This is a genomic window from Flavobacterium sp. MR2016-29 (assembly GCF_015350695.1).
Classification (GTDB): Bacteria; Bacteroidota; Bacteroidia; order Flavobacteriales; family Flavobacteriaceae; genus Flavobacterium.
Window position 1 is genome coordinate 346,027 of sequence record NZ_JADKPU010000001.1, and the last position, 230,686, is coordinate 576,712.

Genomic DNA, 230,686 nt, shown 5'->3' on the forward strand with positions numbered 1-230,686 from the left:
CAGGCAATTACTGTTTTAAAAACAGGAATTCCTTTTCATGCAAAAGATGCAAAAGTAGATTTACTTATCAATGGCAAGTTGACAACACATTACTTCAACTACAGCCTTATACCCCTTAAAGATGCAGAAGGAACTATCTATGGCGTCATGAATACTGGCGCTGATGTAACGAATTTACATCTAGCAAAACAACAAATTCAAAACGCAAATGAAAGACTGAATGTAGCTATTGAATCCTCTGGTATGGGAACTTATGAAATAGATTTGGCTACCAAAAAAATAAAAACTTCTGGAAACTTCAATACAATTTGGTCTATTGACAAAATTACTCATGACAACCTAGTATTTAAACTTCACCCTGATGATCAGCTAATTCGTGAAAAAGCACATCATGAAGCAGAGACTACTGGAAAAATGTGTTACGAAGCTCGAATTATAAATGAGGATAATTCGATTAAATGGGTTCGTATTAATGGAAAATTAATTAAAGATGAAGATGGCACACCATTAACTATTATCGGAATTATTCAGGATATAAACGATCAGAGAGAATTTGAAGAAGAGTTGAAAAAACAAGTTTCTGAAAGCACTATAGAATTGCGGAGATCAAATGAAGATCTATTGCATTTCGCTAACGTAGTGAGTCATGATCTTAGAGAACCGCTCCGGAAAATAAAAATCTTCAATACTCTTTTAACCAATGAAGAAAAGGGAAATTTTGATGAAAATTCTAAAAAATATCTCACTAAAATAGACTTGTCTGCTCAAAGAATGAATGATATTATTGAAGGTATTCTAACCTATTCTACCGTAGACAAAACCCAACAGCCTGTTGAAATTATAGATCTCAATGAAATTGTTGAAAATATAAAAACAGATCTCGAACTTATTATAAAAGAAAAAGGAGCTATACTAGTTAATAGTGAACTTCCTGAAATAGAAGGCGCACCAATTCTTATACACCAGCTTTTTTACAACTTGCTTCAGAATGCTTTAAAATTCGCAAAAGCAGATCTGCCTCCACGAGTGGTTATCAGCAGTTCTACTATACATGTAGACGATATAAAATGTGTGAAAATTATAGTTAAGGACAATGGTATTGGCTTAGATGCCGCTTTTGTGGAAAGAATTTTTACCGCTTTTGAAAGACTTCATTCTAAAAGTGAATATGAAGGAAATGGGCTGGGTCTTTCCTTATGCAGAAAAATAGCCAAAAGGCATAAAGGATCTATTACTGCTGCTGGCGAAAAAGACAATGGAGCTGAATTTACAGTAATTCTGCCTTTAAAACAAAATGCAGAAACAATTTAAAATGATTTATTAAAGGAAATCAATTGCTTCAGATAACATCCAGCGTCATTTAGAAACAAAACAACTGCAAAAGTTTTAAAAATAAAGTTTCTTTTTGTTAACAAAATTACTAACTTGTATAGAATTAGCGTTACTACTTAATAGTAATGCCTATTAAAAACAGGTTCTTTTTTCATTTTTCGAATCGAATTATGAATGAAATTGAACTGAAGTAATTTTATAACACAAAAAAAACAGAACTTATTATGCGAGTATCAGTCATCCGAAAAAACATACTATTTACCCCCGATTCTAAAAGAGTTGTTGCCCGATATTTTATGAATGGTGATGAACGGACCAAACAAATGGTCGTGCGTATAATGATGCTGAATGAAAAACAAGTATTAGAAACCTTAGAACAGACACTTCGTGAGTTTGCAAGGCGCCATCGAAATATTTCAGCTATATTTTTTAGACATTGCGAAAAAATCAGACCTGTTATTGAATCTATGCAAATTGATTATGAGGCCATTTCTCTTGATAGAAAAATGCTTATTGGCTCTTATTGCACAATGGAATATGCAATAGAATCTGCCGCTATATTTAACCCTTCAATAGTAGAAGATTTTGATCAATCAGGTTTAGAAGAGGGCGAAAAACGTGTTATCATTTCTTTCCGCGCAACAGGCGAAGGCCATATTTCATCTATTGTTTTTAGAAGAGGTATTCTCGATAGAAATAATAATCTTCAGGTAATGAAAATTGGGCATAATATCGATAAAGCCGAGATTATGCATAAATCCTTTTTTAATAAAGAACGCTTTTTACTGAAATTATCTGAAATGCATACGCAGGACAAATACATTACGCAAATTATGCAGGATCTGCCAGATGAATTTGAGTATGCCGTTTTAAAAAGCATGGTTAATACAGCGTTAACAGACCCGTCTATTCGCGAAGAAAGAAGAGTTGCTCTAGAAGAAATTATATGGCTGGCAAAGTCTTTTTATGATTTAGAATTTAAACACGATTCTGATATTACGGAGCGTGTTATATTCCCTATTTCTGATTCTGAAAGCCGAGGTATTGAAGATGCACGTTTTGTTCGTTTTGTTGATGACGATAATTCTGTTCGTGTTATGGCAACTTACACTGCTTACAATGGCCACACAATTTTGCCAAAACTTATTTCTACTGAAGATTTTTACACCTTTAGAGTAATGCCTTTACACGGAATTGGTGCTCAAAATAAAAATTTGGCTTTATTTCCAAGAAAAATAAAAGGTAAATATGCCATGCTTGCCAGAATCGATGGTGTAAACAACTACATTATGTATTCTGACCGAGTTACACAATGGAATAACCCTGTTCTGCTTCAAGAGCCTCGATATACTTGGGAGTTTACGCAAATAGGAAACTGCGGATCACCTCTTTGGACAACAGAAGGCTGGCTCGTTATTACTCACGGTGTGGGAACAATGAGACGTTATTGTATAGGAGCTTCTTTATTTGATCTTGATGATCCGTCTAAAGAAATTGGAAGGCTTAGTGAACCCCTGCTTTCGCCTCTTGAAGACGAACGTGAAGGTTATGTTCCGAATGTAGTGTACTCTTGCGGTGCAATTATTCACAACAACAGCCTAATTTTACCTTATGCCGTATCTGATTATTCATCAACTTATGCCATTGTTGATATGGTAGAATTGCTGGATGCTTTGAAGAAAAGCAAATAATTTTTTAATAACAAGAACACTATTCTTGACTCACTTGATCAAGAATTTTTTAATCCTAAAATCATTTTCTATGAAAAATTATGTAATACTATTCATTTCTGTTTTAGCACTATTTTTTAATTCTTGCACAACAATGAAAGACACCAGCAAATCTGATGATTTATACAATACATCATGGGAGTTAGAATATATCTCCGGACCACGTATTGCTTTTGAAGGTTTATATTCAGACAAAAAACCTTTTATAAAATTTGATAAAAGTAAAAGCCAAGTATTCGGCAATGCCGGATGCAACGGATATAGTGCTCCATTTACTCTAAAAGGAAATTCATTAGCGTTTGGAGAACAAGGCCCAGCTACTATGATGTTTTGTGAAGGCGGCGGCGAGCAGACTTTTTTGCAAATGATCAAGAAAATCGACAGTTATGTTATTGATAAAGATGGCAAGCTTAATTTATTGATGAATAACATTCCAATGATGCGATTTAAAAAAGTAACGAAATAAACCGAAATACAGTTAAGAACTTCTTTATCAGAAAATAAAATCCCTCAACATAGAGGGATTTTATTTTTAAAAAGGCAATAAATCCAATAATTAAATGTTTTATAAGTAAGCGTTATTGTATTTATTTTTAACGGTTAATTTTTATTTATCAAGATTTAAGAATATGAAAAAAATATTGTTTTTTATTATAATTGGTGCTTCTTTACACGCCTATTCACAAGATGAGCTGAAAAGAAAACAGCAATCCATTCAACAAAAAAATTCAGAAAACAAAGAAGTGCCGCCACCAGCGGAAGTTTCACCAAATGATCCTCCACCGCTTCCAAAAGAGCCAATTGTTTTTAAAATTAATCCGGATGAACTTTATAAAAATAACATTCTATATAAAAAAGAAGCTAACGTTGAAGGCATTTTTTATAGAAGAAATGAATTTTTAGGAAGTTTTGTAACCAATACAATTGTCTCTACCGTTCGCTATCGTGATGCGGCTTTTGTAGATGGAGACAAAATCAAAGTTTATTTGAATGATAAGGTTATTGAACCAGAAGTGCTTTTAGATGGAGAGTATAAAGGATTCAAAATAAATTTAGTGAAAGGAATCAATAAAATTGATTTTGAAGCTTTAAACGAAGGTTCTGCATCGCCTAATACCGCAGAATTTCAGGTTTTTGATGATAAAGGAACTGTAATTGAGTCCAGCCAATGGAATGTTGGAACAGGTTATAAAGCTACAATAGTGCTCTACAAAGAAAATTAAACTAACGTAAAAATCCCATTTCGAATTGAAATGGGATTTTTTTTAGTATTCAAAACTCGATTAATTTAATATTGATGGCAAAATATAATCCTTTACAATTGTATCAGCTTGAGTATGTGCGTATCGTTTATTATAAGCTTTTGATGTGATAATGATTACAATTGGCAATTCTTTGAAAATTATAAATTCATTTCCTCCATTTCCTGCACAATAATACGTTTCGTAACTTTTTCCTTTATATTCAACTGTTTTATTCCAAAACAAATAACCATAAAATTGATTCTCTCTTTCTGGAATCTGAATTTGATGCGACAAAGTCTTGCTAACCCAATCAGAGGGAATAACTTGCTTGTTATTCCATATTCCGTTGTTTTTATATAATTGCGCATATTTAGCATATTCTAAAGACGTCATTTGCAAACTCCCAGCCGTGTTAACTACTTTTTGCGGTGTATATTGCCATTGATATTGTGTAATGTTTAATGACTTAAAAAGCTTTTCTGCTGCATACTTTTCTAATCCTTCAGGAACTGACTTATTTAAAATATCTCCTAAAATGACGACTCCTGCTGTAAAATAATCCCATTTGCCACCATTGGTTTTGTTTTTATCCATTGGCAGATCTAAAGCAAATTTTACCCAATTATCAGTTGGATACATGTTTTCTTCATTTCCAGGCGAATCACCATTGCTGTCAGATCCGTCAAAGGCTGAACTCATCGTTAATAGGTCTTTTATTTTGATATTATCTTTTTTAACTTCATAATTAGCAAATTGTTTTAGATCATAAAAATTGCTTAATTTTTCGTTTTCGCTTTTAATATATCCGTCTTGAATTGCAATTCCCATGAGCGTTGAGGTAAATGATTTTCCTGCAGATCTGGTATCGTGCAAAGTATTTCTATCCGCATCATTAAAATATTCTTCAAGCATTAATTTACCTTCTCGAATTACCACTACACTCGTAATTTCTTTTAAAGTGTAATTGGTAATGGCAGTATTAAGCTGTTCGATTTTGTTTTTATCAAATGACAAAGTTGAAATTTTCCAGCCACTGTTAGGTTTTATCGATTGAATTTCAATTTGTTTTGCTGTTACTTTAGGCGTTTTTATAATCAGTTCTACCTGACCTTCAGCAATTATATTTCCCGTTTTTACTGTACTTTTTTCGTCTAATTTAACATAAGGCCGGATTTCAATTTTTAGCAGATGTTTGCCTTCTGTCAAAGCCTTTTCTCCTCCATTATTTATAAATCGGTCCCACATGTACATTGCCCACCAGTCCTCGCCTTTTGAACTGGTCAGCGGAACCCGAAAAGTAATAGAAGTATTTTTATTGCCGCCAGATCCAAAATTACATCCATGATGGATATTTTCTTTATAAATAAACTGATTGTCTATATAAAAAGAAAACTGAAGATTTCCTGATTCTAAAAGCATTTCTGCTGGTAAATCTGGAGCCAATTGATGTAAATAATTAATAACAGAATTCTCCATAAAAACCCTAATATTAAGATCTGACTTATATTTAAGCTCATACGATTTTAGAAAATCTGACTCCTTATATTGCTGTAGCGGGATATTTCTATCCATAAAAGTTATTTTGCCTTTGTTTGCATTTTGGAGATTGCTTGTAATAGTATCTGTTTTATACAGATCATTATTTTGAGCGCTCAAAATACCGCTCATAAAAAGTACCGTCAACAACAATAAGATTTGTTTCATAATTTGATTTTCATGGAGATTAAAAGTCAAAACTACACTATTGCTATTTTATAAAATTGTACCAAATTAACATCGAATTTATTTCTGGAAAAGGATTTTGGCATGCTCAGACGGATTTACACCATTCATTTCCTTAAAACATCGATTAAAATGGCTTTGATCTGAAAACCCGCATTGATAGGCAATCTCTGTAAAAGATTGCTTTTGAAGCGCCATCAGCGAAAGTGCTTTTTCTACTTTTAATTTCCGGATATATTCGCCTAAATTACAATCAAAATATTTTGAAAAATCTCTAGAAAGATGAACAGGATGAATATCTGCTATTTTAGATAAATAATCAAGCGTAAGATTTTCGGCAAATTGTTCATGGAGAATTTCATCAATTATTACAACCCATTTAGGATTTTTAAACAAAACATCATCAGTATTGTTTTGCAGTTTATAAAGCAGTTCAAGTAAAATAGTCTGTGTAGAAAGATCAGATTGATTATTCTCTAGTTTAGAATCCCTAAAAATTTTATACATCAATAATTTAATCGAAGGATCTAGAATTTTTGTACTTCCTTGCAGACCTTCAATACTTAAGGCAAAATCATCAAACCATTGTTTCTCTATTTCGAGATGAAAACCTCTCGTAAAACCTTCCGGTTTGATATTATAATGCGCTTCTTGCCAATTATGAAACAATAAACTACCGGGACTGCAATTGTAGATTTCCTTTTTATTTCCTTCCATTACATTTCCCTGAAGAATAAAAGTAAAATAAGCATGTTCATGATAATGCCACTCTACTTTTGGATGTGTGTAGACGGTATCGGTCAAAGTAATTCCATCAAAACAAATCGTTTTATTCGTTTGACCATAAAACTCGCCTTTCTTTAAATGTTTCATTTTTTTCTCTAGGTTAAGAGGCTGATAGGTTCAAAGATACAAAGTTTATTTTTTTTAGTTTCAAAGGTTGAGGTAGAAGGTTTTGCATTTGCTACTAAGCCTATGATTACATCTGGAAATTGGCGCCTCTGAATCTTTGGACCTTAAAAAAAAACTTATAAACAACTATATATCAAAAAATTAACTATTTTTAACTCCCCCAACATTTTAAATCATTTTATGACTTAATTACAATGACCAAACTAAATCAGAAAATTATGAAGTGGTTTACTAATTTAACAATGAAATTTAAAGATAAATTTTCGGCTTCAAACTCAAATGAAGGCTTGGAAAATTTAGAAAAGGGAAAACAATATTATTTCTCCAACCAAATTCAGGATGCTTTATTTTATTTGGATAATGCTATAAATTCTGGATTTGATAATGGTGCTTATGAATTGAGAGGCAATTGTCTGCAAAAATTAGATTATCATTACAGAGCTATTGAAGATTTTGATAAAGCAATAGAAATTGATCCTTTAGAGTTTTCAAATTATTACAGCCGTGCGGTTTCAAAAAAAGCAATATTAGATTTTACAGGTCAAATTGAAGATCTGCACAATGCCATTTATTATTACAAAAAAAATAAAAATGTAGAAAATAACTTATTGAAAGCATTTGAAACCGACTTGTTAAGTGCTAAAACCTATATAGAAAGCTTAAAACAGAATATAACCGAACTGCATCAGGCTCCGTATTTAGAGATAAAAACTTTAATCAAAGATTCACTGCATCTCATTAAAAAAGTTAAATTGAGAAACGTAAAAATTAGATAATATCATATCCTAAAGTATTATTATAAAAAAAAGCTCAATTCTTAAGAACTGAGCTTTTTGTATTTAAGAAGCGAAATTGAATTAAAAAGTAACCACTTTTACTCCCAAACTAAACCATCGTGAAGGAAGAGGAATCGCTCCCGCCTCATAATAAGTTGTATTGAAAATATTTTGTGCATCTGCATAAACCGTAACTTTTTTGAACGATTGGCTTAATCTGAAATCATTTATCCAATAAGATGGTCCGGTAATTCTTTGATTAAAACGAGTCGCAAACAAAACTGTAAAACTTTTATACTGATAATCAATTGTATTCGTCAATTGATGTTTTAAAGATGAAATCGAGTATTTAGTATACGTTGCTGGTATAACATCTTTAAATTCAAAATCTAAGTAACTATAACCAAGCATTATATTTAATCGAGAATCTTTAGAAAAATCAGCTCTGTAAGTCGAACGCAAATTAAAACCATTCGTATTTAGATTTCCATAGTTGTTGCTCTGCCAAGGCTCTGTAGTAACATTTCTGGTCCAATCGATGAAATTGCTGATCTTTCTGTAAAAATAATTAGCATTGAAACTGAATTTTGGCTTATTATATTTAAAACCAATTTCGCTCTGAAAGGCGTTTTCAGAATCAAGATCTGGGTTTCCAATATTTCCCGGACGCTGATTTAAATATAAATCTGTAAAGGAAGGTATACGCTGGCTTGTTCCGATATTTCCAACAATTTTAAAAGCATTTGTTATCGCATAACTGGCATCAAGACCTGGATAAATTTGCCAGCTGTAATCTGAATTATAGTTTACATACGTCCCTAAATTTACATCAAGTTTTTCGATAAATGTAGTTCTGTATTGCGCGTAAATCCCAAAGTTTTCGCGATCATGCTCGCCAATATTAGATGAATTTATATTTTCGTTTCTAGCTTCTGCTCCAAAACCCCATTCTCCATTACTGGTTTCATAAGTTGTATTAAACTCTGCTGCTATAGAATTTGTGTAATGCTGGCTTCGTCCGGCATTTAAATTTGCCATTCCGTAATAACGATAATCGTCATAATTGTATCTGTAACTGATTCTAGGCATCAATGTCCATTTCTCAGATACTTGGTGTTTCGACTGAATCGAAGCAAATGTTGTCTGAACTGCCTCGCTTGAATTTCTATCTCCGGGAGCGGCATAAAATCCGTTTGCTCCAAATCCGTTATTTATGTAGCCAAATGAAGTCAAAATTTCATTTGCATCATTAAGCTGGTAATTCCCCTGATAAAAGATTTTATTGTTTTCGAAATCAGTATTGTAACGGTATCCGTTGCTTTTATCGTGTGACGCAAAAAGCGAATGCTGTTGTTTTTCTTTACTTAAAACACCACCAACTTGAATTCCGGTTCCAAAATAAGTGTCTCCAGTATCTTGTGTGTCTTTTTCAAAGTTCGAGCCTGCATAAGTATTTACTAAAAATCCAGATTTTGTTGGTTTTTTGGTAATAATATTAACAGCTCCTGTCAAACTGTTGATTCCGTATATCAAAGCAGCTGGTCCGCGAATTATTTCGATTCTCTCGATTACATCAACCGGAATAGGCAAATTTAGCATATTGTGAGCCGTTTGAGAATCGATGATTTTTGTACCATTGATCAAAACAACAGTCTGCTCAAAACTTCCTCCATCAATACTAATATCTGCTTGGGTTCCAAAAGGTCCTCTCTGTCTTAAATCAACCCCATTTGCATATTGCAATACTTCTTGAAGCGTTCTGCCTGGCAATTTTGCAATTGCTGCCTTGTCAATTACATATACATTTCTGTTTTTCTTAGAAATTGGAATACTGAAACGGTTTTCATGAATTATAACTTCATCAATGTTTATAGTATCTTTTTCTGTTTGAGCGTATGAACCAACGCTAAAAAGAATCAGAATAGCAAAATAAATTTTCATCATTTTTTTTAATTTTTTTGCAAAAGTACTACCTTGCCGTACTACTAATGTGTACCAGTTTTACAAAAATGAATAGTCCGGTTCAAATTCCTTTTAAAAGTTTCATTCAGCTCAAACCTGAAGATAGTACTTCGCTGTATCTGCAAATCGTTTTTGAGTTTATCAAAGCTATACAAATTGGTTTGCTTCCTGAAGGCACAAAACTTCCGGGAACCCGCGTATTGTGCAAACTGTTGTCTGTTAATCGGAATACACTTATCAAAGCTTTTCATGATTTAGAACTGCAGGGCTGGATCGAAATTCTGCCCAACAAAGGCACTTTTATTTTATCTGAAAAGAAACAAAAAAATAAAACTGAAACAGCTGTTTCGCAAAATTTATCAAATCATAACGCTGGTTTTACTTTTAAACAATCTGCAATTCTTGAAAATCCGTCAGAATTGAGCGCTTTGCCTTTTCAATTTAATGATGGTCTCCCCGATTTAAGATTAGTTCAAACCGATGTTTTGGCGAGACTTTATGTTTCTAAATTAAAAAGCCAAAAAACACCAAAAACTTGGGAAGAAATTCAGACACAATCGCATTTAAATTTCAAAAAACAATTTTCAAATTTTTTAAATGTAACTCGAGGCATACGTATTTCGACGTCAAATTTACTCACAACGAGCAGTCATGAAATTAGTTTGTATCTGGTTACAAAATTACTGATAACACCTGGCGATAAAGTAGTTGTAGCTTCTCCAGGTTATTATATTTCTAATATGACGCTCTCTGACAGCGGAGCGCAAATTATTTCGATACCAGTTGATAAGGACGGAATTATCACAGAAAATCTGAAACAGATCTGCGAAGAGCACGAAATCAGGATTTTATATCTGACGTCTAATTATCATTATCCCACTAACACGGCATTGAGTGCAAAAAGGAGAATGGAGATTTTAGAATTGGCCAATCAATACGGATTTGTTATTTTGGAAGATGACTATGATTTTGATTTCCATTACGATAACAACCCAATATTGCCATTGGCTTCTTTAGATTCGAATGAAAGAGTGGTTTATATTGGGTCTTTTGGAAGATCTTTGCCTTCTGGTTTTGGATACGGATTTATTGCTGCAACATCAGCATTTATAAGTGAATTAGAAAAACACCAGAACATTCTAGAACCCGGAAAAGATGTGATTAAAGAACAGGTTTTAGCAGATTGGATTCAGGAAGGCGAAGTACATCGTCTTTCTAAAAAAAATAAAAAAATATATAAAGAACGCCGAGATTACTTTGTTTCTTTATTAAATCAAAATTTGAAAGACAAAATAAAATTTCAAGTACCTCTTCGCGGTTTAGCAATTTGGGTAGAGTGGCTTGATCCTTTTAATTTGATAAATCTTCAAAAAAAATGTGCTGTAAACGGATTGTTTTTACCGAAAACTATTTTATATCAAACCAAAAATATTACCGCAACGCGTTTAGGATTCGGACATTTGAACCCAACAGAAATGGAGAATGCCGTTATTATTTTAAAGAAATCCCTTGAAGCCATTGTTTAAAAACTAAAATTAAAAAAGCCCAATTCATTAGAATTGGGCTTTTACTATTTTTGAAATTAATATGGATAATATTATTTCAAAGAAGCCATATCAATTACAAAACGATAACGAACATCACTTTTCAGCATTCTTTCGTATGCTTCGTTTATTTCCTGCATTTTGATCACTTCAATTTCTGATACAATATTGTGTTCTCCACAAAAATCAAGCATTTCCTGAGTTTCAGCAATCCCTCCAATTACAGAACCTGCTACGGATTTTCTTCCCATAATCATGGGTACAGTATTTAGAAATGGCTCTAAACCTCCTAAATAACCTACTATAACTAAAGTTCCATTAATATTTAAAGTTGCTACATACGGGTTAACATCGTGTATATAAGGAACTGTATCTATAATTAAGTCGAATTTTCCGCTCACCGATTTCATTTGACTGCTGTCAGTTGAAATAATTACTGCATCAGCTCCTAATTCTATTGCTTCTTTTTCTTTTTCTGGGGTTCTTGAAAAAAGTGTAACATGAGCACCTAGACCTTTTGCTAATTTAATAGCCATATGTCCTAGTCCGCCTAAACCAACCACAGCAACTTTAGAATCTTTCCCAACATTCCAATGTTTTAATGGCGACCAAGTAGTGATTCCGGCGCATAATAAAGGTGCTACAGCAGCTAAATTTAAATTTGATGGCACTTTCAATACAAAATGTTCATCGACTACCACTTTTTGAGAATAACCTCCAAAAGTATGTCCGCCTAAATGTTTGTCTTTGCCATTATAAGTTCCTGTAAAACCATTTAAGCAATATTGCTCCAAATCTTGTTTACAGCTGTCGCAAGTATGGCACGAATCAACCATACATCCTACTCCAGCTAAATCTCCTACTTTTAGTTTCGTTACACCGCTTCCTACCTTTGTTACTCGGCCTACAATTTCATGTCCTGGAACTGCAGGATATTGGCTTCCTCCCCAATCGTTTCTTGCAGTATGCAAATCAGAATGACATACACCACAGTATAAAATTTCTATCTCTATATCTTTTTCCAAAACTTCTCTGCGGGCGATTGTCATTTCCTCTAATGAAGCGTCTGCAGCTGTTGTACCAAATGCTTTTGTTTTATCTGAATTCATATTTTAGAATTTAAATTATTTTAAGATGTAAATTTAAGGCTGGTTCGTTTCTCAAAATAATAGAAAAGAAACATTTACTTAAGAAATTCAAATAATTTTGAATTTAATTTTCATTTCCAGTAATAAGCTGTGGATGAATTGTTTTCGCTAAAATCTCTGATTTATAAATAGTCTATCACAAAAAAAGCACTAAATCTTATGATTTAGCGCTTTTTAAAATTGAAATATAATCTAAGATTACCAGCCTTTTACAGCACCGCCTTTGAATTCACGAACTGCTGCCTGCTCTACTTCTGCAGATTGAAAAGCCTGAAGAAACTGTTTTACTTTTTCTTCATTTTTATTGTCTTCACGGCTAACCACAAGGTTTACGTAAGGTGAATCTTTATCTTCAACAAATAAAGCATCACGAGCAGGAACTAATCCAGCCTGTGAAGCAAAAGTGTTATTGATAATTGCAATCGAAACATTTTCATCGTCTAAAGCACGAGGCAATTGCGGCGCTTCTAACTCTAATATTTTTAAGTTTTTAGGATTACTGATAATATCCGTTACTTTAGGCAACAAACCTACACCATCACGCAGTTTTAATAAACCATTTTTCTGCAAAAGCAATAAGGAACGCCCTCCATTTGTTGGATCATTTGGAATAATGATTGTGCTTTCGTTCTTTAATTCAGACAGATTTTTGATCTTTTTAGAATAAGCAGCAATTGGGTAAATAAACGTCTTTCCGATAATCGCCAATTTATAACCGCGTTGTTTAGACTGCTCATCTAAATAGGGTTTATGCTGAAAAGCATTCGCATCGATATCTCCTTGGCTCAAAGCTTCATTTGGGATCACGTAATCATTAAACGAAACCAATTCAACTTCTAGTCCGTATTTTTCTTTTGCGACTTTTTTAGCTGCTTCAGCAACTTTATATTCTGGTCCGGTTGCAACTCCCACTTTTATAAAATGAGGATCATTATTTTTACTTTTTCCACAATTAGCCACAACAAGTGATAAAGCTATAATTCCGGCTGTTTTTAAAAAATTTACTTTACTATTCATTGTTATATTTTTTTTTAATAATTATCTATGATCAAAATGTTTCGATAAAGCATCACCAGCAAACTGAATCAGGAATACCAAAATAACCAGCAAGGCTAATACTGAGTTCATTGTTACGGCATCATATCCAATATATCCGTATTGATAGCCAACCTGACCCAAACCTCCTGCTCCAACGGCACCACCCATTGCAGAATATCCTACAAGCGTGATTAAAGTAATCGAAGCTGCGTTTATTAAAGATGGCAGAGCTTCTGGAAGCAAGACTTTATAAACAATTTGAAAAGGTGTTGCTCCTAATGCTCTAGCTGCTTCTATTAATCCTGAAGGCAAACCTAAAAGACTATTTTCTACCAATCTTGCAATAAACGGCGCGGCGCCAATACTCAAAGGCACTAATGCTGCACTTACTCCAATTGAAGTACCAACAAGTGCACGTGTAAACGGAATCATCCAAACGATTAAAATAATGAATGGAATAGAACGAAAAATATTGACCACAACCGATACTGTTCTATTTAGAATTGGCTGTTCTAATATTTGATTTTTTCTAGTCAGGAAAAGTAAAATTCCTGTCGGAAGTCCAAGTGCGAAACCAAAAAAGCCAGACACAAATGTCATAACGATAGTTTCCCAAGTACCTTTTAATAATAATTCTATAATGGAATCAGACATAACCTATAATTTCTGTTTTAATATGTTTTGAAATAAAATACTCAATTGCTGCTTGATAATTTTCCCTCTTTCCTGATAATTCTATAAGCATTACACCAAAATTCACTTCACCGGCCTGATCCATCTGTGCACTGATAATCTTAAAATTGGTATCAAATAATCGAGAAACCTCTGAAATAACAGGTTCATTAACTGATTTTCCGGTCATTTCCAATCGCAATAGCGGGTTTAGATTTCCGTCATCTTCCTTCTGAAGTTTTTCCTGATAAACCGCAGGAATATCTAAATGCAATGATGATGCAATAAACTCTTTTGTCAATTCATGCTTGGGATCTGCGAAGATTTCACCTACACTTCCCTGTTCTATTAATTTTCCATGACTGATAACCGCAACTTCATCACAAATCGATTTTACGACTTCCATTTGATGTGTAATTAATAAAATAGTAATATTAAGACGACGGTTGATGTCTTTCAATAAATTTAAAATAGATCGCGTTGTTGCTGGATCAAGCGCGCTTGTAGCTTCATCACACAATAAAACTTTTGGACTATTGGCCAGTGTTCTTGCAATAGCAACACGCTGTTTTTGACCACCAGAAAGGCTTGCAGGATAATCATTTGCCTTTTCTGCCAAACCAACTAACTGCAATAATTCCAAAACACGTTCTTTTACAGCTGATTTTGACGCTCCGGCCAATTCTAAAGGAAAAGCCACATTGTCAAAAACTGTACGCGATGAAAGCAGATTAAAATGCTGAAAAATCATTCCGATTTGTCTTCGCTCAACAGCAAGCTGTGCATTTGACAATTGGATCAAAGATTTTCCGTCAACGATAATTTCTCCTGAAGTAGGTCTTTCTAAAAGATTTACGCATCGAATCAAGGTACTTTTCCCCGCTCCCGAAGTTCCAATTACTCCGAAGATTTTTCCCGGCGGAACTTTAAGAGAAACATCAGATAAAGCCGAAACAATTCGATTTTTCTGATGAAAATTTTTAGTTACATTTTTTAATTCAATCATTTTATTAATTCAGTTTAAAAACAAAAAAGCCTTTCATAATTATATTTGAAAGGCTTATTAAATAAGTAATATTATTTTATACAGAAAGCCAAATCAATTATAAAGCAATACAGCACATCATGCTGAAGCTATAATAATTATTCATATTCTGGCTATTTTTTCTCATTGTTGCTGCAAATTTAAACAGATAATTTTAATTTACAGCATAATTGCTTAAAACTTTTAATACCCTATCAATTTAATAGATTAATTAACAAAATTGTAATTATTTACTATGTCAATATCTCAAAAAAAAGCTCACTTTATTTAAAAATGAGCTCGTGTATCTAAATATCTATATCTCTTTAGCTTACGCTTTCAATTCATCAAAATAAGCGGTAGTTTCCTTAATTAATGAATTCATCAGATCTTTTGCTTTTTTATGTTTTAAGATTGGCGCAATCTGTCCTCCCCAAAACAATATCATATCCCATTTTTGCTGTTCAAGCGCCGCTTTTCTCAAAGGAGAAATAAAAGTAGTCTGCAACGGAAAAGGCAAAACTGCTGCTTCTTTTCCTAAAACTTCTTTCGCAATCCTGCTTGTTATTCCGCGGCCGAGTCTTCCTGTGTAGGCTCGCGATAATGTCGTATATTTTGCCATATCAGAAAACAACATTTCTCTGTGAATAGGCAAAGCATTTGATTCATCAACCGCTAAAAATGCAGTGCCGATTTGAGCCGCACTTGCTCCCAGTGCTAAAGCTGCAGCTACACCTTTTCCGTTAGCAATACCTCCAGCTGCAATAACTGGAACTTTTACTTTTTCACGAATCAATTGCAACAACACAAAAGTTCCTGTTATAGATGATTCAGCCGAAGCCAAAAACGAAGGGCGATGTCCGCCGGCTTCAAAACCAGAAGCAATAATCATATCTACTCCTGAATTTTCTAAAAAAATAGCTTCGTCTAAAGTGGTTGCTGCTCCAACAGTTACAATTCCTAATCTGCGGCATTGCTCTAAAATATCTGGCGAAAGTGAACCAAACATAAAACTGAATACTTTTGGACGAACATCTAAAATAACTTCAAGCTGGTTTTGGAATCTGGATTGGAATGGTGCAGGCTTTTCCGGTAACGGAATTCCAGCTTCATCAAAATAAGGTTTAAACAGTTCTTTTGTTTTATCAAATTGTTCATCTGTCAAACCAGATTCTGCAATATCATGATCAGAAACCCAAAGGTTTAGGTTATAAGGTTTATTTGTCGCCGCTTTTATTTGCCTATCAGCTTCAAAAATTTCCTGAGGACTCATTGTATAAGCTCCGTAACCGCCTAATCCTCCTGCATTAGAAACAGCAGCTGTCAATTCTACTGTTGATAAATTCCCTCCAAATGGTCCTTGCATAATTGGGTACTGAATACCCAATAAATCGGTTGCTTTTGTATTGTACCACATCACTTTAAATTTAAAATTTATTCGCTTATATCCGTCAACATTTTATTGACGATCAGCCATTTGCCGTTAATCTTATGGAAAGATAAAAAATCTCGGTAATTAAAGTCATACATTTTGACATTAATAACAGCCATTGCAATAGAATTCGCTACATTTATTTCTAGAATTTCTCCCTTAAAAGGTTTTCCAGAATCCTTGGGACTTTGTCTGTTTTTAACACCTTGAAGATACAAATCAACTGTTTTAAAATAAGGCTGTCCTTTTACATCTCCATAAAGTAAAGTTCCGGGCTGAAAAATACTTCCTAATACCATTTCATCACCTTCGTAAAGACCTTTAAAATAGAAGTTTTCAATTGTATCTTTAATGTCTGTTATTGCTGCTTGATTTTCCATTTTGATGTTATTTTGTGCTTTTATGCCCTGAGAAAACCAGAGCATAAAAGCAGTTAATAAAAGAGTTTTCATTTTAATTTAAATTGTGTCCAGCACCTTTACCGCCATCTACATTGATAATTGAACCTGTAATAAAATTGCTTTTTGCAACGGTGTAAACCATTTCTGCAACATCATCGATCTCTCCTACTCGGTTAACTAAATGAAGACCAGCACTCAAATCTGCTTTATCACCATGCATAGGCGTACGAATCACACCAGGAGCAACTGTATTGATTCGTATATTTTGTTTTCCGAATTCTGCTGCTAACTGAATCGTCAAAGCATGAATGGCTCCTTTGCTTGAAACTGGCGCAGAAGCCGGCCAACCGCCCAGACCGTGATTTACCAAAGGTGTTCCGATATTGATTACAACACCGTCTTTTTGTTCCAGCATTTGAGGTATAACAGCCTGTGTGGTAAAATACGTTCCTTTAAAGTTTGTAGTCAAAAATTTATCCAAATAAGCTTCATCAACTTCTAAGAATGGTTTGCTGTCAAAAATTCCGGCATTGTTTACCAAAACATCTACAGCACCAAATTTCTCTAAAGCGATTTTTACCAATTGTTCTCCAGTTTGTTTTTTGCTTACATCGCCAGCAAACATCGCTAAATTATTGCCTGCACCAAATTCTTTATAAGTGTTTTCTAAGGCACTTGGTGTTACCGAATTGATTACCACATTATCGCCTCTGTCTAAAAAGTATTTAGCGATTCCTTTCCCGATACCAGAGGCCGCTCCGGTAACGATTATAGTTTGTTTTTTCATGATATTTATTTTTTATCGGCTGTAATGCCTTTTTCTCTCAATACTGAAACTTGTTCTCCTGCATAACCCCAATCGTCTAAATCTATTTCCTGAATCACGATATGAGTTAAATGCGGATCTTTGTTTAATACTTCTGTAATCAGGTTGGTAATACCGCTGATTAATTCCTGTTTTTGCTCGCGTGTTACTCCTTCGCGTGTCAATTCAATTTTTACGTAAGGCATGGCTTTAGTTTTTAGATTGTTCTGAAAAAACAGCTTCTGCAGTGATAGTAAAATCTAAATCAAAGTCGTTGTAGATCAATGTATCTCCTAAATCTTTGAAGAAATTTCCAGATCGAAATTTTATATCATATTTAGTACGGTCAATTACTAATTTGCCTTTAAGGGTAATTGCATTTTGGTTGTTTTCTACTAAAGCTTCAAACCCTACAATGTGCGTAATATTTTTTATAGTAAGATTCCCTTCAAGATAATAAGTGCTGTTTGAAAGTTCTTTTACAGAAAGAATATCAAAAGATGCAGTGGGAAATTTTTCAATAGAGAAAAAATCATCAGAGGCAAGATGACCTGCGAATTGTGCATTTGTTGCCGGATCTGTCACATCCAAAATTTTAATTGAAGAAGTATTAATGATAATATTTCCACTTTTTACCTTTCCATCATTTAAGACGAAATTACCTTCTTTGATACCAATTGTACCATTATGTGCACCGGTTACTTTTCTGCCAGTCCAATCTACGCTGCTGTTTGAGCTTACGATTTTAAAATTTGTTGTTTCCATTTTTATTGTATTTAAAAGTACAATACAAAGGAACGACGACTATGAAAATTGGTTACGTGACCTAGATCACATTCTTTTTTTGAGTTTAAAGGTTGAAATAAACAAAGGTACAGCGGTACAAAATTTTATTCTCATTTTTTCATACGGAAGAATGACAAACTACAAGAAAAAACAGGTATCAAAAATGAGAATCTGTAGAATCTGCGTAAAAAAAATCATTTATCTATGAATCTGTCACTAAAATTTAAGAATTATAAAGTCGGCTAAGGGTTTCTCTTGAAACACCTAAATAGGAAGCAATCAAATGTTTCGGAACTAAATTGTACAATTGTGGATATAAAGCCAAAAGCTCTTCATAACGAATTTTGACATTATTATTCATGAAAGACAAAAGCCTTTTTTGAGAAGCAATATATCCTTTATTGGTACGCCAGCGAAAGAAGTGTTCGACCTCATGAAATGCAGCACATAGTTTTTCACGGTCAGCATTAGAAAGACAGAGTACTTCTGCATCTGTAATACAGTCAATATTTATTGTAGATTCTTTTTGATTGTAAAGTGCATCATAATCAGAGGTCCACCAAGTTGGCATTGCAAACTGCAGGATGTACATTTTGATTTCATCATTAATAAAAAAAGCTTTCAAACAACCTGAAACTACAAAATATTCGCAATCTACTTTATCTCCGGCACTAATAATGGTCTGGCCTTTTTTATAAGACTGAAACTTAAAATGAGAAAAGAAATAATTAAATTCCTCTTCTGTCAATGAAGCAGTTTTGGCTATATGCTCTTTCAGTAATTCTTTTGCTTCCATTTTTAATTTAAATAAATACCGCTTCTTTCAAAACGTAAAGTTATAAAATCAAATGAACTTATTCATTGTCTATTTTGAAGTTCAAATTGTCCACTTCGGTTAATTCCTCCTAGTTACTGTTTTTATTATGAAGCAAATTTGCCCTGTTTAACAACTTAAAATATAAAATCATGAACACAAGGATTACAAGAATTATCTATTGGACAGGCATCGTATTAACTTCATTATGGTTTGGTGCCAGCGGTTTTTTTGAATTAACCAAAAATCCGGTTGTCTGGGAAATAACACAACAATTAGGCTATCCGGCACATTTTATTTACCTGCTTGGCGTATTCAAGGTATCGGGTGTAATTACATTATTGATTCCGAATAAGGCATTACGATTGAAAGAATGGGTATTTGCAGGTGTATTCTTCGATATAATTTTTGCCTTCTTTTCTAAATTGGCTGTAATTGGGTTCTCAGCGACAATAGATGCCATTATTGCCTTTATAATGGTGAGCGTAACGTATGCTATGTTCAGAAAATTATATACTGCAAATTATACAGAAAATATAACAGTTTACTAATTTTATTAATTCTATAACTTAAAAATGCCTGCGAATGACTCTCGGGCATTTTTGATGTTATAAAAAACTTATTATCTTTGCCATTCAGATTAAAAACTCAACAAATGTGAATAAATAATTTCTTTCAGATATAGAAACAGTGAGCCGTTTTTCGGTTTGCTGATTTATTAATGCTTAAGAAAGATATTATGCTTATTCTACAAAATATATCCTATACACATTTTAATAAAGAATTGCTGTTCAGCAACATAACCCTGACAGTCACAGCCGGCAACAAAGTTGCATTAGTAGGCAATAACGGTTCTGGAAAATCAACATTATTAAAAATTATAGCCAAAGAACTATTTCCGACAAGCGGCATTTTAGAAACTGATTCAGTACCATATTACATTCCGCAAATTTTTGGACAATACAATCATTTAACAATTGCTGAAGCTTTGCAGATCGATCAAAAGCTTAGCGCTTTTCAGGAAATCCTCAAGGGAAATGTAACCGAAACAAATTTGAGTCTGCATGATGACGATTGGACGATTGAAGATCGCTGTACAGAAGCCCTAAATTATTGGCAATTAGCCAACTTTGAATTAAATCAAAAATTAGAATTTTTAAGTGGTGGCGAAAAAACAAAGGTATTTCTTGCTGGAATCATGATTCATCAGCCAAAATTGATTCTGCTTGACGAACCTAGTAATCATTTAGATTTTCACGGACGAGAACTTTTATATGAATTTATAGACGCGTCAAAAAACACAATACTTATTGTAAGCCACGACAGAAAATTATTGAATTTGCTTTATACTACTTTTGAGTTAAAGCCTAATGGAATCAGAATGTACGGCGGTAATTATGATTTTTATTTGGAACAAAAAAATATCGATAAAAATGCATTGACACAAGATATTCACGCTAAAGAAAAAGCACTTCAGAAAGCAAAAGAAAAACAGCGCGAAACTTTAGAAAGACAGCAAAAATCTGATGCCAAAGGAAAAAAGAAACAAGAAAAAGCCGGAGTTGCACGCATTATGATGAATACTTTGCGCAATAATGCTGAAAATAGCACCTCAAAAACTAAAAGTGTTCATGCTGAGAAAATTGGCGGAATATCAAAGGAGTTGCGTGAATTGCGTGAAGAAGTTCCGAGTATCGATAGAATGAAATTTGGACTAGATCATTCGAGGCTTCATAAAGGAAAGATTATTGTGAAAGCCGAATCTCTTAATCATAATTATAATGAAAAATGGATTTGGAGAGAAAATTTGAATTTCCAGATTTTAAGCGGACAGCGAATTGCATTAAAAGGAAATAACGGAGCTGGAAAAACCACGCTGATTAAGCTTATTTTAGAGGAAATAATGCCAAAATCAGGCAGTTTGAAAGTAATAGACTGCGAAAGAATTTATATCGATCAGGATTATTCGCTCATAAACAACAAACTTACGGTTTATGAACAAGCACAACAAAGCAATACTGAAGGTTTAGAAGAACATGATATTAAAATGAGATTAAACCGATTTTTGTTTACCAAATCAGATTGGGATAAGTCCTGCAGTTATTTAAGCGGAGGTGAAAGAATGCGATTAATGCTATGCGGTTTAACGATTACCAATCAGGCGCCGGATCTCATCATTCTAGATGAACCAACTAACAATCTTGATATTCAAAATATCGAAATATTGACGGCCGCCTTAAATGAATATCAAGGTACTTTAATAGTAGTTTCTCACGATGCTTTTTTCTTAGAAGAAATAAGCATAACGAATAGTTTTACTTTAAGTTAAGGCAGAGGATTTATACAAAAGCTTGAATAATTTTAAATACATATTCCGGTTTTTTTATCGTGATAAAGGAACGATTCAACTTCTATTTTGGACGTTTGGCGCTTTTTGAATTCCAGTTAAACTACGGTGATTATACCTTTGATGAAATTAAATAGTATTAAAGTTTAAAATCAAAAAAATCATGAAAAACAGTATCTTAATCTTATTCGCAAGTGCGCTTTCAGCACTCTTTTGTTTAGATTGTTTTATGTTTCCAGAAAGTGAAATTTCAGAAAAATTCAAGACCAAGAAAACAAAATTACAAATTACAGAAAGCAATAATTTTGCTGTTGTAGAACTTTTTACCTCAGAAGGATGCTCCAGCTGTCCTCCCGCTGATAATTTAATGGCTAAACTTCAAACTGAAACCAAAGACAAAAATATTTATTTGATAGCTTATCATGTTGATTACTGGGATCGTCTGGGCTGGAAAGATCAATTCAGTTCTAATGAATTTACGAAACGCCAGGAAAAATATCAAGATTGGTTAAATTTACAAGTTATGTATACACCTCAGTTTATCATAAATGGAACTTCTGAATTTGCCGGTTATGATGAAAAAGCTTTGTACGCAAAGGTTTCTGAAGCATTAAAAACAAACGAAACGGGGAATCTAATACTTAATTCAAATACGGTTAAAGATTCTCTGCAAATTGATTTTAAAGCGAATGAAATTATGAACTCAAGTTTGTTTGTTGCTGTAATTCAAAAAGATGCAACCTCAAAAGTAAAACGAGGAGAAAATAAAGGAAGTACTTTGCATCATGTTCAGATTGTGAGACAGCTCAAAAGTTTCCCTCTAACTAAAACTGAAGGAAGAATAACAATGTTAAAACCTTCTGATTTAAACAATTTCGAGATCATTGGGTTTATTCAAAATAATGCTACCGGGAAAATTTTGGCAATATCTAAGATTAACTTGAAATAAAACTAAGCGGTGGATTAACTTTTTAAGAGATTTCCACTGATTATTGTTTTATGATCAGTGGATTTTGATTTTTATCTGTTTTCTAGCCAGCTTAGGAATGCTGTGGCTTTTTCTTTTCCTACCAATAATTTTTCTTCGGTCGGAATTGTTAGTTTGATAATTAATTTACGCGAAAAATAATGCTCAGCTTCTCTAATTGCCGAAAAATTAACTAAATATTGCCTGTTCATTCTAAAGAATTGTATTGGCGATAACAATTTATGAACCTCATCGAGTGATTGATTAATTTGATATTCTGTTTTATCAAATGTCATAATCGTTGGCGTTTCATTTTTGATATAGAAAAACGCAATATTCTCTGTCATAATGGTTTGATATTTATTGTTTTTAAAAACCAAGAAACTGCTTTTTCCTTTATTCTCGCCAGTTCTAGTCAATAAATATTCGAAATCTGGTATCATTTTTTTATTTCTTTGAAAGAAATTCTTCAGTTCGCCAGTTTTTTTAATTGCCTGTGCGATGCTTTCTCTGGAAAAAGGCTTCAATACATAATCAATTCCGTTCGACTTAAAAGCTTCAATCGCATAATCATCAAAAGCAGTGCAGAATATTACAGGCGACAAGACCTCAACATTTTTAAAAATTTCAAAACACAAGCCATCTGCGAGCTGAATATCCATAAAAATCAAATCTGGCTGATCATTTTCTGACAGATAACTTACTGCTCCGTCTATGCTTTGTATATACGACAAAATTTGAGCATCAGGCCTGATACTCAAAATAAGCTGGCCAAGTGCTTTGGCCGTTTTTACCTCATCTTCAATTATTATGATAGTCATAAATCAGTGGTATTTTTACTTTAAAAATAGTTTCATTTTTTTCAATTTCGATTTCCTTATGAACCAAATGCATAAAACGCTGATTGATATTATCCAAACCAACTCCAGTTGAGAAAACGCCTCTTTTAAGCTGAATCGGATTCTCAATCACTAAAAAATCATTCTCAGTATATAATTTAATTTCTAAAGGTTTATCTAAAGAAACGACATTATGTTTGATACAATTTTCTATTAATAACTGCAAAGTAAAGGGCGGAATAACGGCATCATATTGTCTTTGATCAGCATTATTTATCAAAACAAAACCATCTTCAAAGCGGGCTTTCAGTAAATAAACATACGAATCTAAAATTTGGATTTCTTCTCGAAGCGATATCAAGTCTAACTTTCGGCTATCTAGTGTAAAGCGGTAAAAATCAGATAATTTCAAAATAAAATCAGAACTCTGCGGATCTTGAATATCCACCATTGATTTTAAGGTATTTAAACTATTAAATAAGAAATGCGGATTTACCTGCTGTTTTAATAATTCATACTGCGCGCCAAGATTTAAGGCATGCGTACGCTCAAGTTCAAGTCCCATTTGCTGCGTCTGATAATTTTGAAAAAGCAAATGCAAAAACATATACACAATCAAATTTATTAAAACACCACGCAGTTCGAACATGATTGGCGCATCCATTTTAGAAATCTCAAAAAGCTCTTGATGCCCAATTACCAGTAAAACCATAACTACAATTCCCATTACAACACTAAATAGAAGTTTCCAGTTAAACAAACTGGTATTCGTGCGCTTTGATGAAAATTTAGGAAGGCTGTAAATATTATAATACCATATAAAAATAGAAAAAAGCAACGTAATTGAAGAATTGATGACAATGTCTCCAAACTTTGAATCGGCATCAAATAATTTTGGTATCGAGGCAAGAATGGCAAGTGCAATAGAACTTCCCCAAATAACCTTTTTGGAAACCTGAAAGCGTTTTGTTTTTTCCATATTTGATAGTTGATTTTTATCTTACTTTGTCAAAGATATGATTTTTTTGAAAGGATTTTTTATCTTGATTTCTTAGGTTATATTTTTTTCAACAAGGATAACAGAGATGGTATTAAAGATAAATAAAAGCTTTATATTAAATATTAAAAATATTTGGTTATCAATAGATTAATAAAACAAATAATCACATACTGACATTTCGTCAGAGGCATAAAAACACGCTTTTTAAGCAAATTTAATTGCTGAGTTCGCAAGGATCTTTAATTAGGTTTGGTGGAATTTATTTTGCAATAATTTTTATTGTTTTGTGCATTTATTAAAGTTGAATTTTGCTGTTGCATTGAAGTTTTATCGCTTCATTTTGTGAAAAATTAATAAAAGAAACCTCAACAATCGAAGAGGTTTTTTAATTAAAATATATTACAAGATATTTATTTGAACCTTAATATTACCTTTTGTTGCTTTAGAATAGGGACAAGTTTGATGCGCTTCATCGGCTAGTTTTTTCGCAGTTTGCTTATCGAGACCCGGAAGACTGACATTCAGACGCGCTTGCAAAGAATATTCACCTTCTGCAACACATAAATCTACTTCAGTATCAACCGCAGTATCTGCAGGAAGTTTAATATTTTGTTTTACTGCAGCTATTCCCAATGCGCCAATAAAACAAGCAGACCAGCCCGCAGCAAAAAGCTGTTCTGGATTGGTTCCCGGACGTGATGATCCCGGAGAACTCAATTTAATATTTAATTGATCATCAGAGCTTTTAGATGCTCCTTCCCGTCCGCCTGTAGTGTGTGTTTTTCCTGTATATAAAACTTTTGTTTCCATAATTTTTTTTAATTTTAGATTATTTGATTTGATTGATATTGACCCTTTTTAATTTAAATTTCTAATTCTTAAGTCCATCCACATCTATAATCGCTTGTGCGAATGCTTTAGGATCTTCTTGCGGTACGTTATGTCCAATTCCTTTTAAAATTCGATGCTCGTATTTTGCTGTAAATTTGTCTGCATAGGATTTTCCATCCGCGTAAGCGCCATCAAAATCACTCGCTATCGTTATTGTCGGAACTCTAATTGCTGGTCTCGAAGCTAAACGTTTCTCTAAACTATCGTACTTAGATTCTCCAGGTTCAAGCGACTGTCTCCATCTGTAATTGTGAATTACAATCGCCACGTGATCTGGATTGTCGAATGATTGAGCAGTTTGATCGTAAGTTGACTTGTTGAATTTCCATAAGGGAGAAGCTATTTGCCAAATTTGTTTATTAAACTCATAAGTATTTTGTGTGTAGCCTAATTTCCCTCTTTCAGTCGCGAAGTAATATTGATACCACCATCCTAATTCGGCCTTCGGAGACAATGGTTTTAAGTTAGCTTCGAGATTTACAACCAGATAACCACTGACAGAAACCAATCCTTTTAAGCGCTCTGGCCAAAGTGCCGCCATAACTACAGCTGTTCTCGCACCCCAGTCGAAACCGCCAATAATAGCTTTATCAATTTTAAGCGCATCCATAAAAGCAATAATATCACTTGCCAGAGCGGCTTGCTGTCCGTTTCTAAAAGTATCTTTTGATAAAAAAGTTGTGGTACCCGATCCTCTTAAATAAGGCGTAATTACACGATATCCTTTTGAAACTAAAATCGGAACCACTTCTTCATAACTGTGAATATCGTAAGGCCAGCCATGAAGCAAGATTACTGGTGTTCCGGTTGAAGGTCCAGCTTCTGTATAACCTACATTTAATAAACCGGCATTGATTTGTTTTAATGTTCCGAGTGAAGGGTTTACTTCTATATTCTGTTTCTGCGCCTGTATTACTGCTGTTGTCAGGAACATCACTATTATTAAAATTGCTTTAAGAGCAATTGTATTCACTATTGTTTTCATAATTTTAGTTATTAATAAGTTGATTAGTAGTTAATTTATTCGTCAAAAGTATTCTGGTAATACTCTCAATACAATCAGAAAATAACTCAACCGGACAAAGTGAAGATTGAAACAGGCTGACCGAAACCTGAAAATTCTGATTTATTGTTTCATTACAAGAATTGGCTTTCCTTTTTCGACAATGTAAGTTGCCAACTCTGAAGCTTTTGTATTACTATGGTTTTGAGCTGAGTGAATCTGACCTGCCGGAATGAAAAGCACTTCTCCTGCGGTAAGTACTATAGGCTTTTGATCTTCAATTTGATATTCTAAAGTACCTTCTAGAACATAAATGATTTCTTCGCCGGGATGCGAATGTTTACCAAAAGCAACATGGGGTTCAAAATCGATGCGTGCTTGCACTGTTTCTTTTCCAGTGACACTTATGTCGTGTTTTTGCAAATCCGTGCGTTTAATGCCTTTAATTTGTGCTGTAACGGTAATAGGCATTACTAATGCGATAAAAATAAGAATAGCAATTCCCTGTAAACTGAAAATTTTATCTGTTTTCATAATTTTTTATATTAATTTATTGGTCAAAAGTATTTCAGTAATAGATCTTCTGAAATGAGAAAATAGTCCAAACAGACAAAGTGAGAGCTGAACTGGACATAGTGAAATGGGAATTAAGATTACTTTGTAATTTTATTGCAAACGTGCAAAGATTTTATATGAGGTACTTTATAAACAAAGACCGCAAAACATATCTAAATATACTTTGCGATCTTTGCGTAATCTTTGTGAACTTTGAAGTTAGATTTCTATCTCCATTTCAACTTGAAACTTGAAACTTGAAACTTGAAACTTGAAACTTGAAACCTGAAACTTGAAACTTGAAACTTGAAACATGAAACCTGAAACTTGAATCAATTAAAATCAAGCTAAAACCATTCCTCCATCCATAATAAAATCTGCTCCGGTAATAAATGTTGCTTTATCACTGCTTAAATACGAAACCATTTTAGCAACGTCCTCTGCAGTTCCCATTTGCTTTAGCGGAATTTTATCAACAATTGCACTCATCAAAGCTGTAACTTCGTCTTCATTTAAACCTACTTTTTTCATTATTTCTGTTTCTGTTGGACCCGGGCTTACCGAATTCACTCTTATCTTTCTTGGAGCCAGCTCTAAAGCTGCAATTTTCATAACTGCATTGAGAGCCGTTTTGCTAGATGAATAAATTGACGTGCTTGCATAACTCATACTTGCCGTGTTAGAAGAAAGAAACACAACTGATGCACCATCTTTTAAAATTGGAATGAATTTGCTTAAGGTAAAATAGGCTCCTTTAAAATTAATATTGAAAATACTGTCAAATAAAACTTCTGTCGCGTCTTCAATTGCTGTTTGCCCCGTAATTCCAGCATTTATGAAAAGAATATCAACTTGACCAAAATCTTGTTTTACTTTTGAAGCCAAGTTTTCGATATCCAAAATACGCGATTGATCTGCAACAATTGCATGTGCGCCTAACTCTAAAGCAGCTTTTTCGATTGCGTCCTTTCTTCTTCCAGTAATGATAACAGTTGCGCCTTCTTCTTTTAATTGTTTTGCTGTTGCGTAACCAATACCGCTGTTTCCGCCTGTTATTACAGCAACTTTATTTTTTAAATTTTCCATTTTTAATGTGTTTAAATTAACGAGACAAAGTTAGATTCGAAAACATATTGCTTTTGCGACGGTATCATGGAGTATATCAATATTTTCAACATATGTATTATTCTTGCAATTGATTTTAAACCATATAAGCTAAAACTCAACATTGACTTTAAATGAACTTATATTACTTATATGGTGGAAAAAAATGTTTTTATATCTTAGTATAAAATAAATTTCGATGGAAAGAAATCAACAAGAAGAAGTTCGAGCACTTCAGGATACGATATACGTTTTGGGCGGTAAATGGAAATTGCCTATCATCAACTCCATTTGTAATGGAAATAGTCGCTTTAAAGAAATTCAGCAAAGTATTCCGGGTATTACTTCACGAATGCTTTCGAAAGAATTAAAGGATATGGAAATGAATAATTTGGTTAAAAGAACCGAAGACCGAGATGCCAAAGTACCGATACTGTATCAATCTACACCCTATTGCCAATCTTTTGGACCTATAATTTCTGAGATGATTAAATGGGGAATCTCACACAGAAACCATATCAAAAAACAACACGAGAAAATATAAAAGGCATTAAATTGGCTATTTTTACAGGAAGCACTTTTAAAAACACAATATGGATTACGTATTAATGCCAGATAAGATTGCAGACCAAGAAAACACAAAACCTAAATTAAGTTTTGTTCCCTATGTTTCAGATGCGCCACTTGTAAAAGGCAAAAGCCGGTTAACGCAACACATGATCAGTTTGATCATGCAGGGTGAAAAGCATATTTACAGCGACGGCAAACCCATTCAAATTAATCCGGCTAACATATTATTGCTTTCTGCAGGAAATTACATTTTTACAGAACGACCAAATGGCAACCCAGGAATAAGAAGCATACTTGTTTTTTTTGATGATGAGTTCTTGCAAGATGCAGTGCGCAATAACATTAAATTTCCTAAGAATGCTTCTAAAAAAACACCGAATATTTTAGTACCAAAAGATGATTATCTTAATAATTTTATCAGCACTGTCCAATCTCTGATATATGATCCCATTTTTACTGAATCAATGCAGGTTGCCAAGTTAAATGAACTGCTGGTTTATCTTTGCCTGCGATTTCCGGAGGAGCTTAATAATTTTCAAAACGTCTCCATAGCAAAAACACCTGAAGAAAGGATTCAGAATGTAGCACAGCAAAATATTTTTAATAATTTTTCGGTCAGCGAACTTGCTTTTTTTTGCCACATGAGTGTGTCTACATTCAAACGTAAATTCCAAAAAATATATAATGAAAAGCCGGCTAAATGGATGCAGGAACAAAGACTCATCACTGCAGCAGCCTTATTAAAAAACGGATCGAAACCAAGCGAAATATATTTAAAGGCAGGATATGAAAACCATTCCAGCTTTTCTAAGGCTTTTAAATCTCATTTTGGAAAATTACCAAAAAACTACAGTTACATGAACTTTTAGCTACAGGAATATGATCTTTTTGCGCTATCAGTTTCCCGCTTTCTCAGAATAACTTTGTGCTATAAAATTATCTATTATGAGCACAGCACAAAACAAGGATTTACTTCTAAAATACAATAAAGAGGTAATCGAAAAAGGAGACATGGCATTTTTTCAGCAAATTGCTGCGACTGATTTTATCAATCACTCTGCGCCGGAAGGAATGTCAAACAAAATTGACGGTGTTATTTATTTTTTCTCTGCTATTATTCATACTGCTTTAACAGACGTTACAGTAAAAGTTTTGGATATGGTTGCGGAAGATAATAAGGTTGCAACCCGAAAAGAAATAACCGGAATTCATACAGGTCCGCTTTTTGGAAAGCCTGCAACAGGTAAAAAAATAACTATAAAAGTTATCGATATTTTTACAGTTTTTGATGGAAAACTAAAAGAACATTGGGGTGAAAATAATTTTGCTTCCGTTATTCAATCGTTACATTAATAAAAGTGAAGTACCAGAAAAAGGAGGTTTCTATTGTTTAGAAACCTCCTTTTTTCAGTTTGTACATTATTTAGATAAAAATAATCTACAAAAACAATAATTAATTATACCGATTGGTATATATTTGCAGTCTAAAATCATTCTTTATCATGAGCAAGGCTGAAAGAACCAAGCAATTTATTATAGAAAAAACCGCTCCACTTTTTAATATGAAAGGCTACAGCGGTACTTCGATGAGTGATATTACCGAGGCAACCGGACTTACAAAAGGAAGTATTTACGGCAATTTTGAAAACAAGGATGAAGTTGCTCTTGCTGCTTTCAAATTTAATATAAAGAAACTTCAAGATGCGTTTGCAACCGAACTTGAAAAACAAAACACTTTTAAAGGCAAACTATTAGTTTATCCCCGCCTCTATTCTCATTATTATGACTTAAGAGTTACTCAAGGAGGCTGTCCGATTCTGAATACAGCTTCTGAGGCAGATGACACGCATCCGGTACTTAGAAAAAGTGTGGAAAGAGTAATCTTGTTTTGGAAAGAACGACTAATGCATTTTATAGAACAAGGGATTATTGCCGGCGAATTCAAAGCAAAATCTATTGATATTGAAAGAACCGCATTAACCATTATTGCCATGATCGAAGGCGCAGTGATGATTACGAAAGTAACCGGTAATTTAAAAGATTTATCAAGTTTAATGCTCTCTGTAACTCAAATCATAGAAAACTTAGAATAAAGCAATAAAGATAGGTTGCTTTTTTTAGCAATTAAAATATACCAAACGGTATAAAATAATATGAATTTTGAATTAACATTTTTAATATAACATAAGTCCATAACTCATAACTTAAAACGCAAATGAAAACTAGACTACAAGTACTTCAAGATCACATTGACAGAGAATTTACGGCTTCGCCTTCACCTTTTATGCTTTGGATGAAACCCATTGTTCTTGCTGCTGAAAATGGCAGTGTAACTTTTAAATACCTAGTCAGAGAAGAAATGTCCAATCCGATTAAATCACTTCACGGAGGTGTAATAGCTGCAATTGCTGACGATTGTATTGGCGCTACACTATTTTCTTCAGATGAAGAAAATTTTTATACGACCATAAATCTCAATGTCGATTACTTTGCTCCTGCCCGTGTTGGCGATATTATTTTGGCACGAACTTCTATCATCAAAAAAGGAAGACAATTTGTAAATGCACAATGCGAAATTTGGAATGAAGCCCAAACAAGACTAATTGCAACGGCATATTCTAATCTTTTTAAAACAAATGCTATCAAGCAAGAGCTTTAAATGGAAATGCAAAATCTTAAATTCCAAATTTCAATCTTTCCCTTTTTTTAATTAAAAATATACCAATTGGTATAATTAAATATTATGACACCACTACACCGAAAACTTTTAATCATCACAGTTATCTTGGCTGCGATTATGGAACTTATTGATATTTCTATTGTCAATGTAGCGCTATCTCACATGAGCGGTAATCTTGGCGCAACACTAGAAGATACTTCCTGGGTTATTACTGCTTATGCGATTGCGAATGTGATCATTATTCCCATTACGAGTTTTTTGAGCGCTAATCTTGGGCGACGCAATTATTATATTGGATCTGTAGTTTTGTTTACATTCTGTTCTTTTATGTGTGGCCATGCGTCGAATATATGGATGCTGGTCTTTTTTAGATTTCTGCAAGGCATTGGCGGAGGCGCTTTATTATCAATTTCACAGGTTATTGTTTTTGAACTTTTTCCAAAAGACAAACAATCGACTGCGGGAGCCATTTTTGGAGCCGGAATTTTTATCGGACCCACCATTGGGCCAACGCTCGGAGGCTATATTACCGAAAACTATGATTGGCCGTGGATTTTCTTGATTAATATTCCGCTTGGAATTCTAGTCGCAATTTCATGTTATTTTCTGTTGAAAGAACCTCCTGTAAAACCCGAAATAACAAAAGTCGACTGGACAGGAATTGCTCTATTAGCAATTGGCGTTGGTTCGCTGCAAACGGTTTTAGAACGCGGCGAAGTCGAAGATTGGTTCGAAACCCGATATATTATTATATTGAGTGTAATTGCTGCCACGACTTTGCTTGCTTTTATTTATTGGGAATTGAAAGTCGATAAACCTGTTGTGAATCTGCGCGTACTTAAAAGCAAATCGTTAAGCATCGCTGCCATTCTGACTTTCGTCACCGGATTCGGAATGTTTATTTCGATTTACATCAGTCCTGTTGTAGCGCAAAGACTTTTGAGTTTTTCGCCTTATCAAACGGGCTTGCTTTTGCTTCCTGGCGCTTTGTTTGCACTTTTGGCACTAAAACTTTGCGGCACATTATTGCAGAAAGGCGTTTCTCCTGTTCTTATTATTGCAGCTGGATTTCTTTTGTTTATTTATTTTAATTGGAGAATGTCCGGAATATCACTAGAAACCAGCGCTTTTGAAGTAGCAACAGCGCTTATTTTCCGAGCTTTGGGATTGGCTTTATTAACCGTTCCGCTGACGATGCTGGCCGTTTCATCTCTTGATGATAAAGATGTGGGACAAGGTGCGGCGCTCAACAATATGATGCGTCAATTAGGAGGTTCTTTCGGCGTTTCGATCATCAATACCTATATTGTACATCGATATGCGGCGCATCGAAACGAATTGGTTTCAAACATTACTCCAGACAATAGTAGAGCGATGGACAGAATCAATGCGTACATCAATTATTTTCAGCACAGAGGTTTTACGTATAATGAATCGCGCTTGAAAGCCCTCAAATTAATGGAAAACATTGTAACCAAACAATCTTCATTACTAAGTTATAGAGATGCTTTTTTTCTAGTCGGACTCTTTTTTGTTTTTACACTGCCTCTTTTATTGCTGGTAATGAACAGATCAAAAAAACCGAAAACCAACATTATTATTTCAGATCATTAAAATAGTTGTTTTAACATATAGAAACATAATTTTTTGTGATGTATAAAGGCGTTTCACTCATTTAAACAAACAAAACTGTTGCTCTAAAAAGAAAAAAAGTTATTAGCAAAGCTTCAAGACTATGCAGATATGGCATAAAACCTTGAAGCTTTGATCAATAACTCTATTTTATTCTTTATTCTTTATTCTTTATTCTTTATTCTTTATTCTTTATTCTTTATTCTTTGCTCTTTGCTCTTTACTTTCACCCTTCAACTGCAGCGCTCTTTGCAAAAAACTCTGCTGGCTTATTTTATTTTCGGCTTCGTTAATTGCTTGAAGCAAATTATTTTGGTTATCTGCAATTGTAGAAAGAACCGTAGACATAACATCCCAAACCGGTTTCATTTTTAAAATAAGCTCCTCGCCTTTTGGCGTAAGCAATAAAAGCCGTTTGCGCTCGTCTACTTTGTCTTTTTTTGACCGAATCAGTTTTTGTTTTTCGAGTTCTTTCAATAAACTAATAGTCGAAGGATGGGTATAACCAATTTCATTTGCAATTTCAACAACACTCAAAACCCCTTTGTGATGCAAGGTATAAATAACTGGAAACCATTTTGGCTCAAAATCAATATCGTATGATTTGTATAACAGCGCGCCGTCTTTACGCAATTGCTCGCTCAAACGCTGCAATCGTGTCGAAATAGCTAATATTCCTGATTCGTCTATAATATTCATTCTTATTTTTTTAGTGGTAAATGGCAAAAAACATTATCGGCACTCATTACAGGAAATGATTTTGGAAGCGCTTCTTTTTCAATACGCTCAAATTCATTTCTTTCATAAAAACGCAAAGCAGCTTCTAATATGGATACGGTTCCCAAATATAAATCATCAATTTGATTTTCTTTGCAATAATCAATTAAAGTCTGCAATAGCTGTTGTGCAATCGAAAATTCTTTGCCTCGAAATTCTTTCTTTACAAACATCTTTCTTATTGCGGCTTCGTGATCGCTAAATTTCACTAAAGCGATCGTACCAACCAATTCATCATTTACAAAAGCGCCCCAGAATCCGCCACCGCTGGCGTAATAAAAGTTGGTAATGTTTAGCAGATCAGGCTGATCTTCTAATGTAATGGCAACATTAAATTCTTTTTGCTGAATGTTTAAAACTAAATCTATAATAGCATCTGCATATTTATTTTCAATCGGAATAATAACTGGTTTCATAGCTTAAATATTTATATCACAAAACTACGTAGTTAAATACATAAATGCAATTATTTTTATTAAAAATTTGCTACGAAGGCGCAAAGACACAAAGTTTTAATTCACTTAAAACATAAGATAAATAATTTAATATCTGCTTAATATGCCAAGAAGACACAAGGACACAAAGTGTAAATTTAAAAGATAGGATAAAATAATTTAAAATGCTTAATCTGCCAAATCTGCGAGAGAAAAAACTTCATAAACTAAACATAATATGCCACGAAGGCGCAAAGACACAAAGTTTAATTCATTTAAAACATAAGATAAATAATTTAATATCTGCTGAATCTGCCAAATCTGGGAGAGAAAAATTTCAAAAACTAAATATATTTTTAAAATTTTCCCGTTCTTTAAATGTAAAACTTTTCACAAAATCTAAAATAAATTTGCATATATGACCAATCGGTCATATATTTGTACCGTAATTTATTTCAATCTACAAAAGATCAAATAAAACGATCATGGCAAAAGGGGAAGAAACCAGACAATTTATTATAGAAAAAGCCGCACCCATTTTTAATACAAAAGGGATTGCAGCAACTTCTATGAGCGATATTATGGAGGCTACGAAATTGTCTAAAGGAAGCATGTACGTTCATTTTGAAAACAAAGAAGTTCTTGCTTGCGCTGCTGTCGATCATAATATGAAAGTATTAGGCAACAAACTGCATTCTGAATTATCAAAAAGCAAAACAGCAAAAGCCGAATTATTTGCTTATATCGATTTTTTCAGTAATCCCGTGCATCCTCCAGTAATAGGCGGTTGTCCGTTATTGAATTTCGGTACAGAAGCTGACGATACCAACCCAATCGTAAAAGAAAAAGTAAACAGCGGTATCAAATACAACCAGCAATTACTAGGAAGTATCATTAAAAAAGGCATCGAAAAAGGAGAATTTAAACCTGATTGGAACGCCGAAGATTTCGCTACCGTAATGTTCGCCATGATGGAAGGCGGTCATCTAATTTCAAGAATGTCAGGAAACAACGAAAAAATGCAAGTCATCACCAAAACCCTAAAAAATTTAATAGAGGAAAACACGATCTAATTTTTTTTTTCTAAAAAATGACCTTTCGGTCATAAATATAAAATATTAGTTGTAAATGTAAAATCATAAAGCGCATATAACATATATCAACTCACATAAAACAAAAACAAAAACATTTAACATCTAACATTTAACATCTAACATTTAACATCTAACATTTAACATCTAACATCTAACATCTCACATTTTAACAATTCACAATTATGAAAACAATTTTAATTACAGGAGCATCAAAAGGATTCGGAAGAGCCTGGACAGAAGCATTTTTAGCAAAAGGATACAAGGTAGCTGCAACAGCCAGAAATATTGATACCCTAGCCGACTTAAAAGCGCAATACGGAGACGCGATTCTGCCTCTTAAACTAGACGTAAACAAACGCGAAGAATCGTTTGCCGTAGTGCAAAAAGTACACGAACATTTTGGTGCCATCGATATTTTGATCAACAATGCCGGTTATGCCTTAAACGGTGCGGTAGAAGAAGCCAGCGAACAAGAAGCCAGAGCGCAGTTCGAAACAAATTTCTTCGGAACTTTATGGTTGACACAAGCGGTATTGCCTATTATGCGAAATCAAAAAAGCGGTCATATCATTCAGGTTTCTTCTATTTTAGGAATCGCCACTTTGCCAATAATTGGTTTATATAATGCTTCTAAATTTGCGGTTGAAGGCCTTACGGAAACTTTGGCTCAAGAAGTAAAACAATTTGGTATCAAAGTGACTTTGGTCGAGCCAAACGGTTACGTTACGGATATTTGGGGCAACGGATTCAACAGCGAAAGCATTGATGCGTATGACGGAATCAAAAAAGCCATTGCAGAAGGACATGATCCTGATACTTTCGGAAAAACCAGCGCTACAGTTCCGGCCATCTTAAAACTGGTCGAAGCCGAAAATCCTCCTCTGCGCCTATTCTTAGGAAAAGTAGCTTTGCCATTTGCCAAACAAACCTACGAACAAAAACTAGCCACTTGGGAAGAATGGGCTGACGTTTCTGTAGCCGCTCACGGATAATTTATTTCTGATTTTTTTAAGTTGATTGCAAACGAGATTGTTTCTTTTAAGAAGAGATGGTCTCGTTTTTTTTGGTATTTTAATATTAAATTCTCTTATTTAATGCCTTTACGGTTTTTATCATTCAAAAAAATCTTTTTTTCAATACCTTAGCAAAAATTCTATTTACGTAATATAAATCTTATGAGTAAAAAAGATCTTTCAGAAAGGGATATTTGTACAAAATTTATCACTCCTGCTTTACTAAAAGCAGGTTGGGATTTGCAAAAACAAATTTTGGAAGAAGTCTTTTTTACAGATGGTAAAATATACGTAAGAGGAAAACTTACTGCAAGAGGTGAAAGAAAAAGAGCTGACTATATCCTTTATTATCAAGACAATCCAATTGCAATAATTGAAGCAAAAGACAACAAACATTCTATTGGTTCAGGAATTCAGCAAGCTTTAGGTTATGCAACTATTTTAGATATTCCTTGTGTCTTTAGCAGTAATGGTGATGGTTTTTTATTTCACGATAAAACTGCAAATGACTTCAAAATCGAATCTGAATTATCTCTTGACGAGTTTCCATCACCTGAAGTGTTATGGAATAAATATAAAAAGTATAAAGGAATTGTAAATGTTGAAGGTGAAAAAATAGCTTTACAAAAATATTTTTCTGACGGCTCCGGTAGAAAACCTCGTTATTATCAACAAAATGCTATTAATAGAACTGTTGAAGCAATTGCGAATGGTCAAAATAGAATTTTACTGGTGATGGCAACTGGTACAGGAAAAACATATACTGCTTTTCAAATCATATATCGTTTATGGAAATCACGAAATAAAAAGAGAATTTTATTTTTAGCTGATAGAACTGCTTTGATCGACCAAACAAGAAAGGGAGATTTTAAGCACTTTAAAGATAAAATGACCATTATTAAAAAGAAAGTTTTAGAATTTAATAATGGAAAAGAAGAATTAATTAGTAATAAAAAAAGAGGCATTGACACTTCAGACAAAGCCTATGAAATATTTTTAGGACTATACCAAGGTTTAACCAACAATGAACCAGGGATTGAAGATGCGTACAAAGATTTTTCTCCAGATTTTTTTGACTTAATTATAATTGATGAGTGTCATCGTGGAAGCGCAAATGAAGATAGTTCTTGGCGTGAAATTTTACGATACTTTAAAACTGCTACTCATGTTGGTCTAACTGCTACACCTAGAGAAACTAAAGAAACCAGTAATACAGAATATTTTGGTGATCCGGTTTATACTTATTCTTTAAAACAAGGGATCGATGACGGCTTTTTAGCTCCATACAAAGTAATTCGTGTTGCACTGAATGTTGATACCGAAGGTTACAGACCACAACGAGGGAAAACCGATATAGAAGGAAATCTTATTGAAGACAGAATCTACAATCGAAGAGATTTTGATAAAAAACTCGTTATTGATGAACGTACAGATATTGTAGCACAAAAAGTAACTGAATATCTAAAAGGTTTAGATCGTTTTGCTAAAACAATTATTTTTTGCGTAGATATTGATCATGCAGAACGAATGCGTAACGCAATTGCTAAACACAATGCTGATTTAGTTTCTGAAAATTATAAATATGTAATGCAAATTACTGGTGATAATGACGAAGGAAAGCGTGAACTAGATAACTTCATAAATCCTGAAGAAGTTTATCCTGTTATAGCAACTACTTCTGAATTGATGACAACTGGCGTCGATGCGCAAACCTGCAAAGTAATAGTTTTAGATACTAATATTAATTCGATGACCAAGTTTAAGCAAATTGTTGGTCGTGGTACAAGAATTAATGAAGAGTTTGACAAACTTTATTTTACCATTTTGGATTTTAGAAATGCGACAGATAACTTTGCTGATCCAACTTTTGACGGTGATCCATTGCGAGTTAAACCAATTACTGAAGAAGCTGATTTAACTCATATCATTGATGAAGAAGAAACCGATTATTCTCCAATAATTGATGATATAAGTGGCGAAGAAATCATATTGGAACCTAAAATTAGAATCCCATTAAATGAACCAGAAACAGAATACAAAAAAAGAGAAAAACAATACATAAATGGTATTGATGTATCTGTTCTAATAAGTCGTGAATTATATTTTGATTCTAATGGAAAACCAATAACTGTTAGTTTACAAGATCACACTAAAGGAATTATTAAAGGAAAATATGCTTCTTTAAATGACTTTTTATTGATATGGAATCAAGCTGATAGAAAAGAAGCCATTATAAAAGAATTGCAAGAGCAAGGCATTTTAGTTGAGGCTTTATATGAAGCTGTTGACAAAGATGTTGATTTATTTGATTTAATTTGCCATGTTGCATATGATCAAAAACCTTTAACAAGACAAGAGCGTGCAAATAATGTAAAGAAGCGAAATTATTTCACTAAATATGAAGCTAATGCACGTAAAGTATTAGAAACATTATTAGAAAAATATGCTGATGAAGGAGTAGAAAATATTGAAAATATTGATGTTTTACGGGTAAAACCTTTTGATGATTTTGGCTCTCCTCTTGAAATTATTAAAGAGTTTGGCAATAAGCAAAAGTATTTAGAAGCAGTAAAAGAACTAGAAAACGAATTATATAAACAAGCATAAAATATGGCTTCAAATTATTTATCAAGACTTTCTTCAAGTGATAGAGAAAAATTAGTTAATGACTTATGGACAATTCAAAATGGAAAATGTTTTATCACTGAAGACGCAATAGATAGAGTTTTACATAAGGATCTTCTGGATATTGACCACGTTATTCCAGCAAAAATGGGAGGTAAAGATGATCCGAGTAATTTTGCTCTTACATTTTCTTCCGCCAATAGATCTAAACAAGCTTCTGATTTAAAATTAGCTAGAATTTTACACCGCTTTAAAAAGATTCAAGATAACTTAAAAGAATTCGAGGATAGAAGTCCTAACTTAAATGATATTCTAAAAACAAAACTAGGCTCTAAATATAAATTAACCTTTAAAATTGAAGACAATCATATATTATATTCCTTAGCACAAAGCGGTAATAATTCTATAGTAAAAACTCCAATTTATCAAGATAAATTAAGTGGATTAGATTATTTTTTTGCTGTACTACCTATAGAATATGTTTTTCATGACGACAAATTAAATCCAAGATCAATAGGAAGTAATATTTCAAAATTAATTGATGAATTCTATCAAGGAAATCCGCAATTGCATATTTCTTTAGGATGGATTGACATAAATAATACTTCTGATTCCTATATAAAAATATTTGATGGACAACACAAGGCAGCTGCTCAGGTAATGTTAGATGTAAGAGAAATTCCAGTTAGAATTTTTATAAATCCAGATGAGGATTTAATTATCTTGACAAATTTTAGAGCAGGAACAGTCTTAAAACAAGTTGCATTTGACAAGTCTATACAAAGACATCTCGGTAATACATTATTTTTTGATAGAGTAAAAAGATATCAAAGTGAACTAACTTTAGAGGAGGATAATCTTAATTTCTCAGAGCGGGAACTTGTAAACTATTTTAAAGGTGAATCACGTGAATTAAAACGATACATTCTTGATTCTGTCAGAGATGGTGTTACAAGAAATTCAGAAAACAAACTAATGGAATACGTTGATTTAGGTGGACGTGCAAAAGAAAAACCTATGTCTTACAGTTCTATAGAAAAAACTTTTTATTCATTTTTCATTTATCAGGATTTATTAGATACACCAATCTCTTTTAAGCTCGAAGAAGGAACTAATCCAAGAAGTTTAGAAAAATCACAGATTGTGAAATTAATGAATATAATAGCAGAAGAAATTTTCATTGGAAAATTTGATTTTGAAATTGGGACAGCTCAATTGGAAAGTAAAATTTAAAAAAACGAAGTTTTACCCGAAGAACATATGCGAGCATATAGAATGGCAAAAGAAGAAATTTTATATAATTGGCTAAAATATCTAAGCCAAATTATACAAACACATTTTATTTCATTAGGACATCCTGTTGATGAAAAAAAGTTATTTCAATATGAGTTTTCTGATACTTTATGGAATAATATTCGTAATTACGTTATAAATCTATCTGAATTACCTATTTGGACAAATAATGAATTATCAAATACAGTATTTGGAGGAAAACAAAATAATCAATTTTGGCAAACAATTTTTTCTACTGGCTCCACACCTCAAGGGTTTAAGGTACTGGTTACCCCATTAAATTTAAATCAATTACAAATTTCAAGAAATTAAATAATGTCCAACATTTCAAGCATATTAAAAAGCATACAAACCATAATGTGGCAAGACACTGGTCTAAACGGTGACGCCCAAAGAATCGAACAATTAGGTTGGATGCTTTTTCTTAAAATATTTTCAGATAAAGACAAAGAATTAGAACTTCTAAATGACAACTACACCTCGCCTATTCCCGATTTATTTCATTGGGTAAATGAAAAAGGAAATTGGGCAGGTGATCCTGAAGGAATGACAGGCGATGAATTGTTAGAATTTGTTGACAGACAATTATTTCCTGCACTTCGTGATATCGACGTAAGTACAGGAAATCGGCGCGCATTGATTGTACGTGAAGTATTTGAAGGCAATAACAACTATATGAAAAGTGGTACCAATATTCGTAAAGTCTTAAACAAACTGAACGAAATGGACTTTAATGTTGCCAAAGACCGCCATGCATTTGGAGAATTATACGAAAACATTTTAAAAGGATTACAAAGTGCTGGTAAAAGTGGTGAGTTCTACACACCTCGAGCTATTACTTCCTTTATTACTGAAATGATTAACCCACAATTGGGCGAAAAAATACTAGATCCAGCCTGTGGAACAGCAGGATATTTAACTTCTGCTATTGAACATCTAAAAAAACAAGCGAATAGTGTAGAAGAGCTTCAGAGTATAGGCGAAAATGTGATGGGTTGGGAATATAAGCCATTACCCTATTTATTAGCCACTACAAACTTGATTTTACATGACATAGAAGTGCCCAACATTCGATTTGGTGATGCATTAGATCAACCTCTAAGTAATTTTACTGAAAAACATAGAGTGAATGCAATTTTGGCAAATCCACCCTTCGGTGGTATTGTTGCAAATAATAATGAAACCAACTTTCCGCAGAATTTTAGAACCAAAGAAAGTGCCGATTTGTTCTTAATTTTGATGATTCATTTGTTAAAAAAAGATGGTCGTGCTGGAATTGTTTTGCCAGACGGCTCATTAACTGGTGATGGTATAAAACAACGTGTAAGGCAAAAACTTTTAGAAGATTGTAACTTGCATACTATAGTGCGTTTACCAAATTCTGTGTTTCAACCTTATGCAACTGTGGCTACTAATTTATTATTTTTTACTAAAGGAAAACCTACTAAAGAGATTTGGTATTATGAACACCGTTTACCCGAAGGACAAAAAGCTTATAATAAAACAAAACCAATACAAGCTAAAGAGTTTAAACCTATAAAAGAATGGTGGAATGATCGTAAAGAAAGTGCTATAGCATGGAAAATAGACATTAAAACGATCATTGAGCGTAACTACGATTTAGATATAAAAAATCCAACTAAACTAGAAGAAGCCCACGAATATAGTAGTATTGAATTAATGCGTTTACTGCATGATTCTTTTGAAAAAGGTAATGACTTATTGAACAAATTAAAACAAGCTATAAAATAACGATGAGCTGGAAAAAAGTAAAACTAAAGGAAGTTTTAAAACAATATCGAGTTCAACATATTGTTCAAGATCATATTGAATACAAGCAAGTAACAATTTCAAAATACGATGGTGTTATTATTAGAGGAACAAAAATCGGTAAAGACATTGGGCGTAAAAGACAATTTATTATCGACTTAAAAAAGTATCCTAATACTTTAATGTTTGTAAGACAAGGAGTTCAAGATGGCTCTATTGGTATTGCCCCAATCGAAGTGAATGGTTATATTGCTACTGAAAATATGCCAATGTTTTCTGTTGAAGGAATAGATTTAGAATATTTACGTTTTCTATTAAAATCACCATATTTTCATGATCAACTTAAAAAAATAGAAACTACTGGTTCTGCACAAAAATCCATCCATGAAAGACAAATTTTAGAAATTGAAATTCCTTTACCAGACATTAAGCAACAAAGAGAATTTGTTATACAATTAACTAAATTAAAGAATGACGCAGGAGAAATTTCAAATGAACTTGTACATCAACTAAAATTAATCAAAGAATTACGTCAGGCATTTTTGCGAGAAGCAATGCAAGGAAAATTGGTTAAAAGTACTAATACAACTAAGACTGGTCAACAACTATTAGCACAAATTAAAGCTGAGAAAGCAAAACTGGTTGCTGAGAAAAAACTAAAAAAGGAAAAAGAATTACCATCTATAACAGAGGATGAAATTCCATTTGAAATTCCAGAACATTGGGCTTGGTGCAGATTAGGAGAAATTTGTACCAAAATCGGATCAGGTAGCACACCTAAAGGTAGTAATTATTCTGAATTTGGCAAACCTTTTTTCCGTTCTCAAAATGTGCACGATAAGGGATTAATTTATGATGATATCAAGTTTATTTCCGATGAAGTACAAAAACAAATGAGTGGAACTATTGTGTTGTCAAATGATATTTTATTAAACATCACTGGCGGATCATTGGGAAGATCTGCATTAGTTCCAAATAATTTTAAAGAAGGAAATGTAAGTCAACACGTTTCTATAATTAGACCTTTAACATCAAATAATATATTTATCCATAATTTGATATTATCACCTTATTTTCAAAAACTAATATTTAGTTCTACAACAGGTGCCGGTCGCGAAGGACTACCAAAGTACAATCTAGAACAATTTATAATTCCGCTTCCACCTGTAAACGAACAGAAACAAATTGTAAAGAAATTAGAAGAATTAATATTGTTTTGTGATAATTTAGAAAAAAGCGTAAAAGAAAGCCAAGATTATAATGATATGCTATTACAACAGGTTTTAAGAGAAGCTTTGCAACCACAGGAAAGCTTAAAAACAATTTCCATCGAAAATAGAAAAATAGAAAATCCATTAAAAACAATTCTTGCAGGTCATATTATCAACTTAAACAATACGACTGATTTTGGCAGAGTTAAATTTCAAAAATTATTGTTCTTAACTGAATATATATGCAAAATTGATTTTGATTCAAATTATATAAAAAAGGTAGCCGGGCCGTATGATGATGTTTTGATCAAAAGTATTGAATCTGACTTTAATCGTATGCGTTTTTTTAATGTTGTTCAGGATAAAACGGATAATAAAAGAGTACGTTATACTGCACTTGCAGGAGCAAAAGAATTGGAAAGTTTATTTCTAGAAAACTTTGCTGATGAATCTCTAAGAATAAATAATACACTTTTGAAATTTAGACCATTAAGTTGGGGAGAATGTGAACTTATAGCTACACTTTATGCCGTTTGGAACAATCGTATTATAAAAAATGAACCAATTACTGATGAATTACTTTACAGTGATTTTATGGCTTGGGATAAGAAAAAAAATAAATATCACAGTGTATTTCATAAATGGCTTTTTTGGATGAAAGATGAGAAAATAATTCCTGATGGTTGGGGGAAATATATTGATAAACCGAAGTGATAAAAAATTTTTCATAGTAAAATTTAAAAGAAAATAATCAAAAATAATTAATATCTTTGTAAGATATATTTTACAAAGTTAACTTAAAAATGAATAATAATTTGGAAAATAACTTATAAGTGAATACATTTGCCCGTATCAAACATATTGGAGCTTATGATAAAGTATCATATTACTCTGTTGTTGTAGGTGAAGGAACTATTTCATTATTTGAAAAGTTTATTGCTACGCACCAACAAACTAATAAAGATAAACTTTATCATATTGTAAAATGGATACAAGTAATTGGAGAAAAATATGGTGCACAAGCTCATTTATTTAGACCTGAAGGAGAGACTGCAGATACTTCAGCACTACCGCCTGCAAAAAATAATAATCCTTCATACATCGAAAATGGAAAGAAAAAACCAAATGCATTACGCTTATATTGCTTGCGAGCAAATCAGCATGTAGTATTTCTTTTCAATGGAGATTTAAAAACAGCTATAAAAGCACAAGAATGCGAAAATGTGAGAGATCATTTTAAATTAGCAAATCAAATTACAGCTGCATTAGACGAAGCGTTTAAACAAAAAAACATCAAATGGAATGAAACCTTTACTGATATTGAGTTTCTATCTAATCTGATAATCAATTTTTAATTATGGAAAACAGTAAAAATAATATAATCTCTAACTGGTTAGAACAAAACAATACTCCAGAAATAAATAAACTTGTTGAAAAAAACCTCGCTATAGCAAATAAAATTCAGGAATTACTTAAAGAAAGAGGTTTAAAATCTGTTGATTTAGCACGTTTACTTGTTAAAAAGCCATCTGAAATAAGTAAGTGGCTAACTGGTACACATACTTTTACAACAAAAACAATCACTAAAATTGAAACCGTTCTTGGTGTAGATATAATTCATATAGAAGCTCAAAAAGAATATGTTTATTTAAAAGTACATGTAGGGCAAGAAGAGCAAGAAGATACTTTATTTGAAAATTCAGAAGTATTTTCTGTTGAAAGCAATCTAGACAAAAAAGTATCATAATAATACTATGGATGAAAATAAAATAGTACCATCAAAAATTCATTTAACGAATATAAAATGGGAAAAGGAAAATACCATTTTATTCAAGAATAGGTTAGAAAAAAATCCTGATTACGATATCACTGTCTCACATAATATGATGCATAATTTAGAAAAAGAAATCGTTAAAATTAGGCTCTTTTTAGATATGAATGCTTTAATTGATGATCCTATTGAACAAGGTGGTAGTTATGAAGTTGATTTTTTTTATAAAATTGATGATCTAAGTGATCATTATCAAATTAGTAATAATAAACCATTATTCAGCGGAATATTTGTTTCTACTCTACTTGGAATATCCTACTCTACTTTAAGAGGTATGCTTTTTAACACTTGGAAAGATACATTTTTAAGTAACGTTATTCTCCCTGTCATTGCAATTCCTGATTTATTAAAAAGCAAACGCTAATAAACAATTTGACCTTTTTTAACCAATATAAAATTCAACTGCGCAAATTTCTCTGACTTTGCGCTTTTTTATTAATCTAAATACAAAAAGCAATCCTCAAAGTCTGTGACATCAAATTCTAACATCAAAAATCATCTCTCTAAAAGCTCATTCAACCCAACCTTCTCAAACAAAATCCTTCCAACTTTAATATTAGACCAGCCTTCTTTTAATTTATAAGTAAAAGTAGGCGTCGTATCCACCAGTTCGCAGTCTAAGTAAAATGTCGAAACCGTATTGTTGGTGAGATGTTTTAATTCCTGAATGTGTGTCGAGATAAAAAAGTACGAATTGGGGTATTGGGTCACGCCATTTATAGTGGTTTTGCAAATTTCTATAGCGTCTTCGATATTGGTACCGCTAAAAAGTTCGTCGAAAACGGCGAAGCATTTGTTTCCTTCAGACGCTTTTAAAACAACATTCTTGAGGTTTACGACTTCTGCCATAAAATTGCTGTAGCCGTTTAAGATATCGTCTCTCCTATTTAATCCTATCGAAAAATCAGTACAAAACGGAATCACGCCTTTAGATGCCGGAATGCCCAAACCGATATTTCCCAAATAAATACACAAACTGACCGATTTTAAAAAAGTAGATTTTCCGGACATATTGGGTCCGTTTAAGACAATCACATTGCTGGTTGCGGTAAAATCATTTTTAACTGGATTTTTAACCAGCGGATGATACAAGTCTTTCAAAACAATGCCTTTGTTCTCAAATGTCGGAAAAGCAAAATTGTTTTTTATAATCGCTTTGCTGATTGACAAATAACTTTCAAACAAAAATAAATCTTCCCAAAAAGGCTGAATTTTATCTGCTGCTTTTAGTTTAGCAATTTTAGCGACTATTTCTTTTATATGCTTGTTTTTCAAACGCTTTTCCCTAATGGTATTTTCGTATTTTTTCAAGTCAAAAACCGAAAGAAAAGCCAAAATCCGGTTTAAATCTTTTCGGTACATTTCAGGAAAAGCAATCAGATTAAGCCTAGAAAAACAAATTGATTCTAGTCGGTGAAAAAACAAGATCAACTGGTGTATTTTATTATGAAACACAACTTCATCTGCTGTTGGTCCAGAAAACAAAAAACTTCTTTTTGGCAAGTCGTCTTCATTAAAATTAGTGAGGAAAAAATGAACTTCATTTACATACAAAACGGTATACGAATACTTTTCTAAAACGGTATTGTTAAGAGCAAAACCTTTTAGGATTTTTTGTCTTTCGATAATCTGGCTTTCATTTCGTAAAGGCGTTTCTAACAGTTTCAGAATTTTATTTCGGGTGAAATAATTCAGAGAATAATCAAAAATAGGCAATACTTCGTCTTTGATATTTAAATCCTGAATATTGTTCATATGCACTATTTCTGATTCTGATGCCGTCATAAATGTCCCAAATTGATGATTTTAATTTCTTTATAAAAATACTCAAAAAACGAATTGCTTTCTTAATTGATTCAATTTCAATTATAAAAACAAATTTAAAAACATGGGAATTATATAACATTTAAATGAAATTATGTAAAAAATAACTAAATATTGATCTAATATTTCACTTGTTTTAAAATTTACACCAAACCAAATAATTACACTCTTATTTAATTATTTGTCGATTTCATTTGCTCTTTTTTAATAATTTAAAATAAAATACTTTGGAAAAGATAAGCATGCAGCGACTAAACAAGACTTTAGATTATCTAAAAAGCAAACAGCGCGAATTAGAAAGAAATTTTGAAAATGATACGCGAAGTATCGAATCGATGATAAACTATCTTAAAAAAGACATGATTGAACAGTTTAGGCTAGTGGCTTATGATGAATCTATCAAAGAAGTTAAGAGTACTAAGACTTTTATTAATCGTGTACAAAACATCATTAAGAAACAATTCTAAAACAATATCCATTTCTAAATAAAAGATTGCCCCCAATCTCTTATATATTGCCTGCCCCAAACGCAAATGTCTTTTGACTTTGCGTTTTTTTTATTTTCTATAAAAATTAAAACTTTTATTTCTTCTCTTTTCTCCTTTAAACGCAATCATTATAAATTATTTTAATAACACTAAAAAATTATTAATTTGATTAATAATAACTATCGTCCTAAATTTGTCTCATCAAAATCAAACAATTGATTTGAAATAATTTAAAAACAACTTTAAAAAATAGAAATCATGAAATTTACAAGAAGAGCAAACGCAAATTGGAAAGGTACAGGAATGGAAGGAAAAGGAACTATCAGTACGCAAAGCACAACATTGAACGAAGCACAATTATCATTCAAAACTCGATTTGAGCAAGGTGTGGGAACGAATCCAGAAGAATTGATCGCAGCAGCACATTCAGGCTGTTTTACCATGCAATTGAGCTTTTTACTTTCTGAAGCAGGATTCGTTCCAGAAGATTTAGACACAGTTGCAAAAGTTACTTTCGAAGACGGAACTATTACTTTGATTCAATTAGAATTAACTGGAAAAGTACCTGGAATCTCTGAAGAAGATTTTCAGAAAGCAGCACAAAAAGCAAAAGAAATCTGTCCGATTTCAAAATTATTGAACACTGAAATTACTTTAACTGTAACATTAAATTAATAAACTCCAACAATAAAATTCCAAATTCCGATAAAAAAGCTTCGCTCGTGTTGGAATTTGGAATATAAAAAATTGGAATTCACTTCACACTTAAAATTAAAATAAAAATGAAAACACTATTTATAAAAGAACAATTGAAACGTTATTTCATGTTCGCCGCATTAATCTTTAGTTTCTTATTCGCAGCAAATGCTAACGCACAAAAAACTGCAGCGCCAAAAATTAAAAATGTAGTATTGGTACACGGTGCTTTTGCAGATGGTTCAGGATGGCAAGGTCTATATCAGATTTTGACTAAAAAAGGATATAATGTAACCATTGTTCAAAATCCGTTAAGCTCTCTAGAAGATGATGTTGCAGCAACAAACTTAGCTTTAGACAAACAAGATGGACCAACAATCTTGGTAGGACATTCTTGGGGCGGTACTGTAATTACAGAAGCCGGAAATCATCCAAAAGTTGCTGCTTTGGTTTATGTAGCGGCGCTACAGCCTGATAACGGAGAAAATTCTGTTCAATGGCTTCAAACTGCGCCTCCAGCTCCTGAAAACGGTGTATTGCCTCCAGATGAAAAAGGAATTGCTTATTACGATAAAGCGAAATTTCACGCAGGTTTTGCTGGTGATCTAAGCAAAGAACAAGCCGATTTTATGTATGCTTCTCAAGGTGCATTTCACGCAAAAGGATTTTTAACTCCTATAACAAAAGCGGCTTGGAGAGATAAACCATCATACGGAATTGTAGCCACAGAAGACAAAAGCATCAATCCTGATATCGAGCGTGCAATGTACAAACGTTCTAACACAAAAATTACAGAAATAAAAGGAAGCCACGTTGTGTTTATTTCGCAGCCAGCGAAAGTTGCTGCTGTAATTATTGCGGCATCTAATAAAGAGTAATTCATTTACTTTGCCTTCAATATTTAACACATAGAAACATAGTTTTTACACTTTAAAAAAAGGCGTTTTACTTGTATAAGTCCACATAGCTATGTGTATTAGAACAAGTGAAACGCCTTTATCGACAAAGAAAAACTATTTTCTATGTGTTAAATATTTTCTACATAAACTTACTCACAGACTTAACAAAATAGGGCGAATCGTTCCAGCGAATTTTTTTGTAAGCAAAGTCTTTTTTGAGAGATTCTGGAAGGCAATTCCAAATCGCTTCGTTCATTTTTTCGAGCAGTAATTTCTTCGAAAACGAATCTGAAACCACCAAACTGATTTCTCTTACGGGAATTGGTTCTTTAAAAGGTTTAAAAAGTCCAGATTCTCTATCGTTTAGAATAGAAAGTTGCGGAATAATCGCAAAACCCAACTGCGCACGAACTAAGTTTTTTAAGGTTTCGATCGAACTGATATCATATGTAAACTGTTCTTTTATTTTATCAGAAGATTTTAAGCCACAGATATCTAAGAGCTGTGCATTATAGCAAAATTCATGATGAAGCAACAGCAATTCGGTTTTATCTCCGGGCTGTAATTCGTAAAATTCCTCATTTGCCAGCGGATGCATCTGATTTAAATATGCCACAAAAGGTTCTTTAAAAATAGGGTGTTCGATTAAATTCGGGTTTCCCGTTGGTGTTGCCATAATGACAACATCAAGAGCTCCCGTTTCTAAATCTTTCATCAATTGTCCGGTATTGGCTTCTCTAATTATAAAATGCACTTTTGGAGACGCTTCTCGCATCGCCTTAATAAAAAGCGGAATAAGATAAGGCGATAAAGTGGATATAATGCCGAGCTTCAGCTCCCCTTCCAGCAGATTTTTTTCATTCACCACAAAATCCCTGATTTCATCTGCTTCGCGGAGAATTTTCTTCGCTTTGTTTATAATTTCTGTTCCAAGCAAAGTCGGCGTTAAAGGCACTTTATTTCGATCGAAAATCTTGATCCCAATTTCCTCTTCCAAATTTTTAAGCTGAATCGTAAGTCCGGGCTGTGTTACCATACAAACTTCGGCAGCTCTTGCAAAATGGCGTTCTTCGTCTAAGGCTACAATATATTTTAATTGCTGAATGGTCATGATTATAATTTTATTTTATAAAGATATAAAAATATCAATTTTGATTAATAAAACTATAAACTAAAATTTAACGGCAAAAGACCTAATTTTAAAGTCCACAAAGATTTACATAAATTTCGAAAAGTTATTTTCATTAGCGTTGCGAACTTTGTTTTTTATAAATCTTATAAGTAAAAAATCCTTGCGGACTTTGCGGTACACGTTAAAGTTGCTTTACCCTTTTAATTCGGCAATTTATCATCCATTAAAGATTCTAATTTTTTGAATTTTGAATTCCAAAATTCATCAAAGTACGAAAGCCAGCTTTTAAGTGCATCAAAACCGTCTTTTTTTAAACTGCAATAACGTTCTCTCCCACTATCTTCTATCGAAATAAAACCTGCATGATGCAAGATTTTGACATGTTTAGAAACAGCAGGGCGACTCATATCAAAATGATCTGCAATCGAATTAATTGTTAAGCGGTCATCACAAAGCAGGGACAGCATTTTTCTTCTGCTTGGATCTCCAATAACCTGAAATACATCAAGAGCCGGTGTTGCCATTTTATGCATTTATTAGGTTTGCTATTTTTTCTAACTTTTCTGTCCAGCCATGATTTAAACCGTTGAAGAAATCAAGATTTTCATCTTTGGCAAAACCGTTATGTTCCAAAAAAACTTGAGTTCCGTCTGCTGCTGGTTCAAGTTTCCATACTACAACAGAATTAAGTGTAATCTTTTCATCACCAGGTCCACTTGCCCAAGAATAGGAAAGTTTTTTAAATGGTTCGACTTCTAAAACAGTACAATAGAAAATTCCATCGAAATCCAAGCTCGGAATTGGACCTGTCCTGAACTGAAAATCTGTTCCAACAATTGGTTTAAAATTGTTTTTCATAAGCCATAGCTCCATCAAATCGGAGTTGGTCAAATATTGCCAAACCTTTTCAGGGGAATGTGCAAAGAAATACTGATGTTTGATGCTTCTTTCCATAATAAGTAACTTTTAAGTTACACAAATATATAAGTAACTTTTGAGTTACGCAATTATTTTATAAAAAAAAATAAAATCATAACAACGAACACTTTACCAAACAAAACGTTTTCAACCACTTACCTTTTTTCATATGAAAGTTTTTTAAAATTTTAACAACATAATCTAAATCCAAATCTTGTATTTCAACGTAAATAAAAGCAGACGGTACTCGGGAATGCGGTAGATTCAAATGGAGTAGTTTTTGGAGCATATTGAACGCTATCACATTCCTAGAATATCGTTTTTTATTAAATTTTAAGCAGATCACAGGTTGGAAAAAGTACACATTGAGAGGTTAAAAAAGACTTTAGAATACTTAGAAAGCAAACAGCGCGAACTAAGAAGAGAAACTGAAAAGGATACGCGAAGTATCGAATCGATGATTAAATTTCTTAAGAAGGATATGATCGAACAGTTCAAATTATTCGAATACAACTTATACATTAAACAAGAAATTAAAAATACTGACAATTTTATCAGCAGTGTGCGAGATATAATTGATGAGCAATCATAACGTTAAGTTTTTGAGATTCCCCCAGTCCCAAAATATTTAGCATTCTTGTGGCGCATCTTCTTTTGAAGCTGCGCCATTTTAATTTTAATAATTCATAGTACTAAACAATAAATTCATCGGCTCTTCTTCCTTCTCTGTCGATTGTCATTTCTATACCATTATTTTATACTTACTTTTGTTCAACATCAAATTATCTATTTGAAATTTATGAAAGAAACGGAACAAAAATGGTCCCGCAGGCAGTTTATCACCACCGTAACGGGAGCCGGAACCGCCCTTATGCTAACGCCTCAATTATCTTGGGCAATCAGTAAATTAGATCCTGCGACTGCAGCAATTGTATCTAAAATAATCGGAATTGGAATTGACACGCACAATCATATTGATGTGCCGCTAAACACGGCAGAATTGCCAGGACCGCAAATTGATCTTTCTGGCGAAATGAAGAAATCTGGCTTAGCCGCCATATGTATGACATTTGCCGTAGATTATCAGCAATTGAAAAATCCCGGAGACGCTTATACCCGATTCATAAATGGCCTTGATGCTATGGATAAAATCTTGGAAAGGAACAACATGAAACGCTCTCTTAATTTATCTGATATCAAAACAGCCCATAAAAAACAAAAGCCAACGGTTATTCAATCTGTTGAAGGCGGCCATTTTCTTGAAGGACAATTAGACCGCTTAAATGTCGCTTATGGCAGAGGTTTACGCCATTTAGGCTTGCTTCACGATCATGATGCGTCTGTACCTTTAGGAGATGTTTTTACCAATCCGGTTCAGTTTAACGGACTGACTTCGTTTGGAGCAGATGTTATAAAAGAATGCAACAAACTCGGAATTCTTGTCGATCTTTCTCACGCAGATAATACGACTGTAAATGCAGCGCTGAAAATCGCAACTAAACCTGTTTTAATTTCTCATACCGGTCTCGATACACAATTAGGTCAAAATGAAAATTTTGCTAAAATGATGAAACCGAGACTAATCAGCAAAGAGCAGGCAAAAATTGTTGCAGATGCAGGCGGTGTTATTGGAGTCTGGACGCACTTAGCAGACACGCCTTTCGAGTATGCCCAAAATATAAGAGTTATGGTTGATGTAGCTGGCATTGATCATGTTTGCATTGGAACCGATACTAAGCTGACTCCATCGTATAGATCTCCAAATAAATCGGGCGAAAATGGCCCAAAACCGCAAAACAATCAAAAACAGGAACGCCCTGGCGAGCGAACCAATTTTACATGGAAAGACCAAACAGAAGGTTTTTATTACACTGTAGTTGACGCTATGCTTAAAACAGGGTTTACAGAAAATGAAATTATAAAAATTGGCGGCGGTAACTTTTTACGAATATTTGATGCTGCGACGGCTGTTCATTAACATTTTAATGTAGATTACAATTTTTACATTCATTATGAGGATTCAGAATTGTATATGAATTTTGAAAGTATTGACTCTCCCGGAGTACAAGTTTTAATAAAGAAAATAAAAAAGTAAAACGCATAAAAAAATCCCAATGATTGGGATTTTTTTATTTTTTGTAAATCAATGCTCTAAAATTTCACCGCTATTTTTCCGATCGTTTTTCCTGACTCTAAAAGTTCGTGCGCTTTTTTGAAATTCTCTGCTGTAAGTCCGTTTAAGGTTTCGTTCAGCGTTGTTTTCAAAATGCCTTCATCTAATAAATCGGCTATTTTATTAAGAATATGGTGTTGTTCTATCATATCTTCTGTTTCGAACATCGAACGTGTGTACATTAATTCCCAAGAAAAAGAAGCACTTTTGTTTTTTAGTTTATTTAAAACAATTGGATCACTGCTTCCTGTAATCGACGCGATATGTCCTTGCGGTTTAATAAGTTCAACCATAGTATCCCAATAAAAATTGGTATCAACAAAATCTAAAATAAAATCAACATTTTGAAATCCGGCTTCACGCACAGAAGCAATTAAATTTTTATGATCTACTACAAAGTCAGCTCCTTGCTTTTTGCACCACTCTATTGTTTCTGGTCGAGATGCGGTTGCGATAACGGTTAATCCGGCAATTTTCTTCGCCAACTGAATCGCGATCGAACCAACGCCGCCAGCGCCGCCAATAATCAAAATCGTTTTGCCTTTGTCTTTTTCTGGATTGATTCTGATGCGGTCAAACAATATTTCCCATGCAGTCAAAGCCGTTAGCGGAATCACGGCTGCTGCTTCGATACTTAATGTTTTTGGTTTTTTACCCACAATTCGCTCATCAATAATCTGATATTCGGCGTTGCTGCCTTGTTTGGTGATATCACCTGCATAGTAAACTGGATCGCCAATTTCAAACAAGCGCACATTTTCTCCCACATTTTCTACAATTCCAACAGCATCCCACCCAATAATTTTAGGCGTCTCCAGAACAGTATCTTTTGCGCTGTTCTGACGAATTTTAAAATCGACTGGATTTACAGATACTGCACTGATTTTTACTAATAAATCATTTGGACCTGGAATTGGTTTTGGAGCTTCGAATTCTATAAAGCTCTCTCTTTCTTGTATGGGTAACGATGTTTTAAATCCTATTGCTTTCATTTTTTTAAATTTTTAGTTTAAAATATACTACAAAGATAAGGGCAGATAAAATTTTAATAATGGTATAAGTTCATTGTATATTTGTACATATTCATCTTTTGAATACATTTAAAAACATCAAAAATGATTATTAGAAAAGCACTCTCTGAAGATTCACCGCAAATCGCTCCTATGCTGCTGCTCGCAATGGAAGATATTGTGTATAAATTCATTGGCAAAAAAGATTTAGACATTGCAAAAGATTTTTTATTGCATTTTGTCGAAAAGGAAAACAATCAATATTCTTATCAAAATTGTTTTGTAGCCGAAGAAGAAAATAAAATTATAGGTGCTGTCAATATTTATGATGGTGCTACATTAGAGAAATTAAGAATTCCAGTTATAGAATATGTTCGAGCTAATTTTAACCCAGACTTTCATCCGGAAGATGAAACGCAAAGCGGTGAATTTTACATTGATGCTTTGGGCATAGACCCACAACATCAAGGAAAAGGAATTGGATCTAAAATATTGCAGTTTTTAATCGAAAAATATGTTAATCAAAAAAAACAGACTTTAGGTTTGCTGGTAGATGAAGATAATCCGAATGCTAAAAAATTATATGTAAAGTTAGGGTTTGCGTTGGTTGGCAAGAAGACTCTAGTAGGGAAAACTTTGGAACATCTTCAAATTAAAATTTAACATATTCATTAAAATTAATATTTAATTGATCTTTCTGTAACAAGCCATTAACGTCTTTTAATTCATTTAATAATTTACAACCTTATTTTATATGATGTTCATTCAAAATGTTCGAAATTTCTTTAAACAGCTGTTAAATCTTTAATAATTTTTAATTGTTAATAAATTAGGAAAACGTATATTTGAGTAAACAGAATATTTATAAACGTGCAAGTACAATCAAAATCACATAGTTTTATTTTTCCTAAAACTCCTACAGGAGTAGATGGCCTAGATGAGATTACTGATGGAGGCTTTCCAAAAGGGCGTCCTACATTAATCTGCGGTGGTGCCGGCTGCGGAAAAACTTTGTTATCAATGCAATTCCTTATTAAAGGTATTACAGAGTATAACGAACCCGGAGTTTTCATGTCTTTTGAAGAACCCTCGGATGACCTTACATTAAATGTAAAATCTCTTGGCTTTGACCTTGAGCAGCTTAAAGCTGATAAAAAACTGGTAGTCGATCATGTTCGGGTTGAAAGATCTGAAATTGAAGAAGCTGGTGAATATGATCTAGAAGGTCTATTCATCAGATTAGGACATGCAATCGATTCTATAAAAGCGACAAGAGTAGTTTTAGACACTGTTGAGTCTCTATTTTCAGGCCTTGACAATCAAGCGATATTACGAGCAGAATTAAGACGATTATTTCATTGGCTTAAAACAAAAGGCGTAACAGCAATTATTACTGGAGAACGCGGTGAAGCTACGCTTACGCGCCAAGGTTTAGAAGAATACGTATCAGATTGTGTTATTGTTTTAGATCATCGTGTAATCGAACAGGTGTCAACCAGAAGACTTCGAATTGTAAAATATAGAGGTTCTACTCATGGTACAAACGAATATCCTTTTCTTATTGATGAAGAAGGAATTTCTGTACTTCCGATAACCTCATTGAAATTAGATAACGAAGTTTCTTCTGACATTGTGCCGACTGGGTTAACAGGCTTAAATGAAATGTTTGAAGGCGGTGGTTTCTATCGCGGGAGCAATATCTTGGTTTCTGGAACCGCTGGAACGGCTAAAACCACGATTGGCTGTTATTTTGCCAATCAGCAATGCGAAAATAAAGAGCGAACAATTTATTTTGCTTTTGAAGAATCGCCACAGCAATTGGTACGAAACATGAAATCAATCAATGTTGATCTTCAGAAACATATTGACAAAGGTATTTTGCAGATTCATTCTTCAAGACCTTCGCTGAACGGACTTGAATTGCATTTGCTCACGCTTAGAAAACTAATTAAGGAATTTAAGCCTACAACAATTATTATTGATCCCATCAGTAATCTTATTACAGTAGGAAGCGAACATGAAGTTCGTTCGATGCTGGTGAGGCTTATTGATATGCTGAAAGCAAATAATATTACAGCGCTTTTTACATCATTAAACAAACAGACAGACAGTGTTAGGCCAGATCTTGCAGAAGAATCTGTATCATCACTTGTAGATACGTGGATTACGGTTCGCGATATGGAAGGAATTGGCGAAAGAAACCGTGGAATCTTCATTGTAAAATCTAGAGGAATGGGACATTCGAATCAAGTTAGAGAGTTTGTAATTACAAATAAAGGAATTGAATTATTAGATGTCGAATTAGGACCACAAGGAATTCTTACTGGTGCTGCAAGAAAATCACATCAATTCAAGAAAACAATGTCAGATATTAAGCTTCAGAATGAAATCAGTCGAAAAGACCGCGAAATTGAACGTAAGCGAAAAGTCTTAGAAGCAAACATAGAAGCGCTCAAGACTGAGTTTGAATCTGCTGAAGAAGAGTTAAGTATACTTAAAGCAACTGAAGAGCTGCAGGAAAAACTCGCTTCTAAAAAGAAATAATATGAAAAAAGAAATTGTAGCCGAATGGCAGTTACGATTATATATAGCTGGCCAGACACCAAAATCAATTACGGCACTTGAAAATATAAAAAAATACGCCGAAGAACATTTGAAAGGAATTTACAGCATTGAAATTGTTGATTTGCTTAAAAATCCTCAATTGGCAGAAGGTGATCAGATTTTTGCTGTACCTACATTAGTGAGAAAATTTCCAGAACCTATCCGTAAGATTATTGGTGATCTTTCGAATGAGGAAAGGGTACTTGTGGGGCTTAATATCCAACCCTTAAACTCTTAAAAAATGGACGATTCATCTGATGGCTCAAGTTCAACTAAACATAAATTTATGCTTTTTGTTTCTGGTATGTCTGTAAAATCAGGCCATGCCATAGAAAACCTGCGCAAAATCTGCGATAAATATCTTGAAAATAATTACGAATTAGAAATTATTGATATTAGTCGTGATACCGAGCAGGCTATGATACATCAAATAGTAGCAATACCTACTTTAATCAAAATAAATCCTGCACCAAGAAGAATAATTCTGGGCGATTTGTCAGACAAAGAGAAAGTATTAAGAATTCTAAACATACGTGAATAATTTGAAGGATAATAATACAAATATTGAATCTTTATTAGCTGAAATAGCCTCATTAAAAGAGCAGCTTTATGAATCTAACAGTATTGTTGATGCCATAAAGCAGGGAGATGTTGATGCGCTGGTAGTAAATACAAATGGTACTCCAGAGATTTATTCACTCGAAACGGCCGACTATACATTTAGACTTCTTATTGAGAAATTTGGACAAGGTGCACTGAGTGTTTCTAGAAACGGGCTTATACTATATTGTAATGATTTTTTCTCAAAACTTGTAGGCATACCTTCTGAAAAAATTATTGGAAATTACATTTATGACTATTTCCAAAATCAGGATCATTTTTCTGCTATAATGGAAGCTTTGAAATATGGTATTAATACGCATGAAATTATATTTAAAACTGAAAACTACAAAAAAACTTTTCCTGCTTATATAGCAGTTACAGACTTAGAGCCGGCTGTCTTAGGAATTGGAATTGTGATTACAGATCTTACTGAAAAGAAAAAACATGAAGATGCCCTAATACGCCATCAAAGAGAACTCGAAGAAAAGATCAACGAATTAAATCGTATAAATGCAAATCTTGAAGAATTTATTCATGTAATTTCACACGATCTTAAAGAACCTCTGCGAAAAATTGTTATGTACAGCGGCAGAATAAATGCCTCTAACCTTTTAGATCTTGATGCAAAAGCCATGCATGTCATGAAATCATCGGCATTGCGATTAAACTCACTTGTTGATGATTTAGTAAAGTATTCTTCGCATACGGCTCAGGAAGAACGTACAGAAGTAAATTTAGTTGATATCATTTCTGAAGTAAAAGATGATTTAGAAATTATAATCTCTGATAAAAAAGCGATTATTGAAATTGGAAAACTTCCAACATTAAAGGCATCTAAAGTGCAAATGCGCCAGCTTTTTTCTAATCTTATATCAAATGCTATTAAATACAGCAAAGCAAATATTCCTCCTGTCATACAAATTTTTGAAACCAATAATTTTGAATCAGAAAACTCAAAAAATAAAGATGCTTTTTTGAAGATTCAGATAAAAGACAATGGTATAGGAATGGAAAAAACTCATCTCCTTAAAATTTTTACTATCTTTCAGCGACTTCATGCTAAAAATGAATATTCTGGAAATGGTATTGGTCTTTCGATTTGCAAAAAAATAATGGAGAACCATTCAGGACATATTACTGTTGAAAGTCAAGTGAATGAGGGTACCACTTTTAATCTTTATTTCCCTATCTACTAAAATGTTAGAAAAAAACAACTTACATATAATTATTGCCGAAGACGATCACGATGACGCCGATGTAATCACCGAGACCTTCAGCAAAAATCCTGATTTTAGAAAGGTCAGCCTTGTAGCAAATGGCGAAGAACTTTTAAATTATCTAAAAAATACTTCAAACGAAATTCCAGACGTTATTCTCACAGATATTAATATGCCCATTATAGACGGCATTGAAGCACTGCAGGAAATCCTTAATACAGACGGACTCAAAAATATTCCATGTTTTGTCTATTCTACAAGCATAAATCCGGTTTATAAGGAAAGATGTGATCTGCTGGGGGTAAAAGGTTATCTCATTAAGCCTTATTCTATTGAAGCTTTTGAAGAAATTCCAAAAAACATCCTTAAAATAATTGAACATAATATGCAAGTATAAATATCTAAACCTTTAAAACTTTATTCTTAATCTATAAATTTTGAAATAATGCTTGCCGCTATAAAAACAAAAAGAGCTGATTTAAAGATCAGCTCTTTTTTTTGTTTAGAATTTAAATCATTAAGAATATTCTTTACTTCCTAACTTACTTTCATTGTAAATAGTTTTAGTAAAATTACTATGCATACATAGGAAATTACTTAAAATATTATACATAGTATTAAAAAATATAAGAATTTTTTCAGTATATTTAATTAAATATCATATTTAAACTACAATCTGTAATTGTTAAAAGAATGCTATAAACCTATTTTGGCACTATTTAGAAGGTAATTTTTATAAGATTTTTTATGAATTAACAAATGTCTTATTATTAATTTAAAAAATTAAAAAAACTCATGAACTTCATTTTCAGCAAAATACAGGTTTCGAAATAAAATCCTAATCACATTTTATAAAATTATTCTTACCTGTCATTTCTACCCCTACTTACATCTATGAATTTTATATACCCAAATCTAAAATTAGCATATGAAAGTCAGAAAATTTAATTTACTATCAGCCTTATTTCTTTGCTTAGCTTTCAAAAGTTATGCTGTTCCTTTTCCTCCTCAACCACAATCAATTCCTCCTCCGGTCGGTGATCCGGTTCCTATTGACAGTCAAATTTTGATACTGTTTGCAGGTGCTGTTTTGCTTGGAATGTTTTATCTCCTGAAGAAACCAAAGTCTAAATTATCTGGAGACGCTTAATAAAAAGGAAACAAATCAGAATCTACTACTATACTTAAAAGTAAAAGTTATGAAGAAAGCAACATTACTTATTTTAATACTCGCTACTACAAAATGCCTCTCACAAATTTATTTTAGTCCTAACGCGAGCATGTATGTAAAAAATGAAATACTTTATGTAAAACAAGATGTGAATTTAGCTTTAAATTCAAATTTATATTTACGAAACAATTCGCAATTAGTGCAAGGTGCCACAGGAACATCTACCAATACTGGAGCCGGTTTGCTATCTGTATATCAGGAAGGCACATCAGATAATTATGATTATAATTATTGGTGTTCTCCTGTTGGAAATGCTTCGGCTTCTTCAGGAAACGAATATTTTGGAATTACGATGTTAAGCCGTCCGACAACTTCGATTGCTTCGACAACAGCGTCTATTCTAGCTCCAACCATTTCTGACGGAACTTCAAATCCGCTTGCAATAGCTTCAAAATGGATTTATAAACTCGTTAATGCTAATAATTACTCGCAATGGGTTTTTGTTGGCAGTGCAACATCATTGGCTCCAGGTGAAGGTTTTTCTATGAAAGGCACAAGCGGAACTGATGCATTAGATCCTGAAGCAACTGGCATTACTAACAATCCAGGAAGTGCTCAAAGATATGATTTTAGAGGAAAACCAAACGATGGCAATATTACGATTACACTGGGGATAAATAATGCTACGTTAACAGGAAACCCATATCCATCGGCTTTGCACTTAAATGCTTTTCTCTTAGATCCTTCTAATACAGCCACTGGAGGCATTGCGTACTTTTGGGAACAAGATAAAACGGTTAACTCTCACACTTTAATAAATTACAGAGGCGGTTATGGATCCTATTCTCCAGTAGACTTAACTTCTTCAGGTGTTTATGTTGCTGCATTCTTCAATTCTTATAAACCAGATGGATCAGTAAACAATGTAGGATCAACATCTGGACTTGTAATAAATAGACGATATTGTCCTATTGGTCAAGGCTTTGTTATTAGTGCAACTGCAAGCGGTACAGCAACATTTAAAAATAGTCATCGAGTATTTATAAAAGAAAGTCTCGGCTCGTCTCAATTTGAAAAAAAGAAACCAGAAGAAAAAACCAGCAAGAAAGAAGATTCAGCGGAAAAAAACAATGAAGATATCGTCGAAGAAGTTTCTCATTTTAAACTTAATACCATAATTGACAATCAATTTACCAGACAATTGGCGCTGGCTTTTGTACCACAAGCAACTGACGGAATAGATTATGGTATTGATGCATTAAATATGGATGATGCGCTCCCAAATGATGTGACCTTTTGGATAGAAAATGGCAGTTATGTCATTCAGGGCGTTAGTTTTGATGAAACAAAAAAAATTGCACTTAATGTAAAAGCTGCTTCAACTGCAACGTTTAAATTTTATATACCTGAATTTATAAATTTCAATGCTTCGCAGATGGTTTATTTGTATGATGCCTTAGACAATTCCTATCACGATATCAAAAATGCAACATATGAAGTGACTGTTCCTCCAGGAATTTATGCTGACCGATTTAAGATTGCTTTTAAAAATAGCGGAACAATGGGTGTCGGTGACAATGTTATAAAACAATTTTACGTAAATCAAGATAATTCCAATAGCACTTTAAAGGTTTCAAATCCTAGCAATCTAGCATTAAAATCATTTAGGCTTTATGATGTGTTAGGCAAAACAGTATTGTCTAAGAAAGATTTGGGAACCGAAGAAAATTACACATTTTCAACCAGTGGCTTAAGCAGCGGTGTTTACTTAACCGAATTCTTAACTATTGATAATCAAAGATTCACTGAAAAAATTATCATTTCAAATTCTGGAAAATAAAGATACATCATAAAAAAATCATTAACTAATATTAGAAATTATGATCACTAAACCTACTCTTCAAAATTATAAGCCATTTTTACTGCTGTTTTTTCTTTTTTTAAATTTTATCGGAAATGCACAAATAGGAATTGGTACCGTAACACCAAATGCCAGTTCAGTTCTGGACATTACTTCTACTACTAAAGGAATGCTGGCGCCGAGAATGACAACTGCTCAAAGAACTGCCATAACAACTCCAGCAGATGGATTGCTTGTGTATGATACAGATTTAAAATTGTTTTATTACTACTCTTCTACTGGTGCGGCTTGGATGCCTATTTTAAATGGAACGAACGGAAGAACTAATTTTAAACGTGTAAAATCTGCTGCAGATCTAGCACCTGAACTTACCGCAGGAGGAGGATCTGTCTATTTATTAACGTCGAATACCTTGTATGAAATAAATGGAACAATCAGCATAAGCAACCCAATAAATTTAAACAATGCGTATGTTGCTGGGCAAGATACGAATGAAGACATTATTTCATCTACAGGTGTTGTTTTTCAAGGAGCTACAGGCGGCAGTATCAGGAATGTTACGTTAAAAGGAACAAAAGCCTTTGATATTACGGGTCCAGGAATCGCAACAGCTACCTCTCTTTTGGTTCAAAATACGGTTATAGATGGGATGACAACAAGTGTTGGAAATATTTCGGGTTTAGGATTATACTTCGGGAATATCGTTCAGTTTATAAACAACACCACTGGAATGACGTATTCTAATATTGGCAGTTTACTGTTGAGCAATCAAGCATGGTTTAGTTCTAATAATGGTACTTTTGAAACATTTACTGGCACATTCGGATTAATACAAAAAAAATAGCGGTTTCAGCACTGTTGATGCAGCCGATGTTGCATTAGATGTCAGTACTGCTGGTCTTACCGTAGGAACAGGCATCTTGCTGGGTACCGTTTTTTCAGGAACTACTACAGCTCCTTCTGGTTATGTTAAAGGTTATGCTGCAGCATCAACTTATCCTGGTTATCTTTTTAGTCTTGCATGGACAGTAGATTCACCAGGTATCTCTCGTGAAGGTGATGGCGATTCTACCGGTGATATTAATTTAGATGCAGCAGTTGGTAGTGGTGTAACAACTACATTTAGTGGCACAGGAACAGGAAGCAGAACTAAAGTTCTGGGTACTACTACATCTAATAGTTTATTTCGTTTTACAAAAGACGGAAATAACAGAATTACGTATAGAGGAAACAAAGCAAGATATTTTCAGGTAGCTGCTTCAGTTTCATATCAAACAAGTGCTGATGCAACAATAATTCTTTATATAGCAAAAAACGGTACAGTACTTACTGAAACAAAAGTATATGGCAAACCTAGCAGTGGACTTTTCTCTTCTGCTGGTATTATGGCTTTGCCAATTATAGGAACTGTGCAACTGAAAACTGGAGATTATATTGAAATTTGGGCAGAACGTTATGCTGGCAGCGTAGATATGCAAACAGTCTCTCTAAATTTAACTGCCAAATAAAACAAGATTAATTAATATAAAAAAGGGAATAGATTAGTTTCTATTCCCCTATTTATATTTACAGCATTTTTTTAAAGATTAAAACTTTGAAGCAAATTCCTTAGCAAAATCTTCAAGCTTAATCTTTCCATCAATAGCTTTATAATTTTCTATAAAATCTGCAGCAATTTTACCGCTTCGTAAACCTGATCCCATTTCGGTATACAAATTGGCAATTTCTTCTGGCAATCCAGCTTGTATCATTCCGTTTAGAGATTGCTCATCGGTAAATTCAATCCATGGCAGTTCTGGTTTTCCAATTGCTGTACCTAGAGTAACCGCTACATCTTTTGGCGTACGAACGTCACTTACAATATAACGGATGTTTGTCCCTAATTGTGTTTTTACTAATTCTTCTGCCACTGCATTTGCAATATCTTTAGGATGTACGTAAGGAATTTCAACATCTACCGGATAATTCGCTCCAATAATACCAACTCCTTTTATCATCGGTACATCATTAAATAAATTGGTAAAAAAGAATCCTGCGCGAACAAAAGTTACAGAGGTGTTTTCTAGCTTTTTATAAATGTTTTCAATGTTATAAAGTCCTGCAATTGGTCCAGTTCCTTCTGGCAAATCAGCACCAATACTGCTCAACATAACAACTCTTTTTACTCCGGCTTCCTCAATTGCTTTTGCAAAAGCATGACCCGCCTCTATTGTATTGGCTATAACATTAGAACCTCCCAAATTTGGCGGTGTCATGGCAAAAATTGCATCTGCGTCTGTGAATGCATTTTTCAAAAAATTGGTATCGCTTACTGATCCAATTGCTGATTTTGCACCCAATTTTTCTATTTCTTCAATTCGATCAGCACTGTTGCTTATTACTGTTACTTGATGTCCTGAAGCAGTTAAATTTTTAACTAATGGTTTTCCTATGTTTCCTAGTGAACCTGAAATTGTAATTTTCATATCTATTTATTTTTTTATTTCTGAAACAAAGGTATATTTGTACTTACTTTTATACAAGTACTTACCCTAAAGTATGTATCATGACAGCAATTAAAGAATCATCGACTATTCAGGAAAATAAGCAATATGCTTTAGAAAAATGCCCTGTAACTTATGTAATGGATAAAATTGGAGGCTATTGGAAACCCATTATCATCTACCAGCTTTCTAACGGAAGTTTGCGATATAGCGAATTAAAAAGAGCTATTCCAGCCATAACTGAAAAAATGTTAATTCAGCATCTTAAACAATTAGAAGCTGATAATATCGTTATTAGAGAAGCAAAGCCTGTAGTTCCTCCTTTTGTAACTTACAGTTTAAGCGCTTCAGGAACTGGTTTACTGCCTGTTATCGAAGCTATGGCAACTTGGGCTTTCAAAGACAAAGATGATGGGTTTAAAATGTAATTTTGTAAGTATTCAATTTTAATCCCAAATCAAATATTAATTAAAATTGATTATAAATGAAAAGCATAACCACAGCAAAAGCCGGTTTAATTTTAAGAATTGTTTTAGGAATCACCATGTTATCAGCAGTAGCTGACCGATTTGGACTTTGGGGAGCGCCCGGATCTGCCGGAGTAGCCTGGGAAAATTGGGAGAACTTTGTAATTTATACGCATACCCTTAATCCTTTTGCAAGCAAGCCTGCAGCCGAAATTCTAGGCGGAATTGCAACTTTTTTTGAAATCTTATTCAGCTTGTTGTTATTCGCCGGATTCAGAACTCGAATTACTGCTTTTGGCACAGCTTGTCTTATGTTGATTTTTGCTGTTTCTATGGCAATTTCAGTTTCTATAAAAGCACCATTTGATTATTCAGTTTTAACCAGCGCCGCTGCGGCATTATTGCTTTCGACTATAGACAGAACTTGTTTCGCAGTTGACAATAAGATATAATTCAATATAAAAAGCCCCGAAAAACAAATTTCGGGGCTTTATTTTATTTCTAAATATAATTTTAATTTTGAATTCTATTCATCAACTGCAATTCTAAAATATCGTCTTTGATGGGATTGAATTTAAATTTATTTTCTATTTGAAGATTCACGAACAAGTACTTCTGTATTCAGAAAAGTAATTTCCTGAACATCATTTTCTCTAACTGACTTTAGATTTTTTATTATAATTTCTGCGGCGGCTTTTCCCATTTTTTCAGCTGGATGCGTAATTGTAGATAAATTAGGATCTATTATTTCAGAAATTGGGTCGTTATTAAATCCAATGATCGCAATATCTTCTGGCACTTTTATGCCTCTTTTCTTTGCTGTCTGCAATGCACTCACCGCGATAATATCTCCAGAAGCAAAAAGGCCATCCGGAATTGGCTTTAGATTAAATAACTTAGTACTGGCTTTTACTCCTTCTTCATAAGTTACTGCTTTTAAATCAACTATAAGTTCATCTAAAACAGGCAAATTAGCATCTTTTAAAGCTTCAACATACCCTCTTTTTCTTTCATTATATAAATTACCGAATTCAGCGCCCGCACCCAAATGCGCGATGCGTTTACAGCCTTGATCTATAAGATGTTTGGTAGCTTTATATCCTGCAGAATAATTATCAATAACTACTCTAAAAGTATTGTAATCTTTTGGCACCCTGTCGACAAAAACTAATGGAATATTATTATTTGAGAATTGCTCAAAATGCGATGTATCTCTTGTTTCCATTGCTAAAGAACAAATAACGCCGCTTACACGGTTGCTGTATAAAGATTTAGCCATATTTACTTCTTCAGAATACGAATCGTGCGACTGCATAATAATAACTGAATAGTCTGATTTTTGTGCTGTAATTTCGATTCCGCTAATTAATGAAGACAAAAAAGGCTGTGTTACAGTTGGAATCAAAACTCCAATTGTTTTGGTTTTATTTCCACGCAAACCTGCAGCCAAAGTGTTAGGAACAAAACCCATTTCTTTTGCCGTCTTTTTGACTTTTTTTATGGTTTTGTCACTTATAGAATGGTGATCTTTTAAAGCTCTTGAAATTGTAGAGGTCGCCAAATTAAGTTTCTCAGCAATATCGTAGATCGTTACGTGTTTATTCTCTTCCATGAAATAAGTAAATAAGAAATGTAAATATAAGGTATTTTACGACACTATATCTTTCTAAAATGCAACTTCCACCTTCACAAAATTATCAAATCATCTAATTTTTACGCCAAATTAATCTTCATACATTTCCATATAAAGACGCGTTTCTTCGAGATCTAACTCTTTTTCTATCTTTCTGAAAATTTCTTCATTAACTGAACCCTGTTTGTGCATAAGCTCTAATTTTGCGCGCTCTACATTCAGCAAATCAATTTGCAATTTGGTAAAATCATTGAAGATTTCCCCTCCCATTACATTTCCTTTTCCAAAAAAATTGGCAGGAAGTTCTGTCTTCTGCAAACGGTTAAACTTTACTTCATATTTGCTTTTGATGTTGTGAAGTAAATCATCATTCAATAGCGAGAAATTGTCTTCTATATGCGTAATGGTTTGTGAAACAATTATATTCCGAATTTCGTATTCTTCTGCCAAAATAGAATACGGCTGTAATTTTAATTTCTTAATAAGCCACGGAAGCGTTAATCCCTGAATAACTAAAGTGGAAAGTATGACACAGAAAACCAAATAAATAATCAGATTACGAAAGGGAAATTCTTCTTTTTCATTTAACATTAAAGGCAAGGCCAAAGCGGCGGCCATCGAAACTACGCCGCGCATTCCAGACCAGCCAAAAATAATCATGTTTCGATAATCGAATTCTTCTTTCTCCCGTATTCTTTTGCTGAGGAATCTCGGAAGCAAAGTCGCCGGAATAACCCATAAAAACCGCACCAAAATTACCACTAAACTTACAGTCGCTCCCCAAATAAATAATGAACTTCCAGAATAATTACTAATTCCAGAAATGATGTGACGCAGCTGCAATCCTATCAATATAAAAATCAAACCATTTAAAATACTCGTCAAAATACTCCAAATTGTGTTGGTCATAATGCGGCTCTCGTGCGTAAAAATACTTCCAGATCTTGCTGAGAGATACAGTCCTGTTGTTACAACGGCTAAAACACCTGAACATTCAAAATGTTCTGCAATTAAGTAAGATGCAAAAGGTGTTAAAAGTGTTAATGTGGCTTCAATTATATCATCACAAACGAATTTTTTATGAATAATACTCATTACATATCCCACGACTAAACCAATAGCAATTCCTAATGTCGACATAATAAAAAAATTCAATCCAGCCTGCCAAAGCACAAAATTGCCAGCAACGATGGCTGTTAGTGCATACTTATAAGCGACAAGTCCGCTTGCATCATTAAGAAGGCTTTCTCCTTCAAGAATGGCAATAAGTCTCGGATTTAAACCTAATCCTTTTGTAATAGAAGTTGCAGAAACTGCATCTGGAGGCGAAACAATTGCGCCCAGCAAAAATGCTAACGGCCAAGAAATATCTTCGATCAGCATATGTGCCGCAATCGCTACTGCAATTGTAGTAAATAGAACCAATCCGACAGCAGCAAGTGTTATCGGTCGAATAGTTTGTTTAAACTCAAACCAGCTGGTGTACCATGCTGCGTGATACAAAAGCGGTGGAAGAAAAATAATAAAAACAACATCGGGATTTAAAGTAATAATTGGAAGTCCTGGAATAATACTGATTATTACACCGCAAAGCACCAACACAATTGGTACCGGAAAATTATATCGCTTACTAATAAGGCTCAGGAAAGCAACTCCAAATAGCAACATTATAATTACTGTAATATTCTCCATTTCCAGATTGTTTTTGGTTATCTAACTTCAATTTATTGAGGTACTAATTTAATATTTTATGCGAATTATACGTCTTTCAACAAATCAATTTTAAAAAATGCCTACAGTTTAATTTGTATGCTCGAAAATAATTTTGATTTGGATTAAACCTTTATAAGATTTTTGCTTCTAATGATAAGAATGAGGCCAAATAAAAAACTTGATTAAAATCAGCTTAAATTTGAATTTTCTCGTATAAATAGGGTTGATTTACTAATAATAATTTTTACATTTGCGCTATTTTTATTTATTCTAAATAGAATTGATTAAGAAAGTCAATTTTGATTAAATGAAAAAAGATAGAACTAATTTAAAACAGTAAATACCACAATATGAAAAAGAATATCCTTGTTTCTTTAGCATTAGCCGCTACTTTATTTGTTAGTGCACAACAAAAAAATACTTTATTAGAAGCTTCTTTTTGGAAAACAGCTCCCAATACAGAGGCTGTAAAAGCTGAAATAGCAAAAGGAAATAATCCAGCTGAAGCGAATACAAATGCTTTTGATGCTGTTGTTCTTGCAATTAATAACGATGCTCCAGCAGCAACTATAAAGTTCTTGTTAGATCAGCCTGGAAATCCAGTAAATAAAATGACACATGATAATCGTATTTATTTGCATTGGGCAGCTTACAGAGGAAATACAGAATTGGTAGAATACTTAATCGCAAAAGGCTCTGATGTTAATTTAGAAGACAGTCACGGTACTACTCCAGTTGCTTTTGCTGCCAGTAACGGACAAAACAATCCAGCACTTTACGAAGCTTTTTTTAAAGCTGGAATAGATCCGAAGAAAAAATACAAAGACGGAGAAAATTTATTGCTTTTAGGCATTCCGTCTGATAAAGATTTGACACTTACCGACTATCTTATAACAAAAGGACTTTCTCTTAAAGATGTTGACAATAACGGAAATACAGCTTTTGATTATGCTGCCAGAACAGGAAATATTGCGCTTTTGAAAAAATTATTAGAAAGAAAAGTAAAACATACGGACAATGCTCTTTTGATCGCGACACAAGGAAATCGAAGAGAAACAACTTCGCTTGAAGCGTATAAATTTTTAGTTGAGGAAATAAAAATTAAACCAACTGCAGAAAACAGATCTGGCGAGAATGTATTGCATCTTTTGGCAGCAAAACCAAATCAAAAAGAAATTATCAGCTATTTTTTGGCGAAAGGTGTCGATGCAAATAAAGTTAATAAAGAAGGAAATACTCCATTTATGATCGCTGCAGGAGCTAGAGAAAATGGTGCTTTAGAGCAATTATTGCCAATAGCAAAAAACATTAATTTAAAAAATACAAAAGGAGAATCAGCTTTGATATTTGCTGTAAAATCAGGAACGCCTGAAGCAGTTGCCTTGCTTTTATCAAAAGGTGCTGATGTAAATGTTGCTGACAAAGATGGCAATAATTTAGGCGTGTATTTGGTACAATCTTACAGACCAGATCCGAAACAGGACCCTTTTGCTGCTAAAGAAAAATTGCTTCAAGAAAAAGGATTAAACTTGGCTGCTCAACAAAAAGACGGAAGCACTTTATATCATTTTGCAGCAGCTAAAAACGATTTATCTTTACTGAAAAAATTAGCCGATTTGAATATCGACGTAAATGCTAAAAACAAAGATGGTTTAACTGCTTTGCATAAAGCAGCATTGGTTGCTAAAGATGATGCTGTTTTAAAATACCTGCTTTCAATTGGTGCCAAAAAAGAAATTACAACAGAATTTGATGAAAGCGCGTATGCTTTAGCAAAAGAAAACGAATCTCTGACAAAACAAAATGTTTCAATCGAATTTTTAAAATAGTTTTTTAGTAAAAAATAAAATGTAAAATGTGAAATGCTATGTTAAACTAATCATTTCGAATCTAAAAACTACATTTTACATTTCACAACTCACATTTCACAATTCACAACTCACAATTAAAAAAAATGAAATCAATATTTAAAATAGCGCTTACAGCTTCATTAATCTGCCTTATTTCTTTTCAAGCTTCGGCGCAAAGCAAATACAAATGCATGCTTCAGATGGCAAATTATATGGGAGAAGGTGCTTATATTGTAGTTTCGCTTATTAAACCAAATGGTGAATACGAAAAAACACTTTACGTAATGGGCGACGATAAAAAATGGTACAAATCATTAAAAGAATGGAATAAATTTCAGACTGCGAAACCTGCTGATATCAGTGCAAAAACAGGAGCATCTGTAACTGGCGGAGACCGCAGTGTTACTACAATTGAAATTGAAGATTCTAAAATTAACAAAGGATACAAATTGCGATTTGAATCGGCAGTGGAAGACCAAAAATATTATGTTAGCGATTTAGAAATTCCGCTTACTACTGAAGGTCTTGCTGATAAAACAGAAGGAAAAGGCTATATTCGCTATGTCAGATTAAGTAAAATTTAATTTTTACTTACTGCTAAATAAAGCTTTGTCAAAGATTTAAACTTTGACAAAGCTTAAATCTTTGATCATATCTCAATAGCTTACATTACATGACTCTTTCTTTTTGGCGTTACACACACTTGGTTCTAGCCTTGTTTTCTTCTTTGTTTCTGCTTTTGGCATCTGTAACGGGTATCATTCTCGCAGTCGATGCTGTTCAGGAAAAAACACTTCCATATAAGGCAGAAAATTTCAATCAAATAACTTTGGGAGAAACATTGCCTGTGCTAAAAAAGGTATATCCTGAAATTACGGAGCTCAGTGTAGATTACAATCAATTTGTAACGCTTAAGGCTATCGATGAGGATGGAAATGATATTAACGCATACATTGATCCAAAAACAGGAAAAGCATTAGGAACTCCAGTAAAAAAAAGTGAGTTTATTCAATGGGTGACGAGTTTTCATCGATCTCTATTTCTTCATGAAGCTGGACGCTTTTTTGTTGGTGTAATTTCATTTTTATTGCTGCTGATTTCAATTTCTGGTTTTGCTTTAGTTTTGAATAGGCAAAGAGGAATCCGTAATTTCTTTTCGAAAGTAATCAAAGAGTATTTTGCTCAATATTACCATGTTGTTTTAGGAAGATTGGCTTTAATTCCCATTTTGATTATAGCACTTACGGGAACGTATTTATCGCTGGAAAGATTTCATTTTTTCATGGGTGAGGAAAAAACGAAACCCGTAAAAACAGAACTTTCGGCGGAAGCCAAAAAAACTTCTATCTTTAAAACTACACTTTTATCAGATGTAAAAAAAATCGAATTTCCTTTTACAGATGATCCAGAGGAATATTATATAATTGAATTAAAAGACCGCGAAATCGAAGTAAATCAGGTTACGGGCGCTGTGGTTACAGAGAAACAGTCGCCGATAACTGTTCAATTTGCAGACTTTAGTCTTGACCTTCATACCGGAAGAATAAACGCTGTGTGGGCTTTAATTCTAGCGGTTGCCTGTTTAAATATTCTCTTTTTTATTTACTCAGGTTTTGCGATTACTTTAAAAAGAAGATCAAGCAGAATCAAAAATAAATTCAAGGCTAACGAAAGTAAATTCATTTTATTAGTTGGTTCTGAGAACGGAAGTACATTGCGTTTTGCCAATGCAATTCTCAAACAATTAATAGATCACGGACAAAAGGCTTTTATTGCAGAATTGAACAGTTATACTGTATTCCCAAAAGCAGAGCATATTATCGTTTTATCATCTACACATGGTTTGGGAGATGCTCCATCTAACGGAAGTAAATTTTTATCGCTTTTAAAGAAACACAATCAGCAGCAAAATATCAACTTTTCTGTAGTGGGTTTTGGTTCAAAAGCTTATCCTGATTTTTGCGCTTTTGCTTTCGAAATTGATACACTTTTAGCGGTTCAAAATTGGGCTGAACGTTTTCTAGATGTTCAAACAGTAAACGATAAATCCGCACAAGAATTTGTAAATTGGATAAAATTATGGAGTACCAAAGCAGGTATTTCATTATCAACGACGCCGTCTGTTTACAATCACGTTCCAAAAGGCTTGCAAAAATTGATGGTTCTAGATAAAACTGTAGTTTCAGAAACAGAGCAGACTTTCTTAGTTACATTACGCGCCAATATGCGGGCTAAATTTATATCAGGAGATTTATTGGCTATATATCCGGCAAACGATACACGAGAACGCCTTTATTCTATTGGAAATCATTCTGGTAATATCCAATTGGTTGTAAAATTACATCCTCACGGATTGGGTTCTGGTTTTTTAAATGAACTTAAACCAGGAAATAGTATAAAAGCGAGAATTATCAATAATTATGCTTTTCATTTTCCTAAAAAAGCATCAAAAGTGGCGCTCATTTCAAATGGAACTGGAATTGCTCCTTTTCTTGGAATGATCGCACAAAATAAGAAAAAAGTTGAAACTCATTTATATTCGGGTTTTAGAATGGAAACTGAAACTGTTGTAGGTTACAAAAAATTTACATCAGAAATGATAGCGAAACAAAAGCTTCAGAGTTTTCATTTGGCTTTATCGCGCGAAGCAGAACATTTTTATGTAATGGATTTAATAAAACGCGATGCATTATTTTTTACAGATTTATTAGATCACGGCGGCGTAATTATGATTTGCGGTTCGCTTGCGATGCAAAAAGATGTAGAATCGATTTTGAATAACTTATGTCTTTCAGACGGAAATAAAGATTTTTCAAGTTATAAGCAAAACAATCAAATACTTACCGATTGTTATTAAAATTTTTATAGCCATGAATTACAAAACGCTTTATAAGTTTTTTATTCTCTTTATAATACTGAGCAGCTCATTAAGCAACGCGCAGGTTTTACGAAAAAAAACCACACTGCTTATGGGAGGACGTTTTGATATTACAATCGTCGCAAATGATACGCTTGAAGCGGAAAAAAACATAGAGGCTGTAATTGCCGAAATTACCCGAATTGAAAATTTAATTTCAGATTGGAAACCAACTTCGCAAGTTTCTGAAGTGAATCAAAACGCAGGAATCAAACCCGTGAAAGTTGATCGAGAAGTTTTTGAACTCACAGAAAGAGCTATAAAATTATCTGAAATAACAAACGGCGGTTTTGATGTAAGCTTTGCGGCAATGGACAGAATCTGGAAATTTGATGGATCAATGACCGAGATGCCTTCGGCGGAAGCCATAAAAAAATCGGTAGAGAAAGTTGGTTTTAAAAACATTATTTTAGACAGTGCTCAATCGACCATTTTCTTAAAATTAAAAGGAATGAAGATTGGTTTCGGTGCTTTAGGCGAAGGCTACGCAACTGATAAATGTAGAGCCATGATGATTGCAAAAGGCATTAAAGCTGGAATAATTAATGGTTCTGGCGATATGAGTACGTGGGGAAAACAGCCTAACGGAAATCCTTGGAAAATTGGAATCACCAATCCGTTTGATCCTGAAAAACTTTTGGCAGTTGTTCCCTTAGAACAGCAAGCTGTCACTACTTCTGGCAGTTATGAAAAGTTTGTTGTTTTTAATGGCAAGCGCTATTCACATATTATAAATCCTGCAACGGGTTATCCTGCAACTGGTTTGTGCAGTGTTTCTGTTTTTGGTCCAAATGCCGAAACAGCAAACGGACTCAGTACTTCCCTTATGGTTTTGGGTCAAAAAGAAGGATTGCTTTTACTTCAAAAATATCCTGAATACAGCTGTATTATGATTACAGATAATGGGAAAGTTATCAAATCAAAAAACTTCAAAATCAAAAAATTTGAGGCTAAATTTTAATAGATTCTTTTTGTGAAAGATTCAAAGTCGCCCTGATTTATAATCTATTTAAAGTTCAAAATATCTTTATAACTATTTTACATTATTTCTTCACTATCACACGGAAGTCGATTAAAAAAAATTAAATTTGAAGACCCTAAATTTATTCTTTAAATTATGATTCAAAAAAGAAGTTATCTCTATTTATTCGCCTTACTGACTGCATTATTTTTCGCGCCTCTTTCCTACTCGCAGACGCAGCCGCAAAAAAAAGAAAGCCGCTCAAAATTATTTGAAGAAACTACTACAGACAGCGATTATTTAATGGCTATAGAAAAAGCTGGCGAAGTAATGGAATCTGCTTACAACGATGCTGATTTTGACAGTGCTTCGCATCATTTGTTTAGCGAAATCAAAAGAACTCAAAGCAAACTCGACCTCATTTTAGCAAGTTTGAAAGGCGCCAACCCAAATGTGCGCAATCAGCAAATGTATCACACGGTTCTAAAAGAGATTCAGCTGCAATTAGACGAGCAAAATGCTGCGATTAATTTACGAAACGAAAATCTCGAAAAAATTAAAGGCCGATTTATCGAATTGCGCAAAGACAAAACGTTGATGGCCCTTATAAAAGATACGATTCGACGCAAGCAATTTAAAAGAGAATTTGCAAATCTTAAAAAGAAATACCTGAGTACAGATAGCCTGATGACTAAAAATCAAGGAATTCTGAACACCAAAAAAAGGATTACTGTACAACGAAAAATTGCAGTTTCGAATGCTATAATTACAGTGGAAAACCACCTTGAAAAATCAGGAATCAGCATGCTGCATAAAGAATATCCTTTTTTATGGAGTATTAATGATTCTATTCCGAGAAAAACTACCGCACAAAATATTGGAGCTAAAATAGTTATCGAAGAAAATGTCGCTGCCTACTATTTGAGTTATCGCACTGGTGGCTTGATTGCCTTAATCTTCTTTATGGGACTTTTGGCGTGGTATATTTCGCGTAATTTAAAATACCTGAGAACCAACGGATATTCTGAAAACTTAGCTCAGTTTAACTTTAAATATTTAAACAGAGGTGTATTGCTTCCCGTTTTAGTAATCGGACTTAATATTGCAGTAGTCAGTAATTTATATGCTCCTGCAATGTTCTTGGAATTGCTTCATCTTATTTTACTTGGAATTCTGACCCTCCTTTTCAAAGATAAATGGTCAAAAAAATCAATGCGAAATTGGATCATTCTTTTAGGATTGTTTTTTACCCTTTGTTTCCTTGATTTATTTATAGAAGTTGGGCTTATACAGCGCTGTGCTTTTATTATTATTAATGTTTTTGGAATTCGCTATGGTTTGGTTCAAATCAAAAGCATTAAAGATCAGTTGTATATAAAAGGATTCTTTAAATGGGCCAGCATTATTTTTATTGCATTGAACGGATTATCAATACTTCACAATCTTTTTGGAAGAGTATCTCTTTCGAATATGTTGAGCTTGACTGCTTTTATTTCGCTTACGCAGATAATTGCTTTGAGTGTACTTCTTAAAATAATTTTAGAAATTATTATTTTACAGATCTATACAACGCGAATCAAACGTGGTTTCGAAAAGCTTTTTGATCACGAAAATTTATCTGAAACACTCAAAAAGCCTTTTATAATTGTAATCAGTTATATGTGGCTTGTTGTAATTGCTTCTAATTTAAATGTTTGGGAATCACTTCGTTCTTCTTTAGGTTCGCTGTTAAGTCATCCTAATACTATCGGAAGCATTACTTTTACCTTAGGAAATATTGTACTTTTCTTTATAATTATTTGGATTGCTCATTTGCTTCAAAAATATGTAGCTTACTTTTTTGGTGAAATTGATGATGAAAACGAAGAAAACGTTAATAAAAGACAACACTCTAAGCTATTGATTACAAGACTTATTGTTTTAATTGGAGGTTATCTTTTAGCGGTTGCCGCTTCGGGAATGCCGTTAGATAAATTGAGTATACTTTTGGGTGCTTTAGGTGTGGGTGTTGGACTTGGACTTCAGAATGTGGTAAATAACTTTGTTTCTGGAGTCATATTAATTTTTGACAAACCCATTCAGATTGGAGATGTAATTGAAATCAGTTCAGAATCTGGCCGAGTAAAATCAATGGGATTGCGTACAACTAAAATTAATGCTCCAAACGGTGCTGAAATTATTATTCCGAACGGAAATTTATTATCTCAAAACATTACCAACTGGACGTATACAGACAATTTTAAACTTGTAGAAATTTCAATAGAAATAAGTGGTGAAACAACTCCAGACGATATAAATGCAACTGTAATGCAGGCTCTTGAAAGTTTAGCATTAGTGAATACAACTAAAACACCGCAAATTTTTTACACTGCAATTTCTGATGGAAAATATAAATTACTAATAAAATTCTGGTGCAGTATTTACCGTACCGAAGAATCTGTCAGCAGTGCTCGTCAAGTTTTATTTAGCAGTTTTAAAGCTAAAGGATTGACTTTTTCAACTTAAAAGTTGAGTTATTAATTATAAAAAAAAGCCTTCAAATGTAATTTTTGAAGGCTTTTTTTATTTGCAAATATTTCTAATAATTCAATTCTGCTTTATGTTTTTCGATAAAGTCATTCCATTTTGTGGGCTCTTTTCCTGTAATTCCTTCAAAATTATCAAAAGTTTCATCTGCACCTGGAATTGTTCCAGCTGCATATCTCTTCCAATGTTCATAAACACAGCCCATATAAGCCATCTCTGCACCAGCTTCAATCATATTTTGAAGAAATATTTCGGGAGAAAGCGCTTCGTAACGAAAAGGTTTACCAATTATTGAAGTCATTTTTACAGCCAAATCATCAAACGAACAGGCATCATATCCTAATCGGTATGTTTTTCCAGAATGTAATTCAGGATTTTGCAATGCGATCGCAGCAACATGAGCCACATCATCTACATCAACCCAGCTCAATCGTGCGCCTTCAACATATGCATTTATTACGCCGTTTGTAATCGCTTTTTTACCTCCATAACTGAGCAAATTCTGCATAAAAGTTTCAGGACGCAAATGCGTAAATGTAAAACCAGACCACTCTATATAACGTTCTACCAACTGATGCCAAGCCCAATGTCCGATAGTAGTGTTATCTGGCCCGCACGCGCCTAAATGTACTACATGCTTTACTCCTGCTTTTTTGGCATTGTCTAATAAAACTTTGCTTTGGCGAAGCATATCAACAGTATAACCTGTCACTATCAAAATGCGATCAATGCCTTCTAATGCAGGTAAATGTGTATTTTCATCATCAAAATCAAGTATTACTGTTTTGATGCCTAATGCCGTAAAAGGTTTTGCTTTTTCTGCCGTTCGTACTGCTGCAATAATTTCTACGTCAGAATTTGATAAAAGAAAATTGATTGTTTTACTTCCGACCTGACCTGTAGCGCCAGTGATCAATATTTTAGGGAGTGCTTTTTGTGACATCTTTATTTTTGTATTTTAAATTTTTATATTAAAAAAACAAAATTAAGGCGATGTAAATTATTGCCAATTGATCTGGATCAAGTATTGCATTAATTTTACGCAGTTAAATTATTTGCCCAAAGCAATATTTTTTTTAATACGGCTCAATGTTTCTGGTGCTAAACCCAGATAAGAAGCAATTAGATTTTGAGGAACGCGCTGAATCATTTCTGGATTGGTTTCAGCTAATTGAATGTATTTTTCTTTTGCAGTAAAAGAATTCGAACTGACTAATCTTCGTTCTTTTGTTGCGAGACTATTTTGGAAAAGAATACGGAAATAACGATCCATTTTATGAACCTGTAAAGTCATTTTCTCTAAATTTTCTCTTGTAATCATAAGCAATTCAGAATCTTCTAGCGCATCAATATTAAATTGAGCACTTTCACCAAAGCTAAAACTATAAATATCAGACGACCACCAGCCTTCCCAAGCAAACAAGTTCATATGTTCGTCGCCTTTGTCATCAATATAATAAGAACGCAGCAGGCCTTTTGATACAAATGAAAGGCAACTGCAAATTTCTCCTTCTTGAAGTAAAAATTCTTTCTTTCGAAGGTTTTTAGAAATAAAAAAACTTTTGATAGTGCTTTTTTCTTCCTCCGTCAAGGATACTTTTTTAAGAATATGAGAAAAAAGAACATCAAACATTTTTATTAATTTTGAAAGCCGTTCAGCTTAAAGTGAATAACAAATATAAGTGTTTTTTAAGGTAAAGAATTAATCTAAAACTATATAGTTGTACTAAAAAAAGACGCCTCAATAATTTGAGGCGTTTTTCATTTGTCATGTTTTTGAATTAGTGGCGATCATCGTGTTTTTGCTTATGATCATTGTTAGAATCTCCTTTAGAATTTCCTCTTGGATCTCCTTTGGTATTTTTCGGATTATCTCTTTTTGGTTTTTGGTTGTTATAAGATTTGTTTTTCTCAGGTTTATTTCCTCTGTTTTTTTGAGGTGCTCCATGATATCCTTTAGGATAGCTTGCTCTGTGTTTAGTGTGATATGTGTAAGGAGTATTTCCTTTATAATCATTTAAAACTACTTTGTAACCTCCATACAAATCATATTGTCTGTATTTTGAGGGAAGCCTGCTGTCACGAACCCATTTACCATTATTAGCATAGATGTACTGACTTTGAGCAACATCATAATAAGTATCAATATCAGGTAAATAATAATATCTGCTGTCATCGTTTCCTTCTGGTCCCCAGCTAGGAGGAGTTCCAATGTTTACATTAATTGAAACTTGTGCGTGAGCAAAAAATATACTCATAAAGAGCACTAAGGCGAATACTAATTTTTTCATGTTTTCTATTGTTTAAATGTTAATTTGATTTAAACAAAGCTAAAGTAATGCCAATAAAATTGATTATCGCATTCATTATACAGAACCACTAAACCAATCGACGAACAGGACTTTATAACCGACATAAAACTTCAAATAAAAAACGCCTCAGATTTGAGGCGTTTTTTAAATATTTAAATAAGAGTAATTTCGATTATTTCCAACCGCCGCCTAAAGCTCTGTACAAATTAACAACAGCCTGCAGTTTCTGCAAATTATCATTTATACCACTTAATTGCGCTGCCAAAAGGTTTTGTTCTGATGTTAATACATCTGTATAATTCGTAGCAGAACTATATTCTAAAAGCTGTTGTGTATAATCAACTGCTTTAGTTAAGGCTTCAATTTGTTTTTCTCTTGAATCTTGTTTTTCAACAGCCATTTGGTAGGAATACAAAGCATTAGAAACTTCCTGCCCAGCCGTCAATAGGCTTTGCTGGAAATTATTATACGCTTGCAGTTGTTGCGACTTTGCTGTTGTTAATCTTGTTTTATTTAAACCCTGATTAAAAATCGGCTGCGTTAATCCGCCAATTATCGAATAGAAAATAGAATTACTGAAAAAGTCTTTTAATTCTAAATTCGAAAACCCACCGCTTGCTGTGAGCGTTAAACTTGGGTAGAAATAGGTTCTAGCCAGGTTTGTCGATTCAAAAGCAACTCTGAAATTATATTCTGCCTGACGAACATCTGGACGATTCTGTAATAATTGAGAAGGCACACCAATTGCAATATTTTCAGGAATAACCTGCGTTCCTAATTCTCCTCTGTCGATTGGTCCTGGTGCTTGTCCTAATAAAATATTAATAGCATTTTCGGTTTCACGAATGCTTTGTTTCAAATCCGGAATCAAAACTTCGGCTGCATGCTGGTTGGCCTCACTTTGTACAACCGCCGCACCAGTTACAATTGCACCTTCTTTTAAAGCTTTAATAGTTTCTACATTTTTTACACGGCTTTCTAATGTTTCCTGCGTGATTTTCAATTGCTTGTCATATGCTAATAACAAGAAATAATTATTTGCAATGTCTGAAATTAGTTGTGTCTGAACCGCTTGTTTCGCTGCATCTGTAGCTAAGTACGAAGCTAAAGCTGCTCTTTTAGAACTGCTTAGTTTCCCCCAGATATCAGCTTCCCAAGATGTGCTTAAACCTAATTTATAAGTTGTAGTCAGGGTATTGATATTAATTCCTGCAGGAAAGTTTAATCCTGCTTCAGATTGTTTGGTTCGTGTTGCGTTGGCATCGAGCTGTAATGTTGGATAATATGCCAATTTACTTTGACGAAGCGAAGCTTGAGCCTGTATAATATTTTCAATAGCATTTTTCAAATTAAGGTTATTATCTAATCCTTTTTGAATCAACGCATTTAGTTTTTCATCCTTAAAAACGCTCTGCCAAGGCATATTAGCAATCGTAGTCGAATCGGCGGAAGCCTGATCACGATAAAGCTTATCTGTCGACAGTGTTGTTGGTCGTTCGTACTTTTTAGTAATTGAGCATGCACTTAAAAGCGCGGCTGCAATTACCATTAGAATATATTTATTTGAACTATGAGTCATTTCTTCTGAATTAAATTATTACTCTTTATGAGCTTCTATAAGTTGTATTTCCTCGTCATCATCGCCTTCGTCATCGTAATTTTCCTTTGCCGGACCACTAATTCTTTCTTGTAAAGTCTGGAAAACGATAAACAAAACCGGAATAACAAAAACTCCTAAAATGGTTCCGATTAACATACCTCCAACAGCTCCAGTTCCAATTGATTTATTTCCGACAGCTCCCGCTCCTGATGCAAACATCAACGGTACAAGTCCTAAGATAAAAGCAAAAGATGTCATCAAAATTGGTCTTAAACGCGCTACGGCTCCTTCAACTGCTGCTTGAACAATCGGCAATCCTTTACGTCTTCTTTCAAGGGCAAATTCGACAATCAAAATACCGTTCTTCGCAAGGAGTCCGATAAGCATGATCAAGGAAATCTGAAGATAAATGTTACTGTTTAGTTTGAAAATAATCGAGAACAAATAAGCTCCGGCTAATCCAAACGGAATCGAGAATAATACAGCAAATGGGAGGATATAACTCTCATACTGCGCACTTAACAAGAAATAAACAAAAACCAAACACAGAATAAAGATGAAAATAGTTTCACTTCCTGAAGCTAATTCCTCACGAGTTAATCCTGAGAATTCATATCCGTAACCTGCTGGAAGATTTTCTGCTGCAACTTCTTGAATTGCCTTAATAGCATCTCCAGAACTAAATCCAGTATTTGGAGCTCCGGTAATTGCAATAGAAGAGAAAAGGTTAAATCTCGAGATAGATTCAGGTCCAAAAACTCTGGTCATTTTTACAAATTCTGTAATTGGCGCCATATTTCCAGCGCTGTTGCGTACAAATATTTTGTTCAATCCTTCTGTATTGGTCCTGAATTCTGGCGAAGCCTGAATCATAACACGATATTGTTTTCCGAATTTATTGAAATTCGAAGCATACAATCCACCATAATAACCCTGCATCGTTGACAAGATAGAATTGATTGAAACACCAGCATCTTTGGCTTTAGCCAGATTAATATCCATCATATATTGAGGAAAACCTGGATTAAATGGCGTTGTTGCATATTGAATTTCAGGGCGTTTCGATAATTTTTCTAAAAATTCAGTATTTACTTTAAAGAATTCGGCAGTTGTATGGCCTCCTTTGTCCTGCAATTGAAATTCGAATCCACCACTTTGTCCAAAACCTTGAATAGTTGGAGGCGAAATAAAGAAAATATTAGCTTCACGAATACCGCTTGTCTTGGCAAAAAGCTGTCCAATTACGTCATTAACGCTTAATTCACGTTCATCCCAAGGCAACAATTTTACAATTACCATACTGTATGCACTACCCGCACCTGCTGTAAAGTTTTGCCCTACAATACGAAGGGTATTTTTAACACCTGGAATGGTGTGCGCAATACTGTCTACTCTTTTAGCTATTACATCAGAACGTTCCATAGAAGCTGATGGCGGTAAGCTAATATTAGCAAAAACAGTTCCTTGATCTTCCGCAGGAACGAAAGCAGAAGGTGTCGTTTTCATCATATAAAATAATCCTGCACTGGCAATAAGAATCGCTGCAAGTACAATCCATTTTTTAACGGAAAGAAAACTAACCGAGCGTTTGTATCTGTTGGTTACATTATCAAATGCAACGTTGAACGAGGTATAAAATCTCTGAATAAAACTTTTATGTTTGTGATCGTCAGCATGAGGTTTTAAAAGTAACGCACATAATGCTGGACTTAAAGTCAATGCATTTACAGCCGAAAGGATAATGGCAACTGCTAATGTGATACCAAATTGTTTGTAAAAAACTCCGGTAGATCCTGTAATAAAAGTTACTGGAATAAATACGGCAGCCATTACAAGTGTAATCGAAATAATCGCTCCCGAAATTTCACTCATTGCATCGATTGTCGCTTTTTTAGACGATTTATACCCATGATCCAGTTTCGCGTGCACTGCTTCGACGACGACAATAGCATCATCTACCACAATACCAATCGCCAAAACCATTGCAAAAAGCGTTAATAAGTTAATCGTGAAACCGAATAAATTAAGGAAGAAAAACGTTCCTACAATAGCAACCGGAACTGCAATCGCCGGAATTAAAGTAGATCTAAAATCTTGAAGGAAAATAAATACTACGATAAAAACCAATATAAAAGCTTCAATCAAAGTGTGAATTACCTTTTCAATAGAAGCATCAAGGTTTTCGTTAACGTCAACTAAAAGTGTGTATTTTACTCCTTTCGGGAAGCTTTTTGCCGCTTCCTCAATCAATTTTTTCGAGTTGTTGATTACGTCACGTGCATTAGATCCTGGAGTCTGGCTAATTGCCATTGCCGCGGATTCTACTCCGTTTGTTTTAATGGTAGAAGAATAACTTAGAGATCCTAATTCTACTTTAGCAACATCTTTTAATCGTAATATTTGTCCGTTTCCAACAGATTTTATCACAATATCTCCAAATTCCTGAGCACTTGTTAAACGCCCTTTATATTTAATAACGTATTGAAAAGCCTGATCTCCATTTTCACCAAATTTACCTGGCGCCGCTTCTATATTTTGTTCTGCTAGAGCAGCCGAAATATCACTCGGAATCAGCTTGTATTGCTGCATGATGTCTGGTTTTAGCCAGATTCTCATAGAGTAATCTTTTGCCCCAAAAACTGTTACATCTCCTACTCCAACAACACGCTGAATTTGCGGTACAAGATTGATCTTCGCATAATTTTGAAGAAAAGTCTGATCGTAAGCTTTGTCATCACTGTATAAAGAAAAAATCAATAAGTTACTGCTCTGACTTTTCGTTACGGTTACACCTGCTTGAGTTACCTCAACTGGCAATAAACTTGTTGCACGAGAAACCCTGTTCTGCACGTTTACCGCTGCTAAATCTGGGTTTGTTCCTACTTTAAAGAAAATTTTGATAGACGCATTTCCGTCATTGGTTGCTGAAGATGTCATGTAAGTCATGTTCTCCACACCATTAATCTGCTCTTCCAGCGGAATTACAATACTTTTAAGCACTACGTCTGCATTGGCTCCGGTATAACTGGCTGAAACGTTTACTGTAGGCGGTGCAATATCCGGATATTGAGAAATAGGCAACTCAACAAGTCCTAAAACACCTAAAATTACGATGATGACCGATATTACTGTAGAAAGTACTGGTCGCTGTATAAATATTTTAAACATTGGCTTTTATTTTAAGTCTGCGTAAACCGTTTCTGGTTGCTGATTTTGAGTTTTTATTTCGCTTCCTTCTTTTAAAGAGGCAACTCCTTCTAATACAATTTGATCTCCAGCTTTTAAGCCGCTTGTTACTACATAATAATTTCCAGCTGTGTTTTCAAGTTTGGTAATATTGACGTTTTTCGTTTTTCCGTCTTTTCCTACTGTTACAACAAAAATTTTGTCCTGAAGTTCAAATGTAGCGCTCTGAGGAACGATCATAGCATCTTTTACTTCATTTGGAATTCGAACTGTCGTGCTGCTTCCGCTTCTGATAATTCCTTTTGGATTAGCAAATCTTGCTCTGATGTTTACAGAACCAGTTTCAGTATTAATAAGTCCATTTACAGTTTCAATACGACCTTTTTCAGTGTACTCTGAACCGTCTGAAAGTAATAATGAGACAGGTGGGAATTGTTTGATTTTCTGCGCTATTGTAGTTCCAGAACCGCTTTGTGTAAAATTCAGTAAAGCTTTTTCATTCATAGCAAAATAGGCATACACATTTCCAATACTGGAAACAGTCGTTAAAGCTTCAGCTGTATTTGAACTTACCAAACTTCCTAAACGAAACGGAATTGAACCTACAACTCCATTAACTGGACTTGTTACAGTAGTATAGCCTAAATTAGTTTTAGCATTTACTAAAGCCGCATTTGCCTGAGCCAAATTAGCAACCGCCGATTCATAAGTATATTGAGCCGACTCTAAATCATATTTACTTATAATTCCTTTTTCGACAAGAGGTCTTACTTTGTTAACAGCCAGTTTTGCCGCACTTACTTCTGCTTGAGCACTTTTAATGCTTGCCGCCGCAGTACGAACCTGCTGCTCATATTCTGGAGCACTGATTTTAAACAAAGGCTGGCCTGCTTTTACAACAGCACCTTCATCAACAAAAATCTTATCAATATAACCTTCCACTCTTGGACGGATTTCTATATTTTGCTGCCCTTGAATACTCGCAGGAAAATCAGTATTTAATGTTGCTGACTCTGGTTGCAATACCAGTGTTTTATACTCTTTAACTTGAGCCGCTCCGGCTTGTGCCGCTTGGTCGTTTTTATTTCCACATGAAGTGATGATAACTGTTGCAGCAAGAATGCCTAAAAAAGATTGCTTATTCATTTTTATCAAATATGAGATTATCTATTTATTAATAAACAAAGGAACTAAAATAGTGTAAGCGGCAATTTTTCAATAGACGTAGAGGCCAATAGAATCGACATAAATGGATTGTCACACGATTAAAATTATACAGATGCATCTACAGCCTTTTCAATTGAGGCTCGTCGTCTGTAAAGCGGTTTTTAGAGATTATAGCGCCATTTTGGACGATTGGTTAAAAGATCATATGCAAATAAAATGTAATATTGTCAATAAAAATCATAACTTATAATGGCACCAAACCTTTCTAGACCCTATATGTTTGCGGGATTACATATCCTTGCCTGGTTATTATTGGGATTTATCATGCTATTTTATATTCCTATAACATGGAATGTAGTTTTGCCGTCTGTTTTTTGGCTTTGGCAGATTATCATATTGATTCTCTTAATTATTATTTTTTACTCTAATGCAAAAATCATAGTTCCAAAAACAATCATAAGAAACAACACCACTCCTTATTTAGTCTGGTCTTTTCTTATAATTTTTGCCATGCAGATTATCGCGTATTTTTATTCTTCTCAAACCGATGTTCACACTAAAGTAAGTTTGGTTTTAGGTTTTACAAAATACAGAAATCCTTATTTTGACAATTATGTTTTAATGCTCACTTTGCTGGTTTTGGGTATAAGTACAAGCTGGTCAATGCTGCAATATTGGCAAAAAGCAGCCCAACATAAACAAAAACTGGAACAAGATAAAACAGCCGCAGAATTAGCAATGCTGAAAGCACAGATTAATCCGCACTTTTTCTTTAATTCGCTTAACAGCATTTATTCTCTTACTTATACTGATATTGAAGATTCGAGAAATGCGCTCCATACGCTGAGCAGAATGATGCGATATCTTCTTTACAGCACTGAAGAAAGAACGACATTGCTAAAAGAAGCCGAATTTATGAGAGATTTTATCGCGATCATGAAACTTCGAGCTAACAGCAAATTGACGATTACAACAGATATTCCAGAAAAAATACACGATTACCCAATTGTTCCGATGTTATTGCTACCTTTAGTAGAAAATGCTTTTAAACACGGTATTCATGCCACTGATAAAAGTCTAATACATATTTCGCTTATACAGAAGGGAAACATTCTTGAATTTGAAGTAGAAAATACCTATTTCGAAAAATCTTCAACCACTGACGAAGGCGGTATTGGATTAACAAATACAAAACGCAGACTGCATTTAATTTATCCGAACAAGCATTCATTAAAAGCTGGAATTGGCAAAAATGGCATGTATAATGTAAAACTGCAAATAACTTTAGACTAATGACAACATTAAGATGTATAGCAGTAGACGACGAACCACTCGCATTAAAACTCGTAGAAACTTTTATTGAGCAAACACCATTTCTGGAATTAATCTCCAGCTGTGACAATGCCGTTGAAGCCATGGGTTTAATTCGCGAAAAACAGCCCGATCTTGTTTTTTTGGATATTAATATGCCGAATTTAACGGGAATGGAATTAGCAAGACTTTTACAAGAACAGCCTGGAATATCGCCAAAGATTGTTTTTACAACTGCTTACAATCATTATGCTATTGAAGGTTATAAAGTTAATGCCATTGATTATCTTTTAAAACCTTTTAGTTATGAAGAATTTTTGCGCGCTGCAAACAAAGTGCGCCAATTGGTCGAAGAATCTTCACAAGAAAACCACTCTTTTAATCCTGATGATGAATTTATATTTTTAAAGGTCGAATATCATTGGGTAAAAGTGAATTTAAAAGACATTTTATATATCGAAAGTTTGAAAGATTATGTAAAAGTGCATCTTGAAAATTCAGATAAAGCCTTAATGTCGCTCATTTCTTTAAAAGCGCTTGAAGAAAAACTGCCTTCATCAAAATTTATGCGAATGAATCGTTCTTTTATTGTTGCACTAGAAAAAATAAGTGCCATCAGCAAGAACTCCATTTTTGTAGATAAAATTGAAATAACTGTGGGAGAGCAATACAAAGAAACCTTTAAGGTAATTGTAGATAAATGGATAAAATAATTATGTAATTATCAGATGGAAAAAAGATCTAACAAATATCATTTGACATTAAAATTGTCGCAATATGCAAACGGCGAAACAGAGCCTGCCCAAGAACTTGAATTAGATTTCGATAATCACGATGAAATTTTCACTATTATCGAAAGAATGAAAAACAAAAACCTTTTTGATACGCCTGAAGAAGCAACTCAGTTTGCACTTGGCTTGAAATTATTTGGAGAAATAAAATTAAAACACCGAAAAAATCCTCTTTTTGACGAGTTGAATGAAGTATTTCCTGTCTTTATGAAAAAACTAAAAAGTCTATAGAAAATAAAACGCCTCAATAATGAGGCGTTTTATTATTAGAAGAAAATCTAAAAATTAAGCTTTTGCTTTTCTTTTTACAGTACATCCAATCTCTTTTGTTTGTGTCACTGCAGGTTTTTTATTGCTTTGTAATGCTGCAATAGCCTCTTCGGCATATTTCGTTTTTTCTGTTTTTGTTCCTTCTGGATCATTGTCAATCGCCCCAACATATTCTATAACATTTCCTTTTGCCGATTTAGAAACGATAAAAAGATGCGGTGTATGTTTTGCACCATATTGATCTGTAATTTTTTGTCCTGCATCATACAAATATGGAAATGGATATTTTTTCTCTTTTGCTAAATCCTGCATTTTATCAAACGAATCAGCTTTTGAAGCTTCAGGATCATTTGGGTTAATAGCAATTACAGGATATCCTTGAGATCTGAATTTTTTATCCAACTCAATAATTCTTTGCTCATACGCTACAGCATACGGACAAGTATTACAGGTAAAAACTACGATAAAGCCTTTTGCTTTTGGATAACTTGCAAAAGAAATTTCTTTACCGTCCACATTTTTCAATTTAAAATCTGGTGCAGGATCTCCAGCTTTCAGCGTTGCATTTTGAGCCTGAGAAATAAAAGCAGAAAATGCCAGTACTAATAAAAGAATTATTTTTTTCATGGTTTAAGAGGTTTACAGTTTTTTATATTCATTTAATAATTGTTCGTACGTAAATTCCGTTTCGACAAATTTTCGTTTATCACCTTTGATGAAAATGGTTGCCGGAATACTGCCTGACCAAGAAGGATCAATACGGTCAATATATTCCTGCGGACTGCTTTCATTCAATAAAAAGACTTCATTTTTCAGGTTTTTTCTTTTCACAAAAGGAATAACTGAGGTGCTTAATTTTGATTTAAAATCGACACTAACTAATAATACCGCTAATTTTTCTGTTTTAAATTCGGATTTCAACTTTTCAAAATGTGGTAATTCTTTAATACAAGGTGCGCACCAAGTTGCCCAAAAATTGACTACGTAAGTACTGTCTTTTCCATTTTTTATTCTTTCGTAAAGCTGATCAACATTAATCAATTTTACATTTTGGCTATATGACGATCCTGAAAAAATGACCAATAGAAATAGGTAAACAAACAACTTGATTTTCATAAAGACAGCCTTTTAGAATTAATTTCTTCTTACAAATATAAACTAATGAAGTTTTAGTTTTTGTTAATAAAAGTTTAATGCATTGAAATTAAACGTAAAGATCTCTAAGTAATAAAAAGGTCTCCTAAGTTTTTAAGTTAAATAGGCATCCTGTTCCATAGGAACATTTCATCGGTACAAAAAAATGTTTATTTTCAACGTCGTTCCGTAAAATAAAAAAAACGTTTTCGTCTTTTTAAGTATTTTTTAAGCTCCTAAAAACTCCCTCAGCAAATTTCTATTCGTAAATTAGCGGAAACAAAATTTATCCGAATGACAGTACTTACATTTACCCTGATTATGATTCTTGGCGCTTTTTTAGCGGGTTTTATTGGTTCATTATCAGGTTTAGGAGGCGGTATTATTATTATTCCGCTTTTAACAGTCATTTTAGGAGTCGATATTCATTATGCTATTGGCGCGGCATTGGTTTCAGTAATTGCAACTTCTTCGGGTTCTGCAGCTGCTTATGTTCGGGAAGGAATTACCAATATGCGTCTGGGAATTTTCCTCGAAATTGCCACTACAATCGGTGCTGTTTGCGGTGCATTGCTTTCCACAATTGCTCCTACTTCATTCATCGCCGTTTTATTCGGACTTACTTTAATTTTCTCGGCTATAAACTCACTTCGAAAAAAAGAAGAACATATCGTATTAGAATCTAGTTCATTAGCAAAAAAGCTAAAACTTCAGGGAACTTATCCTTCGCATGACGGAGAAGTAATCAGTTACGGAACCAAAAATGTAGTTGGAGGTTTTGGAATGATGGGAATTGCCGGAATGATGTCGGGCTTGCTCGGAATTGGTTCTGGTGCTTTCAAGGTAATCGCTATGGATAATATTATGAAAATTCCGTTTAAAGTTTCGACTACAACCAGCAATTTTATGATGGGCGTTACGGCAATGGCAAGTTCTGTTATTTACATTCAAAAAGGATATATCGAACCCGGAATTTGTATGCCTGTTGTTATTGGCGTTTTGTTTGGAGCAATGGCGGGAGCCAAAGTATTAGTGAAAACAAACCCTAAAAAACTGAGAATATTTTTTGCCTGTCTGATTTTTGTACTTGCAGTAAATATGATTTATAACGGAATTAATGGAAAAATCTAAAGTTATGCAAAACGAAAAATTTGGAGAAAAAGACTTTCAATCCATTATAGGGAATCTATTGCGCTATGGCGTTTGGACTTCATTATCAGTGGCTTTTGTTGGCGGAATTGTATATTTAATGCGACATTCTACAGCTATTGAAGATTACTCCGTTTTTAAAGAAAATGACCAAAATATTTTTGAAGTAATATCTTCTGTTTACAAAGGCGTTATTCAAGGAAATGGCGAATCGCTTATCTTTTTTGGAATTATACTGCTGTTTTTAACGCCGGTATTTCGAGTTTTACTTTCGTTGTTTTCTTTCCTTTTAGAGAAAGACTACCTTTATGTAGTGATTACTTCAATCGTTATTTTAATCATTATTACAAGTGTCTCGCTGGGATTTTCACATTAATTGCTTAAAGACTAAAGCTAAAAAATTAAAAAAATGGAAATAGGAATAGATAGTTTTGCTTCGGCAATGTACGGAAGCAACAACAGTTTAAGCAGTGTTGATGCTATGGAACAGCTCCTTCAAAGAATTGAATTGGCAGATCAAGTTGGTCTTGATGTATTTGGAATTGGAGAGCATCATAAAAAAGAGTTTTTAGATTCGGCTACAGTTGTAATTTTAAGTGCCGCAGCTTCAAGGACAAAAAACATTAGATTAGCGAGTGCTGTTTCGGTTTTAAGCGCTGCAGATCCTGTGAGAGTGTATCAAAGTTTTGCCACATTAGATTTAATTTCTAAAGGAAGAGCTGAAATTGTTGTAGGACGAGGATCATCTATTGAAGCGTATCCCCTTTTCGGATTTAATCTGAATGATTATGATGCTCTTTTTAAAGAAAAATTGGAACTTTTTTTACAAGTTAGAGACAATGAATTTGTGACTTGGTCAGGAAAATTTCGTCCAGCAATAAATAATCTTCCGGTTTATCCGAGGGCATTGCAGGAAAAACTGCCCGTTTGGTTAGGCGTTGGAGGAACTCCAGAATCGTTTATTAGAGCTGGAAGCCTTGGTTTGCCTTTAATGGTAGCGATAATTGGAGGTCAGACACACCGTTTTCGTCCACTGATTGATTTGTACCGTCAAGCTGGAGCAGCTGCAGGTTATAAACCAGAAGAACTTAAAGTAGGAATACATTCGCCAGGTTATGTTGGAACTACAACAGATAAAGCAATTGAAGAATACTATCCGGGCTACGCTGAACTTTGGACAAAACTAGGACTCGAGCGCGGTTGGCCACCAGTAACAAAAGCCAAATTCGATGGACTTATTGATGACGAAGGCGTTTTGATAGTAGGTGGTCCGGAGCGTGTTGCTGAGAAAATTTTGCGACACAGCGAATCACTTGGCGGGATTTCAAGATTTACTTTCCAAATGGATAATGCAGGGCTTACTCACAACCAATTAATGAATGCGATAGAACTCATTGGAACAAAAGTAATTCCTTTGATAAAAAAAGGGTAGTTTTTTGGCCACAGATGTCACAGATTAAATGGATTTTTATAACCTTTGACCCTCTGTAACTCTGAACCTTTGTAACTTAAAAAAAAAGCATCCCTTTACGGATGCTTTTTTTATGAAAAATTCGAGATGAAAAATTCTTAGAATTTATAAGTTAACCCAACTCTAAAGTTTCTTGGCTGTTCTGTCTGCCAGTAGTAAGCATTAAGGTAAGAATAGTAAGACCCGCTGTAAAGGTATTTATCCAAGATATTAAAAACATTTGCTGTAACTTTAATTTTTCCAATCTCATAAGACAAACCTCCATCAAGCTTGAAATAACTTGGCAGTTTTTGAAGTCCAACACTCCAAGTATCCGTTTGGCGTCCGTCAAGGAAGGTTCCTCCAATAGAAGCTCCAAATCCTTTGATTTTACCGCTTTGAACCGTATAATTTAGCCATGCATTTGCAACATGTTTAGAATATCCAGGTACAATGTCGCCAACTTTAATTCCGGTTGCAGCAGAAACCGCTGGGTCAACTTCATTTACAATAGATTCTGTAAAGGCGTAGTTTGCAATAAGATTAAGGCCATCAAAGATTTTTCCTCTCAAATCAAGCTCAACACCCTGCGCTCTTTTTTCTCCCAAAACAACAGAATATTGTTCTCCAGGACTATTAGCAGGATCAGATGTAAGTTCGTTTTTCTTTAAAATGCTGTAAGCTGCTAAAGTTGTACTCCATGAACCGTCAAACCAGTCTTTTTTGATACCGATTTCCATATTATTGCCCGTAAGAGGTTTTACTTTATCACCGCTTTTAATAATACCTGATTGAGGTGTAAAAGCTTGATCATATAATCCGTAAATGGCAAGACTTTCTGTTACAGAATAACTTACTCCTACACGTGGTGTAATATGAGAATCTGAGATTGGCGCACCGCCCCAGCTTGCTTGGCTGATCCAAGTGTATCTTGCAGCCAGAGTCAATCTTAATTTATTTTCAAAGAAACCCAATTCATCTTGAGCATAACCAGCAGCATATTCTGAATTCATAATACCACCCGCAGCCAAAGCTCTGTCTTTTAAAGAAGTTGCTCTGTCAAAATTCGGCATTCCGTTTGAAGGCGGGCCATAATTTGGAGCATTTACATTAAATGGATTATCAACAGTGTCAAGATCATGCGACTGACCCCAATCTGCAATATAATCTTTGCTTCCTAAGTCTATTCCACCCAATATTTTATGGCTTACTGAACCTGTGTTGAATTTTCCGTTCAAAAATATTTGACCTAGGTACATATTGCTTTCAGAATCCCAAATACCAACATTTCTAATAATTTCACCATTGGCAAGAGTTCCCTCTGGAATACCGTCAAAATTTGAATCTACTGGACCTGGACCTACAGCACTTGGCCATGAGCTGTATCCTTTTTGAAGATATTTAAAGTAAGTTGTCTGAGCAGTAAGTTTCCAGTTGTCATCAAATTTATGTTCAAAAACCAAGTATCCGCTGTGGTCGTTAATTTTTGTATCCGGCAAACCTGGCTGTGTCATAGTAAAGTCTACAGGCATTGTTGCGTAACCTCCAGAATCAGCACCAAAAACATAGTACGAACCTACTTCTGTCATATTGGCCATTTGATAATTGTATTCTAAAGTAACTTTGGTTTTATCATCAATTTGATAAGAAAGAACCGGAGCAATTACGTAACGGTCATTGTGCTCAAAAGGACGATGAGATCCTTTTTTCTGAAATGCACCATTAAATCTGTATAAAAATTTACCTTTTTCATCAAATTTACCGTCAAGATCTATACTTGCTCTGTAAAAATCATAGCTTCCTGCCATAACAGTCGCTTCGTTTTTTGTAATTCCGGTTGGTTTTTTAGTAACTACATTATAAAGTCCGCTTGGATCTCCGCTAGAAAGCATGAATCCTGCCGGTCCTTTTACAAATTCAATATGATCTACAAAACTCATATCTTCTGTTAAGGGGCCCCAAAAAGAAGAAACCACATTAAATCCGTTACGGAAAGCTTGAATTTGAGATCCACGCATCGTGATATTTGTGTACATATCTCCCCAGTGCTCTAAACGCACCGCTCCACTCACATTACGGATAACGCCATCACTCATACTGATAATTTGCTGGTCTTTTAAAGTCTGGGCACTAACAATTTGAATGTTTTGCGGAATTTCAAGTATCGGAGTCTGAAGACGCAGTGACAATGAAGGTTTGTCTTGTTTGTATTTATTTTTTGTAATAATTACTTCATCAAGATCTTCCTGGCTTTCAGAAAGTGAAAAGTTTTTATTTGTAGTTTGTTTTGCTGTAACTACAATTTGATCTTCAATTCTATGAATTCCTACAGAACTGATTGTAATGGTATAAGACGCTGGTTTTACATTTTTAATTTCGTATTGTCCGGTAGAATTGGTTACTGCACTATATTTTGTTCCTTTAAGAGCAACTGAAACATTTTCTGCAGGGACATTACCACTTAAAGTAACTTTTCCGCTCACTTTTCCCAACTCTTGACTCATCATGTTTAATGAACCCAAAAGAACTGTTAAGAAGAAAATTTTTTTAATACTATTTATATTCATTTTAGTAAGGTGTTAAATTTCGTTGGCAAAAGTAACTCCTAATATCTTGTTTTCCAAATTATATTTATTCATTCTAAATAAAAATAAAAAAGTACAGCTTTAATTTTATTATAAATGCTCTAAATAAAATTATCTTAAGTACTTAATATCATATTACAAATAACTCTTCCTATCTTTATTCTTAGAAAATAAAATTAGTCCTTCCCTAAAAAAATAAAAATGAATCACAACAATACCATTAGAAAAGTCGCCATTGTTGGCTATAATAGAATTCCGTTTGCACGCGCCAATACCGCTTACGCAGAAGTTGGAAATCAAGAAATGATGACAGCCGCCTTAAACGGACTTATCGATAAATACCATTTAAAAGGTCAATTATTAGGTGAAGTTGTTGGTGGTGCCGTAATCAAGCATACATCTGACAGTAATTTGATCAGAGAATGCGTTATGAAAACCAGTCTCGATCCTGCAACGCCAGCCTGCGATCTCCAACAAGCGTGCGATACCGGAATAGAAAGTGCCATTTATATCGCCAATAAAATTGCTTTAGGACAAATTGATTCTGGAATTGCAGGAGGTGTAGATTCTATTAGTGACATGCCGATTGCAGTAAGCGAAAAATTGAGAAAAATTTTGCTGAATGCTCGAAAAGCAAAATCATTGGGAGAAAAAATCAAGACTTTCTTAAAACTTCGTCCCGCAGATTTAACGCCTTTGGTTCCGAGAAACGAAGAATCTCAAACCGGACTTTCAATGGGCGGTCACACTGAAATTACTGCAAAATATTATAAGATTTCAAGAGAAGACCAAGACAATTTAGCACTTAAAAGCCATTTGAATATGGCAAAAGCTTATGATGAAGGTTTTTTTGATGATATGATCACACCTTTTAACGGATTAGACAAAGATAATAATCTGAGAAAAGACAGTTCAATCGAAAAGTTAGCCAAATTAAATCCGGCATTTGACAAAACAAACGGAACATTAACGGCTGGAAACTCAACACCTCTTACAGACGGCGCATCGTGTATACTTCTAGCCAGTGAAGAATGGGCAAAAGAACGCGGACTACCTATTCTAGCTTACATTACTTTTGCAGAAGTTGCTGCGATTGAATATGTCAAAAATCAGCAGAATCTTTTACTAGCACCTTTATTCGCCGCCAGCAGAATGCTCGAAAAAGCGGGACTGACTTTACAGGATTTTGATTTTTATGAAATTCATGAAGCTTTTGCTGCTCAGGTTTTGGCAACCTTAAAAATCTGGGAAAGCCCCGAATTGAGTGCCGAATTAGGTTTAAAGAAAACACTCGGCGCAATCGACAGAGAAAAACTGAATGTAAAAGGCAGCAGTCTTGCAGCTGCGCATCCTTTTGCTGCAACTGGAGGCAGGATAATTGGTGTTATGGCTAAGTTATTAAACGAAAAAGGTTCAGGAAGAGGATTTATTTCGATTTGCGCTGCCGGCGGACAAGGAATTACAATGATTATCGAGAAATAATAATTATTTTGATATTAAAAATAAAACGGTCATCATTGTCAAAGTAAAATGACAATGATGACCGTTTAAATTTGTATATGACTCAATTAAAAAGCAAAATCTTCAACTGCTATTAAAGCTTTTGGCAAAGCATTCTCAGCTAATTGTGGGATTGCAGAACCTTCGACACGAAAAACAGTAACATCTGTAATTCCTAAAAATCCAAAAACCGTTCGCAGATAAGGTTCAGAGAAATCATAGCTTTGGTATGGTCCCTCAGAAAAAACGGCACCGGAAGCAATAGATAAAATCACTTTCTTATCTGTCAATAATCCTTTTGGTCCATTTTCATTATAACTAAACGTTTTGCCAGCTCTTGCAACCTGGTCAATCCAGCCTTTTAATACTGCTGGAATTCCAAAATTATAAAGAGGAACACCAATCACAACAATATCAGCTTCTATAAGATCTGTTGTAGCCTCATCTGAGTATTTTAAAGTTTCGTTTTGAGCGTCGCTTCGCTGTTCTGCCGGAGTATAAAGAGCACTAATATCTAATCCGCTTAAATAAGGCGAAGGCGCTTTCGAAAGGTCAAGCGTTTTAACCTGAGTTTCTCCGTATGTTCTTTTCAGTTTTTGTAGAATAGCATTAGATAATTTATTGCTAAATGAAGCATCTCCTTTGGTACTTGTTACTATATTCAGAATCTTTTTACTCATTTTATACTTGTTTTGTTTATAATACAAACTTATGTACATTTGCTATCTCTTTTATAGTACTATCCTCAAGGATAGCGCTATCTTTGAGGATAGTAACAGTATAAATATGAAAATAGCAAGTAAGAAAACGGAGAAAATTGCCTGTCAGCCAGAAGAATGCTTGTCTTCACTGCTTCCGGTAAGAGATGCATTAGAGGTTTTAAGCGGCAGATGGAAAATCCCCATATTGATCACTTTATCAAATCGACCGAAACGATTTAAAGAAATTTCTAAAGATATAAATGGCATTACAGATAAAATGCTTTCGAAAGAACTTAAAGATCTAGAAATAAACAAATTGGTTACCAGAACGGTTTACGATACTTTCCCGCCAACTGTTGAATACGCCTCAACAGAACACAGCAAATCTTTAAAAGATGTGATAATGGCGCTAAAAGATTGGGGAACTTTACACAGAAAAGAAATTATAGGAAAGTAAAAAACACATCGTATTAAATAAAGCTGCAAGTTATTTTCGCACGCTGATTTTATAGATTTAAAACATTTTTTTTTAATCTTCTAAATCATTTTAATCTGTGCTATAATAAAAAACTTAGCCACTTTGCGCCTTCGTGGCAATCATCTCAATCTTCAAAAGAAATTACTGGAAATTAAATAATTAGGAAGAAAAAGATTAAATTTGGTTGCCCAAATTATTAATCATTCTGAATAATTATGAAAAAAAACCTACTTTTCACGTCTTCAAGGCGACAATTACTCACTTTACTGCATGCTATCCTTTTGATGATCGCATCACAATCTTATTCTCAATACATTACACAAAATCTTGCTCCGACAGCCGTCATTAAAGAAGGGCTTTCTTTAGAACAATCTTCTGATGGCCGAATTTTTATTGCAGAAAGAGGCGGAATAGTAAAGGTGTTTCAAAACAATGTTGTCTCTACTGTTTTTACCGTTACAACCGTAACAGATAATGAACAAGGATTACTCGGATTAACACTTCACCCTGATTTCGCGACTAACGGCTACATTTATGTATTTTATTCGATTAACGACGGAACTGTAATCAGACATCGAATTGAAAGAATTAAAATTAATACTGCCAATCAAGTGGTTAGCAGACAGGAGATTTTGCTTTTAGAACCTATTGGAGGCGGTTTTCATAACGGAGGAGATTTAAAATTCTTTAACGGATTTCTTTACGTTACAGTTGGAGACAGTCAGCTGAATACCAATTCTCAGGATTTGGATACCTATAAAGGAAAAATCCTCCGACTTACAGAAGACGGACAGCCGGCTCCAGGAAATCCATTTTATGGAAGCGGTTCGGTACAAAGACAAAGCATCTGGGTTTACGGGTTTAGAAATCCGTGGCGATTGGTGCCAAATGTTGCTGCCAATAAATTATTTGTTTTGGATGTTGGAACTTCTTGGGAAGAAATAAACGAAATCAGCAATCCAGCCATTCGTAATTATGCATGGGGGCACCCGCAAGGAGGTGACGGAAAACAAACGGAAACTAATTTATTTACTAATCCCATATTTACATACGCGACCGGCAGTATCGGAAATGCTTTAACGAATGGTGTATTGTATAATCCTGCTATTTCTCGTTATCCTAATCTTCAGGGACAATTCATCATTAAAGATTATGTCAGAACACAAATAAGATCTTTTGATCCTAATATTGCTGATCCTGTTTCGACTACATTTTTTGAAGCACCACAGCAATACGCACTTGGAATGATGTTAGGAAATGATGGATACATCTATTATTGTGCTTACGGAAATAATGGTTCTCTAATCAAATTGGACTATATTGAAACTGCAGCTCCAACAATAGTAAATCATCCTGTTTCTCAAACTGTAATGGCAACTTCGCCAGTAACTTTTACCGTTTCGGCGAGCGGAACTGGTTTAACATATCAATGGCAATTTAATAATATAAATATCAACGGCGCGACTGGTGCAAGTTACACGATTCCAAACGTTACAACTGCAAATGCAGGCGCTTACAAAGTAATTGTTACCAATACCGCAGGAAACGTAACCAGTAATCCTGCAACACTTACCGTAACGCCATTTACAAATCCGCCAACTGTTACTTTAGTTTCACCATTGCCAACTTTAAAATGGAATGCCGATGATGTAGTTCATTTTGAAGCCACAGCTACAGATACGGAAGACGGGACTTTGCCAGCAAGTGCTTTTTCATGGAGTATGGATTTATTTCATGAAGATGTTCCAGGAGCTGGCCACTCGCATCCCGGCGCAAGTCCGCAAGGGGTAAAATCTGGCGACTTTACGGCATCCAATCAAGGTGAAAAGACACCAAATGTATGGTATCGTTTTACTGTAAAAGTAACGGACAGCAACGGTTTAACTGCGTCTTCTTTTGTGGATATTAAACCGAATTTAGTTGGTGTTACAGCTACTTCTTCGCCGGCACTACTTAATTTAGAATTCAATCAAAAACCAGTTTCTGCGCCTTCTACAAAACAAGTTGTGGCGAATGCTGCTTTACAAACTTTAAACGCTCCTACTCCACAATACGTTGGCAATATTCGTTACGATTTTGATCATTGGAGCCAAGGCGGAGCAGCAAATCAAACTTTTAAAGCTCCAGCCACAGGAACGATTACTTATACTGCATTTTATACAGCAACGACGCTTGCCAATGCGCCTTATCTAGGAACAGTTGCTCAAATTCCAGGAATTATTGAAGCCGAAAATTATGATGTTGGACCAAGTGCTTTTTTAGATAAAAATGGCGGAGGAGATACTGCATATCGAGCGGGAGACGGTGTAGGAACAGAAGCCTGCAATGAAGGCGGTTTCAATATTTCATATGTAGCGAAGGATGAATGGCTGAAATATACAGCAAAAGTAAATACTGCTGGAACTTATACTATAAATTTAAGAATTGCATCTCCGTACGCAAACCGAAAATTACATCTTGAAGTCGATGGCGTTAATAGCACTGGAGTTGTTAATATTCCGAACACTGGAGGTTTTCAGGCTTGGCAAACGTTTGCCATTCCAAATATAGCTTTGACTCAAGGTACGCATGTCATTACTTTATATTTTGATGAAAATGACATCAACGTCAATAAAATGGAATTTGTACTGACTGGTAGTGTCGCTGCTCCTATTGCCGATTTTGAGTTTACGCCACAAATGGGCTGTATTAATACTGCTGTGACTTTCACTTCAGTTTCAGTAGGAACCGTAGATAGTTATACTTGGAATTTTGGCGCTGGCGCTCAGCCTGCAACCGCAACTGGAATTGGACCGCATTCGGTTATTTTTTCTACAGAAGGAAATAAAGAAGTTTCACTCACAGTAACAAACGCAACTGGAAGCAATACCAAAGATGTTATGTACATGGTTCATAACTGTAATCTTGGTGTTGAAATTCCAACTGAAGACTCTAATAAAATTAGAATCTATCCAAATCCATCAACTGGAATATTTCATTTGTCTAAAGAGCTAAAATGGACGCTATTCTCTCCTTTGGGAATCAAAATCAAAGAAGGTTCTGGAAATATAATTTCGATTGCAGAACAGCCAACTGGAATATATTTTGTAAAAACAAATGAAACCAGTAAAGCGATCTCAATAAGCAAACAATAAGACTTTATAAAAATCTCGCAAAGAAACAGTACGCAAAAAATAAATTTTGCCTATTCACGACTTTGCGAGATTATTTTTTAGGTGTTTAATACTATTATTTTCTTTTTTTGTAAAGTAAATCTGCAAGTTCTTCTTATCTGAATCATTTCTCTTATTTATAAAAAAAATAGCAGGAAAAAAAAGATTTCAGCGCATACAACTAAACATATTTTCAGTAGTTTTATGACCTGATCTCCCAAATAAATATCAGTAAAGAATGGCCTACAATACAAATGAATTGCTTCGGTTTTTAGATGCACAAAATAAGTTATATTTAGTTGCTCTTGATGAAATTAAAAAAGGAAAGAAAGAATCTCCGTGGATGTGGTTTATTTTTCCTCAGATAAAAGGAATGGGTTCAAGCGACAATTCAAAATTTTACGCAATTAAAAGTGCAGATGAGGCAATCGCTTTTCTAGAACATCCAATTTTAGGAAAACACCTTGTCGAAATTACCGAAGAATTGATCAGAAAGGAAGAAAAAACAGCTGAAGAAATATTTGGAATGCCCGATGATGAGAAATTAAAATCTTGCATGACTCTTTTTGCCAGCATCCAAAATACACAACCTGTTTTTCAGGAAGTGCTGCATAAATATTTCGATGGCTCTTCAGATTTTCATACGTTGCAATTATTATACAGCAATCTTTAAAGTCAGAAAGTTAGCATTATAGTTACGTTTTCTTTAAATTGAAAAGTGACTTTCTAAATTAGATATTTGTATTTGTAACATTGTTGCGTTTACTTAATGGGAATTGCAAAGTGATATAAGTGTTAAAAAATTTAACCGCAAAGAGCGCTAAGATTAGCAAAGTTCGCAAGGTTTTACACAAAGCTTTGCGAACTTTTTGTTTGCATTAAACTTTAATAAATAAAAGCCTTTGCGTGCTTTGCGGTTAAATACAATCTAATTTTAGTATTTTTAATAAAAAGTGCATCAATGAAAAAAATAATTTTAATAATCGTTGCCGTTATTATTGTTTTATACGCTTTTAAACAATTGGTTTACAAACCTTATACATGGAGAAAAGCCATAAATAATCCAGAGCATAAATTGCAGCTGGGCAGTTTTGTTTTTTGTAAACAGCGAGGGGCAAACGGCAGTCAAAGCATGCAGAATTATTATTTTATTTTTAAAGTAATTGAAATAAACGGAGATTATGTCAGGCTTTCTGTTATTCGTCAGTTATCTGATAAAGATAAATTGCAACAGTCTGATTTTTCGACTACAAAAGATGCGTTTAAGGATTTAAAAGATACTATTAAGCACATTACTATTACTCCTATTCTTCCTGAAGATTTATACAAGGAAGGTGCTTCTTTTACTTTAAATGATTATTTGTTAGATAAATATCCTTCTCTAAAAAAGTCTCGTTTTTATTATGAAGACGTAAAATTAGATGCAAACGCAACAGAATATTTTAGTTTGGTTTATTCTAAAGAAGAAATTTTAAAAAGGGGAAAATTGGTTCCGTGGATATTAAACAACAGCGACAAACATGAATTAGCTGAAAGATTATCTGAGGATATCGATTTGATTCTTAATTAGTTTGAACTAATTTAATCGAAAAGTACGAAAAGATTACGCGCGGTTCGCAAAGTGTAAAGTCAAAGCTTTGCGGACATACTAGATTTTTTAACCTTGCTTTTCAAAACTACTATGGAATCCTGATTTTAAAAATTTTTACATTGAAGAAAGATGGATTGAAATTTTGAATACTATTTAATAAGTGAACCATATTTATAGCAAAAGCCCAATTCAATAAAATGAATTGGGCTTTTGAATATTTAAGTTTAAAACTTCATTTTCTGAATTCTGACTGCGTTCAAAATCGCTAATAATGCTACGCCAACATCGGCAAAAACGGCTTCCCACATAGTAGCCAGTCCGCCTGCGCCAAGAATCAACACAAAAGCTTTAACGACAAAAGCCAAAGTGATATTTTGCCACACAATTTTTTTGGTTTGCTTGCCAATGTTTATCGCCATCGGAATCTTGCTGGGTTTATCGTCCTGAATCACTATATCTGCAGTTTCGATAGTGGCATCGCTTCCTAAGCCTCCCATTGCGATTCCAACCGTACTTAAAGCAATTACGGGTGCATCGTTTACGCCGTCGCCAACAAATGCTACTGTTTCGTTTTTAGCTTTAATTTCATTTAATTTACTGACCTTATCTTCTGGCAGTAAATCTCCAAAAGCCTGTGCAATTCCAAGTTTATCTGCAACAAATTGTACCACATTGGTTTTATCACCGCTGAGCATCGTTACTTTAACACCTAATGCTTTTAGTTTATCGACTGCTTCTTTCGCATCTTCTTTAATTTCATCTGCAATAGTAATGTAACCAGCAAATTTTCCGTCGTATGCAATGGCAATTGTAGTGTAAACAACTGAATTTGGATCTAAATCATATTTAATATTAAATTTATCCATCAATTTGAAATTCCCTACATGCAGTTCTTTTCCGTTTATTACAGCTTTTAATCCGTGTCCTGAAATTTCCTCGACATTTTTCAATTCAATCGAAGCATCAACCTGACCAACATGATTGTGAATTGCAGTTGCAACTGGATGTGTACTTTGACTTTCTAGAACATTAACTAATTTCAGGATTTCATCTTTATCAAATTCATCTAAAATAATAACTTCCTGCACTTTAAAAACACCTTCAGTCATGGTTCCTGTTTTGTCCATCACGACATTCTGAATCGTCGAGATACTGTCCAGAAAATTGCTTCCTTTAAAAAGTATTCCGTTTTTGCTTGCTGCGCCAATTCCCCCAAAATAACCAAGCGGAATACTAATAACCAATGCACATGGACAAGAAATTACCAGAAACACTAAAGCGCGATACAGCCAATCATTAAAAACATAATTATCAACAAATAGCATTGGCAATAAGCAAATTGCAATTGCAAGATACACCACAATTGGCGTATAAATTTTAGCAAATTTTCTAATAAATAATTCTGCCGGCGCTTTTTTAGTCGTGGCATTTTGAACCATTTCTAAAATTTTAGAAAGCTTGCTGTCACTATAAGCTGTGGTTACTTTTATTAAAGCAATAGTATTTTCGTTTATCATTCCGGCCAAAACGTTTTCGCCTTTTACTTTTGTATCTGGCTTGCTTTCGCCTGTAAGTGCTGCTGTATTAAAAGATGCCGTATCAGAAAGCAACTCTCCGTCTAAACCTAATTTTTCTCCCGCTTTAAGCTGAATAATAGATCCTATTTTTACGTCGGCCGCTTTGACTTTTGTGGCAACATTATCTTCTAAAACAGTAACTTCATCTGGTCTTTGGTCTAATAAGCTTTTGATATTCGATTTTGCTCTGCTAACAGCCAAACCCTGAAAATTTTCTCCAATAGTATAAAAAAGCATTACAGCAACACCTTCAGGATATTCGCCAATTGCAAACGCTCCGATTGTAGCAATGCACATTAAGAAAAATTCTGAAAATATATCGCCTTTTATAATGCTTTCGTAAGCTTCTTTCAAAACCGGAAGTCCAACAGGCAAATAGGCTACGATATACCACGCCATTCTAACATATCCTGAAAACCAGTTTTGCGGAAAATAGTTTTCAAACACAATCCCAATAAGCAATAAGACAAATGAGATTATAGCTGGTAAAAACATTTTAAACAAACTGCCTTCAGCATTATGTTCATGATCGTGGTCGTGCCCGTCTTCATCAGAATGGTTATGATCTTCGTGTACTGCACAGCATCCCGATTGATTGGTTTTCTTTTTGATTATTTTTTCTTCTATATCTTGGTGTATCATATTATAATTTCAAGTTTTATTTGTGTCAAGTTTCAAGTTAAACCTTGTCTAATTAGTTCTAAATTTACTGCTTTTCTTGCAAATGTTTCTATTGTAAGGTTCTTTTTAATTTTGGTTGTTTCAGTTTTCAGGTTCTGAACTTACGAGCTTTGTTGTTAACTTGAAACCTGAAACTTGAAATCTTTTTAATGTTCATGCTCTCCTCCGCCTTTCATCGCAGAAAGCAAATAAAAAGCACCTTTCGTTACAATTTTAGCATCAGTAGCAATTCTATCGACAGATTTAACTTCCGTAAAACCTAAATCTGTTGTTCCGGGAATAACTTCAACGGCTTTAAAATGAATTTCTTTTTGGTTTGCTTCTTCTTCTACAAAAACAAAATACTTATCAGCATTTCGAACTACAGCATCTTTTGGCAACGCAGGAACGGTTGCATTTGTGATATTAATGTTTGCCGAAACATACATTCCCGGAATCAAACCTTTTGCATCAGCAGATTCGATTTTGGCGTGAACAGCAACGGTTTTGCTTTCGTTAGAAAATGATTTATTGATTCCGAAAATCTTTCCTTTGATGGATTTGTTCGATTGGTTCGTTAAAACAAAATCAATTACCTGCCCAACAGAAATCGAACCCAAATCTTTTTCATAAACATTCAAATCCAAATGCATTTGACTGTTATCAACCACTTCAAACAACGAAACTCCTGTTTGGGCATAAGCACCTTTTGCAATGCTAATTTTACCAACATATCCGCTTATTGGGGCAACAATTGGCACCAGCGACGTACTTCCTTTTGTACTTACATGCAATGCTTCTAATTTATTTTTTGCTGCCTGCGTTCGAGCTCTTTCCGCTGCTAATTTTGATTTGACTTCCTGAAACGTTTTCCTCGGATTTACATTTTCTTCGCTTAAGGTTTTCTGGCGGTTATATTCCAATTGCAAATATTCAATATTGGCTGCTGCAGAATGATAATCTTCCTGCATTTCAATAACTTCTAAGTTTTGAATTGTAGCCAAAACTTTTCCTTTATTGACAAAAGTACCTTCCAAAACAAAAATATCTTTAACGGTTCCGCCAATCAAAGTTGAAACTTCAGCAGAATTTTGTGGCGGAACTGTAGTATATCCATTGGCCTTTATGACCTTGTTGAGGTTTCTTTCTTCGATGAATCCAGTTTCAATTCCAACTGTTTTATATTGAGCAGTTGTTAAAGAAACTTCTGTTTGCGATTTTTCTTCTTCATGCGTTTCTTCTGCTTTTTTTTCATTACAGCTTAAGAAAGTAACCGCAAAGAACGCAAGGAAAAAGCGCGAGGCGCGCAAAGAAATTAAACTTTGTAATCTTTGCGAAAACCTAGTGTCCTTTGCGGTTAAATATGTTGTTAAATCTATTTTCATTTTTAATTGTTTTTGATGGATGGATATTGCAATTCAATTGCACTTTGATTAAAGCTGTGCGTCGCTTCGGTATATTGCTTTTTAATATCAATTGCCTGATTCAAAAAACTGATGTATGACCAATAACTCATATCGCCATTGGCATAACTTTTTTGCGCTGTATTTATGATTTGATCTGCATATTGCAAACCTTCATTTTGGAAATAATTCAATGCTTTTTGTTGTTTTTCGAAGTTGTTTTGCAATTCTTGAATTTGCAAGTTCAAAGTTAATTTGCTTTTATCTAAAGCCAATTGCGACTGCGACATACTAATTTCTGAAGCTTTAGCTTTCGCCGAATTAACACCGCCAAATAACGGAATCTGCAAACCGGCTGTAAAGCCTTGAAATAACGATTCAGTATTAATGGTCTGTGCAAAATAACCCAAGCCAACTTTAGGAGTTCTCAAAGCTTTAAAAGTATTCGTTTCTTTCTGATAAACCGAAATTTGCTGTTGATAATAATCGGTTACTAAGCCCAAAGCTTTATTGTTATCTTCTTGTTTTACAATAGAATATTGCAAAGCCGTATTTTCATCTGGAACAATATTTTCATCGGTCTGAACAAAAAACTGCAATTGTTTTTGATACATGGCCAAGTCATATTCTAACTGCGCTTTTTGCGTTTCAATTTCTTTTACTTTGGCTTTGGCACTGATTACTTCAATATTACCACTCTCTCCGGTCTGAAAACGCAGTTCTGCATTCTTTAGAAATTTGGTATAAATCTCATTTAATTCTGAGTTTAATCTCTGAATGGAAACTCCATATAAATATTGATAATACGCTAATGTAACGGCTTTTTCTATTTCATAAGATGATAATGCTTTTCGTTTTTCTGCCAGTTTTACCAATTCTTCCTGTAATTGTCGATTGGCTTTTGTAATATTTCCTATCGGGAAGAATTGCTGTACCGAAACATTATGATCAAAATCAGCACTATTGAATTGCCCGCCCTGATATTGAACCTGAAGCGGATCTGCCTGAAAAGCAGTCTTTTTTAGAATCGTTTGTTTTTCGATTTCTTTGTCGGCAATTTTTAAATCGATGTTGTTTGATTTAGCGAGTTCTATTGCTTTTTCTAAAGATATTTTGGTTTGCGCTGATATCAGCGTGCTTGCCAACATAAATGCAATTAACCGCAAAGATCGCAAGGGATGCGCGAAGTTCGCAAAGGTTATTTTTCTTAGATTGTATAGTAGTTTTTTCATTTTATTTATTTTTATTTCACGCAGATTCAAAAAAGATTTAAGCAGATTACGCAGATTATTTTTATCAGAATCAAAAATCAAATCTGCTTAAATCTGCGTATTTTTGTAGACAAGCATAAATTATCTAATTATCTAATTATCTCTTTTTTACGGTCAAACTTCTCTAACATCAAATACAAAATCGGTAAAACAATTAAGGTTAGTAAGGTTGCTGAGAATAACCCGCCAATTACAACCGTCGCTAAAGGTTTCTGAACTTCTGCTCCACCGCTTGTTGATAATGCCATTGGCATAAATCCTAAAGAAGCTACGGCGGCAGTCATTAATACTGGGCGTAATCTGGTTTTGGTTCCGATTAAAACTCTTTGGAGCGGATCTGATATTCCTTCGGATTTTAATTGATTGAAGTACGAAATCAAAACAATTCCGTTTAGAACAGCAATTCCAAACAAAGCAATAAAACCAATTCCTGCCGAAATACTAAATGGCATTCCTCTCAGCGAAAGCGCAAAAACACCTCCAATTGCTGAAAGCGGAATTGCAGTAAAAATCAAGGCCGCCTGTTTGAAACTGTTGAAAGTTAAATACAGTAAAATCAGTATTAATCCTAAAGCAATTGGAAGGGCGACTGATAATCGTTTCGTAGCTTCGATTAGATTCTCAAATTGTCCGCCATAAGTAACATAATAACCTGAAGGAAGTTTTAAATCCTTATCTAGTTTCTGCTGAATTTCTTCTACAACACTTTTTATATCGCGTCCGCGAACATTCAAGCCAATTGTAATACGTCGTTTTCCATCTTCGCGGCTTACCTGAACCGGCCCTTGCTCATAATCGACAGCGGCAACCTGAGAGAGCGGTACCTGCTGACCATTTGGCAACGGAATAAACAAATTGCTCACATCTGTAATGTCGGCTCGATTGTCTTGATTCATCCTTACTACAACATCAAATCTTTTGCTTTCCTCGTAAATTTTACCAGCACTTTCTCCCGCAAATGAGGAACGGATTATTTGATTAATATCTGAAATATTCAATCCATATAACGCAATCTTATTGTAATCGTATTTAATTGTAATTTGAGGCAACCCTGTAACTTTATCCGCTTTTAAATCGCCAATTCCGTCAATATTTTTAATTTTTGAAATTAATTCGGTTGCTTTTGAATCCAGAATTTCTAAATCATCTCCAAAAATTTTAATAGCAACATCGCTTCGGCTCCCGGTCATCAGTTCATTAAAGCGCATTTGTATGGGCTGTGAAATTTCGATATTAGCACCAGGAATCACTTCCATTTCTTCTTTCATTGCATTGGCCAGATCTTCCCAATTATGATATTTTCCGGTCCATTCCTTTTTATCTTTCAAAACGATAATTAAATCACCGCTTTCAATTGGCATAGGATCGGTCGGAATTTCACCACTTCCAATTTTGGTCACAATCGTTTTAATTTCTGGAAATTTATCCTTTAGCAATTTCTCATATTTCGTAGTCGTCTCTACCATCTGCGTAAGCGAACTTCCCGTCATAATTGTGGCATTTATAGCCAAATCTCCTTCTTCAATAGTCGGAATAAATTCTCCTCCCATTGTATTGAAAATAATGAATGCCAGAGCAAATAAACCTAGAGAAATTCCTAAAACAAGCTTTTTAAACTGTAAAGCTTTTTCTAAAAATGGCTTGTAGAAAGATTCCAGCCAAACCATTATTCTATCACTGAAATTGGGTTTGTGTTCTGTTTTCTTCGAAAGAAACAAGGCGCTCATCATCGGCACATATGTCAGCGACAAAACAAAAGCTCCAATTACAGCAAAACCAACCGTCAGTGCCATTGGCTTAAACATTTTTCCTTCAGTTCCTATTAAGGCTAAAATAGGCAGGTAAACAATTAGAATTATGATTTCACCAAAAGCAGCGCTATTTCTGATTTTCGAAGCTGAATTGTAGACTTCAACATCCATTTCTTCCTGAGTTAACTCTTTTTTATTTTTTAGTTGCTGCAGATGATGCATTGTGGCTTCTACAATAATCACGGCGCCGTCTACAATAATACCGAAATCAATTGCGCCCAAGCTCATTAAGTTGCCGCTTACGCCAAAGGCATTCATCAAAATAACAGCAAAAAGCATTGCAAGAGGAATTACAGAAGCGACGATCAATCCGGCGCGAAGATTTCCAAGAAATAAAATCAATACAAAAATGACGATTAATGCGCCTTCTAATAAGTTCTTTGTAACGGTTCCTATGGCATTGTCAACTAATTTTCCTCTATCGATAAAAGCTTCAGCCACAACTCCTTCAGGCAGACTTTTATTAATCTGAATCATTTTTTCATGAATTCGATTAACAACAGCACTTGAGTTTTCTCCTTTTAGCATTAAAACTAAACCTGAAACGATTTCCCCTTTTCCGTCTTTTGTAGAAGCTCCGTAACGCAGTGCAACGCCTTCACGGACTTGGGCAACATCGCGAACCAGAACTGGCGAACCGTTGCGGTTTTTTACCACCACATTTCCTAAATCTGCAACTCCTTTTGCCATTCCGACACCGCGAATAAAATAGGCATATTGATCTTTTTCAATATAAGCACCACCGGTATTTTGATTGTTTTTTTCTAAAGCATCAAAAATTTCAGTAATTGTAACTCCAAGACTGTTTAGTGTATTTGGGTTGACAGCAATTTCATATTGTTTCAGTTTTCCTCCCCAAGCACTAACTTCAGCAACGCCTTTAATTCCCTGCAGCTGCGGAATAATAATCCAATCCTGAATGGTTCTTAATTGAACTGCATCGTATTTTTTTTCATAGCCTTTTTTGGCATAAACATCATACTGATAAATTTCTCCCAAACCTGTCGAAATTGGAGCTAGTTCTGGAGAGCCAGCATAAGACGGAATATTTTCTTCGGCTTGTTTTAATCTTTGAAAAATTTGTTCTCTGGCCCAATAAATATCAACATCATCTTCAAAAACGACGGTAACAACAGACAATCCGAAACGCGAAATACTGCGAAGTTCAATAATATCTGGAACCGTTTTTACGGCCTGTTCTAAAGGATAAGTAATTAATTGTTCGACTTCCTGACTTGCAAGCGTAGGCGCTGTCGTGATAATCTGCACCTGATTGTTTGTAACGTCCGGCAAGGCGTCAAGTGGCAGTTGTTTGAGCGAATAGCTTCCCAAAGCTATTAATACAAGGGTAAATAGCAGTATAAAGAATTTATTCTTTATACTGAACTGTATAATTTTATCTAACATTTGAATATATAATGATGTGAGAAATTAGACAAAGCTCTGTCTAGTTATTCTGTGGAAAATCCACTACAATCTCACCCAATTGAATTGGGCATCATTATACTATTTGAGGAGGCTGCCAAATACTTCCGTAGAAATTAGAAGCAAAAACGGAATTGTAATTTGGTAATTGAATCGAAATAATAGAATATGCAACAGGAAAATCAATACTTACCAAGGATTGATAACTTAAAACCTGTGCACCACAGCAATTGCAGGCACAAAATGGCGAACACAAATCGCTGTTTTTATCATGCGAATGATTCGCTTCTGATGAAAACTGTGCAGTTTTATGAACAGCACTGTCCACTTCCATATCTGCACAAGGCATATTTGAAAGAGCCATCAAATAAAATGATAATATTATTGCTATCCATTTCACATTGTAAAAATAATATTTATTCTGTTATAAAAAATCTAAATTATTGAAAATGATGTTTATAAAAGATCATTATTTACAGCAAATGCAAGAAAAAAAATCAATTAAAAATTCTAGTTTCTAAAAAAATATTAGAAATGGTAAGAAAATTTAGTTAACTTTAACAATAATTATCATATATAATTAGTTTTTTATTTCAAAGCCTTTTTGATCTATTTTATTATAAACCAAAAGAATACGCATAAAATTCCCTCAAGAATACCATAATACTTATTTATTTACGCAGTTTCTATTTAATTAATCCTAAAACCTTAATTCGATGAAATGTAATACAATAATATCTGCCTCATTATTATTCTTTAGCATGCAAATTTTCGGTCAAGTTTATACTGACAAGATCGTTGGAGAAAAAAACCAAGAATTAAAAGACAGTCTTAAAGTCGAAAAATATCCATATGCCTTACCAATATGGGGTGAGAAAGTAGCACAAAAAGGGTATAAATTGCCTTATTCTGCCGGACTTTCTGTTAATTATTTTTGGCAAGACTCTGAAATAAACATTAATGACCTTGAAGTTGGATTTAACAATGGTCCAATGTATAATTTAGATGAAATTGTACGTTTTGATAAATCTTCTGTCGAAGCTGGTGCAGTAACCATAAGACCTGATATCTGGCTGCTTCCTTTTTTAAATATTTATGGCATTTTGGGAAAAGCAAATACCACAACAAAAATCAATGCCGGAATTTGGGTTCCGGATGCAGATAATAATTGGTCGCAAGTTGCCAGTTTTAGTACTAAAGCCAATTTTAATGCTACAACAGTTGGGATAGGAATGACGCCAACTATCGGAATTGGAGGCGGATGGCTGGCGCTTGATATGAATATGTCATGGAGTGATGTCAGTGCACTGGATAAGCCCGCTTTTTCTTATATTTTTGGTCCGAGATTAGGCAAGACTTTTAAGTTTAATAAAAAAGATGAAAATATAGCATTTTGGGTTGGTGCCTTTAGAGTTCATATTTCAGGAGATACTAATGGAAATATAGCCTTGTCTGATATTTTTGATTTGGATACTGCACAAGGAAAAGTCGATGAAGGATTAACAAAGATATCTGATAACCAAACAAAAGTAGATAATTGGTGGAATGGCTTAACCCCTGCACAACAAAATAATCCTATAAATATTACCAAACATGATACCGCAAATAGAGCTTTAGAAAGCGCAGGAACATTCTTAACGCATTTAGACGGCGCTTTAAGTACAGCTGAAACTTCAACTATACAATATTCTCTCCAGAAAGCACCTAAAGACATGTGGAATTTTATTACTGGTACCCAATATCAATATAATAAGCACATTATGTTTCGATTTGAAGCAGGATTTTTAGGAACCCGTACACAATTTCTAGGCGGACTTCAGTATCGTTTTGGACTTTAAAGCCAATTTTATGAAAAAAGGTTTATTACTTTCTATTGTATTCTTTTGCATTGCTCCTGTGCATTCTCAAGTTTTAATTTCATTGATTTTTGGAGACAAGCTGAATTCTCCCTTTTTAGAATTTGGTTTAGAAGGCGGTGCCAATTTCTCGACTATTTCTAACTTAGAATCTTCTGGAACGAATGTGGGATTTAATCTTGGTTTTTATTTTGATTTTCGCTCTAAAAAAAATCCAGCCTGGATGATTAATACTGGTGTTATTGTAAAATCACCTATGGGAGCACATGGAATTCCAGTATACTCTTTAGACGATGTAAATTTAGACAATACGTTTACTGGCGGAAGCGTAAATCGCGAAATTCGTTATTTTAATGTTCCTATTTTAATTAAATACCAATTCAAAAATAATATTTATTTAAAGACGGGACCTCAATTAGGTTTGCTGGCAACAGCTTTTGATGAATTTAAAAATGAAATCAACAAAGACGATGTTGTTTATAAAAAAAATATCAGAGATCAAATTCATGTGATAGATGCAGGTCTAGCTTTAGGCGCAGGTTATCATATGAATGTTGGAAATGGCTTAAATATTACTGTCCAATATTACTACGGTCTAGTACCTGTAATGAAAGGTGACGGTCCGGATCAATACAACAGATCTTTATATGTAACCGCTGGAATACCCATTGGAAAAGGAAAAGCCGCGAAAAAAAGAGCTGAAAAAGAAGCTGAATTAAACAAAATAATTTTGCCAGAAGATGAAAAACCAAAACCTGAAAATTAAGTTTAACTATTAATTGAAGTTAGAAACTGAAGGATTTCCTCATTTGTTAAGATGAAGTCAGGATTTGTATATAAAATAGCGTTATTAGGCATAAAAGGCATCTCTGCAGAAAGCGGATTTTGAACTGCAATAGTACCGCCAGCTTCCTTAATTGCTTTTAAGCCCTGTGTTCCATCAGTATTAGAACCAGATAATAAAATCCCGATCAAACTGTCTCCATACACTTCGGCCGCAGATTCAAATGATACGTCTATGCTTGGACGGCTGTAATTTATTTTTTCAGAAGTGTCTAATGCAAGAAAATCATTTTTTTCGAAAAGCAAATGATAATTAGATGGCGCTATATAGATAAATCCAGTTGAAAGAGGCACTTTATCTTCTACCGCTTTTACTTTTATACTTGATTTTAATGTAATTAGCTCCTCTAAGGTTTGATCATCTGTGCTTTTTCTATGCAGTACAATCACCATTGCATAATCGTTTAATTTGTATAATTCAGGCAATATCTGCATCAAAGCATTTAAGCTTCCTGCAGATCCTCCTATAATTACTACTTTACAGCCTGATATTATTTTATCTTCCTCCATATTTTCTCTTTTTCCAACTGTTTGTATTTGTTTGGAGCAACAGAATATTTTATGGTTTCTTTAGTTCCTAAAGCCAAAAAACCTAATACAGCTAAGCTTTCATCAAATAGATTGATAACTCTTTTTTGCAGATTAGTATCAAAATAAATTAAAACATTACGACATAAAATCATATCAAATTCATTGAATGATGTATCTGAAACTAAATTATGCTGCGAAAAAACCATCTTCTCAGCTAACTCTTCATTAAACTTTGCTATTCCGTAATTGGCTATATAGTAACTAGAAAAGTCTTCCTGACCGCCTGCATCACGATAGTTTTCTGAATATTCTTTCATCATTCGCAAAGGAAAAATTCCTTTTTTGGCTGTTTCCAAAACAGTTGCATTAATATCTGTCGCGTAGAGCAGTGATTTATGCAGCAAACCAGCTTCTTTCAGCATTATAGCCATAGAATAGACTTCTTCGCCTGTAGAACAGCCTGCATGCCATAATCTTATAAAAGGTTTTGTGCCTAACAAAGGCAAAATTTCATTTCTAACTACTCGATAAAAACCAGGATCGCGAAACATCTCGGTAACGTTTACCGTAATTTCATCAATCATTCTTTTGTAATATTCTGGATCGTATCGAACTTTTGAGAGAAATTCATGAAAATGGGCAAATCCATCTAAATGAAAAACTCTGTTGACACGCCTTTTTAATGAAGCTCTGGAATAGCTCCCAAAGTCAAAACCATAATATTCATAAACATCATTTATAAGCGTTTCTAATTCGATATCCTCAATCATAATCCATCAAATTTTGCTTAAAACAAGCAGTAATTTATCTACATCAACTGGTTTAGAGACATAATCATCTGCACCCGCTTCCAAACATTTTTCTTTATCGCCTGTCATGGCCTGTGCCGTTACCGCAACGACAAAAGTAGACTCTCTTGACGGAATCTTTTTTATTAACGGAATTGCTTCATAACCATCCATTTCAGGCATCATCATATCAATTAAAATGGCATCAATATGCTGATTATCTGATTCTAATAATTTCAAAGCCTCTTCTGCACTTAAACAAGACACACAATCAAATGATTTTGCACGCAAAGTATTTTCTAAAGCAAAAATATTTCTAGAATCATCATCAATAATTAAGAGTCTTTTTTTATTCATATTGCCCACTTTTATATATTTTTTTGCCACAAATTTTAGGAATTCACGAATCAATTATTTGATTGAAATCTAAAATTCGTAAAATTCGCAGCAGTATTTTTATTTATATTTTATCATACAGCCAAACTCGCAAAAGCGAAAGCAATTGATCAATATCTACTGGTTTTGTAATATAATCAGAAGCTCCTGCTTTGATGCATTTTTCTCGATCGCCGGTCATGGCTTTTGCTGTTACGGCAATCAAAGGTAAATTCAAGAATTTAGGAATCGAACGTATTTTTTCAGCTGTTTCGTAACCGTCCATATTTGGCATCATCATATCCAGCAAAACAATGTCAGTATCGGTATGTTCTTCTAAAATTTTGATGGCTTCTTTACCATCAAAAGCTGTAATTACATTCATTTTAAATACTTCGAGAGCTTTTGTCAATGAATAAATATTACGAACATCATCATCTACAATCAACACCTTTTTTTCGTGCAGAATATTATTTAGTAAATTTAGCTTTTTATGGCTTTCTTTTTTGCCTTTTCCTTCTTTTTTATCTTCAACTAAATGCAAGAAAAGCGAAACTTCATCAAGCATTCTTTGGTAAGAATGCGCTGTTTTTACAATAATAGAATCGGCGTATTTTTTAATTTTAACTTCTTCTTTAATTGATAAGCTTTTCCCTGTAAATACAATTACCGGAAGATTTTCTAAACCTGGACTTTTCTTAACGCCATCTAAAATTTGATACGCCTGTTTGTCCGGAATTCCCATATCTAGAATTACACAATCTACTTCTGATTTTGTTAAAACTTCTAAACCTTCAGAAACATCACTTTTAATTTCTGAATTGATGTTGTAAGTTTCTAAAAAGAAAGCCAATGCTTTTGCATGTTTTGGATTGTCTTCTATAATTAAAACCTTCTGTGCTTCTTTATTAATGATGTGTTCGATTCTTAAAAATACATCGGGAATTTTATCAAAAGCCACTGGTTTATCTAAGAAATCTACAGCGCCTTTCAGCAAACTTTCCTGTTTCAATTTATGCGATGACATAATGTGAACCGGAATATGTTTGGTTGCTGAGTGATTTTTTAATTCTTCTAAAACTTCCCAACCGCTTTTTATTGGAAGTTCGATATCTAATAAAACACCAATTGGGTTATAAATTAAGGCAAAATTTAAAGCATAATCGCCTCGTACGGATACAACACCCTTATATCCTTTTTTTCTGCTAAAAGCCAAAAGTGATTTTGCAAAATTGATATCATCTTCTACAATCAAAATTACTTTGTCTCCAGGTTTAATTGTATCTCTGTCATCTTCGATTTCATCTGGAATGACAACACTTAAATATTTGTTTTTTTCAGGAGCTTTTTCTTCTTCTTCTTCAATTTCTGTAAATTCTGTTGGCGGTATTTTTTCAACATTAACTTTTCCAGCTAGAGATCCAAAAACGGGCAGACATAATGTAAATGTACTTCCTTCTTTAACTTTGCTGTTCAAGATAATTTCTCCTCGAAGCAGTTTTGCCAATTCCCTGCTGATTGAAAGTCCTAAACCAGTTCCGCCATATTTACGTTTTGTAGAACCATCCGCTTGTTGGAAAGCTTCAAAGATAAGAGGCTGTTTTTCTAACGGAATTCCAATTCCAGTATCTTTTACAATAAAGCAAATGATTTTATCATCGTCTGTATTGATTTTAATTTCTAACGTTACTTTTCCTTTTTCTGTAAATTTAATTGCATTCGAGATTAAGTTTTTCAGAATCTGTTCTAAACGCATTTTATCTGTTTTAATGACAACTGGCGCATCTTTAGAAATAATTTCAAACGTAATTCCTTTTTCTTTGGCAATCAAATTAAACAGATTCCATAAATTATCTGTAATTTCTTTAGTCGAAACATCTAAAAATTCAAGTTCCATTTTTCCAGCTTCAATTTTAGATAAATCTAAAATCTCATCGATTAATCCTAACAAACTGTTTCCAGAACTCTGAATTACTTTTGCAAATTCAATTTCTTCTGGAACCATGCTTTTATTATTATTTTCAGACAATAATCTGCTTAAAAGCAAAATTGAATTCAGAGGTGTTCTTAATTCGTGCGACATATTCGCCAAAAACTCAGATTTATATCGCGTTGTAAGTTCTAAAGCTTCAGATTTCTTTTGGATTTCGTTGTTTTTTTCTTCCAATAAAACACTTCTTTCAGACAATTCTTCATTGGTTTGTTCCAATTCTTCCTGCTGTACACGCAATTCTTCTTCAGAAGCCTGAAGCTTTTCAGTCTGTGCTTCTAATTCGGCATTAATGGCTTCTAATTCACTGTGCTGTACTTGAAGTTCTTCTGATTGTGATTTGGTTTCTTCAAGCAATTCCATTACTCGTTTTCTGTTTTGAGTCGATTTAATAGCAATTCCAATATTATTTGAAATGATTTTTAAAAACTCTAAATGCAAATCAGAAAAACCGTAAACGCTTGCCAATTCAACAGCACCTTCTGTTCTGGTATCCATTAAAGGAAATGCGACAATATGTGTTGGTTTTATTTGGCCCAAAGCATAGTTAATCTGAATATCATCTGGAGATAATGTTTTTAGTTCTAACATTTTGCCAGAAACAATAGACTGACCAATCAAACCTTCGCCTTTTTGAAGACGTTCGCGATTTTTGCTCGGTATGTAGCTATATCCTCCAGCAACATATAGTTCATTATCTTCTAAAACATATAAGACTCCAGCACTGCTGTTAGTGTAATTACACAAAAATTCAATAACATCTTTTGATAATTTTTGAAGTGTTTTATCACCCAGCATCACATTATTAAGATTAGCAATACCAGTTTGAAGCCATTCTTTTTGAGACAATAACTCGAAAGAATTTTTTAAAGAAACTCCCATGTTGTTCAGTGATTCTCCCACGCTTCCAAGAGCGTCAGACTCTGTATCGTCTACACGAATATCATAATTTCCGTTCGAAATATTGCTTGCAATTGAGCTGATAGCCACAATTCTATCTGCAGTCTCTTTATCTTTCTTTTCTAATTCATGTTGTAGCAATAATCGTTCGCTGTAATCTTTTAAAATCCTGAATAAAAAAACAATCGAAATAACAAAAGCAATTACAAAAGCCACAATTATTAAAACTAAGCTATACGTACCATATCGCTCTGATGTTTCATTTCTTTCTTTTAAAAGTACTTGTTCTGTACCTTCAACTTTCTTAATATGATCCCTTAATTCATTAATCATTAAGCGTCCTTCATTAAGATCAAAAGTAATTGTACTTTTCCCTAATCGCTTTTTGACGATTTGATTGTTAAGGTATTTAAAAAAATTAATTCGCAGAACCTTAAGTTCTTTTAACTGTTTTTGCTGTATTGGATTATCTATAGTAAGTTCTTCCAGCTTATCAAAATAACTGTTAGATTTTGCCTGAGATTCATTATACCGATCTACAAACTGCTCATCTCCAGTAATAAGATAACCACGCATACTGGTTTGCGCTTCTGTAATTATTGCAGAACCTTCATTTAAATTATAAATTACCTCTTGTGTATGATTTACCCAAAAATTACTATTCAGTAAATTTTTTATACTCAAAAAAGAGGCTGTAGAACTGATCATTAATACTAGTAAAGAAACTAATGAACTAATTAATAAATTTCTTTTAAAATTATTATTCTTCATACTTGTAAATTATAATTATTCGTATTTTAAAGGAAGGACGATAATGAAGCTTGCACCCTCTCCTATTTTACTTTTTGCTGTGATTAATCCGTTATGTTTTTCGATGATTTTTTTGGCAATTGCCAGTCCAATTCCGGTTCCTTCGTACGATTGTCGATCGTTTAAACTCTGAAAAATAATGAAGATTCTGTCCAGATAAATTTCATCAAAACCAATTCCGTTGTCTTTTACAATAATTCGGCAAAATTTCCCTTGCGGGGAAGTCGGACTCTCAAATGATTTTTCCGAAATTAATTCAGATGTGATTTCAATTAGCGGACGTTCTGAATTTCCTGAGAACTTTAAGGCGTTTCCAATTAAATTTTGAAAAACTTGTCTCAGCTGACTCGGAATACTGTCTATAGTAGGAAGTTCAGTGCTTTTTACTGTTGCATTTTTGCGTTCTATAAGATAATCAAAATCAGATAAAACTTCTTGCAAAACCACATTTAGGTCTGTTACCTCAGGTTTTACCTGCGAAGATAGTCGAGAATATGCGAGGAGATCTGTAATTAAAGTCTGCATTCGTTCTGCCGATTTAATAGTTCTATCGACATAATCTACCGCTTTTTCATCAGCCGTTAAATAAAGCTCTTTGATGATTTTTATAAAGATTTGGATCTTTCTTATGGGTTCATTCAAATCATGCGAGACTACCCAGGAAAATTGCTGGAGTTCATGATTTTTCATCTCCAATTCTTCGTTTTTCAAAACCAGTTCTTTAGTTCTTTCTGCGATCTTAATTTCGAGATTATCTTGCGCTTCTTTCCTGATTTTGATTTCTTTAGAAAGAAGATCTTTTATGCCTTTTAATTCGTTTTGCTGTTCGTAAATTTTAATGAATGTCTTTACTTTTAAAATCAGCAAATCGCTGTCAACGGGTTTTGTTATATATTCTACAGCTCCGGTTTCATATCCCTTAAAAATGTATTTTTTTTCGATATTAAGTGCCGATAGAAAAATAACCGGAATATCTTTAGTGCGTTTGTTGCCAGAAAGAATTTTTACTACTTCAAATCCATCAAGTCCTGGCATCTGAACATCCATTATAATAAGACAATAGTTAGTCTTTAAGATTTTTTTCAGGGCTTCTTCTCCAGATTCCGCAGTATCTACATCGATATTATGCAGCTCCAATGTTTTTTTTAAGGCAATTATATTTGCCTTTATATCGTCTACGATTAATACCATACTGTTTTGGGGGAGTAAAGTTTTATTATGATTGTTAATTTAATATTGATTAAAAAAATGCTGTTTAAAGTATCTGATTCTATTTTAAACAACACTGGTCAAACCGTCAAATTTATTAAAAAAAAGAAGATAGCTCTTTTATCTAAAATTCGATTCGTTACATAATTCCCATGTTTAAATATGAAATTATATAAAGATTTATTGAGACAATTTTAATTTTATTTCAGTTAAATATTTAAACTGTAGCTATTTAAATTAGAGTTAGATTAACTGCTCTAAATTTTATGTTATGAAAAAGAGAAAAACATTTCCTGAACAAAAACAGGAACTTCCGGGAAATGAATATCAAATGAATCCCGAACCAGAAATTATTCGTGAAAATTATGCAGGAAGCGGCAAACTTCTCGGAAAAGTAGCTTTTATAACTGGCGGCGATAGCGGTATTGGCCGAAGCGTCGCTGTACATTTTGCCAGAGAAGGCGCTAATATTGCAATTGTTTATTTAAAAGAGGATAAAGATGCCTTGACAACTAAAGAATTAATAGAAAAAGAAGGCCAGCAGTGTTTAATAATAAGCGGTGATTTGAAAGATGAGAAATTCTGCAAAAGTGCCGTCAAAAAATGTATTGATACTTTTAAAAAATTAAATATTTTAGTTAATAATGCTGCAGTACAATTTCCGCAAAACGAATTAGAAAAAATAACTTCGTCACAGCTTCGAAAAACATTTGAAACGAATATTTATCCGTATTTCTATATTACAAAAGCAGCGTTGCCCTTTTTAAAAGAAGATGATGCAATTATCAACACAAGTTCTGTTACAGCATATCGAGGCAGTGAACATCTTGCTGATTATGCCAGTACAAAAGGTGCGATTGTGAGTTTTACAAGATCTTTATCGACTATGCTTGCGAAGAAAAAAATAAGAGTAAACGGAGTTGCGCCAGGCCCAATCTGGACGCCATTAATTGTAGCAAGTTTTGATAAGCTTTCAGATTTTGGCAAAGACAACCCGATGGGACGAGCCGGCCAGCCATCAGAAGTTGCGCCTGCCTATGTTTTCCTGGCATGCAATGACAGCAGTTATATTACCGGACAATTCATTCATATTAACGGTGGCGAATTGGTTGGAAGTTAATTTTTGAGGGACATAGGTTCAGAGGGACAAAGGCTCAAAGGTTTTCTAGGATTCGCAAATATTACTTTGAGAAGATGGAAAGCAAACTGATAACTTAATGGCATTCACATTTCACATTTCACATTTCACATTTCACAATTTACAAATAAAAAGCTATGAACTTCACTGATATTATAGGGCTCTTCGCAGGAACCTGTGTTACTCTATCTGTCATACCGCAGATCTTGAAAGTTTGGAAAACGAAAAAAGTAAAAGCTATCTCGCTTAAAACATTCAGCATCCTAACTTTTGGGCTGCTGGTATGGATTATCTATGGAATTTTGAAAAACGACTTGCCTATTATCATTACAAACAGTGTTTCACTAACCCTCAATCTAATCATGGTTTATTTTATTATTTATTATGAGAAAGAATGATTTTTAAGTTGTTTAGATTCTAAGATACTGAGCTTATAAATTTTCATGTAAATATTTGCTCACTTTGAGTGGGCGTCCTACGGATATTACTCGTTCCTCAAAAGACAAAAATCATCTTTCGACAATTATATCCAGTGAAATTAATAAATCAAAAAAAAAACAGCCCGTTAAAAGCTGTTTCGTGATTGTAGAAGTGGTATATGTGATGCTTATTAGCTAGCTAGTTTTTGGTTGTATGACTTAAATGAGAAATGGTATTTCTCTTTCAAAATGCGAGGCAGATAATTTCGGCTGGCTGCACCTGCAGCAGTAATAACTTCTGAAAAATTTATGTTTGAAATTCTTTTTATTTCGTTTAATTGCCTCGAAGCTAAGTTTACGATTGGATCAAAAGTTTTCAAATAATTATAACTATGCTGCGCTATCTCTAGTTCAAAAATGTCTTTTAAAATACTTTTTCTAAGCAAAGTACCCACAATTCCTTTTTGGGGAACAGCTTTGTATTCTTGCAATTTTTCAGAAATTTTCAAATTTTCTTTTCCTATATAAATGAAATTTCCAGAAGAGTCGTTTGTGAAATGTTTTTTAACTTGAGAAGTTAATTCACTATTCTTATTTTCTACAGCAAACGTTGGCATTCCAAGAATTGTGAATTGTATGCGTTTGTGGCTTTCAAAAAACAAAACACTATTGATTACTGAAGAATTGTTTAAAACTGCTGATTGGCTCTTTTTAAGATTTCTCTTCTCTCCATTTACACCAAAACTATGTGTAATATTTCCGTTTTCACAGTACACAAAAAATACCGGTGCAGACTGAAACGATTCTATACTTAAGCTTACATCTTGATTAAATACAAGATCAAAATGCATGAATAATACTTTATCATCGAAGCGAGTTCCTTTTATTGACCCTTTTGTCCATTTAGATTTAATCTCTAGATTGTATTCATTGTTTTCAGCGATTAACTCGCCATTGAAACTATCTTTAAGGTCATTAAAAACAGCATCGAATCCTCCAGTATTTAAGTATAGTTTTTTCATTTGTTCGGTTTTTTAAATATGTGTTTCGTACTTATTTACGTACAAAAATTTACTTTGGTTTCTAACTCATTTTGTATAATACAAATTTCATACATATTGCAAATCAAATCCTTATACAATTTCAGTAAGATATTTCATAATTTTTAGTTTGAGTTTCAAAGGCGCACAGTCCCAAAGGTTCAAAGTTTTCTGACAGGCCTTTATGTATATGGCCTCCTTTAAAAAAAGGATCATAGAATAGATTTTACGCTTCTATATCACATTATATTATATCATTTTCAGATTAAGTATTTGATGCTTTGCACAATAATAATACTCTGAACCTTTGCACCTTTGTACCTTGTGCACCTTTGCACTCAAACGCAAGTGCAAAAAAAAAGCAGCTGCTTCAGACGAATCTGAAACAACTGCTTCCCAGCAAAATAAAAAATACTTCCCTATTTTTATTTTAGGTAAGTTCGTTGATATCGGCGTTTGTAGAATAATTTCCTTCAGGAATATCCTTAAAAAATTCGGCTTCTTCTAAATCAGCCGTTGGCCCATATCCCAATAAATGAGTTCCTTTTCGTTGGTCTTTTGTTTCGATCACATATAAAATCGACATGTCATCAGGATCACTCATTCCTTCGTAACGGTGATGGGCTACAATATAAATTTCGTCAGGCTGATAAGCATACTTTGTTTCTGCATCAATTAAACAGCCTTTATCAAATAAATAATTTGTTGTATAGCCTTCATTTTGATATTTGTCGATATAGTCGGTTTCGTGTTTTTGTTCCTTTTTCATGACTGATTGAATTTTAAGATTGTTTATTCAAATCTATTGTTTACCCAAATTTCATCAATGATATCAAATAAAATTAACTCAATAGATTTAAAAATTGCCTCATTCAAAAAAATAAAAATCAAATCAAAAATTATTTTACTAATTTTAACAACTATCTAAATAATCAAAGCGTTTTCGCGCAATAAAAACACACAAAATACATTTTGATGAGTACTATAAATCATGATTTCCTGGCTAATGGAGGCGAAATGGGTACATTAACTCGAGCTAAAGACTGGAGCAAAACCTCTGTTGGATCTCCAGAAACATGGCCTCAAAGTTTACGTACTACATTAGGAATTCTTTTAAACTCAAAGTTCCCAATGTTTTTGTTTTGGGGACCAGAACATATTTGTTTTTATAATGATGCTTATCGTCCAAGTCTTGGAAATGATGGAAAACATCCTGCTATATTAGGTCAGAAAGGAGCAGAATTTTGGCCAGAAATTTGGGATTTTATTCAACCCTTAATAAATCAGGTTCTTAAAGAAGGTGAAGCAACTTGGCACGAAGATCAATTATTGCCTATTTACAGAAACGGAAAAATGGAAGACGTTTATTGGACATTTAGTTATAGTCCGGTAAATAATGATGACGGAAAAGCTGAAGGTGTGCTCGTTATTTGCAACGAAACTACCGATAAGGTAAACATACTTAAAAAACTCGAAAACAGCAATCAGCGCTATCTAGATAACATTCTCCAGACTCCAAATGCAATGTGCATTTTTAGGGGTGAAAATCATGTTATTGAAATTGCAAACGAACTCATGCTCGAAATTTGGGAACGAAAAATCGAAGATGTTATTAATAAACCTGTTTTTGAAGCTTTGCCAGAAGCTACAGGCCAAGGTTTAGAAGATGTATTAAAAGAAGTTTATACAACGGGAGAAAAATTCATCGCTTATGAACTTCCTGTAAAATTAATACGCAATGGCAAAATTGAGAATACTTTTATCAATGTAGTTTATGAAGCCTTGAAAGAACCTGACGGAACAATTTCTGGTATTGTAGCTATTGCCAATGATGTTACAAGACAAGTCACATCTCGAGCCGCCGTCGAAGAAAGCGACAGGCGATTTAGAAATATGGTAAAACAGCTTCCGTTAGGTATTGCCATCCTTAAAGGTGATGATTTAATTGTAGAAATGGCCAATACTACTTATCTTCAAATTTTAGATAAAAGCGAAAAAGAGATTCTCAACAAACCCGTTTTTACTGCCGTTCCCGAAGCCAGAGATAAGGTTTACCCTTTACTTTCTAAAGTTTATAAAGACGGTATTCAATATTCTACAGATGAATTAGAAGTTACTTTAAATCGTTATGGCAAAGAGGAGATTTGCTATTTTAATTTGGTTTTTCATCCCTTAAGAGAAGAAAATGACGTTGTTACAGGCGTAATAATTGTAAGTTATGAAGTGACAGAAGCTGTAAAAGCAAGATATCTTTTGACAGAAAGTGAAAATGCTTTTAGAAAATTAATCATGGACTCTCCTATTGCAATGGCTATTTTTAGAGGTAAGAACCATATTATCGAATTAGCTAATAATACTATGATGAATACGCTCTGGCATAAAGGTCTTAATGAAACAATTGGCAAACCTTTGTTAGAAGTTTTTCCAGAATTAGAAGGACAAAAATATCCCGAATTATTAAATGAAGTTGTTTCGAGCGGAAAAGTTATCCATGAAAATGAATCTGTCGCTTATATAGATATTAAAGGAAAACTCAAAAAGTTTTATCTTGATTACCAATACACGCCATTGTTTGAAAAAGAAGGTGAAATATCAGGAGTCATGGTTAATGTAAATGATGTCAGCGATAAGGTGCGAGCTCGAAAAAAAGTCGAAAATGCAGAGCAAAGAGCACGTTTAGCTGCTGAAATTGCTGAAATCGCCACTTGGGATTTAGATATTCCAACACAGAAAATAATTTATTCTGAAAATTTACCTATTGTTTTTGGACATGAAAAAAATATAAAGTTAACTCGTCTGCAAATGCAGCAACAAATACATCCTGACGATAAGTGGATTTTAGAAAAAGCATTTGAAATTGCTCTTAAAACAAGTATTTACAAATACGAAAGCCGCATTATCAAGCCTGACAATACTATTGCTTGGATAAAAGCGCACGGCAAAATATTTTTTGATGAAGATAAAGAACCGATCAAAATGATTGGTACTATAATGAATATTACAGACGAAAAAAACAATCAGGAAATTTTAATGAAAAGCGAGCAGAAATTTAGGCTTCTCGCTGATTCTATGCCACAGTTTATCTGGACCAGTGATGCGTTGGGAAACATAAATTACTTTAATGAAGCTGTTTATACTTTTTCTGGTGTTGATAGAAGTGAAATCGGCAAATATGGCTGGTTGCAAATCGTACACCCTGATGATCGTGAAGAAAATGTAAGAATATGGATGGAATCAATTAAAACAGGTAATGACTATTTGTTCGAGCATCGATTTCGTCGTGGAGACGGACAATACAGGTGGCAGTTAAGCCGCGCCATTGCTCAAAAAGATGCTGAAGGAAACATTCAGATGTGGGTTGGTACAAGTACAGATATTCAAGATCAAAAAGATTTTACCGATCAGCTTGAAAAAGTAGTTCATGAACGAACCGAAGAATTGGAGCTAAAAAACAAAGACTTGATTAATATGAATATTGAACTTCAATCTTTTGCGTATATCTCGAGTCATGATTTGCAGGAACCTTTGCGAAAAATTCAAACTTTTGCAAGTCGATTATCTGATTTAGATGAACAGAATATTTCGGCAAATGCCAAAACATACTTAAGCCGGATTGAGTTTGCAGCGAAAAGAATGCAGACTTTGATTCAGGATTTGTTGACGTATTCAAGAACAAATTCAGCAGAAAGAGTTTTTGTCAGTACAAATCTAGATGATATTGCCGAGGAAATAATAAGTGATTTTTCAGAACGGATTGAAGAGAAAAATGCTCAAGTAAATTTTGAACCTTTAGGAGAAGTTACTGTTATCCCTTTTCAGTTTAGGCAATTACTGCATAATTTGATCGGAAATGCCATAAAATTTTCTAGAAAAGACGTAACACCAATTATTTATATTAAAGCAGAAAGAATTAAAGGAAGCACTATTAAGCATGTGGTTGATTTTCCTGAAAAAAATTATTACCATCTTAAAGTTACTGATAACGGAATTGGTTTCGATGCTGCTTACAAAGAAAGAATCTTCGAGGTTTTTCAGCGTTTAAATACCGAAAGCGAATTTGTGGGAACTGGAATTGGCTTGGCAATCGTAAAAAAGATTGTAGAAAACCACAAAGGAATTATAACCGCAATAGGAGAAAAAGACAAAGGGGCTACTTTTGATATCTATATTCCTGAATTACAATAATTTAATTATGTTTTATAAACAAAGTTTTTATCGGTTGGAGTAAAATTTCTCCAATCGATCTCAAGAGCATGCTCTATAGATTTTATAATGTCTTTCATTAAAATAGGCTTTGTTATAAAATAATTAGCACCTAATTTACGACATCTTTCTATAATACTTGGCTCGTTTGAAGTAGAAAAAATAACGACGGGAATATCATTTTTTTCTTCAGAGTTTCTAAGCTCAGTCAAAACATCAAAACCATTTTTGCCTGGCATATTCAAATCCAAAAAAACAACATGTGGTGTTGGCGGCGGGTTGTAAATTGCATTTAATAACTTTTCACCCCCAGTATAGGTCTGAAGCTTTACTTTCTTTGGTAATGAATCGACTGCATCTGAAAAAATGCTCAAATCATCTTCATCATCATCAGTATAAAAAATAGTAAAATCACCCATGTGGTATTATGTTAATTTGGTTTGTTTTTCTGCATTCAAATGTACATAAAATTAATGGATTTTAAATTTCATAATTTAATTTTTAGTAATTGAAATCTCATAATTTTTAAATCAAATTCTATAACCTTAAAAAGTATAAAAAGTTCAACTTTACTATAATCAAGTTTTAGATAAAACTATCGCTCTATACCTCATCTAATGAGATATTTAATGAAATAAATTTATAATAATAAACTAAAAAATTAAAGTCATGGGAGATCATAAAGACCTTACGAACGAATTTGCTGTAGATAAAATTAAAGATCTGGCAGAAAACATAAAAACTTGTATGTTTTGTACATACGACGAATATAGACTTCAATCGCGACCAATGTCAGTTCAAAAAATTGATGACAAAGGACAGCTTTGGTTTTTATCTGATAGAAACAGCAGTCAAAACGCAGAAATTACGCTGAATCCTCAAGTTGAATTATTTTTTGCTGAGCCACACGATAAATTTTTAACCTTGCACGGATCTGCTTCTATTTCTTACGATCGAGAAACAATAAAAGAATTATGGGATCCTATTGTAAAAGTCTGGATGCCAGGCGGAGAAGACGATCCAAATTTAAGTGTTATAAAAGTCGTTCCTGAAGATGGTTATTACTGGAATAACAAACACGGGAAAATGGTTGCCATTGCAAAAATGACTGCAGCTTTTGTAAGCGGTACAACAATGGATGACGGAATTGAAGGAAATTTAAGTTTATAATTCAATAGCTTAAATTTAAAATGCAAAGTCTGCTAAGATTTACGAACACTAAGATTGATTTCTTTATGTACTCTCGTAAATCTTAGCAGACTTTGCATTTTAAAAAAGCTGCTGTAATTCTAACGCATTCAAAATTCCAGCTTCGCTCGCAGTATTATTAAAATATACAAATGCTGGTTTTGAAGCAATTTCAGCTTTTATATCAACTAATTCTTGAGTTGAATAACTGGAATAAAACATTTTAGGAACTCCATGAAGCCTAATGAAAATCAGTGGGAAATCTTTAAAAATAGTTTGCGGCAATTGTGGGTGACTTACACTGCAAAACGTAATATTGTTTTCTAAAAAAGCATTCCAAACCTCTTTATTCCACCAGCTTTCGTGACGAAATTCGACGACATTTTTAAAGTTTAAATCAAGATTATCAATTATTTGGTGCAAGCGTTCTGAAGTAAATTGATAACTTGGCGGAAACTGAAATAATATACAGCCCAGTTTTTCTTTTAATCCCAAATTACAGACATTATAAAACGCTGTGATTAAATTTTCACACTCATTAAATTTCTTAAAATGCGTAATATCTTTTGGAGCTTTTACAGAAAAAATAAAATTTTCAGGCGTTTTATTATACCAATTTTCAAATATTCTTAAAGTGGGAAACTTATAAAAGCTTCCGTTGAATTCATAGGTATTAAAATGCTGGCAGTAATAATCAAACCATTTTGAAGATGGCAAATTTTCTGGATAGAAAACTCCTTTCCAGAATCGATTATAAAAACTCGAACATCCTATTAAAACTTCATTTTTCATACGTATAATTGTTGGCAATTGGTACAGAAAAAACTTCTTCTATTTTTAGATCCAGTGTATTTTTTTTCCATAGGAAGATTGCATCTTAAACAGGTAGATTTGGCATGTGCGAGCCAATGCTGTTTCAATTCAAATTTTTTCTTCCAATACAGAAATTCAAAACTATAAATGGACGATTCTGTAATAATTTCATCGATTTTTTCAGATGGAATTTTACTTACCAATGATTCTGGCTGAATACGACATCGGTACAAAACTTCATTTTTAATTATATTCCCTACTCCAGAAAAAATATTCTGATCTAAAAGTGCATCGCAAATCATTTGGTCTGGAATTTTATCTAGGCTTCGTTTGGCCTTTTGCGGATCCCAGTTTTCATTCATTACATCTTCGCTCCAATCGTAATGACTGTTGACATCTCCTTCTAAAATTTTAACAGAACAGGTATAAAAATTGAGTTCTCCATCATCAAAAATAAGGCTGAGTCGCGGTGTGGTTTCTTTTCGTTCGTTTATTCGATAGGCTCCAAACATCAGCAAATGAATTTTAACGGTAAATCCGTCAAAGCAAATTAAAAAATGTTTTCCCCAAGTTTTAAAGGCAAGTATTGTTTGGTCTGTGAGGCGTTGCATATCAATTGAACTATTTCCAGAAGCAGAAATTATTTTCTTCCCTGCGAATTGCTGTACTTCCTCTTTTAATATCAATATAGATGGACCTTCCGGCATAATATGGCGTTTAAGTTAATAAAAAATAAAAGTGCAGTTTTTCAAGCTGCACTTAAAGGCTATCTTATCTGTGTCTATTAGTCTGCTTCAGCAGCTTCAAGATTTACGGCATTTACAGCAACTTCAGTCAATTTTTTATCCGCACCTTTTTCCTCATCAAGCGTTTGTTCTAATAAGGCAGCCGCCTCTGTCAAACCTAATGTTTCAGCAAATTGTCTTAAAGTTCCGTAAGTTGCAATTTCATAATGTTCGATTTTTTGACTTGCAGCTATAATTCCCGCATCACGTACAACGCCAATTTCAGTTTCTTCCAGAATTCCGTCTCCTTCTTCGATTAAACCCGCCATTGCATCGCATTTTTTTGCTGTTGCTTTTTTACCAATTAATTCGAAAACTTGCTCTAGACGAATAATTTGTTCTTCAGTCTCAATTAAGTGATTGTTTATAGCATCTATAAGCTCTGGAGACGTAGCATTTTTAGCCATCTTAGGCAATGCTTTAGTCAAAGCTTTTTCTGCCCAATAAATGTCTTTTAGGCCGTCTTCAAAAAGTTCTATCAATCCAGATGCTGCATCTGATTTTGGCTTTACTGCTCCTTTTTTCGATTCTTGTTTTGAAGAAGCTGCTTGTTTTTTATCTGTAACTTTCATGATAATATTTTTAATAGTTAATAGAAAATAAAATTACCACCTTGATTATCAGTTAGATTATATTATTATAAATTAAAGTTCTATTCTAAACACCCGTATATTATGCAACAGGATTTTAAAATTCTGTAAGCTCATTCTTTTGAATCCTAGTTAAATTTGTATTATTAGACTAAATAAAACAGCCATGAAAACATATACAAATTATACATACGAGGAAGCAGCATTATACTTAAGCGGATTTTTAGATATTAATAATGCTATTTTAGTAGATAAAGAAATTGATAAGCTTCTTAAAGATGACAATATCTTCAGAAATGAAAATATCCCAAATGATGAACAAGTAGTAAACGAAGACGACTACATCACAAATACTCAAGAAGATGAAGAAGAATTTATTGAGAAAGATGATTTTGATGAAGAAGAACATATAGAGGATGAAGATCATTTTGATGATGATGATTTAGAAAGAAACGACAATTAAAAGTAACTTGAGCATTACTTTTAATTTGTAAAATTTGAATTAGTATTAAAAAACCACAGAAATCTGTGGTTTTTTTATTTGATCAAACAAAATCATAACCAACTGTTAATTATACAATTACAGTTCATAATTCTATAAGAGAAACGATTTAATCAATTGTAGATTTGTATTATAACTATTAAATAAACCGTCATGAATACTATAGATAATAACAACAGTACGATTAAAGGAAATAGAGATCCTAGAAATCAAAGTCAAAATGCAAACGATAAAAATACACTTATGAACGAAGAAATGTATAATATCGATGATGTCAAAAAAAGCGATAATGATAATAGTGAAATCGCTGAACGCGGCTACACTGTGCGAAACGGAACCAATCCTGATATACCAAATCCTGATCAAATATCAGACGATGATTTAGACGATCTAGACGATGATTTTCATACCCAAAGAGATCTTGAAGACAACGAAGATTACATTTACGAAGTTGAACTTGAAGATGACGAATTAGACGCAAACGGAAATGAATTGAATGAAGTAAATGACGAATTTGATAATCCGTCAGACGATTTTAATGAAACCGAAGATGATCTGGAAGATATCGATCAAGACGAAGATGAAGATGAAGAGGAAGAAGAAGACGACGAATATATGGAAGATGATGTTCAGGAAGAAGATGAAGAATATCAACAAAATGATCCGAGAAAATTTTAGTTTTTAAGGTTCTAAGATACAGAGGTACATAGGTTCAAAGGTTTTTGCTTTGTACAGATGTACCTCTGTATTTTTTTAAAATGTTTCGAGTTCAACTCTTTTTAATGCTTTCAGGTCCTTTGTCACTTAGAGCCTATGAACTTTGAATCTAAGTGAAAAATCTAATCTCCAATAATTTCCAAAACCGGAATATCATCCATTTTTTCCAGGCGTTCTGCAAGACCGGCTTTGGCTTCAATCAATTCTTGTTCAGCTTTACCGAGTTCTTTGTACCATTTTTCCTTTCCGAATGTAGAACCTTCTATTTTACGCAGAATCTCGTAAATCTCACCTTCAGCTTCCATCACTTTTAGTCTTTTGTAATACGTTAAACTTTCGGTCATGTGCGCGAGTGCGATCATTGCCGTTAAAAACGGGTGATTATTGGTAACATTTACGTCCTTAATTTTTCCGTGTTCGAGTTCTACTTTTAAGGCAAAAGCAAATTCCTCCATATTAAAATCTTCATATTTGCTTTCTGGACTCAAATATGCCTTTATTGCCTCAACATTGTTCATAGTAGAGAGATCAACATCCGTTTGTTTATCCTGCAGGTCTTTATACACTACATTCGCAATTGCTCTGGCTTCTGCAACTGTAGGGTCATTATCCGGATTTTCAAAATCACGTATCGACCAATCCCAATTTTCAGGATGTACAGGTTTTATATATTTTTCACAAAAATCTGTCACATCGTTCTTTAAACTTACCATTTCATCATCTCTTTTGATATAAACGTCTTGATAAGCACCGCTCTTTGTTCCCATAATTTCTATTTTTTATTTGAAAATACAAACGACACATTTATCGAAATAGATGTGTCGTTTTTGTTCTTACTTTATTTTGCTGTATTATTTTTAGATACTTCTTCTTCCTCTGATAATGGAAAGAATAAATAATATTAAGAATATAAAGAATAATACTTTAGCGATACTTGCTGCTCCAGCGGCAATACCACCGAAACCAAATATTCCGGCCACTATGGCTAGAATAATAAAAATGACTGTCCAACGTAACATAAGCTTTGATTTTTAGTTAAAATGATTTTGTTTGTTACTCAAATTTCATGCTTTTTAAAGAGATGCATTAACTCAAAACGTTATTTTATTAGCGCATTAAAAAGCGCATTATGATAAGTTAATTTGATAATTTTGAATTAACTCCGAAAACGCAATTTCTGTATGCGAAAAGTACTTTTTAGTGCTTCGGCATTTTTTTGCCCTATCAAAATATTCTTGAATCGATCCGTCTTCATAAGTCGAAACCAACAACGGATGTACATAATAATTTTTACAGACATTCCTTGTATTTCCTAATGCTTCAGCAGTACTGTCGTAAGCAGAAAGAATGTTCTTTTTGATTTCCTTTTCATCAGAAGTGACTCCCATTTCCATCAAACTTTCAAAAAATATAATTGAGGCGGCCCAAGTTCTAAAATCTTTTGCGCTAAAATATTCGCCAGAAATGGTGTGCAGATATTCATTGACCATATGGCTGTCTAAAACTTTTCTTTCGCCGTTTTTATCGTAATATTTAAAAACTTCTCTGCCTGGAATTTCCTCACATCTGCTTACCAATTTTACCAGTTGTTTATTTCTGGTTGTAATTGTATGGTGTTTTCCTTTTTTTCCAATAAATTCAAACCTAAGTGAGTTTTTATTGATGTTTATGTGGCGTTTTCGCAAAGTCGAAAGTCCGTATGATTTATTGTCTTTAGCGTATTTTTCATTTCCGATTCGGATGTGCGTTTCTTCCATCAATCGAATTACAAGCGCAATGACTTTTTCTTTACCCCAGTCTTTTTGCTCTAAATCAGTATCGACCTGTTGTCTGATAGCAGGAAGTTTAGAGCCAAATTCGGCTATTTTATAGAATTTAGTCTGATTGCGGATCAAATTCCATTTTGGATGATATCTATATTGCTTTCTGTTTTTATCATCTAAACCAACGGCCTGTAAATGTCCGTTTGGCAAATCTGATATTTGCACATTTACCCAAGCGGGAGGCAAAACCAAACTGCTGATTCGTTTTAGCTCACTTTTTTGCTTAATACAGCGTCCGTTTTTTTTATAAATAAAACCATCTTCGCATTTGCATCTTTCAATAGGTAATGTTTGGTTGTTTACGTAAACTAAATCTAATTTATCAATCACCAAATGTGGTGTTTTGATTAATTGATTCATTAGTTTTTCGGCTTTTGCTGCTGCATTCATGATAGTAACTTTTAATTTTTTCCGTCAAGCGGCTATTTTTGCCGCAGATTTCACAGATTTTCAGAGATTCTCTCTTTCATTATTCTTTTCTTATTCTTCAAATCTGCGAAATCTGCGACACTATTATTTTAATTTTAATGGGTACGTAACGATCGGATTAGACTCTTTTTATTCATATAAGAACGGCCTGAAATACCAGCTTTAATAGCTTGCTGATACAATTCATCCTTTGTCCACTCTTCATATGGTCTAACTCTTCCTCCTTCTTCTCCTGAATGCAATGCATTTTTGTTTTTTGAATCTGGCATGATTTGAAAATTTAGATTAATAATTGATGTTTGGTATATCAAAATTCAATATAAACTAAGATTTTACCGTTATACAATTTTTCTAATAATTTTCATAATTAACTCTAGCACAAATAATTTAAGTTTATAAAATTTATTCTGTCAATACTTATATATAATATCTCCTACCCGATACATCACTAAAATATTGATCTCATTAATTCATTTAATGTTTTACACCGAATAAATCTTGATTATTTTAAATTCAGACTGAGTTTTGCTTAATCTAAAAATCTTGATATTATTTTAATGAAGACTCAATTCTTATTTCATTTTATTTTTTATAAAGCGAAAACATTAAAGTAAATGAATGTTTTTGTAAACCTTACCTGTATCAAAATCCTATAACATTATCTAAAAATGCTGTAAAATATTCTCTTTCAATGTGAATAATTTTACATCATAACATTTAAACTATAAATCATGAAAAAGATACTATTAGCCGGAAAATTAATTTTAGGAGCAGGACTTATCATTATTTTCTTGAATTCTTGCAAAAATGAACCAAAACAAGAAGACCCAAAAGAAGTAGCGGAAGATGCAAACGAAGCAAAATTTGACTCTATAGACGATACAAAAGACGATTCTAAATTTCTAGTGGATCAAGCCGAAATTAATTTGGCTGAAATCGAAATCGGAAAATTAGCTCAAATAAAAAGTACAAATACAGAAGTGAAAAATTTTGGTAAAATGCTTGTTGACGAGCACACCAAAGCAGCGTCTGAAGTAAGCGCTTTAGCGAAAGCTAAAAACTTTACTTTACCAACTTCTTTAACAGAAGACGGTCAAGATGAATACAACAAATTAAATGAAAAATCAGGTCTTGATTTTGATAAAAAATTCGCCGACTTAATGATTGATGGTCATGAAAAAGCCATCGATAAATTAAAAAAAGCATCTGAAGATGCAAAAGACGAACAAGTTAGAATTTGGGCATCCAATAATATTGCCGGATTGACCGCACATTTGGAACATGCTAAAATGCTAAAACAAAATTTAGACAAAAAATAAAATAAATTTAATTGGTTATTATTTATTTTAAAAAACCCCTCAAGAGTTGAATTGCTTGAGGGGTTTTTCTTTTTAAGGTTCTTGCCTATGTCGCAAGTTTTAGACTTTGGAATTTAAATATTGGAATTTATATCTCCGAAATATTCCTCATCACTTACGCTTTCGAGCCACATTCCGTGACCTTTATCTATTTCTGTGATAATGGCTATATAAGAGAATTTGCTGAAAGGCGTTGCACCATACCAATGTTCAATTCCTGGCAAAATCGTAACAACTTCATCTTTATGAAGCAATCTGATTGCACTTCCTTTTTCTTGATAATACCCATTTCCGTTTGTTGCGATAAGCAATTGCAGACTTGCATTGCTGTGCCAGTTACTTCTTGCACAAGGCTCAAAAGTAACTTCTTTAATCATCGTATTTTCCGGATGAATATTGCTTGTTTGTTTTTTATAAGATACTTCGCCCGTCATATACGTATTCGGGACTTTTCCTTCTTCAATAACTGCTGTATAATTTGTTGACATAAGTGTTTATTTATTTTTTGAGTTTGATTTATTTAAAACTGTTGTATTCTTCATCGGTTACAGGTTCAAGCCAGTCTACAATACCGCTGTGTGTATTTGTGCTAATGGCAATATGCGTAAATTCACTTTCTGGAGCTGCACCGTGCCAATGTTTTACTTCGGGCTGAATATTTACTACATCACCCACTTGCAATAGCTGAATCGGTTTTCCTACTTCCTGATAATATCCTGTTCCGTGCGTCACGATTAAGATTTGTCCGCCGGGATGCGTGTGCCAGTTGTTTCTTGCGCCGGCTTCAAAAACAACATTTCCAACTGCAGTATTTAAAATTGGATCATTTGGAACAAGCATTTTTACATACGCATTTCCTGTAAAATAAGCTGCAGGTGCTAAATCTCCTTTAGGAAAAATGGTTTCATTAATTTGATTATCTGATGTTTTCATAAATTTCTTGTTTTTGGAATTATCAGAATCAGAAAAACTAAATCAAGGAAAGCTAGAATGCGCTTTATGAAGTATTTATTTAGCCTGTTAAAAACTGATAAAGGATTAATACTATAATTTCAAGGCAAATTTAGTCAAATGGTGCTTTTTAGAAATAACAATATTCAAACAAAAAATTAAGAAATTGAAACAATTTACATTCTAAGCGATTTCGGAATAGTTCCAGTTAGTCTTTTAAAGTAATTATTAAAATAACTAGGATATTCGAATCCGAGCGAATAACCAATGTCTGAAATACTCCAATCTGTATGATGCAACAAGGCTTTTGCTTCACTTATAATTCTTTCGGTAATATGAGCAGTTGTTGGTTTTCCGGTAATTTCTTTCACAGAACGATTTAAGTGATTTACATGAACTGCAAGCGTTTGCGCGTAATCCTGAGGCGTTTTCAAGGAAAGAGGCTGGTCTTTTGTTTCAATAGGAAATTGTCTTTCTAAAAGTTCTAAAAACAAAGAAGTAATTCTAGAAGAAGCATTTTTATGTCTAAAGAAGTTTTCCGAAGGCTGCATTTTCATCGATTCATGAAGAATTAAATTGATGTAATTGCGCATTAAATCATCTTTAAAAACATAATCTGTTTCTTGTTCTTCAATCATTTTTTGAAACAGTGAATCTATAAACACTTTTTGCTCAGCAGTTAACGTAAAAATTGGCGTTCCTCCTATTTTAAATAAAGGCGATTCATGAAGGGTTTCTGAACGATCGTTTACTTTCAAAAATTCTTCTGTAAAAACACAGGCATATCCCTGATATTCAGGTGAGATAATTTCCCAAGAATACGGAATAATCGGATTTCCAAAAAACAAAATTGTCCCTTCCGTTTCTATGCCGCGATCCGCGTAATGTATAAGACTTTTGCTGGTATTAATACAAATTTTGTAATAATCACGGCGGTTGTAAGCTGGTATTTTACTTACGTCGCCATTTATCTCGTAAACTTTAAAACCTTTTAGCTTTAAATCGTTTATACCAAGTTCAGAAACCTGACAATCTGTTTGCTCTTTCATTTCACAAAGTTATGAAATTCAAATAAAAAAAATGTTTTGTTTCCAGTTTTTGTTTGTTTCAGGTTTTAAAATGGTTTCAGGTTTTTTATTTGTTTCAGGTTTCAAGTTATGTTGGAGCAGTTAACCGCAGCGTCAGCAAAGTTTTATAATCTCATTTCAACCTGAAACAAACAAAACTTAAAACCTGAAACAAAAAAATTATCTTTGTTACATGAACGATTTAATGCCCGTTATAAACTATATCTCTAGATATGTTGATTTGACAGATGAAGAAAAAAATCATCTGGCTTCTTATTTGAAAATAACGAAGGTCAAAAAAAGACAATTTATTGTACAGCCGGGTTTTGTTTGCCAACACAAAAGTTATGTTGTAAAAGGTGCTTTCAGAGGTTATTTAGTAGATAATGAAGGAAAGGAACATACTTTGTCATTTGCTATTGAGGATTGGTGGATTTCTGATTACAGCAGTTTAATTTATCAGGAACCCGCAACTTTATTTGTTGAAGCTTTAGAAGATTCAATTCTAATTCAAATTGCTTACGAAGATGAGCAGCGATTTCTTCAGGAAATTCCGAAACTAGAAAAATTTGAACGTATTATTACACAGCGTTCACTGGCTTTTCATCAAAAAAGACTTTTATCCAATCTCACTAAAACAGCCGAAGAACGGTATGATGAATTTATGAGCAAATATACTGCAATTGCAAAACGTGTTCCGCAATATGCGTTGGCTTCGTATTTAGGTTTCAGTACTGAATACCTAAGTAAAATTCGGAATCGAAAATCCTCAAAAAGTTAAACTAGTTCAACCTAATTTCCTAAACCAGTTCATTTTTATTTTTAGTATTCTGTCCCAGATTTGCATTGTCAATAAGGACAAATAATTTAAAATTATAAAAATGAAAAATACTATTTTAATTACTGCGTTTTCAATCCTCTTCATGGCTTGCGACACCGAAAAAAAATCCGGAACAACGCCCGCTTCACTTCAAAGCAATTATATTATAACTGATATTGGACTTTATCCCGAGGGAATTGATTACGATTCTAAGAATGAAAAGTTTGTATTTAGTTCAATGTATAAAGGAGCTGTTTATGTAATGAGTACAAAAGGCGTAACGGCTGTTTTTGCAACAAGCCCTAAATTAGTTTTACCAACAGGAGTTTATACCGACGAAGCCAGAAACCGATTAATTGTAGCGAATGCTGATTTAGGGATTTCTCAAAAAAGTACTCCCAACAGCGCCGGAACAATTGCAACGGTGAGTATTTTTAATCTTAGTTCTGGTGCCTTAATCAAAGAAATTGAGCTAAAAAATTTCACCCCAAGTGCCGGATCTTGCCCAAATGACATTGCTGTCGATAATACAGGAAATATTTATATTACCGACTCGTTTTCTCCAAATATTTATAAAATTGACGGTAATTATACGGCATCTTTATTTGCTACAAGCAATTTGTTTCAGCCCGCAGCCAATCAATTTGGCTTAAATGGAATTGTTTTTCATCCAGATGGTTATTTGCTAGCTGTAAAAACTGATGATTCAAAATTATTCAAAATATTGCTTTCAAATCCTGCTGTTATTACAGAAGTTAAAGGAATAGCGTTTAGTGCTCCTGATGGTATTGAATTAGATAAGAACAATAATCTAGTTGTTGTAGAAAATGGTTTAGGTTTGGGCAAAACTTATACTTTTTCTAGTAAAGACAATTGGGCAAGTGCTTCAAAAATAAGTGAAACCGCTATTGGAAAAGATGAATTTCCAACCACTGCTGCATTAGCTTCAGATGGAAATGTTTATGTAATCCATTCTAAATTAGGGAAATTATTGGCTGGAGATAAAACGCAGTCAAGTTATACTATTCAAAAGATAGATTAAAGTTTTTTGTTTCAAGTTTCAAGTTTCAGGTTTCAGGTTTCAGGTTATTTTATGTAAAAACTAACTTGAAAACTGAAAATTGAAACCGTTTTTTAAACTAGTTTCTTAAACTTGCTGAGCGTAATCCTTTCGCTGTAGCAGACAAAACAGCTTCATTCGCAGTTTCATCTTTTTGAATAATGATCTGTGCATAACCATTAAAAAGTTTTCTTTTCCAAAGTTCTGCTGGCGTTATTACTTGAATAATTCCGGGATCAGTATTCATAACATCCCAATCTTTAATTTTTTGCAAAGGCGTTGCGGCAATGTAAATATTGTTTTTTCCTTCTTTTAAAACATTCGAATTAAGCATATATTTTTGAGAATCTTCTGCACTTGGTTCCACTTTTTTTCCGTTTACAAAAACCGTTGCGTTTACTCCTATTTTTTTATAAAAGAAACTCACAACATTTGTAGCTGCATTATTTTTTAAATCAAATTCTCCACGATACACATAAGCTGGAGCTTGATTTTTATAATCTCTGTCTTTAAAAGCTATCTTCCATTCGTTTTCTGAATACGATGGCAGTTGTTGTGGCAAATCGGCGGAAGCCAGTTTTTGTTCTTCCAAATTCGTTATCGGAACAAGCACAAGTTCATCTATAAACTGATCCTTTTCTAAAGAAGTCGGATCGCCATTCCCAACGCCTAAAATTTTCCCGCCTTCAATAGAAAAATTAATTTCATTGTTTGAAGTTGGTACATGTAGACCCTTTTTATCTGTCACTTCAACCGTTACAACCATAACTTTTGAATTTGGAACATTTTCTTTATCTAAAGTAAGCTTTAGATTTTCTGCATTGCCAGTAGTTTTCTGAATGTCTGAAAGTATTTTTTTGCCGTTTTTATAACCAATTGCTTCTAAAGTTCCCGGCGCGTACTTTACCTTCCATTCCAAATGTCCGTTTTGCTCCATTTTCTTCTTTCCACAGCTTTTCTTATTCAGAAATAATTCAACTTCATCGCAGTTAGAATGTACCCAAACATCGATTTCTTTGCCTTCCATCCCACTCCAATTCCAATGTGGCATAACATGAACAACGGGCGAATTTCCCCACCAAGATTTTAGATAAAAAACATTGTCTTTCGGAAAACCGCAGACATCCATCATTCCAAAATACGACGTTACCGATGGCCATCCATAAGGCGTTGGTTCACCGCGGTAATCAAAACCTGTCCAAAAAAATACGCCAGCCAAATAAGGTCGCTCGGCATAAAACTTCCATCCTTCCTCAATACTGTAAAAAGTCGGGCGTGGTTTTTTATCATAAGCACTTTGATAATGTTTTGCATCATCTGTAAAATATACACCTCGAGTAGCGAACGTAGATCCTTCCTCTGTTCCCATTCCGGGCTGGTTTTTAAACTGATTTCTGTGCGCGTCGATATCGCCGTTTCCGAGATAATTATAGCCCATAATTTCTACTACAGATGAAATACCGCTTTTAAATCCGCTGCTTATTCCAACCGTTACAGGCCGCGTCGAATCAATGCCTTTTGTAAATCCCTGCATCACTTCGGTAATGTGTTCGCCCACAATATTGCCTTCAATATTCCATTCTTCATTTCCAACCGACCAGCAAAAAACACTTGGATGGTTTCGGTCACGTTCTATCATTCGTTTTAAGTCATTCAAATGATAATCATTAATTCCCATCAACCGCGTTTCATCAATCACCAGCATTCCTAATTCATCACAAGCTTTCAGCAGTTCTGGCGTTGGCGGATGATGTGAACAGCGATAGGCATTGGAACCCATCTCTTTGAGTTTTTTGATTCTAAAATACTGCAATTCATCCGGCAGTGCAGTTCCAATTCCGGCATGATCCTGATGATTGTTTGTTCCTTTTAATTTTAAAGGTTTTCCGTTCAAGAAAAAACCTTTTTCAGCATCAAAACGAATCGCTCTGATTCCGAAAGGCGTTTCATAACTGTCTACTATTTTTCCGTTTTGCTTAATTTGAGTACTTAATCTGTATAAATTTGGCGATTCAATATCCCATAATAACGCATTATTTACAGTTAATTTTGAAATGTAATTTGCTCTTTTATAAAAATCTGGCACCACCACATTTTCAGAAACTGCGGCAACTGATTTACCCGAAGAATCAAAAACAGTCTGAACAATTTCAATACTGCCTTTATAATTTCCTTTATTCTCAATGTTAACTTCGGCAGTAATTGCTGCATTAGTATTTTTGATTTCTGAGGTTACGTAAGTTCCATTTGAAATAACATGAATTGGATTTGTTTTCTGCAGGTAAACATGCCTATAAATACCTGCTCCTTCATAAAACCATCCTTCTTCCATTGAGGCATCGGCGCGCACCACGAGTGTATTTTCTCCTCCGTAATTTACATATGCTGTAACGTCATATTCAAATCCGTTATAACCGCTTTCTTCTGTTCCGAGGAAATATCCGTTGAAAAACACTTTCGAATTTCTGAAAATGCCATCAAATTTTATCGAAATAATTCGGCCGTTATCACTTTCCGGGATGGTTATTTTTTTTCGATACCAGCCAATGCTTTTTTCTGGATAATTTTTTCCAGCCATTTTAAATCCGTGGCTATAACTTGCCTTTTCACTAAAAGGCTGTTCTACGGCCCAATCGTGCGGTAAATCTAATTTTCTCCAAGCGCGGTCATCAAAGTCTTTGGCCGCGGGACCATCACCAAATCCTGTTTTTGTCAAGTAAGAAAAATAGCCTGTTGCGTGTCCATAATCTTTCTCGGTATCATACAAATGTCCGAACGAAAAACGCCAATCTTTGTCGATTAAAATCAAATCCCTTTCTGATTTGTTTTGTGCAAATGCGAAACAGGTCATTAAAAAAACAATACACAGAATTAGTCTTTTTGGCGAAATAATTTTCATAAAAACACGGTTAGCTAAAATTTAAAAATACAAAGAGCGATAAAATTAAGCTTTAAAAACGGTTTTAATTAATAGTATTTTATCAAAATAGGGCTGATTTGACATAAAATAAATGAGATAAAAATGCGTTTCAAAATTTAGAATCATTCTATGGCCTATACATTATTAAATGATTCGCATTTGATGTAATTTTAACAAGAAATTGAACCAAACTTAGTATTACGATGACTGTTATTAAAGATGAGAATTCGCTGTTAGACGCCATTAAGCGAATTGATGAGAAAATTGATAAACTTAACGATCAAAAAATAATCGCTTTTTTTGAATCTCTTGGATTAACTGAAAGAGAAGATGTACCAAAAGATTTCCTTAGCTGGGAAACGATTCTTGTTGTGGTACCAAATCGCCATATTTCGCATGAATTAAAGTATTTTAAATATTCAATCGCAAGACTTTCTTTTGTTACGAACCCAAATGCGCAGGAAATACATATTTTTGATTTTAATGTATGGAAAGCTGTTACCCGAAACAAAACACAATTTCAGATCAGAGAAATGCTGAAAACTAGTTTTGGCGGTGTTCGCAATATAATTGAAGGTATGAATTAATTTTTAAGTCTTCTAAAAATGAAATGGATTACCCGCGAAAGGCCAAAAATTGATAGAATTGCATGCCCGTGGCTGATCAAAAAATTCGTTGATGCTGATGCTGAATTTATTTATGTTCCGTTTAGTGAAGTTCTGAATAAGGCAAAAGAATTAAACGCTATTCCGTTTGATATTCCGAATGTCGAATTCACACATTATAATGAAGAATGTACTTTTGATTACATTGTTAAAAAGTATCAAATTAAGGATCCTGCCATTTTAATTATAGCAAAAATTGTTCGTGGTGCCGACACAGACCAACATGAAATTGCAAAGGAATCTGCTGGGCTTTGGGCGATTTCTGCTGGGCTTTCGCACAATATCACAAATGATTCGGAATTATTACAAAATGGAATGATACTTTATGATGCACTCTATACGTGGGCAACGCATTTGTACAAACAAAATCATTTACAAAACAATCCTTTTGAAAGCCTCCTTCATGAAGTTTATAAAAAGTTTTTAATCGAAAAGAAATCAGCTCAAAAAACACCTTCGTGGGTAAAAGATTTAAAAGAAATAATTCAAGACCAAATTGATACACAGTTTGCTTTTGATCTCAAGAAAATCTCAAATGATTTAGAATTAAATCCATCTTATTTATCAAGAGAATTTTCAAAATATTTTGAAGATTTAAATTTTGGAGAATATGTTCGAAAATTACGAATCGAAAAAGCCATAAATCTTATTCAGAATTCTACTTATACACTTACTGAAATCGCTTACATGACGGGCTTTTCAGATCAAAGTCATTTTACCAGGATTTTTAAACTCCATACTGGCAACAATCCTTCTTCGTATAAAAAAAATACACTAAAAAGTAATTCAGATACAAAAAGTAAATAGTGTTCTATTTATAGTTTTATATTCCTGATAGTTTTGTTTTACTAACAAAAACTATTATGAATTCATTAAAACACATTTTCTTAATCGCATTATTTTCTTTTTGCACTGGTGCTTTTTCTCAAACGGTCTATCCTAAAATAACAGGCTATTTCGGGATCATGCATCCTCTTGTAACGATTAGTAATGAACAAACGAATGTAAATTTCAGAGATTACTATGCTGTAGGTTTCCCTACTGGAATTAACATCTGGAAAAATCAAAAAATTGGCTTTTCATTCGAAGTAGTTCCCAATATAAAAGCACAAGGCGGAAGTGATAAAGTAACAAATTTATTGTTTCATCCGGGCGTATTGGTTGCTTTAGGAAACGGTTACACTTTTGCAGGAAGAGCCGCTTTTGAAAGCAGTGGAAGATACGGAGTAACTCCTGTATTAAACAAAACTGTAATAAAAAGCGATAATTGCAGTTATTTTGTTGCCGTGCCGCTTCCGGTTCGATTTGGCAATGATCATCCAGCTACATTTACAGTTGGTTTTCAATTTGGAATCTCTTTTTAAAATCAAATTTAGAATTTCATTTTTAACTTATTTCTTAATTTCAAAAATCTTAACGAACTTTTGCTCTAATTTTTTTCCTTTTCTTTCCTCTTTCCATCTTGAATAGAAAATCACAATAAGCAAAAACAAACTGACAATGGTAGATGCGCGCCTAAGTCCCTTGCCAAAAAAGAGGAAAAATATATTAATGGCAATTAAAAAAACGACAGGAGAGAATCTTGTCCAAATCAATTGAAATTTACTGTTTGGTTCAACAATGTAATTTACTTTAAGTATATCGTTTACATTCTTGTAATTCCCTCTTAAAATAAAATAAGTTGGTGATGTTGGTGAATTTATGGTTAATCTAAAACTCTTATCATCAAAAAGTCCATAAAAAGGTTTTGTTCCTCCAAATCTTGGAAATATTCTAAAGAGATTTAATTTTACCCTTAGAGAACCAATTTCTGTATTATCTTTTAATCTTGTTCGAAATTCCGACAAACTAAGTTTTGATTCCATTTAAATTCAAATTTAAAATCTCTATTCCTTATTCAAAAAATATTGAAATAAGTGAATTTATTTTATTGATAAAATAACAGCGAAATACAAGCAATCCTAATTTCAGAAATCCTGTTAAACCTTCAAAAATGACACAGGATTTCTTTATAATCGTTATAGTAAGCAAATAAAAATGGCACCAAAAAGACTAGAATGATTAGTACAGATATTATGTACTGTTTCAATTATATTTCTACTGTGCCGCCAGCAAACTCTTAACCATTTCATTCAAAGCATTTCCGTGAATATTTTTGGCTAAAATAATTCCGTTTTTATCAATTAAAAAATTTAGCGGAACTGATTGAAGCATATAATCTGTCGCTGCAGGAGATTTCCAATATTTTAAATCGCTTACTTGAATCCAAGGAGATTTTGTTTTTGCTAAAGCACCAAGCCATAATGGCTTTTTAGTATCCATTGAAACGCTGTATATAGATAATTTTCCAGGATAAGCATTATACAATTTTAATAATTCTGGCTGTTCTTTAATACAGGGTCCGCACCAAGATGCCCAAAAATCAATAAGTACTAAATCACCTCGTAAAGAAGTAAGTGCAACGTTATTTCCTTTTGTATCCGGAAGATCAATTTCTGGAGCAATATCTCCTACTTCAAGTCCTACAACTTGGGCTTTTGAAGAAGTTATAACAAAACATACAAATGCTAAAATGTGTAAAGTTTTTTTCATAATTGATTAAGTTTATTTATTTGGGGCTTTTTAATCTATAAGCAAATATAAATTTTCTTTATTAAATCTTTCAAAATTCAGCTCCTCCATCTTAAAATTATCCTAAATATTTTTTACTTAATTGATATATCGGGAAAAGTCGATATATTTGCAGCATGGAATATATAGAAATTTTTAAGGCACTGTCTAACAAATCCAGATTACAAATGCTGGAATGGCTGAAAGAACCCGAAATAAACTTCCCTGATCAATTGCAGCATGCTGGATTTGAACATGGCGTTTGTGTTGGGCAAATTCAAGCAAAAGCTGGCCTGACACAATCGACAGTTTCAGAATATTTGTCGATTTTACAGCGTGCCGGATTTATCGAAGCAAAGCGCGTTGGACAATGGACCTACTATAAACGCAACGAAGGTGCCTTTGAAGCACTCAGTAAATTAATTCAAACTAATTTGTAAATTACTATGAGTACAAACAACCTATTTTCTCCATTTAACTTAAAAACGTTAAATCTTAAAAACCGAATCGTAATGGCGCCAATGACGCGCTCATTTTCTCCAAACGGAGTTCCAACTGATGCAGTAGCTTCTTACTACCAAAAAAGAGCTGAAGGTGAAGTTGGATTAATATTATCTGAAGGAACTGTAATTGACAGGCCATCTTCCTCTAACGATGCCAATGTACCACATTTTTATGGCGAAGCGGCTTTAAACGGCTGGAAAAAAGTAATTGATGAAGTTCATGCAGCCGGAGGTTCAATGGGACCACAGATTTGGCATATGGGAATTATGGATAATCATCATTCTGGATGGGTTCCTCCTGTTCCATTTGAAGGTCCGTCTGGATTAAATAGACCTGATTTCAGAAATGGAGTTTCTATGACTGAAAAAGATATTGAAGATACTATCCTTGCTTTTGGAAAAGCTGCTGCCGATGCCAAAAGATTAGGTTTTGATACTATCGAAATTCACGGTGCACACGGTTATTTAATCGATCAGTTTTTTAGAGCCGAAACGAATCTACGTGAAGATATTTACGGTGGAAAAACATTGCCGGAACGTAACCGTTTTGCTATTGAAGTAGTAAAAGAAATTAGAAAACAAGTTGGGAATGATTTTGCTGTTATTATGCGTTTTTCTCAATTTAAACCTTCTGATTACAATTATAAATTGGCTAAAAACCCACAAGAATTAGAAGCTTGGCTTACACCGCTTGTTGATGCTGGTGTTGATATTTTACACTGTTCACAACGTCGTTTCTGGGAACCAGAATTCGAAGAATCTGACTTGAACTTTGCAGGATGGGCTAAAAAAGTTACTGGAGCACCAACAATTACTGTTGGTTCTGTTGGACTTTCTGGTGATTTCTTTGGTGCTTTTGCAGGAGAAAGTTCACAGCCAACTTCTTTAGAAGAATTAAACAGACGTTTCGACAGAGGTGATTTTGACTTAGTTGCTGTTGGAAGACCATTATTATCTGATCCAAATTGGGTTGCAAAAATCAAAGCTGGAAAAACAGATCAACTGAAAGGTTTCAGTAAAGAAGCTCTAGGAGAATTGGTTTTAGAATAAGTTTTTTTAAGGTTTAAAGTAACAAAGGAAGCAAAGGTGCAAAGTTTTCACTTTGAACTTTTTTTATTTTGGCTTCTCCTAAAATATAAAAGGGATGAAACTTTTAAGGTTTCATCCCTTTTTGAATTTCTATAACTAACAAAATAGAAATTCATTTTCATAAAGGTTTAGCTTTACAATCCGACGAGGCTTCGGGATGAAATCGAAGATTTTGCTTTGCTCCTTTGAATCTATGAACCTCTATTACTTTTTTGAAATTTACTTTGAAGCCAGTTTCTAACTGGTTCATCGTATAATTTTAAACATAAATAAGCGATTACAATGCTTGAAATTAAAACTCCGACTCCCACAAGACAACCTTCATTTAAGGTAATTTTATTGTCAACGACCCAAGCAGTAAACCAGTAAATTAAGGGATAATGTGTAATGTAAATTGGGTACGAAATATCGCCCAACACTTTGCAGATTTTAATCGAAAACGGATTATTAATTGCTCCTCCTGCTCCTATAGAAACAATTAAAGGGAAAACTAAAATAATACAAATTGATTCGTATAAGCCGTTCATCCATAAACTGTTTTCGTCTCCAATTCTTGGTATAATAAGCACTGCAGCAATAAGCAAACTGCAAATCCAGAAAGCACCTTTTATGTGAATTAATTTTCCTAAACGAGAAAGCAAAATTCCCGCAAAAAACGGATACAGTAATCGAGTAAAGCCAACATTCATCTGCTCAAAATTTAAAGACCAGCCACCAATTACATCACCTTTGGGTCCAAAGACAGTATAATTAATGAGTAACCCAGCAAATAACAATATAAAAATTCCCAACACTTTATTTGAGAATTTACGAAAGAACAAAGCATATAAAATATTGGCAATATATTCGAAGAAAAGTGACCAAGCCGGTCCGTCAAGCGGATGCATTTCGCCCCAGCCTCTAATTTCCATCGAGGGAGGAATAGGAAGCAAAGTAAAACCAACAATCATGGTTAGAATCAGTTTCCAAATGGGCATTCCGGCAATCTGCGGAAATAAAATATCTGAGGCCTGAAAATAGTAGAATATGGCGCCAATTATCATTCCCATAATGACCATAGGCTGTAATCGAATTAAACGTCGCTTGTAGAATTCCCATTGCGTCATTCTACCCCAGCGATCATCATAAGCGTAGGCGACAACAAATCCAGATAAAAGAAAAAAGAAATCAACAGCCAAATAACCGTGATTAATGATTTGTACAAAACGGTTTCCGCCTGCAAAAGCTTCAAAAATATGAAAAGCAACAACTAAAATAGCAGCAACTCCACGCAATCCGTCTAGGATTTCGTAATGTTTTTTAGGTTTTATATCTGTAGAAATAGAATTCATAAAATGGTTAATTATTAATTGTTAATGGTACGTTTGCAATTAATAATTGATAATTTACAATTAACAATTATTACTGGTGATTCTTCAGCCATTCCAATCTCCTCTGATCTGGCAAATGTTTTACTGTAAAATTTTCGAACTTAGCCTCAAATCCTTTTCCGTCTGGCGAAGCTGCCATTAGACCAACCATTACTGGCGTATTATCTTGCAATGGCGCATTTCTCGTCAAGATGTAATTTTTATCATCGTATGAAAAGAAAACTTCAACAGCATCTAATCTTCTGACAACTTTTATCCATACAAATGGAGGTGCTTTTTCTAGAGTTGTTACGCTCCAATCGCTTTTATCGTGCGTAACAACGGTACTGATATTGAATTTACCATCAACAAATTCAACTCCAGTTTTGATGTAGTTTTTTTCATCAACTCGGATCATTAATCCCATTTGGTCAAAACGGGCAATGTAATTTCCTGTTATTTTAACCTTCGCTTCAAACTCTCCTCCGTAAGTTGCGTAATAAAAAGGCGCATCATCCACAGTAAATCCGTAATGTGAAATTCGCCAATAATCGCTGCTTGCCGTTACATTCATCATCAAAGCATTGTTTTTAATTTCCCATTTTTCAGGTTCATTAAACCATTGCATTTTATTTAAAGTCTGCGCTGAAAGGTTCTGAAACAATACAAAACCAATCGTTAATAATAATATTCGTTTCATTTATAATTTGATTATTTATTTTAAAAAAAAGCAAAACTTCTAACGTTTCACATTTATCATTTTTACATCTAACTTTTTAAGACAAAAGCAAAGCCGCAACTTTTTACAATTGCGGCTTTACAACCAACCAATTTAGAAAATAATGAAATTATTGAAGTGAAAAATTCACTTTAGATTTTATATCTGTTGATGATGCTCCAATAATAGCTTCAAAAACTCCCGGTTCAGCAACCCAGTCGTGTTTTTTATCATCGAAGAAACTCAATGCCGTTTTATCAATTGTAAATGTCACTGTTTTTTCTTCTCCCGCTTGAAGCGAAATTTTATCAAATCCTTTTAATTCTTTAATCGGACGAACCAAAGAAGATTTTAAATCACTGATATAAAGCTGTACAACTTCTGAACCTTCACGGTTTCCTGTGTTTTTTACTTTTACAGAAAATGTAATTTGATCTCCAGCAGCCATTTGTTTTTTATCTGCCGTAACTTTTCCGTATTCGAAAGTAGTGTAGCTTAAACCGTGTCCGAAAGAAAATAATGGTTTTGCTTTTTGTTTGTCTGCCCAACGGTATCCTACAAAAATACTTTCTTTATATGTAACTTCTTCTCCACCAGGAAACTCTCCTAAAGCATGCGCTCCGTTATCAGACAATTTTACAGGAAAAGTAAACGTTAATTTTCCAGACGGATTTACATCTCCAACCAAAACAGCGGCCAAAGCATTTCCAGCTTCAGTACCTAAAAACCAGCCTTGAACAATTCCTGGAACTTCTTTCACCCACGGCATTGCCACAGCATTTCCTGAAATATTTACAAAAACAACATTTTTATTTACCTTAACTAAATCTGTAATTAATTTATCTTGATTGTACGGAAGTCCTAATTCTTTACGATCATGTCCTTCATCATCTTGGTTTTCACTTTTGTTTAAACCTCCAATAAACAAAACAATATCAGCATCTTTAGCTGCTTTCAAAGCTTCTGCTGTTAATTCAGCTTGTGTACGTTTTTCTTCTAAACTTACTTTTGCAATAACACCATTATAATTGCTTGTCGGATCTCCAACATAACCTCGAGCATAAACGATTTCAGCCTGATTTCCGATTCTCTTTTTCAGACCTTCAAGCGGTGTAATTTCATATCTTGCTTTCAATGAAGAACTTCCTCCACCAACAGTCATCATTTTAATGGCATTCTCGCCAATAACCGCAATTTTCTTAGTTTTAGAAAGATTAATTGGTAAAATATTATTGTTGTTTTGAAGCAATACAATTCCTTCTTCAGCAATTTTTAAACCAGCATCAGCATGTTCTTTAGTTCCGAAAGATCCAAAAGGGCGATTTTTATTCATCGTTGTTAGAAAAGACAAACGCAGAATTCGACGTACTTTTTCATCTAATTCTTTAGTTCCTATTTCTCCTTTTCTGATCATTTCAGAATATGGTTTTGCCAGATAATAGTTGTCATATGCATTACTTGTTCCCCAAGAAAGTCCGTTAGTCCAGGAACCAAATTCCATATCTAAACCATTATGAATAGCTTGTTTTGTATCATGAACTCCACCCCAATCTGAGATTACAACTCCTTTAAAACCCCATTCTCCGCGAAGAATATCATTCAGCAAAAACTCATTGTGGCAGCATTGCTGTCCTTTAAATTTATTATAAGATCCCATGATTGCCCAGGCGTCTCCTTCTTGAACAGCTGCTTTAAAAGCTGGAAGATAGATTTCGTATAATGCACGATCGTCGACAATTACGTTTACCGTATTACGGTTTGTTTCTTGATTGTTTAATGCAAAATGTTTTACGCATGCAGCAACTCCATTTGATTGTACTCCTTTAATATAAGGAACCACCATTTTTGAAGTCAAGAACGGATCTTCTCCCATATATTCGAAATTACGACCGTTTAATGGCGTTCTGTAAATATTTACTCCTGGTCCTAATAATACATTTTTGTTACGGTAACGTGCTTCTTCTCCAATTGATTTTCCATATAAGGAAGCTAAGTCTTTGTTCCAAGTTGCAGCAAGTGCTGTAAGAGCCGGAAATGCAATACAAGAATCGTTTGTCCAGCCAGCCTGATCCCATTCGTCCCATTTAACCTCAGTACGAATTCCGTGTGGTCCATCGGTCATCCAGTTTTCTGGAATTCCTAAACGCTGTACACCTGGCGAACTAAATTTAGACTGCGCATGAATAATGGCAATTTTCTCAGCTGTGGTCATCTTAGAAAGTGCATCTTCTACACGTTCATTAATTGGCTTTTTATCATCAAGATAAACCGGAACTTTATTCTGTGCATTTACACCGAACGAGCTCAACAAAAGTAAAACAACAATTGTTTTAACGTTTTTAAACATAACTATTAATTTATTAAAGCATTTATTTATAATGAAAGTACTTGAAGTCAAAAGTACCTTATAATAATATTGTAAAGCTAAAACGTTATAGTTCGTGTTGGAATTTTAAACCAAAAAAAGTAGTAAAATAAAAAATCAATTTACTGAATATCAATTAATTAATAAAAAATAAACAGCAAAAAAAGTAGTACTTTTAAAATAAATAATTAGACTTTCAAGGAAATTAAGCCTATTCTCATGACCATTTCTTCAAAATCATTTCTCGAAACAGCTGCTTTATTTCTTGCTCTGGTACGATAATTATAAATCGTGCTTAAAGAGTAGCGAAGAAAGGCTGCAATTTTTACACTATCTGTAATTCCGAGTCGGATTAAAGCGAAGATGCGAAGCTCGGTATTGAGCAGTTCTCCTTGTTTCAAAACAATTTGTTCTTCATTTATAAGCAGCGCGTTAAAATCTTTTACAAATGTTGGATACAGATTCAAGAAAATAATATCGAAGTTCTTGTACAATTCTTCTAATTCGTTATCAACTAAGGTTGTAGATTTTAGAATTTTATAAATTTCATCAAATTGTTTGGCTGTTGCTTTTTTATTTAAAATAATGCGGTAATTCTCCAGCTTATTAATGTAGGTAGAACATAAATTGAAAAAGTGCGCAATATATTCTTCCTTAATATGATTCGATTCTGAAAGCTGGGCATTACGTTCCTGCAACTGATTATTTGTTTCAGTAATATCTTGGTTTAATTCAGCTAATTTTTGACTTGTAATAAAAAGTTCTCCACGAATTTTTGAGACTTTTTTCATTTGCTTGTACACATAAATCACGGCTACAATCAAGAATACGGAAAGAATACTGATGAAAAGCAAATACAATTGCAGCTGCATTTTTCGTTTTGCTTCTCTTTCTAAATAAGCAGTGTTTATAATCGAATAAACTTCGGACATTTGAAGTGTACGAAACTGAACATTACAAAAAAGAGCATCAGCAATTGCAGATTGTGTCAATTTGTAGGCCATATCTACATCGCCCGTTTCAAAATATGCCAAAGCCAATTCCTGCAATGAAGCATTGTCTTTGATGGCATGTTTAATATCTGAAACAGCCGAAAGTGCGTAGTATTTTTTTCTTAATTCTGATTGATGCTTTGTTTCATAAATACTTCCTAACAAATAGCCAATCATGGCATATTGCGTGTTATCCTGATCTGCTGTTTGTAACAACTGCATCAATTTTTTTTGAGCAATGCCAAACCTTTTATACGAAATATGTCTTTGAATCAGATTAATTTTATACTTGAGCGTTTTCGGATCTAATATTTCTAATAAAGAATCTCTGTATCTCCTGATTTGCTGAATGTAAATTTCATCATAACTATTTGCCACATAATGCTCATAAAATTCTCTGTAAGCTTCGTAGTATTGAGGAAGCAATGTTTTTGACAATTCTTTTTTATTAATTCCTTTTAAAAGAGCTTCAGATTCTCTGTATTTTCCTGAAGAAGAATAAAGTGTTGCCAATTGAAGTTCGGCTTGGTCTTTTAAATCTTTATTTTGAAGTTCACCCGAAAGTTTCAAATTCTTTTTTACGTAAAAAATAGCCGAATCAGAATTAAACTTTTGATATTCTGTATATAACGTTTTATTATAATTGTACTCCTGCTCTTTCGTCAAATCATCAGATTTGATTTTCTTGAAGTTTAAAATGCGCTCTTCTTTTAGCTGCACATACCGCTCCTTATTTCTCAAGGCATCATTCAATTTTGATAAAATAGTATCTGTACTATCCAATGCATAAACAGGAAAGCAAAACAAAATAATTGTTAGAAACAGAAAATATTTTTTCAAGCTGATGGGTAATAAATGAGACTTACAAATATAGTAAAGTGATTACATAAAAAGGAATTATTTATAAGATGATATTTTCATCTAAAACAGTTTAAACTCTATTTCAAAACATGTCTACTTATAGCAGTGACATAAAATTATTTATTTCAAAAATACAGAGGGATAAAAAAAATAATTCCAAGTTGGTTCTTCAATTTGAAGAATAACTTGGAATTAGTAGATTTCTAAATTTTTAAAGTTTAAATATTTACCGCAATTGGCGCTGCTAAACAACTTTCCGGAATATCAAAAGCATTTACTAATGCAACTGCATCTGGACGAATGTCCCAACACAATTGGTTAACTATTTTACGAACTGCTTTTGTTTTTACAGCCTCCATATAACCGTCTTCAAGATACCAGGCTTTATTTTTTTCTATCTGCGAAAGTGCATATAATTGATATAATTTGATCAAGATTTCTTTTGATTTTTCATCTTCAACGGTTTTCATGACTTCTTGAAATTGCTCTAAAACAATTCTTTCCAAATATGCCTGCGCCACATCAATCATTTGATGCTGTACAACATTAAAAGCATCATAAGGTTCTAAGCCTCCATCAACTAATTTTTTGATACGTCTGGCTGCTGATGCCAATATTGTTTTTTCTCTATGTATAAAAGCCTGCAAATGAAATTCGCTATCAAGCAAATGTTCATCATCTGTTCTTCTGGTAGCAATCGGATTTTTCTCTGCTATGGCTGTTTTTGCATTTTCATAAACATAATTTATGATTCCAAGCGATCCCATTTCGCCAAAAGATTTTCTGAATTCTGATAGGCGATTTTTAGCTACTAATTGCATCAAAACTGTGTTGTCACCTTCAAAAGTGGTATAAATTTCGGTATCATTTTTTAGCGCGTCGATTCTATTTTCAGATAAATACCCTTTACCACCGCATGCTTCACGGCATTCTTGCAAAATATCTCGTGTACTCCAAGTCGAATATGATTTCATTCCGGCTGCTAACGCTTCGATTTCCTGCATTTCTGCTTCGGTTTTATTCAAGAATCGTTTTGTAAGGTATTGCAAAGCAAAATGTACTGCATATGTTTTCGCTAAATGTGGCAATAGACGGCGCTGGTGCATTCTGTAATTTAAAATCGGAACTTCTGATCCGCCTTCTGGCCCAAATTGTCGTCTTTGATCGCTATAACGAATTGCGATTGTTAAACCAGATTTAGCTGCTGCCAAAGCCGAACGCGGAATACCAATTCTTCCTCCAACCAAAGTTCCCAGCATCGTAAAAAAGCGACGGTTATCACTCGGGATTGGACTTTCAAATTCTCCTTTATCATTTACAGAAGCAAATCTGTCCAGCATATTTTCTTTCGGAATTACAACCTGATCAAAACTAATTGTTCCGTTATCAACGCCATTTAGTCCCATTTTATGACCGCAATCACCAATTGTAACTCCCTTCAAAGTATTTCCACTTGTATCGCGCAAAGGAACCACAAAAGCATTTACGCCGTAATCGTGATTATCAATTATAAGTTTAGCAAAAACAGTAGCCATTTGTCCGTGAACTGCAGCGTTGCCAATATATTCTTTTTGTGCTTTTTTGTGTGGCGTATGAATCGTAAATGTTTGATCCTTATGATTGTAAGTAGCTGTTGTTTCAAGACCTTTTACGTTTGAGCCATGATGCGTTTCAGTCATAGCAAAACAGCCTGGAATTTTTAGAGATCCAATATCTTTTAAATATTTTGCATAATGTTTTTCGGTTCCAAGCGATTGAACACTCATTCCCCATAATCCAAACTGAACGCCAAATTTTATCACTAAACTTAAATCGTGATAACTCAAGGTTTCCATAATAGCAAAATAATCGGCTATGTTTTCTCCTCCGCCATATCGCTTTGGATATGCCATATTTCCAAGATTTTCTTCTGCCAATATTTTACACCAATCGTAAACGGTTTGGCGGTAAACATTTACATCTGTCGAAGTTTCGTAAGCAAATTCAGGTCTCGAAATAACTGATTTTACTTTTTTAATTATTGAAGCTTGCTCACCATCCAAAAGTGATGTTATTTTTTGAATATCAAAATTGCTGTTGGTTTGGGAACTTGCAGTGAAAGAAGCTGCTTTAGTCTTAAAGTTCTGAATTGCTTCTTCTCCTAAAAATCCCAAATCGTTCTCTAGTTTTGTAAAATCAGATTTTAAAGCATTTATATCTAAATCTTTATCTGACAATGCAACTGCAATATCAAAAATAGATTTTATAGAAGATTTGTCTTCGATGTGCGACTCAATATCGAGTTTCCATTGTGCGAGTTCATTTCGCGAAGGCGGATTTGAAATGTCAACTTTAGAAAGAAGCTGTTGTTTTTCTTCTGGCGAAAGCCAAGTTAAAGCATTTATAAATTCTTGAATTGTAGCAAATTCTTTTTGAGTTAAAAGATCGTCAGACCATACTAAATAGAATAAAGGAAGAAAGGCTTGGAGTTTTGTATTTTTCATAAAATTTTCGAATCGGTTTTGTAATAGGTTTTTGTTGCGACTGATTTCATATATTAAAAAAATTTTTGAGGTAATTAAACCAAAAAAAACTTTAAAATTAGTAATCTGTTACATTATTTTTACCACACTTTACTGCATAAAAAAAACAGAAATGAAAAATACTCATTCCTGTTTTAAAACCCTGTTAAGATTCTTGTAATTTTATTTTTAAACCAATAAAAAGTATGCAAATTACATTTTAAACCGAATCTTTAGACGACAGGATATATTTTTGTTTTAAAGCAAAAAGATGATGCGAGTTAAAAACCAAAACAGCTATAAAAATGATACCGTAAGCACTTATCTGCAAAGCTGATATTTTTTCGTGGTAAACAAAATTTGCTAATCCAAAAGCGATCATTGGGTTGATGTTTAGCAGCATTCCTACAGTTGATGAATTAATTCCAGAAAGCGCATATAAATTTAGGAATAAAGGAAATATTGTAAACAAAATCGCTATTGTTTCGATACAAAAATAGAACTTGAATTCAGTCGGAACCGGTCCGCTGTATGCTGGATAGAATGGCAGTAATACCAAAGCCGCTAAAGTAATATGAAATGTAAGCACAATGAATTTATCAAAACCTTTGTTCACACGCTGACTAACCAAATAACAAGCGTAAGTAAATCCGATAATGATGCTGAAAAACATATCCATAATATCAGCATATGACAGCAATAAACAGCCCGAAATACTCAATCCGACAGAAATCCATTGTGTTTTGCTTAATTTTTCATGCAAAATAAAATAAGCCAGCAAAGTGGTTAAAATTGGGCAGACCAAATACGCCAAAGAAGTCGCTTTTACGCTGACATGATTCATAACATATATAAAAGTGAACCAATTAGACATTAAAAAAACGCTTCCGCCTATGTTTAGCAAAATTGCCTTTTTCTTTTCAGAAGCTGATAAAGATTTGAAGATGGAAATAGTATCCTGAAGCGTTTTTCTTTTAAATAAAAAACAAATCAAAAGCATTAAAATACTGCAACTAAATACTCGGAAGAACAAAATATCCAGCGATGCATATTCGTGAATAGGTCTTAAAACCAAACTGAAAAATCCCCAAATGGTGTATGCGGTAATTGCTGCTATGTAGTATTTTGTTGTTTTCACAGGAGTTATTTTGATTATTTCTGATAAAGCAAATTTCACAAAAATAAAACAGCAATACAGATACAGTTTTTGTAAATTGCACCATAACAGTTTTTTTTTATGAAAAATTCAAATTACTTGTATTTGCAATTTGCAGATCGCATCGAAAAACAAATAAAATCAGGTGTACTAAATGTTGGCGACAAACTGCCTTCTATACGTGAAGTCTGCGCTGAAACGGGCTATAGTATGAGTACAGTAAGCAAAGCCTATTATGAAATTGAAAGCCGATCATTGATAGAATCAAGACCACAATCTGGCTATTATGTGAGCAATACTTCGGCTAGAATTATTACTGAACCTTCGGCAAGCAAACCTATTTTAAGCGTTCAAAACATCGACAGACAAGACTTAATTGATCAGGTTTACGGCAATATGACAGATAAAAATATTACGATGCTTTCTTTAGGTTTTCCATCAAATGAATTGCTGCCAATTGCTAAATTAAACAAAGGAATGGTTCAGGCCATGCGTCAGCTTACAAACAGCGGTACGAGTTACGAGCAAGTACAAGGAAATCAGAATTTAAGAAGAGAAATTGCAAGATGGTCTTTTACGTGGGGAGGCTCACTGACCGAGGAAGACATTATTACAATGCCAGGCTGTACAAGCGCTATATCACATTGCTTAATGACACTGACCAAACCTGGAGATACTATTATTACAGAGAGTCCTGCTTATTTTGGCATTTTGCAATTGGCTAAATCTTTGGGTTTATATATTATGGAATTGCCGACAAATATGACAACTGGAATTGAATTAGATGCGTTAAAAAAAGCGCTTTCTTCTAAAAAAGTTAAGCTCTGTTTATTGATGAGCAACTTCAGCAATCCGTCTGGAAGCATGATGCCAACAGAACATAAAAAAGAAGTAGTTCGATTGATGGAATTTTACAATATTCCGCTAATCGAAGATGATATTCACGGCGATTTGTATTTTGGCTCTAGCCGACCATCTAATTGTAAAACTTTTGATGAAAGCGGTATTGTACTTTGCTGCAGTTCTGTTTCTAAAACATTGGCACCGGGTTATCGCGTGGGCTGGGTTTCTCCAGGTAAATTCAAAAAAGATATTCTGCGAAATAAAATTTATCACACGCTCTCCTCGCCTACTATTACGCATGAAGTTGTGGGCGATTTTCTTAAAAACGGAAGATATGAAAATCATCTTCGCAAAATTCGCCAGATTTTAAATCACAACTGCAACAATTACATTAATACCGTTTTAGAATCTTTTCCGGCGGGAACTAAGGTGAGTCAGCCTCAAGGCGGTTTTTTTCTTTGGGTTGAATTAGATAAAAATGTAGATACCGGAGCTTTTTATCATTTGGCCATGAAACAAAAAATCAGCATTGCGCCGGGAAGAATTTTCTCTCTGCAAAATCAATTTTCGAATTGCATGCGATTGAGTTTTGGTTTGCCTTGGACAAATGAATTGCGTCAATCGATACAAACTCTCGGAAAACTGCTCGATTCGTAAAACTAAAAAACCAGACAACATAATTGCTGTCTGGTTTCCAACTAATCTAATTCCAACATTTAATTATAAAACAAAGTAGGCGTCTGCTGGCGCTTTTTTGGTTTCAGGTTTAAGGTCAAATTCCTTAATAATATCGAATTCACTTTGATATTCATTAAGCATTTGCATTAAGTTCTTTTCGATTGTATTCGAAATTGCAGTAACAGGCGTGTCTGTTGGTCTGTTCTCGAAAGGATCTTGTAAATGGATTGCCATTTTTTCAATTAAGAAAAATGTTCCTCCAATAATTGTAATCAACGGAATTGCAAACCAGCTCAACAAACTGATTAATCCGAAAGGCAATAAAAGAATAAACAAACACAATGTCATTCTGATATACATGCTGTAAGTTGTTGGAAAAATGGTATTTTTAATACGCTCACATTTCCCCATTGCGTCACATAATCGTGTTATGGTTTTATCTATTTCTACTTGCTGATAAGTATTTAAACGTTTGTCTTTTCTGGCAATTCTCAAATCTCTAGAATGAAGCAATAAGATCGCATTCGGGACATTCTGATGATTTTTTACAAAGTTTAATTCTTCTTCACTTATAAATTCTTTGATTGGTTTTATGGCATCTTTATTTCGTAAAGCCTGCCCTAAACTGTAACACCATGCAATTTGTCGTTTTGTAAAATTCTCTTTGAATTCATTTGCTTCTACAGAAAATTCAGGGTCTTTATAAAAAGTCAGCATTTGTCTTACCAAAGTTCTCGACTCATTTACGATTGATCCCCAAATAATTCTGGCTTCCCACCATCTGTCATAAGCCTGATTCGATTTAAAAGCCAATAACAGCGAAATAATGGTACCAACCATTGTTGGAATTGCTATCGGAATATCAACTGAAATATTAATAAAATAGTGATGAAAAATTTCAAACAAAATTGTATAAGTCATTACCAGACCTAATTCTACTTTAATTTTCCCGAGAACGTACTTCATTGGAATTCTTTTCTTTAATAACATATTTTCGGTTTTAAATTAAACTTGCGTTTTTTGAAGAAATTTGGATTAAGCCAATTCCTCATAAAGTGAAAGAACCGGAAGTCCGAGTCTTTCGTTTATATTTTCTTTTTTAGTTTTATTGAATTTTATCTTTTCTCCTTTACGAGTTTCAACTAACAAATCGATGTCGTATTTCGAAATTGCTTCAGATAAATAAGGCGCAAAATTTTCGTAATTATCATCAAAATTTGATGTTTGGCTTACAATTTCAAAAGAGAAATTTTCAGTTACAAACTGCTGCACATCTTTAACATGCATATTTGCATTGGCGTTTTCAATATAAAGTGCTTTATTAAATCCATCTTTCGATTCTTCTGATCCTAAATGCAAAATCGGGCATTTTTGATTTCCGGCTAACTGAATTAAATATTGATGAATTCGTTTTGTTTCTTGTTTATAAGAATTAGTCAGAATAACTAATTTTACAGAGAAATGCTCGATAATACGTTTAAAAATTGGCGATGAAAGTCCGTATTGATTATGAACTTTTAATTTGCAATTCGGAATACGATCAACAATATATCTGCACGTTTCTAAAATTTCTTCTTGACTTGCAGTAAGTCCCGTTTTCATTTCGCGCAAAAAATAAGATGACGAATACGAATCTGGAGTTTCAGCGCTTATCATTAAAATGATTTCGCAATCTGAATCTTTCGATTGGTTAACAGCCGATTTTACGGCAGAAATTGTATCGTCTTTTAATGTGGTTGGTATAAGGAAACTTTTCATAAGTATAATCGTTTAGTTTATACATACAAAATAACTCCCTGTAAATTAGAAGGGTCTTAATCTAAAATTAGAATTTTCTAAGATTCAACATTAGAATTTTTAATGTTGGGATTTTTGATTTTTGACTTCTTGAAAATAATAGTTACAATAGTCCCTTTATTTTGCTCTGACTGTACTTGTATCTCACCGTCGTGCATGCGGATAATTTTTGATGCCAACGGCAAACCTAAACCGTAACCAATATATTTAGTGGCAATTTTTCCTCTAAAGAAAGGTTCATACAAATGCGGAATATCTTCTGGCGGAATTCCAATTCCGATATCATTAATAGAAATTTTAATCACTTCCTTATTTGCTGAAAGTGTTACAAAAACTTCGTTATTATCCGAATATTTTACTCCGTTTGTCACAATATTGTTAATTGCTAACTCTAAAAGAGGCTTGTTGCACGGAATTAAAAGCAAATTAGAATCTTTTGGAGCAAAATTAAACTTCATGCTCACGCGATTGTCGGGATAAATTTTATCAAGATCTGATTTTACATCCATCAAAAGCTCATCTATACGTGCTATATCTAAAACTTGCTTTTTGCCGTCGTAACCTGTTTGAGTCAGTTTTAATAGACTTTCTGTTAAGTTTCCTAATCTAGAAGCCTGACTGTAAATATTTTGCAATGACTCAATATATTCTGAAACTTCTCGCTCTTTAAGCAACATAATTTCAGACTCGGCAATAATAGTTGTAATTGGCGTTTTTAATTCGTGAGAAGCATTATTAATAAAATTCGCCTGAATTTCAAATGAAGTTTCTAATCGGTCGAGCATATCATTAAACGTTTCCGTAAGATCTGAAATTTCATCTGAGTTTTTAACTTCCGGCAATCTGTTGTGGAGATTTGAAGCACTGATTCGGTTTACTTCTTTGGTAATTCTAGCAACAGGATTTATAACACGTTTCGCTAAAAAACGTCCTAAAAAGAAAGCGAGAAGAATAAATCCGATACCGCCAAAAAATAATATTTTTACAATATAAATCGTTGTGGTTTTTCCTCTTCGGTCACGTGCGGCAACAATTACAATATATTTCTGATTGTTTTCTGTAAAAACCTGTCCTAAATAATATTTGCTGTTAACCTCAAAATAATCTTTGCCTGTAGTTAAAATATTAGTATAAAACTGATTTGGCAAATTAAGAGCAGTATTATAATCAAAACTATTGGCACTGTTTATTTTAAGAACAAATTCTTCCTCTTCTATAAGTTCTTCGAGTCCGTTCTTTTTAAGATTTTTATAGTATTTTATTTTTTCAGGATCTTTTTGAAAATGAATCGAAGCTACAATTTTAGCTCTGTCTTCTAATCTTTTTAAGAAGTGATAACGGTTATTTTCTCTAAATAAAACGAAAACAATAATACACAATAATAATGTACTAAAGGTAGACAACGCTACATAAGTAAAAGTAATTTTTTTTCTTATATCCATTTTATGGCTGTATAACATAACCTAAACCCTTCATGGTATGAATAAGTTTGGAATTAAAAGGCTTATCTATTTTTTTTCTCAAGTAATTGATATACACATCAACAACGTTAGTATTCATATCAAAATTAATGTCCCAGACATTATCTAAAATTTGATCGCGCGATACTATTCTGCCTGTATTTTTGGCCAAATAATACAATAATTTAAATTCTTTCGCAGTCAAGACAATAGATTCTCCGTTTCTTTTTACGGTTTTAGCTTTTCCATTAATCTCTAAATCTGCAATTACGATAGTATCTACTTTTTCAGTTTCCTGATTTGCTCTTCTGTTCAAGGCATTTACTCTTGCATCGAGTTCTCCAAATTTAAAAGGCTTCACTAAATAATCATCAGCACCAGCGTTTAATCCGGTTACAATATTTTCTGAAGTTCCTAAAGCGGTCAAAAGTAAAATTGGGACAAAATTTTTGCTGGCACGCAATCTTCTGCAAATTTCGATTCCGTTGATATCGGGCAGCATAACATCTAAGACTACAACATCAAAATTGTAATTGTGAATCATTTCGAGAGCTGTTTTGCCATCGAGAGCCACGCTGACTTCGTTATTGTTTTCGGCAAAACCTTTACGCAGAATGGATAAAAGATTTGGTTCGTCTTCGACTATTAATAATTTCATCTAAATATTTCTATTAGTAACAAAAATAAGAATTGAGTTTAAAAATCTAAATGGCAATAGTTGTAAATTATGATTTAATTATGAACAGTTGAACATATAAACCAATAAAAAAAATGAGCTTTTAGTATTTCGAAATGCTTTTAGAATATTTTTTATTAGAAAGTTTCGCCGGCATTCAAATAAAAACCTTTTGAATTATTGCCCCAAGCGTAGTCTACAATTAGATTCGTTCGGGTTGCTTTATCGATTAAAATTCGTAATCCTGCACCAAATGAAGGCTGAATATATTGAAAAAGATGGATATTTGTATCTGGATTATTTGCGGTTACAAAATTGGTAAAAACCGTACCGCTAAACATTTGATTACAGGTAATTGGAAAGCGAAATTCAGTTGAAAGATAAACTAAATTCGTTCCTCTAAACAATCCCTGTGTATACCCTTCGGCGCTTCGGCTTCGCTGGTCCCAGCCATTTGCGGGCAGGTTTAAATACGGAACTTTTCCTCTGGTTACAAATTGTCCGTAGGTCCAAAGTGCCAAAATATAGCCTTTCTTTTTTGCCGAAAGCGGAATAAAATTTCGATATTCTGTATATAAAACATTACTGTATTCCTGATTTTTAAACAATACGGGATTAAATCTATAATTAATATTGGCAAACCAGCCGTGTGTAGCATTAATTTGATTGTCTCGTGAATCGTATACCAAATTAAGACTTACGCCCGTTAAAAAATATTCTAAATTATTGAATCCATATTTTTGACTGTAATCATAATGATACGTAGATATTCCATTTGCAATATCTAATTCTTTATCTTTTATAGAAGTATACCAGTCGATATTTACACCACCTCCGACATAAAAATTAGGTTTTACCTCAAAAGAAGCCGTTTGGTGAAACTTAAAATAATTATAATCCATTGGCTGAGCAAGCGAATCAATACTAAAATTTGGTTCCTGATCGCGTCGAGGCGGAATAATATTAGTTCCTAAACCGTAATTGGGCTGTGAAAATATATAGATTCTATAATCTCCGTTTAGAAATATCTTATTGTTTTTTAGAAGAATACTGTTTTTAATATTGACCAGCCACTGTTTTTTTGTTGTATAAGTTATGCCCACATTGGCAATTGAATATTTAGCTGCTTTTTGTTTTCCTTTAAAAGTATATTGTGCTACACCACCAAAAACAAATCCGGTCGCCGGCTGAGAACCGATCACTGGAATAACTAAAAAAAAGCTGTTTTTTACAGGTTTAATTACATGAACAGAATCTTTTTTTGTAAAAAGTTCGAAGAATGTTTTTGGTGGACAAATTTCGGAACCGCCTGATTCAATTTGAGCGATCAAACTGAATTGAATAAAGAAGAACAATCCTAAAAGGCTGTATTTATTCTGAAAACAATTATTTTTTAAAATTTTTATCATCTAAGAATTTTAATTTTCTGAAATAACATCAATTGCTATGTAAATATAACGCTTATTTTCAACACTTTATAAAACTAAAATTATATGTAGACTTTCTGAAAAACCCGTTCTATATTTAGAATAAATTATTTTTCAAATTACTATTGAAATAAAATCTTATTCTGTTTCTTTTTAAGCTTTTAGGAATTACGCAAATTATCAGTTTCAATTATTTTTGCAAAATATTTAAATACACCAACAGTAATGATTTCATTTGAAACATTCCCAAAAAAATAAACAATGAAAAATAATTTTGAATTTACTCTAGAAGACTTTCCAAACGATACTTTTGAATTTGAAAATAATATTTTCTCAGGCAAATCAACATTAAAACAAAATGGGATTCTTGTTGAGCAAACTAAAGAAAAAGGGAAGCCATTTTTATTAAAAACAGCCAATAATGAAACCGTTAAAGCTTTCCCTAAAGCAAATTTTCCAGATATATCAGCACAAGTTTTGAATATAAATGGAACGAAACATCCCATGGCAAAAAAATTAAAATGGTATGAATATTTAATTGGCGGTTTGCCTTTTTTAATAATAATCGGCGGAGGCGCAATTGGAGGATTCATTGGCGGTGCAGCAACAGTAATGAATTATACGTTTTTTAGAGAAAATATTCCTTCATTAAATAAATACCTCAAAGTATTGTTTGTTAATGTAATATGTCTTTTTATATATCTTATTTTAGCTGGTATTTTTTATAAAATATTCTATTAATAAAATGCTTTAAAACATATTTTTAAAAGCATAAAAAAGCCGTCATATAAATACTGACGGCTTTTTTAGATTATAGATAATCTTTTATTTCGTGATAAATTTTGGATGAATTAAATTCTCTAAAGAATAAATCTCATCCCATTTTTCCTGAGTGATTACTTTTCTCTCGATAACAGCAATTTCATGAACGCTTTTATTTGTTTTTAAAGCTTCGCCGGCAATACTTGCACTTTCTTCATAACCTAAAATAGGGTTCAATTGTGTTACAATTCCAATACTGTTCATTACCATATTATAACAGTGATCAACATTTGCAGTAATTCCGATGATACATTTATCAATTAGAGTTTGAATTGCATTTGAAAGATAGTCTAACGATGTAAACATAGCAAAAGCAATTACTGGTTCCATTACATTTAATTGTAATTGTCCTGCTTCAGCTGCCATAGTAACCGTTAAATCCTGTCCGATTACATAAAAACAAGTCTGGTTGACTACTTCTGGAATTACCGGATTTACTTTTCCGGGCATAATAGAAGAACCCGGCTGACGTGCGGGCAAATTAATTTCGTTTATACCTGTTCTTGGTCCAGAACTCAATAATCTTAAATCGTTGCAGATTTTAGAGATTTTTACAGCCGTTCTTTTTAATGTTCCCATGATTTGAACATACGCTCCAGTATCGACTGTCGCTTCAATTAAATCTGGTGAAAGTGTTAGCGGAATTCCAATTTCTTTTGCTAAGTAGTTTACACAAATTTCAGGATATCCTTCTGGTGCATTTACTCTTGTACCAATTGCAGTAGCTCCCATATTGATTTCTAAAACCAGGCTCTGAGCATCTTTTAACCTTCGTACGTCTTCACCAATTGTAGTTGCGTAAGATTTAAATTCTTGTCCTAAAGTCATCGGAACGGCATCTTGCAATTGCGTTCTTCCCATTTTTAAAACATTTTTAAACTCCTCTCCTTTTGCAGCAAAAGCGATTTCCAAGCCTTCTAATGTTTTAATAAAACTTTCCATTTTCAAGTAAAGTGCAATTCTAAAAGCAGACGGGTACGCATCATTTGTAGATTGAGAACAGTTAACATGATTATTTGGGTGAAGGAAATTGTATTCCCCTTTTTTATGTCCAAGATATTCTAAACCAATATTGGCAATTACTTCATTTGCATTCATATTTACTGAAGTTCCCGCCCCGCCCTGAATCAAGTCGCTTACAAATTCTTTATCGAATTTACCTGCAATAACCTGATCACTTCCGTAGCAAATTGCTTCGGCAATTTTAGGATCTAAAGCGCCACAGTCTTTATTTGCCATCGCAGCGGCTTTTTTTACATACCCTAAAGCTTTGATAAATAAAGGTTCTTTTGAAATTGGAATTCCCGTAATATTAAAATTCTCTACAGCTCTAAAGGTCTGAATACCATAATATAGTTGATTAGGAATATCTAATTCTCCTAAAAAATCATGTTCTTTTCTTGTTGATTCCATATTTTGTAATTATCATTTTTACTTTAAAAAAAATCAACGTAAAGCTACATCAAATTATAAATTTTGACTGTAAATTTTGCATAATATTTTACTTAAATTAGTATCTTTTCAACCTAAAAAATTAAAAGTCACCTTGAAAAAAGAGAGCGAATATTTCCTTGATAAAGAATACGATACTATTATTTATAATCGAGACGATCTTAATTTTAAGGATTTCGAATGCTGTATATTTAATAATTGCAATTTTTCTGCCTGCACCTTTTTAGCTGTTACTTTTATTGACTGCATTTTTAATGATTGTACTTTTAGTGAAGCAAAGATTAATTACGTCGCTTTTAGAACTGCATCTTTTAATCGATGCGAAATTAAGGAAGTGAATTTCGCCATGTGCGACAAACTAATTTTTGAAGTTCATTTTTACGATTGCATCCTTGATTTTTCTAAGTTTTACGCGCTAAAAATTAAAGGAACTACTTTTACCAACTGCAGTTTAATTGCGGTAGATTTTATGGCAACAGATCTTACAAGCGTACTTTTTGATAATTGCGATTTATATCGCTCAGAATTTGACAAGGCAACTGCCAACAAAGCCGATTTTAAGACCAGTTACAATTATACAATTGATCCATCAAAAACTAAGCTCAAAAAAGCTGTTTTTGCTTTAAAAGAAGTAAAAGGATTATTATTTAAACATGATATTATTGTGAGTTAATACAAATTAATAAGATTTGCCTTTTATATAAAACTGTTTACCCACTCTATTTATATGATTTACCAAATCAGGGTTTTCAATTTTATCAAAGATTATTAAATCAATAAAATTGGGTATATATAACTCTTCTAATTTGTTTTCGATTTGTTGCAAAGTTGACAAATCAATGAATTTTCCTTTTATTGCCAAATCAATATCAGAATTATCTCTATAGTTTCCTTTCGCTCTTGAGCCAAATATTATGACTTCATCAATATTAAAATACTGATGAAATACTGAATTAATTTTAGTTATATAATTTGAAGAAAGACCAAACGAACTCATAAAATTAAATTAGATTAATTTGTTCACCACTTTTTTTTTCTTCCATTTTTTTTTGAAAATCTAAAAACAATTGGAAATAGTCATTAATTATTTTATTAAATATTTCATTTGCAATTTCCTCATTATAAGTATGAGAAGTTTTATTACGGCTCTGAATCATATCCATCCACATTTCAGCATTTTCAATTATATGTAATCTAAAAGCTTCCCTTGTTGCATCTCTAGAACCCCCAACTGTCGAATTTCCCTGAAAAAAAGCATAATCTTTCATTACATTCCAAGCTAATTCATGAGTATATTCAAATCTTTGAATTAGGCCTTCTTTTATTAGTTCCTCTACAACATATCCTAAATTATCAGCATCTAATTCATCTTTGTCATCTAAATAATTTTGTTTTATATAATTTACTGATTCGTCTAACTTTAGTAGCGCTTTATTAAAATTAGAAAATCTTTGTTCCCATCTTATATCTTCCATATTATTTTTTTTACAAAGTTAGCTTTTTTAATATTTAGCTAAGTACAATTACAGTCAATGCCTTTTTATGATTTATTTTAACCCTTACAACCGCTTTTCCATCACATAATCTTCCATCAAAAATCCATTTCCAATGTCAATATTGACTTCATCGGTAACTTCAAATCCTAGTTTTTGATAGAAACGGAGTGCGTTATTAAATCTATTTACATTTAGTGATAATGCGATTGATTTTTTTTCAAATGCTAATTTTTCGATTTCTACTATAACTTTTTTTCCTATTCCTTTTCCTTGAGTTTCTGGCAAAAGATATATTTTATGAATTCTAGTTACGAATCCATTTTTGTAATTATGTTCAATTCCGATAAAACCAACTGTTGTTTCATCATCTAAAATTAAATAAAACAACTGTTCTTTCTTTTCAAATTGAGTTTTTAAAGCTTCATCTGAATAAATTAGATCCAACATATAATCTAACTGTTCTTTAGATAAAATTTCTCCATAGGTCAGTGGCCAAGTTAAATGTGCTATTTCTTGAATTGTTTTAAGATCTGCTATTGTTGCTTCTGAAAGTGAAATCATATTATTTGAAAAATACTAATTTGTAAAAACTTGATTTTCTTGCTCGCTGACTCTTATAAAAGTAGTTCGCTTGGTCAATTCTTTTAATCTCGAAGCGCCAACATAAGTACAAGTGCTTCTTAAACCGCCTAGAATATCTAAAACTGTATTTATTACATTTCCTTTAAACGGCACCTGAACTGTTTTTCCTTCGCTTGCACGATATTCAGCAACGCCGCCAACATGTTTATCCATAGCAGTTGTAGAACTCATTCCGTAAAATTGTTTGAATTTCTTGCCTTCAACTTCTATCAATTCTCCACCACTTTCAGTATGTCCTGCCAGCATTCCGCCGAGCATTACAAAGTCTGAACCTGCTCCAAAGGCTTTGGCAACATCTCCAGGAGTACTGCATCCGCCGTCGCTTATAATATGTCCGCCTAATCCGTGCGCTGCATCTGCACATTCTATAATCGCTGAAAGCTGCGGATAACCCACGCCAGTTTTTACGCGAGTTGTACAAACAGATCCCGGGCCAATCCCTACTTTTACAATATCAGCTCCGGCCAATAATAGTTCTTCGACCATTTCACCCGTAACTACATTTCCTGCAATAATAACTTTATCCGGATATTGTTTTCGCGTTTGTTTTAAAAACTGTACAAAATGTTCTGAATAACCGTTCGCAACGTCAATACAAATAAATTTTAATAGCGGATTTGCTGTTATTATTTCACCAATTTTTGCAAAATCTTCTTTTCCTGTTCCGGTACTAATTGCTATAAAATCATAGAAATCTGGGTTTGCATCTTTCAGAAAATCATGCCATTCCTGAGGAGAATAATGCTTATGAATGGCTGTAAAAAGCTTTTCTTTAGCTAAAACTTTAGCCATTTCGAAAGTACCAACTGTATCCATATTTGCCGCCATAATAGGAATTCCTGTCCAAATAGCTGTACTGTGTAAAAACTTGAAATTTCTTTCTAAAGATACTTCAGATCTGCTTTTCAGCGTTGATCTTTTTGGTCGAATCATTACGTCCTTAAATCCTAATTTCAGATCAGTTTCTATTCTCATGGCTTTGAATTTTGGTTACTTTCAAAGATACAATTTTAGATTGTAGTCCCGAAACTTCGGGATAGAATTTAGATTATTAAAACTTTGCGTTTATTTGGAACGCAGATGTGACCGATTCGCTTTGCGAAGACGGGGATTTTTTATTTTAGAGTTTTACAGAGATTCACAAAGATGGCACGGAGGTTCAAGAAATTTTTTAATTGGAACGTACCTTTTGACGCAGATGACACAGATTCGCTTCGCGAAGACGCGGATTTATAATGATTTTATTTATTGTAAACCTGAAATTTTCAATCAGAACGCGTTTAGATTTCACTCAACGTGACAAACTTGAAACAAAGAAAACCTGAAACCTGAAATAAAAAAAGCCTGAAACAAAACTTTTTACCCGTGAATCGTCTCTCCTTTTCCGTAATTTTTAATGATTGATTCTTCATAGGCAAGCCATTCTCTCCAACGTTTTTCTACATCAATTCCAACTCCGTATTTACGAGCGTAAGTAATGAATGTAGTATAATGTCCAGCTTCACTTTCCATTAATTCTCTGTAAAAAACAGCTAATTCTTCGTCCTGAATGTTTTCAGATAAAACCTTAAAACGTTCGCAGCTTCTTGCTTCGATCATCGCTGAAAAAAGCAATCTTTCGACTAATCCAGAAACACGGCTTCCGTCGCCGCTTTTTTTCATATATAAATACAATTCATTTACATAATCGTCTTTGCGTTCGCGACCTAATTTTAAGCCTCTTTTGATAATAATATTATGAACCTGTTCAAAATGATCGATTTCTTCTTTGGCTAAAGCCAATAAATCTTTCACCAAATCTTGATGTTCAGAGTTATTCGTTATAATTGTAATCGCATTTGTTGCTGCTTTTTGCTCGCACCAAGCATGATCTGTCAAGATTTCTTCAATGTTTTTCTCTACAATATTTACCCATCTTGGGTCTGTTGGCAGTTGTAATCTTAGTACGCCCATGTCTTTTTGTTTTTTTGTTTCAGGTTTTCTTTGTTTCAAGTTTCAGATTCGATCCGAAACTAAAAAAGTTTAAAGTTTTGTTCTACGTTTTTTTACGCGTCACAAAACTTTAAACTTGAAACTTTAAACTTGAAACTATATTAATATACGAAAATAGGTCTTTCGCTCATCATTTCATTTACTTCGTTAGCTACTTCTTCGATAACTGTTTCGTTTGTATGATCAGACAAAACTTTATCGATAAGCGCTACGATAGTTTCCATATCTTCTTCAATTAAACCACGAGTTGTGATTGCAGCTGTTCCTACGCGAATTCCAGATGTGATAAATGGAGATTTATCGTCAAATGGAACCATATTTTTATTTACTGTAATTTCTGCTTTTACTAATGCATTTTCAGCTTCTTTACCAGAAATGTTTTTATTTCTTAAGTCAATAAGCATCATGTGGTTATCGGTTCCGCCAGAAATAATTTGGTATCCTCTTTTTACAAATGCATCTGCCATAGCGTTTGCATTTTTTTGCAATTGCATAGCATACGTAAAGAACTCATCTTTTAATGCTTCACCAAAAGCAACAGCTTTAGCAGCAATAATGTGCATTAATGGTCCACCTTGATTTCCTGGGAAAACAGCAAGATCTAATAATGATGACATCATTCTGATTTCTCCTTTTGGAGTTTTCAAACCTTGTGGATTTTCGAAATCTTTTCCCATCAAAATCAAACCTCCACGTGGCCCACGCAAAGTTTTGTGTGTTGTCGTAGAAACGATATGACAATGAGGAATCGGGTCATTCATTAATCCTTTTGCAATTAAACCTGCAGGGTGAGAAATATCAGCAAATAAGATCGCTCCTACGCTGTCAGCGATTTCTCTGAAACGTGCAAAATCCATATCGCGAGAATAAGCAGATGCTCCGGCGATGATTAATTTTGGCTGTTCTTTAGTCGCAATTTCTTGAATTTTGTCATAATCTAAACGACCAGTTTCAGCATCTACACCGTAAAAAACTGGCTTGTATAAACGACCTGAAAAGTTTACTGGAGAACCGTGAGTTAAGTGACCACCATGAGATAAATCAAAACCTAAGATAGTATCACCAGGATTTAAACAAGCGTGGTAAACTGCTGTATTAGCTTGAGAACCTGAGTGAGGTTGTACGTTTGCGTATTCAGCACCAAATAATTCTTTTGCTCTGTCTATTGCAATTTGCTCGATAACGTCAACTACTTCGCAACCGCCGTAGTATCTTTTGCCAGGATAACCTTCGGCATATTTATTAGTTAAAACAGAACCAGCTGCTTCCATTACTTCGTCACTTACAAAATTCTCAGAAGCAATAAGTTCTAGTCCGTGAATTTGTCTGTCTTGTTCCTCTAGTATAAGGTCAAAAATTTGTTCGTCGCGTTGCATTTTTTCGTTTTTCGTTAATTTCCTGCAAAAATACAAAAAAACGTTTGTCAAACTGTTAGATTATGATATATTTGACATACAATTTTTCAACAAATAATTAACATTCACATGCCAATAACCGCCAACGATACCAAAAGAAAATCATGGTTAGAAGTGCCAGAAAATAGCGACTTCCCTATTCAAAATATTCCTTTCGGTGTATTTCTTACTAAAGAAAATGTCGTTACAGTAGGAACAAGAATTGGCGATTACGCTATAGATTTAGGAGCTTTACAACAATTGAACTATTTTGAAGGAATAGATTTAACTGATGATATGTTCATGCAAGACACGCTTAATGATTTTATTTCTGATGGAAAAAAAACATGGCGTTTAGTTCGAAATCGTATCGCTGAAATTTTCGATGAAACGAACCCTCAACTTAGAGATTCAACAAAAGATAAAGATATTGTTATTTTTAAAATTGATGATGTCGAAATGCAATTGCCGGTTTTAATTGGCGATTATACTGACTTTTATTCAAGTAAAGAACACGCTACTAACGTAGGAAAAATGTTCCGTGATCCTGAAAATGCTTTATTGCCAAACTGGCTTCATATACCTGTAGGTTATCACGGAAGAAGTTCTACTATTGTTCCGTCTGGCATTCCGGTTCACAGACCAATGGGACAAACTTTGCCTGCTGGAGAAAAATATCCTGTTTTTGGTCCGTCTCGTTTAGTGGATTTTGAATTAGAAACTGCTTTTATTACAACCGACGTTAATGTAATGGGAGAAAACATCCCCACTTACGAAGCTGAAGATTATATTTTCGGAATGGTTTTATTGAATGATTGGAGCGCACGCGATATTCAGAAATGGGAATATGTGCCACTTGGACCATTCTTAGCAAAAAACTTTGCGACCTCTATTTCTCCTTGGATTGTGACTATGGATGCTTTAGAGCCTTTTAGAACAAAAGGTCCAAAACAAGATCCGTCGCCGCTTCCTTATTTACAAACAAAAGGCAAAAAAGCTTTTGATATTCATTTAGAAGTTTCACTTAAACCTGAAGAAGCAGAAGAAACTATAGTTTCAAAATCAAATTTTAAATATTTATATTGGTCAATGAGTCAGCAATTAGCGCATCATACTTCAAACGGATGCCGTGTGAATTCTGGTGATATGATGGGCTCTGGAACTATTTCTGGACCAACTCCAGACAGCTTCGGTTCTATGTTAGAACTGACTTGGGGAGGAAAAAATCCGATTAAATTAAAAGATGGAAGCGAACGTAAATTTATAGAAGATAACGATACCGTAATCATAAGAGGTTTCTGCGAAAATGCTGAAGTACGAATTGGTTTTGGAGAAGTTTGCAGTCAATTATTGCCTCCCTTTATCAGACCATAAGGAGTCCTAAAATATTAATTTTAGTTCATATAATAAAGAGCTTGTTAGAATTAAACTAACAAGCTCTTTTTGTTTTGAGTCTCGCATTCTGAGGCTTCGGGAGCGAAGTTGCAAAGATTTTTTTGCGTTTAAAAAACAAAAAAATATAGAGAAGAAGTTATTTACTCCAAAACTACCTTCACCCAAACTAAACGATGATCTGAACTTGATTCACGTTTTTCAACCAATTCTGACATTGGTTCACCTTTTGCAGGCCAGAATACACCGCTGTTGATAACCTTAAAACCAAGTTTTGAAGGCAATACATAATCAGCACGCATTCTCCAAAAGGCAGTATGATTAATTCCGAAAGGGTTTTGAGGACTATGTTCCGCACCTCCTTTACTTGCAGGTGTAAGGTCGCTGTTAACTTTAGGATGGTCAAGTAATGACTTTATACCTTCCATAATAGCATTTCCTTCTACCGGTGAAGCATTTTGATCACCCACTATAACAAATTGAGAATTCGCAGGTAAGCCTCCCTTTACTCCTTTGTCATCATAAATATATGAAGCTGTATTGTCTGAAATATAGTCCTTCCAGAAACGGATTTCATCATGATTTCTTTTTCCATTACGATCTTCTGCACCATCAAAAGAAGGAGGAGTAGGATGACTGGCTAAAATATGAACCGTTTTCTTGCCAATTTGAACAGGAACGTCCCAGTGAGATTTGGAAGATAATGGAAATTGCTCCCATGCTTCCTTGCTATACCAATCCGAACCATCCGCGTTTTTGGTAAGCAATGCTCCCGGCATATCTTTCCATTTAAAATGTTGAAAAGTACGGACTGCCTTAACATCAATAGGGTATTTTGACAAAATCATCATAGCATATTGACCAGGATACATACCAAATAACCAAGCATCACTTCCAAAATTTTCTGACTTTCCGTCATTGTTCAAATCGTAAGGGCTTGGCTGACCAGTATTCACCGTTGAGTAATAGAAATAAGGATAATCAATAGCCGTTGCTCCGCCTTGAGCCACTTTTAAATAATTTTTAATAAACGCCTTTACCCCAAGTTTAGGATTTTTAATGTAATCAAACTCGTTTAGCAAAATAACATCCGGCCTTACCGTCTGAATAATTTGGGCGATGTTTTTAATTTGAACGTTATTTCCTGAATCAAGCTGATTGATCAATATCTGCTCCGAATTTCCCTTCGTACCTCTCGGAAAATAGTTTTCAGATTCCATACTTACATTATAGGTAGCAAATGTAAGTTCAACTGGTTTTTGTGGATTAGTTTGTGAAAAAAGAGCTCCCTGAGAAAGCATAGAAAGGACCAAAAATATTTTTTTCATTATAAAAATTGAATCTGCATTGCTGCATTTGTTGACTGGACAAATTTAAGAATGTTGCCGGGACGCACGGTAGTTCCGTATGTTAAGTATATGTAAATAAAAAAGCTGTCACTAAAAGTGACAGCTCAATAATATTGTATAATTAGAGGCGAAAATTAAGCCGGAATCTGTTGGCTTAAACAATGTAAGGTTCCGAATCCCCAGATAAAATCAATACAGCTAATTCCGATTACTTCACGATCAGGAAAACATTCTGATAATATATTTAAAGCTACGCGATCGTTGCTGTCATTAAAAGTTGGAACTAAAACGCAATTATTCAAAATCAAGAAATTAGCATAACTTGCCGGTAATCTTAAATCTTCAAAATCAACACGTTTTGGCATTGGAAGCGCTACAATTGTCGGCGATTTTCCGTCTTCTAATTTTGCATTTTGTAAACGCTTTAAATTATCCTGTAAAGGTTTATAATTTGAATCGTTTTTATCTGTTTCAACAATTGTTACAATGGTATCTTCATTTACAAATCGGCATAAATCGTCGATATGACCATGTGTATCATCTCCTTCAATTCCGTTTCCAAGCCAGATTACGTTGGTAATTCCTAAGTATTCTTTAAAAACAGCTTCGTAATCTTCTTTAGTGAAATTTTTATTTCGAACCTGAGTTGTAGGATGCATCAAACATTCTTCAGAGGTTAACAAAGTTCCTCTTCCATTTACATCAATTGCGCCACCTTCAACAATTACTGGTTTTCCTTTATAAGTAACCTGAGTTAATGGCACATCAATAAAATCAGCAATTTTGCCTGGAACAAATTTATCTAATTGATAATTTTTATATTTTGCCCAGCCATTAAAGTTGAAATTTAAAGCTTCTCTTTTAGAACCATTTTTCACAATAATTGGTCCAGAATCACGCATCCAGCTTCTATTTGTTTTATGTATAATGAAAGAAACATTCGCAAGATTTACGCGCGCACTTTCTAACATTTCGGTAACTTTTGCTTTTAATTTTTCATCGGCTACGACCAAAAAAACAGTTTCAAAAGTTGCGACTTTTTTAATAAATTCTACAAAAGCCCATTGAACGGCTTCGTATTTTCCCGGCCAATCGTTGCCATTATGCGGAAAACACAATACAATTCCTTGTTGCTTTTCCCATTCTGCTGGAAATCTTCTATTATTTGTTGACATAAAGAGGTTCTAATTTTAAAAGAGCACAAAGATAAACATTCAAAAGGATTATAAAAAATACAGTAAAATTCAAATCAAAATTATGCCAAAATATGTGGTAAAATTTAAGTTATAGATTAAATAATGAAGCCTTAATATACACCCAAGTTCTCCTAATTACTTTTGACAAACTAAAAACTATTTAAAATGAAAAAACTAACTATCTCATTATTAGCAGCACTTTTTATAATGGCAAGCTGTAATAACGATGAAAATTCAAAAGGAGAACCTGAAGTTGCAGTAAATGAAAATCCAGCTTCTTTTAAGGAAATTGGGTCTATCACCATTGGCGGTGAAGCTGCTGCTGAAATTTCTGCTTATGATGAAAAAACAAAAAGACTTTTTACAGTAAATAACAGTAGTACAAATCAAATTGATGTAATTGATATTTCTGACCCAACAAAACCTGTTAAAGTTGGCAAAATTGATTTAACACCATATGAAGGTGCTTCAAATAGTGTTTCTATTTACGACGGAAAGCTTGCTGTTGCTTTAGAATCAACAGTTAACAAACAAGGAAACGGAAAAGTCGTTGTTTTTAACACCACAGATTATAGCTTAATAAAACAAGTTACCGTTGGTGCATTGCCAGATATGATTACTTTTTCAGCTGACGGAAAATATATTATGACCGCTAATGAAGGCGAACCAAATACTGATTATTCTCAAGATCCAAACGGAACTATTTCTATTATTGAAACAAGCACATATACTGTTACAACATTAGATTTTGCTTCTTTCAGCGGTCAGGCAGCGACATTAGCTAAGGACGGATTTAGAATTTCAAAATTTGCTAAAAGTTTTGCTCAAGATATTGAGCCTGAATACATTACTATTTCTGACGATTCTAAAACAGCTTGGGTAACTTTACAGGAAAATAATGGCGTTGCAAAAGTAGATTTAACATCTAAAACTATTACAACTATTTATCCTTTAGGATTTAAAGATTTTAATACTGCTGATAACGCGATTGATGTAAGCGATAAAGATGATAAAGTAGCTTTTAATCCATGGAAAGTAAAAGGTATGTTCATGCCAGACGCTATTAGTCATTTTTCTGCTAATAATGTTCCGTATTTTGTAACAGCTAATGAAGGAGATGCCAGAGAATATAATGCCAATACTGATATTAAGCGAATGAAAGACATGAAGTTAGACGCAACAGTTTTTCCTGATGCTGCTACTTTAAAATTAGAATCTAATTTAGGAAGATTGAATTTGATTGCTGATATGGGTGATACTGACGGCGATGGTGACTTAGATGAAATGGTAAGTTTTGGCGCACGTTCTTTCTCTATATGGAATGGAAATACTGGAAAAATTGTCTTTGACAGCAAAAATGAGGTTGACAAAAAAACTCAGGAATTGGGAACTTACGATGATAAAAGAAGCGATGACAAAGGTTCTGAACCAGAAGCTGTTGTGGTAGCTAAAATGGGAACTCAAAACATATTATTTGTTGGTATAGAAAGATCTGATGCATTTATGACTTACGATGTTACAAATCCAGCTTCTCCTCAATATTTGCAAACCGTAAAAACAGGCGATGCACCAGAAGGTGTACTTTTTATTCCGGCTTCTAAGAGTCCAACAAAAAGAAGTTTATTAGTTGTCAGTAGCGAAGGAGATGGCACAATTAAAATTTATCAGCCAGATTTAAAGTAATCGATATAGTAAAAATCAAAAAAAGGATAAAAATTAAATTTTATCCTTTTTTTTTATAAAATATTTAACTTTAATTAACACATTTTCAGAATTCTAAGTTAATTAGTGGGAATTATGTAAGACCCGATACAACACATATCATAAACATGAGCGATACTTTTGTCAGGAATTAAAATAAAAAACAAATTAAATTTTTGATATCATGAAAAAGAAATTAGCATCATTATCTTTATTACTATTAACAGTCGCTGCGGGCGCTCAAAATATGGCTACAACTTCTGCAAAGCCATCTACTGACCAAGAGTACAACAAATGGTCTATCGAATTAAATGGTGGTGTTAACAAACCAACCAGAACGATGACTCCAGGTTATTCAACAGAATCTTTAAATTTCTTTCACGCAGATTTAGGTGCTAGATACATGTTCAATCCTAAGTTTGGTTTAAAATTAGATGTTGGTTACGATCAATTTAAAGAACGTGAAAATACTCCTGACTTCGAAAGCAGATATGTTAGAGCAAGTTTACAAGGTGTTGTTAATGTAGGAAGAGCTTTAAATTTTGAAACTTGGACAAATACAATTGGTATTTTGGCTCATGGTGGTTTTGGAGTTTCTCAAATTAGTACTGAAACTGGGCCAGGCGGACAAGATTATATGGCTCACGGAATTGCTGGTTTGACTGGACAAATTAAATTAAGCAACAGAGTTGCATTGACAGGTGACCTTACAGGAATTGTTAATGGAAGACAAAACTGGAACTTTGATGGAATGGGTAATACTACAAGCGGTTCTTTTGACGGAGTATTGTTAAACGCTTCTGTTGGTTTGACTTTCTATCTAGGTAAAAATGCAAAACATGCTGACTGGGTTGGTGAAGAAGATCGTTACAAAGAATTAGAAGAAAGAGTTACAACAATCGAAACTGGACTTATCGACACTGATAAAGATGGTGTTGCTGACTTGTATGATTTAGAACCAAATACAGTTTCTGGAGTAGCAGTAAATACAAAAGGACAATCTATTGATACGAATCAAAATGGTGTTCCTGATGAGTTAGAAAGCTATTTAGAAAAAACTTACGGACAAAACGGTAAAGCAGCTGCAACTAACGGTACTATCGAAGAATTGATTAATGGCGGATATGTAAATGTTTATTTTGATTTTAATTCATCTAAACCAACAAATGCTTCATTATCTGGTGTTGATTTCTTAGTGAAATACTTGAAAAACAATCCAGGTAAAACTGCCGATATCATTGGATATTCTGACGAAATTGGAAGTTCTAACTATAACACTGAATTGTCTAGAAAAAGAGCTGAAGCTGTGAAAAGCGTAGCTACAAACGCTGGAATCGATGCTTCTAGATTGAATGTAATTGCTAACGGAGAAGATACTTCTGTAAACAAAAATTCTAAAGAAGCACGTCAAATCGTGAGAAGAGTTACTTTCCAAGTAAAATAATTCTAAAAGAATTTAAATATATAAAAGGCGGTTTCAATAATTGAAACCGCCTTTTTATTTGCAAAGAAAAAGGACAAAGTTTAGTAAGCTTTGTCCTTTTTTTTATGGTTTAAATAATAATTAATTATTTATCAATTGCTCTTTTTGTAATATCTCCAAAAGCATCAATTCTTCTGTCTCTGAAAAATGGCCAGTTTTGACGAACATTTTCCTGTAAGTCTAAATCAACTTCAGCAATTAAAATTTCTTCTTGATCATGAGAAGCCTGAGCTAAAATTTCACCTTGAGGTCCAGCAATAAATGAAGCTCCCCAAAATTGAATTCCTTCTGTTCCTTCAATATATTTTTCTAAACCAATTCGGTTTGCAGCTGCTACGAAAACTCCATTTGCTACAGCGTGGCCTTTCATTACATTCATCCAAGCGCCGTATTGATTTTCTCCGTATTGCTCTTTTTCTTTTGGATGCCATCCAATTGCAGTTGGATAAAATAATACTTCAGCACCTTTTAAAGCAGTTATACGAGCTGCTTCTGGATACCATTGATCCCAGCAGATTAAAGTACCAACAGTTCCTTTTTTTGTTTCAATCGCCTGAAAACCTAAATCGCCAGGAGTGAAATAGAATTTTTCATAAAAATGAGGATCATCCGGAATATGCATTTTTCTATACAAACCAGCTTCTGTACCATCTGTATCAATAATGTAAGCGCTGTTGTGGTAAATTCCGGCCATTCTTTTTTCGAAGAAAGGAACAATAATTACAACTCCTAATTCTTTTGCCAATTCGCTGAAAGCAATAAAAGAAGTGCTGTATAATGGTTCTGCTAATGCAAAATTATCTACATCTTCGCTTTGGCAAAAATAGTGACTGCTATATAATTCTGGAAGCAAGATAACTTCTGCGCCTTTTCCTGCAGCATCTCTTACCCAGCTGATACATTTTTTTAGATTATTTTCGGCAACGTCATTCAGGTTTAACTGAATAACGGCTATTTTATATTTTCTTTTCGGCATGACATAAAATTTAGAGTGCAAAAATAGTAAATTTTAGAGGAATGGCAAAGTCTGCTTAAACGCAAAGGATACAAAGATTTATGCGAAATTCACAAAGATTGTATTTCACTTTACTAATTAAAAAGAAAACCATTTTACAATTATCTCATTCCATTTTAAATGAATAAGATAATTGCAAAATGGTTTTTAAACCTAAAATTAAGAACTAAAATTGCTTATTCAATAACCACTTTTGCAGTTACAAATTCAGTCTCTGATTTTTTAAATTTAATTTCAAATGTTCCTTTTGTAGTCGATTTGAATTTGTAAACTGTTTTCTTTGGATCTGGAACTTGTTGTGTACAAACTTCTGATGGATATTTTGCTTCAACTTGCAATCCTTTTACTCCACCAATTGTAACTTCAGAAATTTTATCAAACTCTCCGCAAGCATTATCAACAATAAACGTTACATCATAACTTAATTCTTCATTTACTTTTCCTGTTGCTGGTCCCTTAACTTCTGTAACCAGTGCAACTTTTGTTGTTGGATTTGTTGTTTTTACATCATCGTCATTGCTGCACGAAACAAATGCAGTTGCTAAAAATAATACTACTAAAACTGATTTTAATCTAAAACTTTTCATATAAAATAATAATTAATTGTTAATTACTATGAAGACGTTAGATAATTGCAATGGTTGCTTTGACAAAATGTTAAATAGTTTTACAAAAACATTAAACGGCTAAAGATCAAATATTTATTTAATAAAAAAAATTGCGCAACTACCGTTATTTCTTATGAAAATTAAACTTTCAATTCTAGCCCCGACAGAAACGGTATCCTTTTTCTGGCTGCTCCAGACAGAAAAAGATATAGTGTATGGCGGGACAAAACGTGCATTGAAACGTTTATTTCTGCTTCAAAAAAAAAACACCAGCTTTATGACTGGTGTTTTTAATTATGTTTTCTAAATCGAATTATAGTACTGGTTCTTTCTTTTTGAAGATTTTTTTAATAAGATTTACAATCGCTAAAACGATAAATCCTAATGCTAGTCCGATTATAAATTCTCTTATTATGGATGGGAAATTCGGCAATAGATGGTGGAAAAATTCAATATTATGGATGAATAAACCTCCTGCTACTAAAATTAAAGCGATCGTACCAATTACAGTTAAAGCCTTAATAACCTTAGGAAGTGCCTGAACTAAAATATTTCCGATAAATTTCAGTACTCCATTTTCCTTTTTACTAATCTGGATCAGTTTAAAACCTGCTTCATCCATTCGCACAATAAGCGCAACAATGCCATAAACACCAACTGTTGCAATTACCGCAATAATTGATACAACCACGATCTGCTGTAAAATAGGTTTGCCAATGACGGTTCCCAAAGCAATAATTACAATTTCGACAGATAAAATAAAATCGGTTAAAATAGCTGATTTTATTTTTCCTTTCTCGGCTGCCAGAATTTCTTCTTCTGTAAAAGTTTCTTCTGTTATTCCTTCTGATTCTTCGTAACTGTGCGGGAAGAAAAATTCGTAAATTTTTTCGGCACCTTCATAAGCTAAAAACAAGCCTCCTAAAACCAGAATTACTATTATTGCAATTGGTAAAAAGGCACTTAAAAGAAAAGCGATTGGCAAAATAATTATTTTATTAAGAAGCGAGCCTTTGCTAATTGCCCAAAGCACCGGAAGTTCTCTAGATGAAGCAAATCCTGAAGCTTTTTCGGCATTTACTGCCAAATCATCACCCAAAATACCTGCTGTTTTTTTTGCTGCAACTTTGCTCATTACTGCAACATCATCCATGATTGCAGCAATATCATCTAATAGTACGAAAAACCCTGATGCCATTATATTTTTTATTTGTGCGAATTTAATACTTTTTATTTAATTCATCCTTTAGAATTAACGGCTGCATTGCCCTAAAAGTACCCAAATGATTATAAAAACCAATACAGTTCCAAAGCATCCGCCTCCTAATTTTTTTGCACCGTAACCTGCTAATAATCCTCTAAATAAGTTGTTCATAGTATTTTTTTTTATGTTATTATTTTTTAATTGTTTAAGTAAAGGTCAGAATTTAGCAAGAAAATCTTTTTATATTAATTTTATAAAAAGTTTCATGATTCACGGATTTTGTATATTAAAAAAAACACCAGCCTTACGACTGGTGCTTTTTCCTCAAAAAAATAACCTAAGAATTATACGACAGGCTGTGTTTGATTTCTAAAAACCAATTTTCCGTCGAAAGCATCTAATAAAATAATACTGTCTGTAGTAATGTTTCCTGCCAAAATTTCTTTAGACAATTGATTTAATACTTCTCTTTGAACCACACGTTTTACTGGCCTTGCACCAAACTGCGGATCATATCCTTTGTCAGACAAATACTGAATAGCTTCTGGTGTTGCATCCATAGCAATACCTTGCAGTGCCAGCATTTTTGTAACACTTTTTAGTTGCAAGCCAACAATTCTCGAAATATTTTCGACTGTTAATGGCGTAAACATTACGATTTCGTCGATACGGTTTATAAATTCCGGACGGACAGTTTGTTTTAATAATCCCAAAACTTCAGTTTTTGCGGCTTCTGTTGCTGCTTCTACTCCACCTTTAAGATTTTCAAACTTTTCTTGTATAATCTGACTTCCCATATTAGAAGTCATAATTATAATTGTATTTTTAAAATCAGCCAAACGACCTTTATTATCTGTCAATCGGCCTTCGTCTAATACTTGCAATAAAATATTAAAAGTGTCTGGATGCGCTTTTTCGATCTCGTCCAGCAAAATCACAGAATACGGTTTTCTACGAACAGCTTCTGTCAATTGACCACCTTCATCATAACCAACATATCCCGGAGGTGCACCAACTAAACGGCTCACACTGTGGCGTTCCTGGTACTCACTCATATCAATTCTAGTCATCGCATTTTCGTCATCAAAAAGATATTCTGCTAAAGCTTTTGCCAGCTCTGTTTTACCAACTCCGGTTGTTCCTAAGAATAAGAATGTTCCAACTGGTTTTTTCATATCCTGCAAACCTGCACGGCTTCTTCGAACAGCATCACTAACGGCTTCAATTGCTTCTTCCTGACCTACCACACGTTTGTGCAATTCATCTTCAAGATGCAGCAGTTTTTCTCTCTCGGTCTGAAGCATTTTCATAACCGGAATTCCAGTCCATTTTGCAACTACTTCGGCAATATCTTCACGAGTAACTTCTTCTTTAATTAATGAATTACCTGATTGATATTCTTGTAATTGTTTCTGTAAAACATCAAGACGTTCTTGCGCTTCTTTAATTTTTCCGTAACGAATTTCAGCTACTTTTCCGTAATCGCCATCACGTTCTGCACGTTCTGCTTCGTATTTAAAATCTTCAATTTCTAATTTTACAGCCTGAATTCCGTCAACAACATCTTTTTCAGATTTCCATTTTGCATAGATTTCGTTTCGTTCTTCTTTTAAATTCGCCAAATCCATGCGTAAGATTTTAAGCTTGCTTTCTTCTTTTTCGCGTTTTATGGCTTCAATTTCAATTTCAAGCTGCATTATTTTACGATCCAAAACATCTAACTCTTCTGGTTTTGAATTGATTTCCATACGAAGTTTAGAAGCTGCTTCATCCATCAAATCGATCGCTTTATCTGGTAAGAAACGATTTGTAATATAACGTTGCGAAAGTTCGACTGCGGCAATAATTGCTTCATCTTTAATTTGAACTTTATGATGCGTTTCGTATTTTTCTTTAATTCCACGCAATATTGAAATCGCACTTTCCGTATCTGGCTCATCAATCAAAACCTTTTGAAAACGTCTTTCTAAAGCTTTATCCTTTTCAAAGTATTTTTGATATTCATCTAAAGTCGTTGCTCCAATTGCTCTTAATTCACCGCGAGCCAAAGCTGGCTTTAAAATATTAGCTGCGTCCATTGCACCTTCGCCTCCACCCGCGCCTACAAGCGTGTGAATCTCATCAATGAATAAAACAATATCCCCTTCTGCAGCTGTAACTTCTTTAACAACTGATTTTAAGCGTTCTTCAAATTCTCCTTTGAATTTTGCTCCAGCAATCAGAGCTCCCATATCTAATGAGAAAACGATTTTATCTTTTAAATTTTCCGGAACGTCTCCATCAACAATTCTGTGTGCTAAACCTTCAGCAATTGCAGTTTTACCCACTCCAGGTTCCCCAACCAACATTGGGTTATTTTTGGTTCTTCTAGTCAGAATCTGCAGTACACGGCGAATTTCTTCATCACGTCCAATAACTGGATCTAATTTTCCTGTACGCGCTAATTCGTTTAAATTTTTAGCGTATTTGTTTAATGCGTTATATGTTTCTTCTGCAGAAGCAGATGTTACTCTTTCTCCTTTTCGAAGCTCTTCGATTGCTGCTTTAAGACCCTTTCCGGTTACACCTTGATCTTTCAGAATTTGAGAAACTTTGCTTTTAGAATCGAAAATTGCCAGAATCAAATGTTCGATCGAAACGTATTCGTCATTCATTTTTTGAGCAATAATTTCAGCTTCATTCAGTGCTTTATTTGCATCTCTGGAAAGTAAAATATCGCCTCCAGAAACTTTTGGAAAACTCTGAATTGTACTGTCTAATATTTGTAAAAACAACGGCACATTTACATTGAGTTTCTTCAAAATAAAAGGCGCTACATTTTCATCTACTTCAAAAATAGCTTTAAAAATGTGTTCGTTTTCTATTTGTTGCTGTCCGTTGCGTTGCGCCAATTGCTGTGAGAGCTGAATGGCTTCTTGCGACTTAATAGTAAATTTATTTATGTTCATATTTATTTGATTTGATTGATTTTTATTTGTTTGCTATTCAATAAGATTAAAGTTACAATTTATTGAGATAAAATTTTTGCTTCAAATAAGCTAACTTTGTACTCGGATAGACAAATTATATTCCATAGTAAAAATAAAGACAAAATGACACTTAAAAAATGATTTATATCATATCTTAATGTCAAAAAGTCATAAAACAAGTCAAATATGAGTTTTTTTAATTCAATCTTCGGAAATTCAGAGAATACAGATTCTCCACAAAGCAAAGTTAATTGGACCGAATTAACTGATATTCATCAATTAATGGAAATCGAAACCATATCAAATGAAAAGCCAGTTGTTATATTTAAACACAGCACAAGATGCAGTATCAGCCGTATGGCACTAAAACAATTTGAAAGAGAATTTGATTTGAACAATGTAGTTGATGCTTATTTTCTAGATTTAATAGCACATAGAGATATCTCAAATGAAATTGCTGATAGATTCAATGTTTATCATGAATCACCGCAACTTATCTTAATTAAAAATGGAAAAGCTGTTTACAACGTTTCACACAGCGATATTGATGCTGAAGCATTAAAAAGTAAAGTATAATTTTTTTTGTTGTGAAATGTGAAATGTGAAATGTGAGAAGTAATAACTAGGTATTCCTTCACAGTCACACATTTCACATTTTACATTTTACGTTTCACATTTCACATTTCTAAAAACTTCCTCCAGAACCGCCTCCGCTAAATCCTCCACCTCCAAAATCCATTGGAGAACTTTGAGGTTTTACTTCTGGTTTTAATCCAAACGTCGATGCTACAATTAGAGCTTCGGCATTTAAAAAGGCGCTAGAATTATTGATTCTATCTGGTCTAAAGGTTAAACCGCTATCTTTCTCTTTCAATTTTTTGATTGAAAAATACGCTATTGCAAATAATATTGCTCCTCCAAGGGTCAACGCAACTTCAATTGGCAAAACTGAATAATAAAAACGAATGGTGTAAATTGAAAAACCTATGGCTAGAAAACTTATCCAAAGCATGATTCTGTCTTTTGTTTTTAAAGCCTGAACCAAATAAACAATCGGCACAATAAGTGTAAAGCCATAAAAGAAAACAGCAAAAGGAATATCAGTTCCTGGAAGTATTTCGTTTCCTAACAACAATACAGAAAGCTCTCTGACTACTAAGTAATTACAAGAAAGATAAAACAGAATTAAGCAAAAACTGTTCACTAACAAAAGACCGTTATAATAGTAGGTTTCAGTCAAATTATGAACTGTTTTTTTAGTAAAGAAATAAAACACAGCCGAAAATAGCATCGTAACAAAAGGCAAAATGGTTTTTCCGATTGCGCCAAATTCAAAAAGACCATAAAATAAAATTGCTGAAGACGCTAAGCAAAAAACCGCCAAGGCCATTATATGCAAGTATCTTCTGTACATAAAAAAAGAGGTAGCTGCAACAAAAACAGCAATTACTAATTCGTAACCATCTGTTGTAAAAGCAACAGCAAATCCTAAATTTAGAATAGCCCCAAGGATAAAAGCATCATCTAGCCCATGGTTTCTATAATTTTGATTTGCCAACAACTCTGCACCTCCAAAACCAACAGCGGCAAAAATATAACAGCATATTTTAAAATAGAAATCTTCTCCGGCCATTCCAATTAATGAAAATGCACCACAAATAGAGGAATATAAAAATGATCCTAATAAAAAGAATCCAAATCGTACCAAAATATTACTTTGACTTCTAAAAGCGGGTAACTCTTTTTTGATTAAATTATTTTGTTCCTTACTTATAAATCCACCGCTTTGCAAAGAGTTTGCTTCTTCTAATAAAGCTTCATTATCTAATAAATTTTTATCGTGTACTATCATTATGCGATTTCTTTATTGAAGTTTTTAATCAGTTTAATAAATAATATAATTGAGCCAATGAAATAAGCTGGTAATATTAAAACAAACAAGGCCCAAACATCTGAAAAATCAATAAATTCAAAAATTCTAAACAAAAAGATATTTAAGCCTATATAGGCGTAAATTATCATAAAAACATACAGGGAAATTGCTCTGATTTCATGACTGATTTTATAAAAATAATAAGATGAACCCGCTAATACAATTGCAAAAAGAAACCAAATGCCGTCTTCATTATAGTCAACTAAATTACTGATCGATGCTATGCTTATTAAATGCAGGGCAAAAGTTAGATAGATGAGATTAAAATGAATTTTTAAATTTATTCGCAAGCTGTAAATAGTCCATAAAATAAGCAAACCACCCAGCAAGACAGCAGAATAACTTAAGTTTTGATGGCCATAAAAATCATTATTTAATAAATCCTGAGGCGTCACAGAAAGTCCGATATATGCAGCCAGACCCGTAATTGCAATCGTTAAAACACTTTTATTGTCGAAGTAATAGGCACAAATAAAACTTACTATTGTTGGAACTAAGGTAGCTAATCCGTAATGTGTACCAAAAGGTTTATATTGAAATTGAAGATAACCTATAAAAATACATGTCAAAATATTAGCCGCTAAAACCAAATATTCTATAACTGGATTTTCAAAAGCAGTTTCTGTTTTTTGAAATCCTTTTGAATGTTTGAAACAATAATAAAAACACACTACAATAATGATAAGTAATATCGAAAGAATGGCAATATGGCCAATGGTATCTATATTCTGATATATTAATACTCCAATACCAGACGTGAAAAGCAAAACAGATAAGTATAGAAAGAATTTTAATTCTGCGTTTAAGGAAAAAATATCCAGATCACGATAAGCAACAATCTCATTAAATTGATTTTCTGTAATTAGATTTTTGTCTAGAAGCGATTTAGCAGCTTCAGTTTCAAATTTTACCATACTATTTGTTTAAATAACTATTTTCAAATATATGTATTTAGCATGAGTTTTCTGGTTTAAAATTGTATTAAAAAAAGACAATAATTATGTTTGCAGAAATGTTTTATCAAATTATTTCTATTTATTTTTTTATACAAATTGTAAGATTTAATCTTTTAAAAATCCAAAAACTCAAATATTTTTATCAAAAATAAAGCAGTTCAAAATTTATTATTTACATTCGTGTAATCGATTACATTTAATAATAAAACCACTTATTAAACCAAATAAATACACTTAAATGAAAAACAATCTTTATTTACTCATTTTCCTAATGAGTTTATCCTCACTTTCCGCACAAAATTATTATTTGTCAGCACCAGAAGGTTTTGGCTCGAATACAACTGGCGGTGGAACAGCAACTCCAGTAAGCGTTTCTACTTTGGCTGATTTAACCGCAAAACTTAAACTGACAACTCCACAGGTCATTTTAGTTTCTGGAACGATTAATTTTACGTATACGAGTTTATTAGTAAGTGATAAAACTATTATAGGATTGCCCGGAGCAAAATTGGTAAACAACGATCAAACTGCTGCAGGATCTGGAATTCTGAATTTAAAAGCGGGATCAAATAATATTATTATTCGAAACTTAATTTTTGAAGGTCCAGGAGCTTATGATGTTGACGGTCATGATAATCTTACCTCTGAAGCTACAAATTTATGGGTGGATCATTGTGAATTTCAAGACGGAATGGATGGAAATTTTGATAATAAAGGAACTGCAGACAATGTCACAATTTCATGGTGTAAATTTACCTATTTAAAAGCTCCAAAAGCTGGAGGTTCTGGCGGTGCAGACGATCACAGATTTACGGATCTTGTTGGTTCAAGCAAAACGGATTATCCTGCAGATGGTCATTACAGCATTACTTTTAAAAATTGCTATTGGGCAGAGGGATGTAAAGAACGTATGCCTCGAGCTAGAAACGCAGAACTTCATATTCTTAATTGCTACTATAATACTTCTGTATCAGGATCACTGGCAATTGGTTTAGGCGGAGGCGATAAAAATTCTACCTGCTACGTGGAAGGTACAGATTTTGCCAAAATTGGCACTGCATTTAAAAACTACATTAGCACTGACGGAGGTGTTGCAGGCGCTACATTTGTGAACAGCCTTAAAGCTCCGGCAGATTATGGTGATGCAGTTGCAAAACCTTCTTATGCTTACACCACAATTCCTGTTGCTGATGTTGCGGGTTATATAACGAATACGTCTTGCGGTGCGGGTGCAACACTTCAAGCTGCTGCGGATGGAAAAATTTCTTCAAGCTGTACTAATTTAGGCCTAACTGATAAATCGAGTCTTGATTTAGATTTAAAATATTATCCAACAGTTATTGACAGCCTATTAAACATTCAATTTTCAAATCATGAAAATGGAACTGCCATTATAAGTATTTTTTCTGCAAATGGATCTAAAGTTTACACAAACTCAAAAAATATATCCTCTGATGAAAAATTAGAATTGAATGTGGGAAATCTTGCCAAAGGAACTTACATCTGCAAAATTCAAATCGAGAATAGAATTAAAACTTTTAAAGTTGTAAAAAATTAAATCTCTCCTATAAAAAAAGGTCATTGAAACAAATCAATGACCTTTTTACTTTTTACATCCAACTTTTTACATTTCACAATATCAAAAAGCTGCCCTCATTTTATCTTTAATCGCATCTAAACATAAATTATTGATACTTCCTTCATGAGTATGTTTTGTTTCTTTTGGAGACTTGTATGTTCCCGCTTCTAATTGCTCAGCAACAGCTTTGTAAGCATCTCTAAACGGCATTCCTGCTACAACCATTTCGTTTAAAGTATCTACAGTAAACAAATAATCGTATTTTTTATCTTCTAAAATATGATCTTTAACTGTAATATCTTTTATAGAAAATATTGCAATATCCAAACAAGATTTTAAAGTCTGAATCGCTGGAAATAAACCTTCTTTTAAAAGCTGTAAATCTCTATGATAACCGCTTGGCAGATTATTGGTGATTAAAGTGATTTCGTATGGAAGCGCCTGAATCTTATTGCATTTTCCTCTGATTAATTCGAAAACATCAGGATTCTTTTTGTGGGGCATAATGCTTGAACCAGTTGTAAGATGTGCCGGTAAACCAATAAAATCAAAGTTTTGGCTCATATACAAACAAACGTCCATCGCAAATTTTGATAACGTCCCAGCCACACTTGTCATCGCAAAAGCAACTGTTTTCTCCGCTTTTCCACGGCTCATTTGTGCTGCAACGGCATTGTATTTTAAGGTTTCAAATCCTAATTCTTTTGTTGTAAAGGTTCTATTGATTGGAAATGAACTTCCATAACCTGCCGCAGAACCTAACGGATTCTGGTCTACGATTTTTGAAGCGGCATTCAGCATCGTAATATCATCAATTAAACTCTCTGCATAAGCAGAAAACCACATTCCGAATGATGATGGCATCGCGATTTGTAAATGCGTATAACCTGGCAATAAAACGTTTTGATGCTTTTCTGCCGATTCCATTAACAAGTCAAACAATGTTTTAACTTGTTCTTTTATTGCTTTTAATTCGTCTTTTAAATACAAATGAACATCTACTAAAACCTGATCGTTACGAGAACGTGCGGTGTGGATTTTTTTTCCGGCATCTCCCAGTTTTGCCGTTAATAAATATTCTATTTTAGAATGTACGTCTTCGAAACTGTCTTCAATTTCGAAATTACCCACTACAATATCAGCGATAATTTCGTTTAACGCATCAACCAAAGAAGTTGTTTCTTGTTCAGTTAATAAACCAATTTGTCCGAGCATTTTAGCGTGAGCAATTGAACCTAAAGCGTCGTATTTTGCCAGAACCAAATCCAGTTCACGGTCGTTCCCAACGGTAAATTGTTCGATTTGTTTATCTGTTGGTATTCCTTTTTCCCAAAGTTTCATAGGTAGATTTTTAGATTTTTAGACTACTTAGATTTTTAGATCTTCCTAATCTTTGTATTTTCTTTATTATGAATGGCTCCTAGCCCCGATAGCAGTGGAAATCCTTTTATTTTTTCCTTTAAAAAATAAAAGATTGGAACGGATAGCGGGATTAGCTCCTAAAAAATATTATAATTTAAAGAAATCAGTTAGTATTTTGACATACAAATCAACTCCTTCTTCAATTTCATTTACAAAAATAAATTCGTCTGCTGAATGCGAACGCAATGTTTCTCCTGGTCCTAATTTTAAAGACTGACAGCTCAAAACCGATTGATCTGAAAGTGTTGGAGATCCGTAAGTTGTTCTTCCTAAAGCAATTCCAGCCTGAACTAAACCGTGAGCAACTGGAATAGAAGATGCATTTAAATGCATGGATCTTGGCGTTACTTCTGCATTTACGTTTGCTTTTACTACTTCTAAAATTTCTGTATTTGTATAGCGGTCTGTTACACGGATATCTACAACCAAATCGCATTCTGATGGCACTACATTATGCTGTTTTCCTGCATTGATTTGCGTTACAGTCATTTTAACAGGACCTAAAACGTCTGAGATTTTGTCGAATTTATAGTTTTTAAACCATTCCATTACCGGAATTGATTTGTATAATGCATTATCATCGTTTTGATGCGCTGCATGGCTTGCAGTTCCTTTTACTTTTACATCCAAAACCAATAAACCTTTTTCGGCAACGGCTAATTGCATTAAAGTTGGTTCTCCTACAATCGCACAATCTAATTCTGGCAAATGTTTTAAAACGCTATTTAATCCATTTTTTCCGCTACTTTCTTCTTCGGCGGAAGCCACAATAACAATATTATGAGATAGATTTTGGTTTTCGTAAAAATGAATAAAAGTCGCTAGTAATGACACCAGACAGCCTCCAGCATCATTGCTTCCTAATCCGAATAGTTTTCCGTCTTTTTCGATAGCTTTAAACGGATCATTCGTATACGCCTGATTGGGTCTTACAGTATCGTGATGTGAATTCAGTAAAAGTGTTGGTTTGTTTTCGTCGAAATATTTGTTGAAAGCCCACACATTGTTGTTTTCCCTCTTGAAAGGAATCTCGTTTTGATTGAACCAATTTTCGATTAAAAGTGCCGTTTGATCTTCTTCACTTGAAAATGAAGGGGTTTCAATAAGACTTTTTAATAAACTAATTGCTTCCTGGGTAAGCGTTGCAATATTTTTCATAGTTATGGTTTCTTTGCCACGAAGGCGAGAAGTCACAAAGTTTTAATTTAAATCTGTGACATTTTTGATTGGCGCAAATTTCTAAAATTAATATTTAAAATGCTCCGCACAATTCTATTTTTTTGCCACAGATTAAAAGAATTTTCACAGATTTTTTAATCCTGCTAATCCTTTAATCTGTGATATCTATTTTATAACGTAATCGTCGTATGCAGAACATCTGGGTTTTGAAGCATTTTGTGATGCCCAATTTTGATTTTCTGCACACCTCTTGACAAACTATTTAAACAGTTATCCAATTTCGGAATCATTCCAGAATGTATTACTTTTTCTTCTTTTAGTTTATTGTATAATGTTTCGTTGATTTCTGTTATTACAGATGAATCGTCTTCTGAGTCCTGCAAAACGCCCTGTTTTTCAAAACAATATGTCAGCGTAACATCAAAAACTTCAGATAATGCAATTGATAATTCGCTTGCAATTGTATCTGCATTTGTGTTTAGCAATTGTCCGTTTTTATCGTGTGTAATGGCACAGAAAACAGGAACAACCCCAGCTTCTAATAAAGTTGCCAATAATTTTGTGTTGACTTGTTTTACATCGCCTACAAATCCGTAATCGATTGTTGGATGGTTTCTTTTTACCGACTGAATTAAATTCCCATCAGCTCCTGAAAAACCAATTGCATTATTGTCTTTGGCTTGCAATTGCGCTACAATATGTTTATTGATTTGCCCGGCATAAATCATTACTACAACGTCAAGCATTGGAGCATCTGTAATTCTTCGTCCGTCAATCATTTGCGGAACCAAACCAATACTCTGTGCCATTTTCGTAGCCGATTTTCCACCGCCGTGAACTAATACTTTGTAGCCTTCGATTTTAGAAAAATCGGTTAAGAATTGTTCTAATTCTGCTGGGTTGTCGATGATGTTTCCACCTATTTTTAATACTGATACATTCATAAGATTCTAAGGTTCTGAGATTCTAAGATACTAAGTTTTTTTGTGCGCAAAGTTTCTTAGCATCTTAGTAGCTTAGAATCTTAGCAACTTTAAAAAAATTATATTTTTTTAAGAATCTTCTGTAAAACTAATTGTGCCGAATACGTTCTGTTATTCGCTTGTTCAATTACGATTGAATTTTCTCCATCTAAAACTTCATCGCTAACAATTACATTACGACGAACAGGAAGGCAGTGCATGAATTTTCCATTATTAGTTAAAGCCATTTTTTCGGCTGTAACGGTCCAGTTCGTATCGCTGTTGGTTACTTTTCCGTAATCGTTGAAGTTACTCCAGTTTTTTACATAAACGAAATCGGCATTTTCGAAAGCTTTATCTTGATCGTATTCGATTTTGCAGTCTTTTGTAATTTCTGGACTCAATTCGTAACCTTCTGGATGTGTGATTACAAAATCCATATCTTTTTGCATTTGCATCATTTCTACGAATGAATTAGCAACGGCTTGAGGTAAAGCTTTTGGATGCGGCGCCCAAGATAAAACTACTTTTGGTTTGTGTTTTGTTTTGAATTCTTCCATCGTAATAGCATCTGCTAAAGACTGTAATGGGTGACGAACAGCACTTTCCATATTTACAATTGGCACTGTAGCGTATTTCAAAAATCCTGAGATTACAGTTTCTTGGTAATCTTTTTCTTTATCAACCAAACCTGCAAAGGCACGGATTGCGATAATATCACAGTATTGCGAAACTACTTCTGCTGCTTCTTTAATGTGTTCTGAAGCACCCGAATTCATTACTGCTCCATCTTCAAATTCTAATGTCCATCCTTCGTTGGTAAAATTCATTACCATTACGTTCATTCCTAAGTTCAAAGCCGCTTTTTGTGTACTCAAACGCGTTCTTAAACTCGGATTGAAAAATAACATTCCTAAGGTTTTATTCTTTCCTAAACTTTGATTTTTAAGCGGATTCTTTTTGATTTTAATCGCTTGTTTTACCCATTTTGATAATGAGTTGATGTCTTTTATTGAGATATAGTTCATTTGTTTTTTTATTTTTGTTAGTTGTCTAAATTAGACGCTGATTATACTGATTCGCTATCGCGAAGACACTGATTTATACGGATTTTTCTATTCTTACTTTGCGATTGTTTTCGAAAATTTTCCGCCTAAATTCTGGTTTTGCACCAAAATTTAAAAGCAAACCTACTTCGCAATTTGTTCCTCTTAGATAATTCAAAATTTGATTTTCAAATTCTTTCACTATGCAATCTGCTGCTTTTAATTCTAAAATAATTAAATCTTCTACTATTAAGTCGGCATAATATTGTCTAACTTCAATTCCTTTATAATAAACTTCTATTTTCTTTTGAGCTTCGACCTTTAATCCTTTACTTTTTAGTTCTAAGTATAATGAATTTTGATAAACTCTTTCTAAAAAACCATATCCTAATTCATTATACACTTCATAAAAAGTTTTAATAATGATTTCGCTTAACTCCTGATGCAATAAATTCATATTTCAACATTTAAAAATCCGTAAAAATCCGCGTTTTCACGAAGTGAATCCGTGTCATCCGCGTATAAATCTACACAATTTTTGTGAAAGAAATTTCTTCCTTTAATGCTTTCAATATAAAATTATCATTTAATCCGTTTACGATCCAGGTTTCGATGTTGGCCGCTTTTGCGATTGCGGCTGCTTCTATTTTTGACTGCATTCCTCCTGTTCCATGTGATGATTTTGATTCGCCGATTTCTTTTTCCAACGTTTTTAAATCATTTACCAATTTTATTGTTTCTGGATTTTCATCGTGAATTGAATCTTTAGTGTAAATTCCGTTTGTATTCGTGGCAATGATCAGAATATCAACATTTAAAAGAACCGCCGTTAAAGCTGCTAATTTATCGTTATCCCCAAACCGAATTTCATCTGTGGCAACAGTATCGTTTTCATTGATAATCGGAATGTAATTGTTTTTAACTAATACATTAATTGTATTTACAATGTTCTTTTTGGTCTGCTCTTTTTCGAAATCAGAATAAGAAAGTAAACACTGCGAAGTATTTAGTCCTAAATCCTTAAAATTTTCATTGTAAATCCGCATTAAATGAGGTTGTCCGATAGAGGCCAAAGCCTGCTTCACGAAAACATCTTTATCTTGATTATCCAGCTTTACAAATTGCTTTGCCGCTGCAATTGCTCCAGAACTCACTATAATGAATTCGTACTCATCGTTTAGAGCCGCAATCTGTATTCCGAGGTCTTCAATCTTTCCCCGCGAAATATGATTGGTTTCTTTGGTTAAAGTATTACTTCCTATTTTTAATAAAATCCGTTTTTTTGCCATGTCTTTTGTTTTTGCCACGAAGGCGCTAAGGCACTAAGTTATTTTTAACGCAAAGGGCGCAAGGTTTTTTTTATATTGTTTGTGTTTACAAACGCTAAGTTCGCAAAGCTTTGTCCAAATAAATTCCAAATTCCAATATTCTAAAATCGTTAGTCATCATTCTAAAATCTAAAATTCTAAGAAGTCTAACAATCTAAGAAAGTCTAATAATTATCTAATTTGTCCTTCTCCGTAAACGTACCATTTGTTTGTTACAAGATGCTGCAAACCAATTGGCCCACGTTGATGTAATTTATCAGTGCTTATTGCTAATTCTCCGCCTAAACCAAATTGTCCTCCGTCTGTAAAACGGGTTGAGGCATTTTGATAAACGGCAGCAGCATCTACTGCATCCATAAATTCTTTTGCAGCTTGGTCGTCTCTGGTAATAATTACAGCTGAATGTCCTCCGCAGTATTTATTAATTTTATCAATAGCATGTTCCTCAGAATCAATTGTTCCGATTACAATTTTATAATCTAAAAACTCTTCGTACCAAATATCTTCTTTTTGAAGTGTTTCTGTATCTTCAAAATTTTCCAGAGATTTGTCAACGATAACTTCAACATTTGATTCTTTTAATGTTTCTATTAAAATAGCTGTAAAACCTTCAAAATTGGGCAATTTAGCATCAATTAAAACTTTGTCTACTGCATTGCAAGCTGAGATTTTAGAGGTTTTAGCATTCAAAATTACTTTTAAAGCCAAATCAGTATCTGCATCTTTATGAACGTAAACAAAATTATTACCGCGTCCGCTAACAATTACTGGGCAAGTCGCGTGTGCTTTTACAAACTCAATTAATTTTTCTCCCCCTCTTGGCACAATTAAATCGACTTTTTGAGTTGGTTTTTCTAAGAAAGCCTGAGTTTCTGCACGATTATAATTTAAATATTCAACCCAGTCTTTCGAAACTCCATTTTCTTCTAAAGCTTTATGCCAAAGACTTACAATTTTTAAATTTGATTTTAAAGATTCCTTCCCACCTTTTAATAAAATCTTATTTCCAGATTTAAAGGCAATTCCGCCAGCTTCGATTGTAACATCTGGACGTGATTCGTAAATAATTAAAATCGTTCCGAAAGCGGCTGTTTTATTAATGACTTTAATTCCATTATCATGCGTAAAATGAAAACGCTCAACGCCAACGGGGTCTTCCTGAGATGCCAGTTGATTTAGGGATAAAATCATCTCATCAACTTTTTTATCATCGACTTTCAAGCGTTCTTCCATCGCTAAATCTGAACCGTCGTAATCCGCAAGATCTTCCTGATTGGTTAGGATAATCTCATTCCGCTCCTGCTCGACCAGCTTTGCCATAGAGCGTAAAACCAGATTGCGTTTTTCAATTGATAATGGATTCATAATTTCTAGTGGTTGGTTGTTTTTTGGCTGTTTCTTTTTATCGAAACTTTATTGATACCTAACAGGTTTTAAAAACCTGTTAGGATACTATACTTTGTCTTTCGAAACCTGACAGGTTTTAAAAAACCCGTCAGGTTTAACGTAACGAGAATTAGTTTTTTAATTCTTCTAAACTTTCTTTTAAAGCTTTTACAAACGTATCAATATCAGCTTTTTTCACAGTCAACGGGGGTAAAATTCTCAATAGATTTTTATTGTTGGCGCTTCCTGTAAAAATGTGTTTTTCCATGATTAGCTTTTTTCTCAAAGCCGCAACATCAAAATCGAATTCTACTCCAAGCATTAGGCCTTTTCCTTTTACTTGTTTGATGCCGTCAACTTCTTTGATTTTTTCTAAGAAATATTCATAAACTTCGTTTACATTTTTTTGTAAATCCAGTTTTTCAATTACATCCAAAACGGCAATTCCTGCTGCACAAGATAAATGGCTTCCGCCGAAAGTAGTTCCTAATAATCCGAAACTTGCTTCAAATTTTGGAGAAATCAAAATGGCTCCAACCGGAAAACCATTCCCCATTCCTTTTGCAACTGAAATAATATCAGCACTGATTCCGTGATGTTGGAAAGCAAAGAATTTTCCGCTTCTTCCATATCCTGATTGTACTTCATCTAAAATCAAAACGACATCATATTTTTTACACGCTTTTTCTAAAGCCTGAAAAAATTCCGTTGTTCCTTGGTCTAAACCTCCAACTCCTTGAATTCCTTCGATAATTACAGCTGTTACATCTCCCTTCGCTAATTCTGCTTCGACCAATTCGATTTGGTTTAGCGGTAGAAAAGTAACAACTTGCTGTGCATTTATTGGCGCAACAATTTTTTTGTTATCAGTAACCGCAACAGCAGCAGAAGTTCTTCCGTGAAAAGAATTGTCAAAAGCGACAACTCTTGATTTTCCGTTATGGAAAGAAGCTAATTTTAAAGCATTTTCGTTTGCTTCAGCTCCAGAACTACATAAAAACAATTCGTAATCTTCTAAACCAGAAAGTTTTCCTAGTTTCTGAGCCAATTCAACCTGTAAAGGATTTTGAATTGCATTTGAATAAAATCCTAAATGGTCTAATTGATTCTTCAATTTAGCCACATAATCCGGCTGTGTGTGTCCGATAGAAATCACACCATGTCCACTGTATAAATCTAAGTATTCTACTCCTTTGTCGTCTGTAATTGTACAATCTACAGCTTTTACTGGAGTTATGTCATATAATGGGTAAACGTTGAATAAGTTCATTTTTGTTTTGTTTATTTTGTTTCAGGTTTAAGGTTTCAAGTTATACACAAAGTGACACTTGGAACTCTAAACTTGATACTAGTTTATGTTTCTTTTAAGCTATTTCAGGTTACGAAAAGAACGTGAAACCTGAAACTTTAAACTTGAAACTAAATTTAAAATCCGCTTGGTTTCAAATGTAAACCGGTGGTTTCTTCAAGTCCGAACATTAAATTCATGTTTTGAATCGCTTGTCCTGAAGCACCTTTGGTTAAATTATCTATAATTGATGTTATGAGAACCCGGTTTCCTTTTTTTAATAAACTAATGATACATTTATTCGTTTGCACCACCTGTTTCATGTTGATGTTTGTTGTGGTTACGGTTACGAAAGGTTCATTTTTATAGAAATCTTCGTATTTCGCAACCAATTGTTCCAAACTATCATCTGAAAGTGTGTATAGTGTTGCAAAAATCCCTCTTGGAAAATCTCCTCTATTCGGAATAAAAAGTAATTCGCTTTCGAAATCTTCTTGCAGCTGCACCAAACTTTCTGAAATTTCTCCTAAATGCTGGTGTTCAAAAGCTTTGTAATGCGACATATTATTGTTTCTCCAGCTAAAGTGCGAAGTTTCAGAAAGACTTACGCCTGCACCCGTACTTCCAGTTGTTGCGTTAATATGAACATCATTATTCAATCCGTTATTCTTAGCCAAAGGCAATAAAGCCAACTGAATCGCTGTAGCAAAACAACCTGGATTTGCAATATAATTTGCTTTTTTAATTTCAGCTTTGTTTAATTCTGGCAAACCATAAATAAAATCTTTTCCTTCGAAATGAGCATCTTTATTCAATCTGAAATCATTTCCTAAATCAATGATTTTTGTATGGCTTGCGAATTTATTTTCCTGTAAGAACGAAATTGATTTTCCGTGTCCCAAACATAAAAATACCACATTTATGTCAGGATTTATTACATCAGTAAAATTCATTTCTATATCACCCATCAAATCGTGGTGCGCCACAGAAAGTGGTTTACCTGCATTTGTCGTACTGTAAACAAAATCGATGTTTACATTAGGATGATACATTAATATTCTGATGAGTTCTCCGGCTGTGTAGCCAGAACCACCAATTATTCCGACATTAATCATGATCTAAATGATTTACAGATGAAAATATATTTTGAGCATTTCCTAAAATCTTAATAAATCCTTTTGCATCGTCAGATGTCCAGGCATTGTTCATTTCTCCATATTGACCAAAACCTGTATTCATTAAATCATTATCGGATTCAATTCCGTCAAGCGAAAAATGATATGGTTTTAAAGAAACGGTAACTATACCATTTACAGTATTTTGCGTGTCTTGTAGGAACGTTTCGATGTTTCTCATAACAGGATCTAAAAACTGACCTTCGTGAAATAACATTCCGTACCAGTTTCCTAATTGTTCTTTCCAGTATTGCTGCCATTTACCAAGAGTATGTTTTTCTAATAAATGGTGCGCTTTGATAATGATTAAAGGCGCAGCAGCTTCAAAACCAACTCTTCCTTTAATTCCGATAATCGTGTCACCTACGTGAATATCTCTTCCAATTGCAAAAGCATTTCCTAGTTTTTCAAGTGCCACAATATTATTTGAAGGCTTATCAAACTGACCGTTTAAACCAACTAATTCTCCTTTTTCAAAATGTAATCTTACTTTTTCTTCGCCTTCTTTTTGTAATTGCGAAGGATAAGCGTCACTTGGCAATGGCTGGCTTGAAGTTAATGTTTCTTTACCTCCAACACTTGTTCCCCAAAGTCCTTTATTAATAGAATATTGGGCTTTTTCCCAAGAATAATGAACTCCATTTTTAGATAAATAATCAACTTCTTCTTGTCTTGAAAGTTTTAAATCTCTAATTGGCGTAATAATTTCGATTTCTGGAGCGATGGTTTGGAAAATTAAATCAAAACGAATTTGATCATTTCCTGCACCTGTACTTCCGTGTGCTATAGCGCTTGCACCAACTTTTTTAGCGTATTTAATAGCTTCAATTGCTTGAAAAACACGTTCTGCGCTTACTGATAAGGGATAAGTATTGTTTTTTAATACGTTTCCAAAAATCAAATATTTTATAGCTTTATCATAATATTTATCTACGATTGTAAGGTTTGCGTGCTGTGCACTTCCTAACTCGTAAGCTCTTTTTTCAATTGCTTCTAATTCTTCAGCATCAAATCCTCCTGTATCTACAAGTACGGTATGAACTTCGTATCCTTTTTCATTTTTTAAATATTTCAAACAATACGAGGTATCTAATCCTCCACTATAAGCTAATACAACTTTTTTCATTTTTTATAATTTAGGCTAATACTTTCGTATTTAGCAAGTTTGAGATTTCATTTTTTTTATATTCTTAAGATAAAAAACCAAAAGACAATATTTTATTTAAGAATAAAGCTTGTTTAATTTTTTTTAATCTTTTCAAAACAGCTTCATTAAAAGGATGTCTTGGAGGATCTTTTTGTTTTTCTTTAGGATCGTATAGCATTCCGGTGCAAAGACACATTTTGTTTTCTTTGCTTTTTAGAATTTCATAGTTTGTACAAGTTTTACAGCCTGACCAAAAACTTGGATCTGTAGTAAGTTCAGAGAAAGGCACTGGTTTATATCCTAAATCAGAGTTGATTTTCATTACTGCCAAACCTGTTGTTATTCCAAATATCTTAGCATCAGGATATCTCTTTAAAGAATAATCAAAAACTTTTGATTTTATCTTTTTTGCGAGACCTAAACTTCTATAATCCGGATGTACGATTAAGCCTGAGTGCGCTACGAATTTACCGTGCTGCCAACTTTCGATATAACAAAAACCTGCAAATTTTCCATCTGCCAGAGCAATCATCGCATCACCGTTCGACATTTTTTTCTGAATGTATTCAGGAGTTCTTTTAGCAATCCCCGTACCTCTTAACAAGGCAGATGATTCTATTGTATCGCAAATTTCCTGTGCGAATTTGAAGTGTTCTTCCTGAGTAACAACAATAGAGATTTTCATTTCAATAGTTGAAGTTAGAGTTAAAAATTAAAGCGTATTGTTTAGTTTGAAATCTAGAAATCAATCCAATAAAAATAGACAAAATAGAAGTAACATTCTCAAAATCAAAAACTTGATTAAGAAAATTTACAAAATAATATATACTTTTAGGATATGTTTGTCCAATGGACAAATGGTGTGATTTCAAAATGAAAAATGAATATAAATAAATACGCGGCGAAAAACTCTGTGAATACTATAGAGATAGCATCCGTACTTCGGGAGAAGTAGCAGGTGAGTTTGTCCGTGACAAAGAAGTTATATGTAAACTTATTTTATTCATCGGTTGCAAAATTACACTATTTTTTAATTCACAAAACAAAAAATTAAAATTCTAACATTTTTTTAATGTATTGTTAATTTCTTAAAGCACAAAGGTTGTGCGGTATTAAGATGCTAAGGTTTTTAGTTTCTGAGTTTTATTTAGAGTTTAAAGCCTTAAAAGATCAAGTGTCAACTTTAAATATTAAACTTGGAAAACTCAAAACAAATTAAAATAAAAACCCGATAGTTTTTTACAACTATCGGGTTTTAAATATTTTAGAAATTGATATTTTTATTTCTTTGTAAAGGGAATCGTTTGTCCGTTACCTAAAAAGATCAAATCAACGCCTGTTTTAGCTTCATTAAATTTAAATTTAACTCCTGCTCTTTTTGATTGAAAAGTATCTTTTTCACCTTCAACCGGCTCAATAGCAAATTTTGGATAGTTTGGCAATTCAGCATATAATACACTATTTTTCTCAGTAAGCTCAATTGTAATTGGTGCTTTTGCAGTAGTATAATTTCCTATATAGCTGTCTAAAATAATATCTTTTTCAAGCTTGCCTTTTGCAGCAGTCCAAACATTGTTAGTTAAATTATAATCCGGAAAAACATGATCAGGATCAAGAGTTATACTTTCAATTTCTTCAGTCGAATTATATTTAAAAGACCAGTCATTATTACGCTGCCAAATTTCTACAGGCAATTTAACTCTAGACACTTTTCCACTTTTTGTTTTTACATCTATAATAACTGGCATTGGCATTTTTTCAAAATTCTCCACTGCAATTACAACTCCTTTTGCTGGATCGTTTTTTACATATTTAATAGAATTTATTCCTTGATCAAATCTCCAATTATTTACAAACCAGCTTCTCCAGAACCAGCTTAAATCTTCTCCAGCAACATTTTCTATTGTTCTGAAAAAATCATCTGGAGTTGGGTGTTTATATGCCCAACGCTCTACATAAGTACGCAAAGCTTTATCAAAACGCTCTTCTCCTAAAATTTGTTCTCTTAAAATAACTAATCCTGAACTTGGTTTAGAGTAACATAAAAGACCAATATTAGCTTCCTTCATATTATCAGGAGAACTCATTATTGTCTCAGTTTTTGGATTTGTATAACGATCTGCTAATTCATGCAAATCTTCTGGATCTTGTTTGTATTCTCCTTTATTAAAATCATATGAACTTACTGAGTTGATAAAAGTATTAAAACCTTCATCCATCCAAGCAAATAAACGCTCATTTGAACCTACAATCATTGGAAACCAAATGTGCCCGAATTCGTGATCTGTAACTCCCCATAAATCATCTGCTTTAGATTTCCATCCGCAAAAAACAATTCCTGGATATTCCATTCCACCTTCATTTCCTGCTACGTTTGTTGCAACAGGATAAGGATATTCAAACCATCTTTTAGAATAATTTTCGATTGATGATTTTACGTATTCTGTAGAACGTCCGTAAGCATCATTTCCAGCACTTTCAAGTGGGTAAGCAGATAAAGCCAAAGCTTTTTTGCCACTTGGCAAGTTTATTTTTGCTCCATCTAAAATAAAAGCCGGAGATGAAGCCCAAGAAAAATCACGGGCATTTTTTATTTGATAATGCCAAGTTTTCTCAGATGTTGCATTTGAATTTGCAGTTGCAGCAACTTCATCAGCAGAACGAATCATAACTGTTTTATCGCTTTGAGAAGCTTCTTTATAACGTTTAAATTGCTCAGCAGGCAAAACTTCTGCTCCATTTAATAATTCTCCAGAACCCACAACATAATGATTTGCTGGAACAGTAATGTTGACATCAAAATCGCCATATTCTAAATAAAACTCAGACGCACCTAAGTAAGGAGCTGTGTTCCAACCACGTATATCATCATAGACACACATACGCGGATACCATTGTGCGATTGTAAATATCTTACCGTTTTTAGTTTCTAAAACTCCCATCCTATCAGATCCCTCAAACGGAGCAATAAATGAGAATTCGATTTTAATTTTTACAGCACCGCCTTTTGAAGCCAGTTCTTCAGGAAGAAAAATCTGCATTCTGGTATCTGTAACGATATATTTTGCTTCAGCTTCAACTTTTTTCTTTCCAATAGAAATTACTTTTACTGATTTTATTTTATTTCCGCCATCAAAAACTTGACCCTGCGCTCCATTACGACTGCCAGATAATGGCACTACGGCATTTCCTCTCGAATCTTCTTTGAATAAATTTTGATCTAAATTAAGCCAAACAAATGACAATTTATCTGGGCTGTTATTGGTGTATGTAATTTCATCAGTGCCAATAATTTCATTTGTGGTTCCGTTTAACTTTGCGGTTAATTGATAATCCGCTCTATTTTGCCAATATTCTACGCCTGGCTGACCGCTCGCAGAACGAGTTGACGTTCCGTTTTTAGTGTAAAAATGTGGTGCAAAAGCATCATGATAACTGTAATTATTAACTGGATTTACTGCTGTTGTCGCTGGCGTTTGTTGTGCCGAAACAGAAGAAATCCCAACAAACAAAGCCATGGTTAGTAAGGCTTTTGAGGATTGAATTTTCATATTTTTTAGCTGTTTATATAGCAAATTAATGAAAAAAAAAGCTATTTACAGAGAAAACATGAGCTTTAAATTTATTTTTATCAAAATTTTAATAGAAAAAATAATTTAAGTCATTTCTTTCAAAAACTAAAATTTATAAAATATATTTACGTCAACATTAAATTAATTTATATCAATATCAATATTTTGAACACAACCATCTCAAATTCAAAACTTAAAGCCTCTATAAAACATTCTGGAGCTGAATTGTTTTCATTAAAGAACAACCAAGACAAAGAATTTATCTGGGAGGGGAATCCTGATTTTTGGGGAAAGCATTCTCCTGTTCTTTTTCCGATTGTGGGTACTTTAAAAAATAATACTTATACCATTAATGAAAAAGAATACCAATTATCACGTCATGGTTTTGCTCGTGATATGGAATTTGAATTGATTGCAAAAACGGATAATAGTGCGTCATTTTCATTAAAATCTAATGAAGAAACGCTAAAAAAATATCCTTTTAATTTTGAATTGCAGTTGATTTATACGCTTGAAGAAACTTCGTTAGAAATTGCATATAAAGTTATTAATAAAGGTGAAACCCAAATACCTTTTTCGATTGGGGCTCATCCTGCTATTGCACTGCCTGAAAACTTTGAAAATTATGCTTTTGAATTTGAAAAAGAAGAAATTTTAAGATACAATCTTTTAGAAAATGATCTAATTTCGAATAAAACAGAAATCTTAGCAGCAAAAGAAAATCTAGTACCTTTAAACTATAAACTTTTCGAAAACGATGCTTTAGTTTTTAAAAATTTACAATCAAATTCTCTTACCATTCTTGAAAATTCAAAACCGTACGTAAAAGTTGAATTTGAAGATTTTCCTAGTTTAGGCATTTGGACTAAAGATCAAGCACCTTTTGTATGCATTGAACCTTGGTTTGGATATTCGGACACTGCAGATAATTCAGGAGATTTATTTAAAAAAGAAGGAATTATAATTTTGGATGTGCATCAAACTTTTCATTCAAAATTCAGTATCACAATCTTATAATTAAAAAAATGCTAGAATTTAACTTTCACCCATTTCCGGTAATAGAAACAGAGCGATTGCTTCTAAGACGAATTACAAATGATGACGTAAATGAAATTTTTGAATTGCGTTCGAATCCAGAAACCATGAAATATATCCCAAGGCCTTTAGCAAAAAATACTGAAGACGCCTTAGAACATATAACCGTTATTGAAGATAAAATTGTAACAAACGTTGGAATCAATTGGGGAATTACTTTAAAAGACAATCCAAAACTTCTTGGTATTATTGGTTATTACAGAATGCAGCCTGAAAATTACAGAGCAGAAATTGGCTATATGTTATTGCCCGAATTTCACGGAAAAGGAATTGTCCCAGAAGCCGTAAATCGCCTTATAACGTATGGTTTTGATGATTTAAAATTACACTCAATCGAAGCTGTAATCGCTCCCGAAAACTTAGCATCTGAAAAGGTACTTCAAAAGTGCGGCTTTATTAAAGAAGCTCATTTTAAAGAATCAGAATTTTACGAAGGCCGTTTTTTAGATAAGGTAATATACTCATTATTAAACACTAAGTGATTTAATGATTTATTATACCAAAATATTCATGTTAAATTAAGGTTTTTAAATAAAACTAAATAAAGGTTTACGTTATATTTGCAGGCAAAATAAGTAATCATCTCTTATTTTTAATACCACGAAAACCTATTTTTTATGAAAAAATATTTAGTTCTAATTGTTCTTTTCTTCTCAATTCAGTCTCAAAGCCAGACTTTTATAAAATTTAATGGAGCAACGGCTTTGTTTGCAATACCCAATATTGGAATTGAAACAAGCATTGGAGAAAAAACAACTTTTAGTGTTGATGTGATGGCTTCTTTTTGGGAATCTTTCAATGGACACAACCCTATGAAATTTTACACCTTAACTCCTGAAGTTCGTTATCATTTTAAAGAAAAATATAATGGATTTTACTTAGGTGCGCATGCAGGACCAGATGTATACGAATTGCAAAAATGGAATTATTGGGATAGTAATAAATATGAACATGGTTTTGGTTACCGATTAGGAGTTACAGCCGGTTATAATCTTAAGTTAAGCGATAAGTTTTTATTAGACTTTTTTGCTGGAGCCGGATGGCATCAAGGTTTTTATCACGGGTACTACAATGATGGAACGCCTGGAAGATATGAAAGAGCAAAAAACTGGAATAAAAGTGGTGAATGGCTTCCGTATCGTGGAGGTGTTATGATTTCATATAAATTATAATTATTCGGTAAATTTAGGAAGGGATTTTACGTATAAATCTTCGACTTTTTTGCGTGCCCAATCAGTTTTTCTTAAAAAAGTAAGACTCGATTTTATACTCGGATTTGATAGAAAGCATTTTACAGGAATGAGTTCGCCTAAAGTATCAAAACCATAATGTGCTACTAATTTTTCAAGTATATTTTGAAGTGTGATTCCGTGCAGCGGATCTTTAGATTGATTTTGCATTTTATTATTATTAAAATATATAATAAAAGACCATACGTTAAAAAGGTATGGTCTTTCTTTTTTTACAAAATTAGTAAATTGAGATTTAAATTATCCATTCAAGTCATAGATTAAAAAATATCTTTAATTATCTTAGATTACATTAAAGTTTTTCAATTTTGTTTTACATTTGCTACTATGTTAAAATCAGTCAATATATTAAATAAAAGAGCCCGATTCGATTATGAGATAATCGATACTTACACGGCCGGAATCGTTTTATCTGGAACCGAAATTAAATCTATACGTTTAGGCAAAGCTAATATTACCGAAAGTTTTTGTGAATTTAGCAACCTTGAGCTTTTTGCAATCAATACTTATATCGAAGAATATTCATTTGGAAATCAGTTCAATCACAAATCAAGAAGTGAAAGAAAATTGCTTTTGAACAAAAAAGAATTAAAAACACTTCACAAAAATGTTCAGGCAAAAGGACTTACTATTGTCCCTCTAAAATTATTTACTAACGAAAAAGGTTTGGCAAAACTGCAAATTGGTCTTTGTAAAGGAAAGAAAAACTACGACAAACGCGAGTCTCTAAAAGAACAAGACACAAAACGAGATTTGGACCGTATTAAAAAAGCTTTCAACTAAAAAACCTTTAATTTTCTGATAAGCAGATATTTATTAATATTTTATAGCTAACTTTATATAAACAATTTAACTATAAAATATGAAAAAGTACTTAATTCTGTTGATTGCTGTAATCTCACTTTTTAGTTGTGGCAGTAATACTTCTATAGTAAATAGCTGGAGAGATCCAAAAATAACAGTCGCTCAAGAAAATTTCAAAAAAGTTTTGGTTGTCGCTTTAGTCAAAGATGAAGCCTCAAGAAGAACTGCGGAAAATCGAGTTGCAGCAAGTAATCCTATTTTTAAAACATCTTATCAGTATTTAAACGAAACCACTTCGCAACTTACACAAGAGCAAAAGTTAAAAATATTACATGACGAAAACTTCGACGGAGTTGTTACAATGCGTTTGGTAAGCAAAGAAAAAGAAACGAATTATGTTCCTGGAACTTATACCGGAATGTATTACGGAGGATTTGATGGGGTTTATACAGGAATGTACGGATATGGTTTTGGAAATTGGTATGGAATGTATTCGCCAAACTTCTACGATCCAGGATATTACCAAGAAACCACTTCTTATATGGTTGAAACGAATATTTTTTCATTGAAAGAAAACAAATTAATCTGGACCGGAACTACAAAATCTGAATATGTAACTGATTTAGGCCAAACAGTTGATGCAATTATGCAGGCAGTTGTAAAAGAAATGAGAAAAGACGGCTCTCTGCCTCCAAAATAAAACTAAAAAAAGCAACTTATAATCTGTTGCTTTTTTTATAAAACAAAAATTGACTAAATTTGTCAAGACCAGAATAATCATATAATGAAATTACTTCTTAAAAATGCTCGCGAAAGAAAAGGTCTAAAAACTCGCGAAGTTGCACAGCTTTTAGGTATTGACCAGGCGCTCATCAGTAAATTTGAATCAGGAACAAGAAAACCAACCAAAGATCAAATTTCAAAATTGGCTAAGCTCTTAGAAATTGATCTTGAAACTTTAATGATTGCATGGCTAAAAGAAAAAATTCTATATGAAATTGGCGATGAAGAATTTGCTTTGAAAGCATTGATTTTAGCTGAGCAGGAAATTCAAAAAAACAAAAAAGAGACAAACTCAATAATAATATCTTCTTTTCAAACTATTTTAGATGAAATTGAAATATTAAAAAATAAAATTCAATCTTTTAATCATTTTGAATTACGTCAAATTTCAAAGACTTTAGAATTAGAATTCATCTTTAAAAGTATTTTTTTAAACGGAAATCCTTTAACAATGGAAGAAACTAAATTAGTCATAAATGATGGATTGACAATTAACGGCAAAAGCATGCATAATCATCTTGAAGCGATTAATTTTCAAGAGACAATATTATATATCAAGGATTTAAGTCAAAAAAAAACAGCTCTTAATGAAAAAGAATTTCTCTTCATACATAATTTAATTTTTAGAGGAATTGAATCTGAAAATTCAGGAAAATATAAAAACGATTTATTGATTACGCGTGAAATGAATTTATTTTTCAATTGGTATGAATCGCATAAAAATAATATTCACCCCATAATTCTTGCAGCTGAAGCACATTTAAAAATACTTGAAATTAATCCTTTTGAAACCGGAAATCTTCAAATGGCACATTTGACATTAAACTGGATTTTACTTCAAAACAACTACACATATACTTCAATAGAAGGAAATCAAAATAGTATAACTGAATATTTTTCTGTTTTGGAAGAAAGCAAAATCAAGAATGATAAATCGATTTTTATTCATTATATCCTTAGAATTGAAAAACAAAATCTAAAACGAGCTGTGCAGTTATCTGAAAAATAAAAGCCCACGTAATGGGCTTTATTCTTAATTTTTATCTTCTAGCAAAGGAACAAATCGAAACTCTCCAAACTCATGTTTTTCAAATTGCGTTTCATTTTTTCTTATTAATAAAGTCATAATCTGAACATCTTCACCAAGCGGAATAACCAGCCTTCCTCCTATTTTTAATTGCGCCATTAATGGCTGTGGAATAATAGGAGCTCCCGCCGTAACAATTATGCTGTCAAACGGAGCGTAACTAGGTAATCCTTTATAACCGTCCCCAAAAGATAGATGTTTAGGACGAATATTTAATTTAGGAAATAAATTTGAAGTAGTTTTAAACAATTCGTTTTGTCTTTCAATACTATAAACTTTGGCGCCTAACATACACAAAACAGCAGTTTGATAACCAGAACCTGTTCCTATTTCAAGAATTTTATGTTCTTTTTTAACCTCTAACAATTGCGATTGAAAAGCAACTGTATAAGGCTGTGAAATTGTTTGCCCTGCTCCTATAGGAAATGCTTTATCCTGATAAGCATAATCTTCAAAACTTGAATTCAAAAAAAGGTGTCTTGGGATTTTTTTTATCGCATCTAAGACTGCTCTGTCAGTAATTCCTTTTTGTTCTAAAGTGCTTACTAATTGATTACGAAGTCCTTGATGTTTGGCAGTGTCTTTCAAAATGGGTAGGTTTTATTTTGGCAAAAATAAGAAACAAAACAGTAAATCAAATATTGATTTTTAATTATTAAATTAATAATGTCAAAAGTGAAAAGCCGAAAGTCAAAAGCCCTAGCTGATAATTTATAATTCATAATTCACAACTCACAATTAGTTAAATTCATTTTTACATTCAACAAATAAATTCTATTTTTGTTTAAAATACATTCTCATGTTAAAAGTAGGAGTTTTAGGTGCTGGTCATCTTGGTAAAATACATTTACGCTTATTACAACAATCTGACCAATACGAATTAGTTGGATTTTACGACGAAAATCAGGAAAATGCCGAAAGAATTTCAAAAGAGTTTGGCTATAAAAACTTCAGCACAATTGCAAAATTAATACATGCCGTGGATGTTATTGATATTGTAACTCCAACACTTTCACACTACAAATGTGCAAAAGTAGCTATCAAATCTGGAAAACATATTTTTATAGAAAAACCTATTGCTAATACTGTAGAGGAAGCAGAAGAAATTATAGCTTTAGCAAAAGAATACAATGTAAAAGGTCAAGTTGGTCACGTAGAGCGCTTTAATCCAGCTTTTATTGCGACAAAAAATATGATCGAAAATCCCATGTTTATTGAGACACATCGTTTAGCTGAATTCAATCCGCGTGGTACAGATGTTCCTGTAGTTCTGGATTTAATGATTCATGATATTGATGCCATTTTGAGTGTTGTACATTCTAAAGTAAAAGATATTCATGCAAGTGGAGTTTCTGTAATTAGTGATACTCCAGATATTGCCAATGCCAGAATTGAATTCGAAAATGGTTGTGTTGCCAATTTAACCGCCAGCAGAATTTCGATGAAAAACATGCGTAAAACACGTTTTTTTCAAAGAGATGCTTACATTTCAGTTGACTTTTTAGAGAAAAAATGTGAAGTGGTTCGTATGAAAGATGCACCGGAAGTTCCAGGAGATTTTGATATGATTCTGCAAAATGCTGAAGGTGTAAAAAAACAAATCTATTTTACAAATCCTGATGTAGAGCAAAACAATGCTATTCTTGATGAATTAGAATCTTTTGCAAATGCAATCAATACAGATACAACTCCAGTTGTAACTCTTGAACAAGCTACAGATGCGTTGCGTGTAGCGTATCAAATTATTGATTGTTTCGACAAATAAAATAAGTAATTTTTAAATAAAATTAGCCACGAGTTCACGAAATAATTGGTGAATTCGTGGCTAAATCATAAATATAATACCAATATATAAAATGAAAACTATAGCTGTAATTGGTGCGGGAACAATGGGTAACGGAATCGCTCATACCTTTGCACAAAGCGGATTTACTGTAAAATTAATCGACGTTTCTGAAAAATCATTAGATAAAGGAATGGCAACTATTGCCGCCAATTTAGATCGAATGCTGTCTAAAGGCACAATTACTCAGGAGGATGTTGCGAAAACAATTACTAATATTATCACTTATACTGATATTAAAGATGGCGTTGTTGGTGTTGATTTAGTTGTAGAAGCGGCTACTGAAAATGTCGAACTAAAACTTAATATTTTCAAGCAATTAAACGAAGCTTGTTCTCACAATACGATTTTAGCAACCAATACTTCTTCTATTTCAATAACACAAATTGGTTCTGTTGTTACACATCCTGAGCGCGTTATCGGAATGCATTTTATGAATCCGGTGCCAATTATGAAATTGGTTGAAATTATTCGCGGTTACAATACCAGCGATGAAATCACTAAAATCATCATGGATTTATCTGAAAAACTAGGAAAAACTCCTGTCGAAGTAAACGATTATCCTGGTTTCGTAGCCAACAGAATCTTAATGCCAATGCTAAACGAAGCAATCGAAACGTTATACAATAAAGTAGCTGGCGTTTATGAAATTGATACTGTAATGAAATTAGGAATGGGGCATCCAATGGGACCGCTTCAACTAGCTGATTTTATTGGTCTAGATGTTTGTCTTGCTATTTTAAATGTAATGTACGAGGGTTTCAAAAATCCAAAATACGCACCTTGCCCTCTTTTAGTTAATATGGTAAGAGCAGGAAAACTAGGCGTAAAATCTGGCGAAGGTTTTTATGATTATAGTGAAAGTAAAAAAGCAGAGAAAATCTCTAAGCAATTTTTATAAAAAGAAATATCATGTCGATTCAATCGAATTTAAATACAATCAAAGCTAGTTTACCTGAAAACTTAACTCTTGTTGCCGTTTCTAAAACAAAACCTGTTTCAGACTTAATGCAAGCCTATGAAGCGGGACAGCGCATTTTTGGAGAAAACAAAATCCAGGAAATGACGGAGAAATGGGAAGAAATGCCAAAAGATATTCAGTGGCATATGATTGGTCATGTTCAAACCAATAAAGTTAAATTTATGGCACCATTTGTGAGCTTAATTCATGGTGTTGACAGTTTGAAATTATTACAGGAAATCAACAAACAAGCTTTAAAAAATAATAGAATAATAGATTGTCTACTTCAAATATATATTGCAGAAGAAGAATCTAAATTTGGTTTAGATGAAAATGAATTAAATGAATTATTATCTTCAAAAGAGCTCAAAGAAATGAAAAACATTCGTATCTTAGGGTTAATGGGGATGGCAACTTTCACAGAAGATCAAAACCAAATTAAAAAAGAATTTACCCATTTAAAATCGATTTTTGATTCAATTCAAACACTGCAAACTGAAAACTGCAAACCAAATACTATTTCCATGGGAATGTCTGGAGATTATCAATTAGCAATTGAATCCGGAAGCACAATAGTCCGAATAGGAAGCAGCATTTTTGGAGGAAGATAATATTCAATATCAATTGCAATTTCAAAAATCAATAAAAATTGCAAAAAGTTAAAATTTTAAATGGAAAAAATATTCAACTTTGAAGATCGATTAGTTCGTTTTGCAGGAGAATGTATTTTCTTTAGCAGACAATTAGAAAAAATATTTGAAAATGAATATTATAAAAATCAACTGATTAGATCTTCCGGAAGTGCATCTTTAAATTTTGGAGAAGCGCAAGGAACAATAACAGATAAAGATTTTATCTTTAAAGTTTCATTGGTTGTAAAAGAGTTAAAAGAATCAAGAAATTCATTAAAAATTCTAGATTATATAAAAGAAGGTGATGATAGCAAAAGAAATAGACTTCTAATCGAAGTAGAGCAACTGATTGCAATTTCATCAAAAATGATACTAAATAAGAAATAGTTCTATTTAATGGCAATTACAATAACAATTTTAGAATTGATATTGATTTTTGAAATTGTTATTGATATTGAATTTTATACTGAATACTAAATTTGTACGCAATACTAGACATAGAAACTACTGGAGGCCAGTTTAATGAGGAAGGAATTACTGAAATCGCCATTTATAAATTTGATGGTCACGAAGTAATTGACCAATTCATTAGCCTTGTTAATCCCGAAATTCCGATTCAGCCTTTCGTAGTAAAGCTAACCGGAATAAATAATGCTATGCTGCATTCTGCCCCAAAGTTTTTTGAAGTTGCAAAACGAATTATAGAAATCACTTCAGATTGTATTATTGTAGCTCACAATGCCTCTTTCGACTACCGAATTTTACGAACCGAATTCAGACGTTTAGGTTATGATTTTGAAGCCAGAACCCTTTGTACAGTTGAATTGGCAAAAAAATTAATTCCAGAGCAGCCTTCTTACAGTTTAGGAAAATTAGTTCGTGCTTTAGGTATTCCTATGGCAGACAGGCATCGTGCCAGCGGAGACGCAATGGCAACGACAAAGTTGTTTAAAATGCTTTTAGAAAAAGACTTAGAAAAAACAATTGTAAAAGATTTTATAAAACTAGAAGTTGAAAAAGGTATTGCTCCAAAATTTTTAGACCTTTTAAGCCAAATGCCAGCTAAAACAGGTATCTATTATATTTATAACGAAAGTGGCAATTTGATTTACATTGGCAAAAGCCAAAATATAAAAAAAAGAATAAATCAGCACTTTACCGGAATTACAACAAAAAGCAAAAAAATTCAAGCCGAAGTTTTTACTATTACTTATGACGAAACGGGCAGTGAATTGATTGCCCTTTTAAAAGAAAGCGAAGAAGTAAAAATCAACCGACCAAAATATAATCGTTCTCAGAAAAAAACGTTTTTCCCTTATGCTTTGTATTTAGAAAAGGATGCAAATGGCTATCAGAATTTAAAAATTGAAAAAGCAGACGGTCGAAAAAAGGAAATTACGTCTTTTACTTCTATACAAGAAGGTAAAAATTTACTTTTCAAATTCACAGCAAAGTATCATCTTTGTCAAAAGCTGACTGGATTATATCAAAGCAAAAAAGAGTGCTTTCAATATAAAATAAAAGAATGTGACGGTGCCTGCATTGGCAAAATAAGTACAGAAGAATACAATATTCGCGTTCAGCAATTTATAACTGAAAACAGTTTTGACAACAAAAGCATGATCTTGCTCGATAGAGGCCGAAACGTAAACGAAAGAAGCGCAATTTTAATAGAAAATGGAATATATAAAGGATATGCATATTACGATCTAAATTACCAGATTACTAATATTGAAATCTTAAAAAATATTTTAATTCCAATGCAGCATAATCGCGATGTAAAAAACATCATTAACAATCACATCCGTAAAAGCAAATCGCTAAAAATTCTTCATTTTTAACAAAACAAAACTTTCATTATCTTCGCCGATATGAAAAAATCGAAACCAAAATACGAAATATTCAGAGAAAAAATCAAAGTAATTCTATATGGTACAAACACCATCTTAGGAAGAATGTTCGATTTAGTTTTACTGGGATTGATTTTGCTAAGTGTTCTCTTAATCATGATGGAAACCGTTCAAGGAATCAATCAAAAATATCATTCACAACTTATTATCTGTGAATGGATTATAACTGCATTTTTTACCATAGAATATTTTTTGCGTATTATTTCGATTCAAAAACCAATTAAATACATTTTTAGTTTTTACGGAATTATCGACTTGCTTGCAGTTTTGCCAATGTATTTGTCGATATTTTTTCCAGGCACCAGTATTTTATCTATTGTAAGAGCACTGCGTTTCTTTAGATTGTTTAAGATATTGCATATTCCTCAGATCTCGCATCAGTCTATACAATTGCGCGAAGCGATTGAAGCCAGCAAAGAAAAGATATTAGTTTTTATCTATTTTGTTTTGATCAGTACTATAATAATTGGTTCGATAATGTACCTGGTCGAAGGCAGAGAGTCTGGATTCACGAGTATCCCCATGAGTATTTATTGGACAATTGTAACTTTAACAACGGTTGGATATGGCGATATATCACCACAAACACCATTAGGGCAATTTATTGCTGCTTTAGTCATGATATTAGGTTATGGGATCATAGCCGTACCAACGGGAATCGTAACAGCAGAATTTGCAAAAAGCAGTTTAAGAAATAGCGCAGTAAGTACAAAAAAAATATGTACAAATTGTAATTCCCAAGTTCATTTTGACAATGCAAACTATTGTTATGAATGCGGAAACGAATTACCAAATAATTAATTTAAGCAGCAATTCCAGCTTTACATTGTAACTCCTCCTTATCTTTGTTGTTTTTTTAAGGCATAAAAAGAGCTTCTGAGGTCGCTCTTTTACACCAAAAAAAAAACCGAACAAATATAAGTTCGGGGTTTCCATTTCCATCTGGGCTAAAAAATATGAAATACCTAATCACCATAGTCGGACCAACAGCAATAGGCAAAACAGCCTTAAGTATTACTTTGGCACAACATTTTGAATGCGAGATCGTTTCTTGCGACAGCCGTCAGTTTTTTAAAGAAATGACTATTGGTACAGCCGTCCCCAATCAAGATGAATTAAATTCTGCAAAACATCATTTCATTCAAAATAAATCTATTTTTGAAAATTACACTGTTGGCGATTACGAAAAAGAAGCTTTAGCTAAAATTGAAGCGCTCTTTCAAACCAACGATTTTGTAATTCTTATTGGCGGTTCTGGACTATATGTAGATGCAATTTTAAAAGGTTTTGATGAATTCCCAGAAATCAATCCTGAAGTTCGATCTGAAGTAAATTCAAATTACGAAAAACTTGGGATTGAATATCTTCAGGAACAACTAAAAAACCTAGATCCAGATTATTATCAAAAAATAACTGCCGAAAATCCTCAAACCTTACAAAACCCGCAGCGAATGATGCGTTTTGTAGAAGTTTGTATTGGAACAGGAAAACCGTATTCTTCCTTCTTAAATCAGAAGAAAAACAATAGAGACTTCACTCCTATTTTAATTGGTTTAGATGCTGAGAGAGAAATCATTTACAACCGAATCAACCAGCGTGTTGACATTATGATGAACGAAGGCTTACTTGAAGAAGCAAAATCTTTGTATCCTAATAAAGCTTTAAATGCGCTTCAAACGGTCGGTTATCGAGAATTATTTAGTTATTTTGACGGAGAATTTACATTGCCATTCGCGATAGAAGAAATCAAAAAAAATACGAGAAGATTCTCCAAAAGACAATTAACGTGGTTCAAACGAAATGAAAACACAAAATGGTTTGATTACGCGACAGATAGAAAAGAAATTATAGATTACATTGAAAATATATTAGAATGAAATTTTTAAAGTTATTAGGAAATCTTTTATTTCTTTTTTTTACAAGCGTTTTAGTTATCGCATTCTCTATAGCATTAAAAGAAAAAATTGAAAGGCCACATTTCAAAAATTTAAATACAACAGAATTTATATTTTTCGGAATAATATTATCGAGTATAATTTTCATTAGTTATAAAATAATAAGTTCATATTTCAAAAAAAAATAAAAAAACAGAGTCTTTCCTCTAGCTTCTTTATTCTATTCTCAAAATAAATCCAAAATTACAAAATGCCAATATCTCCAAATTTTACATCAGTTTTAAGTAAAGACTGGGAAATCAATTTCACACAATGTACACCAGCAGGATTTCTAAAATATACTGATTTATGTAATATTTTGCAATTAACCGCCGCAGCACATTCAGAAGTTGGAGGGATCAGTTTTTATGATATGCAGGAATTTCATCAAGCATGGGTTTTAAGCCGAATGCGAGTAGAAGTTCACGCTTTACCAAAATGGCAGGATATTGTAACGGTAAAAACTTGGATTAATAGTTTAGAGAATTCACGCTCCGTTCGCGCTCTTGAAATGTATGTAAACGGAAAAAAAATTGTAGGCTGCGAGACCTATTGGGCCGTTTTTAATACACAGGCACGTCGTCCAGAAGCTTTGGCATTACCTTACCAACATTTCGAATTATTCCCTGCAAACAGAGCAACAGAAGAAGGTTTTTCTAAAATAAACATCAATCACGAAAAAGGAGCCATTTTTGAAAAAACAGTTTATTTATCTGATTTAGATATTGTCAATCACGTCAATAACGTAAAATATCTAGAATGGTGTTTAGATCATGTTGATCCAAAAAGAATAATGAAACAAGAAGTAAAAAGCTTCGAAATGAACTTCATGAAAGAACTTTCATTACAAGATAATGTTGTCATTCACGAAAGTGAGGATGACGATCATACAACAGCAACATTCAGTATTACAAAAGGCGAAAAAACATGTTTTGCTTTGGAGTTGCATTGGAAATAAATAAACCACAGATTTAATGTATTAAACTGATTAGGACAAATTTTTTATATTCATAGTGTTAATAGTTCAATTCTTGACAAATATAGAAACTATGCAAAATTTCATTCTATTTTAAATCCTCTAAACAGAAATTATGCTATAAATTAAATCAAAAAGATTCAACATATATTTTAAATAAAATTATTATTCATAAAAAAAGCTCTGATTTCTCAGAGCTTATATTTTTTTTGGTGAATTATTATTCAGTTACTTTGCTTTTTACAACTAATCTGAAACCTTCTCCGTGTATGTTCAAAATTTCAACATCTTCGTCAGATTTTAGATATTTTCTAAGCTTAGCAATGTAAACGTCCATACTTCTTGAAGTAAAGTAATTATCATCTCTCCAGATTTTAGTCAATGCTAATTCTCTTGGCATTAAGTCATTTTCATGAAGAATCAACATTTTAAGCAACTCATTCTCTTTTGGAGATAATTTTATTGGCTCTTCATTTTCGAATGTTAAAAATCTAAGTTTAGAATTTAAATGAAATTTACCAATATTAAATTCGAACTGTACTTGCTCTGCTTTTGTATCAGCAGATTTTCTTTGAATGATTGCTTTGATTTTCATCAATAAAACTTCAGAATCAAAAGGCTTATTCAAATAATCATCCGCTCCTGCTTTATATCCTTTAAGAACATCCTCTTTCATAGATTTCGCAGTTAAGAAGATAATTGGCACTTCACTGTTTTTCTCTCTAATTTCTTTTGCTAAAGTATAACCATCCTTATAAGGCATCATTACATCAAGAATACATAAATCATATACATCTTTCTTGAATTTCTCGAAACCTTCCATACCGTTTTTAGCTAAAGTAACTTCAAAGTCATTTAACATTAGATAATCTTTAAGAACTGCCCCAAAATTAAGGTCATCTTCTACTAAAAGTATTCTTTTGTTATTATTTTCCATATTTTAATTTATTAATGGTATTTTTATTATAAAGGTGCTACCTTTTCCTTTTTCGCTTTCAACATATACTTGACCATTGTGGTCTTCCACTATTCTTTTTACATAAGCAAGTCCTAAACCATGTCCTTTTACATTATGTAAATCCCCAGTGTGTTCTCTATAAAATTTCTCAAAAACCCTTTTTTGAGCAACTTTACTCATACCCAGACCATTATCTTTAACTTTTATCAGAATCATGTCTTTTACATTTTCAGTAAAAATTTCAATTTCAGGAACATCTGGCGAATACTTAATTGCATTCTCTAAAATATTAACCAAGACATTTGTAAAATGTACTTCATTAATCAAACATGTAGTTCTAGACGCATTTAAGTGTTTTACAACTGTTCCGTGTCTGTCTTCTAAAATCAAATTTACGTGCTCAATTGCATCATCAATTATATCATGAATAGCAGTTGGTTCTTTTGAAATATCAAGCTCTCTTTTTTCTAATTTAGAAATACGAAGAACATTTTCAACTTGTGCATGCATTCTTTTATTTTCATCCCTAATCATTTGGAGATAACGAAAAACTTTTTCTTTATCTTCAATAATTTTAGGATTCTTAATAGCGTCGAGCGCTAAATTTATGGTCGCAATTGGAGTTTTAAACTCATGCGTCATATTGTTTATAAAATCTGTTTTAATCTCAGATATATGCTTTTGGCGCAGCAATTGATTCAAAGCACTTGTGTAAGCAACTATTATAATAAGCGTAAAAACAATAGATAATATTGTGATGCTTAATAACTCAGATAATAAAAATTTCTTTTTATTAGGAAAGGTAATGTATAGCTCATATCTGCTGCTTCCTTCATTATCTGTATAAATTGGGATATGATAACTTAAATCTTTATCATAATGAAATCCATCAGATTTTACTTTAGTTGGCAAACCGCTGTTAAGAACTCCAAACTCAAATTTGGTCTTAACCCCATATTCCTGTAATTCTTTTTTTAGAAGACTTTGTAATTTATCTTTAGAGATTCTTTCTTCTAAAGGCAATGCATCTGCAGCGTCTTTAATCGAAATTTCCATTTGAACTTTATTTAAAACATCCAAACTTCCAGATTTTTCGATTTTCAAATCAGGAATAATATTTTGCCCTAAAGCATTATTGTCAATACCGTTATTATTGTTATAAACTTCAGTTACGCGTTTTGAGCTGAAATTTTTAAATCTATCACTGCTGAATTTTTTATTAAAAAGCGAACCGCTTATATCATAGTCTTCAGATGTAAGTGTATTAGAATATACAATCGTTTTATTTGTCTTAGTATTTCTTTGAACGTAAAGAACCTCTAATAAATCTTCTTTTTTTGGAATTTTACCAGTACTGTCTCTTAAACGATTATATTTGTCGTAAAAGCTATATTCTTCCTGCTGTTCAAGCTTATCAGCAACATTGCCAATTACTTGGGTTACGTGGTATTTAAATTGTTCGTCATTATTTTTGAACGAAGAGTTGAACCAAAACACTTGAACCAGAATAATCCCAATTAGGGACAAACTCATAAGCAAAACAAGTATTCTAAAAAATAATTTATTCATCGAAACAAAATTAATATTTTAACAATATACTAAATAATACATTAACCAAATATTAACATTTAAGACTGATTTTGTTTAATATTCAAAATTTTAAGGATTTTAACAACTTCTTCCTTAGCAATTTTAAGATTTACGTTATTAATAATAAAATTACTTCTAGAAATACGATCTTCGTCTTTCCATTGCATTTTCATTCTGCTTAAAACTTGGGCTCGAGTGGTATTATCTCGTTTTAAGACTCTGTCTATTCTAACTTCTTCGGGGGCAGTAACAGTTATAATAGTATCGCAGTCCTTGTATCGACCGCTTTCAAATAAAATTGCAGCTTCATAAATTACGTATTCACAATTATCATGCTGCTTTAACCATAAATCAAAATCTTTTTTTACAGCCGGATGAACTATTCCATTAAGCTGTGAAAGCTTATCAGTATTATTAAATACAATTTCTGCAAGCTTTGCTCTGTTTAAAATATTATTTTCAAAAAGTGATTCACCAAATTCTTTTTTTATTTTTTCGATGACTTCTTCAGACTGCATTACGTTTCTGGCTCCATCATCAGCGATATAAACAGGAACACCCATTTCTTCGAAATAGTTTGCAATAGTTGTTTTTCCGCTTCCTATTCCTCCTGTTAAACCTATAATTTTTGTCATCTTATACTTTAAAAAACATACGAGGAAAAGCTTCCTGCGGTTTTTTCTTTAAAAGAATTATTTTTACAAATGATTCTAAAAACCCCGTTCCGTAACCATAAAATTGTTTCCAAACTGCAATTACAGAATAGTAGCCAATTTTGATGCTTTTATTTTGAATACTTGCTGTAAGAAAAATTATAACGAAATATACAAAATATAATTGTAATAAAATATCAATATTAAAAATTAATAGTAAAAAAGCTAATAATAATCCTAATATAAAAACCGTAGGAAAGAAAAAAGTCAGTTTGTTATGTTCTGGATACCAACTATTTAATATAGGTCTTGCAATTCCAAATTTATGCACTTGAACAGAAAATTTTTCCCAGTCGATTCTACGCTTATGATAAACGTAAGCTTCTGAAAATAGACGAGTTTGAAATCCCAAATTCCATAAACGAATAGACAAATCTGGATCTTCTCCTGGATGAATATTTCCAAATCCGTTTGAAGCAATAAATGCTTTCTTAGAAATTCCCATATTGAAACTTCTGGGCTGGAATTTATTAATCTTTTCAGAACCGCCTCGAATTCCTCCTGTAGTCAAAAAAGAAGTCATTGCAAAATTTATTGCTTTCTGAATATTCGAAAAACTGTTCAGCGCTCTATCTGGCCCACCAAAACAGTCTACATATTCTTTATTTAATTCCTTTCTAACTTCTGTCAAATAATTCGCTGGAATAATACAATCTGAGTCAAAAATGATAAAATAATCACCTCTAGCCTTTTGCATTCCAAAATTTCTTGAATCTCCCGGGCCTGAATTTTCTTTAAAATAGTATGAAATATTAAGTTTTCCTTGATAGGTCATAACTACATCTTTACACGGAATTGAGGATCCATCTTCTACAAGAACAATTTCAAAAGGTTCATTATAATCAGATTTTGAGAGACTTTCTAAAAGCTCATCTACTTCATCTGGACGATTATACACGGGTATAATTAAAGAAAAAATCATAACGGAATGTGCGGTATTAAAGTGGCAATTTCTAAATTCAAAATTTTAACAAAGATAGGTCATATTCATAAAAAAACCACCAACTTTTGGTTGATGGTTTTTATTTATTGCTTTATGTTTTTAATTGATACTTTCAATCTCAACAACTTCATTTGCTTCAGCTTTATAATCAACTCCTGCAAATTCAAATCCAAACAAGTTTAAGAAATCATTTCTGTATCCTGCTAAGTCTCCAATAGCCGGCAGCGTTTCAGTTGTAGCTTCTAACCAAAGTTTAGCCACTTTTTCCTGAACATCCTCACGCATTTCCCAATCATCGATTCTTATTCTTCCTTTTTCGTCTACAGGAACTTCAGATCCGTTGTATAATCTGTCTTGAAACAAACGCTGAATTTGCTCAATACAACCTTCATGAATACCTTCTTCTTTCATAATTTTATATAAAAGAGAAATATACAAAGGAATAACTGGAATTGCAGAACTTGCTTGTGTAACTAATGCTTTGTTTACAGAAACATATGCCTTACCTCCAATAGATTTTAAACTATCTGTAATAGTAAACGCCGTGGCTTCTAAATCATCTTTTGCTCGTCCGATTGTACCTTTACGGTACACTGCTTCAGTCAAAGATGGCCCAATATATGAATAAGCAACAGTTGTAGCTCCCTCAGCTAGCAAATCTTCTGCTTTTAAAGCATCAATCCACATTGCCCAGTCTTCACCACCCATTACAGCTACTGTATTTGCAATATCTTCTTCATTTGCCGGAGCAATAGAAACCTCAGTTACATTTCCTGTATGAAAATCTACAGTTTTGTTTGTAAATGTCTGGCCAATTGGTTTTAGAACAGAACGATGCAAGACTCCTGTAACAGGATGTAAACGCACCGGAGAAGCTAGACTATAGATAACTAAATCAACTTGGCCTAAATCAGCTTTAATTAAATCTAGAGTCTGTCTTTTTATTTCGTTTGAAAAAGCATCTCCATTTATACTTTTTGCATATAGACCTGCTTTATGAGCTTCAGTTTCAAAAGCAGCAGAATTATACCAGCCTGGAGAAGCAGTTTTACCTTCAACCGGTGGTTTTTCAAAAAACACTCCAATAGTTGCAGCATCAGATCCAAAAGCGCTTGTAATTCTTGAAGCCAATCCAAAACCTGTTGAAGCACCAATAACTAATACTTTTTTAGCACCCGCAATTGATCCTTTTGATTTGATATATTCTATTTGATTTTTTACATTTTGCTCAGCTCCTTTTGGGTGTGATGTCAAGCAAATAAATCCTCTCATTCTAGGTTCTATAATCATATAATTCTGTTTTTCGTTAATCTGATAATTGTATATTAAGACAAATGATCAACTTATTTACGTTTGTTTAATTAGTTTTAAGATGACAAATATAAAGTATTTCTTTAGTTCAACAAGGCTTTAGCATGATTTAAAGCCGAATCAGAAACGACTGCTCCAGATAACATTTGAGCAATTTCGATAACTCTTTCGTCCTGAGACAAAAGCTTTAATTCTGATTGTGTATCATCATCAACTGTCGATTTGAAAACTTTAAAGTGCGAATCGCCTTTTGCCGCAATTTGAGGTAAATGTGTAATGGCAAAGATCTGCATGGTCTTACTCATTTCTTTCATAATTTCTCCCATTCTAATGGCAATTTCTCCCGAAACACCAGTATCGATTTCATCAAAGATTAAAGTAGGAAGTTTTGAATATTGTGCCAAAATTGCTTTAACAGCGAGCATAATACGAGACATTTCTCCTCCTGAAGCTACTTTTTTCAATAAACCAAAGTCAGTTCCTTTATTGGCAGAAAACAGAAATTGCAATTCATCTTTACCATTATTAAAATAAGTTTCAGATGGCAAAAGTTCCATATTAAAACGCACGTTTGGCATTCCTAATGTTTCTAAAATCGAAATTAATTTATTCGATAAAACAGGAATAGCGTTTACTCTATTTTGATGAATCACTGCTGAAAGAGCATCTAATTCAAGTACTTTTTGCTCTATTAATTTTGATAAGGAAGCTATTTCTTCTTCGATATTATCTAACTCCAGCACTTTATTAGAAAGTTCTGCTTGAATTTGAATTAATTCATCTACAGAAGTTACCTGATGTTTTTTCTGAAGATTATATATCAATTGCAGTTTTTGGCTGATCAATTCTAGTTGCGCAGGATCATTTAATAGCTTTTCTGAAGCATTCTGCAGTTCTTTAGAAACATCATCAAATTCAATTGCAACACTGGTAATTCTTTCAAATAAATTTTGATATTCTGGTGAAAATGTTGCTATTTTTTGAAGTGAAGCTTTTATTTCATTCAAATTATGAAAAACACCAAATTGCTCTTCATTTGCAATTACTAAGGATTTATCTATTGATTCTTTAATAATTTCAACGTTATTTAACTTCTCAAAATCAGATTCAAGTTCTTCTTGTTCTCCAGATTTTAATTTAGCAACAACCAATTCATTCAAAAGAAATGTATTGTATTCTTGTTCTTTACCAGAATCACTTTGTTTTTTTAAGAGAGCATTCAGTTTCGATTTATCTGATTTATATACTTTCAATAATTTCTGATACGATAAAATTGTTTCAGCATTACTTGCAATAGCATCAATTATTTTAAACTGAACACCTTCGTCTGACAATTCCTGTGTTTGCTGCTGTGAATGAATATCGATTAGAAATAGACTTAAATCTTGCAATTCCTGAAGATTTACAGGGCTGTCATTTATAAAAGCACGTGATTTTCCTGAAGGCAAAATTTCACGCCTTATGATAGTCTCCTCTTCGTAGTCAAAATCATTTGCTTCAAAAAATTCTTTTAAATTATATTTAGAAATCTCAAACTGTGCTTCGATAACGCATTTTTCTTCTTTGTTTTTTAAAGAAGTAAGATCAGCTCTTTTTCCTAAAACCAATCCTAACGCTCCTAATATAATAGATTTACCCGCACCTGTTTCACCTGTAATTATAGAAAAACCTTTTGAAAAATCAATCTTGAGTTTTTCAATCAGGGCATAGTTTTTAATCGACAGTGAAGTAATCATAAGATAAATATGTGAATATAAAATTAATGAAGAATGTGAAACTAAAAATCAACTAAAATTTAATTTGTGCCCATTTTGTGGTATTTAAGGGCGAAACTTTATTTAAAACATCTGTTAAATCTGAGACTGTAACACTTGGACCGCCTGAAAAAATAGAAACAATCTCATCTGATTTTGCATCAAAAAATACTCGGGTTAAAAAAGCATTCGGCTTAACCGAATTTAATTTCCCAGTAATCATTACTGCGGTTTTAATTTTTTCTTTGGCTCCTTTTAGATCCGTACTCATTGTATCTAAACCTGTATGATACAAATATGAGACTTGACGTAAATCGCTGTATGTTGGCGAAATCATATCATTTATCAAAAAGTATCGATTCTGAATTCCGTCGGCTTGGCTCCAGCCTTTAAAGCCACCTTGCTGTGCAACATTTGCAATATTTTGAGCTGTTTCAAGATATTGATTTCCAGCACCCATTTGAAACGTGTCCGCATCCATTCCTAAAATTAAATAACTGTAAAAAGACACTACAGAAACTAAATTCGATTCGAAAGTAGTTGGATTAAACAACAAAGGCTCATATTCTGTATACCTGAAACTAAAATCTTTATCGTTATAATTTAATACTGGAGAAGAATAAGTAGAATTAAAAATCAATCGCGACGACTGAACTTGAATTGTTCCTGTAAACTGATCTGAACTGTTAGATGATAAAGTGATATACATCGAGCAGTTAATTCGCTCATTTTGTTTTAAGACTGATCCTGTCCAATCTGTTTTGTTTACAAACTCAGACAATGAAGTCTGCAAAGTTTTAAAAACTTGCTGATTCGGATTTGGAAGTCTTTCAGTATTGATAGTTACGGTACAATTTAGCTGTTGTGCCTGTGCAAAACCAAAAATAAAAAAAACTAAAAGAGCAACTATTTTATTCATACGAAGATACTATTTGTGTTAGCGTGATTATCGCTTTAGATGCTTAACTGATATTTTTAAAAATTATTATAATTTCTTAAAATGAGAAAGCACTTTATTTAAAATATCAACAGCAACTGATTCTTTTGATTTTAATTCCATTGGTTCAATCTTAAAATTTTTATCAATAAAAGTAATTTTATTGGTTTCTTTTTTAAAACCTGCACCTTCATCCTGCAAGGAATTTAAAACAATCAAATCTAAGTTTTTTTTCTGAATTTTCAGCTTAGCATTTTCAATTTCATTTTGAGTTTCTAAAGCAAATCCAATTAAAAATTGATTTTTTTTGATCGCTCCTAATGATGCTAAAATATCTTTTGTTTTTTCAAGTTCAATTGAGAATTCATCAGTTGTTTTTTTAATCTTTTGCAAAGCAACAACTTTTGGTCTGTAATCTGCAACGGCGGCGGCGGCAATCATAACATCAGCTTCATCATAATACAAATGACAGGCATCGTACATCTCTTGTGCTGAAATTATATTTACAACCTCAATTAAATTGTTTTTAACTTTAAAATGCGTTGGTCCAGCAACTAAAATTACCTTAGCGCCTAATTTTGCAGCTTCATTTGCGATATCAAAACCCATTTTACCAGAAGAATGATTTCCTATAAATCGAACAGGATCTATTGCTTCGTATGTTGGTCCGGCAGTAACTAATATTTTCTTTCCTTTGAGAGGCAATTTGCTTTCTAAATCAGCTTCAAGAAAAGCAATAATATTTTCTGGCTCAGCCATTCTTCCTTCGCCAGACAAACCACTGGCAAGTTCACCACTTTCAGCCGGAATCATTACATTTCCGAATTGTTTTAAAGCTGAAAAACTAGCTAAAGTTGATGGATGCTTATACATGTCTAAATCCATTGCCGGAGCAAAATAAACAGGACATTTAGCTGATAAATAAGTAGCTATTAAAAGATTATCACAGTTTCCTGTAGCCATTTTAGACAACGTATTAGCAGTTGCTGGAGCAATTAACATGAAATCAGCCCAAAGTGCTAAATCGACATGATTGTTCCAAACAGCATCTTGATCATCTTCATTAAAGAAACTGGAATGTACGGGATTTTTTGATAACGTAGATAACGTAAGTGGAGTTACAAAATCCTTAGAAGCAGGTGTCATTATCACTTGGACATGTGCACCTGCTTTTATAAAAAGTCGTACTAATGAGGCTGTTTTATAGGCTGCAATTCCACCAGAAACTCCCAGTAAAATTTTCTTCCCGTTTAAAACTGACATTGTACTATATTATTTGTTTGAACCTCTGTGGTAAGTTTTACCATCTAACCATTCTTGAACGGCTAAAGCGTGTGGTTTTGGTAATTTTTCGTAAAATTTAGACACTTCAATTTGTTCTTTATTTTCAAAAACTTCTTCAAGACTGTCATTGTAAGTAGCAAACTCTTCTAGTTTCTCAGTTAATTCTTTTTTAATTTCAGAATTAATTTGATTTGCTCTTTTAGCCATAATGGTAATTGCTTCATACACATTTCCTGTTGGCTCTTCAATAACTGTTTTATTGTAAGTTATTGTATTTACAGGAGCATTCGTCTTTTTTAAATCCATGACTTTATTTTATTTAGTAAATTTTTGTAAATCAGTTTCAACTCTAGCATTCATTTCGTCTGCTTCTTTTTTATATTTCGTGTCGCTTTTAAACTTGATTAAGTTATTATAAGCCACTTTTGCAACATTTAAACGCTCTTCCATTTTTGATGGAATACTGTTTATTGCCAATTTATATGCCGAATCGTATTTGTAAAACAACGCATCTTCCTTAAAAGGCGTTCCAGGAAAATCAGCTATAAAATTATCAAAAGCAACTAATGCTGATTTATAATCTGAAATTGTATTGTAACCTTTCGCGTTTTCGTATGCTTTTTTCTCTAATTTGCCATTCAAAACTTTTACAGTTTCATTGGCTTGAGCAACATATTCAGAATTTGGATAACTGTCTATAAATGCTTGTAATTTCTCTAATGCTTTTACAGTATCAGCTTGATCTAAACTGTAAACTGGAGCTAATTTTGAATAACTGTAAGCACCTAGAAAAGCTGCTTCCTGTACTTTTTCACTTCGTGGATAACCTGAAACAAAACTTTCGAATTGGTAACCTGCTAAATAATACTGTTTTGTTTTATAATAAGATTGTGAAAACATATAAAAAAGCTTTTCAGCTTGAGGTTTACCTCTATAAGAAGGAGCTAATTGCTCGAAAAGACGAATTGCTTTCGAATATTTTCCTGCCTCATACATTTTTGTTGCCATTTCAAATTTTGCTGCAACATCTTCATTTTTCAATACCTTTTGGTAATCACTACAAGAACAAAAAAGGACAACAACAATTAATAGAGATACTATTTTTTTCATTTTCTTACTTTTATTATGATTTCTTAGACAATTATGCCAAAGCAAAATCACACCGAAGTTCCGGTGGCAAATTTAGTTATTAATTTAGCTACTACAAAATATTTTTTTGGTATAATAAAATACCGCTAATCTTACTCTACTTTAATACTGCTTTTTACAAAATCATTCAATCTCGAAGCTAAAGAATCATCAACAGTTACGAGTGGCAAGCGCACTGTGTTGTCAGCAATTCCAAGGGCTTGAAAGATTTGTTTGATTCCTGCAGGATTTCCCTGCTCAAAAATCATATCAATACAATCTGATAAAAAGTATTGTGTTTTAAAAGCCTCATTTACTTTTCTGTTTAATCCTAAACGAATCATTTCTGAAAATTCCTTTGGAAAACCTTGCCCAATTACAGAAATCACTCCTGCTCCACCCGCTAAAACGATTGGTAAAGCAATCATATCATCTCCTGAAATAACGAGAAAATCTTTTGGTGCATTTTTAATCAATTGTAAGGCTTGAGCCATATCTCCAGCTGCTTCTTTTATAGCAACAACGTTACTGAAATCATTCGCCAGACGAATTACTGTTGATGGCAACATATTACTAGCAGTTCTTCCTGGAACATTATATAAAATTACCGGAATTGGAGATGCCTCAGCAATAGCTTTAAAATGCTGATAAATTCCTTCTTGTGTTGGTTTATTATAATAAGGTGAAACTGAAAGTATAGCCTCAAAAGCTGAAAAGTCTCTTGTTTTTAATTCCTCGACAACTTGCATTGTATTATTACCCCCAACTCCAAGAACCAAAGGCAATCTTCCTTTATTTATGTCAATTACTGTTTTTATAACCAACTCTTTTTCGGCTTGAGTCAAGGTAGCATTTTCTGCCGTTGTACCCATAACCACAAGATATTCAACTCCTCCGTCAATCGAAAAATTAACGATACGCTGCAAAGCTTCGATATCAACTGAAAAGTCTTTTTTAAATGGCGTAACAAGCGCAACACCAGTTCCTATTAATGATTGCATATTCTGATTTATAATTTATTTTATACTTTTTAAATACTTAAACAATTCGGATACGAAAAGCTTATAATTTTCCATATCAGTATTGATCATCCAGCGATTTATTCTTTGATCAACCGACGAAAATCCTAACTTAAATTTAGCTTTTGATTTGCTTGTTACCAGCATTAAAATCGATTTTTCGATTTCATAGTAACTTATCAAAAGATCAAATTCTGTTTCTGTGAATTCATTTAAGAAATTTTCGGCTATATCACCTTTCCAATCGATATGTTTTTTACCAAAAGTAGGTCTTGAATACTCCTTATTCTTCTCAAATTTTTCTCTGTACGCAACAATTTTTATGTTTTCCGGAGCAATTCCATGTTGAACTAATTCATTAATTAATTCCGTTGAATGGTGAAATTTACTTTCATCTACCAATAAACCAATTGTTTGCACGTTGCTTGTAAAGACTTCGTTTTTGACATTATCCAGGTTATTTTTTAATGATTTTTTTACAAAAAATTCCTTTATATAATTTAAAAACATAGTACTTTTACTAGATTACAAAATTAATTATTTAAGTCGCATTTAAGATGGTAAAACTAAAAAAGTATAACGGATTTTTAAAACTTTTTGTTATATTCTTAACACTTTTTTTTATATTTTCCTGTAGTCAGAAGAATTATAATTTGACGAAGATAGAAGGAAAACAGCTTCCAATAACTGAAAAGGGCGCAGAAACTCCAGAAATTGAAAAATTTATAACGCCATATCGCGATCATATCAATAAAGATCTGGACAGCGTTCTAGCTTACTGCCCTGAAACTCTTGATAAAAGTACGGGTAAATGGCAAACTACAATTGGAAATCTAATGGCAGATGCATGCCTGCAACGAGGAAATCTTGTTTTTAAAGCTAGAGAAAAAAAAGATATTGATTTTTGTCTTTTAAATCACGGCGGCATTAGAGCGATCCTGCCAAAAGGAAACGTTACTACAAGAACTGCTTTTGAAATTATGCCCTTTGAAAATAGCTTAGTTGTAATGGCTTTAAAAGCAGATCAAGTTCGAGAAATAGCTTCTTATATTATTAATGTACAAAAAGCACAGCCACTTGCCGGAATGACTTTTACAATTGCAAAAGAAAATACTGCTAAAAATATTTTAATTCAAGGAAAACCGATCGACGATAACAAAATCTATTATGTGGCGACCAATGACTATTTGGCAAATGGCGGAGACAACATGAACTTTTTCTTAAAAAGCAGTCAGAAATACGATTTGAATTATAAGCTTCGAAACGTATTGATCGACTATTTTAAAGAAGTAGATACCATTCCGGTCTTAAAAGATATTCGAATTACAGAAGAATAATAGATTAAAGAAAATTAGAATAAAACTTAAGCGTTACGCAAAAAACATATATCATGAAAAGAAGAGAATTTATCGAAAAAACAGCTGCAAGTACTGCTTTATTGAGTTTAGGTTTGTCATTGAGCAGTTTTAAAACTGACGATATTAAACACTTAACTATTCTGCATACTAATGATGTACACAGCCACATAGATCCCTTTCCGGCTGATGATCCGCGTAACGCGAATAAAGGTGGTGTCTCTCGTCGTGCTGCTCTTATTGAAACCATTCGTCAAGAAAATCCGAACGTGCTTTTATTAGATGCTGGAGATATTTTTCAGGGAACTCCTTATTTTAATTATTATGGAGGTGAACTTGAGTTTAAACTGATGAGCATGATGAAATATGATGCATCAACAATAGGGAATCATGATTTTGATAATGGTCTGGATGGCTTATATGCACAAATGCCACACGCTACTTTTGAATTTATCAATTCTAATTATGACTTTAAAAATACAGTCATGAACGGACTAGTTAAACCTTATAAGATTTTTAATAAAAACGGAATAAAAGTGGGTGTTTTTGGATTAGGAATTGAACTTAACGGTTTAGTCGACAAACAAATGTACAAGGAAACTGTTTATAACGATCCTGTTGAAATTGCTCAGGATATGACTCAATTATTAAAAAAGGAAGAAAAATGCGATTTAGTAATCTGTCTTTCGCATTTAGGATATAAATACAAAGAGGAAGAAGCAAAAATATGTGATTTAAAATTAGCCGAATTAACTCAAGATATTGACTTAATTATTGGAGGCCACACACATACTTTTTTAGACAAGCCAACCATTGTAAAAAATAAGGCTGGTGAAAATGTTTTAGTAAATCAAGTGGGGTGTTATGGAATAAATTTAGGCAGAATTGATTTTTACTTTGATAAAAACAAAGCACACACCAATCAAGGAAAGTCAATTATTGTATAAGACCTTTTTCTGCACTTTTACTTTTTCAAGAAAATATTCGACCATAAAATAGTACGCTAAAACTTGAGTTATATCGCGGACTAAAACCAGCACAACAGAATATGAAAAATATTCGTTGAAGATGTAAAATATGTCTGAAAAAATATAACAAACTGCCATTAAAGACATTAAAAGCGCCAAATGCGTTCCTTTAGTTATATAACTAACGAAAGAATAATAACTTAAAACACTCAATACTATTCCGTAGAAAGTATAAAGTGCATTAAATTTTTTCATATTATCAAATTGAAGGCTTAATACAGAAACCAACAAATAAGCAATAAAAATAACTACTATTGAAACCGGCAGAATATCTTTTCTCCTTAATTTTATTCTTTCATGGTCGATTATGAAAAGCTTCAAAATCAGTAAATAAACAAATAAAAAGCTAACAGCTCCGCCTATCTCAGAAACCTCAACATCCATAAGATTAAACACTTGCCCTACAAAGCAGAAGAAAAAAATTAAGCCCTCTGTTTTTCCGATCCTAAATTCACTTGTAATAATGAAGTAGAAAAAAATTGCAGGCAAGACAACAGCTTTAGCATAAATTGCTAAAATATCGTATTGCAGACAATCAAAAACGATTGTTACAAGCAATGCTAAAAAGAATAAAATCAACGATGGCTTATTCGCTTTCATTTAATTTATTTATAAAATCTTCCTCTGACAAGATAGGGATATTTAATTTAGTAGCCTTATCTAATTTTGCCGGTCCCATATTATCTCCTGCAACAACAAAATCAGTTTTTGCAGAAATTGAGCTTCCTACTTTACCACCATTATCTTCAATAGTTTTCTTTAATTCATCTCTTGAAAATTGAGTAAAAACACCTGAAACAACAAATGTTTTTCCGATGAACTTTTCAGTAGCATTCGGGTTTATTTTTTCTATAATTTCAAATTGAACTCCGTAACTTTTCAAGCGTTCAATTATTATTTTATTTTCTTCGTTTTCAAAAAATTCAATGACACTTCTTGCAATTCGTTCGCCTATTTCATCTACTAAAATTAAATCCATTAAGGAAGCCTGACTTAATGCATCGATGTTTTTGTAATGCTTAGCTAGTTTTTTAGCTACGGTTTCTCCGACAAAACGAATTCCGAGTGCAAACAAAACACTTTCAAACGGAATTTCTTTTGATTTCTCAACGCCATTTACCAAATTTTCAGCTGATTTTTGCGCCATTCTTTCTAAGTGCAAAATATCTGATACTTTCAATTCATAAAGATCAGCGTAATTATGAACTAAGCCGTTTTTAAAAAGCAATGCAACAGTTTCTCCTCCCAGACCTTCAATATCCATGGCTTTTCTTGAGATATAATGCTGAATTCGACCAATAATCTGCGGAGGACATCCGTAAAAATTAGGGCAATAATGATTTGCTTCGCCAGCGTTTCTAACCAATTCGGTCTGGCATTCCGGACAATGCGTGATGTATTGTGTTTCTTCTGAATTTTCAGGTCGTTTGTCTAGATCTACAGCAATAATCTTCGGAATAATTTCGCCCCCTTTTTCTACAAAAACAGTATCATTTATTCTAATATCTAATTTTTTAATTTGATCTGCATTGTGCAAAGAAGCTCTTTTTACAATTGTTCCAGCTAATTGTACTGGCGCTAAATTTGCAACTGGCGTAATAGATCCCGTACGGCCAACTTGATAAGTGATAGAATTTAATTTAGTCGAAACCTGTTCTGACTTAAATTTATAAGCCATTGCCCAGCGCGGTGATTTTGCAGTATAGCCCAGTTCTTCCTGATGCTGAATACTGTTTACTTTTATAACAACTCCATCTGTTTCGTATGGTAATTGGTGACGATGAACATCCCAATAATCAATAAATTCAAAAACTTCTTGCATATTATGGACCAACTTCGCTTCATTCGGAACCTTAAATCCCCATTTTCTAGCTGCTTCTAATCCTTCACTCTGTGTAGAAAATGGCAAATTGTTTCCTGCAACAAAATACAGTAAACATTCTAAAGGACGTTTAGCTACCTCAGCACTGTCTTGTAGTTTTAAACTTCCTGAAGCCGTATTTCTTGGGTTTGAATAAGGCGTTTCTCCAATTTCAATCAATTCTTGATTCATTTTTTCAAAACCTTTATAAGGCAGAATAATTTCTCCTCTGATATCAAATCTTTCAGGATAATTTCCTTTTAATTGAAGTGGAATCGATCTTATAGTTTTAATGTTATTTGTAACCTCATCACCTTGAAAACCATCGCCACGCGTCAAAGCCTGAACTAGTTTTCCGTTTTCGTAAGTAATACTTATT

General features: G+C 33.3%; 219 protein-coding genes (2 of these 219 running past the window's edge). 99 read left to right on the forward strand and 120 right to left on the reverse strand.

Going from position 1 to position 230,686, the window contains the following annotated elements:
- From IR010_RS01590 to IR010_RS01605, 4 genes are all read left to right on the forward strand, one after another.
- Nucleotides 1–1,311 carry the 3' portion of an ATP-binding protein gene (locus IR010_RS01590; protein WP_194600985.1) on the forward strand. The gene continues 195 nt to the left of window position 1, outside the view, so only the last 1,311 of its 1,506 coding nucleotides appear in the window; its start codon lies beyond the left edge, outside the window; its stop codon occupies nucleotides 1,309–1,311.
- Nucleotides 1,312–1,556: 245 nt separating this feature from the next.
- Nucleotides 1,557–3,023 carry a glycoside hydrolase family 130 protein gene (locus IR010_RS01595; protein WP_194566348.1) on the forward strand — a complete coding sequence of 489 codons (1,467 nt, stop codon included), beginning with the start codon at nucleotides 1,557–1,559 and terminating at the stop codon, nucleotides 3,021–3,023.
- 70 nt (nucleotides 3,024–3,093) lie between these two features.
- The gene (locus tag IR010_RS01600; protein WP_194600989.1) at nucleotides 3,094–3,528 is read left to right on the forward strand and encodes an META domain-containing protein; all 435 of its coding nucleotides are present in this window, start codon (nucleotides 3,094–3,096) and stop codon (nucleotides 3,526–3,528) included.
- 163 nt (nucleotides 3,529–3,691) lie between these two features.
- On the forward strand, nucleotides 3,692–4,285 hold the full coding sequence (locus IR010_RS01605; protein ID WP_194566352.1) for a hypothetical protein: 594 nt from the start codon (nucleotides 3,692–3,694) through the stop codon (nucleotides 4,283–4,285).
- Nucleotides 4,286–4,345: 60 nt separating this feature from the next.
- Here the strand turns inward: IR010_RS01605 and IR010_RS01610 are convergent, their stop codons facing one another.
- Together IR010_RS01610 and IR010_RS01615 are read right to left on the reverse strand one after the other, a co-directional pair.
- Entirely contained in the window at nucleotides 4,346–6,010 is a 1,665-nt protein-coding gene (locus IR010_RS01610; RefSeq protein WP_194600992.1) for a serine hydrolase domain-containing protein, read from the reverse strand.
- A gap of 78 nt (nucleotides 6,011–6,088) precedes the next feature.
- Nucleotides 6,089–6,901 carry an AraC family transcriptional regulator gene (locus IR010_RS01615; protein WP_194600995.1) on the reverse strand — a complete coding sequence of 271 codons (813 nt, stop codon included), beginning with the start codon at nucleotides 6,899–6,901 and terminating at the stop codon, nucleotides 6,089–6,091.
- Between the two features lie 257 nt (nucleotides 6,902–7,158).
- Here IR010_RS01615 and IR010_RS01620 point away from each other — a divergent pair, with 257 nt between their 5' ends.
- Nucleotides 7,159–7,716: a tetratricopeptide repeat protein gene (locus IR010_RS01620; RefSeq protein ID WP_157494958.1), complete on the forward strand. Its 558-nt coding sequence runs from the start codon at nucleotides 7,159–7,161 to the stop codon at nucleotides 7,714–7,716.
- A gap of 81 nt (nucleotides 7,717–7,797) precedes the next feature.
- On the opposite strand, the gene IR010_RS01625 is transcribed toward IR010_RS01620, so the two are convergent.
- On the reverse strand, nucleotides 7,798–9,660 hold the full coding sequence (locus IR010_RS01625) for a TonB-dependent receptor plug domain-containing protein (RefSeq protein ID WP_194600998.1): 1,863 nt from the start codon (nucleotides 9,658–9,660) through the stop codon (nucleotides 7,798–7,800).
- 65 nt (nucleotides 9,661–9,725) lie between these two features.
- Between IR010_RS01625 and IR010_RS01630 the strand changes: the two genes are divergently transcribed.
- Nucleotides 9,726–11,204 carry a PLP-dependent aminotransferase family protein gene (locus IR010_RS01630; RefSeq protein ID WP_194566361.1) on the forward strand — a complete coding sequence of 493 codons (1,479 nt, stop codon included), beginning with the start codon at nucleotides 9,726–9,728 and terminating at the stop codon, nucleotides 11,202–11,204.
- 71 nt (nucleotides 11,205–11,275) lie between these two features.
- On the opposite strand, the gene IR010_RS01635 is transcribed toward IR010_RS01630, so the two are convergent.
- The 10 genes from IR010_RS01635 to IR010_RS01680 form a co-directional block, all read right to left on the reverse strand.
- Nucleotides 11,276–12,331 (reverse strand): NAD(P)-dependent alcohol dehydrogenase, encoded by a 1,056-nt coding sequence (locus IR010_RS01635; RefSeq protein WP_194601001.1) that lies wholly within the window; start codon nucleotides 12,329–12,331, stop codon nucleotides 11,276–11,278.
- Between the two features lie 237 nt (nucleotides 12,332–12,568).
- Nucleotides 12,569–13,387, reverse strand: coding sequence for a methionine ABC transporter substrate-binding lipoprotein MetQ (gene metQ, locus IR010_RS01640; RefSeq protein WP_194601004.1), 819 nt, complete (start codon nucleotides 13,385–13,387; stop codon nucleotides 12,569–12,571).
- 21 nt (nucleotides 13,388–13,408) lie between these two features.
- Entirely contained in the window at nucleotides 13,409–14,062 is a 654-nt protein-coding gene (locus IR010_RS01645) for a methionine ABC transporter permease MetI (protein ID WP_194601007.1), read from the reverse strand.
- On the reverse strand, nucleotides 14,055–15,086 hold the full coding sequence (gene metN, locus IR010_RS01650; RefSeq protein ID WP_029269951.1) for a methionine ABC transporter ATP-binding protein MetN: 1,032 nt from the start codon (nucleotides 15,084–15,086) through the stop codon (nucleotides 14,055–14,057). Before metN ends, IR010_RS01645 begins: the two co-directional genes overlap by 8 nt.
- A 349-nt stretch (nucleotides 15,087–15,435) precedes the next feature.
- Nucleotides 15,436–16,521 carry an NAD(P)H-dependent flavin oxidoreductase gene (locus tag IR010_RS01655; protein WP_194601010.1) on the reverse strand — a complete coding sequence of 362 codons (1,086 nt, stop codon included), beginning with the start codon at nucleotides 16,519–16,521 and terminating at the stop codon, nucleotides 15,436–15,438.
- A 17-nt stretch (nucleotides 16,522–16,538) separates the two neighbouring features.
- On the reverse strand, nucleotides 16,539–16,988 hold the full coding sequence (locus IR010_RS01660) for a nuclear transport factor 2 family protein (RefSeq protein ID WP_029269948.1): 450 nt from the start codon (nucleotides 16,986–16,988) through the stop codon (nucleotides 16,539–16,541).
- 1 nt (nucleotide 16,989) lies between these two features.
- A complete protein-coding gene (locus IR010_RS01665; RefSeq protein ID WP_194601013.1) occupies nucleotides 16,990–17,724 on the reverse strand; it encodes an SDR family NAD(P)-dependent oxidoreductase in 735 nt (244 codons plus the stop codon).
- 5 nt (nucleotides 17,725–17,729) lie between these two features.
- The gene (locus tag IR010_RS01670) at nucleotides 17,730–17,948 is read right to left on the reverse strand and encodes a tautomerase family protein (RefSeq protein ID WP_029269944.1); all 219 of its coding nucleotides are present in this window, start codon (nucleotides 17,946–17,948) and stop codon (nucleotides 17,730–17,732) included.
- A gap of 4 nt (nucleotides 17,949–17,952) precedes the next feature.
- Nucleotides 17,953–18,507, reverse strand: a complete 555-nt coding sequence (locus IR010_RS01675; RefSeq protein WP_194601015.1) for a YceI family protein — start codon at nucleotides 18,505–18,507, stop codon at nucleotides 17,953–17,955.
- A gap of 244 nt (nucleotides 18,508–18,751) precedes the next feature.
- Nucleotides 18,752–19,324, reverse strand: coding sequence for a Crp/Fnr family transcriptional regulator (locus IR010_RS01680; protein WP_194566379.1), 573 nt, complete (start codon nucleotides 19,322–19,324; stop codon nucleotides 18,752–18,754).
- A gap of 170 nt (nucleotides 19,325–19,494) precedes the next feature.
- On the opposite strand from IR010_RS01680, the gene IR010_RS01685 reads away from it, so the two are divergent.
- The 3 genes from IR010_RS01685 to IR010_RS01695 all read left to right on the forward strand — a co-directional run bounded on the left by IR010_RS01685 (nucleotide 19,495) and on the right by IR010_RS01695 (nucleotide 22,638).
- A complete protein-coding gene (locus IR010_RS01685) occupies nucleotides 19,495–19,893 on the forward strand; it encodes a DoxX family protein (RefSeq protein ID WP_194601018.1) in 399 nt (132 codons plus the stop codon).
- A gap of 188 nt (nucleotides 19,894–20,081) precedes the next feature.
- Nucleotides 20,082–21,671 (forward strand): ABC-F family ATP-binding cassette domain-containing protein, encoded by a 1,590-nt coding sequence (locus tag IR010_RS01690; protein ID WP_194601021.1) that lies wholly within the window; start codon nucleotides 20,082–20,084, stop codon nucleotides 21,669–21,671.
- 181 nt (nucleotides 21,672–21,852) lie between these two features.
- Nucleotides 21,853–22,638 carry a DUF1223 domain-containing protein gene (locus tag IR010_RS01695; RefSeq protein WP_194601024.1) on the forward strand — a complete coding sequence of 262 codons (786 nt, stop codon included), beginning with the start codon at nucleotides 21,853–21,855 and terminating at the stop codon, nucleotides 22,636–22,638.
- Between the two features lie 71 nt (nucleotides 22,639–22,709).
- Here IR010_RS01695 and IR010_RS01700 read toward each other — a convergent pair whose 3' ends face one another.
- The 6 genes from IR010_RS01700 to IR010_RS01725 form a co-directional block, all read right to left on the reverse strand.
- On the reverse strand, nucleotides 22,710–23,477 hold the full coding sequence (locus IR010_RS01700; protein ID WP_194566386.1) for a LytR/AlgR family response regulator transcription factor: 768 nt from the start codon (nucleotides 23,475–23,477) through the stop codon (nucleotides 22,710–22,712).
- On the reverse strand, nucleotides 23,458–24,474 hold the full coding sequence (locus IR010_RS01705; protein ID WP_194601027.1) for a sensor histidine kinase: 1,017 nt from the start codon (nucleotides 24,472–24,474) through the stop codon (nucleotides 23,458–23,460). Before IR010_RS01705 ends, IR010_RS01700 begins: the two co-directional genes overlap by 20 nt.
- 420 nt (nucleotides 24,475–24,894) lie before the next feature.
- Nucleotides 24,895–25,305: an organic hydroperoxide resistance protein gene (locus IR010_RS01710; protein ID WP_194566390.1), complete on the reverse strand. Its 411-nt coding sequence runs from the start codon at nucleotides 25,303–25,305 to the stop codon at nucleotides 24,895–24,897.
- A gap of 61 nt (nucleotides 25,306–25,366) precedes the next feature.
- Complete coding sequence (locus tag IR010_RS01715) at nucleotides 25,367–26,371, reverse strand: alpha/beta fold hydrolase (RefSeq protein ID WP_194601030.1); 1,005 nt, start codon at nucleotides 26,369–26,371, stop codon at nucleotides 25,367–25,369.
- A gap of 141 nt (nucleotides 26,372–26,512) precedes the next feature.
- Nucleotides 26,513–26,923 (reverse strand): cupin domain-containing protein, encoded by a 411-nt coding sequence (locus IR010_RS01720; RefSeq protein WP_194601033.1) that lies wholly within the window; start codon nucleotides 26,921–26,923, stop codon nucleotides 26,513–26,515.
- Nucleotides 26,924–27,286: 363 nt separating this feature from the next.
- Entirely contained in the window at nucleotides 27,287–28,030 is a 744-nt protein-coding gene (locus IR010_RS01725; RefSeq protein ID WP_194601035.1) for an SDR family oxidoreductase, read from the reverse strand.
- A 217-nt stretch (nucleotides 28,031–28,247) separates the two neighbouring features.
- Between IR010_RS01725 and IR010_RS01730 the strand changes: the two genes are divergently transcribed.
- From IR010_RS01730 to IR010_RS01755, 6 genes are all read left to right on the forward strand, one after another.
- Entirely contained in the window at nucleotides 28,248–28,592 is a 345-nt protein-coding gene (locus IR010_RS01730) for a winged helix-turn-helix transcriptional regulator (protein WP_029269920.1), read from the forward strand.
- Between the two features lie 49 nt (nucleotides 28,593–28,641).
- Nucleotides 28,642–29,487, forward strand: coding sequence for a helix-turn-helix domain-containing protein (locus IR010_RS01735; RefSeq protein WP_194601038.1), 846 nt, complete (start codon nucleotides 28,642–28,644; stop codon nucleotides 29,485–29,487).
- Between the two features lie 76 nt (nucleotides 29,488–29,563).
- A complete protein-coding gene (locus IR010_RS01740) occupies nucleotides 29,564–29,971 on the forward strand; it encodes an ester cyclase (protein WP_194566398.1) in 408 nt (135 codons plus the stop codon).
- A 149-nt stretch (nucleotides 29,972–30,120) separates the two neighbouring features.
- Nucleotides 30,121–30,711: a TetR/AcrR family transcriptional regulator gene (locus IR010_RS01745; protein WP_194601042.1), complete on the forward strand. Its 591-nt coding sequence runs from the start codon at nucleotides 30,121–30,123 to the stop codon at nucleotides 30,709–30,711.
- Between the two features lie 122 nt (nucleotides 30,712–30,833).
- Nucleotides 30,834–31,277 (forward strand): PaaI family thioesterase, encoded by a 444-nt coding sequence (locus IR010_RS01750; protein WP_228515054.1) that lies wholly within the window; start codon nucleotides 30,834–30,836, stop codon nucleotides 31,275–31,277.
- Between the two features lie 84 nt (nucleotides 31,278–31,361).
- Complete coding sequence (locus tag IR010_RS01755; protein ID WP_194601045.1) at nucleotides 31,362–32,912, forward strand: DHA2 family efflux MFS transporter permease subunit; 1,551 nt, start codon at nucleotides 31,362–31,364, stop codon at nucleotides 32,910–32,912.
- Nucleotides 32,913–33,122: 210 nt separating this feature from the next.
- Here the strand turns inward: IR010_RS01755 and IR010_RS01760 are convergent, their stop codons facing one another.
- Nucleotides 33,123–33,629, reverse strand: a complete 507-nt coding sequence (locus tag IR010_RS01760) for a MarR family winged helix-turn-helix transcriptional regulator (RefSeq protein ID WP_194601048.1) — start codon at nucleotides 33,627–33,629, stop codon at nucleotides 33,123–33,125.
- Nucleotides 33,630–33,631: 2 nt separating this feature from the next.
- Entirely contained in the window at nucleotides 33,632–34,123 is a 492-nt protein-coding gene (locus IR010_RS01765) for a GNAT family N-acetyltransferase (RefSeq protein ID WP_194601065.1), read from the reverse strand.
- 503 nt (nucleotides 34,124–34,626) lie between these two features.
- On the opposite strand from IR010_RS01765, the gene IR010_RS01770 reads away from it, so the two are divergent.
- The 10 genes from IR010_RS01770 (at nucleotide 34,627) to IR010_RS01810 (ending at nucleotide 45,342) form a co-directional block, all read left to right on the forward strand.
- Nucleotides 34,627–35,214, forward strand: coding sequence for a TetR/AcrR family transcriptional regulator (locus IR010_RS01770; protein WP_194601068.1), 588 nt, complete (start codon nucleotides 34,627–34,629; stop codon nucleotides 35,212–35,214).
- 203 nt (nucleotides 35,215–35,417) lie between these two features.
- The gene (locus tag IR010_RS01775) at nucleotides 35,418–36,227 is read left to right on the forward strand and encodes an SDR family NAD(P)-dependent oxidoreductase (RefSeq protein WP_228515056.1); all 810 of its coding nucleotides are present in this window, start codon (nucleotides 35,418–35,420) and stop codon (nucleotides 36,225–36,227) included.
- A gap of 183 nt (nucleotides 36,228–36,410) precedes the next feature.
- Nucleotides 36,411–38,855 (forward strand): EcoAI/FtnUII family type I restriction enzme subunit R, encoded by a 2,445-nt coding sequence (gene hsdR, locus IR010_RS01780; RefSeq protein ID WP_194601071.1) that lies wholly within the window; start codon nucleotides 36,411–36,413, stop codon nucleotides 38,853–38,855.
- Between the two features lie 3 nt (nucleotides 38,856–38,858).
- Nucleotides 38,859–40,106: an HNH endonuclease domain-containing protein gene (locus tag IR010_RS01785; RefSeq protein WP_228515058.1), complete on the forward strand. Its 1,248-nt coding sequence runs from the start codon at nucleotides 38,859–38,861 to the stop codon at nucleotides 40,104–40,106.
- 42 nt (nucleotides 40,107–40,148) lie between these two features.
- Nucleotides 40,149–40,478, forward strand: a complete 330-nt coding sequence (locus tag IR010_RS20040) for a hypothetical protein (protein WP_228515060.1) — start codon at nucleotides 40,149–40,151, stop codon at nucleotides 40,476–40,478.
- Nucleotides 40,479–40,481: 3 nt separating this feature from the next.
- Nucleotides 40,482–41,918 carry an N-6 DNA methylase gene (locus tag IR010_RS01790; protein WP_194601074.1) on the forward strand — a complete coding sequence of 479 codons (1,437 nt, stop codon included), beginning with the start codon at nucleotides 40,482–40,484 and terminating at the stop codon, nucleotides 41,916–41,918.
- A gap of 2 nt (nucleotides 41,919–41,920) precedes the next feature.
- The gene (locus tag IR010_RS01795; RefSeq protein ID WP_194601077.1) at nucleotides 41,921–43,861 is read left to right on the forward strand and encodes a restriction endonuclease subunit S; all 1,941 of its coding nucleotides are present in this window, start codon (nucleotides 41,921–41,923) and stop codon (nucleotides 43,859–43,861) included.
- Nucleotides 43,862–43,980: 119 nt separating this feature from the next.
- Entirely contained in the window at nucleotides 43,981–44,502 is a 522-nt protein-coding gene (locus IR010_RS01800; protein WP_194601080.1) for a hypothetical protein, read from the forward strand.
- 2 nt (nucleotides 44,503–44,504) lie between these two features.
- A complete protein-coding gene (locus IR010_RS01805; protein WP_194601083.1) occupies nucleotides 44,505–44,894 on the forward strand; it encodes a helix-turn-helix domain-containing protein in 390 nt (129 codons plus the stop codon).
- Between the two features lie 7 nt (nucleotides 44,895–44,901).
- The gene (locus IR010_RS01810; protein WP_194601086.1) at nucleotides 44,902–45,342 is read left to right on the forward strand and encodes a hypothetical protein; all 441 of its coding nucleotides are present in this window, start codon (nucleotides 44,902–44,904) and stop codon (nucleotides 45,340–45,342) included.
- A gap of 131 nt (nucleotides 45,343–45,473) precedes the next feature.
- Here IR010_RS01810 and IR010_RS01815 read toward each other — a convergent pair whose 3' ends face one another.
- The gene (locus tag IR010_RS01815) at nucleotides 45,474–46,763 is read right to left on the reverse strand and encodes a MutS-related protein (protein ID WP_194601089.1); all 1,290 of its coding nucleotides are present in this window, start codon (nucleotides 46,761–46,763) and stop codon (nucleotides 45,474–45,476) included.
- Between the two features lie 266 nt (nucleotides 46,764–47,029).
- Here IR010_RS01815 and IR010_RS01820 point away from each other — a divergent pair, with 266 nt between their 5' ends.
- From IR010_RS01820 to IR010_RS01830, 3 genes are all read left to right on the forward strand, one after another.
- The gene (locus tag IR010_RS01820; RefSeq protein WP_029269899.1) at nucleotides 47,030–47,269 is read left to right on the forward strand and encodes a hypothetical protein; all 240 of its coding nucleotides are present in this window, start codon (nucleotides 47,030–47,032) and stop codon (nucleotides 47,267–47,269) included.
- Nucleotides 47,270–47,548: 279 nt separating this feature from the next.
- Nucleotides 47,549–47,965, forward strand: a complete 417-nt coding sequence (locus tag IR010_RS01825) for an OsmC family protein (RefSeq protein ID WP_194601092.1) — start codon at nucleotides 47,549–47,551, stop codon at nucleotides 47,963–47,965.
- 107 nt (nucleotides 47,966–48,072) lie between these two features.
- A complete protein-coding gene (locus IR010_RS01830; RefSeq protein ID WP_029269895.1) occupies nucleotides 48,073–48,864 on the forward strand; it encodes an alpha/beta hydrolase in 792 nt (263 codons plus the stop codon).
- A gap of 160 nt (nucleotides 48,865–49,024) precedes the next feature.
- Here IR010_RS01830 and IR010_RS01835 read toward each other — a convergent pair whose 3' ends face one another.
- From IR010_RS01835 to IR010_RS01845, 3 genes are all read right to left on the reverse strand, one after another.
- Nucleotides 49,025–49,996, reverse strand: coding sequence for a hydrogen peroxide-inducible genes activator (locus tag IR010_RS01835; protein ID WP_194601095.1), 972 nt, complete (start codon nucleotides 49,994–49,996; stop codon nucleotides 49,025–49,027).
- 221 nt (nucleotides 49,997–50,217) lie between these two features.
- Nucleotides 50,218–50,541, reverse strand: coding sequence for an ArsR/SmtB family transcription factor (locus IR010_RS01840; RefSeq protein WP_194601098.1), 324 nt, complete (start codon nucleotides 50,539–50,541; stop codon nucleotides 50,218–50,220).
- Between the two features lies 1 nt (nucleotide 50,542).
- On the reverse strand, nucleotides 50,543–50,971 hold the full coding sequence (locus tag IR010_RS01845; protein WP_194601101.1) for an SRPBCC family protein: 429 nt from the start codon (nucleotides 50,969–50,971) through the stop codon (nucleotides 50,543–50,545).
- Between the two features lie 313 nt (nucleotides 50,972–51,284).
- On the opposite strand from IR010_RS01845, the gene IR010_RS01850 reads away from it, so the two are divergent.
- Both IR010_RS01850 and IR010_RS01855 read left to right on the forward strand, forming a co-directional pair.
- Complete coding sequence (locus tag IR010_RS01850; RefSeq protein WP_029269887.1) at nucleotides 51,285–51,527, forward strand: hypothetical protein; 243 nt, start codon at nucleotides 51,285–51,287, stop codon at nucleotides 51,525–51,527.
- Between the two features lie 207 nt (nucleotides 51,528–51,734).
- The gene (locus IR010_RS01855) at nucleotides 51,735–52,913 is read left to right on the forward strand and encodes a dipeptidase (protein WP_194601104.1); all 1,179 of its coding nucleotides are present in this window, start codon (nucleotides 51,735–51,737) and stop codon (nucleotides 52,911–52,913) included.
- A gap of 173 nt (nucleotides 52,914–53,086) precedes the next feature.
- Here IR010_RS01855 and IR010_RS01860 read toward each other — a convergent pair whose 3' ends face one another.
- Complete coding sequence (locus IR010_RS01860) at nucleotides 53,087–54,100, reverse strand: zinc-binding alcohol dehydrogenase family protein (RefSeq protein ID WP_194601107.1); 1,014 nt, start codon at nucleotides 54,098–54,100, stop codon at nucleotides 53,087–53,089.
- 123 nt (nucleotides 54,101–54,223) lie between these two features.
- On the opposite strand from IR010_RS01860, the gene IR010_RS01865 reads away from it, so the two are divergent.
- From IR010_RS01865 to IR010_RS20050, 10 genes are all read left to right on the forward strand, one after another.
- On the forward strand, nucleotides 54,224–54,781 hold the full coding sequence (locus IR010_RS01865; RefSeq protein ID WP_194601110.1) for a GNAT family N-acetyltransferase: 558 nt from the start codon (nucleotides 54,224–54,226) through the stop codon (nucleotides 54,779–54,781).
- Nucleotides 54,782–54,988: 207 nt separating this feature from the next.
- Nucleotides 54,989–56,662 carry a circadian clock protein KaiC gene (gene kaiC, locus IR010_RS01870; protein ID WP_194566424.1) on the forward strand — a complete coding sequence of 558 codons (1,674 nt, stop codon included), beginning with the start codon at nucleotides 54,989–54,991 and terminating at the stop codon, nucleotides 56,660–56,662.
- Between the two features lies 1 nt (nucleotide 56,663).
- The gene (locus tag IR010_RS01875) at nucleotides 56,664–56,960 is read left to right on the forward strand and encodes a circadian clock KaiB family protein (protein ID WP_194566426.1); all 297 of its coding nucleotides are present in this window, start codon (nucleotides 56,664–56,666) and stop codon (nucleotides 56,958–56,960) included.
- Between the two features lie 3 nt (nucleotides 56,961–56,963).
- The gene (locus IR010_RS01880; protein ID WP_029269873.1) at nucleotides 56,964–57,263 is read left to right on the forward strand and encodes a circadian clock KaiB family protein; all 300 of its coding nucleotides are present in this window, start codon (nucleotides 56,964–56,966) and stop codon (nucleotides 57,261–57,263) included.
- Complete coding sequence (locus IR010_RS01885; protein ID WP_194566430.1) at nucleotides 57,256–58,521, forward strand: sensor histidine kinase; 1,266 nt, start codon at nucleotides 57,256–57,258, stop codon at nucleotides 58,519–58,521. The genes IR010_RS01880 and IR010_RS01885 overlap by 8 nt, the downstream gene beginning before the upstream one ends.
- Before the next feature lies 1 nt (nucleotide 58,522).
- Nucleotides 58,523–58,939: a response regulator gene (locus tag IR010_RS01890; protein WP_029269869.1), complete on the forward strand. Its 417-nt coding sequence runs from the start codon at nucleotides 58,523–58,525 to the stop codon at nucleotides 58,937–58,939.
- A 531-nt stretch (nucleotides 58,940–59,470) separates the two neighbouring features.
- A complete protein-coding gene (locus IR010_RS01895) occupies nucleotides 59,471–59,692 on the forward strand; it encodes a hypothetical protein (protein ID WP_194601113.1) in 222 nt (73 codons plus the stop codon).
- A 49-nt stretch (nucleotides 59,693–59,741) separates the two neighbouring features.
- Nucleotides 59,742–61,553 (forward strand): T9SS type A sorting domain-containing protein, encoded by a 1,812-nt coding sequence (locus IR010_RS01900; protein WP_228515063.1) that lies wholly within the window; start codon nucleotides 59,742–59,744, stop codon nucleotides 61,551–61,553.
- 40 nt (nucleotides 61,554–61,593) lie between these two features.
- Nucleotides 61,594–62,418 (forward strand): hypothetical protein, encoded by an 825-nt coding sequence (locus IR010_RS20045; protein ID WP_228515065.1) that lies wholly within the window; start codon nucleotides 61,594–61,596, stop codon nucleotides 62,416–62,418.
- 76 nt (nucleotides 62,419–62,494) lie between these two features.
- Nucleotides 62,495–63,082 (forward strand): hypothetical protein, encoded by a 588-nt coding sequence (locus tag IR010_RS20050; protein ID WP_228515066.1) that lies wholly within the window; start codon nucleotides 62,495–62,497, stop codon nucleotides 63,080–63,082.
- A gap of 78 nt (nucleotides 63,083–63,160) precedes the next feature.
- On the opposite strand, the gene IR010_RS01910 is transcribed toward IR010_RS20050, so the two are convergent.
- Entirely contained in the window at nucleotides 63,161–64,039 is an 879-nt protein-coding gene (locus IR010_RS01910) for an NAD(P)H-binding protein (protein WP_194601116.1), read from the reverse strand.
- Between the two features lie 80 nt (nucleotides 64,040–64,119).
- Here IR010_RS01910 and IR010_RS01915 point away from each other — a divergent pair, with 80 nt between their 5' ends.
- On the forward strand, nucleotides 64,120–64,485 hold the full coding sequence (locus IR010_RS01915; protein ID WP_029269859.1) for a winged helix-turn-helix transcriptional regulator: 366 nt from the start codon (nucleotides 64,120–64,122) through the stop codon (nucleotides 64,483–64,485).
- Nucleotides 64,486–64,541: 56 nt separating this feature from the next.
- Complete coding sequence (locus IR010_RS01920) at nucleotides 64,542–64,976, forward strand: DoxX family membrane protein (RefSeq protein WP_194601119.1); 435 nt, start codon at nucleotides 64,542–64,544, stop codon at nucleotides 64,974–64,976.
- 128 nt (nucleotides 64,977–65,104) lie between these two features.
- On the opposite strand, the gene IR010_RS01925 is transcribed toward IR010_RS01920, so the two are convergent.
- Entirely contained in the window at nucleotides 65,105–66,136 is a 1,032-nt protein-coding gene (locus IR010_RS01925) for a LacI family DNA-binding transcriptional regulator (protein ID WP_029269855.1), read from the reverse strand.
- A gap of 111 nt (nucleotides 66,137–66,247) precedes the next feature.
- Nucleotides 66,248–67,849 carry a Na+/H+ antiporter gene (locus IR010_RS01930; RefSeq protein WP_029269854.1) on the reverse strand — a complete coding sequence of 534 codons (1,602 nt, stop codon included), beginning with the start codon at nucleotides 67,847–67,849 and terminating at the stop codon, nucleotides 66,248–66,250.
- A gap of 371 nt (nucleotides 67,850–68,220) precedes the next feature.
- On the opposite strand from IR010_RS01930, the gene IR010_RS01935 reads away from it, so the two are divergent.
- From IR010_RS01935 to IR010_RS01955, 5 genes are all read left to right on the forward strand, one after another.
- On the forward strand, nucleotides 68,221–69,699 hold the full coding sequence (locus IR010_RS01935; protein ID WP_194601122.1) for an ankyrin repeat domain-containing protein: 1,479 nt from the start codon (nucleotides 68,221–68,223) through the stop codon (nucleotides 69,697–69,699).
- 125 nt (nucleotides 69,700–69,824) lie between these two features.
- Nucleotides 69,825–70,304 carry a DUF2271 domain-containing protein gene (locus tag IR010_RS01940; RefSeq protein WP_029269851.1) on the forward strand — a complete coding sequence of 160 codons (480 nt, stop codon included), beginning with the start codon at nucleotides 69,825–69,827 and terminating at the stop codon, nucleotides 70,302–70,304.
- Between the two features lie 89 nt (nucleotides 70,305–70,393).
- The gene (locus IR010_RS01945) at nucleotides 70,394–72,577 is read left to right on the forward strand and encodes a PepSY domain-containing protein (protein ID WP_194601124.1); all 2,184 of its coding nucleotides are present in this window, start codon (nucleotides 70,394–70,396) and stop codon (nucleotides 72,575–72,577) included.
- A gap of 13 nt (nucleotides 72,578–72,590) precedes the next feature.
- Complete coding sequence (locus IR010_RS01950) at nucleotides 72,591–73,598, forward strand: FAD:protein FMN transferase (protein ID WP_194601127.1); 1,008 nt, start codon at nucleotides 72,591–72,593, stop codon at nucleotides 73,596–73,598.
- 156 nt (nucleotides 73,599–73,754) lie between these two features.
- Nucleotides 73,755–76,103 (forward strand): mechanosensitive ion channel family protein, encoded by a 2,349-nt coding sequence (locus tag IR010_RS01955; RefSeq protein WP_194601131.1) that lies wholly within the window; start codon nucleotides 73,755–73,757, stop codon nucleotides 76,101–76,103.
- A gap of 73 nt (nucleotides 76,104–76,176) precedes the next feature.
- Here the strand turns inward: IR010_RS01955 and IR010_RS01960 are convergent, their stop codons facing one another.
- The 6 genes from IR010_RS01960 to IR010_RS01985 all read right to left on the reverse strand — a co-directional run bounded on the left by IR010_RS01960 (nucleotide 76,177) and on the right by IR010_RS01985 (nucleotide 84,368).
- Entirely contained in the window at nucleotides 76,177–77,067 is an 891-nt protein-coding gene (locus IR010_RS01960) for an SDR family oxidoreductase (protein WP_194601134.1), read from the reverse strand.
- 108 nt (nucleotides 77,068–77,175) lie between these two features.
- A complete protein-coding gene (locus IR010_RS01965; protein WP_194601137.1) occupies nucleotides 77,176–77,757 on the reverse strand; it encodes a Crp/Fnr family transcriptional regulator in 582 nt (193 codons plus the stop codon).
- 148 nt (nucleotides 77,758–77,905) lie between these two features.
- Nucleotides 77,906–78,415 (reverse strand): hypothetical protein, encoded by a 510-nt coding sequence (locus IR010_RS01970; RefSeq protein WP_194601140.1) that lies wholly within the window; start codon nucleotides 78,413–78,415, stop codon nucleotides 77,906–77,908.
- 193 nt (nucleotides 78,416–78,608) lie between these two features.
- The gene (locus IR010_RS01975) at nucleotides 78,609–80,015 is read right to left on the reverse strand and encodes an efflux transporter outer membrane subunit (protein ID WP_194601142.1); all 1,407 of its coding nucleotides are present in this window, start codon (nucleotides 80,013–80,015) and stop codon (nucleotides 78,609–78,611) included.
- A gap of 18 nt (nucleotides 80,016–80,033) precedes the next feature.
- Nucleotides 80,034–83,204 carry an efflux RND transporter permease subunit gene (locus IR010_RS01980; RefSeq protein ID WP_194601145.1) on the reverse strand — a complete coding sequence of 1,057 codons (3,171 nt, stop codon included), beginning with the start codon at nucleotides 83,202–83,204 and terminating at the stop codon, nucleotides 80,034–80,036.
- Between the two features lie 6 nt (nucleotides 83,205–83,210).
- A complete protein-coding gene (locus IR010_RS01985) occupies nucleotides 83,211–84,368 on the reverse strand; it encodes an efflux RND transporter periplasmic adaptor subunit (protein ID WP_194601148.1) in 1,158 nt (385 codons plus the stop codon).
- A gap of 270 nt (nucleotides 84,369–84,638) precedes the next feature.
- Here IR010_RS01985 and IR010_RS01990 point away from each other — a divergent pair, with 270 nt between their 5' ends.
- From IR010_RS01990 to IR010_RS02000, 3 genes are read left to right on the forward strand one after another with little or no spacing between them, the layout of a single operon-like run.
- On the forward strand, nucleotides 84,639–85,682 hold the full coding sequence (locus tag IR010_RS01990) for a sensor histidine kinase (RefSeq protein ID WP_194601150.1): 1,044 nt from the start codon (nucleotides 84,639–84,641) through the stop codon (nucleotides 85,680–85,682).
- Nucleotides 85,682–86,413 carry a LytR/AlgR family response regulator transcription factor gene (locus IR010_RS01995; protein ID WP_194566462.1) on the forward strand — a complete coding sequence of 244 codons (732 nt, stop codon included), beginning with the start codon at nucleotides 85,682–85,684 and terminating at the stop codon, nucleotides 86,411–86,413. Before IR010_RS01990 ends, IR010_RS01995 begins: the two co-directional genes overlap by 1 nt.
- Before the next feature lie 15 nt (nucleotides 86,414–86,428).
- Nucleotides 86,429–86,722 carry a DUF3861 domain-containing protein gene (locus tag IR010_RS02000; protein ID WP_194601153.1) on the forward strand — a complete coding sequence of 98 codons (294 nt, stop codon included), beginning with the start codon at nucleotides 86,429–86,431 and terminating at the stop codon, nucleotides 86,720–86,722.
- Between the two features lie 54 nt (nucleotides 86,723–86,776).
- On the opposite strand, the gene IR010_RS02005 is transcribed toward IR010_RS02000, so the two are convergent.
- A complete protein-coding gene (locus IR010_RS02005; RefSeq protein WP_194601156.1) occupies nucleotides 86,777–87,388 on the reverse strand; it encodes a thioredoxin family protein in 612 nt (203 codons plus the stop codon).
- Between the two features lie 12 nt (nucleotides 87,389–87,400).
- Nucleotides 87,401–87,877: a TlpA family protein disulfide reductase gene (locus IR010_RS02010; RefSeq protein WP_194601159.1), complete on the reverse strand. Its 477-nt coding sequence runs from the start codon at nucleotides 87,875–87,877 to the stop codon at nucleotides 87,401–87,403.
- Nucleotides 87,878–88,189: 312 nt separating this feature from the next.
- Between IR010_RS02010 and IR010_RS02015 the strand changes: the two genes are divergently transcribed.
- From IR010_RS02015 to IR010_RS02025, 3 genes are read left to right on the forward strand one after another with little or no spacing between them, the layout of a single operon-like run.
- A complete protein-coding gene (locus IR010_RS02015; protein WP_194601162.1) occupies nucleotides 88,190–89,026 on the forward strand; it encodes a sulfite exporter TauE/SafE family protein in 837 nt (278 codons plus the stop codon).
- Nucleotides 89,027–89,030: 4 nt separating this feature from the next.
- Entirely contained in the window at nucleotides 89,031–89,420 is a 390-nt protein-coding gene (locus IR010_RS02020) for a DUF1634 domain-containing protein (protein ID WP_029269820.1), read from the forward strand.
- A gap of 33 nt (nucleotides 89,421–89,453) precedes the next feature.
- A complete protein-coding gene (locus IR010_RS02025) occupies nucleotides 89,454–90,476 on the forward strand; it encodes an LLM class flavin-dependent oxidoreductase (RefSeq protein ID WP_194566471.1) in 1,023 nt (340 codons plus the stop codon).
- Between the two features lie 137 nt (nucleotides 90,477–90,613).
- Here the strand turns inward: IR010_RS02025 and IR010_RS02030 are convergent, their stop codons facing one another.
- Nucleotides 90,614–93,061 (reverse strand): TonB-dependent receptor, encoded by a 2,448-nt coding sequence (locus IR010_RS02030; RefSeq protein ID WP_194566473.1) that lies wholly within the window; start codon nucleotides 93,059–93,061, stop codon nucleotides 90,614–90,616.
- Nucleotides 93,062–93,280: 219 nt separating this feature from the next.
- Here IR010_RS02030 and IR010_RS02035 point away from each other — a divergent pair, with 219 nt between their 5' ends.
- Nucleotides 93,281–94,561: an acetyl-CoA C-acetyltransferase gene (locus IR010_RS02035; protein ID WP_194601165.1), complete on the forward strand. Its 1,281-nt coding sequence runs from the start codon at nucleotides 93,281–93,283 to the stop codon at nucleotides 94,559–94,561.
- An 86-nt stretch (nucleotides 94,562–94,647) separates the two neighbouring features.
- Here the strand turns inward: IR010_RS02035 and IR010_RS02040 are convergent, their stop codons facing one another.
- Entirely contained in the window at nucleotides 94,648–95,259 is a 612-nt protein-coding gene (locus IR010_RS02040) for an FMN-dependent NADH-azoreductase (protein ID WP_194601168.1), read from the reverse strand.
- A 106-nt stretch (nucleotides 95,260–95,365) separates the two neighbouring features.
- Here IR010_RS02040 and IR010_RS02045 point away from each other — a divergent pair, with 106 nt between their 5' ends.
- The 4 genes from IR010_RS02045 to IR010_RS02060 all read left to right on the forward strand — a co-directional run bounded on the left by IR010_RS02045 (nucleotide 95,366) and on the right by IR010_RS02060 (nucleotide 100,480).
- On the forward strand, nucleotides 95,366–95,737 hold the full coding sequence (locus IR010_RS02045; protein ID WP_029269809.1) for a winged helix-turn-helix transcriptional regulator: 372 nt from the start codon (nucleotides 95,366–95,368) through the stop codon (nucleotides 95,735–95,737).
- Nucleotides 95,738–95,973: 236 nt separating this feature from the next.
- Nucleotides 95,974–98,892: a PQQ-dependent sugar dehydrogenase gene (locus IR010_RS02050; RefSeq protein WP_194601171.1), complete on the forward strand. Its 2,919-nt coding sequence runs from the start codon at nucleotides 95,974–95,976 to the stop codon at nucleotides 98,890–98,892.
- Nucleotides 98,893–99,148: 256 nt separating this feature from the next.
- Complete coding sequence (locus IR010_RS02055; protein WP_194566481.1) at nucleotides 99,149–99,583, forward strand: DUF1810 domain-containing protein; 435 nt, start codon at nucleotides 99,149–99,151, stop codon at nucleotides 99,581–99,583.
- 288 nt (nucleotides 99,584–99,871) lie between these two features.
- Entirely contained in the window at nucleotides 99,872–100,480 is a 609-nt protein-coding gene (locus IR010_RS02060; RefSeq protein WP_194601174.1) for a hypothetical protein, read from the forward strand.
- Between the two features lie 245 nt (nucleotides 100,481–100,725).
- On the opposite strand, the gene IR010_RS02065 is transcribed toward IR010_RS02060, so the two are convergent.
- The 5 genes from IR010_RS02065 to IR010_RS02085 all read right to left on the reverse strand — a co-directional run bounded on the left by IR010_RS02065 (nucleotide 100,726) and on the right by IR010_RS02085 (nucleotide 109,048).
- Entirely contained in the window at nucleotides 100,726–102,720 is a 1,995-nt protein-coding gene (locus IR010_RS02065) for a heavy metal translocating P-type ATPase (protein ID WP_194601177.1), read from the reverse strand.
- Between the two features lie 185 nt (nucleotides 102,721–102,905).
- On the reverse strand, nucleotides 102,906–104,123 hold the full coding sequence (locus tag IR010_RS02070; protein ID WP_194601179.1) for an efflux RND transporter periplasmic adaptor subunit: 1,218 nt from the start codon (nucleotides 104,121–104,123) through the stop codon (nucleotides 102,906–102,908).
- A 2-nt stretch (nucleotides 104,124–104,125) separates the two neighbouring features.
- Complete coding sequence (locus IR010_RS02075) at nucleotides 104,126–105,373, reverse strand: TolC family protein (RefSeq protein ID WP_194601182.1); 1,248 nt, start codon at nucleotides 105,371–105,373, stop codon at nucleotides 104,126–104,128.
- Nucleotides 105,374–105,501: 128 nt separating this feature from the next.
- Nucleotides 105,502–108,630 (reverse strand): efflux RND transporter permease subunit, encoded by a 3,129-nt coding sequence (locus IR010_RS02080; RefSeq protein WP_194601184.1) that lies wholly within the window; start codon nucleotides 108,628–108,630, stop codon nucleotides 105,502–105,504.
- 94 nt (nucleotides 108,631–108,724) lie between these two features.
- Nucleotides 108,725–109,048, reverse strand: coding sequence for a DUF6660 family protein (locus IR010_RS02085; protein ID WP_317174414.1), 324 nt, complete (start codon nucleotides 109,046–109,048; stop codon nucleotides 108,725–108,727).
- 316 nt (nucleotides 109,049–109,364) lie between these two features.
- On the opposite strand from IR010_RS02085, the gene IR010_RS02090 reads away from it, so the two are divergent.
- Nucleotides 109,365–110,486: a hypothetical protein gene (locus IR010_RS02090; protein ID WP_194566493.1), complete on the forward strand. Its 1,122-nt coding sequence runs from the start codon at nucleotides 109,365–109,367 to the stop codon at nucleotides 110,484–110,486.
- Nucleotides 110,487–110,496: 10 nt separating this feature from the next.
- Complete coding sequence (locus IR010_RS02095) at nucleotides 110,497–111,270, forward strand: porin family protein (RefSeq protein ID WP_194566495.1); 774 nt, start codon at nucleotides 110,497–110,499, stop codon at nucleotides 111,268–111,270.
- Nucleotides 111,271–111,272: 2 nt separating this feature from the next.
- Here the strand turns inward: IR010_RS02095 and IR010_RS02100 are convergent, their stop codons facing one another.
- The 5 genes from IR010_RS02100 to IR010_RS02120 form a co-directional block, all read right to left on the reverse strand.
- Nucleotides 111,273–111,857, reverse strand: coding sequence for a chemotaxis protein CheB (locus IR010_RS02100; RefSeq protein WP_194566497.1), 585 nt, complete (start codon nucleotides 111,855–111,857; stop codon nucleotides 111,273–111,275).
- The gene (locus IR010_RS02105; RefSeq protein WP_194601185.1) at nucleotides 111,839–112,648 is read right to left on the reverse strand and encodes a CheR family methyltransferase; all 810 of its coding nucleotides are present in this window, start codon (nucleotides 112,646–112,648) and stop codon (nucleotides 111,839–111,841) included. Before IR010_RS02105 ends, IR010_RS02100 begins: the two co-directional genes overlap by 19 nt.
- Nucleotides 112,649–112,654: 6 nt before the next feature.
- Nucleotides 112,655–113,023, reverse strand: a complete 369-nt coding sequence (locus IR010_RS02110) for a response regulator (RefSeq protein WP_029269786.1) — start codon at nucleotides 113,021–113,023, stop codon at nucleotides 112,655–112,657.
- A 103-nt stretch (nucleotides 113,024–113,126) separates the two neighbouring features.
- Nucleotides 113,127–116,702 (reverse strand): response regulator, encoded by a 3,576-nt coding sequence (locus IR010_RS02115; protein ID WP_194566500.1) that lies wholly within the window; start codon nucleotides 116,700–116,702, stop codon nucleotides 113,127–113,129.
- A gap of 15 nt (nucleotides 116,703–116,717) precedes the next feature.
- Complete coding sequence (locus tag IR010_RS02120; RefSeq protein WP_194566502.1) at nucleotides 116,718–117,932, reverse strand: response regulator; 1,215 nt, start codon at nucleotides 117,930–117,932, stop codon at nucleotides 116,718–116,720.
- A gap of 289 nt (nucleotides 117,933–118,221) precedes the next feature.
- Between IR010_RS02120 and IR010_RS02125 the strand changes: the two genes are divergently transcribed.
- Both IR010_RS02125 and IR010_RS02130 read left to right on the forward strand, forming a co-directional pair.
- Nucleotides 118,222–119,070 carry an SDR family oxidoreductase gene (locus IR010_RS02125; RefSeq protein ID WP_194601186.1) on the forward strand — a complete coding sequence of 283 codons (849 nt, stop codon included), beginning with the start codon at nucleotides 118,222–118,224 and terminating at the stop codon, nucleotides 119,068–119,070.
- 155 nt (nucleotides 119,071–119,225) lie between these two features.
- Nucleotides 119,226–119,486, forward strand: a complete 261-nt coding sequence (locus IR010_RS02130; RefSeq protein ID WP_029269778.1) for a SemiSWEET family sugar transporter — start codon at nucleotides 119,226–119,228, stop codon at nucleotides 119,484–119,486.
- A 212-nt stretch (nucleotides 119,487–119,698) separates the two neighbouring features.
- Here the strand turns inward: IR010_RS02130 and IR010_RS02135 are convergent, their stop codons facing one another.
- Nucleotides 119,699–120,529, reverse strand: a complete 831-nt coding sequence (locus IR010_RS02135) for a hypothetical protein (protein WP_194601188.1) — start codon at nucleotides 120,527–120,529, stop codon at nucleotides 119,699–119,701.
- Nucleotides 120,530–120,977: 448 nt separating this feature from the next.
- The gene (locus IR010_RS02140) at nucleotides 120,978–121,316 is read right to left on the reverse strand and encodes a hypothetical protein (protein ID WP_029269774.1); all 339 of its coding nucleotides are present in this window, start codon (nucleotides 121,314–121,316) and stop codon (nucleotides 120,978–120,980) included.
- Between the two features lie 206 nt (nucleotides 121,317–121,522).
- On the opposite strand from IR010_RS02140, the gene IR010_RS02145 reads away from it, so the two are divergent.
- Complete coding sequence (locus IR010_RS02145; RefSeq protein WP_194601190.1) at nucleotides 121,523–124,732, forward strand: PAS domain-containing protein; 3,210 nt, start codon at nucleotides 121,523–121,525, stop codon at nucleotides 124,730–124,732.
- A gap of 5 nt (nucleotides 124,733–124,737) precedes the next feature.
- On the opposite strand, the gene IR010_RS02150 is transcribed toward IR010_RS02145, so the two are convergent.
- Nucleotides 124,738–125,169, reverse strand: coding sequence for a response regulator (locus IR010_RS02150; protein WP_029269771.1), 432 nt, complete (start codon nucleotides 125,167–125,169; stop codon nucleotides 124,738–124,740).
- Between the two features lie 250 nt (nucleotides 125,170–125,419).
- On the opposite strand from IR010_RS02150, the gene IR010_RS02155 reads away from it, so the two are divergent.
- Complete coding sequence (locus tag IR010_RS02155; RefSeq protein ID WP_029269769.1) at nucleotides 125,420–125,920, forward strand: pyridoxamine 5'-phosphate oxidase family protein; 501 nt, start codon at nucleotides 125,420–125,422, stop codon at nucleotides 125,918–125,920.
- 99 nt (nucleotides 125,921–126,019) lie between these two features.
- Here IR010_RS02155 and IR010_RS02160 read toward each other — a convergent pair whose 3' ends face one another.
- From IR010_RS02160 to IR010_RS02170, 3 genes are all read right to left on the reverse strand, one after another.
- The gene (locus tag IR010_RS02160) at nucleotides 126,020–126,730 is read right to left on the reverse strand and encodes a DUF72 domain-containing protein (protein ID WP_194601192.1); all 711 of its coding nucleotides are present in this window, start codon (nucleotides 126,728–126,730) and stop codon (nucleotides 126,020–126,022) included.
- The gene (locus tag IR010_RS02165; protein WP_194601194.1) at nucleotides 126,727–127,458 is read right to left on the reverse strand and encodes a DNA-formamidopyrimidine glycosylase family protein; all 732 of its coding nucleotides are present in this window, start codon (nucleotides 127,456–127,458) and stop codon (nucleotides 126,727–126,729) included. The genes IR010_RS02160 and IR010_RS02165 overlap by 4 nt, the downstream gene beginning before the upstream one ends.
- Before the next feature lie 77 nt (nucleotides 127,459–127,535).
- The gene (locus IR010_RS02170) at nucleotides 127,536–128,108 is read right to left on the reverse strand and encodes a ferritin-like domain-containing protein (RefSeq protein WP_194601197.1); all 573 of its coding nucleotides are present in this window, start codon (nucleotides 128,106–128,108) and stop codon (nucleotides 127,536–127,538) included.
- Between the two features lie 184 nt (nucleotides 128,109–128,292).
- Here IR010_RS02170 and IR010_RS02175 point away from each other — a divergent pair, with 184 nt between their 5' ends.
- Nucleotides 128,293–128,589: a hypothetical protein gene (locus IR010_RS02175; protein ID WP_029269762.1), complete on the forward strand. Its 297-nt coding sequence runs from the start codon at nucleotides 128,293–128,295 to the stop codon at nucleotides 128,587–128,589.
- 192 nt (nucleotides 128,590–128,781) lie between these two features.
- Entirely contained in the window at nucleotides 128,782–129,306 is a 525-nt protein-coding gene (locus IR010_RS02180) for a hypothetical protein (protein ID WP_194601200.1), read from the forward strand.
- A gap of 161 nt (nucleotides 129,307–129,467) precedes the next feature.
- Here the strand turns inward: IR010_RS02180 and IR010_RS02185 are convergent, their stop codons facing one another.
- The 4 genes from IR010_RS02185 to IR010_RS02200 form a co-directional block, all read right to left on the reverse strand.
- Nucleotides 129,468–130,112 carry a DUF5661 family protein gene (locus IR010_RS02185; RefSeq protein ID WP_194566515.1) on the reverse strand — a complete coding sequence of 215 codons (645 nt, stop codon included), beginning with the start codon at nucleotides 130,110–130,112 and terminating at the stop codon, nucleotides 129,468–129,470.
- Nucleotides 130,113–130,202: 90 nt separating this feature from the next.
- The gene (locus IR010_RS02190) at nucleotides 130,203–130,364 is read right to left on the reverse strand and encodes a DUF1328 family protein (protein ID WP_082447126.1); all 162 of its coding nucleotides are present in this window, start codon (nucleotides 130,362–130,364) and stop codon (nucleotides 130,203–130,205) included.
- A 108-nt stretch (nucleotides 130,365–130,472) separates the two neighbouring features.
- Nucleotides 130,473–131,558, reverse strand: a complete 1,086-nt coding sequence (locus tag IR010_RS02195; RefSeq protein WP_194601203.1) for a DNA topoisomerase IB — start codon at nucleotides 131,556–131,558, stop codon at nucleotides 130,473–130,475.
- 134 nt (nucleotides 131,559–131,692) lie between these two features.
- Entirely contained in the window at nucleotides 131,693–131,866 is a 174-nt protein-coding gene (locus tag IR010_RS02200) for a hypothetical protein (protein ID WP_194566516.1), read from the reverse strand.
- Nucleotides 131,867–132,328: 462 nt separating this feature from the next.
- Between IR010_RS02200 and IR010_RS02205 the strand changes: the two genes are divergently transcribed.
- Nucleotides 132,329–132,916: a DUF4142 domain-containing protein gene (locus IR010_RS02205; protein WP_029269752.1), complete on the forward strand. Its 588-nt coding sequence runs from the start codon at nucleotides 132,329–132,331 to the stop codon at nucleotides 132,914–132,916.
- A 113-nt stretch (nucleotides 132,917–133,029) separates the two neighbouring features.
- Here IR010_RS02205 and IR010_RS02210 read toward each other — a convergent pair whose 3' ends face one another.
- From IR010_RS02210 to IR010_RS02220, 3 genes are all read right to left on the reverse strand, one after another.
- Nucleotides 133,030–133,443, reverse strand: a complete 414-nt coding sequence (locus IR010_RS02210; RefSeq protein WP_194601206.1) for a cupin domain-containing protein — start codon at nucleotides 133,441–133,443, stop codon at nucleotides 133,030–133,032.
- A gap of 28 nt (nucleotides 133,444–133,471) precedes the next feature.
- Nucleotides 133,472–133,888, reverse strand: coding sequence for a cupin domain-containing protein (locus tag IR010_RS02215; protein ID WP_194601209.1), 417 nt, complete (start codon nucleotides 133,886–133,888; stop codon nucleotides 133,472–133,474).
- 194 nt (nucleotides 133,889–134,082) lie between these two features.
- Nucleotides 134,083–134,955 carry a helix-turn-helix domain-containing protein gene (locus IR010_RS02220; RefSeq protein ID WP_029269746.1) on the reverse strand — a complete coding sequence of 291 codons (873 nt, stop codon included), beginning with the start codon at nucleotides 134,953–134,955 and terminating at the stop codon, nucleotides 134,083–134,085.
- A gap of 211 nt (nucleotides 134,956–135,166) precedes the next feature.
- Here IR010_RS02220 and IR010_RS02225 point away from each other — a divergent pair, with 211 nt between their 5' ends.
- Both IR010_RS02225 and IR010_RS02230 read left to right on the forward strand, forming a co-directional pair.
- Nucleotides 135,167–135,754, forward strand: a complete 588-nt coding sequence (locus IR010_RS02225) for a Crp/Fnr family transcriptional regulator (protein WP_029269744.1) — start codon at nucleotides 135,167–135,169, stop codon at nucleotides 135,752–135,754.
- Nucleotides 135,755–135,854: 100 nt separating this feature from the next.
- A complete protein-coding gene (locus IR010_RS02230) occupies nucleotides 135,855–136,835 on the forward strand; it encodes an SMP-30/gluconolactonase/LRE family protein (RefSeq protein ID WP_194601212.1) in 981 nt (326 codons plus the stop codon).
- Nucleotides 136,836–136,932: 97 nt separating this feature from the next.
- On the opposite strand, the gene galA is transcribed toward IR010_RS02230, so the two are convergent.
- Entirely contained in the window at nucleotides 136,933–139,752 is a 2,820-nt protein-coding gene (gene galA, locus IR010_RS02235) for a beta-galactosidase GalA (protein WP_194601215.1), read from the reverse strand.
- 224 nt (nucleotides 139,753–139,976) lie between these two features.
- Here galA and IR010_RS02240 point away from each other — a divergent pair, with 224 nt between their 5' ends.
- Genes IR010_RS02240 through IR010_RS02250 form a run of 3 tightly spaced genes read left to right on the forward strand, consistent with a single transcriptional unit; the run spans nucleotide 139,977 to nucleotide 141,802 of the window.
- Nucleotides 139,977–140,360, forward strand: a complete 384-nt coding sequence (locus tag IR010_RS02240; RefSeq protein WP_029269737.1) for a hypothetical protein — start codon at nucleotides 139,977–139,979, stop codon at nucleotides 140,358–140,360.
- 18 nt (nucleotides 140,361–140,378) lie between these two features.
- The gene (locus IR010_RS02245; protein WP_194601219.1) at nucleotides 140,379–141,245 is read left to right on the forward strand and encodes a chromate resistance protein ChrB domain-containing protein; all 867 of its coding nucleotides are present in this window, start codon (nucleotides 140,379–140,381) and stop codon (nucleotides 141,243–141,245) included.
- Between the two features lie 56 nt (nucleotides 141,246–141,301).
- The gene (locus IR010_RS02250) at nucleotides 141,302–141,802 is read left to right on the forward strand and encodes a hypothetical protein (protein WP_194601221.1); all 501 of its coding nucleotides are present in this window, start codon (nucleotides 141,302–141,304) and stop codon (nucleotides 141,800–141,802) included.
- A gap of 27 nt (nucleotides 141,803–141,829) precedes the next feature.
- Here IR010_RS02250 and IR010_RS02255 read toward each other — a convergent pair whose 3' ends face one another.
- Together IR010_RS02255 and IR010_RS02260 are read right to left on the reverse strand one after the other, a co-directional pair.
- Nucleotides 141,830–142,303 (reverse strand): hypothetical protein, encoded by a 474-nt coding sequence (locus IR010_RS02255; RefSeq protein ID WP_194566526.1) that lies wholly within the window; start codon nucleotides 142,301–142,303, stop codon nucleotides 141,830–141,832.
- Nucleotides 142,304–142,535: 232 nt separating this feature from the next.
- Complete coding sequence (locus IR010_RS02260) at nucleotides 142,536–143,030, reverse strand: TlpA family protein disulfide reductase (RefSeq protein ID WP_194601224.1); 495 nt, start codon at nucleotides 143,028–143,030, stop codon at nucleotides 142,536–142,538.
- A 155-nt stretch (nucleotides 143,031–143,185) separates the two neighbouring features.
- On the opposite strand from IR010_RS02260, the gene IR010_RS02265 reads away from it, so the two are divergent.
- Both IR010_RS02265 and IR010_RS02270 read left to right on the forward strand, forming a co-directional pair.
- A complete protein-coding gene (locus tag IR010_RS02265) occupies nucleotides 143,186–143,488 on the forward strand; it encodes an ArsR/SmtB family transcription factor (RefSeq protein ID WP_194601227.1) in 303 nt (100 codons plus the stop codon).
- A 6-nt stretch (nucleotides 143,489–143,494) separates the two neighbouring features.
- Nucleotides 143,495–144,601, forward strand: a complete 1,107-nt coding sequence (locus IR010_RS02270) for an NADH:flavin oxidoreductase (protein ID WP_029269723.1) — start codon at nucleotides 143,495–143,497, stop codon at nucleotides 144,599–144,601.
- Between the two features lie 230 nt (nucleotides 144,602–144,831).
- Here the strand turns inward: IR010_RS02270 and IR010_RS02275 are convergent, their stop codons facing one another.
- The 6 genes from IR010_RS02275 to IR010_RS02300 form a co-directional block, all read right to left on the reverse strand.
- A complete protein-coding gene (locus IR010_RS02275) occupies nucleotides 144,832–145,971 on the reverse strand; it encodes an acyltransferase family protein (RefSeq protein WP_194601229.1) in 1,140 nt (379 codons plus the stop codon).
- A gap of 70 nt (nucleotides 145,972–146,041) precedes the next feature.
- A complete protein-coding gene (locus IR010_RS02280) occupies nucleotides 146,042–146,689 on the reverse strand; it encodes a DUF1349 domain-containing protein (protein WP_194601231.1) in 648 nt (215 codons plus the stop codon).
- Between the two features lie 148 nt (nucleotides 146,690–146,837).
- Entirely contained in the window at nucleotides 146,838–149,054 is a 2,217-nt protein-coding gene (locus IR010_RS02285; protein WP_194601233.1) for a glycoside hydrolase family 3 C-terminal domain-containing protein, read from the reverse strand.
- Between the two features lie 206 nt (nucleotides 149,055–149,260).
- Nucleotides 149,261–150,904: a DUF6377 domain-containing protein gene (locus tag IR010_RS02290; protein WP_228515068.1), complete on the reverse strand. Its 1,644-nt coding sequence runs from the start codon at nucleotides 150,902–150,904 to the stop codon at nucleotides 149,261–149,263.
- A 239-nt stretch (nucleotides 150,905–151,143) separates the two neighbouring features.
- Nucleotides 151,144–153,408, reverse strand: a complete 2,265-nt coding sequence (locus IR010_RS02295) for an acyl-CoA dehydrogenase (RefSeq protein ID WP_194566536.1) — start codon at nucleotides 153,406–153,408, stop codon at nucleotides 151,144–151,146.
- Between the two features lie 238 nt (nucleotides 153,409–153,646).
- The gene (locus tag IR010_RS02300) at nucleotides 153,647–154,564 is read right to left on the reverse strand and encodes an EamA family transporter (protein WP_194601235.1); all 918 of its coding nucleotides are present in this window, start codon (nucleotides 154,562–154,564) and stop codon (nucleotides 153,647–153,649) included.
- Nucleotides 154,565–154,663: 99 nt separating this feature from the next.
- Between IR010_RS02300 and IR010_RS02305 the strand changes: the two genes are divergently transcribed.
- Entirely contained in the window at nucleotides 154,664–156,082 is a 1,419-nt protein-coding gene (locus IR010_RS02305; RefSeq protein WP_194601237.1) for a PLP-dependent aminotransferase family protein, read from the forward strand.
- A gap of 63 nt (nucleotides 156,083–156,145) precedes the next feature.
- Here IR010_RS02305 and IR010_RS02310 read toward each other — a convergent pair whose 3' ends face one another.
- From IR010_RS02310 to IR010_RS02330, 5 genes are all read right to left on the reverse strand, one after another.
- Nucleotides 156,146–157,093: a bestrophin family protein gene (locus IR010_RS02310; RefSeq protein WP_029269710.1), complete on the reverse strand. Its 948-nt coding sequence runs from the start codon at nucleotides 157,091–157,093 to the stop codon at nucleotides 156,146–156,148.
- 45 nt (nucleotides 157,094–157,138) lie between these two features.
- Entirely contained in the window at nucleotides 157,139–157,861 is a 723-nt protein-coding gene (locus IR010_RS02315; protein ID WP_194601239.1) for a hypothetical protein, read from the reverse strand.
- 77 nt (nucleotides 157,862–157,938) lie between these two features.
- The gene (locus IR010_RS02320) at nucleotides 157,939–159,342 is read right to left on the reverse strand and encodes a sensor histidine kinase (RefSeq protein WP_194601242.1); all 1,404 of its coding nucleotides are present in this window, start codon (nucleotides 159,340–159,342) and stop codon (nucleotides 157,939–157,941) included.
- Nucleotide 159,343: 1 nt separating this feature from the next.
- Nucleotides 159,344–160,018: a response regulator transcription factor gene (locus IR010_RS02325; protein ID WP_029269704.1), complete on the reverse strand. Its 675-nt coding sequence runs from the start codon at nucleotides 160,016–160,018 to the stop codon at nucleotides 159,344–159,346.
- A gap of 155 nt (nucleotides 160,019–160,173) precedes the next feature.
- Nucleotides 160,174–161,445: a BamA/TamA family outer membrane protein gene (locus tag IR010_RS02330; protein ID WP_194566546.1), complete on the reverse strand. Its 1,272-nt coding sequence runs from the start codon at nucleotides 161,443–161,445 to the stop codon at nucleotides 160,174–160,176.
- A 279-nt stretch (nucleotides 161,446–161,724) separates the two neighbouring features.
- On the opposite strand from IR010_RS02330, the gene IR010_RS02335 reads away from it, so the two are divergent.
- The gene (locus tag IR010_RS02335; RefSeq protein WP_029269702.1) at nucleotides 161,725–162,204 is read left to right on the forward strand and encodes a hypothetical protein; all 480 of its coding nucleotides are present in this window, start codon (nucleotides 161,725–161,727) and stop codon (nucleotides 162,202–162,204) included.
- Nucleotides 162,205–162,288: 84 nt separating this feature from the next.
- On the opposite strand, the gene aspA is transcribed toward IR010_RS02335, so the two are convergent.
- A complete protein-coding gene (aspA, locus tag IR010_RS02340) occupies nucleotides 162,289–163,698 on the reverse strand; it encodes an aspartate ammonia-lyase (protein WP_194601244.1) in 1,410 nt (469 codons plus the stop codon).
- Nucleotides 163,699–163,831: 133 nt separating this feature from the next.
- Between aspA and IR010_RS02345 the strand changes: the two genes are divergently transcribed.
- Complete coding sequence (locus IR010_RS02345; protein WP_194601247.1) at nucleotides 163,832–164,410, forward strand: pentapeptide repeat-containing protein; 579 nt, start codon at nucleotides 163,832–163,834, stop codon at nucleotides 164,408–164,410.
- Between the two features lie 6 nt (nucleotides 164,411–164,416).
- On the opposite strand, the gene IR010_RS02350 is transcribed toward IR010_RS02345, so the two are convergent.
- The 6 genes from IR010_RS02350 to glyA form a co-directional block, all read right to left on the reverse strand.
- The gene (locus tag IR010_RS02350; RefSeq protein ID WP_194601250.1) at nucleotides 164,417–164,734 is read right to left on the reverse strand and encodes a nucleotidyltransferase family protein; all 318 of its coding nucleotides are present in this window, start codon (nucleotides 164,732–164,734) and stop codon (nucleotides 164,417–164,419) included.
- A gap of 4 nt (nucleotides 164,735–164,738) precedes the next feature.
- Nucleotides 164,739–165,212, reverse strand: a complete 474-nt coding sequence (locus IR010_RS02355; protein WP_194601252.1) for a nucleotidyltransferase substrate binding protein — start codon at nucleotides 165,210–165,212, stop codon at nucleotides 164,739–164,741.
- An 84-nt stretch (nucleotides 165,213–165,296) separates the two neighbouring features.
- Entirely contained in the window at nucleotides 165,297–165,794 is a 498-nt protein-coding gene (locus IR010_RS02360; RefSeq protein WP_194601254.1) for a GNAT family N-acetyltransferase, read from the reverse strand.
- 15 nt (nucleotides 165,795–165,809) lie between these two features.
- Nucleotides 165,810–166,850 carry a GMP reductase gene (locus tag IR010_RS02365; protein WP_194566557.1) on the reverse strand — a complete coding sequence of 347 codons (1,041 nt, stop codon included), beginning with the start codon at nucleotides 166,848–166,850 and terminating at the stop codon, nucleotides 165,810–165,812.
- 384 nt (nucleotides 166,851–167,234) lie between these two features.
- A complete protein-coding gene (locus tag IR010_RS02370) occupies nucleotides 167,235–167,828 on the reverse strand; it encodes a tRNA-(ms[2]io[6]A)-hydroxylase (protein WP_029269691.1) in 594 nt (197 codons plus the stop codon).
- Nucleotides 167,829–167,968: 140 nt separating this feature from the next.
- The gene (gene glyA, locus IR010_RS02375; protein WP_194566559.1) at nucleotides 167,969–169,243 is read right to left on the reverse strand and encodes a serine hydroxymethyltransferase; all 1,275 of its coding nucleotides are present in this window, start codon (nucleotides 169,241–169,243) and stop codon (nucleotides 167,969–167,971) included.
- A gap of 108 nt (nucleotides 169,244–169,351) precedes the next feature.
- On the opposite strand from glyA, the gene fahA reads away from it, so the two are divergent.
- The gene (gene fahA, locus IR010_RS02380) at nucleotides 169,352–170,635 is read left to right on the forward strand and encodes a fumarylacetoacetase (protein WP_194566561.1); all 1,284 of its coding nucleotides are present in this window, start codon (nucleotides 169,352–169,354) and stop codon (nucleotides 170,633–170,635) included.
- Nucleotides 170,636–170,796: 161 nt separating this feature from the next.
- Here the strand turns inward: fahA and IR010_RS02385 are convergent, their stop codons facing one another.
- The gene (locus IR010_RS02385; protein ID WP_194601256.1) at nucleotides 170,797–171,981 is read right to left on the reverse strand and encodes an endonuclease/exonuclease/phosphatase family protein; all 1,185 of its coding nucleotides are present in this window, start codon (nucleotides 171,979–171,981) and stop codon (nucleotides 170,797–170,799) included.
- A 155-nt stretch (nucleotides 171,982–172,136) separates the two neighbouring features.
- The gene (locus tag IR010_RS02390; RefSeq protein ID WP_029269686.1) at nucleotides 172,137–173,177 is read right to left on the reverse strand and encodes an agmatine/peptidylarginine deiminase; all 1,041 of its coding nucleotides are present in this window, start codon (nucleotides 173,175–173,177) and stop codon (nucleotides 172,137–172,139) included.
- Between the two features lie 186 nt (nucleotides 173,178–173,363).
- On the opposite strand from IR010_RS02390, the gene IR010_RS02395 reads away from it, so the two are divergent.
- On the forward strand, nucleotides 173,364–174,881 hold the full coding sequence (locus IR010_RS02395; protein WP_194566567.1) for a choice-of-anchor I family protein: 1,518 nt from the start codon (nucleotides 173,364–173,366) through the stop codon (nucleotides 174,879–174,881).
- A 202-nt stretch (nucleotides 174,882–175,083) separates the two neighbouring features.
- Nucleotides 175,084–176,343 (forward strand): OmpA family protein, encoded by a 1,260-nt coding sequence (locus IR010_RS02400; RefSeq protein WP_194601258.1) that lies wholly within the window; start codon nucleotides 175,084–175,086, stop codon nucleotides 176,341–176,343.
- Nucleotides 176,344–176,467: 124 nt separating this feature from the next.
- Here the strand turns inward: IR010_RS02400 and IR010_RS02405 are convergent, their stop codons facing one another.
- Nucleotides 176,468–177,358, reverse strand: a complete 891-nt coding sequence (locus tag IR010_RS02405) for a carbon-nitrogen hydrolase (RefSeq protein WP_029269683.1) — start codon at nucleotides 177,356–177,358, stop codon at nucleotides 176,468–176,470.
- A gap of 215 nt (nucleotides 177,359–177,573) precedes the next feature.
- Entirely contained in the window at nucleotides 177,574–177,984 is a 411-nt protein-coding gene (locus IR010_RS02410; RefSeq protein ID WP_194566571.1) for a hypothetical protein, read from the reverse strand.
- Nucleotides 177,985–178,138: 154 nt separating this feature from the next.
- Between IR010_RS02410 and IR010_RS02415 the strand changes: the two genes are divergently transcribed.
- Entirely contained in the window at nucleotides 178,139–178,312 is a 174-nt protein-coding gene (locus IR010_RS02415) for a hypothetical protein (RefSeq protein WP_194601260.1), read from the forward strand.
- A 6-nt stretch (nucleotides 178,313–178,318) separates the two neighbouring features.
- Here IR010_RS02415 and IR010_RS02420 read toward each other — a convergent pair whose 3' ends face one another.
- From IR010_RS02420 to clpB, 3 genes are all read right to left on the reverse strand, one after another.
- Complete coding sequence (locus IR010_RS02420) at nucleotides 178,319–179,203, reverse strand: DUF808 domain-containing protein (RefSeq protein ID WP_194566575.1); 885 nt, start codon at nucleotides 179,201–179,203, stop codon at nucleotides 178,319–178,321.
- 54 nt (nucleotides 179,204–179,257) lie between these two features.
- Entirely contained in the window at nucleotides 179,258–179,380 is a 123-nt protein-coding gene (locus tag IR010_RS20190) for a hypothetical protein (protein WP_255526291.1), read from the reverse strand.
- A gap of 173 nt (nucleotides 179,381–179,553) precedes the next feature.
- On the reverse strand, nucleotides 179,554–182,157 hold the full coding sequence (gene clpB / locus IR010_RS02425) for an ATP-dependent chaperone ClpB (protein ID WP_029269677.1): 2,604 nt from the start codon (nucleotides 182,155–182,157) through the stop codon (nucleotides 179,554–179,556).
- 207 nt (nucleotides 182,158–182,364) lie between these two features.
- Here clpB and ytxJ point away from each other — a divergent pair, with 207 nt between their 5' ends.
- The gene (gene ytxJ / locus IR010_RS02430; protein WP_029269675.1) at nucleotides 182,365–182,754 is read left to right on the forward strand and encodes a bacillithiol system redox-active protein YtxJ; all 390 of its coding nucleotides are present in this window, start codon (nucleotides 182,365–182,367) and stop codon (nucleotides 182,752–182,754) included.
- Between the two features lie 109 nt (nucleotides 182,755–182,863).
- Here the strand turns inward: ytxJ and IR010_RS02435 are convergent, their stop codons facing one another.
- Nucleotides 182,864–184,030, reverse strand: a complete 1,167-nt coding sequence (locus tag IR010_RS02435; RefSeq protein WP_194601262.1) for a hypothetical protein — start codon at nucleotides 184,028–184,030, stop codon at nucleotides 182,864–182,866.
- Nucleotides 184,030–185,025 (reverse strand): DUF2157 domain-containing protein, encoded by a 996-nt coding sequence (locus IR010_RS02440; protein ID WP_194601264.1) that lies wholly within the window; start codon nucleotides 185,023–185,025, stop codon nucleotides 184,030–184,032. Before IR010_RS02440 ends, IR010_RS02435 begins: the two co-directional genes overlap by 1 nt.
- Before the next feature lie 280 nt (nucleotides 185,026–185,305).
- On the opposite strand from IR010_RS02440, the gene IR010_RS02445 reads away from it, so the two are divergent.
- Nucleotides 185,306–186,625: a T9SS type A sorting domain-containing protein gene (locus IR010_RS02445; RefSeq protein ID WP_194601267.1), complete on the forward strand. Its 1,320-nt coding sequence runs from the start codon at nucleotides 185,306–185,308 to the stop codon at nucleotides 186,623–186,625.
- A gap of 81 nt (nucleotides 186,626–186,706) precedes the next feature.
- Here IR010_RS02445 and argH read toward each other — a convergent pair whose 3' ends face one another.
- The 12 genes from argH to IR010_RS02505 all read right to left on the reverse strand — a co-directional run bounded on the left by argH (nucleotide 186,707) and on the right by IR010_RS02505 (nucleotide 201,130).
- Nucleotides 186,707–187,987, reverse strand: coding sequence for an argininosuccinate lyase (gene argH, locus IR010_RS02450; protein WP_194566586.1), 1,281 nt, complete (start codon nucleotides 187,985–187,987; stop codon nucleotides 186,707–186,709).
- Between the two features lie 168 nt (nucleotides 187,988–188,155).
- Nucleotides 188,156–189,226 (reverse strand): M20 family metallo-hydrolase, encoded by a 1,071-nt coding sequence (locus IR010_RS02455; protein ID WP_194602439.1) that lies wholly within the window; start codon nucleotides 189,224–189,226, stop codon nucleotides 188,156–188,158.
- A 191-nt stretch (nucleotides 189,227–189,417) separates the two neighbouring features.
- Nucleotides 189,418–190,191 carry an acetylglutamate kinase gene (argB, locus tag IR010_RS02460; RefSeq protein WP_194601269.1) on the reverse strand — a complete coding sequence of 258 codons (774 nt, stop codon included), beginning with the start codon at nucleotides 190,189–190,191 and terminating at the stop codon, nucleotides 189,418–189,420.
- A 98-nt stretch (nucleotides 190,192–190,289) separates the two neighbouring features.
- Nucleotides 190,290–191,237: an N-acetylornithine carbamoyltransferase gene (locus tag IR010_RS02465; RefSeq protein ID WP_194601270.1), complete on the reverse strand. Its 948-nt coding sequence runs from the start codon at nucleotides 191,235–191,237 to the stop codon at nucleotides 190,290–190,292.
- A gap of 73 nt (nucleotides 191,238–191,310) precedes the next feature.
- A complete protein-coding gene (locus IR010_RS02470; protein ID WP_194601272.1) occupies nucleotides 191,311–191,712 on the reverse strand; it encodes a GxxExxY protein in 402 nt (133 codons plus the stop codon).
- Between the two features lie 70 nt (nucleotides 191,713–191,782).
- A complete protein-coding gene (gene proB / locus IR010_RS02475) occupies nucleotides 191,783–192,544 on the reverse strand; it encodes a glutamate 5-kinase (RefSeq protein WP_194601274.1) in 762 nt (253 codons plus the stop codon).
- Between the two features lie 210 nt (nucleotides 192,545–192,754).
- Nucleotides 192,755–193,948, reverse strand: a complete 1,194-nt coding sequence (locus IR010_RS02480; protein WP_194601276.1) for a glutamate-5-semialdehyde dehydrogenase — start codon at nucleotides 193,946–193,948, stop codon at nucleotides 192,755–192,757.
- A gap of 151 nt (nucleotides 193,949–194,099) precedes the next feature.
- Nucleotides 194,100–195,239, reverse strand: a complete 1,140-nt coding sequence (locus IR010_RS02485; protein ID WP_194601278.1) for an aspartate aminotransferase family protein — start codon at nucleotides 195,237–195,239, stop codon at nucleotides 194,100–194,102.
- Between the two features lie 155 nt (nucleotides 195,240–195,394).
- Nucleotides 195,395–196,372 carry an N-acetyl-gamma-glutamyl-phosphate reductase gene (gene argC, locus IR010_RS02490; protein WP_194566601.1) on the reverse strand — a complete coding sequence of 326 codons (978 nt, stop codon included), beginning with the start codon at nucleotides 196,370–196,372 and terminating at the stop codon, nucleotides 195,395–195,397.
- On the reverse strand, nucleotides 196,365–197,558 hold the full coding sequence (locus tag IR010_RS02495; RefSeq protein ID WP_194601280.1) for an argininosuccinate synthase: 1,194 nt from the start codon (nucleotides 197,556–197,558) through the stop codon (nucleotides 196,365–196,367). Before IR010_RS02495 ends, argC begins: the two co-directional genes overlap by 8 nt.
- Nucleotides 197,559–197,622: 64 nt before the next feature.
- Entirely contained in the window at nucleotides 197,623–198,264 is a 642-nt protein-coding gene (locus IR010_RS02500) for a GNAT family N-acetyltransferase (RefSeq protein ID WP_029269649.1), read from the reverse strand.
- Between the two features lie 595 nt (nucleotides 198,265–198,859).
- A complete protein-coding gene (locus IR010_RS02505) occupies nucleotides 198,860–201,130 on the reverse strand; it encodes a M1 family metallopeptidase (protein ID WP_194601283.1) in 2,271 nt (756 codons plus the stop codon).
- A 186-nt stretch (nucleotides 201,131–201,316) separates the two neighbouring features.
- Between IR010_RS02505 and IR010_RS02510 the strand changes: the two genes are divergently transcribed.
- The 3 genes from IR010_RS02510 (at nucleotide 201,317) to IR010_RS02520 (ending at nucleotide 203,418) form a co-directional block, all read left to right on the forward strand.
- Entirely contained in the window at nucleotides 201,317–202,168 is an 852-nt protein-coding gene (locus tag IR010_RS02510) for an aldose 1-epimerase family protein (RefSeq protein WP_194601286.1), read from the forward strand.
- An 8-nt stretch (nucleotides 202,169–202,176) separates the two neighbouring features.
- Nucleotides 202,177–202,728 carry a GNAT family N-acetyltransferase gene (locus IR010_RS02515; RefSeq protein ID WP_029269644.1) on the forward strand — a complete coding sequence of 184 codons (552 nt, stop codon included), beginning with the start codon at nucleotides 202,177–202,179 and terminating at the stop codon, nucleotides 202,726–202,728.
- A gap of 135 nt (nucleotides 202,729–202,863) precedes the next feature.
- Nucleotides 202,864–203,418 carry a DUF3575 domain-containing protein gene (locus IR010_RS02520; protein WP_194566607.1) on the forward strand — a complete coding sequence of 185 codons (555 nt, stop codon included), beginning with the start codon at nucleotides 202,864–202,866 and terminating at the stop codon, nucleotides 203,416–203,418.
- Here the strand turns inward: IR010_RS02520 and IR010_RS02525 are convergent, their stop codons facing one another.
- Nucleotides 203,419–203,646, reverse strand: a complete 228-nt coding sequence (locus IR010_RS02525) for a VF530 family DNA-binding protein (RefSeq protein ID WP_029269640.1) — start codon at nucleotides 203,644–203,646, stop codon at nucleotides 203,419–203,421.
- 177 nt (nucleotides 203,647–203,823) lie between these two features.
- Here IR010_RS02525 and smpB point away from each other — a divergent pair, with 177 nt between their 5' ends.
- The 3 genes from smpB to IR010_RS02540 all read left to right on the forward strand — a co-directional run bounded on the left by smpB (nucleotide 203,824) and on the right by IR010_RS02540 (nucleotide 206,092).
- On the forward strand, nucleotides 203,824–204,279 hold the full coding sequence (gene smpB / locus IR010_RS02530; protein WP_029269638.1) for an SsrA-binding protein SmpB: 456 nt from the start codon (nucleotides 203,824–203,826) through the stop codon (nucleotides 204,277–204,279).
- 79 nt (nucleotides 204,280–204,358) lie between these two features.
- On the forward strand, nucleotides 204,359–205,000 hold the full coding sequence (locus IR010_RS02535; protein ID WP_194566609.1) for a hypothetical protein: 642 nt from the start codon (nucleotides 204,359–204,361) through the stop codon (nucleotides 204,998–205,000).
- An 84-nt stretch (nucleotides 205,001–205,084) separates the two neighbouring features.
- A complete protein-coding gene (locus IR010_RS02540; protein WP_194566611.1) occupies nucleotides 205,085–206,092 on the forward strand; it encodes a helix-turn-helix domain-containing protein in 1,008 nt (335 codons plus the stop codon).
- Nucleotides 206,093–206,116: 24 nt separating this feature from the next.
- On the opposite strand, the gene IR010_RS02545 is transcribed toward IR010_RS02540, so the two are convergent.
- Nucleotides 206,117–206,758 carry a protein-L-isoaspartate(D-aspartate) O-methyltransferase gene (locus IR010_RS02545; RefSeq protein WP_029269632.1) on the reverse strand — a complete coding sequence of 214 codons (642 nt, stop codon included), beginning with the start codon at nucleotides 206,756–206,758 and terminating at the stop codon, nucleotides 206,117–206,119.
- Nucleotides 206,759–206,969: 211 nt separating this feature from the next.
- Here IR010_RS02545 and IR010_RS02550 point away from each other — a divergent pair, with 211 nt between their 5' ends.
- The 8 genes from IR010_RS02550 (at nucleotide 206,970) to IR010_RS02585 (ending at nucleotide 214,408) form a co-directional block, all read left to right on the forward strand.
- Nucleotides 206,970–207,935: a Gfo/Idh/MocA family protein gene (locus IR010_RS02550; protein ID WP_029269628.1), complete on the forward strand. Its 966-nt coding sequence runs from the start codon at nucleotides 206,970–206,972 to the stop codon at nucleotides 207,933–207,935.
- 91 nt (nucleotides 207,936–208,026) lie between these two features.
- Complete coding sequence (locus tag IR010_RS02555; protein ID WP_194601290.1) at nucleotides 208,027–208,914, forward strand: 3-hydroxyacyl-CoA dehydrogenase family protein; 888 nt, start codon at nucleotides 208,027–208,029, stop codon at nucleotides 208,912–208,914.
- Between the two features lie 11 nt (nucleotides 208,915–208,925).
- Nucleotides 208,926–209,585, forward strand: a complete 660-nt coding sequence (locus IR010_RS02560) for a YggS family pyridoxal phosphate-dependent enzyme (protein WP_194601292.1) — start codon at nucleotides 208,926–208,928, stop codon at nucleotides 209,583–209,585.
- Between the two features lie 60 nt (nucleotides 209,586–209,645).
- Entirely contained in the window at nucleotides 209,646–209,993 is a 348-nt protein-coding gene (locus IR010_RS02565) for a four helix bundle protein (protein ID WP_029269621.1), read from the forward strand.
- 92 nt (nucleotides 209,994–210,085) lie between these two features.
- Entirely contained in the window at nucleotides 210,086–211,447 is a 1,362-nt protein-coding gene (locus tag IR010_RS02570; protein ID WP_029269619.1) for an exonuclease domain-containing protein, read from the forward strand.
- A gap of 30 nt (nucleotides 211,448–211,477) precedes the next feature.
- Nucleotides 211,478–212,317, forward strand: coding sequence for an ion transporter (locus IR010_RS02575; protein WP_194601295.1), 840 nt, complete (start codon nucleotides 211,478–211,480; stop codon nucleotides 212,315–212,317).
- Nucleotides 212,318–212,472: 155 nt separating this feature from the next.
- Nucleotides 212,473–213,393, forward strand: coding sequence for a tRNA (adenosine(37)-N6)-dimethylallyltransferase MiaA (gene miaA / locus IR010_RS02580; protein ID WP_194601298.1), 921 nt, complete (start codon nucleotides 212,473–212,475; stop codon nucleotides 213,391–213,393).
- 268 nt (nucleotides 213,394–213,661) lie between these two features.
- Nucleotides 213,662–214,408 (forward strand): acyl-[acyl-carrier-protein] thioesterase, encoded by a 747-nt coding sequence (locus IR010_RS02585; RefSeq protein ID WP_194601301.1) that lies wholly within the window; start codon nucleotides 213,662–213,664, stop codon nucleotides 214,406–214,408.
- Nucleotides 214,409–214,646: 238 nt separating this feature from the next.
- On the opposite strand, the gene IR010_RS02590 is transcribed toward IR010_RS02585, so the two are convergent.
- The 12 genes from IR010_RS02590 to IR010_RS02645 all read right to left on the reverse strand — a co-directional run bounded on the left by IR010_RS02590 (nucleotide 214,647) and on the right by IR010_RS02645 (nucleotide 226,573).
- Nucleotides 214,647–215,363: a response regulator transcription factor gene (locus IR010_RS02590; RefSeq protein ID WP_029269611.1), complete on the reverse strand. Its 717-nt coding sequence runs from the start codon at nucleotides 215,361–215,363 to the stop codon at nucleotides 214,647–214,649.
- Between the two features lie 3 nt (nucleotides 215,364–215,366).
- Nucleotides 215,367–216,953, reverse strand: a complete 1,587-nt coding sequence (locus tag IR010_RS02595) for a sensor histidine kinase (protein ID WP_194566625.1) — start codon at nucleotides 216,951–216,953, stop codon at nucleotides 215,367–215,369.
- Nucleotides 216,954–217,012: 59 nt separating this feature from the next.
- Nucleotides 217,013–217,609 (reverse strand): dephospho-CoA kinase, encoded by a 597-nt coding sequence (gene coaE / locus IR010_RS02600; RefSeq protein WP_194601303.1) that lies wholly within the window; start codon nucleotides 217,607–217,609, stop codon nucleotides 217,013–217,015.
- Between the two features lies 1 nt (nucleotide 217,610).
- Nucleotides 217,611–218,609, reverse strand: a complete 999-nt coding sequence (locus tag IR010_RS02605) for a glycosyltransferase (RefSeq protein ID WP_194601305.1) — start codon at nucleotides 218,607–218,609, stop codon at nucleotides 217,611–217,613.
- Between the two features lie 120 nt (nucleotides 218,610–218,729).
- On the reverse strand, nucleotides 218,730–219,920 hold the full coding sequence (fabV, locus tag IR010_RS02610) for an enoyl-ACP reductase FabV (RefSeq protein ID WP_194601307.1): 1,191 nt from the start codon (nucleotides 219,918–219,920) through the stop codon (nucleotides 218,730–218,732).
- A gap of 104 nt (nucleotides 219,921–220,024) precedes the next feature.
- On the reverse strand, nucleotides 220,025–221,677 hold the full coding sequence (recN, locus tag IR010_RS02615) for a DNA repair protein RecN (protein WP_194601309.1): 1,653 nt from the start codon (nucleotides 221,675–221,677) through the stop codon (nucleotides 220,025–220,027).
- Nucleotides 221,678–221,729: 52 nt separating this feature from the next.
- Nucleotides 221,730–222,614 (reverse strand): DUF4835 family protein, encoded by an 885-nt coding sequence (locus IR010_RS02620; RefSeq protein WP_194566635.1) that lies wholly within the window; start codon nucleotides 222,612–222,614, stop codon nucleotides 221,730–221,732.
- 66 nt (nucleotides 222,615–222,680) lie between these two features.
- Nucleotides 222,681–223,895 (reverse strand): bifunctional phosphopantothenoylcysteine decarboxylase/phosphopantothenate--cysteine ligase CoaBC, encoded by a 1,215-nt coding sequence (coaBC, locus tag IR010_RS02625; protein WP_194601311.1) that lies wholly within the window; start codon nucleotides 223,893–223,895, stop codon nucleotides 222,681–222,683.
- 9 nt (nucleotides 223,896–223,904) lie between these two features.
- Nucleotides 223,905–224,222, reverse strand: coding sequence for a DNA-directed RNA polymerase subunit omega (locus IR010_RS02630; RefSeq protein ID WP_007807938.1), 318 nt, complete (start codon nucleotides 224,220–224,222; stop codon nucleotides 223,905–223,907).
- Nucleotides 224,223–224,231: 9 nt separating this feature from the next.
- The gene (locus IR010_RS02635; RefSeq protein ID WP_194566639.1) at nucleotides 224,232–225,026 is read right to left on the reverse strand and encodes an outer membrane protein assembly factor BamD; all 795 of its coding nucleotides are present in this window, start codon (nucleotides 225,024–225,026) and stop codon (nucleotides 224,232–224,234) included.
- Nucleotides 225,027–225,157: 131 nt separating this feature from the next.
- Nucleotides 225,158–226,045: a 4-hydroxy-tetrahydrodipicolinate synthase gene (gene dapA, locus IR010_RS02640; protein WP_194566641.1), complete on the reverse strand. Its 888-nt coding sequence runs from the start codon at nucleotides 226,043–226,045 to the stop codon at nucleotides 225,158–225,160.
- Nucleotides 226,046–226,060: 15 nt separating this feature from the next.
- Nucleotides 226,061–226,573 (reverse strand): DUF6913 domain-containing protein, encoded by a 513-nt coding sequence (locus tag IR010_RS02645; RefSeq protein ID WP_194601314.1) that lies wholly within the window; start codon nucleotides 226,571–226,573, stop codon nucleotides 226,061–226,063.
- A 47-nt stretch (nucleotides 226,574–226,620) separates the two neighbouring features.
- On the opposite strand from IR010_RS02645, the gene IR010_RS02650 reads away from it, so the two are divergent.
- Together IR010_RS02650 and IR010_RS02655 are read left to right on the forward strand one after the other, a co-directional pair.
- Nucleotides 226,621–227,400 (forward strand): 5'-nucleotidase C-terminal domain-containing protein, encoded by a 780-nt coding sequence (locus IR010_RS02650; protein WP_194601317.1) that lies wholly within the window; start codon nucleotides 226,621–226,623, stop codon nucleotides 227,398–227,400.
- 53 nt (nucleotides 227,401–227,453) lie between these two features.
- Nucleotides 227,454–228,365 (forward strand): bifunctional metallophosphatase/5'-nucleotidase, encoded by a 912-nt coding sequence (locus tag IR010_RS02655; RefSeq protein ID WP_194566647.1) that lies wholly within the window; start codon nucleotides 227,454–227,456, stop codon nucleotides 228,363–228,365.
- On the opposite strand, the gene IR010_RS02660 is transcribed toward IR010_RS02655, so the two are convergent.
- Nucleotides 228,351–229,046: a lysoplasmalogenase family protein gene (locus IR010_RS02660; protein WP_194566649.1), complete on the reverse strand. Its 696-nt coding sequence runs from the start codon at nucleotides 229,044–229,046 to the stop codon at nucleotides 228,351–228,353. The two genes, IR010_RS02655 and IR010_RS02660, sit on opposite strands and share 15 nt — an antisense overlap.
- Nucleotides 229,033–230,686: the 3' portion of an NAD-dependent DNA ligase LigA gene (gene ligA / locus IR010_RS02665; RefSeq protein ID WP_194601319.1), read on the reverse strand. 353 nt of this gene lie beyond the right edge of the window; 1,654 of the gene's 2,007 nt are visible here — the last part of the coding sequence; the start codon falls outside the window, past its right edge — the gene reads right to left on this strand; it ends in the stop codon at nucleotides 229,033–229,035. The genes IR010_RS02660 and ligA overlap by 14 nt, the downstream gene beginning before the upstream one ends.

Excerpts from the sequence above, each read along its gene's own strand:
- IR010_RS20040 (WP_228515060.1), top strand. The coding sequence starts at position 40,149 with ATGGCAAAAGAAGAAATTTTATATAATTGGCTAAAATATCTAAGCCAA.
- IR010_RS02620 (WP_194566635.1), bottom strand. The coding sequence starts at position 222,614 with ATGAATAAAATAGTTGCTCTTTTAGTTTTTTTTATTTTTGGTTTTGCA.
- IR010_RS01815 (WP_194601089.1), bottom strand. The coding sequence starts at position 46,763 with ATGACGGCATCAGAATCAGAAATAGTGCATATGAACAATATTCAGGAT.
- IR010_RS02095 (WP_194566495.1), top strand. The coding sequence starts at position 110,497 with ATGAAAAAAGGTTTATTACTTTCTATTGTATTCTTTTGCATTGCTCCT.
- argB (WP_194601269.1), bottom strand. The coding sequence starts at position 190,191 with ATGAATGTATCAGTATTAAAAATAGGTGGAAACATCATCGACAACCCA.
- IR010_RS02010 (WP_194601159.1), bottom strand. The coding sequence starts at position 87,877 with ATGAAAATCAAGTTGTTTGTTTACCTATTTCTATTGGTCATTTTTTCA.
- IR010_RS01695 (WP_194601024.1), top strand. The coding sequence starts at position 21,853 with ATGAAAAACAGTATCTTAATCTTATTCGCAAGTGCGCTTTCAGCACTC.
- IR010_RS02255 (WP_194566526.1), bottom strand. The coding sequence starts at position 142,303 with ATGGAATCAAAACTTAGTTTGTCGGAATTTCGAACAAGATTAAAAGAT.
- IR010_RS02190 (WP_082447126.1), bottom strand. The coding sequence starts at position 130,364 with ATGTTACGTTGGACAGTCATTTTTATTATTCTAGCCATAGTGGCCGGA.
- IR010_RS02535 (WP_194566609.1), top strand. The coding sequence starts at position 204,359 with ATGAAAAAGTACTTAATTCTGTTGATTGCTGTAATCTCACTTTTTAGT.
- IR010_RS01810 (WP_194601086.1), top strand. The coding sequence starts at position 44,902 with ATGGATGAAAATAAAATAGTACCATCAAAAATTCATTTAACGAATATA.
- IR010_RS02050 (WP_194601171.1), top strand. The coding sequence starts at position 95,974 with ATGAAAAAAAACCTACTTTTCACGTCTTCAAGGCGACAATTACTCACT.
- IR010_RS01740 (WP_194566398.1), top strand. The coding sequence starts at position 29,564 with ATGAGCACAGCACAAAACAAGGATTTACTTCTAAAATACAATAAAGAG.
- IR010_RS01680 (WP_194566379.1), bottom strand. The coding sequence starts at position 19,324 with ATGGAAGCAAAAGAATTACTGAAAGAGCATATAGCCAAAACTGCTTCA.
- IR010_RS01750 (WP_228515054.1), top strand. The coding sequence starts at position 30,834 with ATGAAAACTAGACTACAAGTACTTCAAGATCACATTGACAGAGAATTT.
- argC (WP_194566601.1), bottom strand. The coding sequence starts at position 196,372 with ATGATTAATGTCGGAATAATTGGTGGTTCTGGCTACACAGCCGGAGAA.
- IR010_RS01675 (WP_194601015.1), bottom strand. The coding sequence starts at position 18,507 with ATGGAAACAACAAATTTTAAAATCGTAAGCTCAAACAGCAGCGTAGAT.
- IR010_RS02045 (WP_029269809.1), top strand. The coding sequence starts at position 95,366 with ATGAAAATAGCAAGTAAGAAAACGGAGAAAATTGCCTGTCAGCCAGAA.
- IR010_RS02160 (WP_194601192.1), bottom strand. The coding sequence starts at position 126,730 with ATGAAAAATGAAGTTTTAATAGGATGTTCGAGTTTTTATAATCGATTC.
- IR010_RS02025 (WP_194566471.1), top strand. The coding sequence starts at position 89,454 with ATGGAAATAGGAATAGATAGTTTTGCTTCGGCAATGTACGGAAGCAAC.
- IR010_RS01925 (WP_029269855.1), bottom strand. The coding sequence starts at position 66,136 with ATGGAAGAGAATAAACACGTAACGATCTACGATATTGCTGAGAAACTT.
- IR010_RS01980 (WP_194601145.1), bottom strand. The coding sequence starts at position 83,204 with ATGTTTAAAATATTTATACAGCGACCAGTACTTTCTACAGTAATATCG.
- IR010_RS01765 (WP_194601065.1), bottom strand. The coding sequence starts at position 34,123 with ATGAAACCAGTTATTATTCCGATTGAAAATAAATATGCAGATGCTATT.
- IR010_RS01940 (WP_029269851.1), top strand. The coding sequence starts at position 69,825 with ATGAAATCAATATTTAAAATAGCGCTTACAGCTTCATTAATCTGCCTT.
- IR010_RS02565 (WP_029269621.1), top strand. The coding sequence starts at position 209,646 with ATGGAAAAAATATTCAACTTTGAAGATCGATTAGTTCGTTTTGCAGGA.
- IR010_RS02150 (WP_029269771.1), bottom strand. The coding sequence starts at position 125,169 with ATGGGTGATTTTACTATTTTTTATACTGATGATGATGAAGATGATTTG.
- IR010_RS01660 (WP_029269948.1), bottom strand. The coding sequence starts at position 16,988 with ATGAAAACTCTTTTATTAACTGCTTTTATGCTCTGGTTTTCTCAGGGC.
- IR010_RS01620 (WP_157494958.1), top strand. The coding sequence starts at position 7,159 with ATGAAGTGGTTTACTAATTTAACAATGAAATTTAAAGATAAATTTTCG.
- coaE (WP_194601303.1), bottom strand. The coding sequence starts at position 217,609 with ATGACAAAAATTATAGGTTTAACAGGAGGAATAGGAAGCGGAAAAACA.
- IR010_RS01975 (WP_194601142.1), bottom strand. The coding sequence starts at position 80,015 with ATGACTCATAGTTCAAATAAATATATTCTAATGGTAATTGCAGCCGCG.
- IR010_RS02320 (WP_194601242.1), bottom strand. The coding sequence starts at position 159,342 with ATGGATATAAGAAAAAAAATTACTTTTACTTATGTAGCGTTGTCTACC.
- IR010_RS02080 (WP_194601184.1), bottom strand. The coding sequence starts at position 108,630 with ATGTTAGATAAAATTATACAGTTCAGTATAAAGAATAAATTCTTTATA.
- IR010_RS02240 (WP_029269737.1), top strand. The coding sequence starts at position 139,977 with ATGACTGTTATTAAAGATGAGAATTCGCTGTTAGACGCCATTAAGCGA.
- IR010_RS02040 (WP_194601168.1), bottom strand. The coding sequence starts at position 95,259 with ATGAGTAAAAAGATTCTGAATATAGTAACAAGTACCAAAGGAGATGCT.
- IR010_RS02515 (WP_029269644.1), top strand. The coding sequence starts at position 202,177 with ATGCTAGAATTTAACTTTCACCCATTTCCGGTAATAGAAACAGAGCGA.
- IR010_RS02125 (WP_194601186.1), top strand. The coding sequence starts at position 118,222 with ATGAAAAAGAGAAAAACATTTCCTGAACAAAAACAGGAACTTCCGGGA.
- IR010_RS01995 (WP_194566462.1), top strand. The coding sequence starts at position 85,682 with ATGACAACATTAAGATGTATAGCAGTAGACGACGAACCACTCGCATTA.
- IR010_RS01625 (WP_194600998.1), bottom strand. The coding sequence starts at position 9,660 with ATGATGAAAATTTATTTTGCTATTCTGATTCTTTTTAGCGTTGGTTCA.
- IR010_RS02065 (WP_194601177.1), bottom strand. The coding sequence starts at position 102,720 with ATGATACACCAAGATATAGAAGAAAAAATAATCAAAAAGAAAACCAAT.
- IR010_RS02310 (WP_029269710.1), bottom strand. The coding sequence starts at position 157,093 with ATGTTATTAAAGAAAAGAATTCCAATGAAGTACGTTCTCGGGAAAATT.
- glyA (WP_194566559.1), bottom strand. The coding sequence starts at position 169,243 with ATGCAACGCGACGAACAAATTTTTGACCTTATACTAGAGGAACAAGAC.
- IR010_RS01875 (WP_194566426.1), top strand. The coding sequence starts at position 56,664 with ATGAAAAAAGAAATTGTAGCCGAATGGCAGTTACGATTATATATAGCT.
- IR010_RS02185 (WP_194566515.1), bottom strand. The coding sequence starts at position 130,112 with ATGGGAACAAAGAGCGGTGCTTATCAAGACGTTTATATCAAAAGAGAT.
- IR010_RS02485 (WP_194601278.1), bottom strand. The coding sequence starts at position 195,239 with ATGAACTTATTCAACGTTTACCCATTATATGACATAACTCCAGTAAAA.
- IR010_RS01910 (WP_194601116.1), bottom strand. The coding sequence starts at position 64,039 with ATGAAAATTACAATTTCAGGTTCACTAGGAAACATAGGAAAACCATTA.
- IR010_RS02325 (WP_029269704.1), bottom strand. The coding sequence starts at position 160,018 with ATGAAATTATTAATAGTCGAAGACGAACCAAATCTTTTATCCATTCTG.
- IR010_RS02500 (WP_029269649.1), bottom strand. The coding sequence starts at position 198,264 with ATGAAAATCTCTATTGTTGTTACTCAGGAAGAACACTTCAAATTCGCA.
- IR010_RS01880 (WP_029269873.1), top strand. The coding sequence starts at position 56,964 with ATGGACGATTCATCTGATGGCTCAAGTTCAACTAAACATAAATTTATG.
- IR010_RS01915 (WP_029269859.1), top strand. The coding sequence starts at position 64,120 with ATGACAGCAATTAAAGAATCATCGACTATTCAGGAAAATAAGCAATAT.
- IR010_RS01615 (WP_194600995.1), bottom strand. The coding sequence starts at position 6,901 with ATGAAACATTTAAAGAAAGGCGAGTTTTATGGTCAAACGAATAAAACG.
- clpB (WP_029269677.1), bottom strand. The coding sequence starts at position 182,157 with ATGAACATAAATAAATTTACTATTAAGTCGCAAGAAGCCATTCAGCTC.
- IR010_RS02265 (WP_194601227.1), top strand. The coding sequence starts at position 143,186 with ATGGAATATATAGAAATTTTTAAGGCACTGTCTAACAAATCCAGATTA.
- IR010_RS01890 (WP_029269869.1), top strand. The coding sequence starts at position 58,523 with ATGTTAGAAAAAAACAACTTACATATAATTATTGCCGAAGACGATCAC.
- IR010_RS01755 (WP_194601045.1), top strand. The coding sequence starts at position 31,362 with ATGACACCACTACACCGAAAACTTTTAATCATCACAGTTATCTTGGCT.
- IR010_RS01665 (WP_194601013.1), bottom strand. The coding sequence starts at position 17,724 with ATGAAAAAACAAACTATAATCGTTACCGGAGCGGCCTCTGGTATCGGG.
- IR010_RS02315 (WP_194601239.1), bottom strand. The coding sequence starts at position 157,861 with ATGAAAAGTTTCCTTATACCAACCACATTAAAAGACGATACAATTTCT.
- IR010_RS01690 (WP_194601021.1), top strand. The coding sequence starts at position 20,082 with ATGCTTATTCTACAAAATATATCCTATACACATTTTAATAAAGAATTG.
- IR010_RS02645 (WP_194601314.1), bottom strand. The coding sequence starts at position 226,573 with ATGTTTTTAAATTATATAAAGGAATTTTTTGTAAAAAAATCATTAAAA.
- metQ (WP_194601004.1), bottom strand. The coding sequence starts at position 13,387 with ATGAATAGTAAAGTAAATTTTTTAAAAACAGCCGGAATTATAGCTTTA.
- fabV (WP_194601307.1), bottom strand. The coding sequence starts at position 219,920 with ATGATTATAGAACCTAGAATGAGAGGATTTATTTGCTTGACATCACAC.
- IR010_RS02415 (WP_194601260.1), top strand. The coding sequence starts at position 178,139 with ATGAAAATTAAACTTTCAATTCTAGCCCCGACAGAAACGGTATCCTTT.
- IR010_RS02145 (WP_194601190.1), top strand. The coding sequence starts at position 121,523 with ATGAGTACTATAAATCATGATTTCCTGGCTAATGGAGGCGAAATGGGT.
- IR010_RS01710 (WP_194566390.1), bottom strand. The coding sequence starts at position 25,305 with ATGGAAACAAAAGTTTTATATACAGGAAAAACACACACTACAGGCGGA.
- IR010_RS02170 (WP_194601197.1), bottom strand. The coding sequence starts at position 128,108 with ATGAAAGTTACAGATAAAAAACAAGCAGCTTCTTCAAAACAAGAATCG.
- IR010_RS02295 (WP_194566536.1), bottom strand. The coding sequence starts at position 153,408 with ATGAAAAATACAAAACTCCAAGCCTTTCTTCCTTTATTCTATTTAGTA.
- IR010_RS01895 (WP_194601113.1), top strand. The coding sequence starts at position 59,471 with ATGAAAGTCAGAAAATTTAATTTACTATCAGCCTTATTTCTTTGCTTA.
- IR010_RS02440 (WP_194601264.1), bottom strand. The coding sequence starts at position 185,025 with ATGGTAAAATTTGAAACTGAAGCTGCTAAATCGCTTCTAGACAAAAAT.
- IR010_RS01955 (WP_194601131.1), top strand. The coding sequence starts at position 73,755 with ATGATTCAAAAAAGAAGTTATCTCTATTTATTCGCCTTACTGACTGCA.
- IR010_RS02405 (WP_029269683.1), bottom strand. The coding sequence starts at position 177,358 with ATGCCGAAAAGAAAATATAAAATAGCCGTTATTCAGTTAAACCTGAAT.
- IR010_RS02370 (WP_029269691.1), bottom strand. The coding sequence starts at position 167,828 with ATGGGCGTACTAAGATTACAACTGCCAACAGACCCAAGATGGGTAAAT.
- IR010_RS02595 (WP_194566625.1), bottom strand. The coding sequence starts at position 216,953 with ATGAATAAATTATTTTTTAGAATACTTGTTTTGCTTATGAGTTTGTCC.
- IR010_RS02410 (WP_194566571.1), bottom strand. The coding sequence starts at position 177,984 with ATGAAAAGTTTTAGATTAAAATCAGTTTTAGTAGTATTATTTTTAGCA.
- IR010_RS02135 (WP_194601188.1), bottom strand. The coding sequence starts at position 120,529 with ATGAAAAAACTATACTTAAATACTGGAGGATTCGATGCTGTTTTTAAT.
- IR010_RS02105 (WP_194601185.1), bottom strand. The coding sequence starts at position 112,648 with ATGATTGAGGATATCGAATTAGAAACGCTTATAAATGATGTTTATGAA.
- fahA (WP_194566561.1), top strand. The coding sequence starts at position 169,352 with ATGCCAATAACCGCCAACGATACCAAAAGAAAATCATGGTTAGAAGTG.
- IR010_RS02350 (WP_194601250.1), bottom strand. The coding sequence starts at position 164,734 with ATGAGTTCGTTTGGTCTTTCTTCAAATTATATAACTAAAATTAATTCA.
- IR010_RS02120 (WP_194566502.1), bottom strand. The coding sequence starts at position 117,932 with ATGGTATTAATCGTAGACGATATAAAGGCAAATATAATTGCCTTAAAA.
- IR010_RS02495 (WP_194601280.1), bottom strand. The coding sequence starts at position 197,558 with ATGAAAAAAGTTGTATTAGCTTATAGTGGAGGATTAGATACCTCGTAT.
- IR010_RS02220 (WP_029269746.1), bottom strand. The coding sequence starts at position 134,955 with ATGAAAGAGCAAACAGATTGTCAGGTTTCTGAACTTGGTATAAACGAT.
- IR010_RS01720 (WP_194601033.1), bottom strand. The coding sequence starts at position 26,923 with ATGAAAACAGATAAAATTTTCAGTTTACAGGGAATTGCTATTCTTATT.
- IR010_RS02505 (WP_194601283.1), bottom strand. The coding sequence starts at position 201,130 with ATGAAAATTCAATCCTCAAAAGCCTTACTAACCATGGCTTTGTTTGTT.
- IR010_RS02395 (WP_194566567.1), top strand. The coding sequence starts at position 173,364 with ATGAAAAAACTAACTATCTCATTATTAGCAGCACTTTTTATAATGGCA.
- IR010_RS02355 (WP_194601252.1), bottom strand. The coding sequence starts at position 165,212 with ATGGAAGATATAAGATGGGAACAAAGATTTTCTAATTTTAATAAAGCG.
- IR010_RS01825 (WP_194601092.1), top strand. The coding sequence starts at position 47,549 with ATGAAATTTACAAGAAGAGCAAACGCAAATTGGAAAGGTACAGGAATG.
- IR010_RS02245 (WP_194601219.1), top strand. The coding sequence starts at position 140,379 with ATGAAATGGATTACCCGCGAAAGGCCAAAAATTGATAGAATTGCATGC.
- IR010_RS02100 (WP_194566497.1), bottom strand. The coding sequence starts at position 111,857 with ATGGAGGAAGATAAAATAATATCAGGCTGTAAAGTAGTAATTATAGGA.
- IR010_RS02175 (WP_029269762.1), top strand. The coding sequence starts at position 128,293 with ATGAAAACATATACAAATTATACATACGAGGAAGCAGCATTATACTTA.
- ytxJ (WP_029269675.1), top strand. The coding sequence starts at position 182,365 with ATGAGTTTTTTTAATTCAATCTTCGGAAATTCAGAGAATACAGATTCT.
- IR010_RS02280 (WP_194601231.1), bottom strand. The coding sequence starts at position 146,689 with ATGAAACGAATATTATTATTAACGATTGGTTTTGTATTGTTTCAGAAC.
- IR010_RS01950 (WP_194601127.1), top strand. The coding sequence starts at position 72,591 with ATGAATTACAAAACGCTTTATAAGTTTTTTATTCTCTTTATAATACTG.
- IR010_RS02465 (WP_194601270.1), bottom strand. The coding sequence starts at position 191,237 with ATGAACTATATCTCAATAAAAGACATCAACTCATTATCAAAATGGGTA.
- IR010_RS01630 (WP_194566361.1), top strand. The coding sequence starts at position 9,726 with ATGAATAGTCCGGTTCAAATTCCTTTTAAAAGTTTCATTCAGCTCAAA.
- IR010_RS01785 (WP_228515058.1), top strand. The coding sequence starts at position 38,859 with ATGGCTTCAAATTATTTATCAAGACTTTCTTCAAGTGATAGAGAAAAA.
- IR010_RS01805 (WP_194601083.1), top strand. The coding sequence starts at position 44,505 with ATGGAAAACAGTAAAAATAATATAATCTCTAACTGGTTAGAACAAAAC.
- IR010_RS02555 (WP_194601290.1), top strand. The coding sequence starts at position 208,027 with ATGAAAACTATAGCTGTAATTGGTGCGGGAACAATGGGTAACGGAATC.
- IR010_RS02550 (WP_029269628.1), top strand. The coding sequence starts at position 206,970 with ATGTTAAAAGTAGGAGTTTTAGGTGCTGGTCATCTTGGTAAAATACAT.
- IR010_RS02250 (WP_194601221.1), top strand. The coding sequence starts at position 141,302 with ATGAATTCATTAAAACACATTTTCTTAATCGCATTATTTTCTTTTTGC.
- IR010_RS02285 (WP_194601233.1), bottom strand. The coding sequence starts at position 149,054 with ATGTTTAAAAACGTTAAAACAATTGTTGTTTTACTTTTGTTGAGCTCG.
- aspA (WP_194601244.1), bottom strand. The coding sequence starts at position 163,698 with ATGGAATCAACAAGAAAAGAACATGATTTTTTAGGAGAATTAGATATT.
- IR010_RS02330 (WP_194566546.1), bottom strand. The coding sequence starts at position 161,445 with ATGATAAAAATTTTAAAAAATAATTGTTTTCAGAATAAATACAGCCTT.
- recN (WP_194601309.1), bottom strand. The coding sequence starts at position 221,677 with ATGATTACTTCACTGTCGATTAAAAACTATGCCCTGATTGAAAAACTC.
- IR010_RS01610 (WP_194600992.1), bottom strand. The coding sequence starts at position 6,010 with ATGAAACAAATCTTATTGTTGTTGACGGTACTTTTTATGAGCGGTATT.
- IR010_RS01840 (WP_194601098.1), bottom strand. The coding sequence starts at position 50,541 with ATGGCAACACCGGCTCTTGATGTATTTCAGGTTATTGGAGATCCAAGC.
- IR010_RS02360 (WP_194601254.1), bottom strand. The coding sequence starts at position 165,794 with ATGATTTCACTTTCAGAAGCAACAATAGCAGATCTTAAAACAATTCAA.
- dapA (WP_194566641.1), bottom strand. The coding sequence starts at position 226,045 with ATGCAATCATTAATAGGAACTGGTGTTGCGCTTGTTACGCCATTTAAA.
- IR010_RS02540 (WP_194566611.1), top strand. The coding sequence starts at position 205,085 with ATGAAATTACTTCTTAAAAATGCTCGCGAAAGAAAAGGTCTAAAAACT.
- IR010_RS01595 (WP_194566348.1), top strand. The coding sequence starts at position 1,557 with ATGCGAGTATCAGTCATCCGAAAAAACATACTATTTACCCCCGATTCT.
- IR010_RS01745 (WP_194601042.1), top strand. The coding sequence starts at position 30,121 with ATGAGCAAGGCTGAAAGAACCAAGCAATTTATTATAGAAAAAACCGCT.
- IR010_RS02400 (WP_194601258.1), top strand. The coding sequence starts at position 175,084 with ATGAAAAAGAAATTAGCATCATTATCTTTATTACTATTAACAGTCGCT.
- smpB (WP_029269638.1), top strand. The coding sequence starts at position 203,824 with ATGTTAAAATCAGTCAATATATTAAATAAAAGAGCCCGATTCGATTAT.
- IR010_RS02335 (WP_029269702.1), top strand. The coding sequence starts at position 161,725 with ATGAAAAATAATTTTGAATTTACTCTAGAAGACTTTCCAAACGATACT.
- IR010_RS01935 (WP_194601122.1), top strand. The coding sequence starts at position 68,221 with ATGAAAAAGAATATCCTTGTTTCTTTAGCATTAGCCGCTACTTTATTT.
- IR010_RS01845 (WP_194601101.1), bottom strand. The coding sequence starts at position 50,971 with ATGGAAAGAAGCATCAAACATCAGTATTTCTTTGCACATTCCCCTGAA.
- IR010_RS02195 (WP_194601203.1), bottom strand. The coding sequence starts at position 131,558 with ATGAATGCAGCAGCAAAAGCCGAAAAACTAATGAATCAATTAATCAAA.
- IR010_RS02055 (WP_194566481.1), top strand. The coding sequence starts at position 99,149 with ATGGCCTACAATACAAATGAATTGCTTCGGTTTTTAGATGCACAAAAT.
- IR010_RS01855 (WP_194601104.1), top strand. The coding sequence starts at position 51,735 with ATGAAAGAAACGGAACAAAAATGGTCCCGCAGGCAGTTTATCACCACC.
- miaA (WP_194601298.1), top strand. The coding sequence starts at position 212,473 with ATGAAATACCTAATCACCATAGTCGGACCAACAGCAATAGGCAAAACA.
- IR010_RS02365 (WP_194566557.1), bottom strand. The coding sequence starts at position 166,850 with ATGAGAATAGAAACTGATCTGAAATTAGGATTTAAGGACGTAATGATT.
- IR010_RS01985 (WP_194601148.1), bottom strand. The coding sequence starts at position 84,368 with ATGAATAAGCAATCTTTTTTAGGCATTCTTGCTGCAACAGTTATCATC.
- IR010_RS02470 (WP_194601272.1), bottom strand. The coding sequence starts at position 191,712 with ATGAATTTATTGCATCAGGAGTTAAGCGAAATCATTATTAAAACTTTT.
- IR010_RS02230 (WP_194601212.1), top strand. The coding sequence starts at position 135,855 with ATGAAAAATACTATTTTAATTACTGCGTTTTCAATCCTCTTCATGGCT.
- IR010_RS02130 (WP_029269778.1), top strand. The coding sequence starts at position 119,226 with ATGAACTTCACTGATATTATAGGGCTCTTCGCAGGAACCTGTGTTACT.
- IR010_RS01900 (WP_228515063.1), top strand. The coding sequence starts at position 59,742 with ATGAAGAAAGCAACATTACTTATTTTAATACTCGCTACTACAAAATGC.
- IR010_RS01945 (WP_194601124.1), top strand. The coding sequence starts at position 70,394 with ATGACTCTTTCTTTTTGGCGTTACACACACTTGGTTCTAGCCTTGTTT.
- IR010_RS02525 (WP_029269640.1), bottom strand. The coding sequence starts at position 203,646 with ATGCAAAATCAATCTAAAGATCCGCTGCACGGAATCACACTTCAAAAT.
- IR010_RS01715 (WP_194601030.1), bottom strand. The coding sequence starts at position 26,371 with ATGAAAACAATAGTGAATACAATTGCTCTTAAAGCAATTTTAATAATA.
- IR010_RS01685 (WP_194601018.1), top strand. The coding sequence starts at position 19,495 with ATGAACACAAGGATTACAAGAATTATCTATTGGACAGGCATCGTATTA.
- IR010_RS01730 (WP_029269920.1), top strand. The coding sequence starts at position 28,248 with ATGGAAAGAAATCAACAAGAAGAAGTTCGAGCACTTCAGGATACGATA.
- IR010_RS02445 (WP_194601267.1), top strand. The coding sequence starts at position 185,306 with ATGAAAAACAATCTTTATTTACTCATTTTCCTAATGAGTTTATCCTCA.
- IR010_RS02275 (WP_194601229.1), bottom strand. The coding sequence starts at position 145,971 with ATGAATTCTATTTCTACAGATATAAAACCTAAAAAACATTACGAAATC.
- IR010_RS02575 (WP_194601295.1), top strand. The coding sequence starts at position 211,478 with ATGAAAAAATCGAAACCAAAATACGAAATATTCAGAGAAAAAATCAAA.
- IR010_RS02075 (WP_194601182.1), bottom strand. The coding sequence starts at position 105,373 with ATGAAAAAACTACTATACAATCTAAGAAAAATAACCTTTGCGAACTTC.
- IR010_RS02225 (WP_029269744.1), top strand. The coding sequence starts at position 135,167 with ATGAACGATTTAATGCCCGTTATAAACTATATCTCTAGATATGTTGAT.
- IR010_RS02455 (WP_194602439.1), bottom strand. The coding sequence starts at position 189,226 with ATGAAAAATATTGCAACGCTTACCCAGGAAGCAATTAGTTTATTAAAA.
- IR010_RS02090 (WP_194566493.1), top strand. The coding sequence starts at position 109,365 with ATGAAATGTAATACAATAATATCTGCCTCATTATTATTCTTTAGCATG.
- IR010_RS01860 (WP_194601107.1), bottom strand. The coding sequence starts at position 54,100 with ATGAAAGCAATAGGATTTAAAACATCGTTACCCATACAAGAAAGAGAG.
- IR010_RS02605 (WP_194601305.1), bottom strand. The coding sequence starts at position 218,609 with ATGATTTTTTCTTTAATTATACCCGTGTATAATCGTCCAGATGAAGTA.
- IR010_RS01600 (WP_194600989.1), top strand. The coding sequence starts at position 3,094 with ATGAAAAATTATGTAATACTATTCATTTCTGTTTTAGCACTATTTTTT.
- IR010_RS02165 (WP_194601194.1), bottom strand. The coding sequence starts at position 127,458 with ATGCCGGAAGGTCCATCTATATTGATATTAAAAGAGGAAGTACAGCAA.
- IR010_RS01770 (WP_194601068.1), top strand. The coding sequence starts at position 34,627 with ATGGCAAAAGGGGAAGAAACCAGACAATTTATTATAGAAAAAGCCGCA.
- IR010_RS02420 (WP_194566575.1), bottom strand. The coding sequence starts at position 179,203 with ATGGCATCAGGGTTTTTCGTACTATTAGATGATATTGCTGCAATCATG.
- IR010_RS01760 (WP_194601048.1), bottom strand. The coding sequence starts at position 33,629 with ATGAATATTATAGACGAATCAGGAATATTAGCTATTTCGACACGATTG.
- IR010_RS02005 (WP_194601156.1), bottom strand. The coding sequence starts at position 87,388 with ATGAAAAAAATAATTCTTTTATTAGTACTGGCATTTTCTGCTTTTATT.
- IR010_RS02215 (WP_194601209.1), bottom strand. The coding sequence starts at position 133,888 with ATGAAAACATCAGATAATCAAATTAATGAAACCATTTTTCCTAAAGGA.
- IR010_RS01930 (WP_029269854.1), bottom strand. The coding sequence starts at position 67,849 with ATGGAGAATATTACAGTAATTATAATGTTGCTATTTGGAGTTGCTTTC.
- IR010_RS01635 (WP_194601001.1), bottom strand. The coding sequence starts at position 12,331 with ATGAATTCAGATAAAACAAAAGCATTTGGTACAACAGCTGCAGACGCT.
- IR010_RS02260 (WP_194601224.1), bottom strand. The coding sequence starts at position 143,030 with ATGAAAAAAACTTTACACATTTTAGCATTTGTATGTTTTGTTATAACT.
- argH (WP_194566586.1), bottom strand. The coding sequence starts at position 187,987 with ATGAAACTTTGGGAAAAAGGAATACCAACAGATAAACAAATCGAACAA.
- hsdR (WP_194601071.1), top strand. The coding sequence starts at position 36,411 with ATGAGTAAAAAAGATCTTTCAGAAAGGGATATTTGTACAAAATTTATC.
- IR010_RS02635 (WP_194566639.1), bottom strand. The coding sequence starts at position 225,026 with ATGAAAAAAATAGTATCTCTATTAATTGTTGTTGTCCTTTTTTGTTCT.
- IR010_RS02060 (WP_194601174.1), top strand. The coding sequence starts at position 99,872 with ATGAAAAAAATAATTTTAATAATCGTTGCCGTTATTATTGTTTTATAC.
- IR010_RS02660 (WP_194566649.1), bottom strand. The coding sequence starts at position 229,046 with ATGAAAGCGAATAAGCCATCGTTGATTTTATTCTTTTTAGCATTGCTT.
- IR010_RS20190 (WP_255526291.1), bottom strand. The coding sequence starts at position 179,380 with ATGAACAACTTATTTAGAGGATTATTAGCAGGTTACGGTGCAAAAAAA.
- IR010_RS02270 (WP_029269723.1), top strand. The coding sequence starts at position 143,495 with ATGAGTACAAACAACCTATTTTCTCCATTTAACTTAAAAACGTTAAAT.
- IR010_RS02520 (WP_194566607.1), top strand. The coding sequence starts at position 202,864 with ATGAAAAAATATTTAGTTCTAATTGTTCTTTTCTTCTCAATTCAGTCT.
- IR010_RS02205 (WP_029269752.1), top strand. The coding sequence starts at position 132,329 with ATGAAAAAGATACTATTAGCCGGAAAATTAATTTTAGGAGCAGGACTT.
- IR010_RS02560 (WP_194601292.1), top strand. The coding sequence starts at position 208,926 with ATGTCGATTCAATCGAATTTAAATACAATCAAAGCTAGTTTACCTGAA.
- IR010_RS01960 (WP_194601134.1), bottom strand. The coding sequence starts at position 77,067 with ATGTCACAAAAAGCACTCCCTAAAATATTGATCACTGGCGCTACAGGT.
- IR010_RS01795 (WP_194601077.1), top strand. The coding sequence starts at position 41,921 with ATGAGCTGGAAAAAAGTAAAACTAAAGGAAGTTTTAAAACAATATCGA.
- IR010_RS01605 (WP_194566352.1), top strand. The coding sequence starts at position 3,692 with ATGAAAAAAATATTGTTTTTTATTATAATTGGTGCTTCTTTACACGCC.
- IR010_RS02390 (WP_029269686.1), bottom strand. The coding sequence starts at position 173,177 with ATGTCAACAAATAATAGAAGATTTCCAGCAGAATGGGAAAAGCAACAA.
- IR010_RS02035 (WP_194601165.1), top strand. The coding sequence starts at position 93,281 with ATGAATCACAACAATACCATTAGAAAAGTCGCCATTGTTGGCTATAAT.
- IR010_RS01775 (WP_228515056.1), top strand. The coding sequence starts at position 35,418 with ATGAAAACAATTTTAATTACAGGAGCATCAAAAGGATTCGGAAGAGCC.
- IR010_RS01705 (WP_194601027.1), bottom strand. The coding sequence starts at position 24,474 with ATGGAAAAAACAAAACGCTTTCAGGTTTCCAAAAAGGTTATTTGGGGA.
- IR010_RS01990 (WP_194601150.1), top strand. The coding sequence starts at position 84,639 with ATGGCACCAAACCTTTCTAGACCCTATATGTTTGCGGGATTACATATC.
- IR010_RS01970 (WP_194601140.1), bottom strand. The coding sequence starts at position 78,415 with ATGAAAAAATTAGTATTCGCCTTAGTGCTCTTTATGAGTATATTTTTT.
- IR010_RS02585 (WP_194601301.1), top strand. The coding sequence starts at position 213,662 with ATGCCAATATCTCCAAATTTTACATCAGTTTTAAGTAAAGACTGGGAA.
- galA (WP_194601215.1), bottom strand. The coding sequence starts at position 139,752 with ATGAAAATTATTTCGCCAAAAAGACTAATTCTGTGTATTGTTTTTTTA.
- IR010_RS02155 (WP_029269769.1), top strand. The coding sequence starts at position 125,420 with ATGGGAGATCATAAAGACCTTACGAACGAATTTGCTGTAGATAAAATT.
- IR010_RS02200 (WP_194566516.1), bottom strand. The coding sequence starts at position 131,866 with ATGCCAGATTCAAAAAACAAAAATGCATTGCATTCAGGAGAAGAAGGA.
- IR010_RS01830 (WP_029269895.1), top strand. The coding sequence starts at position 48,073 with ATGAAAACACTATTTATAAAAGAACAATTGAAACGTTATTTCATGTTC.
- IR010_RS01865 (WP_194601110.1), top strand. The coding sequence starts at position 54,224 with ATGATTATTAGAAAAGCACTCTCTGAAGATTCACCGCAAATCGCTCCT.
- IR010_RS02210 (WP_194601206.1), bottom strand. The coding sequence starts at position 133,443 with ATGTCAACAAATTATACAGCAGTTATTGAAGAAGGAAAAGTCCCGAAT.
- IR010_RS02020 (WP_029269820.1), top strand. The coding sequence starts at position 89,031 with ATGCAAAACGAAAAATTTGGAGAAAAAGACTTTCAATCCATTATAGGG.
- proB (WP_194601274.1), bottom strand. The coding sequence starts at position 192,544 with ATGGCAAAAAAACGGATTTTATTAAAAATAGGAAGTAATACTTTAACC.
- IR010_RS02630 (WP_007807938.1), bottom strand. The coding sequence starts at position 224,222 with ATGGATTTAAAAAAGACGAATGCTCCTGTAAATACAATAACTTACAAT.
- IR010_RS01655 (WP_194601010.1), bottom strand. The coding sequence starts at position 16,521 with ATGTGGTACAATACAAAAGCAACCGATTTATTGGGTATTCAGTACCCA.
- IR010_RS20045 (WP_228515065.1), top strand. The coding sequence starts at position 61,594 with ATGATCACTAAACCTACTCTTCAAAATTATAAGCCATTTTTACTGCTG.
- IR010_RS01790 (WP_194601074.1), top strand. The coding sequence starts at position 40,482 with ATGTCCAACATTTCAAGCATATTAAAAAGCATACAAACCATAATGTGG.
- IR010_RS01965 (WP_194601137.1), bottom strand. The coding sequence starts at position 77,757 with ATGTTTGATGTTCTTTTTTCTCATATTCTTAAAAAAGTATCCTTGACG.
- IR010_RS02590 (WP_029269611.1), bottom strand. The coding sequence starts at position 215,363 with ATGGAAAATAATAACAAAAGAATACTTTTAGTAGAAGATGACCTTAAT.
- metN (WP_029269951.1), bottom strand. The coding sequence starts at position 15,086 with ATGATTGAATTAAAAAATGTAACTAAAAATTTTCATCAGAAAAATCGA.
- IR010_RS02480 (WP_194601276.1), bottom strand. The coding sequence starts at position 193,948 with ATGAATCCATTATCAATTGAAAAACGCAATCTGGTTTTACGCTCTATG.
- IR010_RS02180 (WP_194601200.1), top strand. The coding sequence starts at position 128,782 with ATGAATACTATAGATAATAACAACAGTACGATTAAAGGAAATAGAGAT.
- IR010_RS02650 (WP_194601317.1), top strand. The coding sequence starts at position 226,621 with ATGGTAAAACTAAAAAAGTATAACGGATTTTTAAAACTTTTTGTTATA.
- IR010_RS02070 (WP_194601179.1), bottom strand. The coding sequence starts at position 104,123 with ATGAAAATAGATTTAACAACATATTTAACCGCAAAGGACACTAGGTTT.
- IR010_RS02305 (WP_194601237.1), top strand. The coding sequence starts at position 154,664 with ATGAAAAATTCAAATTACTTGTATTTGCAATTTGCAGATCGCATCGAA.
- IR010_RS01670 (WP_029269944.1), bottom strand. The coding sequence starts at position 17,948 with ATGCCTTACGTAAAAATTGAATTGACACGCGAAGGAGTAACACGCGAG.
- IR010_RS02000 (WP_194601153.1), top strand. The coding sequence starts at position 86,429 with ATGGAAAAAAGATCTAACAAATATCATTTGACATTAAAATTGTCGCAA.
- IR010_RS01645 (WP_194601007.1), bottom strand. The coding sequence starts at position 14,062 with ATGTCTGATTCCATTATAGAATTATTATTAAAAGGTACTTGGGAAACT.
- IR010_RS02115 (WP_194566500.1), bottom strand. The coding sequence starts at position 116,702 with ATGAAGAATAATAATTTTAAAAGAAATTTATTAATTAGTTCATTAGTT.
- IR010_RS01735 (WP_194601038.1), top strand. The coding sequence starts at position 28,642 with ATGGATTACGTATTAATGCCAGATAAGATTGCAGACCAAGAAAACACA.
- IR010_RS02655 (WP_194566647.1), top strand. The coding sequence starts at position 227,454 with ATGAAAAGAAGAGAATTTATCGAAAAAACAGCTGCAAGTACTGCTTTA.
- IR010_RS01835 (WP_194601095.1), bottom strand. The coding sequence starts at position 49,996 with ATGACCATTCAGCAATTAAAATATATTGTAGCCTTAGACGAAGAACGC.
- IR010_RS02435 (WP_194601262.1), bottom strand. The coding sequence starts at position 184,030 with ATGATAGTACACGATAAAAATTTATTAGATAATGAAGCTTTATTAGAA.
- IR010_RS02030 (WP_194566473.1), bottom strand. The coding sequence starts at position 93,061 with ATGAATATAAATAGTATTAAAAAAATTTTCTTCTTAACAGTTCTTTTG.
- IR010_RS02110 (WP_029269786.1), bottom strand. The coding sequence starts at position 113,023 with ATGAATAAAAAAAGACTCTTAATTATTGATGATGATTCTAGAAATATT.
- IR010_RS01725 (WP_194601035.1), bottom strand. The coding sequence starts at position 28,030 with ATGGAAAATTTAAAAAATAAAGTTGCTGTAATAACAGGCGGAAACAGC.
- IR010_RS02385 (WP_194601256.1), bottom strand. The coding sequence starts at position 171,981 with ATGAAAAAAATATTTTTGGTCCTTTCTATGCTTTCTCAGGGAGCTCTT.
- IR010_RS02015 (WP_194601162.1), top strand. The coding sequence starts at position 88,190 with ATGACAGTACTTACATTTACCCTGATTATGATTCTTGGCGCTTTTTTA.
- IR010_RS02140 (WP_029269774.1), bottom strand. The coding sequence starts at position 121,316 with ATGAAAAAGGAACAAAAACACGAAACCGACTATATCGACAAATATCAA.
- IR010_RS01700 (WP_194566386.1), bottom strand. The coding sequence starts at position 23,477 with ATGACTATCATAATAATTGAAGATGAGGTAAAAACGGCCAAAGCACTT.
- IR010_RS01920 (WP_194601119.1), top strand. The coding sequence starts at position 64,542 with ATGAAAAGCATAACCACAGCAAAAGCCGGTTTAATTTTAAGAATTGTT.
- coaBC (WP_194601311.1), bottom strand. The coding sequence starts at position 223,895 with ATGTCAGTTTTAAACGGGAAGAAAATTTTACTGGGAGTTTCTGGTGGA.